General features: G+C 39.0%; 216 protein-coding genes, 1 pseudogene, 1 riboswitch and 1 other annotated feature (2 of these 219 running past the window's edge). Of the genes and pseudogenes, 52 read left to right on the forward strand and 165 right to left on the reverse strand.

The window, feature by feature from the left end:
• The 10 genes from IGL17_RS11730 to IGL17_RS11775 form a co-directional block, all read right to left on the reverse strand.
• Nucleotides 1–1,766, reverse strand: partial view of a cation-transporting P-type ATPase gene (locus IGL17_RS11730; protein ID WP_016618054.1) — the 5' portion only. Its footprint begins 787 nt before the window's first position; the window shows 1,766 of its 2,553 coding nt (coding positions 1–1,766); it begins with the start codon at nt 1,764–1,766; its stop codon lies off the left edge, out of view.
• A 149-nt stretch (nt 1,767–1,915) separates the two neighbouring features.
• The gene (gene sstT, locus IGL17_RS11735) at nt 1,916–3,178 is read right to left on the reverse strand and encodes a serine/threonine transporter SstT (RefSeq protein ID WP_002359106.1); all 1,263 of its coding nucleotides are present in this window, start codon (nt 3,176–3,178) and stop codon (nt 1,916–1,918) included.
• Nucleotides 3,179–3,306: 128 nt separating this feature from the next.
• Nucleotides 3,307–3,690, reverse strand: coding sequence for a potassium channel family protein (locus IGL17_RS11740; protein WP_002355036.1), 384 nt, complete (start codon nt 3,688–3,690; stop codon nt 3,307–3,309).
• 102 nt (nt 3,691–3,792) lie between these two features.
• Nucleotides 3,793–4,533 carry a tRNA pseudouridine(38-40) synthase TruA gene (truA, locus tag IGL17_RS11745; RefSeq protein WP_002409191.1) on the reverse strand — a complete coding sequence of 247 codons (741 nt, stop codon included), beginning with the start codon at nt 4,531–4,533 and terminating at the stop codon, nt 3,793–3,795.
• A 243-nt stretch (nt 4,534–4,776) separates the two neighbouring features.
• Nucleotides 4,777–6,558, reverse strand: a complete 1,782-nt coding sequence (locus IGL17_RS11750) for a hypothetical protein (RefSeq protein WP_016618056.1) — start codon at nt 6,556–6,558, stop codon at nt 4,777–4,779.
• Nucleotides 6,559–6,709: 151 nt separating this feature from the next.
• Nucleotides 6,710–7,636, reverse strand: coding sequence for an anti-sigma factor (locus IGL17_RS11755; RefSeq protein ID WP_002380928.1), 927 nt, complete (start codon nt 7,634–7,636; stop codon nt 6,710–6,712).
• Between the two features lie 2 nt (nt 7,637–7,638).
• A complete protein-coding gene (locus IGL17_RS11760) occupies nt 7,639–8,103 on the reverse strand; it encodes an RNA polymerase sigma factor (protein ID WP_002383292.1) in 465 nt (154 codons plus the stop codon).
• A 137-nt stretch (nt 8,104–8,240) separates the two neighbouring features.
• A complete protein-coding gene (gst, locus tag IGL17_RS11765) occupies nt 8,241–8,750 on the reverse strand; it encodes a DinB family glutathione transferase (protein WP_002361063.1) in 510 nt (169 codons plus the stop codon).
• Nucleotides 8,751–8,789: 39 nt separating this feature from the next.
• Nucleotides 8,790–9,551, reverse strand: a complete 762-nt coding sequence (locus IGL17_RS11770) for a hypothetical protein (RefSeq protein ID WP_016618057.1) — start codon at nt 9,549–9,551, stop codon at nt 8,790–8,792.
• 33 nt (nt 9,552–9,584) lie between these two features.
• Nucleotides 9,585–10,286, reverse strand: coding sequence for a hypothetical protein (locus IGL17_RS11775; RefSeq protein WP_010776159.1), 702 nt, complete (start codon nt 10,284–10,286; stop codon nt 9,585–9,587).
• 327 nt (nt 10,287–10,613) lie between these two features.
• On the opposite strand from IGL17_RS11775, the gene IGL17_RS11780 reads away from it, so the two are divergent.
• Nucleotides 10,614–12,017 carry a dicarboxylate/amino acid:cation symporter gene (locus IGL17_RS11780; RefSeq protein ID WP_002387350.1) on the forward strand — a complete coding sequence of 468 codons (1,404 nt, stop codon included), beginning with the start codon at nt 10,614–10,616 and terminating at the stop codon, nt 12,015–12,017.
• Nucleotides 12,018–12,087: 70 nt separating this feature from the next.
• On the opposite strand, the gene IGL17_RS11785 is transcribed toward IGL17_RS11780, so the two are convergent.
• The 3 genes from IGL17_RS11785 to rlmH all read right to left on the reverse strand — a co-directional run bounded on the left by IGL17_RS11785 (nt 12,088) and on the right by rlmH (nt 17,267).
• Nucleotides 12,088–16,206: an EF3023 family LPXTG-anchored polysaccharide lyase gene (locus IGL17_RS11785; protein WP_438839747.1), complete on the reverse strand. Its 4,119-nt coding sequence runs from the start codon at nt 16,204–16,206 to the stop codon at nt 12,088–12,090.
• 69 nt (nt 16,207–16,275) lie between these two features.
• Nucleotides 16,276–16,401: a hypothetical protein gene (locus IGL17_RS11790; RefSeq protein ID WP_275061080.1), complete on the reverse strand. Its 126-nt coding sequence runs from the start codon at nt 16,399–16,401 to the stop codon at nt 16,276–16,278.
• A gap of 386 nt (nt 16,402–16,787) precedes the next feature.
• A complete protein-coding gene (rlmH, locus tag IGL17_RS11795) occupies nt 16,788–17,267 on the reverse strand; it encodes a 23S rRNA (pseudouridine(1915)-N(3))-methyltransferase RlmH (RefSeq protein WP_016618471.1) in 480 nt (159 codons plus the stop codon).
• 400 nt (nt 17,268–17,667) lie between these two features.
• Between rlmH and IGL17_RS11800 the strand changes: the two genes are divergently transcribed.
• Complete coding sequence (locus IGL17_RS11800) at nt 17,668–18,966, forward strand: S1C family serine protease (protein WP_002368406.1); 1,299 nt, start codon at nt 17,668–17,670, stop codon at nt 18,964–18,966.
• 46 nt (nt 18,967–19,012) lie between these two features.
• On the opposite strand, the gene ytpR is transcribed toward IGL17_RS11800, so the two are convergent.
• The 4 genes from ytpR to pepA all read right to left on the reverse strand — a co-directional run bounded on the left by ytpR (nt 19,013) and on the right by pepA (nt 21,849).
• Entirely contained in the window at nt 19,013–19,633 is a 621-nt protein-coding gene (gene ytpR, locus IGL17_RS11805) for a YtpR family tRNA-binding protein (RefSeq protein ID WP_002355018.1), read from the reverse strand.
• 210 nt (nt 19,634–19,843) lie between these two features.
• Nucleotides 19,844–20,299: a universal stress protein gene (locus IGL17_RS11810; RefSeq protein ID WP_002385249.1), complete on the reverse strand. Its 456-nt coding sequence runs from the start codon at nt 20,297–20,299 to the stop codon at nt 19,844–19,846.
• 147 nt (nt 20,300–20,446) lie between these two features.
• Nucleotides 20,447–20,761, reverse strand: a complete 315-nt coding sequence (locus tag IGL17_RS11815) for a thioredoxin family protein (protein WP_002355015.1) — start codon at nt 20,759–20,761, stop codon at nt 20,447–20,449.
• Between the two features lie 11 nt (nt 20,762–20,772).
• A complete protein-coding gene (gene pepA / locus IGL17_RS11820) occupies nt 20,773–21,849 on the reverse strand; it encodes a glutamyl aminopeptidase (protein ID WP_002355013.1) in 1,077 nt (358 codons plus the stop codon).
• Nucleotides 21,850–22,155: 306 nt separating this feature from the next.
• Between pepA and IGL17_RS11825 the strand changes: the two genes are divergently transcribed.
• Complete coding sequence (locus IGL17_RS11825; RefSeq protein WP_002355012.1) at nt 22,156–22,497, forward strand: PepSY domain-containing protein; 342 nt, start codon at nt 22,156–22,158, stop codon at nt 22,495–22,497.
• A gap of 318 nt (nt 22,498–22,815) precedes the next feature.
• The gene (locus IGL17_RS11830; RefSeq protein WP_002355011.1) at nt 22,816–24,471 is read left to right on the forward strand and encodes a peptide ABC transporter substrate-binding protein; all 1,656 of its coding nucleotides are present in this window, start codon (nt 22,816–22,818) and stop codon (nt 24,469–24,471) included.
• A 66-nt stretch (nt 24,472–24,537) separates the two neighbouring features.
• Here IGL17_RS11830 and IGL17_RS11835 read toward each other — a convergent pair whose 3' ends face one another.
• From IGL17_RS11835 to IGL17_RS11865, 7 genes are all read right to left on the reverse strand, one after another.
• On the reverse strand, nt 24,538–25,374 hold the full coding sequence (locus IGL17_RS11835) for a PTS system mannose/fructose/sorbose family transporter subunit IID (protein ID WP_002396861.1): 837 nt from the start codon (nt 25,372–25,374) through the stop codon (nt 24,538–24,540).
• Nucleotides 25,346–26,119, reverse strand: coding sequence for a PTS N-acetylgalactosamine transporter subunit IIC (agaW, locus tag IGL17_RS11840; protein WP_002355009.1), 774 nt, complete (start codon nt 26,117–26,119; stop codon nt 25,346–25,348). The genes IGL17_RS11835 and agaW overlap by 29 nt, the downstream gene beginning before the upstream one ends.
• A 24-nt stretch (nt 26,120–26,143) precedes the next feature.
• Entirely contained in the window at nt 26,144–27,295 is a 1,152-nt protein-coding gene (nagA, locus tag IGL17_RS11845) for an N-acetylglucosamine-6-phosphate deacetylase (protein ID WP_002386286.1), read from the reverse strand.
• Between the two features lie 45 nt (nt 27,296–27,340).
• Nucleotides 27,341–27,817, reverse strand: coding sequence for a PTS N-acetylgalactosamine transporter subunit IIB (agaV, locus tag IGL17_RS11850; protein ID WP_002355007.1), 477 nt, complete (start codon nt 27,815–27,817; stop codon nt 27,341–27,343).
• A 26-nt stretch (nt 27,818–27,843) separates the two neighbouring features.
• On the reverse strand, nt 27,844–28,281 hold the full coding sequence (locus IGL17_RS11855; RefSeq protein ID WP_002361048.1) for a PTS sugar transporter subunit IIA: 438 nt from the start codon (nt 28,279–28,281) through the stop codon (nt 27,844–27,846).
• A 146-nt stretch (nt 28,282–28,427) separates the two neighbouring features.
• Nucleotides 28,428–29,522, reverse strand: coding sequence for an acyltransferase family protein (locus IGL17_RS11860; RefSeq protein WP_016618474.1), 1,095 nt, complete (start codon nt 29,520–29,522; stop codon nt 28,428–28,430).
• Between the two features lie 86 nt (nt 29,523–29,608).
• Nucleotides 29,609–30,424 carry a carbohydrate deacetylase gene (locus tag IGL17_RS11865; RefSeq protein ID WP_016617012.1) on the reverse strand — a complete coding sequence of 272 codons (816 nt, stop codon included), beginning with the start codon at nt 30,422–30,424 and terminating at the stop codon, nt 29,609–29,611.
• Between the two features lie 144 nt (nt 30,425–30,568).
• Here IGL17_RS11865 and IGL17_RS11870 point away from each other — a divergent pair, with 144 nt between their 5' ends.
• Entirely contained in the window at nt 30,569–31,321 is a 753-nt protein-coding gene (locus IGL17_RS11870) for a MurR/RpiR family transcriptional regulator (protein ID WP_002365331.1), read from the forward strand.
• Between the two features lie 68 nt (nt 31,322–31,389).
• Here IGL17_RS11870 and IGL17_RS11875 read toward each other — a convergent pair whose 3' ends face one another.
• Together IGL17_RS11875 and IGL17_RS11880 are read right to left on the reverse strand one after the other, a co-directional pair.
• Nucleotides 31,390–31,941 carry a DNA-3-methyladenine glycosylase I gene (locus tag IGL17_RS11875; RefSeq protein WP_002378947.1) on the reverse strand — a complete coding sequence of 184 codons (552 nt, stop codon included), beginning with the start codon at nt 31,939–31,941 and terminating at the stop codon, nt 31,390–31,392.
• A gap of 76 nt (nt 31,942–32,017) precedes the next feature.
• Nucleotides 32,018–32,794 (reverse strand): peptidase C39 family protein, encoded by a 777-nt coding sequence (locus IGL17_RS11880; protein ID WP_002372856.1) that lies wholly within the window; start codon nt 32,792–32,794, stop codon nt 32,018–32,020.
• 216 nt (nt 32,795–33,010) lie between these two features.
• Between IGL17_RS11880 and IGL17_RS11885 the strand changes: the two genes are divergently transcribed.
• Entirely contained in the window at nt 33,011–33,373 is a 363-nt protein-coding gene (locus IGL17_RS11885) for a hypothetical protein (protein ID WP_002354999.1), read from the forward strand.
• Between the two features lie 119 nt (nt 33,374–33,492).
• On the opposite strand, the gene thiT is transcribed toward IGL17_RS11885, so the two are convergent.
• The 3 genes from thiT to IGL17_RS11900 all read right to left on the reverse strand — a co-directional run bounded on the left by thiT (nt 33,493) and on the right by IGL17_RS11900 (nt 35,746).
• Nucleotides 33,493–34,068: an energy-coupled thiamine transporter ThiT gene (gene thiT, locus IGL17_RS11890; protein WP_002354998.1), complete on the reverse strand. Its 576-nt coding sequence runs from the start codon at nt 34,066–34,068 to the stop codon at nt 33,493–33,495.
• Between the two features lie 162 nt (nt 34,069–34,230).
• Nucleotides 34,231–34,884 carry a PepSY domain-containing protein gene (locus tag IGL17_RS11895; protein ID WP_016618475.1) on the reverse strand — a complete coding sequence of 218 codons (654 nt, stop codon included), beginning with the start codon at nt 34,882–34,884 and terminating at the stop codon, nt 34,231–34,233.
• Nucleotides 34,885–34,960: 76 nt separating this feature from the next.
• Nucleotides 34,961–35,746: a hypothetical protein gene (locus IGL17_RS11900; RefSeq protein WP_002354996.1), complete on the reverse strand. Its 786-nt coding sequence runs from the start codon at nt 35,744–35,746 to the stop codon at nt 34,961–34,963.
• A 233-nt stretch (nt 35,747–35,979) separates the two neighbouring features.
• Between IGL17_RS11900 and IGL17_RS11905 the strand changes: the two genes are divergently transcribed.
• Nucleotides 35,980–36,714: a class A sortase gene (locus tag IGL17_RS11905; protein ID WP_016618476.1), complete on the forward strand. Its 735-nt coding sequence runs from the start codon at nt 35,980–35,982 to the stop codon at nt 36,712–36,714.
• Between the two features lie 47 nt (nt 36,715–36,761).
• Here IGL17_RS11905 and IGL17_RS11910 read toward each other — a convergent pair whose 3' ends face one another.
• The 8 genes from IGL17_RS11910 to rpsO form a co-directional block, all read right to left on the reverse strand.
• A complete protein-coding gene (locus IGL17_RS11910; protein ID WP_002383277.1) occupies nt 36,762–36,992 on the reverse strand; it encodes a hypothetical protein in 231 nt (76 codons plus the stop codon).
• Between the two features lie 88 nt (nt 36,993–37,080).
• Nucleotides 37,081–37,551 carry a low molecular weight protein-tyrosine-phosphatase gene (locus tag IGL17_RS11915; protein WP_002378799.1) on the reverse strand — a complete coding sequence of 157 codons (471 nt, stop codon included), beginning with the start codon at nt 37,549–37,551 and terminating at the stop codon, nt 37,081–37,083.
• Between the two features lie 40 nt (nt 37,552–37,591).
• The gene (locus IGL17_RS11920; RefSeq protein ID WP_002354991.1) at nt 37,592–38,161 is read right to left on the reverse strand and encodes a TetR/AcrR family transcriptional regulator; all 570 of its coding nucleotides are present in this window, start codon (nt 38,159–38,161) and stop codon (nt 37,592–37,594) included.
• 177 nt (nt 38,162–38,338) lie between these two features.
• The gene (locus IGL17_RS11925; protein ID WP_016618477.1) at nt 38,339–39,757 is read right to left on the reverse strand and encodes a CHAP domain-containing protein; all 1,419 of its coding nucleotides are present in this window, start codon (nt 39,755–39,757) and stop codon (nt 38,339–38,341) included.
• A 331-nt stretch (nt 39,758–40,088) separates the two neighbouring features.
• Entirely contained in the window at nt 40,089–40,598 is a 510-nt protein-coding gene (gene mreD / locus IGL17_RS11930; protein ID WP_002354987.1) for a rod shape-determining protein MreD, read from the reverse strand.
• Nucleotides 40,595–41,455: a rod shape-determining protein MreC gene (mreC, locus tag IGL17_RS11935; RefSeq protein ID WP_002383273.1), complete on the reverse strand. Its 861-nt coding sequence runs from the start codon at nt 41,453–41,455 to the stop codon at nt 40,595–40,597. The genes mreD and mreC overlap by 4 nt, the downstream gene beginning before the upstream one ends.
• Nucleotides 41,456–41,636: 181 nt before the next feature.
• Nucleotides 41,637–43,751, reverse strand: a complete 2,115-nt coding sequence (gene pnp / locus IGL17_RS11940) for a polyribonucleotide nucleotidyltransferase (protein WP_016618478.1) — start codon at nt 43,749–43,751, stop codon at nt 41,637–41,639.
• Between the two features lie 186 nt (nt 43,752–43,937).
• Nucleotides 43,938–44,207 (reverse strand): 30S ribosomal protein S15, encoded by a 270-nt coding sequence (rpsO, locus tag IGL17_RS11945; protein ID WP_002354983.1) that lies wholly within the window; start codon nt 44,205–44,207, stop codon nt 43,938–43,940.
• Between the two features lie 279 nt (nt 44,208–44,486).
• Between rpsO and def (IGL17_RS11950) the strand changes: the two genes are divergently transcribed.
• Complete coding sequence (gene def / locus IGL17_RS11950; protein ID WP_002354981.1) at nt 44,487–45,050, forward strand: peptide deformylase; 564 nt, start codon at nt 44,487–44,489, stop codon at nt 45,048–45,050.
• A gap of 46 nt (nt 45,051–45,096) precedes the next feature.
• On the opposite strand, the gene IGL17_RS11955 is transcribed toward def (IGL17_RS11950), so the two are convergent.
• The 3 genes from IGL17_RS11955 to IGL17_RS11965 all read right to left on the reverse strand — a co-directional run bounded on the left by IGL17_RS11955 (nt 45,097) and on the right by IGL17_RS11965 (nt 47,411).
• Nucleotides 45,097–45,873 (reverse strand): HAD family hydrolase, encoded by a 777-nt coding sequence (locus tag IGL17_RS11955; protein WP_002361040.1) that lies wholly within the window; start codon nt 45,871–45,873, stop codon nt 45,097–45,099.
• Between the two features lie 9 nt (nt 45,874–45,882).
• The gene (locus IGL17_RS11960) at nt 45,883–46,536 is read right to left on the reverse strand and encodes a DNA alkylation repair protein (RefSeq protein ID WP_010707025.1); all 654 of its coding nucleotides are present in this window, start codon (nt 46,534–46,536) and stop codon (nt 45,883–45,885) included.
• 71 nt (nt 46,537–46,607) lie between these two features.
• Complete coding sequence (locus tag IGL17_RS11965; protein WP_002365340.1) at nt 46,608–47,411, reverse strand: formate/nitrite transporter family protein; 804 nt, start codon at nt 47,409–47,411, stop codon at nt 46,608–46,610.
• Nucleotides 47,412–47,734: 323 nt separating this feature from the next.
• On the opposite strand from IGL17_RS11965, the gene rpsD reads away from it, so the two are divergent.
• From rpsD to lepB, 3 genes are all read left to right on the forward strand, one after another.
• Nucleotides 47,735–48,346 (forward strand): 30S ribosomal protein S4, encoded by a 612-nt coding sequence (gene rpsD / locus IGL17_RS11970; protein ID WP_002365342.1) that lies wholly within the window; start codon nt 47,735–47,737, stop codon nt 48,344–48,346.
• A 159-nt stretch (nt 48,347–48,505) separates the two neighbouring features.
• Nucleotides 48,506–49,054 carry a biotin transporter BioY gene (locus tag IGL17_RS11975; protein WP_002354975.1) on the forward strand — a complete coding sequence of 183 codons (549 nt, stop codon included), beginning with the start codon at nt 48,506–48,508 and terminating at the stop codon, nt 49,052–49,054.
• 61 nt (nt 49,055–49,115) lie between these two features.
• Nucleotides 49,116–49,652, forward strand: coding sequence for a signal peptidase I (lepB, locus tag IGL17_RS11980; RefSeq protein WP_002385230.1), 537 nt, complete (start codon nt 49,116–49,118; stop codon nt 49,650–49,652).
• 55 nt (nt 49,653–49,707) lie between these two features.
• Here lepB and IGL17_RS11985 read toward each other — a convergent pair whose 3' ends face one another.
• The 10 genes from IGL17_RS11985 to IGL17_RS12030 all read right to left on the reverse strand — a co-directional run bounded on the left by IGL17_RS11985 (nt 49,708) and on the right by IGL17_RS12030 (nt 62,629).
• A complete protein-coding gene (locus IGL17_RS11985) occupies nt 49,708–53,628 on the reverse strand; it encodes a WxL domain-containing protein (protein ID WP_202255389.1) in 3,921 nt (1,306 codons plus the stop codon).
• Nucleotides 53,615–53,977: an LPXTG cell wall anchor domain-containing protein gene (locus IGL17_RS11990; protein ID WP_078126730.1), complete on the reverse strand. Its 363-nt coding sequence runs from the start codon at nt 53,975–53,977 to the stop codon at nt 53,615–53,617. Before IGL17_RS11990 ends, IGL17_RS11985 begins: the two co-directional genes overlap by 14 nt.
• Nucleotides 53,978–54,358: 381 nt before the next feature.
• A complete protein-coding gene (locus IGL17_RS11995) occupies nt 54,359–54,970 on the reverse strand; it encodes a YktB family protein (RefSeq protein WP_010824000.1) in 612 nt (203 codons plus the stop codon).
• 34 nt (nt 54,971–55,004) lie between these two features.
• A complete protein-coding gene (locus IGL17_RS12000) occupies nt 55,005–55,562 on the reverse strand; it encodes a GNAT family N-acetyltransferase (RefSeq protein ID WP_016618580.1) in 558 nt (185 codons plus the stop codon).
• An 85-nt stretch (nt 55,563–55,647) separates the two neighbouring features.
• Nucleotides 55,648–56,868 (reverse strand): peptidase T, encoded by a 1,221-nt coding sequence (gene pepT / locus IGL17_RS12005; protein ID WP_002408266.1) that lies wholly within the window; start codon nt 56,866–56,868, stop codon nt 55,648–55,650.
• 21 nt (nt 56,869–56,889) lie between these two features.
• Nucleotides 56,890–58,533: a peptide ABC transporter substrate-binding protein gene (locus IGL17_RS12010; RefSeq protein ID WP_002359061.1), complete on the reverse strand. Its 1,644-nt coding sequence runs from the start codon at nt 58,531–58,533 to the stop codon at nt 56,890–56,892.
• 49 nt (nt 58,534–58,582) lie between these two features.
• Nucleotides 58,583–58,828 (reverse strand) — a binding site (T-box leader).
• Between the two features lie 147 nt (nt 58,829–58,975).
• On the reverse strand, nt 58,976–59,929 hold the full coding sequence (locus IGL17_RS12015) for a siderophore ABC transporter substrate-binding protein (protein ID WP_002419600.1): 954 nt from the start codon (nt 59,927–59,929) through the stop codon (nt 58,976–58,978).
• A 38-nt stretch (nt 59,930–59,967) separates the two neighbouring features.
• On the reverse strand, nt 59,968–60,723 hold the full coding sequence (locus tag IGL17_RS12020; protein ID WP_002354962.1) for an iron ABC transporter ATP-binding protein: 756 nt from the start codon (nt 60,721–60,723) through the stop codon (nt 59,968–59,970).
• Nucleotides 60,720–61,685, reverse strand: a complete 966-nt coding sequence (locus IGL17_RS12025) for an iron chelate uptake ABC transporter family permease subunit (RefSeq protein WP_002371665.1) — start codon at nt 61,683–61,685, stop codon at nt 60,720–60,722. Before IGL17_RS12025 ends, IGL17_RS12020 begins: the two co-directional genes overlap by 4 nt.
• Entirely contained in the window at nt 61,682–62,629 is a 948-nt protein-coding gene (locus IGL17_RS12030; RefSeq protein WP_002394759.1) for an ABC transporter permease, read from the reverse strand. The genes IGL17_RS12025 and IGL17_RS12030 overlap by 4 nt, the downstream gene beginning before the upstream one ends.
• A gap of 184 nt (nt 62,630–62,813) precedes the next feature.
• Between IGL17_RS12030 and IGL17_RS12035 the strand changes: the two genes are divergently transcribed.
• Nucleotides 62,814–63,266, forward strand: coding sequence for a YueI family protein (locus tag IGL17_RS12035; protein ID WP_002383256.1), 453 nt, complete (start codon nt 62,814–62,816; stop codon nt 63,264–63,266).
• Between the two features lie 214 nt (nt 63,267–63,480).
• Here IGL17_RS12035 and IGL17_RS12040 read toward each other — a convergent pair whose 3' ends face one another.
• The 3 genes from IGL17_RS12040 to gshAB all read right to left on the reverse strand — a co-directional run bounded on the left by IGL17_RS12040 (nt 63,481) and on the right by gshAB (nt 66,473).
• Nucleotides 63,481–63,582, reverse strand: coding sequence for a putative holin-like toxin (locus IGL17_RS12040; protein WP_162780856.1), 102 nt, complete (start codon nt 63,580–63,582; stop codon nt 63,481–63,483).
• Nucleotides 63,583–63,912: 330 nt separating this feature from the next.
• A complete protein-coding gene (locus tag IGL17_RS12045; protein ID WP_229201437.1) occupies nt 63,913–64,014 on the reverse strand; it encodes a putative holin-like toxin in 102 nt (33 codons plus the stop codon).
• A 188-nt stretch (nt 64,015–64,202) separates the two neighbouring features.
• The gene (gshAB, locus tag IGL17_RS12050) at nt 64,203–66,473 is read right to left on the reverse strand and encodes a bifunctional glutamate--cysteine ligase/glutathione synthetase (protein ID WP_016618583.1); all 2,271 of its coding nucleotides are present in this window, start codon (nt 66,471–66,473) and stop codon (nt 64,203–64,205) included.
• Nucleotides 66,474–66,643: 170 nt separating this feature from the next.
• On the opposite strand from gshAB, the gene IGL17_RS12055 reads away from it, so the two are divergent.
• Nucleotides 66,644–67,150 (forward strand): cysteine hydrolase family protein, encoded by a 507-nt coding sequence (locus IGL17_RS12055; RefSeq protein ID WP_010707015.1) that lies wholly within the window; start codon nt 66,644–66,646, stop codon nt 67,148–67,150.
• A 189-nt stretch (nt 67,151–67,339) separates the two neighbouring features.
• A complete protein-coding gene (locus IGL17_RS12060) occupies nt 67,340–68,236 on the forward strand; it encodes a YitT family protein (protein WP_002354953.1) in 897 nt (298 codons plus the stop codon).
• A gap of 50 nt (nt 68,237–68,286) precedes the next feature.
• Here IGL17_RS12060 and IGL17_RS12065 read toward each other — a convergent pair whose 3' ends face one another.
• The 20 genes from IGL17_RS12065 to IGL17_RS12160 form a co-directional block, all read right to left on the reverse strand.
• On the reverse strand, nt 68,287–68,685 hold the full coding sequence (locus IGL17_RS12065) for a VOC family protein (RefSeq protein ID WP_002361020.1): 399 nt from the start codon (nt 68,683–68,685) through the stop codon (nt 68,287–68,289).
• Nucleotides 68,686–68,804: 119 nt separating this feature from the next.
• Complete coding sequence (locus IGL17_RS12070) at nt 68,805–69,290, reverse strand: cupin domain-containing protein (protein WP_016618585.1); 486 nt, start codon at nt 69,288–69,290, stop codon at nt 68,805–68,807.
• A 158-nt stretch (nt 69,291–69,448) separates the two neighbouring features.
• Nucleotides 69,449–70,777: a signal recognition particle-docking protein FtsY gene (ftsY, locus tag IGL17_RS12075; RefSeq protein WP_010821152.1), complete on the reverse strand. Its 1,329-nt coding sequence runs from the start codon at nt 70,775–70,777 to the stop codon at nt 69,449–69,451.
• 2 nt (nt 70,778–70,779) lie between these two features.
• The gene (locus IGL17_RS12080) at nt 70,780–71,607 is read right to left on the reverse strand and encodes a Cof-type HAD-IIB family hydrolase (protein WP_016618586.1); all 828 of its coding nucleotides are present in this window, start codon (nt 71,605–71,607) and stop codon (nt 70,780–70,782) included.
• 24 nt (nt 71,608–71,631) lie between these two features.
• Nucleotides 71,632–75,210 carry a chromosome segregation protein SMC gene (smc, locus tag IGL17_RS12085; RefSeq protein ID WP_010824007.1) on the reverse strand — a complete coding sequence of 1,193 codons (3,579 nt, stop codon included), beginning with the start codon at nt 75,208–75,210 and terminating at the stop codon, nt 71,632–71,634.
• A gap of 20 nt (nt 75,211–75,230) precedes the next feature.
• Nucleotides 75,231–75,923 carry a ribonuclease III gene (rnc, locus tag IGL17_RS12090; RefSeq protein ID WP_002354946.1) on the reverse strand — a complete coding sequence of 231 codons (693 nt, stop codon included), beginning with the start codon at nt 75,921–75,923 and terminating at the stop codon, nt 75,231–75,233.
• A 329-nt stretch (nt 75,924–76,252) separates the two neighbouring features.
• Nucleotides 76,253–78,031 (reverse strand): oligopeptide ABC transporter substrate-binding protein Opp2A, encoded by a 1,779-nt coding sequence (opp2A, locus tag IGL17_RS12095; protein WP_438839748.1) that lies wholly within the window; start codon nt 78,029–78,031, stop codon nt 76,253–76,255.
• A 28-nt stretch (nt 78,032–78,059) separates the two neighbouring features.
• A complete protein-coding gene (opp2C, locus tag IGL17_RS12100) occupies nt 78,060–78,983 on the reverse strand; it encodes an oligopeptide ABC transporter permease Opp2C (RefSeq protein ID WP_002365358.1) in 924 nt (307 codons plus the stop codon).
• 27 nt (nt 78,984–79,010) lie between these two features.
• A complete protein-coding gene (gene opp2B, locus IGL17_RS12105) occupies nt 79,011–79,973 on the reverse strand; it encodes an oligopeptide ABC transporter permease Opp2B (protein ID WP_002354943.1) in 963 nt (320 codons plus the stop codon).
• Nucleotides 79,973–80,917, reverse strand: coding sequence for an oligopeptide ABC transporter ATP-binding protein Opp2F (opp2F, locus tag IGL17_RS12110; RefSeq protein WP_002415658.1), 945 nt, complete (start codon nt 80,915–80,917; stop codon nt 79,973–79,975). Before opp2F ends, opp2B begins: the two co-directional genes overlap by 1 nt.
• Nucleotides 80,917–81,957: an oligopeptide ABC transporter ATP-binding protein Opp2D gene (gene opp2D / locus IGL17_RS12115; protein ID WP_002367425.1), complete on the reverse strand. Its 1,041-nt coding sequence runs from the start codon at nt 81,955–81,957 to the stop codon at nt 80,917–80,919. Before opp2D ends, opp2F begins: the two co-directional genes overlap by 1 nt.
• Before the next feature lie 263 nt (nt 81,958–82,220).
• Nucleotides 82,221–82,460: an acyl carrier protein gene (acpP, locus tag IGL17_RS12120; protein WP_002354939.1), complete on the reverse strand. Its 240-nt coding sequence runs from the start codon at nt 82,458–82,460 to the stop codon at nt 82,221–82,223.
• Nucleotides 82,461–82,596: 136 nt separating this feature from the next.
• Nucleotides 82,597–83,598 (reverse strand): phosphate acyltransferase PlsX, encoded by a 1,002-nt coding sequence (plsX, locus tag IGL17_RS12125; protein ID WP_002354938.1) that lies wholly within the window; start codon nt 83,596–83,598, stop codon nt 82,597–82,599.
• 102 nt (nt 83,599–83,700) lie between these two features.
• Nucleotides 83,701–85,737 carry an ATP-dependent DNA helicase RecG gene (recG, locus tag IGL17_RS12130; RefSeq protein ID WP_016618587.1) on the reverse strand — a complete coding sequence of 679 codons (2,037 nt, stop codon included), beginning with the start codon at nt 85,735–85,737 and terminating at the stop codon, nt 83,701–83,703.
• 115 nt (nt 85,738–85,852) lie between these two features.
• Entirely contained in the window at nt 85,853–87,529 is a 1,677-nt protein-coding gene (locus IGL17_RS12135; protein ID WP_002354936.1) for a DAK2 domain-containing protein, read from the reverse strand.
• Nucleotides 87,530–87,611: 82 nt separating this feature from the next.
• Nucleotides 87,612–87,974 carry an Asp23/Gls24 family envelope stress response protein gene (locus IGL17_RS12140; RefSeq protein ID WP_002354933.1) on the reverse strand — a complete coding sequence of 121 codons (363 nt, stop codon included), beginning with the start codon at nt 87,972–87,974 and terminating at the stop codon, nt 87,612–87,614.
• A 211-nt stretch (nt 87,975–88,185) separates the two neighbouring features.
• A complete protein-coding gene (locus tag IGL17_RS12145) occupies nt 88,186–88,905 on the reverse strand; it encodes a LytR/AlgR family response regulator transcription factor (RefSeq protein WP_010816828.1) in 720 nt (239 codons plus the stop codon).
• A gap of 1 nt (nt 88,906) precedes the next feature.
• A complete protein-coding gene (locus tag IGL17_RS12150) occupies nt 88,907–90,235 on the reverse strand; it encodes a sensor histidine kinase (protein ID WP_071646823.1) in 1,329 nt (442 codons plus the stop codon).
• A 228-nt stretch (nt 90,236–90,463) separates the two neighbouring features.
• Nucleotides 90,464–91,705 carry an ABC transporter permease gene (locus tag IGL17_RS12155; RefSeq protein ID WP_016618589.1) on the reverse strand — a complete coding sequence of 414 codons (1,242 nt, stop codon included), beginning with the start codon at nt 91,703–91,705 and terminating at the stop codon, nt 90,464–90,466.
• Entirely contained in the window at nt 91,698–92,606 is a 909-nt protein-coding gene (locus IGL17_RS12160) for an ABC transporter ATP-binding protein (RefSeq protein WP_016618590.1), read from the reverse strand. The genes IGL17_RS12155 and IGL17_RS12160 overlap by 8 nt, the downstream gene beginning before the upstream one ends.
• A 266-nt stretch (nt 92,607–92,872) precedes the next feature.
• On the opposite strand from IGL17_RS12160, the gene rpmB reads away from it, so the two are divergent.
• Nucleotides 92,873–93,061 carry a 50S ribosomal protein L28 gene (gene rpmB, locus IGL17_RS12165; RefSeq protein ID WP_002354928.1) on the forward strand — a complete coding sequence of 63 codons (189 nt, stop codon included), beginning with the start codon at nt 92,873–92,875 and terminating at the stop codon, nt 93,059–93,061.
• Between the two features lie 102 nt (nt 93,062–93,163).
• On the opposite strand, the gene IGL17_RS12170 is transcribed toward rpmB, so the two are convergent.
• From IGL17_RS12170 to gmk, 11 genes are all read right to left on the reverse strand, one after another.
• Nucleotides 93,164–93,808, reverse strand: a complete 645-nt coding sequence (locus IGL17_RS12170; protein ID WP_002361010.1) for a thiamine diphosphokinase — start codon at nt 93,806–93,808, stop codon at nt 93,164–93,166.
• Nucleotides 93,805–94,458: a ribulose-phosphate 3-epimerase gene (rpe, locus tag IGL17_RS12175; protein WP_016618591.1), complete on the reverse strand. Its 654-nt coding sequence runs from the start codon at nt 94,456–94,458 to the stop codon at nt 93,805–93,807. Before rpe ends, IGL17_RS12170 begins: the two co-directional genes overlap by 4 nt.
• A 23-nt stretch (nt 94,459–94,481) precedes the next feature.
• Complete coding sequence (gene rsgA / locus IGL17_RS12180; RefSeq protein ID WP_002359046.1) at nt 94,482–95,375, reverse strand: ribosome small subunit-dependent GTPase A; 894 nt, start codon at nt 95,373–95,375, stop codon at nt 94,482–94,484.
• A 249-nt stretch (nt 95,376–95,624) separates the two neighbouring features.
• Nucleotides 95,625–97,781 carry a serine/threonine protein kinase IreK gene (gene ireK, locus IGL17_RS12185; RefSeq protein WP_016618592.1) on the reverse strand — a complete coding sequence of 719 codons (2,157 nt, stop codon included), beginning with the start codon at nt 97,779–97,781 and terminating at the stop codon, nt 95,625–95,627.
• Nucleotides 97,778–98,527 carry a Stp1/IreP family PP2C-type Ser/Thr phosphatase gene (locus tag IGL17_RS12190; RefSeq protein WP_002354922.1) on the reverse strand — a complete coding sequence of 250 codons (750 nt, stop codon included), beginning with the start codon at nt 98,525–98,527 and terminating at the stop codon, nt 97,778–97,780. The genes ireK and IGL17_RS12190 overlap by 4 nt, the downstream gene beginning before the upstream one ends.
• Before the next feature lies 1 nt (nt 98,528).
• Entirely contained in the window at nt 98,529–99,908 is a 1,380-nt protein-coding gene (rsmB, locus tag IGL17_RS12195; protein WP_438839749.1) for a 16S rRNA (cytosine(967)-C(5))-methyltransferase RsmB, read from the reverse strand.
• Between the two features lie 5 nt (nt 99,909–99,913).
• On the reverse strand, nt 99,914–100,855 hold the full coding sequence (gene fmt, locus IGL17_RS12200; protein ID WP_010776177.1) for a methionyl-tRNA formyltransferase: 942 nt from the start codon (nt 100,853–100,855) through the stop codon (nt 99,914–99,916).
• Nucleotides 100,848–101,342 carry a peptide deformylase gene (gene def / locus IGL17_RS12205; protein WP_002371656.1) on the reverse strand — a complete coding sequence of 165 codons (495 nt, stop codon included), beginning with the start codon at nt 101,340–101,342 and terminating at the stop codon, nt 100,848–100,850. Before def (IGL17_RS12205) ends, fmt begins: the two co-directional genes overlap by 8 nt.
• A gap of 26 nt (nt 101,343–101,368) precedes the next feature.
• Complete coding sequence (priA, locus tag IGL17_RS12210) at nt 101,369–103,801, reverse strand: primosomal protein N' (RefSeq protein ID WP_016618594.1); 2,433 nt, start codon at nt 103,799–103,801, stop codon at nt 101,369–101,371.
• Nucleotides 103,802–103,955: 154 nt separating this feature from the next.
• The gene (gene rpoZ, locus IGL17_RS12215) at nt 103,956–104,258 is read right to left on the reverse strand and encodes a DNA-directed RNA polymerase subunit omega (RefSeq protein WP_002354916.1); all 303 of its coding nucleotides are present in this window, start codon (nt 104,256–104,258) and stop codon (nt 103,956–103,958) included.
• A 4-nt stretch (nt 104,259–104,262) separates the two neighbouring features.
• Entirely contained in the window at nt 104,263–104,877 is a 615-nt protein-coding gene (gene gmk, locus IGL17_RS12220; protein WP_002354915.1) for a guanylate kinase, read from the reverse strand.
• Between the two features lie 222 nt (nt 104,878–105,099).
• Here gmk and IGL17_RS12225 point away from each other — a divergent pair, with 222 nt between their 5' ends.
• Nucleotides 105,100–106,581: a DUF1958 domain-containing protein gene (locus tag IGL17_RS12225; protein ID WP_016618595.1), complete on the forward strand. Its 1,482-nt coding sequence runs from the start codon at nt 105,100–105,102 to the stop codon at nt 106,579–106,581.
• A 44-nt stretch (nt 106,582–106,625) separates the two neighbouring features.
• Here IGL17_RS12225 and IGL17_RS12230 read toward each other — a convergent pair whose 3' ends face one another.
• From IGL17_RS12230 to gnd, 13 genes are all read right to left on the reverse strand, one after another.
• Nucleotides 106,626–106,931 (reverse strand): hypothetical protein, encoded by a 306-nt coding sequence (locus IGL17_RS12230; RefSeq protein ID WP_002383233.1) that lies wholly within the window; start codon nt 106,929–106,931, stop codon nt 106,626–106,628.
• A 55-nt stretch (nt 106,932–106,986) separates the two neighbouring features.
• Complete coding sequence (locus IGL17_RS12235; protein WP_002383232.1) at nt 106,987–107,871, reverse strand: YicC/YloC family endoribonuclease; 885 nt, start codon at nt 107,869–107,871, stop codon at nt 106,987–106,989.
• A gap of 16 nt (nt 107,872–107,887) precedes the next feature.
• The gene (locus IGL17_RS12240) at nt 107,888–108,106 is read right to left on the reverse strand and encodes a YdbC family protein (protein WP_002381076.1); all 219 of its coding nucleotides are present in this window, start codon (nt 108,104–108,106) and stop codon (nt 107,888–107,890) included.
• A gap of 175 nt (nt 108,107–108,281) precedes the next feature.
• Complete coding sequence (locus tag IGL17_RS12245; protein WP_002354908.1) at nt 108,282–108,752, reverse strand: ASCH domain-containing protein; 471 nt, start codon at nt 108,750–108,752, stop codon at nt 108,282–108,284.
• Nucleotides 108,753–108,917: 165 nt separating this feature from the next.
• Nucleotides 108,918–109,571, reverse strand: coding sequence for a bifunctional 4-hydroxy-2-oxoglutarate aldolase/2-dehydro-3-deoxy-phosphogluconate aldolase (locus IGL17_RS12250; protein ID WP_002354907.1), 654 nt, complete (start codon nt 109,569–109,571; stop codon nt 108,918–108,920).
• A gap of 4 nt (nt 109,572–109,575) precedes the next feature.
• Nucleotides 109,576–110,649, reverse strand: a complete 1,074-nt coding sequence (gene uxuA, locus IGL17_RS12255) for a mannonate dehydratase (protein ID WP_016618596.1) — start codon at nt 110,647–110,649, stop codon at nt 109,576–109,578.
• Nucleotides 110,650–110,672: 23 nt separating this feature from the next.
• Nucleotides 110,673–111,125: a PTS sugar transporter subunit IIA gene (locus IGL17_RS12260; RefSeq protein WP_002381074.1), complete on the reverse strand. Its 453-nt coding sequence runs from the start codon at nt 111,123–111,125 to the stop codon at nt 110,673–110,675.
• Between the two features lie 76 nt (nt 111,126–111,201).
• A complete protein-coding gene (locus tag IGL17_RS12265; RefSeq protein ID WP_002354904.1) occupies nt 111,202–111,708 on the reverse strand; it encodes a PTS system mannose/fructose/N-acetylgalactosamine-transporter subunit IIB in 507 nt (168 codons plus the stop codon).
• A 21-nt stretch (nt 111,709–111,729) separates the two neighbouring features.
• Nucleotides 111,730–112,602 (reverse strand): PTS system mannose/fructose/sorbose family transporter subunit IID, encoded by an 873-nt coding sequence (locus IGL17_RS12270; protein ID WP_002354903.1) that lies wholly within the window; start codon nt 112,600–112,602, stop codon nt 111,730–111,732.
• Between the two features lie 20 nt (nt 112,603–112,622).
• Nucleotides 112,623–113,459 (reverse strand): PTS mannose/fructose/sorbose/N-acetylgalactosamine transporter subunit IIC, encoded by an 837-nt coding sequence (locus tag IGL17_RS12275; protein WP_002354902.1) that lies wholly within the window; start codon nt 113,457–113,459, stop codon nt 112,623–112,625.
• 12 nt (nt 113,460–113,471) lie between these two features.
• Entirely contained in the window at nt 113,472–114,575 is a 1,104-nt protein-coding gene (locus tag IGL17_RS12280; RefSeq protein ID WP_002401114.1) for an iron-containing alcohol dehydrogenase family protein, read from the reverse strand.
• A gap of 14 nt (nt 114,576–114,589) precedes the next feature.
• Nucleotides 114,590–115,591, reverse strand: a complete 1,002-nt coding sequence (locus tag IGL17_RS12285; protein WP_010776179.1) for a D-isomer specific 2-hydroxyacid dehydrogenase family protein — start codon at nt 115,589–115,591, stop codon at nt 114,590–114,592.
• A gap of 12 nt (nt 115,592–115,603) precedes the next feature.
• Entirely contained in the window at nt 115,604–116,539 is a 936-nt protein-coding gene (gene gnd / locus IGL17_RS12290; protein WP_016618598.1) for a phosphogluconate dehydrogenase (NAD(+)-dependent, decarboxylating), read from the reverse strand.
• 375 nt (nt 116,540–116,914) lie between these two features.
• Between gnd and IGL17_RS12295 the strand changes: the two genes are divergently transcribed.
• Nucleotides 116,915–117,802 (forward strand): MurR/RpiR family transcriptional regulator, encoded by an 888-nt coding sequence (locus IGL17_RS12295; RefSeq protein WP_002383224.1) that lies wholly within the window; start codon nt 116,915–116,917, stop codon nt 117,800–117,802.
• Nucleotides 117,803–118,059: 257 nt separating this feature from the next.
• Here the strand turns inward: IGL17_RS12295 and IGL17_RS12300 are convergent, their stop codons facing one another.
• The 4 genes from IGL17_RS12300 to IGL17_RS12315 form a co-directional block, all read right to left on the reverse strand.
• Nucleotides 118,060–119,844 (reverse strand): ABC transporter ATP-binding protein, encoded by a 1,785-nt coding sequence (locus tag IGL17_RS12300; protein ID WP_010776181.1) that lies wholly within the window; start codon nt 119,842–119,844, stop codon nt 118,060–118,062.
• Nucleotides 119,844–120,443 (reverse strand): MarR family winged helix-turn-helix transcriptional regulator, encoded by a 600-nt coding sequence (locus IGL17_RS12305; RefSeq protein WP_002359022.1) that lies wholly within the window; start codon nt 120,441–120,443, stop codon nt 119,844–119,846. Before IGL17_RS12305 ends, IGL17_RS12300 begins: the two co-directional genes overlap by 1 nt.
• A gap of 246 nt (nt 120,444–120,689) precedes the next feature.
• The gene (pgsA, locus tag IGL17_RS12310) at nt 120,690–121,268 is read right to left on the reverse strand and encodes a CDP-diacylglycerol--glycerol-3-phosphate 3-phosphatidyltransferase (RefSeq protein ID WP_002365382.1); all 579 of its coding nucleotides are present in this window, start codon (nt 121,266–121,268) and stop codon (nt 120,690–120,692) included.
• A 98-nt stretch (nt 121,269–121,366) separates the two neighbouring features.
• Nucleotides 121,367–121,579, reverse strand: coding sequence for a hypothetical protein (locus IGL17_RS12315; protein ID WP_002383222.1), 213 nt, complete (start codon nt 121,577–121,579; stop codon nt 121,367–121,369).
• Between the two features lie 418 nt (nt 121,580–121,997).
• On the opposite strand from IGL17_RS12315, the pseudogene IGL17_RS12320 reads away from it, so the two are divergent.
• The 4 genes and pseudogenes from IGL17_RS12320 to IGL17_RS12335 form a co-directional block, all read left to right on the forward strand.
• A pseudogene (locus IGL17_RS12320) lies at nt 121,998–122,710 on the forward strand (transposase); the annotation flags it as partial.
• A gap of 508 nt (nt 122,711–123,218) precedes the next feature.
• On the forward strand, nt 123,219–123,884 hold the full coding sequence (locus IGL17_RS12325; protein WP_010825560.1) for a hypothetical protein: 666 nt from the start codon (nt 123,219–123,221) through the stop codon (nt 123,882–123,884).
• 211 nt (nt 123,885–124,095) lie between these two features.
• The gene (locus IGL17_RS12330; protein ID WP_016618602.1) at nt 124,096–126,297 is read left to right on the forward strand and encodes a glycoside hydrolase domain-containing protein; all 2,202 of its coding nucleotides are present in this window, start codon (nt 124,096–124,098) and stop codon (nt 126,295–126,297) included.
• A 147-nt stretch (nt 126,298–126,444) separates the two neighbouring features.
• Nucleotides 126,445–127,020, forward strand: a complete 576-nt coding sequence (locus IGL17_RS12335; protein WP_016618603.1) for a YcxB family protein — start codon at nt 126,445–126,447, stop codon at nt 127,018–127,020.
• A gap of 706 nt (nt 127,021–127,726) precedes the next feature.
• On the opposite strand, the gene IGL17_RS12340 is transcribed toward IGL17_RS12335, so the two are convergent.
• From IGL17_RS12340 to yfmF, 3 genes are all read right to left on the reverse strand, one after another.
• The gene (locus IGL17_RS12340; RefSeq protein ID WP_016618605.1) at nt 127,727–128,593 is read right to left on the reverse strand and encodes a helix-turn-helix domain-containing protein; all 867 of its coding nucleotides are present in this window, start codon (nt 128,591–128,593) and stop codon (nt 127,727–127,729) included.
• A gap of 161 nt (nt 128,594–128,754) precedes the next feature.
• Complete coding sequence (gene yfmH, locus IGL17_RS12345; RefSeq protein WP_016618606.1) at nt 128,755–130,059, reverse strand: EF-P 5-aminopentanol modification-associated protein YfmH; 1,305 nt, start codon at nt 130,057–130,059, stop codon at nt 128,755–128,757.
• Nucleotides 130,052–131,320 carry an EF-P 5-aminopentanol modification-associated protein YfmF gene (gene yfmF / locus IGL17_RS12350; protein ID WP_016618607.1) on the reverse strand — a complete coding sequence of 423 codons (1,269 nt, stop codon included), beginning with the start codon at nt 131,318–131,320 and terminating at the stop codon, nt 130,052–130,054. The genes yfmH and yfmF overlap by 8 nt, the downstream gene beginning before the upstream one ends.
• Before the next feature lie 208 nt (nt 131,321–131,528).
• Here yfmF and mscL point away from each other — a divergent pair, with 208 nt between their 5' ends.
• Entirely contained in the window at nt 131,529–131,978 is a 450-nt protein-coding gene (gene mscL / locus IGL17_RS12355; RefSeq protein WP_002354883.1) for a large conductance mechanosensitive channel protein MscL, read from the forward strand.
• 40 nt (nt 131,979–132,018) lie between these two features.
• Here the strand turns inward: mscL and IGL17_RS12360 are convergent, their stop codons facing one another.
• The 3 genes from IGL17_RS12360 to treR all read right to left on the reverse strand — a co-directional run bounded on the left by IGL17_RS12360 (nt 132,019) and on the right by treR (nt 134,600).
• Nucleotides 132,019–132,720, reverse strand: coding sequence for a WxL domain-containing protein (locus IGL17_RS12360; protein WP_016618608.1), 702 nt, complete (start codon nt 132,718–132,720; stop codon nt 132,019–132,021).
• A gap of 88 nt (nt 132,721–132,808) precedes the next feature.
• Entirely contained in the window at nt 132,809–133,507 is a 699-nt protein-coding gene (locus tag IGL17_RS12365; protein ID WP_010824023.1) for a WxL domain-containing protein, read from the reverse strand.
• A gap of 379 nt (nt 133,508–133,886) precedes the next feature.
• Nucleotides 133,887–134,600 (reverse strand): trehalose operon repressor, encoded by a 714-nt coding sequence (gene treR / locus IGL17_RS12370; protein ID WP_002354877.1) that lies wholly within the window; start codon nt 134,598–134,600, stop codon nt 133,887–133,889.
• 261 nt (nt 134,601–134,861) lie between these two features.
• On the opposite strand from treR, the gene IGL17_RS12375 reads away from it, so the two are divergent.
• A complete protein-coding gene (locus IGL17_RS12375) occupies nt 134,862–137,606 on the forward strand; it encodes a glycoside hydrolase family 65 protein (protein WP_016618610.1) in 2,745 nt (914 codons plus the stop codon).
• 14 nt (nt 137,607–137,620) lie between these two features.
• Complete coding sequence (gene pgmB, locus IGL17_RS12380) at nt 137,621–138,271, forward strand: beta-phosphoglucomutase (RefSeq protein ID WP_002367457.1); 651 nt, start codon at nt 137,621–137,623, stop codon at nt 138,269–138,271.
• Nucleotides 138,272–138,593: 322 nt separating this feature from the next.
• Here the strand turns inward: pgmB and pepG1 (IGL17_RS12385) are convergent, their stop codons facing one another.
• The 12 genes from pepG1 (IGL17_RS12385) to IGL17_RS12440 all read right to left on the reverse strand — a co-directional run bounded on the left by pepG1 (IGL17_RS12385) (nt 138,594) and on the right by IGL17_RS12440 (nt 152,154).
• Nucleotides 138,594–138,737, reverse strand: a complete 144-nt coding sequence (gene pepG1 / locus IGL17_RS12385) for a type I toxin-antitoxin system toxin PepG1 (protein WP_002392696.1) — start codon at nt 138,735–138,737, stop codon at nt 138,594–138,596.
• A gap of 231 nt (nt 138,738–138,968) precedes the next feature.
• A complete protein-coding gene (gene pepG1, locus IGL17_RS12390; RefSeq protein WP_002367458.1) occupies nt 138,969–139,112 on the reverse strand; it encodes a type I toxin-antitoxin system toxin PepG1 in 144 nt (47 codons plus the stop codon).
• 231 nt (nt 139,113–139,343) lie between these two features.
• Entirely contained in the window at nt 139,344–140,315 is a 972-nt protein-coding gene (locus tag IGL17_RS12395; RefSeq protein WP_002381060.1) for a ribose-phosphate diphosphokinase, read from the reverse strand.
• A gap of 174 nt (nt 140,316–140,489) precedes the next feature.
• A complete protein-coding gene (msrB, locus tag IGL17_RS12400) occupies nt 140,490–140,927 on the reverse strand; it encodes a peptide-methionine (R)-S-oxide reductase MsrB (RefSeq protein WP_033624299.1) in 438 nt (145 codons plus the stop codon).
• A 132-nt stretch (nt 140,928–141,059) separates the two neighbouring features.
• Entirely contained in the window at nt 141,060–141,614 is a 555-nt protein-coding gene (locus IGL17_RS12405; protein ID WP_002354869.1) for a Maf family protein, read from the reverse strand.
• A 24-nt stretch (nt 141,615–141,638) separates the two neighbouring features.
• Complete coding sequence (gene mutL / locus IGL17_RS12410) at nt 141,639–143,771, reverse strand: DNA mismatch repair endonuclease MutL (protein ID WP_010713705.1); 2,133 nt, start codon at nt 143,769–143,771, stop codon at nt 141,639–141,641.
• A gap of 31 nt (nt 143,772–143,802) precedes the next feature.
• Nucleotides 143,803–146,379 (reverse strand): DNA mismatch repair protein MutS, encoded by a 2,577-nt coding sequence (mutS, locus tag IGL17_RS12415; RefSeq protein WP_016617409.1) that lies wholly within the window; start codon nt 146,377–146,379, stop codon nt 143,803–143,805.
• Nucleotides 146,380–146,766, reverse strand: coding sequence for a RicAFT regulatory complex protein RicA family protein (locus IGL17_RS12420; protein ID WP_002359008.1), 387 nt, complete (start codon nt 146,764–146,766; stop codon nt 146,380–146,382).
• Nucleotides 146,767–146,839: 73 nt separating this feature from the next.
• Nucleotides 146,840–147,637, reverse strand: a complete 798-nt coding sequence (locus IGL17_RS12425; RefSeq protein WP_002354864.1) for a TIGR00282 family metallophosphoesterase — start codon at nt 147,635–147,637, stop codon at nt 146,840–146,842.
• A 159-nt stretch (nt 147,638–147,796) separates the two neighbouring features.
• The gene (gene rny / locus IGL17_RS12430) at nt 147,797–149,353 is read right to left on the reverse strand and encodes a ribonuclease Y (protein ID WP_002354863.1); all 1,557 of its coding nucleotides are present in this window, start codon (nt 149,351–149,353) and stop codon (nt 147,797–147,799) included.
• Nucleotides 149,354–149,749: 396 nt separating this feature from the next.
• On the reverse strand, nt 149,750–150,796 hold the full coding sequence (gene recA, locus IGL17_RS12435; protein ID WP_002354860.1) for a recombinase RecA: 1,047 nt from the start codon (nt 150,794–150,796) through the stop codon (nt 149,750–149,752).
• A 113-nt stretch (nt 150,797–150,909) separates the two neighbouring features.
• Nucleotides 150,910–152,154, reverse strand: coding sequence for a competence/damage-inducible protein A (locus tag IGL17_RS12440; RefSeq protein ID WP_002375502.1), 1,245 nt, complete (start codon nt 152,152–152,154; stop codon nt 150,910–150,912).
• 191 nt (nt 152,155–152,345) lie between these two features.
• Here IGL17_RS12440 and IGL17_RS12445 point away from each other — a divergent pair, with 191 nt between their 5' ends.
• Nucleotides 152,346–153,551: a sunset domain-containing protein gene (locus IGL17_RS12445; protein WP_016618614.1), complete on the forward strand. Its 1,206-nt coding sequence runs from the start codon at nt 152,346–152,348 to the stop codon at nt 153,549–153,551.
• Between the two features lie 78 nt (nt 153,552–153,629).
• On the opposite strand, the gene IGL17_RS12450 is transcribed toward IGL17_RS12445, so the two are convergent.
• The 3 genes from IGL17_RS12450 to IGL17_RS12460 form a co-directional block, all read right to left on the reverse strand.
• Complete coding sequence (locus IGL17_RS12450; protein ID WP_016618615.1) at nt 153,630–154,259, reverse strand: NAD(P)-dependent oxidoreductase; 630 nt, start codon at nt 154,257–154,259, stop codon at nt 153,630–153,632.
• A 58-nt stretch (nt 154,260–154,317) separates the two neighbouring features.
• A complete protein-coding gene (locus tag IGL17_RS12455; RefSeq protein ID WP_002383201.1) occupies nt 154,318–154,743 on the reverse strand; it encodes an Rrf2 family transcriptional regulator in 426 nt (141 codons plus the stop codon).
• Nucleotides 154,744–154,831: 88 nt separating this feature from the next.
• Nucleotides 154,832–155,215, reverse strand: coding sequence for a YccF domain-containing protein (locus IGL17_RS12460; RefSeq protein ID WP_002358999.1), 384 nt, complete (start codon nt 155,213–155,215; stop codon nt 154,832–154,834).
• A gap of 163 nt (nt 155,216–155,378) precedes the next feature.
• Here IGL17_RS12460 and IGL17_RS12465 point away from each other — a divergent pair, with 163 nt between their 5' ends.
• Entirely contained in the window at nt 155,379–156,170 is a 792-nt protein-coding gene (locus tag IGL17_RS12465) for a hypothetical protein (protein WP_010713701.1), read from the forward strand.
• Between the two features lie 52 nt (nt 156,171–156,222).
• On the opposite strand, the gene IGL17_RS12470 is transcribed toward IGL17_RS12465, so the two are convergent.
• The 12 genes from IGL17_RS12470 to IGL17_RS12525 form a co-directional block, all read right to left on the reverse strand.
• Entirely contained in the window at nt 156,223–157,359 is a 1,137-nt protein-coding gene (locus IGL17_RS12470) for an ArgE/DapE family deacylase (protein ID WP_002367472.1), read from the reverse strand.
• Nucleotides 157,360–157,488: 129 nt separating this feature from the next.
• Nucleotides 157,489–158,373: an RsiV family protein gene (locus tag IGL17_RS12475; RefSeq protein ID WP_010776191.1), complete on the reverse strand. Its 885-nt coding sequence runs from the start codon at nt 158,371–158,373 to the stop codon at nt 157,489–157,491.
• A 24-nt stretch (nt 158,374–158,397) separates the two neighbouring features.
• A complete protein-coding gene (locus tag IGL17_RS12480; protein WP_002360979.1) occupies nt 158,398–158,895 on the reverse strand; it encodes an RNA polymerase sigma factor in 498 nt (165 codons plus the stop codon).
• Nucleotides 158,896–159,131: 236 nt separating this feature from the next.
• Nucleotides 159,132–160,613: a helix-turn-helix domain-containing protein gene (locus tag IGL17_RS12485; RefSeq protein WP_002378832.1), complete on the reverse strand. Its 1,482-nt coding sequence runs from the start codon at nt 160,611–160,613 to the stop codon at nt 159,132–159,134.
• Nucleotides 160,588–161,073 (reverse strand): hypothetical protein, encoded by a 486-nt coding sequence (locus tag IGL17_RS12490; protein ID WP_016618618.1) that lies wholly within the window; start codon nt 161,071–161,073, stop codon nt 160,588–160,590. Before IGL17_RS12490 ends, IGL17_RS12485 begins: the two co-directional genes overlap by 26 nt.
• Nucleotides 161,074–161,177: 104 nt before the next feature.
• On the reverse strand, nt 161,178–162,257 hold the full coding sequence (locus IGL17_RS12495; RefSeq protein WP_002360976.1) for a DUF916 and DUF3324 domain-containing protein: 1,080 nt from the start codon (nt 162,255–162,257) through the stop codon (nt 161,178–161,180).
• A 105-nt stretch (nt 162,258–162,362) separates the two neighbouring features.
• Nucleotides 162,363–163,121, reverse strand: coding sequence for a WxL domain-containing protein (locus IGL17_RS12500; protein ID WP_002383195.1), 759 nt, complete (start codon nt 163,119–163,121; stop codon nt 162,363–162,365).
• Complete coding sequence (locus IGL17_RS12505; RefSeq protein ID WP_002385162.1) at nt 163,122–163,922, reverse strand: WxL domain-containing protein; 801 nt, start codon at nt 163,920–163,922, stop codon at nt 163,122–163,124.
• 4 nt (nt 163,923–163,926) lie between these two features.
• Nucleotides 163,927–164,661, reverse strand: coding sequence for a WxL domain-containing protein (locus IGL17_RS12510; RefSeq protein WP_002354838.1), 735 nt, complete (start codon nt 164,659–164,661; stop codon nt 163,927–163,929).
• Nucleotides 164,618–165,007: an LPXTG cell wall anchor domain-containing protein gene (locus IGL17_RS12515; protein ID WP_002365408.1), complete on the reverse strand. Its 390-nt coding sequence runs from the start codon at nt 165,005–165,007 to the stop codon at nt 164,618–164,620. Before IGL17_RS12515 ends, IGL17_RS12510 begins: the two co-directional genes overlap by 44 nt.
• 19 nt (nt 165,008–165,026) lie before the next feature.
• Nucleotides 165,027–169,886 carry a hypothetical protein gene (locus tag IGL17_RS12520; RefSeq protein WP_179117011.1) on the reverse strand — a complete coding sequence of 1,620 codons (4,860 nt, stop codon included), beginning with the start codon at nt 169,884–169,886 and terminating at the stop codon, nt 165,027–165,029.
• 366 nt (nt 169,887–170,252) lie between these two features.
• Nucleotides 170,253–171,266: an alpha/beta hydrolase gene (locus IGL17_RS12525; protein ID WP_016618622.1), complete on the reverse strand. Its 1,014-nt coding sequence runs from the start codon at nt 171,264–171,266 to the stop codon at nt 170,253–170,255.
• Between the two features lie 165 nt (nt 171,267–171,431).
• Here IGL17_RS12525 and IGL17_RS12530 point away from each other — a divergent pair, with 165 nt between their 5' ends.
• Nucleotides 171,432–171,977 carry a cysteine hydrolase family protein gene (locus IGL17_RS12530; RefSeq protein WP_002389413.1) on the forward strand — a complete coding sequence of 182 codons (546 nt, stop codon included), beginning with the start codon at nt 171,432–171,434 and terminating at the stop codon, nt 171,975–171,977.
• Between the two features lie 213 nt (nt 171,978–172,190).
• Here IGL17_RS12530 and lrgB read toward each other — a convergent pair whose 3' ends face one another.
• From lrgB to IGL17_RS12570, 8 genes are all read right to left on the reverse strand, one after another.
• Nucleotides 172,191–172,874: an antiholin-like protein LrgB gene (lrgB, locus tag IGL17_RS12535; protein WP_002354830.1), complete on the reverse strand. Its 684-nt coding sequence runs from the start codon at nt 172,872–172,874 to the stop codon at nt 172,191–172,193.
• A complete protein-coding gene (gene lrgA / locus IGL17_RS12540; protein ID WP_002354829.1) occupies nt 172,871–173,290 on the reverse strand; it encodes an antiholin-like murein hydrolase modulator LrgA in 420 nt (139 codons plus the stop codon). The genes lrgB and lrgA overlap by 4 nt, the downstream gene beginning before the upstream one ends.
• 151 nt (nt 173,291–173,441) lie before the next feature.
• A complete protein-coding gene (locus IGL17_RS12545; protein WP_002354828.1) occupies nt 173,442–174,170 on the reverse strand; it encodes a LytR/AlgR family response regulator transcription factor in 729 nt (242 codons plus the stop codon).
• Nucleotides 174,151–175,920, reverse strand: coding sequence for a sensor histidine kinase (locus IGL17_RS12550; protein ID WP_002380990.1), 1,770 nt, complete (start codon nt 175,918–175,920; stop codon nt 174,151–174,153). Before IGL17_RS12550 ends, IGL17_RS12545 begins: the two co-directional genes overlap by 20 nt.
• Before the next feature lie 90 nt (nt 175,921–176,010).
• On the reverse strand, nt 176,011–176,829 hold the full coding sequence (locus IGL17_RS12555; protein WP_010776195.1) for a MetQ/NlpA family ABC transporter substrate-binding protein: 819 nt from the start codon (nt 176,827–176,829) through the stop codon (nt 176,011–176,013).
• 12 nt (nt 176,830–176,841) lie between these two features.
• Nucleotides 176,842–177,513 (reverse strand): methionine ABC transporter permease, encoded by a 672-nt coding sequence (locus tag IGL17_RS12560; RefSeq protein ID WP_002368484.1) that lies wholly within the window; start codon nt 177,511–177,513, stop codon nt 176,842–176,844.
• The gene (locus tag IGL17_RS12565; RefSeq protein ID WP_016618623.1) at nt 177,510–178,232 is read right to left on the reverse strand and encodes a methionine ABC transporter ATP-binding protein; all 723 of its coding nucleotides are present in this window, start codon (nt 178,230–178,232) and stop codon (nt 177,510–177,512) included. Before IGL17_RS12565 ends, IGL17_RS12560 begins: the two co-directional genes overlap by 4 nt.
• A gap of 361 nt (nt 178,233–178,593) precedes the next feature.
• Nucleotides 178,594–178,992 (reverse strand): OsmC family protein, encoded by a 399-nt coding sequence (locus IGL17_RS12570; protein ID WP_016618624.1) that lies wholly within the window; start codon nt 178,990–178,992, stop codon nt 178,594–178,596.
• A gap of 200 nt (nt 178,993–179,192) precedes the next feature.
• Between IGL17_RS12570 and rpsN the strand changes: the two genes are divergently transcribed.
• From rpsN to IGL17_RS12595, 5 genes are all read left to right on the forward strand, one after another.
• Nucleotides 179,193–179,462, forward strand: a complete 270-nt coding sequence (rpsN, locus tag IGL17_RS12575; protein WP_002354822.1) for a 30S ribosomal protein S14 — start codon at nt 179,193–179,195, stop codon at nt 179,460–179,462.
• Nucleotides 179,463–179,572: 110 nt separating this feature from the next.
• Nucleotides 179,573–179,722 (forward strand): 50S ribosomal protein L33, encoded by a 150-nt coding sequence (gene rpmG / locus IGL17_RS12580; RefSeq protein WP_002354818.1) that lies wholly within the window; start codon nt 179,573–179,575, stop codon nt 179,720–179,722.
• A gap of 15 nt (nt 179,723–179,737) precedes the next feature.
• Complete coding sequence (locus IGL17_RS12585; protein ID WP_002367488.1) at nt 179,738–180,712, forward strand: CobW family GTP-binding protein; 975 nt, start codon at nt 179,738–179,740, stop codon at nt 180,710–180,712.
• A gap of 34 nt (nt 180,713–180,746) precedes the next feature.
• Nucleotides 180,747–180,869, forward strand: coding sequence for a putative metal homeostasis protein (locus IGL17_RS12590; protein WP_002383181.1), 123 nt, complete (start codon nt 180,747–180,749; stop codon nt 180,867–180,869).
• 20 nt (nt 180,870–180,889) lie between these two features.
• A complete protein-coding gene (locus tag IGL17_RS12595) occupies nt 180,890–182,425 on the forward strand; it encodes a zinc ABC transporter substrate-binding protein AdcA (protein ID WP_016618625.1) in 1,536 nt (511 codons plus the stop codon).
• A gap of 57 nt (nt 182,426–182,482) precedes the next feature.
• Here the strand turns inward: IGL17_RS12595 and IGL17_RS12600 are convergent, their stop codons facing one another.
• From IGL17_RS12600 to IGL17_RS12610, 3 genes are all read right to left on the reverse strand, one after another.
• On the reverse strand, nt 182,483–183,457 hold the full coding sequence (locus IGL17_RS12600; protein WP_002413934.1) for a tRNA dihydrouridine synthase: 975 nt from the start codon (nt 183,455–183,457) through the stop codon (nt 182,483–182,485).
• A gap of 192 nt (nt 183,458–183,649) precedes the next feature.
• Nucleotides 183,650–184,420, reverse strand: coding sequence for an ABC transporter permease (locus tag IGL17_RS12605; RefSeq protein WP_002354811.1), 771 nt, complete (start codon nt 184,418–184,420; stop codon nt 183,650–183,652).
• Nucleotides 184,413–185,348: an ABC transporter ATP-binding protein gene (locus IGL17_RS12610; RefSeq protein ID WP_002354809.1), complete on the reverse strand. Its 936-nt coding sequence runs from the start codon at nt 185,346–185,348 to the stop codon at nt 184,413–184,415. Before IGL17_RS12610 ends, IGL17_RS12605 begins: the two co-directional genes overlap by 8 nt.
• Before the next feature lie 257 nt (nt 185,349–185,605).
• Here IGL17_RS12610 and IGL17_RS12615 point away from each other — a divergent pair, with 257 nt between their 5' ends.
• The 5 genes from IGL17_RS12615 (at nt 185,606) to IGL17_RS12635 (ending at nt 190,852) form a co-directional block, all read left to right on the forward strand.
• Nucleotides 185,606–186,025, forward strand: a complete 420-nt coding sequence (locus IGL17_RS12615; RefSeq protein ID WP_002354802.1) for a PTS sugar transporter subunit IIA — start codon at nt 185,606–185,608, stop codon at nt 186,023–186,025.
• A 12-nt stretch (nt 186,026–186,037) separates the two neighbouring features.
• Nucleotides 186,038–186,529, forward strand: coding sequence for a PTS system mannose/fructose/N-acetylgalactosamine-transporter subunit IIB (locus IGL17_RS12620; protein ID WP_002354800.1), 492 nt, complete (start codon nt 186,038–186,040; stop codon nt 186,527–186,529).
• A gap of 16 nt (nt 186,530–186,545) precedes the next feature.
• Entirely contained in the window at nt 186,546–187,361 is an 816-nt protein-coding gene (locus IGL17_RS12625) for a PTS mannose/fructose/sorbose/N-acetylgalactosamine transporter subunit IIC (protein WP_002365419.1), read from the forward strand.
• Nucleotides 187,358–188,185 (forward strand): PTS system mannose/fructose/sorbose family transporter subunit IID, encoded by an 828-nt coding sequence (locus tag IGL17_RS12630; protein WP_002360964.1) that lies wholly within the window; start codon nt 187,358–187,360, stop codon nt 188,183–188,185. The genes IGL17_RS12625 and IGL17_RS12630 overlap by 4 nt, the downstream gene beginning before the upstream one ends.
• A gap of 147 nt (nt 188,186–188,332) precedes the next feature.
• A complete protein-coding gene (locus IGL17_RS12635) occupies nt 188,333–190,852 on the forward strand; it encodes a sigma 54-interacting transcriptional regulator (protein ID WP_016618626.1) in 2,520 nt (839 codons plus the stop codon).
• A gap of 111 nt (nt 190,853–190,963) precedes the next feature.
• On the opposite strand, the gene IGL17_RS12640 is transcribed toward IGL17_RS12635, so the two are convergent.
• Nucleotides 190,964–192,430 (reverse strand): glycoside hydrolase family 1 protein, encoded by a 1,467-nt coding sequence (locus IGL17_RS12640; RefSeq protein ID WP_002375460.1) that lies wholly within the window; start codon nt 192,428–192,430, stop codon nt 190,964–190,966.
• Nucleotide 192,431: 1 nt separating this feature from the next.
• The gene (locus IGL17_RS12645) at nt 192,432–193,835 is read right to left on the reverse strand and encodes a PTS transporter subunit EIIC (RefSeq protein WP_078126732.1); all 1,404 of its coding nucleotides are present in this window, start codon (nt 193,833–193,835) and stop codon (nt 192,432–192,434) included.
• Nucleotides 193,836–193,965: 130 nt separating this feature from the next.
• On the opposite strand from IGL17_RS12645, the gene IGL17_RS12650 reads away from it, so the two are divergent.
• The gene (locus tag IGL17_RS12650; protein ID WP_002396794.1) at nt 193,966–194,964 is read left to right on the forward strand and encodes an AraC family transcriptional regulator; all 999 of its coding nucleotides are present in this window, start codon (nt 193,966–193,968) and stop codon (nt 194,962–194,964) included.
• 74 nt (nt 194,965–195,038) lie between these two features.
• Here IGL17_RS12650 and IGL17_RS12655 read toward each other — a convergent pair whose 3' ends face one another.
• Entirely contained in the window at nt 195,039–195,599 is a 561-nt protein-coding gene (locus IGL17_RS12655) for a hypothetical protein (protein ID WP_016618628.1), read from the reverse strand.
• Between the two features lie 429 nt (nt 195,600–196,028).
• On the opposite strand from IGL17_RS12655, the gene IGL17_RS12660 reads away from it, so the two are divergent.
• From IGL17_RS12660 to IGL17_RS12705, 10 genes are all read left to right on the forward strand, one after another.
• Nucleotides 196,029–196,538, forward strand: a complete 510-nt coding sequence (locus IGL17_RS12660; RefSeq protein ID WP_438760301.1) for a hypothetical protein — start codon at nt 196,029–196,031, stop codon at nt 196,536–196,538.
• Between the two features lie 158 nt (nt 196,539–196,696).
• Nucleotides 196,697–196,894: a hypothetical protein gene (locus tag IGL17_RS12665; RefSeq protein WP_438760299.1), complete on the forward strand. Its 198-nt coding sequence runs from the start codon at nt 196,697–196,699 to the stop codon at nt 196,892–196,894.
• Nucleotides 196,895–196,942: 48 nt separating this feature from the next.
• Nucleotides 196,943–197,740, forward strand: a complete 798-nt coding sequence (locus IGL17_RS12670) for an endonuclease/exonuclease/phosphatase family protein (protein WP_248536794.1) — start codon at nt 196,943–196,945, stop codon at nt 197,738–197,740.
• A gap of 10 nt (nt 197,741–197,750) precedes the next feature.
• Entirely contained in the window at nt 197,751–198,440 is a 690-nt protein-coding gene (locus IGL17_RS12675; protein WP_002398937.1) for a hypothetical protein, read from the forward strand.
• An 11-nt stretch (nt 198,441–198,451) separates the two neighbouring features.
• The gene (locus IGL17_RS12680; protein WP_438760297.1) at nt 198,452–199,825 is read left to right on the forward strand and encodes an FtsK/SpoIIIE domain-containing protein; all 1,374 of its coding nucleotides are present in this window, start codon (nt 198,452–198,454) and stop codon (nt 199,823–199,825) included.
• A 153-nt stretch (nt 199,826–199,978) separates the two neighbouring features.
• Entirely contained in the window at nt 199,979–200,293 is a 315-nt protein-coding gene (locus IGL17_RS12685) for a hypothetical protein (RefSeq protein ID WP_002398939.1), read from the forward strand.
• A 185-nt stretch (nt 200,294–200,478) separates the two neighbouring features.
• Nucleotides 200,479–201,258 carry a rolling circle replication-associated protein gene (locus IGL17_RS12690; protein WP_002398940.1) on the forward strand — a complete coding sequence of 260 codons (780 nt, stop codon included), beginning with the start codon at nt 200,479–200,481 and terminating at the stop codon, nt 201,256–201,258.
• Between the two features lie 15 nt (nt 201,259–201,273).
• A complete protein-coding gene (locus IGL17_RS12695; protein ID WP_002398941.1) occupies nt 201,274–201,468 on the forward strand; it encodes a hypothetical protein in 195 nt (64 codons plus the stop codon).
• A gap of 14 nt (nt 201,469–201,482) precedes the next feature.
• On the forward strand, nt 201,483–202,538 hold the full coding sequence (locus IGL17_RS12700; protein WP_131769146.1) for a site-specific integrase: 1,056 nt from the start codon (nt 201,483–201,485) through the stop codon (nt 202,536–202,538).
• Nucleotides 202,539–202,540: 2 nt separating this feature from the next.
• A complete protein-coding gene (locus IGL17_RS12705; RefSeq protein WP_002398943.1) occupies nt 202,541–202,753 on the forward strand; it encodes a hypothetical protein in 213 nt (70 codons plus the stop codon).
• A 129-nt stretch (nt 202,754–202,882) separates the two neighbouring features.
• Here the strand turns inward: IGL17_RS12705 and rpsI are convergent, their stop codons facing one another.
• The 5 genes from rpsI to IGL17_RS12730 form a co-directional block, all read right to left on the reverse strand.
• Nucleotides 202,883–203,275 carry a 30S ribosomal protein S9 gene (gene rpsI / locus IGL17_RS12710; protein ID WP_002354786.1) on the reverse strand — a complete coding sequence of 131 codons (393 nt, stop codon included), beginning with the start codon at nt 203,273–203,275 and terminating at the stop codon, nt 202,883–202,885.
• 13 nt (nt 203,276–203,288) lie between these two features.
• A complete protein-coding gene (gene rplM / locus IGL17_RS12715; protein WP_048670019.1) occupies nt 203,289–203,717 on the reverse strand; it encodes a 50S ribosomal protein L13 in 429 nt (142 codons plus the stop codon).
• A gap of 236 nt (nt 203,718–203,953) precedes the next feature.
• On the reverse strand, nt 203,954–204,421 hold the full coding sequence (locus IGL17_RS12720) for a Dps family protein (protein ID WP_002354782.1): 468 nt from the start codon (nt 204,419–204,421) through the stop codon (nt 203,954–203,956).
• A gap of 127 nt (nt 204,422–204,548) precedes the next feature.
• Complete coding sequence (locus IGL17_RS12725; protein ID WP_016618637.1) at nt 204,549–205,268, reverse strand: DUF5105 domain-containing protein; 720 nt, start codon at nt 205,266–205,268, stop codon at nt 204,549–204,551.
• 83 nt (nt 205,269–205,351) lie between these two features.
• Nucleotides 205,352–206,872, reverse strand: coding sequence for a gluconokinase (locus tag IGL17_RS12730; RefSeq protein ID WP_016618638.1), 1,521 nt, complete (start codon nt 206,870–206,872; stop codon nt 205,352–205,354).
• Nucleotides 206,873–206,980: 108 nt separating this feature from the next.
• Here IGL17_RS12730 and IGL17_RS12735 point away from each other — a divergent pair, with 108 nt between their 5' ends.
• Nucleotides 206,981–207,673 carry a prepilin peptidase gene (locus IGL17_RS12735; protein ID WP_025193391.1) on the forward strand — a complete coding sequence of 231 codons (693 nt, stop codon included), beginning with the start codon at nt 206,981–206,983 and terminating at the stop codon, nt 207,671–207,673.
• Nucleotides 207,674–207,721: 48 nt separating this feature from the next.
• Here the strand turns inward: IGL17_RS12735 and rpoC are convergent, their stop codons facing one another.
• From rpoC to IGL17_RS12760, 5 genes are all read right to left on the reverse strand, one after another.
• Nucleotides 207,722–211,375 carry a DNA-directed RNA polymerase subunit beta' gene (rpoC, locus tag IGL17_RS12740; RefSeq protein WP_002354777.1) on the reverse strand — a complete coding sequence of 1,218 codons (3,654 nt, stop codon included), beginning with the start codon at nt 211,373–211,375 and terminating at the stop codon, nt 207,722–207,724.
• 166 nt (nt 211,376–211,541) lie between these two features.
• Nucleotides 211,542–215,156 carry a DNA-directed RNA polymerase subunit beta gene (gene rpoB, locus IGL17_RS12745; RefSeq protein ID WP_002389470.1) on the reverse strand — a complete coding sequence of 1,205 codons (3,615 nt, stop codon included), beginning with the start codon at nt 215,154–215,156 and terminating at the stop codon, nt 211,542–211,544.
• Between the two features lie 625 nt (nt 215,157–215,781).
• On the reverse strand, nt 215,782–216,123 hold the full coding sequence (locus IGL17_RS12750; RefSeq protein ID WP_002360937.1) for a type II toxin-antitoxin system PemK/MazF family toxin: 342 nt from the start codon (nt 216,121–216,123) through the stop codon (nt 215,782–215,784).
• Nucleotides 216,123–216,353 carry a type II toxin-antitoxin system PemI/MazE family antitoxin gene (mazE, locus tag IGL17_RS12755; protein WP_002367500.1) on the reverse strand — a complete coding sequence of 77 codons (231 nt, stop codon included), beginning with the start codon at nt 216,351–216,353 and terminating at the stop codon, nt 216,123–216,125. The genes IGL17_RS12750 and mazE overlap by 1 nt, the downstream gene beginning before the upstream one ends.
• A gap of 413 nt (nt 216,354–216,766) precedes the next feature.
• Nucleotides 216,767–216,982: a zinc ribbon domain-containing protein gene (locus IGL17_RS12760; RefSeq protein ID WP_002354768.1), complete on the reverse strand. Its 216-nt coding sequence runs from the start codon at nt 216,980–216,982 to the stop codon at nt 216,767–216,769.
• A 138-nt stretch (nt 216,983–217,120) separates the two neighbouring features.
• On the opposite strand from IGL17_RS12760, the gene IGL17_RS12765 reads away from it, so the two are divergent.
• Complete coding sequence (locus IGL17_RS12765) at nt 217,121–218,113, forward strand: biotin--[acetyl-CoA-carboxylase] ligase (protein WP_010706961.1); 993 nt, start codon at nt 217,121–217,123, stop codon at nt 218,111–218,113.
• Nucleotides 218,114–218,179: 66 nt separating this feature from the next.
• Here IGL17_RS12765 and IGL17_RS12770 read toward each other — a convergent pair whose 3' ends face one another.
• Nucleotides 218,180–218,812, reverse strand: coding sequence for an RloB family protein (locus IGL17_RS12770; RefSeq protein ID WP_002358972.1), 633 nt, complete (start codon nt 218,810–218,812; stop codon nt 218,180–218,182).
• A gap of 8 nt (nt 218,813–218,820) precedes the next feature.
• Nucleotides 218,821–220,116, reverse strand: coding sequence for an AAA family ATPase (locus IGL17_RS12775; RefSeq protein WP_002410675.1), 1,296 nt, complete (start codon nt 220,114–220,116; stop codon nt 218,821–218,823).
• A 203-nt stretch (nt 220,117–220,319) separates the two neighbouring features.
• Nucleotides 220,320–220,486, forward strand: a riboswitch (M-box (ykoK) riboswitch).
• A 91-nt stretch (nt 220,487–220,577) separates the two neighbouring features.
• On the opposite strand from IGL17_RS12775, the gene IGL17_RS12780 reads away from it, so the two are divergent.
• Nucleotides 220,578–222,194: a phosphatase PAP2/LCP family protein gene (locus IGL17_RS12780; RefSeq protein ID WP_016618641.1), complete on the forward strand. Its 1,617-nt coding sequence runs from the start codon at nt 220,578–220,580 to the stop codon at nt 222,192–222,194.
• A gap of 331 nt (nt 222,195–222,525) precedes the next feature.
• The gene (locus IGL17_RS12785) at nt 222,526–222,669 is read left to right on the forward strand and encodes a putative holin-like toxin (RefSeq protein ID WP_016618642.1); all 144 of its coding nucleotides are present in this window, start codon (nt 222,526–222,528) and stop codon (nt 222,667–222,669) included.
• Nucleotides 222,670–222,862: 193 nt separating this feature from the next.
• On the opposite strand, the gene IGL17_RS12790 is transcribed toward IGL17_RS12785, so the two are convergent.
• The 5 genes from IGL17_RS12790 to pplA all read right to left on the reverse strand — a co-directional run.
• Nucleotides 222,863–226,756: a WxL domain-containing protein gene (locus IGL17_RS12790; RefSeq protein ID WP_104674552.1), complete on the reverse strand. Its 3,894-nt coding sequence runs from the start codon at nt 226,754–226,756 to the stop codon at nt 222,863–222,865.
• The gene (locus tag IGL17_RS12795; RefSeq protein ID WP_010776206.1) at nt 226,743–227,105 is read right to left on the reverse strand and encodes an LPXTG cell wall anchor domain-containing protein; all 363 of its coding nucleotides are present in this window, start codon (nt 227,103–227,105) and stop codon (nt 226,743–226,745) included. The genes IGL17_RS12790 and IGL17_RS12795 overlap by 14 nt, the downstream gene beginning before the upstream one ends.
• A gap of 385 nt (nt 227,106–227,490) precedes the next feature.
• Entirely contained in the window at nt 227,491–228,438 is a 948-nt protein-coding gene (gene menA, locus IGL17_RS12800) for a 1,4-dihydroxy-2-naphthoate polyprenyltransferase (RefSeq protein ID WP_016617990.1), read from the reverse strand.
• Between the two features lie 13 nt (nt 228,439–228,451).
• Complete coding sequence (locus tag IGL17_RS12805) at nt 228,452–229,519, reverse strand: FAD:protein FMN transferase (RefSeq protein ID WP_002354751.1); 1,068 nt, start codon at nt 229,517–229,519, stop codon at nt 228,452–228,454.
• Nucleotides 229,520–229,773: 254 nt separating this feature from the next.
• A protein-coding gene (gene pplA / locus IGL17_RS12810; RefSeq protein ID WP_002381005.1) for an extracellular electron transfer flavoprotein PplA crosses the window boundary here: on the reverse strand, nt 229,774–230,686 show its 3' portion. Its footprint extends 17 nt past the window's final position; 913 of the gene's 930 nt are visible here — the last part of the coding sequence; its start codon lies off the right edge, out of view; it ends in the stop codon at nt 229,774–229,776.

The raw sequence follows: 230,686 nt of genomic DNA on the forward strand, positions 1-230,686 counted from the left end.
GGCGCATCGTTCACGCCATCGCCGGTCATCCCGACAATTTCACCATTGTTTTGTAAAGCCGTGACAATTCGTAATTTATGTTCTGACGTCGTTCGTGCAAACACATCGACTTTTTGAACATGCTGAGCTAATTCTTCATCTGACATAGCATCAATTTCTAATCCTTCAAGGACTTTTTTCGTATGCTTTAAACCAACTTGCTCGCCAATGGCTTGCGCGGTATCTTTATGGTCTCCGGTAATCATTTTGACGGAAATACCTGCTTCTTGAGATTCTTTGACGGCTTGAATGGCACTTTCTTTTGGTGGATCGATGATGCCTGCCAGTCCAGCAAACGTCAATCCTGACAATGTTTCATGTGTCAGTTTCTGTTGTGACGTAACTGTCTTATAAGCGAAACCTAATACCCGTTGTCCTTTTTGCGCTAATTGCGCAGCTTGTGCTTGCCAAGCACCTTTTTGATTATCAGATAACGTAGAAAGTTGTAACAATACTTCTGGCGCACCTTTGACATAAATAATTGAACCTTCTGCTTGCGGATGGCGAGTGGCCATGTATTTGTAACTTGAACTAAACGGAATTTTCTTTTCTACAGGGCGTAAAGACAGTTGATCCTGATCAACATATTGTAGTAAAGCTAACTCGGTAGGATTCCCTTGCAAGTCAGCGATTTTTTGTTGGTCTTGTAATTTCAATTCTTGACAGTTGGCCATAATCTCTTTGACAATGGTCATTTCTTCAGTCACTACGTCCATTACCGTCATTTCATTTTTAGTTAGCGTTCCTGTTTTATCTGAACAGATAACTGTCATTGAACCTAATGTTTCAACGGAAGGCATGCCTTTAATAATCGCATTTTCTCTAGCCATCTCATGAACACCCATCGATAAAATCATCGTTAACACAGCAGGTAAGCCTTCTGGAATCATTGCTACAATTAATGCAATCATCGCAGAAAATAAGAGGCTCCATTCCATGCCATGACGAAAAGTGGTAAAGAAAATCAGAAACACGATCAAAACCATAATCCCTTGGAAAATTTGCTTGTTTAATTGGTGCATTTTACGCACGAGCGGCGTTGTTTTTTGATCTACTGACTGCAACGCGTGATTAATTTTTCCAACTTCAGTGGAATCTCCTGTTTCTACTACAACGCCCAAGGCTGAGCCCGCTTGGACAAGAGTTCCTGAAAAAGCCAAATTCTTTTGATCGCCTGTTGGCAATTCTTCATTCAAGGAACCGGTAATTTTCTCCACGGCTTCTGATTCGCCTGTCAAAATTGATTCTTCAATCATCAGATTATGAACATCAAATAAGCGCAAATCTGCTGGGACTACATCGCCTGCTTGTAACGTGACTACATCCCCCAGAACCAATGTTTCAGAAGAAACGGTTGTTTTTTGTCCATCAATTAGAACAACTGCCTCTTGGCCCATCATCTGTTTTAAACCGTCTAATGATTCTTCTGCTTTACGCTCTTGCCAATAACCGACAAAGCCATTGACAAGTACCACTAGAAAAATGATACTTCCTTCAACCACTTCGCCTGTGGCAAATTTTAGAATTGCTGCAGCGAGTAAGACCACCATTAGTAAATCTGTAAAATGTTTGGCTAGCTTTTGCCACGTTTTCAGTTGTTGTTTTTCTTCAATTTTATTTGGACCATTCGTTTGTAAACGTTGCTGACGTTCTTCGCTAGAAAGACCCGTTTGCTTCGTCTTAGTCTGCTCGATTACTTTTGTTGAGGAAAGTTGATACCATTTCATTTCGTGTACCTCCTATTTACTTGATACCTTTATTATAGAGAGGATTTTCTTCACAAAATGGTCGATAATTTCAGTGGCCCCTGAAAAAAATGGGGCCGAGATTATTAAAGAAAGGAACAACCCGCATTTTAGCGGGTTGTTCCTTTCTTTTAAATATTTTCTTGTTCGACCACCAATTGACTTTTGCCAATTAACGCTTTGACATCAATACTTTCACCATTTTTACGTCGGTCTGCTAACTCAACTGAGGTGGTAAACAACAAGTCACTAGAAGAGTTCAACGCTGTTTCAATGGAATCTTGGACTACGCCGACGATAAAGCCAACGCCGACGACTTGCATGGCAATGTCATTGGAAATGCCAAACAAACTACATGCAAGCGGAATTAACAACAAGGAACCACCAGCAATTCCTGAAGCCCCACAAGCAGAAACAGCGGCGATGATACTCAACAATAATGCTAAATAGATTGGCACGGACATGCCTAATGTGTGGACTGCCGCCAATGTCATAATGGTAATCGTAATGGCTGCGCCGCCCATATTAATCGTTGCGCCTAGCGGAATAGAGACCGCATAAGATTCTTCATTTAAATCCATTGCTTTCGCCAATTCCATATTAATGGGAATATTGGCCGCAGAACTGCGTGTAAAGAATGCGGGAATCGCACTTTCCTTTAATACAAAAAAGACTAACGGATACGGATTTTGCCGAATATTCCAAAAAACAATCGCTGGATAAACGACTAAAGCAACCACGGCCATCGTACCAATTAACAATAATAATAACTGGCCATACTTGGCTAACCCTGCAATGCCTGTGGTTGCCACCGAATGAAACACCAATCCCAGAATCCCAATTGGCGCAATGCCGATAATCATTTGAACGACCGTGGTAATCCCTGTCGAAAGATTGGCAATCACATCCTTGGTAGCGACCGAACTTTGACGTAACCCAATGCCGATTAATGAGGACCAAAATAAAACAGATAAATAATTGCCTTCAATCATCGCTTGAATCGGATTTTGGACAACACTTGTTAACACATTGCTTAAAACATCACTAAGTTGCGTTGGGGCTGCTTGCGCTTCTTGCGCCGCCTCCAAGACAATCTTAACGGGAAACAGATAGCTTGCCGTCACGGCAACAACAGCTGCCAAAAATGTCGCTAACAGATACACAACTAAAATTGATCCAACATATGTTTTCGCCCCAGCCTTTTGTTGGGCTAGCGACGCAATAATTAAGACAAAAACTAAAATCGGCGCAATTGCTTTTAAGGCGCCCACAAACAATTCACCAAGAACGCTGATGAAGGTCCATTCTGGCACCAAGAAACCCAAGGTGGTTCCAATCACAATCCCTATCATGATTTTTTGAATTAACGATAATTTCCGAATCGCTTTGACCATTCACTTCACGCTCCTTTAAAATAAAATACAGTTTGGGACATACTACCATAATTATTAAGATAAAAAAAGAGTGTTTCTCAAAAAACTTTCATTTTTCGAGAAACACTTGGTCAACTCCTCAATTTCGTCTATTTTTCTGAAGACTTTTCCGCTGAATGTTCTTTGTTTTTATGGTGATGGTGGTGATGACTTTGTTTAGAATACAAGTAGGATTTTGCTACGACCGAAATAAACATAGCCATAATCCCCAAGCCTACTGTAGCATAAACCATGGTGAAAATTTTTCCCAAGTCAGTAACTGGATGCACATCTCCATAACCAATCGTGGTTAACGTCATGAAACTTAAATATAACGAATCTAATGGCGACAATTTTTCCACTGTTGAATAAAAAATGGTCCCACTCAACAACGTGGTTGCCAATAAAAAGAACAAGGCACGAGTGTCTTCTTTTTTTAAGATACCTAAAAAAGATGAAAATAATTTTTTGACAGAAATAAGTAAAGATAGCAAAAAAATGACCTCTTTCTATTGTTAATCTCTTCTTAACGTTAGCACTTTTTAGATGAAGTTCAACTTTTTAATTGGTGTGGTTAAAGAAAATTTATTTTTTTGTTATTTATAATACACTTCATCTAAAAATAACCCTTGTGCAGGAGCCGTTTCACCTGCGCCTTCTCGGACTTTTGTTGCGAATAATTCGTCAATTATCGCTAATTCTTTGGTGCCTGCACCAATTTCTAAAAGTGTCCCAACGAGGATGCGGACCATTTTATGCAAGAAACCATTGCCCACAAAAGTGAACTGTAACATTTCGCCGCTTCTTTCAATCGTAATCTTTTCAATCGTTCGAGTAGTTGATTTTTTGGTTTTTTTCAATGCTGAAAAGCCAATAAAATCATGGGTCCCTATTAATTTTTGGCAAGCTTGTTCCATTTTTTCTTGATCCAACGCTTTGGGAAAGTGAAAACTATGATACCGTTCAAAGGCATTAGGAATTGGGCTATTCCAAACATAGTAGCTGTATTGTTTGCCTGTGGCGTTATACCGTGCATGAAAACGTTCAGGCATTTCTGTAACTTCTTTAACAACAATATCGCCAGGTAAATATCGATTTAAAAAGGATAACATTTCGGTTGTTGTTAGTGAACTAGTCGTTTTAAAATTCGCTACTTGACCACGTGCATGTGTGCCGGCATCCGTTCTGCCTGAGCCAATAATTTCAATCGGTTCACCTGTCATTTGTGTTAAAATACTTTCAATTTTCCCTTGAATCGTTTTCTCTGAATTGCCTAGTCGTTGCCAACCTGAGTATCTTTTACCATCGTATTCAATGGTTAATTTTATGTTGCGCATGGGCGAAGCTCCTTCGTATTCTTTTTCTCTCTTATCATAGCAGAAATAAGTGGATTTTTCTTCTTTTCCAAGAGAGCCTGGGACAAAAATCACTTTGGATTTTTGTTCCAGGCTTAAAAATTGATAAACGGCGGGAACAAAAGCAACTCCTTCGGAAATAAGCCGAAATTCTCCAAAAATTAAAGAACAATTTTCGGAAATTCCTTCTTATTTCTCGGAGTTAAACACTTCTGTCCCGACCTCTTAGTTTAATCCTGCAATTTTCAATTCTTCAACATTCGCTGCTTTAGCATTTTCAGTCACTACGGCTTTAAATGTCACTTGGTCGCCCTCTTTTAGGAATAGCGCCAGCGGACTGTTATTAGTTGTTACGCTAAAAATGGTTTTTTCATCTTCTAGTAAAAATGAAACTACCGTTTGCGCTTCCCCAGCTACTACTGAGACACGAGCTACTTTACCTTGCATCGTTTTCAAGTTGGCTTTGTCTGTATTTTCATTGTTGCTTCCTTTGGTTACTAATTCAATTCGATAAGCGTCTAATGCGCCTTGTGCCGTGTCTGCATCAATCACAATATCATTATCTACGGCGTTTATATAGACATATTTTTTGAAAATCCCTTTACTGTCCATTAACGAAACAATCCACGTTGGCACGCCATCAATATTATAAAGGACTGGCATACTAGCTTTCCATTTCTTTTCTGGATAAATTTTCGAGGCGATAGAAATGGCGCCATCACTATCCATAATGCCGACTTTAGTATCACGATAATACGTAACTTGGCCTGTTCGGGCATTGATTAAGGAATAACCTAAAGCGGAATCTTGGTCTTTTTCACTACTTGTAAAGTCCGTAAAATAAAGCAACTGGTTCCCTTCCTTGTTCATCATCGGCGTAATTTGTCCTGATGCATAAATACCATTTTCAGTTGGAATTTTAACATCTTTTTTGGCACCAAACATCGTCTGGTTCCACCAGCCTTGACTGTAACGACCAAAGAATTCATTTAAGCTATTCGCCGCTGAGCTAGTAATCGGCGCATCAACGAAACTTGGGGCTTTTTGACTGTCATAAACGTTAACTTCTCCTGTTGTAGCATTTAATACCGCCGTTTTAAATTCATTATAGTGCATGCGACCAGAAACCCCATACTCTTTGTAAAGCGTTTGAATATAGTAAGGATTCCCTTGGTCGTCCAGCTCTAAATTGATTGTGCCAGTTGCTGCATAACCTGGATAAGCGGAATAAATTTTTCGTGCGGCATCTTTGCCAAAGTAAGCTGAAGGAGTATAAACAATTGGTTTTTCTACAAATTCTGGCTGTGCGTTGATATCTGTCGCACTAATGATGAAATAGCCAGGTACTTCCCCCAGTTTTAGCCATTTAAAGAAGCTATTAAATTCGACTGTTGCTACATAAACATACTCGCCATTGACGACTTGTGCTGTTATACCATCCAAAGTAAACATATTGGAATTGGGAATGACAGAAAATTTTTGTAACATTTTTCGTTTCGCCGTTTGTGGTGCAATCGCAATGGGTGTTTCTTTCGCCGAAGTTAAAACTTCAGCTTTTTCTTCCGTTTTTAAAGGAATCGTTTGATAAATTTCATCAATAGAAGAAATTCTGGTAATACTACTGACAATGGTCAACAAAATCATTGCCAAAACGGCAACACCCAAAATTTTGCCAGACCAGTCTTTGTTAACCGTTTTGTTGGTATTCTTCCCTACTTCTTTGCGGCCCTTTTGGATACCAGGAACTTCGACTTTACTAGCTAAGCGCGTACTTAATAACACCCCACTAGCAATCACTGCGCCAATCAGATTAATCCATAACACGGTTGAAAGATTTTTACTTGGCAAAGTCACAAATAAAAAGATACCTAACAAGAGCAATTCCATCGCCATTAATAGAATGGTCCCCTTACTCTTTTTCCCTTTATTCGCTACAATTTTAGCGCCATTCGCAACTAAGATCCCGATACCAAAAAATAACGTTAACCCAATAAAATTAAAAAACATTCACTTGCCCTCCTCATAGATAAGTAAAAAAAGTGCTCCCACGCATTGTAGAAGCACTTCCTGTGATCCATTCTATTATAACGTTTTCTATTTTTACTGACAATATCGTTGAAGCAAAATCAGTCGGAAGGCTTAGAGTTCTGAAAAACGTTTATTTCTCTGGCTGAATATAGGGAACGATAGGTGCGGTCACGCCAATTGAAGCACCACGAACAAAAGGTTCATTTTGTAAGGCTTTGAAATTTTTAGTTTGTCCGGTAAGCATGACTCCCCAAATAGGTAATTTTTCGACTTTTTTATTTTTATTTTGTTGGATAAACTTTTGGCCTTCTTGATTGTCAGCAAACAACGGGGATTTTTCTAAGGTTTCAAAAAAGTGTTGCTTGTCGTTTTCAGGATCAAATATTTCGTTTTGATCGTCCATGCTTAATTGAAAACCATAAGGCAGCGTACCAGAAGGACCTTCTGCTTCATTAACCGTTTCGGAGTAAACATAGAGCCAAACTAAGTTGACATTGCTCGGTAACATTTTGCGGACTTCTTCATATGGATAAGGTTTATCAAAAGAAATCGCCACTTCCGCTACTTGGTTTTCCATTTTATCTAATTCACTTAATTCGTTTTTGATACCACCATAGTAATTGGTAATCGCTGGGTTATAAAAAGATGCTACTTTCTGCTTGGTTTGTCGGTTGTATTCATAAAAATTCTTAGAAGAATAATAGCTACCAGGATAGACTTCATTCCAGTCAATCGAATTTCTGAAAAAGCTATATCTGCTACGTAAATTACTCCACTCCACCGTGTAACCATCAATATTTTTTGAACGATTGGTCACAACTTCGCCCCCAAAAGGCGAACTATTAGCAATTACTTGGGAATCTAATTGAGTGTTTGGTGAAGCAATCATTTCTTGATCATTAATTACTTCTAGTAGGGTATGATAGTTTTTCGTCGAAAGTTTATCCATTCCCACAAAAAAACCGACAAACAATACGGCAAAACTAACAACGGTTATAGCACCAATCACGATAAATTGTTTTCTTTTCGCTTTACGAATACTTTTTTTTAAATCCACTTCTATTCCTCCAGTTCTTTTTTTAATTTTTGACGTGTGCGATACAATTTTTTGCGAACATTTTCAACAGATAATTCTAAAATCAACGCAATCTCGGCATACGATAATTGATAATAATATTTCAAAAGTAATAGTTCTTGTTCCTCATCTTTTAAGGAATCGATCAATAATAATAACTCTTGCCCTTCCATTTTTTCTATTGATTGCACAGGATGGCTGTTTGCCACAAAAGTGCGTTCTCGTTTCTTTTTTCGATACATCGTAATGTAGTAATTAAATGTTACTCGGAAAAACCACGGGCGTAGATTTTCTGATGTAATTTCAGGTAATATTGAAAAAATCGTTGTATACGTTTGCGACACTGCATCTTGTGCATCTTCAAGACTTGCTCCTCGGCGAATCAAGACTTGGATGACTTCTTGCCCCAAAGAAAATAGTACTTCGTCAAAATTTGCCTCCTTTTTCATCTGATTTCTCCTTTCACTTATACAACGTTTCAACTAGGGAAAAAGTGGACAGTTCTTCGTTCATTATTTTTATGTATTTTTCTCTCAATAAAAAATGCTCCTGCTTAAGCAGAAGCATTTTTGTTTTTGCTTATTTATCATTTTCCAATGACTAATCTTCGTGTATAAACGGCTTGCCCAGAATGCATCACTGCATCATCAATCGCTGAAACTAAACGGACTTGTCTAGTCACCGGCGGGGTCCAATTTTTATCAATCACGTCTGACAATTGTTCTTCTTTGATTTGGTCTAAATAGCTTTTGGTAAGTGCCACACTAGCAGCCAAATAGTCACTAAGCAATTGCTTTTCTGCCACCACGACTTTCGCCGCTTCTTCTGGTGTGTGATGCCAGTCTTCTGTCTCATCTGGCAAATCCAAGGCAAATTTTTCTGTCCAGTGTTGGCTAAGCCATAACGGCTCACTATGATTAAGTGCGGAAATTTGTAGGTCTAATTCTCTGGCTGTGTGCCACATCAGCCAAGTAACAGACTTGATTAATGGTGCGGGCATCGTGTTTGCTTCGGCAACGGTCATTTGCGCAAGTGTTTCTTCAAAACGTTCATGCGCTCGGTCAAGGGTTTCACTAGAAAGTTGAGTGACTTTCATAAAAATACCTCCTTTGTGTTGGTGCCTGTTCTTTCGTTTCTATTTTCTATTATACTGCAAAAGAATCCGTTGTAGCTCTTTTTTGGCTGCGGTATCTGCGGAAAGGGTAAATGTTTGAATAGGCCTTCCATTTTCTTGCCGATTGCCTTTATCATCCATCTCATAAAAACCATCTGTAAAAGAACCACTACTGTGATATTCATAAATTTCACCATCATCACCAAGTAAATATTTTATAATTGGTTTTCCTAAATCAGCAACTTCATTATAGCCTGCTGCTAAAGCCGAAGTCATTACTTTATCAGACCGGCCCAAGGTGCCATCTTTCGAAGTATAAAATGTTACCCCACCCAAGGCTTGAATAGGGTAGCTATTTTGCCTAGATGGATCTTGCCGCTGAACTAAAATAGCTTGCCGATCTGGTGTTAATGCATACCAATCACCTTTACCACTCGCTCCATGATCAAAAAATCTAGTGGTAACAGCCATTCCACCAATTTCTGCTCGTTTACTAGCCCAGAGCAGAAATTCATTAGTTATTGCTCGCTTCTCTGACTCCGTATAATTCATTTCGTTTAATCTTGTTGAACTATTTTGCTGTGAACTCATTGTTTGAGGTATGGTTTTCAAACTCTCTTTACTAATTTTTGTTGTTTGGGTTGTTTTGCTGGAACTTTTTGTTTGTTTTTCAGAATTTGTCCCACCAGTAACAATAAGAAAAATAAGTAAGCCAATAATGACTAGTAGCAGTATAATCACAACAAAGAAGTATTTATTTTTTTGGTGACGATGATTAAACATACGCTTTAACTCCTTTTCTAAATCAGTGCTCTATTACTTTATAACAATCTGATCCGCCACTCGATTCATACTACTTAAATCACCCACATCAAAAAAATTTTTCCAAATTTTATTCATATTAGCTTGTCCCAAGTTTATCGCTGTTGGTTGAGCGGATGAATTATCCAGTTTCGTTTTAACAACATAATAGTAAATCATTTCCCCATCACGTCCGAACGCATAGATTTGCGAAGGAACACCGCCAACACCTTGTATATTTTTTCCAGTTGCAAAAAACATTTGATCATTTTCACTAGTGTTATCACTTAACTTACTACTTACTTTGGTTAACGTTATGGTATTCATATTGGACAAAGCAATCTCTTGAACTGATTGATTCGAATTTTCTTGAGCTGGATAGCCATTAAACCGCCATCCTGAAGGCGCACCCAAAATAACTAGCGCCGCACGTTGGCTAGTGGAGAGTTTTTTTACTGCTTCTGCAGCCACATTTTCTTCATCTGAAATAGTAGTAACTGCTGAACTACTTTCACTTTCTTGCACCACTGAGGTACTTGAATAACTGCTAACGGTCTTTGTAGAGGAAGATGGTGTTGCATCTACTTCTTCTACCGTCTTTCTTTTTAAATTTGTTTGCCCATTCACTAAGATGAATACTAATAATCCAATAATAACAATTAATAATCCAATCACTATTCCTAAATACTTGTTATTATGATGTCGATCACTTCTCATTAAAAATACTCTCCTATCATATAGAAAGGTAATATTTCCTTTCACTTATTCTACTAATGATTATTTTAACACAATCATTAAACAAAAAATGAAAAACGTCTGTTTCTTTCCTTTCTTTCTTCAAAAATAACACCCCCCCTAAGTAAAAAAGAATTGACAATTCTCTTAGTTTCCCTTAGTATGTGGAAAAGTACCTTTAAGATAGTCCGAGAGGCTAACAAGGCAAAGTTCTGTAAAATTCTGTATTTTTGTATAGTGAATGATACGAGATGTCTTGCCCTTTTTTTGTGTGCAAGGCTTTTTTTGCGCGGTGCTTAATCAATTTATTTGGGAGGCAACAAAGTGGAAAAGAAAAAACGTGAAGTGAAAGGTATCTCATTTACCAAAAAAATGGTGATTTCATTGGTGGGAGGATTAATCGTTGGGCTCGGCTTTTTATTTTTAAGAGAGCACCTTATTCGCAGCAATCAAGGCGCTGTGTGGCAGACAATCAATCAGATTCTTTTCCAAGATATTTCAGATCCTGAAAAAGGACAATCTGCGATTGGGCTTTTCTATATTATTGGTCAACTATTTATCAACGGCCTACAATTAGTGATTGTGCCGATGGTCTTTACTTCAATTACTTTAGCCATTTGTCATATTACCGATACGCAAAAATTAGGACGAATTTCCTATAAAACGATTTTTGGCTTTTTATCGATGTCACTGATTGCTCTATTAACGGCTGGAATTGTGGGCTATAGCGTATATTTAACTGGCGCTTTTAATGTGTCGTTATCTGAAACGCTAGCTCCTGTCGAAGTAAGTACGAGCGGCAACCCATTAATGGTGATTGTCAATGCTGTCACGAAAAATATCGGTTCTGCATTTAGCGACAATGGTGCGATTTTAGCCGTTGTTGTGTTGGCAGTGATTACTGGTTTATGTATTAATGCATTAGGAGATAAAATTCGTGTTTTCAAAAAATTAATTGAAGAAGTCAATGCGATGGTCACGTTATTTTTAACCTTTGTAATTACTAAATTTGCTCCTATCGCCGTCTTTATGTTGTTAGTTCGGACGTTTGCTTCTTACGGGATTGATTATTTAAAACCAGCGTTAGTCTACGTTGTAACAACGACAGCGACGCTCTTAGCCTTTTTGATGATCGGTTACCCATTATTTATCTTATTTGCGACAAAATTAAATCCTGTTCCTTTTATTAAAAAGATTATGAAAGTTGTGGTTTTTGGATTTTCTACTTCTTCTTCGGCAGCCACTTTACCGTTAAATACAAAAACAACGGTTGAAGAGTTAGGTGTCGACAGCGATGTTGCCGCCTTTGTCTTGCCGTTAGGAATGACTATTAATATGAACGGCACAGCGATTATGCAAGTAATTGCGGCTATTTTTGTAGCGGGCGTAGCTGGTTATGAAGTGACACCAGCTAATATTGCCTTGATTGCCATTTTAGCTTTAATGTCATCCATTGGTACACCGGCGGCACCTGGCGCTGGCGGAATTATCCTTTTCACTATTTTAACTGGTTTAAACTATAACAATGAGATTGCGATTGCGACGTATTCATTAATTTTAGCCATTAATCGTCCAATCGAAATGCTCGTTACTAGCCTAAACGTGGTGGGTGATAGCGCCACTGCGATTTATGTTGCACATTCGGAAGATTTGTTGGATGAAGCCACTTATCTGACTGATGTCGCTGACTTGCAAAATGCGGAAGCGGAGTAATTAATGAAAAAGCAGACTTCTTGTATGGAAGTCTGCTTTTTTATTATGTTTTTAGTGAATCCGTAATTTTTTACTTCTTCGATTTACTTTTACGAAAAACTAAAAGACACCCACTGGCGATAACTAGAAGACCAATAATCACAAGCGCGATCGATTTCTTTTCTCCTGTGCTCGGTAAAAATTGGCTAGCTTTTCTGAAACCACCTTGGCTTGATGGCTTAACTTGTTTCGTACCAGTTTGATCAACTCCCGCACTAGTATTTAAGTGTCCATTATTCCCCCCATTTTTTTGTTCCGTTTTATTTTCCCCACTATTTTTCAATGTTAATTGCTTCACTGCCGAACGTAGTTTTGCTTCTGCTTGATCTACTTCTGCTTGCGTTGCTGTTGTTTGATTTGCCACAGTTTGTGCTTGTTTCAACGCTTCACTGTAGACTTTCCAACTGCTTGCGGTGTAGTCTTTTTCTTGGTGTTTCTCGTTTTCTTTGATGATTTTCAACAAGTTGGTTTTATCTACTTCTTTAGTTGGCACTTTTACCAATTGCTTCACTGCCGAACGTAGTTTTGCTTCTGCTTGGTCTACTTCTGCTTGCGTTGCTGTTGTTTGATCTGCCACAGTTTGTGCTTGTTTCAACGCTTCACTGTAGACTTTCCAACTGCTTGCGGTGTAGTCTTTTTCTTGGTGTTTCTCGTTTTCTTTGATGATTTTCAACAAGTTGGTTTTATCTACTTCTTTAGTTGGCACTTTTGCCAATTGCTTCACCACCGAACGTAGCTCTGCTTCTGCTTGATCTACTTCTGCTTGCGTTGCTGTTGTTTGATTTGCCACAGTTTGTGCTTGTTTCAACGCTTCACTGTAGACTTTCCAACTGCTTGCGGTGTAGTCTTTTTCTTGGTGTTTCTCGTTTTCTTTGATGATTTTCAACAAGTTGGTTTTATCTACTTCTTTAGTTGGCACTTTTACCAATTGCTTCACTGCCGAACGTAGTTTTGCTTCTGCTTGGTCTACTTCTGCTTGCGTTGCTGTTGTTTGATCTGCCACAGTTTGTGCTTGTTTCAATGCTTCGCTGTAGACTTTCCAGCTGCTTGCGGTGTAGTCTTTTTCTTGGTGTTCTTTTTGTTCCTGAATTAATTTTTCTAACGCTTCTTTCGTTACTTCAGGAGTTGTTTTAACTGTGATTGAACGCGAGCTGCCATTTAACCCCGCACTATTTAAAGTGATAATATTTTGGTCAACAGAAATTTCTGGATCCGCTGCGACTACTTCAAGAATGCCCTTATCAAATTCAATAGAAACGGATGCATTATTTTGTAAAGGATTCGCAAGAGTCAAGCGATAAACACCGTTATCAATTTTTTCTGAAATAACCGACATTGGATCATACGCATACAGTCCTGCAATTTCTTGGTCATTATTCCATGCATTCATCATGATATAATTACCTGCTTCAATGGCTTGTAAGTTTGCTGTATTTTCTAGAACAGTATAGCCTTTGTTTTTAGAAAGAGCTGCGATTTCTTCATTCGTTTTCCCAACCACTGTTAAATATTCGTAAGTACCATTTTCAACAGTCTTGCCATAATTTTTACTAATTTTAGCAAATGTATTTGTATAGGTTTTATCATTAACAAAGTATTCGTTAATATCTCCGTAGCGACCAGAGCGTTCTTCTATTTGAACATCAAGCGTATTCATTGAATTAGGAAAAACATAGCCAATGTTATTCAATGGATTCGCTGCGCTTAAACTAATCCAAGAATTATCTTTGTCTGAACCTTGGTTAAGCTTCACTTCCTGTGGATGAATCATCCGATTATCGAGGATTGTTTCAATCGAAGCATCTGTCGTACCAGTAATGCCACTTCCCAAATTAATGATTTGACCATCTAATAAGAACCAAGATTTTTTAGCAACTAAGTTCATTCCTTCATTATTTTTATCTAAAAACATTCCTATAGAGGCAACCTGTCCATTATTTGAGCCACCTACCCATGACTGGGGACTGCGTTTCCCTGTATAAGCACCATTTGCCAATTCTCTTGTGTCAACTGTCGTTCCTGGTAATCGATATGGATCGATCGTTGCCCAGTATCCTTCATCAAACTGAGCAAAGTCTTGATTGTATAAATAAAGCATGCCGTCTGCTGTATGCCAGCCTTTTTTATTTTCCGTATTCCCAAATTCATAGTTTCCGACACGTTGTGAATACATACTAATACCCACCGCATATTCGTTATTTTTCTGTAGGACTCGATCCATCGAACCATATACATTTAAAGATTGCATTGGTGTCGCTTGGGCAGGTGACGCACTATTCACCACATTTTTCAAGTCAATTAACGCTTCAAAATCTCTTGGTTTTTTAAAGAAATGATAGTATGACCCACTTTGTTGAAGCCACGTTTGGACAGATGTATAAATGTCATTTCTTAAATTTTCTGGTGCAAATTTTGCAATTAAGGTTAAATTAGCTATTGTTTCTTTACCCGATTCAAACTCTGTAGTAAAAGGATTCGTTTCTGGCGCTCTGGAAATACTTCTACCAGAAACCATCGATGGCATTTTTCCATTTACCATCAATTGTAAGTAACCTTTATCAACAACATTAAATAAATTACTAATGTTAGGGTCATTCATCTCCCAGTCGGAACCTTGTAAAATAGTCTGAATTCGTCCAAACCCCTTTAGCAACTCATTCCCGTAACTGCCGTTGTACGGAAAATAACCATGTTGAATCAAGGAACCATCAGGATATAAGCCATCACCAGAGGAAACACTTTTTAAAACGGACGGAACAGCTTCTTGTACTTGTACTAGGCGTTGATTATCTTCTAACAAAAGTCCAGTACCTAAAACGGTGATTGAAATATCTGTTAAGTTAGCCCCTGTTGCACGATAAATTGGCCATTGTATGTTTGGATCTTTTGCATACAGCATCAGCGGAGCAGTAAATTTATTTAATTTTTCTGCATCTGTATTCAATAGGTCATCATGTAATAAAATCAATGTATCTGTTAGCGGCTGTGCGGAACCAATTTGCCAATCCCACCAGTTACCTGTGTAATACGTTCCATTGTATTTTTTTGTATCAATCATAAATTCAATGCCTTTAACAATCGCATCATAAACTTCCGGTTTTTCAAAAAGCTCACTTGATGGTTCATAGTAGCCTAACGCTAATTTTTTAATATTGGTAAATTGAGTCGTGTAATCAGCAGACACTGTATCCGATGGTTTTCGTTCCCACAGATACCCACGATCTGCTGCTTGATTAAGCGTTTGCCACAATGCTAAACTCTCCGTAGCAATCTGGGCACGATACTGTTGCACATCTGCATCGTTATCATACTGCGTTGTACCCAACAATCGCATTTTCCATTTTGCTCGCATTTCCGCATATTGTTTACTTTCTGCTACAACAGTCACAGGAATTGTATCACTAATTTCTGTTCCTTTAATTTTGACTGTTACCTTCGCTTCACCACTCTTAACTGCTGTTAAATTACCCGTTTGGTCAACCGTCACAATAGTAGGATCACTACTTGACCACTCAATCTGATCTTCTGTAATATCTACTCCAGCTGGTGACACTTCAAAGGCTAGCTGTTGCTTTCTTTTTTCACTAATAGTCAGGTTCTCTGTTAAAAGTTTAATCGCTTCTGGCAGTCGTTTTTTTTCATATGCTTCAAACGAAATAATACTTGAACTGTAAAATTGCTTATTTGTGTGTTGCCACATTTTCATCTGCTGATATTTTACAAAACGTGCTTGTACATTATTGCCATCAATATATTTTTTAGTAGGTTGGCCGCCTTGCCCATTTTCTTCTTTAAAGATAGATTGATAGCTTTCACCATCTGTTGAAACTAAGATTTCATACACAGGACTTTCTGCATGCAACTGTAAAACGAGTTCGCCAATGTTTTTTACTTCACCCAAATCAACAATTAACCATTGTTCATCTTGCTTATCAGCGGACCAGCGTGTTGTTTCATCGCCATCGACAGCTTTTTCGCCAACAAATTGAGGGTATTTCCAATTCTCTCCAATTTTTCCTCCTTCCACACCAGAATATGTCACTTCTTTTTGTAAAAATAAATCAGTTATTTCTTCTGCAGATGCACTCATCGCAGTTAGCGAGAAGCCTGTAAGCATGAAAGCAACAACGACTATTATTTTTTTAATCATATTTTTCCCCATATCTTTCTATTTTTAAGCAACCAATCCGACTTTTCCAAACACTTTTTTTCTGATAATTTAATCAACTTCCTCCTCTACTAAGTATTCTATATAAAAATTAGGCATGAAAAGACAACCTAAAGTAATTACTTCAGACAGACTTTTCATGCCTAGTTTTCCCCAGTCACATGAAATATTATACATGTTTACGCTTTCACTTTAAGGTAATTTTTGGTTACTGTCAATAGCGTTTTCTTCATTAAAGAGCTTATTCAACTTTTCACGTTAAAAATATTGATTTTTATGATAATCCCTTAATTTTTTCTCATTTTAAAATAATAATTATGGGTGCTGAACCTATTTCTGAGGCACAACAATCGGACAATTTTAAAAAAAACGAGAGGAATGACCATTGTTTTTTGCCATTCCTCTCATTTTTATTTATTGTTTGAACGGTAACGTTTCTCTCAATCCAGTTTGATTGAATTTTTTTATTTTCTATCAGACAAACAGACTAAAGATATTTTACTTCATATATTTTTCAAGCAATGACTTGATTCATAGAAATTACTGAGCAACCAGCCTATTTCCTATTTATGATACGGTTCCCCTTTCATAATCCGAAAACCGCGATAAATTTGTTCCACTAATACCAAACGCATTAACTGATGTGGATAAGTTAAGCGGCCAAAAGAAATTTGTTGGTTACTTCGCTGAAGGACTGAATCACTGAGACCTAAGGAGCCACCAATGACAAAGGTTAGATTACTTTTGCCACTAATCCCTAATTGTTCAATTTCTTTTGAAAATTCTTCACTAGATAATTGTTTGCCATTAATGGCTAAAACAAAGACGTATTCGTTGTCATTAATTTTCCCCAAAATACGTTGGCCTTCTTTTTCTTTGACCTGAAGCATTTCAGCGTCACTGAGTTTTTCCGGGGCTTTTTCATCTGGTACTTCAATGATATCCATCTTGGCATAGCTATTTAAACGTTTCAGATATTCATTAATGCCTTGAATCAGGTATTTTTCTTTCAGTTTTCCGACTGTTACTAGTTTAATTTTCACCTATTCCACTACTTTCTCGTTTTCTCTTCTTTCTTATTTTAGCACGAAGTTTGGCTACTTTCCACAACGTTTCCACATACTTATACACATATACACAGAGTTATCCACAGAACAAACTAAAAAATTACTTTATTTAACAGCTTTTTCAATACAAACACATATTCGCCACTGATTTGTCCACATTATCCACATTCTGTGGATAACTTTTCTAAAAACTGTACACAGAGTTATTCCCGATTTGTTCACATTTTTCTGTGTATAACTTTTTCATTCGTATTTTTTCTGTAATTTTTCCCTAAGTTGTTCATAAAAAATTCAAAGCTATTCGATAGACTAAAGGAGTAGGAAACAGATATACTTAATATAGAAAATTCAGATGCACTTATTGGGAGGTTATTTTATGCAACGAAAAGATGTTACACCTAATTCAGATAAAAAAAGTTTATTGCAAAAATTTGGGATTGGTTTAGCTGGCGGCTTACTTGGTGGCGCTCTTATTCTAGGAGGCGCTTATTCTGGGATTATTCCCACACCCAACGGCGGAAATAATGCGGCGACGACGACGTCCACTAACCACGGCGACACAAAAGTCAGCAATGTGAGTTACAATGTGTCTAGCGATGTCACAAAAGCCGTGAAAAAAGTTCAAAATTCTGTGGTTTCTGTCATTAATATGCAAAGTGCTAGCAACAATTCTTCGGCAGATGATCCTTTTGGGGGATTGTTCGGTGGGAATGAAGGTACTCAAGACTCTTCCGGCAACAATGGTAACGATTTAGAAGCAGCCAGTGAAGGTAGTGGGGTTATTTATAAGAAAGATGGTAAAACGGCTTATGTCGTGACAAATAACCACGTCGTAGATAAAGCGCAAGGATTGGAAGTTGTTTTATCTGATGGTACCAAAGTGAAAGGCGAATTAGTCGGAACCGATGCTTACACGGATTTAGCCGTGATTAAAATTTCTTCCGACAAAGTTGATCAAGTCGCTGAGTTTGGGAATTCTAGTAAAATCACAGTCGGTGAGCCTGCTATTGCGATTGGTTCCCCGCTAGGTTCTGATTATGCTAACTCTGTCACACAAGGAATCATCTCTTCTGTGAATAGAAATATTACCAATAAAAACGAGTCTGGTGAAACCATCAATATTAATGCCATTCAAACCGATGCTGCCATTAATCCAGGAAACTCTGGTGGTCCACTAATCAATATTGAAGGACAAGTCATTGGAATTAACTCAGTAAAAATTGTGCAATCAACTAGTCAAGTGAGCGTTGAAGGGATGGGCTTTGCCATTCCAAGTAATGACGTAGTCAACATTATCAACCAATTAGAAAAAGATGGTAAAGTGACACGGCCAGCTCTTGGGATTACGATGTCTGATTTAACAGGTATCTCTTCACAACAACAAGAACAAATTTTAAAAATTCCAGCTTCTGTAAAAACTGGCGTAGTGGTTCGTGGTGTTGAAGCAGCGACCCCTGCTGAAAAGGCTGGATTGGAAAAATACGATGTTATCACGAAAGTTGACGGCCAAGACGTAAGCTCTACTACAGATTTACAAAGCGCGCTTTACAAGAAAAAAGTTGGCGATAAAATGGAAGTGACTTATTATCGTGGTTCTAAAGAAATGAAAGCAACCATCGATTTAACCATTGATAAATCAGCTTTAACACAACAAAATAATCGCAGCAATCAATAAAAGAAAGAAATGACCTGTTGTTCAAACAACAGGTCGTTTCTTTCTTTTATTCTCCTACCGCAAATGCAGAACCAACTTCTGCATCAAAAGGCAATTCTAAGATTCCTTTTTTAGCAGGTGCATTTGGTAAACGTAATTCTTTTGCTGAACAAATCATTCCAAAACTTTCTTCCCCACGTAAAACCCCTGGCCAAATCATTAAACCATCAGGCATCATTGCGCCTGGCTTGGCCACAACTACTTTTTGTCCTGCTTTGATGTTCGGTGCGCCACAAACAATTTGTAAGATTTCGCCGTTGTCTACTTCTGTTTGTGTGATAGATAAATGATCTGAATCTGGGTGTTTTTTACATGATTTGACAAAGCCGACCACAATTTTAGGGGTGTCGTCTTTTTCAAGTATTTCTGAAAATCCCGCATCTTTAATCGCTGTATTGACTTTTTCGATTTGTTCGTCTGTTAAAGTCACTTGGCCGGTGCCATTAATGTCACCTAGAAGCGCTGAAGCATTGAAAATATTCCAAGCTACCACTGTTTCTGGCGCCTCAACTAAACTTACACGTGCCACATCGCCGACACGTTTTACTTGGTTTTCCGCCCCTTGATCGTCCGCAACGATGACAAGTAAGACATCGCCAACGTGTTCTTTGTTATATGCAAAAATCATTTCTGTTCCTCCTCTGTCGTTTTCCTGTCTTATCTTATCAAAAATTGACCCATTGTGCATACTTTTTTGTCGAAAAACTAAAAGACTTGGAAAATATGTCGCTACGACTTATTCTCCAAGTCCTCAATTTTGAGTGACAAGCCGCTGATCCTTTGAAAAAACAAAAGAAACGTTAGGTCAACTCTCTATTCAATCAATAACTCTTTTTGCTTATTTTTCTTCAGAGTGAACAATTAAGACATCGCAAGGGGCTTGACGAATAATGTAGCTACTGACGCTTCCCATGACCACACGTTCGACTGCGTTTAATCCTGATTGTCCCACCATAATTAAATCAACATTGTATTTTTCAGGTAATTCATGACTCATGACTTCTTTGGGTGAACCAAACATGGTAACTGTTTCAACATTATGAAAATCAACGCTTTCAGCATACTTTTTACAATCGGCCATTAATTCTTCCGCAGCGGCTGTTTCTTGATCAATTAATTGATCATTTAACGTCGAATACCCCATCATTGTATACACTTGATTTTCTAAAATATTTGCAACAATGACTCGGCTTCCGTTTCGACGAGCAACCTCAATTGCACGTTCATAAGCTAAATTGGCTTGATCACTACCGTCTACGCCGACAAGAATATTTTTATACATTTGTTCTTCCATTTTCGTCACCTTCCCGATGGAGGCTGATCTAAAAGGCTTCTTTGACTAAGAAACTAGAGTCAAAAATGAATTTAGGACCCTTGCGCAGAACGCCCTTTTGTCCAGCTGATTCTCTCTTAATTTAATGGTTCCTCTGGTTCATGAAAATTAGCCTAAGCTAGTTAAAAATGCACTGATTTCTTCTTTTGTTTTTCGATCTTTATTTACTAAGCGTCCTAACTCTTGACCGTTTTCAATTACGACAAAACTCGGAATACCAAAAATATTCCACTCGGCAGCCACGTCAATAAACTGATCACGGTCGACTTCGATGAATTGAAACGCTGGAAATGCTTCTTCAATTTCAGGCATGACTGGTTTAATGAAACGACAGTCTCCGCACCAATCAGCAGTAAAGAAGAAAACATTTTTACCTTTTTCAACATAAGTTGCTAGTTCTTCTAATGAATTGGGATAAATCATTTAAACATCCTCTACTTTCCGTAAACAATTGTATTAACTGTTGATTTATCCAAGCCACGTAATGCTTGTAACAACATTTCCCGCGCTGCTTCATAATCCGCAATACTAAACATTGTTTGATGCGTATGGATGTAACGACCACAAACGCCGATGACTGTACTTGGTACACCGTTATTAGTTGTGTGCGCTGCCCCAGCATCCGTTCCGCCTTTAGAAACAAAATATTGATACGGAATATTGTGTGTCGCAGCTGTATCTAATAAATATTCACGTAAGCGAGGCAATGTGATCAAACCTGGGTCGAAAATCCGTAATAACGTTCCTTCACCTAAATGACCATATGTCCCTTTTTTCGTGTGAATATCATCTGCCGCTGAACAATCCACCGCAAAGAAGATATCTGGATTAAATTTATGAACAGATGGTTTAGAACCACGTAAACCAACTTCTTCTTGTACGTTTGCTCCAGCAATTAATGTGTGGCCTAATTCTTCATTTTGTAACGTTTCCAATGCATCTAATACCAACGTACAACCATAGCGGTTATCCCATGATTTACTGATAATATTTTTGCCATTGGCTGTTTTAATCGTTTCTGTTTGTGGAACAATGGAATCCCCTGGACGAACACCAAAGCTTTCAGCTTCTTCTTTTGAAGAGAATCCTGCATCAAATAACACATCAGAGACTTCTAATTGTTTTTGACCACTCGTACCACGCAACAAGTGTGGCGGAATAGATGAAGAAATACATGGATAGTTCCCTTTACTTGTTTTTAACGTAAAACGTTGTGCTGAAACAACATAGGGATTCCAGCCACCTAAAGGAACTACTTGGAATAAACCATTATCGTTAATTTGAGTTAACATGAAGCCAACTTCGTCCATGTGGGCTGCTACCATTACGCGTGGCGCTGCTTCCACTTTTGAACGTTTAATCCCAAAAATACCACCTAAACCATCATATTGGACATCGTCCACTAATGGGGTGATATGTTCTTTCATGTACGCGCGAATGTCGTCTTCAAATCCGCTGGTTCCTTGTAATTCAGTTAATTCCTTGATTCGTTGAAATGTTTTTTCTTCCATAGATGTATGTCCTATTGCTTTTGATTTGTTGGAAATTACGCCAACCAAGCGTCACTTTTTCTCTAAAAAGTCACTTTATCCTGTCGATAAAAATAGGTACTCCTTTCATATGATTTCACTCTTATTATAACGCAAATACTAGAAAATGCACATCGCTTTCTCTTTTTAAACGTGACAATGAGAATGCCCTAAAAGAATGATTGAAAAACTTTTTTTATTTCTCAGCGGCCCCTTCTCTATGGTAAAATAAGAGTGATACTGACAAAAGTAATAGTAAGCAGAAACCGACCAAGGGAGGTCATACAAATGAACGAAGAAAATGAGTTGACATACTTTAAAGGCGGCTTAGCGCTAGGCGTTGGTCTTGGTTTAGTAGGCGGCATTGCCTCAACCTTGTTCTACCATAAGAAAAAAACAATCTCCGCTGATCTCGTCTTAGAAAATGTAAAAGCTGCTTTTTTAAAAGAAGGACCGATTGAAGGTTCGTGGATTGAGTTTGAGAAAAAGCCCTTGCGGAAATTCGCCATCCACTCCAAAACGTATACTGGAGGAATTTGCCGCATTGAAGACGACGGCATTGTTCAATACGAATTCACTGCAGATGCCTACACAGGAACTGTCATTGACATCCAACGATTAAAAGATTAAAAAGATTGTTACAAAAGCACTTATTTGCTTTTGTAACAATCTTTTTTTCTTCTCATTTGTTTTTTGTAAAAGGGATGTTTATTTTATGTCAAAAAAATCAAATCAATGATGAATAAATACTCAAAAATCGAATGTTTTCTGCATGGAAATCAGCTTAAATCTTTACTTATCAACGTTTGTCCACTTTTTTCATAAAAAAGATTAGACATTTTTTAAAAATTGATAAAAGAATAATCATTTCTAACGATTTTTTAATTTCTCCTTTTCATTTTTACATTATACTGAGAGTATTGCTAAAAATGAAAAGGAGCGTGTCAAATGAAGAAATCTGTTTTATTTACTTCATTACTTGTATTATCAAGCTTAGCTTTAGCGGCCTGCGGCGGTGGCAGTGATGATAAAGGAGCAAGCAACGGCGGCAGCGACAACCAAGTATACACAATGGTTGAATCCCAAGAAATGCCTAGTGCCGATCCGTCCCTTGCGACAGATGAAGTGAGTTTTACCACTTTAAATAATGTCTACGAAGGAATCTATCGTTTAGATAAAGACAACAAACCCGCGCCTGCTGGTGCAGCCGAAAAAGCGACTGTTTCAGAAGACGGTTTAGTTTACAAAGTTAAATTACGTGAAGAATCAAAATGGTCTGATGGCAAACCAGTTACTGCTGCAGATTACGTTTACGGTTGGCAACGAACAGTGGACCCTGCCACTGCTTCAGAATATGCCTACATGTTTGAACCAGTAAAAAATGCTGAAAAAATTTCTAAAGGGGAACTACCTAAAGAAGAATTGGGCATTAAAGCAATCAATGATCATGAATTGGAAATCACTTTAGAAACAGCAACACCATATTTTGACGATTTATTGGCTTTCCCTTCTTTCTTGCCGCAACGTCAAGATATCGTTGAACGTTTTGGTAAAGATTATACAAAGAGTAGCGATAAAGCAGTCTACAATGGTCCGTTTACGCTAACTGAGTTTGATGGTCCCGGAACAGATACTAAATGGTCTCTAACTAAAAATGAAGAATATTGGGACAAAGAGACTGTCAAGTTAGATAAAGTCGCTATCAACGTGGTGAAAGAAGCCCCAACTGCCTTAAATCTTTATGAAACTGGTGAAGTGGATGATACGTATTTATCTGGCGAACTGGCCCAACAAATGCAAAACTCGCCTGACTTGGTCCAATTAAAAGCCGCTTCTTCTTTCTATTTAGAAATGAATCAAGCAGATGAAAAATCACCATTGACCAACGCAAACTTACGTCGTGCTATGTCTTATGCCATCGATCGCGATTCATTAGCTAAAAACATTTTAGCCAATGGCTCTCTTCCTTCACAAGGCTTCGTTCCTGTGGATGTCGCGAAATCACCAAAAACGGGTGAAGACTTTGTTAAAGAAGCCGGCAGCGACAAATTAGTCAAATACGACAAGAAAAAAGCTGTGGAGTACTGGAACAAAGCGAAACAAGAACTTGGTGTTTCCAACTTAACGGTTGATTTAATGGTAGACGACTCTGAAGGCGCTAAAAAAATGGGCGAATATCTTCAAGGATCACTGTCTGATACTTTGGAAGGCTTAAAAGTAACTGTGACACCTGTCCCTATGGCTGTTCGCTTAGATCGTACCTTAAAAGGGGATTTCCAAATCGCTGTTCGTGGTTGGAGTGCCGACTATTCAGACCCAATTAACTTCTTAGATTTATTAGAAAGCTCAACTTCTAATAACCGTGGACGTTACAGCAATCCTGAATACGATAAATTCATTGCTGCGTCCAAAACTACAGATGTTAACGATCCTGAAAAACGCTGGGAAGATTTAATCAACGCTGAAAAAACAGTAATTGCTGATATGGGTGTTGTGCCAATTTACCAAAAAGCAGAATCACACTTACGTGCACCAAACGTGAAAGAAATTATTTATCATCCAACAGGTGCTAAATACGACTTCAAGTGGGCGTATAAAGAATAATCACTCGATTAAATTTAGAAAAAGATTTGGAACAATAGCGATTTTGGCTATTGTTCCAAATCTTTTTTATATAATCCCGATTAAAGAACCTAACAACCCAAAAATCACAGTAAAAATAATTAAAGCAATCGGCGTGCGTCCTTTTTTCAACATAATAAAACAAAACAGCGTAAACACTAACGGTAATAAATTGGGCATGATTGTATCAAACAATTGTGTTTGAAGGTCTAACTTAGTATCTTTCAAGCGAAAAACAAAAGTTGTCGTTAATTGTACACTCTTCGGAATCAACGCACCCACCACGGAAATTCCTACAATTGTTGCTGAACGAGATAATTTTTTGGTACTTTCGCTTAAAACTGAAATTGCTTTGACACCCATTTTATAACCTAGATTAATTAACCCAATTTTGGCAGCCATATACGGAATATTAAATAACAACAAGAAAACAATTGGTCCTAAGATATTGCCTTCTAATGATAGTTGTGAACCAATCGCTGCTGCAATCGGCAAAACGGTTAAATAAAATAGCGCATCCCCAATTCCGCCTAACGGGCCCATCAACGCTGTTTTAATCGCTTGAATGGATTTTGGTGATTCTTTTGACTCTTCCATTGCAATAATCACACCATGCATGAACGTCACCAATTGTGGATTCGTGTTCATAAATTGTAAATGATTTTCCAAAGAAAGAGCTAAATCTTCTTTATCACGATGGATCTTTTTCAATCCTGGAATTAATGAGTAGGTCCAGCCGCCTGCTTGCATTCTTTCATAATTAAATGAAGATTGTAGCAGATACGAACGGAACATTATTTTTTTTAACTCTTTTTTTGTTATTACTTTTTCGGATATCGTATCATTATATGTTTCTTCAGATGCCATCTTCTTCAAACCCTCCATTATTATTTGATGCAGTGACTGTATTATTTCTTTGTGCGTAAAATTCATATAAAGCAATTGCGACAGCTAAACCTGCAACCGCTAATGTATCTAATCCTAAATAGGCAGCCATAACAAAACCAAAAATAAAGAACGGTACGTAGGATGTTTCCCACATCGTTTTTAATAACATGGCGAAACCTACTGCTGGCATCATACCACCTGCAACGCTCAAGCCATGAATACTCCATTCAGGTAGAATAGAAATGAAACTAGATGCTTTATCAGCACCAAAGAAAATACATAAAAACACTACAAAAAAATAACAAATGAATAAAACGATTGGGACAAAACTAGACAATCTTTCGATCCCTCTTGTATCTGCTTTTTTTGCATAAGCATCAAATTTATGCATAATTGGTGACATCGCTGTATATAACAAGGTAATTAACGCTTGCGCTGCAACTGCGAAAGGAACAGCCAACCCTACGGTTACTTGCGGGTCAGATTTTGTGATAATTGCTAACGCTGTTCCAATAACTCCCCCAATTACTACGTTGGGTGGTTGCGCACCGCCGATTGCTACTGCACCAATCCAAACTAACTCTAGCGTTGCTCCAGTGATTAACCCTGTGTTGACATCTCCCAATATTAAACCCACAATCAATCCTGTAACAATCGGACGATGAATATGTGTCTGTAAGACAAGCTTATCAACCCCTGCTATCCCAGCCCAAATTCCTACCAAAATTGCCTGTACTAACATTTTTTTCCTCCTATTAGACTTCGTCTACTTTTTATAAACTGTTTCACCATTTACTAAGGTTTCTAGCACTTCGTATTTCTCATCAATAATTGTAAAATTACCTAAAAGCCCTAGTTTGATTTCTCCCATAGATTCGTTCACATTCAACAAACGAGCTGGATTTTTCGTGACTGAATTAATAGCAATCACTTCTGGAAGTAATGCTTTTTCAACAAGGTTGCGAACCATATTATTTAAATGGTTCGTACTTCCAGCTAACTTGCCATTGGCTAAACGAACCACATTTTGTTCATCAATAACCATTTCGATCCCTTTTTCTGGTTTTGGATAAACGCCTGGTTGACATCCTTTGGCCCAGATAGAATCTGTCACAGCAATTAAATAGTCCTTGCCTTTTAGTTTGGCTAACACACGTACTAATGAATAATCAACATGTACCCCATCAGCAATAATTTCAGCAAACGTTTCTTCACTATCCAAAGCAGCAACTACTGCGGTTGGTTTCCGGTGACTGATATCTTCCATTCCATTAAACGTATGGGTAAAACTTTTTGCACCTGCTTCGACAGCTGCCATTGCTTGTTCATAGGTTGCAGCCGTATGGCCAATTGAAATGACTACATCATGTTCATGACAATATGTAGTCAAGGCATTCTCTACATCATTTTCTGGTGCCAACGTCATTAATTTTATGTGCCCTTTTGCTAACTCTTGCCATTTTTTAAATGTTTCAACGGATGGTTTTACTAATAACTCTGGATTATGAGAGCCACGAAATTCTTCAGAAATCATTGGTCCTTCCGCATGAATCCCTAAGATTTGTGCTCCGTTGGTTCCTTGGTCTTCCTCAATAAATGAACCAATCACTTCAAATGAATGTTCCAAGTCTTTTGGAAATGTGGTTGACGTTGTTGGTAAAAAAGCTGTAATCCCTTCTTCTGGAAGGTAAGCTTGCCACTCTTTGATAAATTCATGATTGGCATGATTGGCATCCCCACCATGCCAACCATGATCATGAATATCAATAAATCCTGGAAGAATGCGCTTTTCTCCGTATTCTTTATCGACAGCTTTTTCATTGTACGGTAGAATTGCAACAATTCGTTGTTCTGACACTTCAACTTGAGCTGGTTGAAATTGTTCGTTAATCCATACGTTTTTACTTTGAATAATCATTCTTCCCACTTCTTCTCTTCAAAATTATTGTCCAACATTACTTTTTTATGAAAATAATGCATCTAAACTTTCTTCTGGCGTTGACGGTACACGTTGAATCGAAAGTTTAACACCTAATTCTTGTAGCTTTTTAAAGGCGTCTACATCTGTTTTATTAACCGCAACAGCGGTAGCTACTTGTTTTTTGCCTTCTTCCATATGCATATTACCAATGTTTAATTTTTCGATTGGCACACCACCTTCTACCAAGCGCAATGCATCAACAGGATTATCAACTAACAGAAAAATCTTTTGTCTTTCTGAGGCTTTATGAATGACCTCAATCGTTTTCTTAATGGAGAAAAAACGGGTTTGTACTTCTGCAGGGGCCGCCATGTTTAACAATTGTTGGCGCATTGTATCCTCAGAAATTGCATCATTTGCGACTAAAATTAAGTTGGCGCCTAAAGAACCGTTCCATTGTGTTGCGACTTGACCATGAATCAAGCGATTATCAATTCTTGTTAATAAAATATTCGGCATAGTGCTTCCTCCTCTTTTCTAATTGGTTAGATTCCGTCTGCTTCTTCTTGAGTATTTGCTTGTGGTTGTTCTAGTTTTTTATGAACGATCCCGTCTCTGGCTGAATCTGTGACCATTGAAACAAAATCTTCTACGTTCGTGCTGATTGTGCGTAATGCAAGCCCTTCAAGAACCATCGGTAAATTTGTTCCTGCTAGCACTTCGACATTTGGATAATTACTTGCGACAGTCATTGAAATTCTAAACGGTGTACCCCCTAAAAGATCAGTTAAAATGACCACTGCTGGACACGTCTCCAGCATAGAGTCAACGGCTTTACGAATGTTTGACTCTAATACATCAAGCCCTGTATCATTGAAAAAAGGGACTGCCTGAACATTTGCTTGCTCTCCTGCAATCATACTAACTGATTGATGCATTCCAGTTGAAAATACCCCATGTCCCGTTAAAATAAGACCTATCATTTATTCTTTCTCCCCTAACTATTTACTGAGCTTACTATTTAATTGGATAAGCAGAACTTATTCCTCAAAGAGTGTAACAATTCTTGTGACAATTGAGTATGCTTTCCCATGATTTTGGACAATGATTTCTATTTAAGAACATGTCCCTATATAGATACAAGGCGTCCCAACTTAAAGATGCTTTTGAAAAAATACTCGATTACAACCGTGAGTCCAAACGAGCCAACAAATGTACCCATATACAACACAAGAATAACCAAGCTGACTGGTTGATTGGTTAAAAACGGATGGACCAGTTTCAAGACCAATTGAAAAACAATAACATTCGCTAAATAACTGCGATACGCATAAGTGGCTATCCATTTAACCATTGGTAAAAGACGAATCTTTTTGGCTATTCCTTGCGTTCCCAAATAAAAAACCAACCCGATAATTAGTAAACTATAGGCACTTTGAAGAGGATCCAAATAAGGTAGATCGTTCGGTGTCATCTGTGTTCCATCAAATAAATTCCCTTGGACTGCCTGCCAAAAAATAAAAAGAAACAACAGAAATAGCACCACTCTCGTCTTTTTCAAGAAAGTAAAAATTTCCCCCTGATACTTCGCTGCGATGACCCCGAAAATACCATAAATGAGATAACTAAGCCCTGAACGATCTATTAAGTACCAAAGAGAAGTTTCTGCATATGGAAAAATCATTTTCTGGTACCAGAAGCACCAAAGGATATGCGCACCGATTGTAAAAAAGACAATTGGTAAAATCACTTTTTTGTTTTTTGTAATTCTTGTTGCCAACCAAATAAAATACGGCATAAATAATTGGAATTGCAACATCATTACGGCATACCATAGATGTGCCGCGCCATCACCACTGAGAACTTTTCCTAGAAATCCTAGGGGCGTTTCATAGGGCATTCGTTGTTGTAAACTAGGAAAAGCGTATAGATAGAGACTGGACCAGACCACATAAGGAAGCACCAATTCATAAAATTTTTCCTTTAAAAATTCAAGATACGATTCAGCTTGGCTCTTTAACACCGTGTTGTAAATAATTGCAAAAATAAACATGGGTGCCGAATATTTAGTCATTCGGTAAAAACTACCGATTGAATTCATTGCTTCCGTTTGCGGAGAATGTATCAACACGTATGATAAAACCGTTTGTAAAATAACTGATGCTACAGCGAAAACTTTAAAAAAATCGCTGATATTCAGATTTATTGGTTGTTCTTTACTCATGTACGTCCTCTTTCTTTCAATAATTTAGCGTGTAAGTAAGCGCTCAGATTAAGAACTTACTCACACGCTATTCACGCTTCTTTGATTTACATTGCTAGCGATTCATAATTGGCTAACAAGATGCCGCGTTCTTCAATCGCTTCTTTGACTTCTTGAGACGTTAATATTTCCACTTCACGAATTCGAGGCATACAATACCCTGATTGCTTTTGTAAAATAGTATCGATAAACGCAGGATGACAATTGATTTCAAAGACCTCTCCTTCACTACAAACAACCATATCAAGCAATTGCAAGATGGTTTCAGTTGAAATCGCCTTGTCATAAAATTGGTACAACATTTCATCTGGCGTGCGAACATCCTGATATAACTCTAAATAGTCTTTTGTTTCAATACTTCTTGAAGCGTTACGTAAAGGTAATTGATATTTGCGAGCAAGTGCCAAAGCTACGCCTAATAACTTTTTATTTTTTCCGTGAACGTTATGATGAGAATCAATATGATCAGGGCGTCTGCCACTTTTCATAAATGAAATAATTTGAGCATCCCATTCGTTATAAACCTCTTCTAAATTGACTTTTTCTTCAAAAATCGATTGATGCCAAAAATAACCAGCTTCATCTACTAAGGAAGGAACCATTTCTCGAGGTAAAATAGGTTTTGCTTGGTTCAATGTCAATGTTAAATGGACACCGATAGCTAAAGTCGGTGCACTGATTCGAGCACTCTCCATGGCCTCTAAAAAATAAGGAGAAGTTGGTAATGCGGTTGTTGAAGTAACCACACCACGTTTGTGTGCTTCAATGATTCCTTGCGTTACCGCTGGCGTGTAACCAAAATCATCAGCGTTGATAATTAATTTTTTATTGCTCATTTTTCCCCACTCTCTCTTCTGTTTCATGAATTTTTAGTTGTTTCTCTAATTGATTGTAGCTAAGTGGCGCCTTTTTTTATAGCTAGTTTTCTGATTGAGTGCTATAATCTACAAATAAGACCATGTCCCTAAAAAAGGACATTACGTTCACAAACGACAGGAGGGATCAGCATGCTGTTTTTAACCTACGATCCACAATTAAATCCAACAGAATTAGAGATTTACAAGTATATTAGCCACAATATTGAAAAAGTTCCTTATATGACAATTCGAGAATTAGCAGATGAAATTCATTTCAGTAAAACGGCAATCTGGCGTTTTTGTCAAAAATTCGAGTGTGAAGGCTATACAGATTTTAAATTTAAATTGAAGAATTATCTAAGCGAACGAAAAAAAACAGCCCAACCAAAATCTTTAGATGAAACAATGCTGATTCATTTTTTGCAACGCTCATCAGAAGAATTATTAGAAGGACGGATTGTTCAAGCTGCGGAATTACTGGCAAAAAAAGAATTTGTTCTTTTTATTGGCGAAGGAACGTCCAAAGTCCTAGCTGAATTTGGTGAAATTTATTTTTCCAGTATCTATAATTTATCTGCTTCTGTATCCCACCTTTTTTCCCATCCCGTTAGCAAATTATCCGAAGAAACGGCTAAAAAAGTGGGCGTTATCGCCTTATCAGTTTCGGGTGAAACACAAAAAGTTCGGCAAAATATTGATTATTTTATCGAAATGGGGATTGATGTAATTGCTATTACAAATAGTGAAAAAAGCACGATTGCTCAACTTTCAACAGTCACGATCCCCTACTATATAACAACCGAGAAAAGTTCCATTGCAGACGTAACGTCCCAACTACCTGCACTATTCTTAATAGAAAAGTTGGCGAAAACTGTTTCAACGATGTTAAATGAGTGTCCATAATCACTGCAAAAAAAGGAAGGAACTAGCCATTCGTTTTGCTAGTTCCTTCCTTTTTAATTCTTCTATACTTATTTATACTGACACGTTTCTAAATGATCATTCACCAAACCCGCCGCCTGTAAAAAGGAATAGACTGTCGTGGCACCTAAAAATTTAAATCCTCGTTTTTTTAACGCTCGACTAATCTGTTGCGATAATTCCGTGGAGGCTGGAACCTCTTCTGGGTGCTGCCAGTGATTAACGATTGGTTGCTGATCGACAAAGTTCCAGAGGTAGCGATCAAAGGACCCAAATTCTGCCTGAACTTCTTGAAAAACTTGCGCATTCGTGATGGTCGCTTGAATTTTTAAACGATGACGAATCACACCAGGATTTGCTAGTAAAGCTAAAATTTTTTCCTCATCATATCGCGCAATTTTCCGATAATCAAACGCATCATAAGCTGCTCTGAGCGTTTCTCGTTTATTCAAAATAATCGCCCAGCTTAAGCCCGCTTGCATACTTTCCAAGGTCAATAACTCAAATAACTGTTGCTCTTCATGAACTGGACGTCCCCATTCATCATCATGATAGGCTTGCATCTCTTCAGTTGTATTCGTTGCCCAAGTACATCGCTCCATTGTCCTGCCTCCTTTTATTTGCTAAAAAAGATGCGAACAAAGGGTACTGCCTGTTGTTCCACACCTTTTCTTATTCCTAATAAAATGCCCAGAAGTTTAACGCTTCATTCATCACTTCTTCGGCTGTAAATGTCCGTTTTGAATGGCCCTTTTCTTCTGAATCGTTTGGATCATTAATCCAGAAATCGCCTTTTTCATCCACACCACTCATCACCATAATGTGACCAGTTGTAGTGAAATAGCCCGGTTTTACAGAAATAATGACTGGATGACCTTCCTTCAAGAAAGCTGCCACTGTTTCAATATCCCCAATTTCTTGACAGTTATAGCCTTTCATTTCAGCATATGCACTAAAAATAGACCACGCCGTCCCTTGTCCTTCCATAAAGAAGTCATTTTTTGCCCAAGCTAACACATCCAGAGGGGTAACTTCTTGGTGATCCATGTATGAACCAACCATTGCAAGCGACACAATCGCACAGCCATTAATTTCGATTGTATTCGGCTTATCTACATTGCCAAATCCGTACGCGGTGTCTTTCCATTTAGCATCTGTCTGCAATTCTAACGGCAAATCCAGATGTCCATCATATTGCTTCTTTTCAATTTCTTGATTGACCTGTTGTCCATAGCTTAAAGGTTTGACTTTTTTCTCAATTTTAACTGGTGCTGGTTCTTTTGTTTTACTTGATTCAGCACTAGCTTTAACATATGAATCATCAAACCAACTTGAAAACCCACCTGATTTCATCGGCGAAAACTGCGCTAACAATCCGCCAAAGCCAAACGATACCAACAACACCGTGAGAACTTTTTTTTGGTAACCTGATGGTTTTTTTGACATACTATTCATCCTTTTCTATCTATTGACTACATCCGATAATCTTATGTATTTCTTATATGCTCACACATTATACTACTTTCTTTTTCGAAAAACAGAAACGTTGGTAAATTCTCATAATTATTGAAGGCGAACATATTTTCTTGAATTTTATCACAAAATTAGGTAAAATACAGGTAATTAGTCATTTGAGTTTTATTCTATTTTATTCGTAAAGGAGGCAGAAGAATGGATCAACATAAAGCTACCATCAAGAGCATTTCTAAACTGATTACGCTCTCTTCCCAACATTTCTTTTCGGCATTTTTAGAAGATTCTCAAGATCAAAAGAATAAAGAAAAGGAACGCAGTGCGCTTTTACAAGAGCTCCAAGTCGCTGCCGCCCAAAAATCCTTAGTGGTCTTACAATTGAAAGAAGTCCCTACAGCGCATAAATTCGAAACGGTGATCGGCTGGATTGTCTCAAAAAATATTTCGGACAATATCGTCGTTCGTTTACAAACGGATGAACAACAGTTGCGCATGATTCCTGTTGCTTCTGTCATGAAAGTCAGCACGTTAGCCAATCGTCACCAACGTCAAATTCACTAGAATATTGAAGTCTTTATAAAATAAATGGAAACCACCAACCCTGGCGATTGCAGGTTGGTGGTTTCTTTTATTTATGACTTTAGTCAAAATCCCATGAAACTTCTGACTTAGGACTCAACTTATTTCTTAGGAACAAATAATTGCGGTGCTACTTTTGCCAATAAGCCTAGAACTAGACTTACATACAAACAATTGACGACAGTACTTGTACCGTTTAGAACAAAGGAATAGAGATATGGGCTCATCCCTTCTGGTGCATACATGCCCCAAACCAATACACCCGCCCAAAAATGCCAAAACCAGCGGGCGAAGACTGCGACAACACTTCCTAAAATAATCGTACGAATGGCTGATTTTAAACGATTCGCTTGAAAATACAGTTGAATTTTTCTAGCGAATACGCCACCCATTCCTCCAAACGCAAAAGCAAAGGGATATTCAAAAATAATCTGTGGAACGGACAAGAAATTTTTCATGGCTGTACCGAGAATAATATTTAACATGCCCCAAACAAAGCCTGCTGCAACTCCAGGAAGCAACCCACGACGAAACGAATAAAGAACTAATGGGACCATTCCCAACGATAGGTCCAAGCCACTATTGGCAAATTCAATCGGTAAAAAAGAGAGGGCCATTGCCATTGCTGCGACGACTGTTCCTTCTACCCAAATACGTAAATCCATTTTTCTAGCCAAACAAATTTCCTCCTATGTTCTGACGCTCTCAACCACTAATACATCGTTATTTTACCATAGAGACTTTAGAAAAACACGTTTGTCGAACAAGCAAAAAATAGCTGGACCAACGTTTAAGGGAATCAGCTCCTACTCAAACGCATGCCAGCTACTGTTTATCCATTAATCGTCCCGCTCAGTTGTCAAAATTTTACCAGAATGAGCATCGATTTTTACCTCTATTTTTTGTTGGCCCTCTTTCACTTTCACTTCCCAATAGGTGATTCCTAATTCTTTCTCTAACTTCCAATCTGTTGCCTGGCCGACTTTCGCTTCTTTTTCAGCCAAGGTTGTGGCTTGTTCTCTGGAAATGATATTTGTTAAATCAAGTGCCTCTTCTTGCATTTTAACGCCATTTTGTTCATCAGCATCCAAGGTTTCGACTTTTTCTTTTGTGAATTCGCCTGTTTCTGCGTTCACTTCAACTTGATATTCTTTTTGCTGATCCACGCCTTCTATTTCATAAAAATAACGTCCAAAATCTGTATCTAACTGCAGACTTGTTATTTTAGCTTCTGGATATTTTTTCTCAAATGCTGTCGTTACTTTTTCTAAAGAGACAGCTACCGCACTTGTCTTCTCTGATGTCGTCGTTGCTTCTTGTTGTACGGATGAACTTATTTCACTAGTTGATATTGCTGTTTCTTTTTGTTCATTTGTTGATGAAACAGCAGTAGGCGTTTTGGGTGTACAGCCAGCTACCAAAAAGAGTGCCAAGCCAGTCAGAGCGCCATAGAGTATTTTTTTCATTAAACAACCTTCTTTCCTTTTTATCATTTTATTATACTTGATTTCTCATCCAAATCATAGCTACAAAAAGAGCCCTACTTTAGTTGATAAAGTTAGAGCTCTCTCAGCCTTCATGGGCTAACATAAAAATTTCACCGAAATCATTCTCTTGTTCAATGTGCCAAATGCGTTTTTCACTATTATAGACAAGCGTTGCCAAAATTTCTTCTTTTTGGTATGACGTATTTTTCATCTTGCTAAGTGAATCTTCCACCAAGTAAATAGGAATCCGATATTCTTCTTTATCCACTTCTGTTTGTTGGAAGCAAAAAATAACACCTTCTTGCAAGATACCTTTCATATTTTTAAGTAATTCAGGACTTAATTTTTCGACAGGCGTATTTCTTTTAAAGAAGGCCTTTTTCTGATTCACTTTCTCTAAAACAACACGTGTAATTTTATCAGCAAAGATTCTATAAAATTCATCAATATAACGATAATAGACACGTGTCATCTGATCTGCAAATTCAAAAAAGACAAAATCATTTTGTAGCTTATAAAAGAAAGGCGAATGCAAACTATTCTTCATGTGTCCAAAATAAAGAAGTTCCGAAATTTCTAATGGCGTTAGCTCTTTTAGCATCGTCACATCGGAAAAGTCAATCCATTTAATTTCTTCAGTCATCCAACGACGTTGTAGCGATTGAAAATAGCGATTGACGCTTTCTTCTCCACGAATAATTTTCAAACCTGAATGCATATCGTATTCGCCAGCTTCGGCAGAAGGATCTAATAATAGTAAGTTCTGTGGATGATGCACAATTGAACGAACAAAATCGGAATGGGTAATTCCTTTAGATAAAACCGCATTGCTGGTTACATCTATATGTACATAAATTAAATCAAGCAAATTCCCATCTCCCCTCTACTAGCCTCCTTACCATTTTACAATATTTTCAAAAGAAAAGCTTGTTTCTTTTACTTTAAAATTCCATTACAAAATGAGGATTTTTTTGAAAAATCAATCGATTCAGTTGTTTTTTATTAAATCAAGGTCCGGTCTGCTTACCTATTCCCCGAAGAAAATAAATAGGTTTTTCAAATAAATTGTGGTAAACTTGATACATTAAAAGGAGGGAGAATATGCGCCCAAAAGAGAAAAAAAGAGGAAAAAATTGGTTAATCAACAGCTTATTAGTTTTACTATTTATCATTGGCTTGGCCTTAATTTTTAACAATCAGATACGCAGTTGGGTGGTTCAACAAAATAGCCGCTCGTACGCCGTTAGCAAGCTGAAACCAGCTGATGTGAAGAAAAATATGGCTCGTGAAACAACGTTTGACTTTGATTCAGTTGAGTCCTTGAGCACAGAAGCGGTGATGAAAGCCCAATTTGAAAACAAAAACTTACCTGTGATTGGTGCCATTGCGATACCAAGTGTCGAAATTAATTTGCCCATTTTTAAAGGATTGTCAAATGTCGCTTTATTAACTGGTGCGGGGACCATGAAAGAAGATCAAGTCATGGGGAAAAACAATTATGCCTTGGCTAGTCATCGAACGGAAGATGGCGTTTCCTTATTTTCACCTTTAGAAAGAACCAAAAAAGACGAACTCATTTATATCACTGATTTATCTACTGTTTATACATACAAAATAACTTCTGTAGAAAAAATCGAACCAACCCGTGTTGAGTTAATTGATGACGTTCCTGGTCAAAATATGATTACCTTAATTACCTGTGGCGATTTACAAGCAACGACGCGAATTGCTGTTCAAGGAACATTATCAGCAACGACGCCTATTAAAGACGCCAACGACGATATGTTGAAGGCTTTCCAATTGGAGCAAAAAACCTTAGCCGATTGGGTGGCTTAATAAAAAAATCCTTGAAAAGTTTTGACACTTTTCAAGGATTTTTTGCTTTATTTCATCGCTTGACGTTCTTGCTGTTTCAAACGAGCAAAACCATAACGGATACCTGCAAATAATAAAACTAACGGAGATAAGAAAACAGAGATCATTAACCATTCACTTGTATACATACTACTAAAAGATAAATGATACGTGACAGCATACACTAGCGGCAGACTCATTATCAACAATAAATAATACAAACTCAATTCAAAAACATAGGATAAATAACTACTGTTCATCTTACTTCCCTCCTGTCTCTTTTTCCCTGAACAATTTGTTAACACTATTGTACCAAGGGGAAACAGAAAGTACTATCGGACTATAGTCCTAATCTTTCAGCTGTGCTTTTATTTTTTTCAACCATTCTGAGGTACCTGCTTCCACTAAGCGGTAAGTTTCCTCAAAATCACCAGTATAATAAGGATCAGGTACGTCCATGGTTTCTTTACCAGCCACAACTTCCATAAATAAATGAATCCGCCGTTGCTCTTCTTGAGGAGCTAATGCTTTTAAATCTGCCACATTATTCGCATCCATCCCAATGATATAGTCATATTTTTTAAAATCACTTGGCTGAATTTGTGTCGCCCGCATTCCTTGATAGGAAATTCCTTGTTGCTCCAAAATTTTTCTGGTTCCCTTATGTGGCTGACTGCCAACTTCCCAGTGACTAGTAGCTGCTGAAAATACTTGAATAGTCGATTCTAAACCAGCTTGTTGGACTTTCTGACGAAAAATCGCTTCTGCCATTGGCGAACGACAAATATTGCCTAAACAAACAAATAACACAGTTACCACAACGTTTCACTCCTTCATAAAACTTTTTATCCTTCACACATTACTCATTGGCTTCTTGTTCATACAAATGATAAGCCATAAATTCTGTATCTTTCGCTAAACGGAATAATTGCGTCGCCATTTCCAAAGGAGTCTGAGGATATTCCTCAAGAATCCATTTCGTTAAGACGCCGCTACATCCATAGGAAAAGAAATTCGCATAAAATTGTTTGTCTTTATCTGTTAAATGGTTCTCAACATCGACTTGTTCAAATAATGAAATAAATAAGCGATTGGTCGAAGCGGAAAAAACATTAAGAAGAACTTCTGAATCTGAGGTCACCGTTGTATAGTAAAAATGACTCTTCTCTTTAATCGCTTTTAATAACTTCAGGGCTTGTTCCTCCCAGTTTTCCAAACAAATATCTGTTTCTAAGTAAATCAATGCATCGTGACGATAAATCCAACGTAATAAATCATATTTATCTGTAAAGTGATAATAAAATGTTTGACGATTCAAGCCCACTTTTTTGGTAATATCTTGGACACTTATTTTACGAAAATCCTTTTGTTCACATAATTCTATTAAAGCTGAAGCGATTGCTTGTTTTGTATCGTGCGTTCCGCTCATGCTGATTCCTCCGCTCCTAATATGTATATACCTCTATAATTGCAAAAAAACGGCCAGATTACAATATTTTCAGATACATTTTATGCATATATTTAAAATTAAATGAATAAAAAAAGCGGCAACTAACGATTTTTGTTAGTTACCACTCCTTGTTATCAATTATTAATAGATGACTATTTAGCCTGGAAAACGCCATACAACAGCGCGGAATCCTGCTGGTGGTGCTGGTGACCAGTTAGAGTTAGAAGAAACATAACCAGAACCTCCTGGGTTGTTCGCTTCAACGATTTGGACACTTCCACCACTTACACCTGTAACTAAGACAGTATGCACGCCACCAATCCAGCTATCTGGACTATAGGCACTTTCATATTGAACAACATCGCCTGGTTGTACGTTACTCCAGCTAACTTGTGTTGCGCCAGAAGCAACATAGCCACTGTTTGGACCACCATAACCGAAGTTAATACCGCCTGCCGCTAACCAGCGACGAACGGATACTAAACATTCGCCTGGCTGATTCCAACCTGTTGCATAAGAATTACCAACATCTGCTAAAGCTGCATTAATTGCGGCTTGTTTTCCTGAAGTCACGCCAACATTCCCTGGTTTTGCTTCATTACCTTTTTCAGGAGTCGTTGGGTTAGTTACAGGAACTTCTTTTTCTTTTTCAGGTGCTGCTGCAGGTGTTGTTACAACACTTTCTGTTTCAGTACTTGAAGTTGTTGTTTCTTGCGTTGTGGTACTTTCAGTAGTTGTTGATGATTCTACTACTAGTGTTGCGGCTTTTTCTTCAGCGGCTGATGCTGCTGCCTCATTGGCTGCTTTTGTTGCTTTCGCTTGCTCTGCTGCCGCTTTTTGTGCTGCGGCTTGTGCTTGCGCTGCCGCTTGTTCTTCTGCTTTTTTAGCAGCTGCACGTTGGCGTGCTTGTTCTTCTGCTAAACGTTTTTCCGCTTCTTTTTTCTGTTTAATGAAGCTGTCTTTTTTCCCTTGTTCTTCAGAACGTTGTGCTTCTAAATCATTTTTAGCCACTTCTTGTTGAATCTTCAATGTTTTTAATGATTCTGTTTTGTCATTTAATTCTTTTGTTGCTGCTTCTAATTCAGCAATTTGTTTTTCAACATTCTTTGTTTTCTTTTCAACAGTCGCTTTGTCTTCTTTTTGTTGTTCTAGTAATTCATTGTTGGCGCTCATCATTGTTGAGACCGCTTGAACGCGACCAATTGCATCTGCTACTGAATCTGCATCTAAGACAGCATCAATAATTGAATCACTTTGACCATTCACTTGGACATCGCGTGCTTGTTTTGTCATTTGTACTTCACGTTTTTGAATACGGACATTCAAATCAGAAATTTCACTATATAATTTAGATACTTCTGATGATAGCTTGTTCTTTTTAGCTGTTAATGTATCGATTTGTTTGGCCGTTTCAACCATATCATTTTCAATAGCGGCAACTTTTGCTTCTGCATCTGACATTTGGCTAGTTAACGCATTAATTTTTTGATCTTGTTGTTGAATCTTTGTATCGTATTCATCTGCAAATGCTGCGGATGGTAACGCTACGCTTGTTAAGGTAATGGAACATACCATTAGAGCCGATAATACACTTTTCTTCAATCTGTTGTCCTCCGAAAATCCTTTTTTGTTAAGCTTTTTTATTATTTATTAAAATTTGAATAAATTTCTCTTTTTCAACGATAGAGCAATTGTAGCATAGCTGTATGTCACTGAGATAATATGGATGTTACAGTAATATTTCAATTTTCTTCTTGTAAATGACAAAAAAAAGCTTCACTTTTTTCACAACTTTCTTCATGGCTCCAGGGTAATCTTCTCATTGTTTTGTTATTTAAAGAAAATAAAAAAAGCGAAAAATGCTAACAAATGAGCATTTTTCGCAAACGAACAAAATTTTCAATTTTTATTTTACGGAAAACAGTTTTTTCAGTGGATAAGATAAAATAACATACCACACCATGTTCAATAGCAATGTAGGGCCCAACACACGTGTAATAAATAAAATTGGGCTGACATCCGCTAAATGAAAGGCCACTTGAATCAGTACCGCAATCAGTTCATACAACGTGGTAAAAATAACGATCCCAAAAAAACCAGTTAGTAAATTTGTTTGAATTACTTCTTTAAATGTATACATCAACATAACCGAAAGCGTCAGTGCGACTGTATAAATCCCGATAATGCCAATGTAGTAGCTATCGCAAATAAAGCCTAAAATTAACGAAGTAATTAATAAATAACGTTTAGAAAAATTAGGAACGGCAAACATAAACGCAAGTAATAGCAGATGAGAACTGGCGAAGTAAACATTACTTGTCCACGTTTCAAAAGACTTTGTTAAATGAGCGTCAATTAACATTAAGAAAAACAAGAGGATAGGTGTGACGTATTTTAAATACTCTTTCCGAATCATTCGCTTTCCCCTGCCGATCTTTTCACGACCGTCACAACGGAGATACCATAGACATCCGCATAAGGTTTCACATAGACTTCACGATCTAAACCAAAACTATCTGGTTTCACTTTAATAACTGTTCCTACCGCTAAATCGGCTGGTGAATTACCCCCTAAGCCAGAAGTCTGAACGACATCGCCTTCTTTCAGCGTGGCATCGCCAGTTAATTGTGACACAATTAATGCATTTGTCTTATTGTCGTAATTTTTAAGTAAACCAAACGATTCGCCATTTGCGGAAGTTACTCGCACAGGGAAATGGTTCGAGTTGACATTTTTAGACGTTAGTAGTTCCACTTTTGCAGTCGTTGCATTGACTTCAATGACACGCCCCACTAACCCTTTTTGCGCCATGACCGCCATGCCCGCTTCAATGCCGTCATTGGTTCCTTTATCGATAATTAATAAGTCTTGCCAAGTATCCGGCGAACGCGTAATGACATTCGCAGTTACTTTTTCATAGTTGGCCAACGTTTCGTTCAGATTCAATTCTTGTTTTAAACTATCAATTTCACGTTTATAGTTATTGTTTTGGACAGCTAATTCATTATAGCTATCAATTTTTTCTTTTAGACGTTCGTTTTCTTTAAACGTGTTAATTAAATTGCCCATTGAAGACAAGCCGTTTTCCACCACACGAGCTGGAAAAGAAATTACACGATCCACCATACTAACGCTATTATTGACGCCACCTTGAACGACATTGGTTTTGCCTTTTTCAGAACGTTGCGCAGCAGTTAAACTAATAATGGTTACTAAAATAATGACTAAAATTAAGGTAATGATTATATTTTTATTTGGATTAAATTTTTTCACAAAGACACCCCAGATATTCTTCAGACTGATAGTATTAATTTTACCACTAATTGACTATAAACAAAAGAGTTGGCGATCGTCTTTAGCTTTTTTTATCATTTCTTTTTTAGGGCTTGTTTTCAACGAAAAAACCAACGAAAAGAAAGGAAGCTTCCTTGGTTTTCGTTGGTTTAAAAAGAAATTATTTTTCTTTGTTTTCTTCGTTTAATAATGCTTTTCTTGACACGTTGACACGGCCTTGTTTGTCAATTTCAGTTACTTTGACAAGGACTTCGTCGCCTAATTTCACGACATCTTCAACGTTGTTCACACGTTCGTTTGCTAATTGAGAAATATGGATCAAGCCATCTTTGCCTTTAATTAGGTTAACAAACGCACCAAATTTTTCAATGCGGACAACTTTTGCTAAGTAAACTTGACCGACTTCAACTTCTTTGGTTAATTCTTCAATAATCTTGATGGCTTTTTTAATCATTTCAGCATCTGATGAAGCAATACTTACGTTACCGTCTTGATCGATATCAATCTTAACGCCGGTTTCATCAATAATGCTGTTGATTGTTTCGCCACCTTTACCAATGACATCTTTAATTTTCGCTGGTTTAATTTGAATCATTTCAATTTTCGGTGCATATTGACTTAATTCTTCACGAGGAGCAGCAATCGTTGTTGTTAATTCTTCTAGAATTTCCATCCGTGCTTTCTTCGCTTGGTCTAATGCTTCCGTTAAAATTTGTTCTGTAATTCCTTGGATTTTGATGTCCATTTGTAAAGCAGTGATTCCGTCTTTCGTTCCCGCTACTTTAAAGTCCATATCGCCAAGGTGGTCTTCTAAACCTTGAATATCTGTTAAGATTGTGTAGTTTTCGCCATCACTAACAAGACCCATTGCAATACCTGCAACTGGCGCTTTAATTGGCACACCCGCATCCATTAATGCTAATGTTCCCGCACAAATACTTGCTTGTGAAGAAGAACCATTTGATTCTAACACTTCTGCTACTAAGCGGATTGTGTAAGGGAAGTCTTCTTCTGATGGAATAATTTGTGCTAAGGCACGTTCACCTAACGCACCGTGACCGATTTCACGACGACCTGGTGAGCCCGCGCGTCCTGTTGAACCAACAGAGAATTGTGGGAAGTTATAATGATGGATGAAACGTTTGCTATCTTGGACACCCAACCCATCGATAATTTGATGTTCCCCTAAAGGCGCTAATGTACAAACGGATAAAGCTTGTGTTTGACCCCGAGTAAATAAGCCAGAACCATGCACACGTGGTAAAATACTTACTTCTGATGATAAATGACGAATTTCGTCTAATTTACGGCCATCCGGGCGAATCTTATCGATCGTGATTAACTCACGTACAACATCTTTTTCAAGATCTTCCGCAATTTGTTTCACTTCTTTTAGTAATTGTGCTTCTTCTTCGTGTTCCGCAAATTTTTCAGCGTAAACTTCTTTGACTGTATCTTTTACTTTGTCAATTTCAACTTCACGTGCTAATTTTTCTTCCGTCATTACGGCTGTTTTCATTGTATTGTAGTACGCATCAAAAATTTCTTTTTTAAGATCAGCGTCCACTTGTAATAAGTCCACGTCCATTTTTGGTTTACCTACAGCGGCAACGATTTCTTCTTGGAACGCCACTATTTCTTTGATGGCATCAAAACCGAAAAGTAAGGCACCTAACATATCTTCTTCTGATACTTCTTTGGCACCACTTTCAACCATGTTGATGGCTTCTTTTGTTCCAGCAACAGTTAATTCAATATCTGTTTGTTCTGCTTGTTCTACCGTTGGGTTTAAGACATATTCGCCATTAATACGACCAACGTCAACGCCAGCAATTGGTCCGTCAAACGGAATATCTGAAATTGCTAACGCTAAGGAAGACCCAAACATTGCAGCCATTTCTGGTGTACAATCTTGATCAACACTCATAACGATGTTCGTAATTTGGACTTCGTTACGGAAGCCTTCTGAGAACATTGGACGAATAGGACGGTCGATTAAACGAGCGGTTAATGTCGCACGTTCACTTGGACGACCTTCACGTTTAATGAAGCCGCCAGGAATTTTTCCTACCGCATACATTTTTTCTTCATAGTTTACAGTTAATGGGAAAAAGTCTACATCTTTTGCTTCTTTAGAGGCAACAGCAGCACTTAAAACGACCGTATCGCCGTAACGTACTAAGACAGCTCCATTGGCTTGTTTGGCTAATTGGCCGATTTCTACTTCTAGTGGGCGGCCGCCCCAAGTTGTTTTAAAGACTTGTTTTTCTGTCATAATTCTTCTCCTTTACTCTTGCTCTTTGGAAAAGTCAGACGGCTACTAAACAAATGAAAAAGTAACAAGTCGTTGCTGCTCTTTCATTTGGTTAGTAGTTCCTAAAAACTTTCCAAAGAGGACCTTCAATAGTGACAATAAGATAAAAAGCGAGATTCTGATTGAACCTCGCTTTATACGTAATGATTAACGACGTAATCCTAAACGTTGGATCAATTCGCGGTAACGTTGGATGTCAGTTTTACGTAAGTAAGCTAACAAGTTACGACGGTGACCGATTTTTTTCATTAAACCACGGTAAGAATGGTGATCTTTTTTGTGTGTACGCGCATGTTCGTTCAATTGGTTAATGTCTTCAGTTAAGACAGCAATTTGTACTTCTGGAGAACCAGTATCTCCTTCATGACGTGCGTATTCTTTAATGATTTCGTTTTTTCTTTCTTGTGAAATTGCCATTTGTTCCACCTCTTTCTCTATTATTCGTCTGATCACTGAGTGAAGCGTTGGTGACTCGCTAAACCAAGTGATAGATGGTGTGTTTCCACACAAGCTTACTTTACAGGAAACACCGCTAAAATGCAAGCTTAATCTCTATTATTCGATAGTTTTTTTAAACAATCTAGCCCCTTTTTTGGTGATTTTGTGATACACTAAATGGTGGTAAACAACTGATTATTTCAGCGCATGAATAAATAAAAGAAGAATTTTTTTATGTTTCAAAGGAGGAACCATTGAATGATTACAATGAAAGATATTATTCGTGAAGGGAATCCCACACTTCGTGCTGTGGCAGAAGAAGTGCCTGTCCCTATCACTGAGGAAGACCGACAATTAGGTGAAGACATGTTGACTTTCTTAAAAAATAGTCAAGATCCAGTCAAAGCTGAAGAATTACAATTACGTGGTGGCGTTGGTTTAGCTGCACCACAATTAGATATTTCTAAACGAATTATTGCTGTCCATGTTCCTAGTAACGACCCAGAAAACGAAACGCCTTCATTAAGTACGGTGATGTACAACCCTAAAATTTTGAGCCATTCTGTGCAAGATGTATGTCTAGGTGAAGGGGAAGGCTGTTTATCTGTCGATCGGGATGTACCTGGGTATGTCGTTCGCCATAACAAAATTACCGTCAGTTATTTTGACATGGCTGGCGAAAAACACAAAGTTCGTTTAAAAAACTACGAAGCGATTGTGGTTCAACATGAAATTGATCATATTAATGGCATCATGTTCTACGATCATATTAACAAAGAAAATCCATTTGCTTTAAAAGAGGGCGTTTTAGTCATCGAATAAAGAAAAAAACTGGGCCGTTTGTTTTCAGACAAACGGCCCAGTTTTTTTAAATGGCCTTCATTTCTTTTAAGGCTTTCCAAATGCCATCATTATCATTTGTATCTGTGACCATCGTGGCCACTTTTTGAATGGAAGGACTCGCGTTGCCCATTGCAACGCCAATTCCTGCATGACTTAACATTTCTCGGTCATTTTCGCCGTCCCCAAAGGCAATGATATTTTTTGCATCAATGCCCACACGTTTAGCTAAATACGTTAACGTAGCTGATTTTGAGCCATCTTTAGGCACAACATCTACGCTATGTTGATGCCAGCGAATAAAGCGAAATTCTGGGTATTCTTCTTCAAACGTACACTGATCTTCTGCGTCATAAAAAGCTAGCGCTTGGTAAATATCATTTTGACGATAAAAGTGTTCATCATAAGCAGGTGAATGAAAATGAAAAGAGTTCATCGCAATTTCCATTTTTTCAGCACGGTGTTGGTTGCTCTTCTTAATATCATCTAAGCCCACACAAGCAAATCCTAAGCCGCGTTGATCACTGTCTTGTGCCAAACGTTCCAACGCTTCAGCGTGCAATAAATTTTGATAATATTGCTCATGATCCACAAAAGCCGCGGCGCCATTACATAATACGTAATTGGTAAAATCTAAATCCCAAATCACCTCTTGCGCCATATAACGACTTCTGCCAGTTGCCAGCGTAACTAAGTGTCCTTGCTCCCGCAATTTTGCTAGCGCTTCTCTCGTGCTATCCAATGCTTTCTTCTCCGAATTTAACAACGTCCCATCAATATCAAATGCAAAAAGTTTTCTTTCCATCATTTCTCCTTATTCGCTCGCTTTCGCTAAATATTTACTGCCTTCTCGTTGTGCTAAAGGACTCAACACTAATTCTTTCATCAATTCCTCGATCCATTGCGGATTCGTTTTACTATATTGGCGTAATGACCAGCCAATCGCTTTTTGAATGAAGAACTCCTCTGTAGTTCTATCATAAATAATCGCCTTTTTCAACAGGTCCTGATTGGTCTTTTCTTTCAACATCAACTGTAAATTCAGCGCAACACGCCGATTCCAGAAATTTTCAGCGCCATAAAAAAGGGCAAAAATCGTTGGCAATTCAGTCAGATGCAACGCCACCCACGACCCAAAAAATTTTCGCCAAGCATCCACACTATCCCACCACGCTTTTTGTGGAACATAGGCTTTAAACGCTACGACCTCTTCTAATGAAAATCTCCGAACATTTTGAAGGGCTAAATCAATAGCGACATACTGATATTCTCGTTCTGTTTTTTGATAATAAGCCTCAATCTCTTGGCATAATTTTTCCTTTGGCCACGTATGACTTTCTTTTAAAAGTTGTTTACTTAACGCTTGACGTTCTGGGGCGGGGATGCCTGCAAAAACAAATTGATGTTTCATATAAGCAGACATTTTTGCTGCTGTTTCTGGGTTCTTCTGAAATTGAAGTGTGTCCATTCCTTCGCTCCTTATAATAAAAAAACTATACTAAAACAGTGTACCATGTTTTAGTATAGTTGGTTGGTCAATTAATCAAAATACGTTAAGTTTTTGTTGTCTTTATCTAACCAGGCATAGCCGAGACCCATAATTAAGCCACCACCGATAAAGTTACCGATAAAGGCCCAGAACAGATTATGAACAACATTACCAGCTGTGAAAGCTTCAATTGCGCCGTTCGAAGCAAAGTAAGCTAAACTGAAGGCTGGGAAGTTGGCAATCACGTGTTCAAAACCAAGGAACGCAAAGATAAAGATAATGAAAATAATGGCCGCGACTTTGCCGGCGTCATCTTTCATTCGCATACTCACTAATACGGCTGTATTAACTACAATATTGGCGAACATAGCTTCAACTAAAATCTGTAGGGTGGTTTTTTCTAATTTTCCAGCAATCGATGTAAAGAAGAAACTATCTTTTGGCAAATCTTGGAACGGCACCGTAAGTGATACCAAGAAACCAAACAAGACGCCACCAATTAAATTGAATAAGATACAGGTAAATAAAATTTTTGCAGCTAAGGAAAAGTTGACTTTTTTACGATAGACCCCAACAGTCATGTACAACATATTCGAGGTACCAAGTTCGGCATTCATATATAAAATCATCACAAGTGACCAACTGAACATGAAGGCGTAAAGCATTTTCCCTAAACCATGAGAAATTCCTTCTCCTTTAATTGCGATTGCAAAAGCAACGGCTGTTCCCAACGTTAAAAATAGACAAGCAAGCATTGCACGAACAGCGTAGCGGGAAAAGCTGTTTGAGAATAAATTCACTTTCTTGTCGATGGATTTATCAATTTGTTCAAACAATGGTGAACCAGACTTCATTGTAAACTCCCTTTCATTCCGTTTTCAACTTATATTTTCAAAACATCTCCCCTTATTCTAATGAGGAAAAGTGTTTTTGTCTACCTTTTTTTCATATTTCACTTTAAAACCTTGACGTTTCCTATCCTATTAAGTATACTAGATTTTGTGTAAAATAATTGCAGCAGAAGAATAATAACTCGTCAACAGTTCATTGCCAAACTTGGTTCAACTGCGTAACCGCGGCTGCAAAGGCGAAGGTTGAAGAATGAACTGAACGAATATGAATTTTTCATCTAATTATTTTACTCCAAAAAAACATTTATTTATTGGAGGAATTTTTAATGTCTCGTTATACTGGACCATCATGGAAAGTATCTCGTCGTCTAGGTATCTCTTTATCAGGTACTGGTAAAGAACTAGCTCGTCGCCCTTACAAACCAGGACAACACGGACCTAACAGCCGTGGTAAAGTTTCTGAATACGGAATGCAATTAACTGAAAAACAAAAATTACGTCATATGTATGGCATGAACGAACGTCAATTCCGTACGTTGTTCATTAAAGCAAGCAAAATCAAAGAAGGTAAACACGGTGTTAACTTCATGGTTTTACTAGAACAACGCTTAGATAACGTTGTTTACCGTTTAGGTCTTGCAACTACTCGTCGTCAAGCACGTCAATTAGTTAACCATGGCCATATCACTGTAGACGGAAAACGTGTTGATATTCCATCATACCACGTTGAAGTTGGTCAAGTGATCGGTGTTCGTGAAAAATCTCAAAACATCTCAACAATTAAAGAAGCGGTTGAAGCAACTGTTGGACGTCCAGCATTCGTAAGCTTTGACACTGAAAAATTAGAAGGTAGCTTCACTCGTTTACCAGAACGTGATGAACTTTACCCAGAAATCGACGAAGCACTTGTCGTTGAATACTACAACCAAAAACTTTAAGATTTCAAAAGGTCGAACTTCGGTTCTTACCTTCTTTCAAAACCTTGCCTTTCTTGGCAAGGTTTTTTTCTTTGTCCTCTTTACAAAATTGTTTACTTCCGCTAAACTATTGTTAACCAAACAAAAATAATTGGTTAACAATAGAAAGTGAGGCTTCTTATGAATAAAGCATCGTTACGCTCTTTAATTTTAGCAGCAGAATTCGCTGTGATTATTGCTGTACTTTCACAATTTACAATTCCATTGGGGATTGTCCCCTTGACTGGACAAACGTTCGCCATCGGCTTAACCGCTACCGTTTTGGGCAAACGAACAGGGACCTACGCTATTTTAATTTACTTCTTATTAGGATTAATTGGTTTACCCGTTTACGCTGGGATGTCTAGCGGGTTCGGTGTACTCTTTGGACCAACTGGCGGCTATTTAATCGGCTTTATCTTTAACGGCTTATTAACTGGTTATATTTTAGAAAAAACAACCTTTAACTATACTTGGGCCATTATCGCAAATATTGCCGGTGCCTTAGTTACCTTAGTTTTCGGTATGATTTGGTTGAAATATTCCGCAAATCTACCGTGGCCAAATGCTTTCGCGGGCGGGTTTGCTCCGTTTATTATTCCTGGTATCATCAAGGCTGTCGCAGCTGCTTATGTTGGTATTTTAATTCGCCAACGCTTTATGAAACGTTTTTTAGCACACCTTTCTTAAGGGGAAAACTTTTTTCTTTTCCTTGTCTGTAGTACACTAAAAGGACAAAGGAGTGAAGTCCATGTCCTCATTATTAAAACGATTGGTTCAGTTGGTTTTGTTAGTCGTCGCTGTCTTGCTAATTCGACACTATGTTTTCTCCCCTGCTGCGGTGAACGGCTCTTCAATGGAACCAACACTTCATAACAACGACCGTTTATGGGTGACCTCGATTAAAAAGCCTCAGCGCTTTGATATTATCGCTTTCCCTAGTCCTCGCAACGGCCAACGAGTAGCCAAACGTTTAATTGGTTTACCTGGCGAAACAGTCGAGTATCGCGATGATACCCTTTATATTAACGGTGTATCACTTAGTGAAGATTACTTAGCAAGTGCTAAACGAAATGTCTCTAAAAATGAAAATTATACCCAAGATTTTACGTTAGAGACCTTAGAAGCCACCCAATCCCTGACCGTTCCAGAAGGCATGTATTTTGTCTTGGGGGATAATCGCCCACGCTCAGATGACAGTCGTTACTTTGGCTTTGTTAAACAAGCGAGCGTGGAAGGTGTTTTGACTTTTCGTTATTATCCGTTAGATAAAATTGGCTTTCCATAAAAATAATAAACCGCCCTCAAAAAGTCTAACTTTTTGAGGGCGGTTTACTATTTTTTTAAGGTCCAGTGACTAAGTTCCACGTCACCGTTCCTTGATATTTCTCATTTATTTTCCCTTGATTGGCAGGGACTTCTAATTTCACATTGGCAAAATCAAAATCTAATTGATAGACATCATTACCTGTAAATTGGTTATTAAGAATTACTGGTGTAGATGTGCCGTCACTCGTCAAAGCTAACGGCTCCGTAATTCCAACTTTATTCGTTAATTCTGTGACTTGATTATAGTTTTCGATTGTTGCAACGTCTGCATTGCCTAATAATAAGCGCGTACTAGTTGGCAAACTATCGGCAGACGCTTTTAGCTGTGATAATTGTGCTGTCAACTGCCAATTGGGTTGGCTTTTCTTTATCCGCAAATACGGATTACGTGTGCCATTCCCATAATAATCAGCTGCTTTTTTCAGGCCGTACTGCTTAGTACTACCGCTAATCATAATTTTTCCAAAGTCAAACGTCGGCGTACTAATGAAGCCTTCTTCTGCTGGTGTTGGCTCAATCGTTTGATCTTCGCCTTGAATACGTACAAAGTTACTAGCTGTCACTGGGAAAAAATTCCCACTTGCTGTCATTTCTGCGGTTAAAAGTTGTCTTGGTTCCCCAGTGATTTTCGCTGTGTTCACTGTCACTAAAGCTTCACCATTCACCGGAATTTCCACACCCAAGTTAACTCCTGTGCGCCATTGTTCTGCCGTCACTGGAATAATTTTATTTGGCGTATTACCAAGGCGAACAGCTAATTGGGTCGGCGCCGAAATACCTGCCGCCCATTTGGCCGTTGGTGCTAGTTTAACGTTGGTCAATGGAACTTCACTAGTGTTTTTTAGCCTAACTGTCCAAATCATAGAAGCTTCATTGGAGACAACTTCTAGTAACCGACTAACGGTCATTTCTGCCGTTGCTTGGACTTCCTCATAGACTGCCGTCATGTCATCTTTATCATCGTAAGTTACGGCATAACTTGGCGTTTTCGTAGTTTTCAACGCAGTTTTATCAGTACCTTTGTACCAACCTTTGAACTTGTAGTTTTTGTCCCCTACTGTGTAGGTGGCTGGCAAGGCTTTGGCACTGGTGTAGGTGAAGCTGTTACTTGTCATTGGTGTTTGTTTCCCTTGCGTGAAACCTGTCGGTGGCGTAATTTTAGCACCAGTGGCATCAACAAAGTTTTCGGTGACTTGTTTTCGTGTGACTTTATAGTTTATCGTTTGCTTGTAGTCGCTAGTTCCATCAAAACCAAATAATCTTGGTTTGGAATTTGCACTAGTTAGAAATAATAGACTAGGAAGGACATCTCTTGTTAGTCCTGATTGGCCCCACCTTGCCTTAACAGAAAAAGTATTGTTCGTCTCTCTGTTAAACACTGTTTCAAAACTAGTAAAACTAGTCGTTGCTGAATCTGATAGAAGGTTGGTGCCAATGTCACTAATGGTCTCGTAGTCGTACAACGTAATGGTTTTCGTTGTTGCTTCCACTTTGTCAACATACTTCAATTCATTCGTAATATCAAAGTTGTTCAACGCAAAACCTTTATTTAAAACACCTGTTGGTAGATCAGAAAAAAGTTCATAATCATTAGGAATCAAGACGTTTTGCTTGGTTTCTACTTTATAGCGATTAGCAACGGTCGCCTCTTTACTTCCCACCATTGGGTAAAGCGAACCTGTTGCTTCAAAGGGACTAGTGGCGGTTTTTCTGAAAAATTCTGTATAGTTTCCAGAAAGCGTAAGTGGATTCGTGAACGCTTGACCTTGTTCATCGACAAACTCTGCGTAGAATCCTGGGTGAACAGTGATTTCTTGGACTTCTTCATAGACTGCCGTCATGTCATCCTTGTCATCGTAAGTGACGGCATAACTTGGTGTTTTCGTCGTTTTCATTTTGGTTTGATCAGTGCCTTTGTACCAGCCTTTGAACTTGTAATTTTTGTCCCCTACTGTGTAGGTATCTGGCAAGGCTTTGGCACTGGTGTAGGTGAAGTTCTCACTATCAATCACTACTTTGTTGCCTTGGGTAAAGCCTGTTGGTGGCGTGATTTTAGCACCTGTGGCATCAACGAAGTTTTCGGTGACACGGCGGTTTTCTAGATAATAATAGATGGGACTATCATCTTTAGAAATCACTACAATCCCCTCCGCTGGTCTCATAAATGCCATCCCTAAAGCGGTAAATGTTGTATTCGTTGGACTAACATTATATCGTGCTTCCGCCAATGAGAACTGGGTAGGATCTGCCATAGTGAATAAATCTCGATAGGTCAAATCATTAGGTATCTCAGTCTCTAAAACACCGGTAATAAAATTCTTTCTGCGAATACTAGCCGCTGGATAAACTTTGGCTGTTTTAGAATAATACGTTCCTGGGTTTTTCGTCAACGATTTATAGTATTTTGGAAGCGTAAATATTGATCTTTTCGCTCCATAAAAACTGAAACGCGTATCAGTCACGCCATAGAATACTTTCTCAGGAATCGTGTATTCTTTTACCATCCCATTATCTTTACCAATAATTTCCCCGATAATTTTTGGTGTTTCATCTGAAACATATTCTTGGAGATTCCCTTTTAAAGAAATTCCACTTGGATTGACTAAATTTCCTTGCTCATCAACAAAACTAAATTTAAACGTTTGTGCTGGTAAAGTTGTCGTCTCACCTAAATCCTCGTAGACCGCTGTCATGTCGTCTTGGTCATCGTAAGTCACGGCATAACTTGGTGTTTTCGTTGTTTTCAGGGCTGTTTGGTCGGTACCTTTGTACCAGCCTTTGAATTTGTAGGTCTTGCCGCCTGCCTTGTACGTATCTGGCAAGGCTTTGGCACTGGTGTATGTGAAGTCATTGCTCGTAATACTTGTTTGTTGTCCTTGCGTGAAACCAGTTGGCGGTGTGATTTTGGCGCCTGTGGCATCAACGAAGTTTTCGGTGACTTTTTTATGTACCACCGTTAACTGGATATCCTCTGTAGGAAACTGTGCACGAAAATACCCTTGTTGTGTATCCTGACTACCAATCATAATGCTAATTAGTGGATAAGCAGGTTCTGCAGGACTCTTTTCTGCTTCTTCCGTACTAATTTTGTATTTTTCTTTATCTTTTTTTACTATATTGGGAGTTATATTAAGAATTTTACTTCTTACATGAATTTGTGCAATATTTGGACCAGTAGGCATTTCTACTGAGTCTATATATTTCGGTACATTTAATAATATATCTTTCAAATTAAAGTATAATATTGTTTGCCTATATGTAGGATATGCTGCCGCCCACATACTTTGTGAAGGTATTATAATATCAATACTTGTAGCTGTTTTCTCAACAGTAGCTATATCTGTAAATCCAGAAGTTACTGTAGGTTGAGACATTGTAGTACCTGTTTGAAAATATGATAACCCAACTGTTGATACTGAGAGGTTAAAATCAGAGATATTAACTGGCGTATCATCTAAGTCTTTTAAATTTATTCCAATTCTAGTTGCAGGCATAACTAATGTAGTACTTTGGGAGTTAATAACAAACTTATCTCGATAATTTATATATTCTTGATATACGTCCGACAAATTTCCTGCCTTAACCCCAATCGCTCGATTCTGGATTTGTACTGGGAGTTGCGGTGTGAGTTGTACCTCCTGCTGAGCTTCTGCTTTTTCTTGCTCAGCTTCTTTCACTAGCGGTGCTTCCTTCTTTTCTACCGCCACTTCTGCTTGTTTCTCTATTTCCTTTGTTACTTCTTCTCGACTTGTTTCAGTCGTTGTTTCTTGCGTTTCACTACTTGCTTGCGTTTCTTCCTTGACGCTACTTTCAGCGGTCGGACTACTTTCAATCGTGACGGTTTCCGCAACTGCCGTCACGCCCGAAAAGGCATTCACTAGCAAAGAACCACATAAGCCAATAGCTGCAAGACGTTGCCATTTATTTTGCTTCATGTCGTCCCTTCTTTCTATGTACCATTCCGACAAGGCCAAGTACGATGAAGCCAAGTATGCTAAGATTTGCCTGCCGCTTACTCCCTGTGCGCGGTAGCTGTTTATTGCCAGTGGTAATGGCGCCTTGACCACCTGCCATACCTTGATTAGTGCTCGTCTGTCCTGGTCCTTTCCCCTTGGGACTTGCCCCTGGTTGATCTGTTTTCGGTGAGGGCTCTTCTTTCGGGGGTGCCTTTTTGTAAAATTCAATCCCCACCGAACTAGAACCACGTTCAGACGCTTCAACATTTATAAAAAAACTAGGGGAAAATAGTAGGAACACAATCATTAAATAACGCTTTTTTTTCATTTAAAAACCTCCTTTTAATTCAACAACAGATTTGAGTTTCTCTACAATTACTGCTCAAACCACCTTTTTTCATATCTCTATAATAACAAAGAAAAAGCTTTCCAAAACACCATTATTTTCCATTTGACAACCCTATTTCCCACAAAACCCTTATATAACAAGCGTTTCGTGCTTTGTTATTTAAAATTATCCTTTGAAAATGATTGTCGAAACACGTTTATCCTTTAGAAATCGCCTTTAATTTCTTAAATTTTTGCTAACCAAACCTCAGAAAAGCTCACAATGTTAGTTTTCGATACTAACATTGTGAGCTTTTCTCATTTTTGACGATTAGATAATTCGATAAAATAACACTAAAACACAAAATGCTGTCTGTTTCTCTTATTGGGCAACAGCTAATTGGTACAATGGCAGGAGTTGTTGATAGGTTGCCAACATATAAGCTCGTGCTTTTTCAGGGTTTTGCCACAAAGCACTATCTTTGGGAATGATGCGCCCAATTTCAAACTCACCTTTTTTTACATCTCTAAAACGAGTTAAGGCTTTTTCTAAATCCGTGTCTGGTAGCGGAGTAATTTGAGGAACCGTGTGATCCAAAGAAACATACGTATCTTCTGGTAATGCTTGGAATAATTGCTGATTCTCTAAAAAGGCTTGCGCAATCTGCTTTTCATTTTTAGGATTATCAATAAATGACAACCACATAAACACATAGTCGCCCCAAATGCCTAATTGAAAATGCGGCTGCATTTTATAGCCGCGCTTATTCGGACTGAGTGCGGACCAAGTATTTTCTGGTGGATACACGGTGCGACGGCGATGTTGCGCAATATGGACAAACAACTCCGTTCCTAGTTCAGGCGCTAGTTGTTCGGCAAAATACGTGTCTAATTCTTGAAAAATCGGTTGAATTTGCGCACGGATAACCGCCATTCGTTCATCTAATCCAGCAACTTCAAAGGCTGCGAATTCTTTTTCTGTAAACATCAACATTTCTCTAATTCCTCTCTCAACTTGTCTTACGCTTCTATTTTTGTCGATTTTGCCATGTTTCCAGTGTCATCCCACGATAAACCTCTGTGACAATTTTCCCTTTACTAATTCGGGCATTGGGCAGTGTTCCTTCGTAGGTAAAACCAATTTTCCCCATGACACGACCAGAAGCTGGATTGTCTTGATCATGTAAAGCAAAGATTCTCATGAGTTTCATTTTTGCAAAACCCAGTTCAACTAACGCCGTCGCGGCTTCAGGCATGTAGCCATTGCCCCAAAAGGCACGGTTCAAGACATAGCCTAATTCTCCAATATTATTGGTTTCATTGACCCGCAAATCAATCGTGCCAATCATTTTGCCCGTTTCTTTCACTTCAATCCCATATTTTCCTAAAGGTTCCCCCATAAAATATTTAGCAATGTTTTGTCGTGTTTCAGCGATTGTTTGGTTTTTCAAAAACACATAGCGGACCGTTTCCTCATCTGAAGCATATTCGTACATATCTTCTGCATCGGCTAATGTGACAGGTCTTAAAATCAAGCGTTCGGTTTCAATTCGTTGATTTTCTGCAAAAGTCAATAGATAATCCATGAGCAAAACTCCCTACTTTTCTACATACTTTACCGAAAAACAGCGAAACACGCAAGGAAAATCGGCATTTCCCTCGCGTGTTTCTTTAATTAGCGTTTAAGCGAATGATGGCAATGATCGTTTGAACAGCTTTGGCCATTGATTCAACGGTAATAAATTCATATTGCCCGTGAAAATTCTCGCCTCCTGTAAATAGATTAGGCGTGGGAATGCCCATGAAAGAAATCTTAGAACCATCTGTCCCGCCACGAAATGGTGTGATGATTGGTTCAATGTCACAACTTTCCATTGCTTGGACGGCCAATTCTACAGGGGTCCAATCTTTTTCGATAATTTCCTTCATATTATAGTATTGGTCTTGGAAAGTAATTGTTAGTCTGGGTTTATCCGCCAGCGCATTTAAACGTTGGACTTGTTTTTCCAAAAATTGCTTTCTCGCTTGAAAGTTTTCTTGATCATGATCCCGAATGATATAGACAAGTTCTGCTTTTTCAATACTTCCTGTAAATTTATTGAGTAAATAAAATCCTTCATTTCCACGTGTTTGTTCTGGTACTTCCTTTTGCGGCAGTGATTGATCAAGTTGTTCGCCTAATTTAATGGCATTTACTAACGAACCATAGGCCGTTCCCGGATGGACACTGGTTCCCTCAATTGTTATCACAGCTTGAGCAGCGTTAAACGTTTCATACTCGAAATGCCCCACGCGGCCACTGTCAATCGTATACGCAAAAGCGACTGGGAAGTTCGGCGCATCAAATTGATCGGCCCCGCGTCCAATCTCTTCATCTGGACCGAAGGCGAGCCAAACATCGCCCCGCGCTACTTCTGGATGTGCCAAAAAATACTCAACAGCAGCTAATATCTCGACAATTCCCGCTTTGTCATCTGCTCCTAAAAGTGTGGTTCCGTCTGTAGTAATCAACGTTTCCCCTTGATACTCTTTTAAATTGGGAAATTCAGCAACCGATAAAACGATGCCTTGTTCTTGATTCAAGAGGACATCTTGGCCATCATAATTAGTGATGACTTTGGGACGGATATTTTCTGCTGAAAAATCCGCCGTATCCAGATGTGCAATCAACCCAATACTCTTCGCTGCAGGTTGGTTACCCGGCAACCGTGCCGTTAAAAAGCCGTTTTGTTCGTTATAATGCACATCGGCCAAGCCTAATTCATGAAGTTCTGTTTCAATCATTTTGGCTAAAACCACTTGACCGACCGTCGTCGGTGTGGTTTGACTATTGGCATCTGAACGGGTGTTAACTTTCACGTAAGTTAAAAATCGTTCGACTAATTTTTCCATTTTTTACTCCTTCTTCCTGAATCATTCTGTTAAATAAGCATTGCGCAAGTGGAAATAATCCCCATACAAGTGATAACTAATGCCTTTCAATTTAGGATTGATTAGATAATTTGAGGCACTTTGATACAGCGGTACTTGGGCAGCATCTTGGTTCAACAAGATGTCTTCCGCTTCTTTGTATTCTGCAAACTGTTTCTCTGGATTATTGGCATTAATCGTTCGTGCATCTTCTACCAGTTGGTCGTATTTGGCATTATGATAATTGCCATAATTGTAACTTGATTCTCCTGCATATAAGTTAAAGTAAGAGTCTAATTCACTACTGCCGGCAATCCATCCTGAAAGAGACAACTCATAATTTTTTTCACGTCGCGATTGGTTCACATTATTACTTGGTTGCGATGAAATGGTAATTTCTAAACCTGGCAGATTTTCTTGCAACTGACTTTGAACATATTCAGCAATTCGTTTTCCTTGATCTGTATCTGCCGCCAGCAATGAAAGTTTCACTTTTTTACCGACATCCGCTTGGGCTTTCGTCCATTCAGCTTGAGCTTTTTTGACGTCATTTTTCAAATATTCGCCACTGTAAGCTCGGAAATCTTCATCTGTTTCTGGATTCGCATAAAGTTTACTTGGAATCAATCCGTTAAGCGGCTTTGACCCATCGTTTAAGACACTTTGTGTTAAGGCTTCTTTATCAATTGCTTGGCCAATCGCTTTTCGTAAATGAACATTCGCTAATGGCGTTCCTTCTTTTTTGTTGAAATCTAAGAAGTAGTTGGCCACATCTGGATGACTGACATAGCCTGGATCATCTTGATATTGTTGAACATATTGTCCGTTAATGCGAACTAAGTCTAGTTCATTCGCTTGATATAAGTTAATCCCAGTATTATCTTCTTTGATTGTGCTAACCGCAACTTCTTCCAGTTTCACTTGATCCGCATCATAGTATTCTGGATTTTTTTTCAATGTCCAAGTATCTGAAGTCGCATCCCAATTGGCTAGCGTAAATGGCCCGCTATAAAGTAAATGTTCACTATCCAAGGCATAATCTTTACCTTGCGCTTCGACAAATTTTTGATTTTGTGGCGCTAACCAAGCAATCGAAACGACTGCTAAGAAGGAAGGTTGGGCCTGTTTTAATTCAACAATGAATTCTTTGTCATTAGGGGCTGAAATCCCTAATTCATCGACTGACTTTTCACCGTTGCGTATTTCAAAACTATTTTTAACACTATCTAGTAAATAGGCATTCGGTCCAATCGTCGCTGGTGTCACCAGTTTTTTCCAAGAATAAACAAAATCTTGGGCCGTGATTGGCTCGCCGTTGCTCCACTTAATCCCCTCCCGCAAGGTAAAGTGGTACTTGCGCCCATCGTCACTAATCTTGACATCTTTAGCTAGAGCTGGCACCGTGGCACTATCATCATCAAAACGATAAAGGCCTTCAAATAAATGTTGTGCCATTGTAAAGGTATTTTTATCTGTTGTTTGTGTTGTATCCAATGTTGAGATTGGTGCAGGTGAACTAATACTGATTTTTTGTTCAGCTGCTAAATTTCCCGAATCTACTTTCTCTGCCGCTTCTTTGGTTCCGCCACATGCGGCTAAAAGAAACCCTGTTGCAATCAAACCTACTACTTTTTTCCCCAATTTCATGTTGTTGCCCCCTCATATTTTTTAAACAAATAAAAAAAGCATTCGTCCTAAAAAGGACGAATGCTTATGCAATCGCGGTACCACCTTTGTTGATCTCTTCGCTAAAAAAGATCCGCTCGTTTCCAGTACAATCATACTGTAGCGCTATAACAGGCGCACCTGAATTGGTTTAAGCGAACGGCTTCAACCAACCTGTTCAAAGGCCATTTTCCCCTTTAACGTCACTACCTCTTCTCACCAAACGAGGCTCTCTGCAAGCTATTTTAAAAAGTACTTTCCTTCTCATCACATTTTGTTCTTTTATTTGTTTCATCAATCATACTGATTTACGGATAGTTTAGCAAACATTTTCGAGGCCGTCAACCACATTTTTAATTTAAAACTTTTTTGTTTTTCATTAAAAAAAGAAAAGAGGTTTCAATCCCTCTTTTCTAAAACAATTTTACTCTAATCCTTTTTTAACATCTTCTATCATCAAATGCATTGATTCTAATCCACCACCGCTTAGATACCAAACATCTGGTTGAAGCATAATGACTTTATCATTTTTACCAGCATCGGTTTTTTGAATCAATTCGTTTGCAGCGACGTTATCTTTTGAATCGTCGCCACCAATTGCTTTGGTGCGATCTACCACAAAGAGAATCCCAGGATTTTTTTCTAAAACATATTCGTAAGAAACACTTTGCCCATGAGTGGAAGCTTCAATCTTATCGTCTGCTGCTTTGAAGCCAAATGTATCATGAATTAAACCGAAACGAGAGCCTTTTCCGTAAGCGGAAAGTTGTCCTTCGTTAACTAACACAACAAGCGCATTATTCGCGCTAGCTTCTGCTTGTTTTTTCACGTCAGCAATTTCTTTTTCTAAGCCGGTTATTTTTTCTTTAGCTACCTCTTCTTTACCAAAAATAGTGCCTAACGTTTCAATATTTTGTTTCGTTGATGCCCAAGGATTTTTGGCATCTACAGCTAAGTAAATGGTTGGCGCAATGGCTTTTAATTGTTCTTGATAATCTTGTTGACGACCAGAAATAATAATTAAGTCTGGTTTTAGTTGATTGATTTTTTCTAAATCTGGTTCTTTAATGCCGCCTGCTGATTCAACTTTTTGGTATTTTTCCAAATACGCAGGAATATTTTTGGTTGGCGCACCTACCACGCGGTCACCAACACCTAGTGCATCCATTGTATCCAAGGAACCATTATCAAAAACAACGACTTTCTTAGGATTTTTGGGAACGGTTAATTGACCATTGGTGTCTTTGACTGTGACTTCCGTTTTAGCTGCTGTTTCTGTTGTTGCAGAATCTGCTGTTTTTTTATTTGTTTGACAAGCACTTAACATTAACAGTCCCATCATTGAAACTGCCATCATTGCTAAAAATTTCTTTTTCATTCTTTTCCTCCAAAAACGTTATTTTTAAATTGTCCGATTTAGTGATAAAGACAAAAGCGTTTTCCTTCAATTTCACAAATCCGGATATTCATTTCATAAAGATCATTTAAAATACTTGTTTGAATAACTTCCTCTGTTGCGCCATGCGCATAGAGCTTTCCGCCTTTCATGGCGACAATTTCATCTGCATAGCTTGCGGCAAAATTAATATCATGTAGAACAATCAGAATTGTTTTTCCTAGTTCATCCACTAAGCGTTTAAGAATCTGCATCATTTGAACCGCATAATTCATGTCGAGGTTATTTAAGGGCTCATCCAATAAAATATAATCGGTATCTTGGGCTAAAATCATGGCAATATACGCCCGTTGTAATTGCCCTCCAGAAAGGGTATCAATGTATTCTTCCGCCATTTCAGTTAAGCCCAATTGTTCCAGTGCTTCTGTTACTTTTTCATGGTCAGCGCTTTTTAAGCGACCTTTGGAATAAGGAAAGCGGCCAAAATTGACCAGTTCTCGCACAGTTAATTTAAGTTGTACACCGTTGGCTTGTTTTAAAAGGGCAATTTTTTGTGAAAAAGCCGATTGCTTCCAGGTTTTTACTTCTTGCTTGTCCAGATAAATTTCCCCGGTATCTTTGGGAATTAAGCGACTCATCATGGCTAGCAGCGTGCTTTTCCCAGCGCCATTCGGCCCAATAAAGGCCGTTAATTTGCCTTCAGAAATAGGTAAATCAATGTCTGAAACGACAAATTTATCGCCATATTTTTTTGATACATCACTCATCTGGATCATGTGCGTTGCTTCCTTTCTGCAATAATTTTCCATATAAAATAAACGCCCCCAACAAATTGAATCACCACACTGAGCGGGGTATTCAAATGAAAGACCTGTTCAACCATCAATTGACCAAACACCAGTAAAAAGACTGCTATTAAACTCCCTGCCACAAACAGTTCTCGGTGGCGATAGGTTTTCATGAATTGATAACTCATATTGGCCACGATAAAACCTAAAAATGTAATCGGTCCCACTAATGCTGTTGATAAGCCGACCAGACTACTGATCAAACACAACAACACTAATTGAAACTGATTCACAGCAATCCCCAAATTCTGGGCTTGATGGTTCCCTAAATGTAAAACGTCTAAACGATAACTTTCCCGCCAAAGTATCCCACAAATCATGAGTACCGCCACACCAACGAAAACGAGATACTGACTATTGACGTTACCGAAACTGGCAAACAACTTTCCTTGGAGTAAGTCGTATTCGTTAGGATCCATAATCACTTGTAAAAACGTACTGATACTACTGAAAAAAGTACCTAAAATCATGCCAATCATCAATAATAAAAATAAATCGGATTGATTTTTGCGTAATAGAAAATACGATAAACTAGTACTTAAAAACACCATTAAAAAGACGTTCATCAAAAACGAGCCAAGACTTACTTGACCTAACGCTTGTGCGCCTCCTAAAAGAAAAAATAACACCGTCTGCACAAAGACATACAAGGAATCCATCCCTAAAATGTTTGGCGTTAGGAAATGATTTTGCGTGACTGTTTGAAAACTAATAGTTGAAAAAGCCGCAGCGATTCCGACAAAAATAAAAGCCAATAACTTTTTCCCTCGTAACGCCAAAGCAAAGGACCAATTGCCATACGTGTTATAAGTTAAATAACAAAGACTCACAATTACTACGGCAGCTAAAAGCAAAAGTAATGAAAGCCATTTTTTTAAAGGCCGTTTCATCGTTTGCGCCCCCTTAGTAATAATAAAATGAACAAAATGCTCCCTAATGTTCCGACAACCACGCTGACAGGAATTTCATAAGGGGCAATCAATACTCGTGCTAAAATATCACAGATTAACAAGAACAAACTCCCGCAAATCCCAGTTAACCACAAGGTATTTTTCATATGATCGCCATAACGTAAAGACACGAGATTGGGAATCACAACCCCTAAAAACGGAATATTCCCCACCATCAATAAAACGATGGCACTTGCTAAAGCAACCAGCGTCAAACCTAAAAACTGAATTCGCTGGTAATGGACGCCAAGACTATTTGCAAATGCTTCACCCATACCAACGACAGTGAAATGATAAGCAAATAAATAAATAACAAACCACAAAGGAATCATTAAAAATAACCATTCATAATTCCCTTTCATAACTGTGGAAAAATTTCCTTGTAACCAAGCAGACATATTTTGAACCAATTGGTATTGATAGGCAAAAAATGTGGCAATTGAGCCTAGAATGTTACCAAACATCACGCCCACCAAAGGGACCATTACTTGATTCTTACTTGGTAATAATCGAATGAGCGCTAAGAATAATAAGGTCCCGCTTAGCGCAAAAATAAAAGCAATTGCCGTTCGATAGAGAAACGGAGCTGTTGGGAAAAATAACATTGCAACTAAAATACCCAACCTTGCACTATCGGTTGTTCCAGCGACACTAGGAGCGACAAATTTATTTTGTGTGAGTTGCTGCATAATCAATCCAGAAATACTCATCGTACTACCAGCAATGATTAAACTCAACGTGCGGGGAACACGGGTGGTAAATAAAACAAATTGTTGCTGCGCATCTAATTGAAACAACTGAGAAAGTGCAATGTCCTTCACCCCTATCACTAATGACAATAAGCTGAAAAGTAATAGTAGAACAAACAAACCAATCTTTTTCATGAGAAAACTCCATTTTTATTTAATTGAGAATGATTCTCATTCTTAATTACAGTGTATGAGAAAACCATCACAAATGCAACCACTTTTTTTCCTTTCTTAAAAACTTCTTCTCAAGCCGACTGACCAACGACTTATCTAAGATATGCTATAATGGAGGGAAACGTTAGGAAAGGAGTGTTACTGAATGGCGAATGATGACTTACAACAACGTCTGGATAAAGGAATGTACGGTACGCCCCTCGTCAATCCTGAAGAACAACACAAATACATGGGCACATTTCGTGAACGCTGCCGTCTCTCCATGACCGTCGCTGAAATGAAAGATGCACAGAACCAACAACATTTATTAGAAGAATTAGCGAAGCATCCTGAAGTTACAGTACTTTTAAACGGCGAAATCTCTTCTGACCTGCAAAGTACCTATATTAAATTATTAAATCAGCATGGCGCAACCTTTAAGATTGTTAACAATTTTGTGGAGAACAACCCTGACTCTCTCGGCTTACTGTTAGCTGAAAAACATGCAGTCGATGAACCTGTGATTGACGTTACAGAAAAATATCCTCAAGCAACCGAAACGCCAAAAGAAGAGCCAAAAGCTAAAAAAGGCTTCTGGCAAAAACTATTTCACTCATAAAAAGCTCAAGAAAAGTTATGAGTCATTGGATTGTTTAAACATAAGTTATGAGCGCTTCCATTTATAATAGAATTGTGCTATTATAAAGATGAAAAAGAGAGGTATGCGGGTACATACCTCTCCTTTATACCAGCGCCAGTTATAAGAACTGGTGGCTTACTGAGTTAAATTTTTGTTACTATTTAACCGTTCAGCCGTCTAAGCTTATGAACGGTTATTTTTTATTGTTTTTCGTTGCTTCAAGGATACCGAAAATCAGTAACGCAACAAGGGTTGCAAAACTAATCATCAATTCCAATGTCGCTTCGATTGACAAAAAAAATGCTCCTTTCGTTAAAGTGCATCGGATACACATAGGCATCACCTGCCTCTCTAACTCAGAGCCACCGTCATACAACTTTCATTGGTAATAGCTTTAGTATAACCTATTGGGTTCACTAAGAAAACGTTTTTATAGGAATTTTCTATAAAATGATATAAGTTATGAGCGCTTCCATTTTAAATAGAATTATGCTATTATGAAAATGAAAAGAGAGATATGCTACTACATACCTCTCCTTTTATACCAACACCAGTTATAAGAACTGGTGGCTTACTGAGTTAAGTTTTGAATCTTAACCGTTCGGCCTACGAAGCTTGTGAACGGTTATTTTTTATTGTTTTTCGTTGCTTCAAGGATACCGAAAATCAGTAACACAACAAGGATTGCAAAACTAATCATCAATTCCAATGCCGCTTCGATTGACAAAAAATGCTCCTTTCGTTAAAGTGCATCGGATACACCTAGGCATCACCTGCCTCTCTAACTCAGAGCCACCGTCATACAACTTTCATTGGTAATAGTTTTAGTATAACCTATTGGGTTCACCAAGAAAACGTTTTTATAAAGAATACCGCCAAAAAATCTATTATGAATTTTTTGGCGATATTCTTTTTTTATTGAACCACTTCTGGGTATAAAAGTTTTAAAACGTCCATTGTTAAACGGCGTCCTTTTCCAGCGTAAGGATACACATGCATGTGCATGGCTGGATTAAAGTTTGCTTCGATAATCCCGTACGTTAAGCTATCACGTGTGCCTTTTACGTCTTTGTCAGGAATGATTAAATCAATGCCACAAATTTTGGCTCCTAAAGCAGCTACGGCCTCAATGGCGATTTGTTTATAACTATCATCAATGACATCGGTCATATCAATCGAATCCCCGCCCGTGCTAACATTAGAATTTTCTCGCAAGTACACGATTTGCTCTTTTTCTGGCACAGAATAGATAGTTAAACCTTGTTCTTTCAACATTAGTTTTTCTAAATCATTTAACTGGATTAACTCTAGTGGTGCACGGTGATTGGTCCCCCGCAATGGATCACTATTTTTAGCGGCCACCAATTCTTCTACAGTGTGTTTGCCATCTCCGGTAACATTGGCTGGCACGCGCAACATGATGGCTTTTACATCATTATCTAACACAAAGAACCGATATTCTGTTCCAGGTAAAAACTCTTCAATTAAAACCGCTGTGTCCTCTTTAAAAGCAATCCGTAACGCTTCCGTAAAGTCTTCCAACGAAGCGCCTTCTTTAAAAATGGTAATTCCTAAACCGTAATTCGTTGATTTTGGTTTCACGACAAACGCTTTATTGGCGTAGCGTAAATGTGCTTCTTGTGCCTCAATAAAAGATGAAAATTCTTCACCGCCAGGCACATGGAACCCTGCTGCAGACAAAATTTTCTTTGTCACGGTTTTGTTTTCCATAATCAATGGTACCACGTAGTTATCTTTGCTAGTCATGTTGGCATTTTTGACGTATTCAATGTGCTCGCCATGTTGCAGTTTCAAAAATTGCTCTTGTTCATCTAAAATTTCGATTTCCAAACCTTTTTGAATCGCATCAAATAAGAAAATTTGTGTGGATAATTCCATCTCACGGAAACCAGCTAATTGATAAGGGCGTTCAAAGGCCATACTTTGATATTGGTTTCCAAAAATATTTCCCAGTTCACTGTTGGAGTTTTCTTGAATAATCGTCCACATTTTGCCAGAAACGGTGTCTTGTGGATTCCGCAGTTGTTGATAATACTTACCGACAACTTCTTTGCCTTTACGAATGCCTAGAGCATCTAACATATCAATCATTTCTGAAAAAATCCGATCGCCTTCTGCAATTAACTTAATCGTTTCATGAGGATGACCAAGAGCCACTTGTTCATTAAAAATATCGCCAGTTTTTACCCATTCATCCGCTTCTTCTTTTTCATCTGTCCACAATAAATACAACATAAAATAATGTAAGAAATCCACAGTATCTTCCACAATGCCTAAACGCGAAAAAGGATTTAAGTCTAAATTACGCAACTCGATATAGCGAATACCTGTTTTAGGCAGATCAGACATTTGTTTCCCACCACGTAAGCGCACAGGCGCATAAAATTCTTTTTCTTCAGAAAGTAAACCATTTTCCACCATGCGATGAATATCTTCTAAATAGCGTTCCAATGAGGCATACGATACTTTCACATTGTCATGATTTCTGTAGCCATACGTACTATTCCGAATACTGCGAATAGGTTCTTGCGGTTGGTCGTCATAGACCCTAAAGTAGCCGTCTTCACTAACTGGCGAAGCCCCAAAAAGATACGTAATTAACCAACGATAACGTAAAAAGTTACGGGCAACTTTCATGTACACTTTCGTTTTAAATTGTTTGCAATCTGTCACTTCGGATTGTTCATCATATAATTGCTGAATCAGGGCTTGGTCATATTCAAAATTAAAATGAATTCCGCTGACCATTTGTTTTCGTTTGCCATACTCTTTTGCCAAATAACGACGATATAACACCGCATCATATTGATCTAATTTAGCGATTTTAATCTCTTCATCTTTTGTTGGTAATCGTGGCGGCATACTTAATGGCCACAGCATTTCATCTTCTGGAATCGAACGACGAGCCACATCGTGAATGGCATCTAAAAAACGAAGCATTTCTGTGCCGCTATTTGCTACAGGCGTGATTAGTTCTAATTGTGTTTCACTAAAATCTGTTTGAATATATGGATGATAAGAACGGTTACCAAAAACCGTGGGATGATCAGTTGTCGCTAAAAGCCCTTCTCGTGTACTACGTTGGTTTTCTTTTTCTAAACCAAAACGAGCCATCAATACGTAAGGACGAACATTTTTCTTTTGCATTAATTCTCTATAATTCATCTTGTCGCCTTTCTTTCTACAAACTATCTGTTTCTCTTACTATTATATAGGAAAACGAGTAAATATGCTGTTTTTTTGAACGTTCGCTTGGGAATTTTCGAGACACTTTTAGAGAGCGCCTTTTTCCGTTATACTGAAAACAACTAGTTTATAGAAAGTGGGGATTGCTCATGAAAAATCGTGCATTACTTTTAATTGACTTTCAAAAAGGCATCGAAAGTCCGTCGCAGCAATTGTACCGTCTGCCAGCAGTGTTGGATAAAGTCAATCAGCGTATTGCTGTCTACCGCCAACACCATGCGCCCATTATTTTTGTTCAACATGAAGAAATCGAATTACCTTTTGGCTCAGACTCTTGGCAACTTTTTGAAAAGCTGGATGCACAGCCCACAGATTTTTTCATCCGCAAAACACATGCGAATGCCTTTTACCAAACAAATTTAAATGATTTATTGACGGAACACGACATTCAAACGTTAGAAATCGCTGGTGTCCAAACCGAGTTTTGTGTGGACACTACAATTCGGATGGCTCATGGTTTAGGCTATACGTGTTTGATGACACCGAAAACCACTTCCACCTTGGATAATGGACATTTAACCGCGGCACAAATTATCCAACATCATGAAGCTATTTGGGCTGGCCGCTTTTTGACTTTTTTGCCTTCAATAAATTGAGGGCTTTTCCAAAAAATTGTTTGTTCACTATGTTTTCTTGTCGTATTTCATGTTAGTATAAGGAAAAAGTGTTCAGTTGATTAGTTGAAGATTTAGAGTGTGGGACATAAGTCGATTAGGCTTGTCTCTCATGTTCTGTCTTTTTTTATGTCATCATTCACTAAACTAATAAATAATTGGAGGTATTTCATGAATAAATTTTTTACAGCCCAACGTTTAAAAGACACCGCCTATGTAACAGTCGGTGCATTCATTTTGGCCATTTCAATCAATGCGGTCTTATTGCCAAATAAACTTGTCGCAGGCGGAGCCAATGGCATTAGTATTGTTATTAATTATGTTTTCGGGATTAGTCCCGCCATTGTTCTTTACGCCATCAATATTCCTCTTTTAGTGCTTTGTTTCTTACTTCTTGGGAAAGAGGTCGGTGTCAAAACCATTTATGGTAGTCTTATTTATCCATTTTTTGTAGGAATTACTTCGGGGATGCCTGTTTTAACACATAATATTTTTCTAGCAGCATTATTTGGCGGTATTATTACAGGTGCTGGCCTAGGCTTGGTTTTCCGTGGCAATGCCTCAACTGGTGGCACAGCAATCATTTCACAAATTGTCAATAAATACTTCAAAGTTTCCTTAGGTATTGCTATTTTATTCGTCGATGGTTTAGTCATTTTATCAGCAATGTATGCTTTTAATGCAGATATTGTGTTATTCTCTTTAATTTGTTTATTTACAATTGGTCGTGTCGTTGACATGATTCAAGTTGGTCTGGTTCGCTCGAAGAATGTGATGATTATTTCACCAAAATATGTCGCTATTCAAGAACGCTTATTACGTGAACTAGATAAAGGTGTGACCTTGGTGCCAATCGAAGGCGGTTATCGAAACGCGAAAGGCATGCTCTTAATGACCGTCATTCGTGAAAAAGATTTTCCCCGCTTAAAAGAAGCCATTCTTGAGATTGATGAAGAAGCCTTTTTGATTTCAATGAGTGCGAGTGAAGTCTACGGAAAAGGATTTAGCTTGAAAAAAGTAGCTGATTCTTATGGCGTTGAAGCAACTAATGCCAATAATTTACAATAGTTTTTTGTAGGAAAAGAGCCGCAAAATCTGTAGAGATTTTGCGGCTCTTTTTACATCTTCATCCAGACAGGTTCTAAGCTATTGCCATCCAAATCTTGCACTTCTAAGCCATACATTTGCTCTTCTGGTATTCCCATATCAACTCGGTAGCAGTTGCCTCCGTTAGCTTTGGCGGTTTCGCCAAACTGTTTTACGGCTTCGACACTCTCTAAACTAAAGGAAATTAATGCCCCACTGGTTGTTTGCGCATCAATAATTTGCTTTTCTTGGATAAATTTTCCATAAAAGTCATGGTTCAACAACATAATCCAAAATTGATCATCCCACATCATCGAACTAGCTTCCTCTGTTGAAAATTCCTCGTTCTTTTTGAATCCAAGTTTTTCATAAAATGCTGTAGAACGTTGGACATCCGCTACTGGGAAGTTAACAAAAACCATTGTGCCCATGTGATTCATCCCTTTCTTTTAATCATCTATGGCAGCTAACTGTGCGTTGCGACAAAATCAACAAGCTTGTTTGATTTATACTAGCATATTCATAAAAGAAATGTTACTAAAACGTTTTCTTAAAGTAATTCTCGATAAGCCAAGTGCTGAATGATTTCACTATGTTGTGGATAATCGTTTAACAATTCCGCTTGAGTAAATAACTCGAAATCTTCAAACTCAAAGCCTGGTGTAACCACACAACTGACTAACGCAAATCCTGTCGCTACTGTAGAGCCAAAGATTGTGCCGGCAGGAACTGAGAACGAAAGCTGTTGTCCTTGAACTAAGTCTTTCCCTAACTGAACAGCTTGATACGTTCCATCAGGAAAAATACAGTGAACGGTTAATGGCTGACCATCGTGAAAAAACCATAATTCATCCGCTTTTAAACGATGAAAATGTGACGGACTTTCTGTATTCAATAGAAACAAAATCGCTGTATGCAACGCCCGTTCGCCTCGTTTGGTCGGAATCAATTGTTCACTTTTATTGGTTTGTTTAAAATAACCGCCCTCAGGATGCGCTTCTAATCCTAACTTCTCAATCCACATTTGTTCTGTCATCTTCTCCCTCACTCCTTCATTTTTTCAGAAACGATTTAGGAAGAACTTAGAACATCCGTCCTAATCCTAAAATAAACGGCGGGACAGGAGTAGCTTCTTCATTCTTGAAGCTAAATACTCCTGTCCCACGTTCTTCCCAAACCTGTTATTTTCTACAACTAAACATCTTTTAATAAGCCTTTAAATAAGCCCATTGCGAAATCGTTGGCATTAAATGGTTCTAAATCGTTAATTCCTTCACCTAGACCAACTAATTTCACTGGCAAGTGTAATTCATTCCGAATAGCAATGACAATACCACCTTTGGCTGTTCCGTCTAGTTTGGTTAAAACTAAGCCAGTGACATCGGTTGTTTCTTTGAACTGTTTGGCTTGTGTCATCGCATTTTGCCCAGTAGTTGCGTCCACGACTAAGAGAACTTCGTGAGGCGCATCTGGAATTTCTCGTTGAATGACTCGTTTAATTTTTTCTAATTCCTTCATTAAGTTGACTTTATTTTGTAAACGACCTGCTGTATCCACTAGCAAAACATCGGCCTGTTCTGCTTTGGCACGTTCCACTGCATCGAAAACGACCGCTGCTGGGTCGCCGCCAGCATTTCCACGTACAACTTCAACGCCAGCCCGTTCGCCCCAAACAACTAATTGGTCGATGGCGCCCGCTCGGAACGTATCGGCAGCGGCCATTAAAACTTTCTTTCCTTCCAACTTGTATTGATGGGCTAATTTACCAATGCTGGTTGTTTTACCAACTCCATTAACACCAACAAATAAAATCACGGTTAAGCCATTTGGCTGTAAGTTAATCGCGTTATTTTCATTAATTCCTGCTTCTTCATACAAATCAACCATTTTTTCAATGATGGTATTTTGAACTTGAGCTGGTTTTTTCACGTTTCGCAGTTTCACTTCTTGTCGTAAGGCTTCTGTAATTTTTAAGGATGTATCAAAGCCTACGTCTGCACCAATTAACGTTTCTTCTAATTCTTCAAAGAAATCTTCATCAACGCTCCGGAAATTAGCAAACAATTCGTTCAACCGTTGACCAAATGTTTTACGCGTTTTTTCCAAGCCTTTTTCATATTTTTCTTGGACCTGCTCTTCTTTTGACTCTTCAATTTCTTCTGAAACCTGCGTGTCTGTTGGTTCTGCCAACGGAGTTACGACACTACTTTCTTCCTCAGGCGCTTCCACAACAACTTCTTGTGTTTCCTCTGTCAGGATTTCTTCTGGCTCTTCTTCTAATGCTTCTTCTACGCCAGCTAATTTTTCCATTTCAGCGTTATCTGTTAAATCGGCTGTTTCTGTGACTTCTTCCGCTGTCGTTTCTGGCGTTGTTTGCGCCTCTTCTGCTGCGGTTTCTTTTGATTCAGCAGGCGCTGATTCATCACTTGGTGTTTCGTCTACTGTTTCTTCAACAATCTCTTGTTTTTCTTCTTCCTTTTTTTCAGCGGAAAAAGCTTTTTTAATTTTATCAAAAAATCCCATTCTTATTGGCCTCCTTCCAACGGCGTTAAAATATATTTTTCGACCGCTTTGGCAACACCATCTTGGTCATTCGTGTCTGTAACGACATCTGCGGCTTCTTTAACTAATGGAATCGCATTTGCCATGGCGACACCTAAGCCAGCGTATTCGATCATCGGTAAATCATTTTCTTCGTCCCCTAGGGTCATGATTTCTTCTGCACGGATTCCTAAATCTTTGGCTAACAAGGAAATACCATAGGCTTTCGTAATCCCTTTTGGCATAAATTCTAATAAGTTATTTCGCGTTTTAATAATTTCAAAACGCTCATAAAAAGAGGCCGGAATTTCCTTGATGCGTTCATTTAAATACGATTCATCAATCGCAACAACAACTTTGTTATAAATTCGATTCGGGGTTAACTCTTCTAATTTGTAGGACTCAAAGGTTAATAATTTGTTTAGAGAACTATAAATTGAAGGATAATTAGGTGCAGAAGGCAATTGCATCACGACCTCATCGGATAAGACATCAAACGGCATGTTGAGTGTGGTTGCTAATTGGTACAGCTCATGAATCGCTTCCAAGGGCATCAATGTTTTCTCAATAATGGCCCCTGTGTCATTTTTTTGAACCAACCCGCCGTTAAAAGTAATGCTATAATCGCCTTCATCTTGTAAACCTAATTCTTCTAAGTAAGGACCAATAGCTGCCAAAGGTCGACCTGTGCAGATAACAACTTTCACGCCTGCTTGTTTCGCAGCCATCAGTGCTTGTTTATTCCGTAAAGAAATCTCTTTTTGGCTATTTAATAATGTTCCATCTAAATCAATAGCAACTAATTTTATCAAACGTTCGCTCCTCCTTGCTTCTGGCTAATTGCTTTTTTCAATTGCGCCACCTTCTTTGACCTCTTCCAAGCGAACTGAAACGATTTTTGAAACCCCAGATTCTTGCATAGTCACGCCATATAAAACATCTGCGGCTTCCATTGTCCCTTTACGATGTGTCACCACGATAAACTGTGTGCCATCTTCAAATTCGCTTAAATAATGACCAAAACGAGCAACGTTGGCTTCATCTAAAGCTGCTTCTACTTCATCTAAAATACAGAACGGAACTGGTCGAACACGAATAATTGAAAAGAGTAATGCAATCGCCGTTAATGCCCGTTCGCCTCCAGACAACAAGCTTAAATGTTGTAATTTTTTCCCTGGTGGTTGCGCCTCAATCTCAATCCCTGTATTCAAGAGATCCTCTGGATTGGTTAGCACCAGTTCTGCCCGTCCGCCACCAAACATATTAGGAAATACCACTTTAAACTGGGCACGAATTGCTTCAAAGACTTCTTTAAACCGTTCTTTCACTTCTTGGTCCATTTCATCCATGGTTTCAAATAATTGTTCTTTCGCATTTAATAAATCATCACGTTGACTGACTAGAAATTGATGGCGTTCATCGACTTGTTCAAATTGCTCGATGGCACTTAAGTTAACAGGTCCTAACCGCTCAATTTCTTGTTTTAGGCGTTTCACTGTTTGCTGTGCTTGCGCTAAATCATCGATTGGGAAATACGCTTCATAGGCAGCTTCAAAGGTTAAGCTGTATTCTTCCTGTAAGTAACTTAACGAGCTATCTAATTGCATTTCTGCACGATTTTTTAGGACTTCAATTTGTGTTTTATCTGCTAAATACTGTTGTTGGCGTTTGTTTTCTTCCGCTAATTTTGTATCTAACTCGTCTACTTCTTCTTGCAACGCTTGTCGTTGACTACGTGCCGTTTGTAAAGACGTTTGCAATGCTGTTTGTTTCTCCGCTAATTGCGCGACTTGTGCCGCTAAGCCTTCTTCGGTTAACTGGTGATCGCTAGAATGGCTACTTAGTTGTTGTAGCTGTTGACGGATGGCCGTTTCTCGAATCAATAATTCGTCCAATTGTTCTTGTTTGTCTTGCTTTTGACGAGCAAAATGGGCACATTGTTCCGCCGCTACTGCTTGTTCTGCTTGAACTGTCGTCAAGCGTTCTTGCGCTTGGGCTTTAAAGGTTTCCATTTGGCTAGCTTCTTGTTCCACTTGTTTCATTTCAGCATCTAAACGTTCTTTCGTTGCCGTTAAGTTTGCTTGTTGCTCTGTCAATGTGGCTTTTTTCGTTTGATATTCGGTTAAGAATTGATGCAATTCCCGTGATTCATATTCAAACAGACGTTTTTCTTTTGTTAAACGAGTAATCGTTTCTGTTTGATTGGCTAATTTATTGTCAATTTCTTGTTGTTTTAAGCGATTTTGTTCACCAGCAGAGCGCAACATTTCTGCACGTTCTGTGGCTGTTTTCACTTCTTGCGAGAGCGCTTGGACTTCTTGTTCTACACTTCTTAGTTGTGTTTCTAATTGAGTCATTTGTTCAGTGATTGTTTGAAGTTCTTGCGCTTGTGAAAATAGGCTTCCTTGGTTGCCACGTTTATTGGCTCCCCCAGTCATCGAACCGCCAGGATTCATCACATCGCCTTCCAATGAGACAACGCGATATTGGTAATTGACTAATTTTGCTAACTGGTTGGCACTCGTTAAATCTGCCGCTAAAATCGTGACGCCTAAGAGATTTTGAATAACGGTTTGTACTTGTTCTGGATAACGAACTAATTCACTGGCAATCCCCACGAAGCCCGGTGCACCAGCCAAACGATTCTGAACCATCGCCGATACAGAGCGCGGCTTAATGGTAGTCAATGGTAAAAAGGTTGCCCGGCCACTGTGTTGTTGTTTTAAGAAAGTAATGCCTGCTCGACCATCTTTCTCATTTTCCACAACAATATGTTGCGCCGCACCACCTAGGGCCGTTTCAATCGCCAACGTATATTCTTTAGGCACTTCAATTAACTCAGCCACTGCGCCAACAATCCCAGTCAATTGGTTTTTGTGACGCAATACAGCTTTCACGCCTTGATAGAAGCCAGCGTAATTTTCTTGAATTTCTTGCAAACTTTTTTGGCGTGCCTTCGCTTGTTGTACTTGATTCATCGCTTGGTACATATCATTTTGACGCTGTGCTAATCGTTCACGTTTGGCTTCAAGCGTTGCTTTCAACGCGGTGTATTCTTCCAGCTGCTCTTGTAAGCCTTGTTTTGCGACTTTTTGCTCTTTTTCTAGCGTTTCTTTCATTGCAAGAGCTTCAACCATCTGTTCTTCTAGCGCTTCGTGTTTTGCTAGCGATTGTTGATTTTTAGCTGTTTCTTGTTGATATTGTCGTTCTAAATATTTTAAGTCATTGGCTGTATTGGCTTGTTCTTGCATGACTTCCACATACTGACTGCGCAATTCCTCCATCAATTCTTTAGAAGACTTACTATATTTTTCCACATCTTTCGTTGCCAAAGCCAATGCTTCTTTTAACGTCTGACGTTGTGCCGTTTTTTCTGCGATTGCTGTTTCCAGCGTCTGCAATTCTTCCCGATAGCGAACAATTTTTTCGGCCGTTTCTGCCAATGTCTCTTCGTATTCGCTTGCCGTTTGGGAGGTGTGTTTGGAACGTTCAATTAAAACATTTTTTTGTCCTTCTGCTTGTTTCAACGCTTCTGTCACTTGTAATAATTGTTGTTGTTCCGTTTCAATTTGTTCATCTAAACGATTGCGCTTGCTTCGTAAACGTACCAATTTGCCTTCTAAGTCATGGACTTGCTTACTTGCGCCAGCTAACTTTTCTTCAATGGCTGTTAATTCTTGCGTTTTCGTTTCCCAAATAGCTTTTGCTTCTTGAATTTCGGTCACAGTTAAATTGACATCAATTTCGGTAAGTTCTTCTTTCAAAGCTAAATACTTTTTAGCCGCATCTGCTTGGGCGGCTAGAGGAATTAATTGGTCTTCCAACTCGTAAATGATATCTTGGACACGGCTTAAGTTGTCCTCGGTTTCGAAAAGCTTTTGTTCAGCTTTTTTCTTCCGTTGTTTGTATTTTAAAACGCCCGCTGCTTCTTCAAAGATCCCACGACGGTCTTCAGGTTTACTATTAAAAATCGCTTCAACTTTCCCTTGTGAAATAATTGAAAAAGATTCTTTGCCTAACCCTGAATCCATAAATAAATCTTGAATATCTTTTAAACGGCACGCTTGTTTATTAATAAAAAAGTCACTTTCGCCCGTTCGTTTTAAACGACGGGTGACACTAATCTCACTATAATCCAATGCTAAATAATGGTCGCTGTTGTCTAACGTCACGGTAACTTCCGCAATATTTAGCGGCTTACGACCTTCCGAACCGGCAAAGATAATGTCGTTCATTTTGCCACCGCGAAGGTTTTTCGCAGATTGTTCACCTAATACCCAGCGAACGGCTTCCGTGATATTACTTTTCCCACTTCCATTCGGACCAACCACTGCTGTCACATCATCTTCAAATTCAATAATGGTTTTATCTGCAAATGATTTAAATCCTGTAATTTCAATTCGTTTTAAATACACGAATATTGCTCCTTCCAGCCTTACTGAGGAATACTTTTCAGTGCCCGCTCAGCGGCATCCTGTTCAGCTAACTTCTTCGATTTTCCTTGGCCTAACCCAATGAGTTCACCATTCATGTAAACTTCAGTGAAAAAGGTGCGGTCATGAGCAGGGCCTTCTTCTTTAATTAAGCGATATTCAATTGAAACATCGCCTTTGCGTTGTAAAACTTCTTGTAATTGTGTTTTGTGATCCATCTCATGTGAAAAAGCACCGGCATCAATTTTCGGAAAAATAACGTCTTCAATAAATTTCTTGGCTGCGCCAACTTTTTGGTCTAAGTAGAGGGCACCTAAGAAGGCTTCAAATAAGTCACATAATAATGATGCACGTGTTCGTCCGCCCGATGCTTCTTCTCCTTTACCTAATAAAATGTAGTTGTCGAAGTGACATTCTTTCGCAAATTTGGCTAAACTATCTTCCCGAACGATGGCTGCGCGCATCTTCGTTAATTTTCCTTCTGGAAGTTCTGGGAATTTTAAATACAAATATTGTGAAACAATTAATTCTAAAACTGCATCTCCTAAAAATTCAAGACGTTCATTATCGGATAATTTTAAATAGCGATGCTCATTCACATAGGATGAATGAGTAAAAGCTTGCTCTAATAGATTGACATCATGGAAAACAATGCCGTAACGTTCTTTTAACTCTGTTGTTAACTGATTGTCCATTCTCCACATTCCTTTACATTTATTTACACCTTGTTTCATTATACTTTTTTTTTCACTTTTTTTAAATGGTTCTATTCAGAAAAAGCCTGTTATTCACTGTGTTCTCATTATTTTTTAGAAAAAAATAAATAAATAGAGCTATGATTGAGATGAAAGCGTTTGTTTACGTAAGAGATAGAAAGAGCGTGGGACAAAAATCACTTTGGATTTTTGCGCCACGCTCAAAAACTGATAAACGGCGGGAACAGAAGCAACTCCTCCTTATTTCTCGGAGTTAAACACTTCTGTCCCGACCTCGTTCTATCTCTATTAAATCAGCGGAACGTTGTTTAACGTTTTTCCGCAGTGACACCCACCGTTGCCCATGGATTATCTTTCGTATCAACTGCCCAAGTAAAGTCAACTACACGGTCGTTGACTGGCAAGACTTCATTTCTGTAAAGCGTTGGGATTACAAACGCTTCATCAATGGCATACTCTTGCCAATCGTAGAAGGCTTTTTTACGTTTTTCTTCATCAAATGATGCTTTTGAATCAATCGCATCAAGTAATTTAGTATTTTCTTCTGACTCAAAACGTGTATAGTTAAAGGCTGAGTTTGGACCATATAAGCCGGTTGGTGAAGGATCTGAACCTGTGCCCCACGCGCCTTGATAGATATCTACTTCTGGGTCATCATTTTTCAATTTATCATAGAATGCTTGGAAATCAATTAAGCGTCCTGTTGTATACGTTACGTTTAAGCCAATTTCTTTCCATTGTTGGACATAGTAATCAGCAAGTGGTTGTGCAGTTTCGCCGCCTGACATTGAAGCAAACTTGATTTCTAGTGGTTTGCCTTCTTTGTCTTCGCGAATGCCATCGCCGTCTACGTCTTTATAACCAGCATCGTCTAATAATTTTTTCGCTTTGTCTAAATCAAGCGTATAGCCTTTCGCTTCGCTATCATGCAAGCTCTTGAAGACTGGTGGGATTAACGTTGTTGCCCCTGTTCGTAAGCCGTTGTAGAATTTTTGGCCGACTGCATCATTGTCAATTGCATAGCCCATGGCTTGACGTAAGCTTTTATCTGCCATTTTAGCTTTTGGATTGTATTTCACTGTATTTGTTTCTTTGTCAAACGTGCCCATTTTAAAGCCAATATACGTGTAGGCTTGTTCGGGACGTCCTAAGATTTGATACCCTTCAGTATCTTTGTATGTTGGATACGTATCTGTTGGCATTGATAATGCAATATCGTATTGTTTCGCTTTCATCGCTTCTACAATGCTCGCAGAAGGCATAGATTTGAACACTAATTTATCTAATTTTGGTTTGCCACCGTAGTAATACTCATTTGGTAGGTATTCAACAGATTCACCTGTCACAATATTACTCATGTAGTATGGTCCAATAGTTACAGGGTTTTTACGAACTGCATCGCTTGATTCCATGTCTTTAACAGCAATTCCTTCAAAGGCATGTTTTGGTAAAACTGAACCCCAAACACCGCCACCTAATTGTTGCATTCCTGGGTGAACTTCTTTATAAGTGATTTTAACTTCTTTATCATTGACTTTTTCTATGCCAGAAATGGTTGGCGATTTACCATCATGGTAGTCTTCCATGCCAACAATATTCGTAAAGTTATCATCATAACGAATCCCTGTATAGTCTTTATGACCAATGACTTCATAAGAGAAAATCACGTCATCTGCCGTCACATCTTTACCGTCAGACCATTTCAAATTGTCACGTAATTTAATGGTTGCTGTATTGGCATCTTCATCTAATTTCAGATCCGCAGGACCCCCATCGACAATCTTAAAGTCTGCATCATTGTTAAATAATGGCTGTACCGTTGGAAGCATGTATTGTGCATCATAGTTGTCTTGATAAAATTCTTGCTGGAAAAGTCCTTGGAATTGTGTATCCATAACTACAGCGACATCTAATGTCCCGCCATCAATTGCTTTTTTATCATTTTTAACAGCGATTGGCATTTTTGAAATGTCTTCTGTTTCCGTTGCTTTATTGCCCCCGCCTTTATTGCCGCCACCACATGCAGCTAACCCGAATACTAACACAGAAGCTAACGTGATTGCACCTAAAATCCGTTTCTTGTTCATCTCTTTTCCTCCCTCATTTTTTGGCTAATTAGCCTAATCGTTGTCGTGCATCTGCTGAGCGCTTAAATGCTTGTCCAACATAGTTTATACTTAACATCAAGACTAAAATTAGAATTGATGCAGGTAACCAAACCCATTGTTTATTGACTAATACATCTCCACTGCTGGCGTAGCCAATTAAGGTTCCTAAACTTGGGACACTTTGTGGTAACCCGAAGCCTAAGAAAGTTAACGTTGTTTCGATCCCGATATTGGCCGCGAAATTAATCGTTAAGTTCGTAATAATTAATGAACTTAAATTCGGCATAATTTCTCGAAACATAATTTTAAAATCGCTTGTTCCCATTGTCTTAGAGGCACTAACGTAATCTCGGCGCCCTTCAGATAACGTTTTACTGCGGAACAACCGCGCTTTTCCAACCCAATAAAACGCACACATAATCCAAATAAAGGACCAGATACTATATTTAGGAATCACGGAAACGAACACAATAATAATTAACATAATTGGCAAAATCATAATAAAATCCACGATACGCATCAAAATATTATCAATCATGCCTCCATAATAACCGGAAATAATCCCTAAACCGACCCCGATAATAGACGTAATAATCGTAATGGCAAAACCGATTAAAATCGAGTTTCTAGCCCCGATAATCAATTGTCCTAAAACATCACGACCCCCTTCATCGGCACCTAAAATGAACTTGGTGCCATTCATTGTAACGGTACCTGGTTCCGCATATTTATCTAAAATACTTACATGCATAACGGCACTTTGGTCTAACACTAACGAACCGATAAAAACGGCTAATAAGATAATGACCAAAAGGATTAAAGAAAACATCGCCATTTTTTCTTTGACGAATTCTCGCGCAATCATCCGAAAGCCCATTGGTGGAATACTTTCTTGTAAGACTTCTTCTCTTTTTTCTTCTGTCAATTCCATTTTTATCACCCTTTCTTCGTGTTTTTTCTACTGAATTCGAATTCTTGGATCAACAATACTCATTACAATATCAGAAATTAAGGTTCCGATAAGGGTTGCCAATCCCAAAATCAACACGAGAGCGGTAATAACGGAATAGTCACGTTGAATGATACTATCAATAAATAATTTTCCAATTCCTGGGAAAGCAAAAATCTTTTCAATAACGACTGATCCGGCAATCAAAGCAGTAATTTCATAACCTAATTGAGAGGCAATTGGTAATGCTGCATTTCTAAAAATGTGTCGATTAAAAATTTTATTCGTTGGCACTCCTTTTGAACGAGCAGTACGAACAAAGTCCATGTTTTTAACATCAATCACTTCACTGCGCAAATATTGAATAGTGACCGCTGTCCCTAGCAACGCTTGAGTGACCCCTGGTAAAATTAAATGCTTCAGTTTATCTAAATAATACGGCCACGTTCCCTCAGCCAAACCAACAGTCACGGTTCCACTCGTTGGGAACCAGTCTAAGCGATACCCAAAAATAAAGAGCATAATCAAGGCAAAGATGAATAATGGTACGGCAAAACTGAAGAAGTTGTAGATAACCACCATTTTGTCAAACCATGAATTTTGGTAACGGCCAGCAATTAAACCGAAAGGAATGGCGATTAAATACGTGATTATAACTGACACAGCGGCCAATGCAATCGTATTCCCCACCCGACCAGCAATGAGCGTGGACACAGGTAATTTAAAGATAAAACTATGACCAAAATCTCCATGTAAGGCATTGCCAATCCAACGGAAATATTGTTCGTACCAAGGATCATTTAACCCGGCAGCTTCGCGCATGGCTTCAATCACTTTCGGGTCTTGGTTCGGATTAATCAATCCTGTAAACGGATCACCTGGCATCATTTTAGCCAACAGGAAAATCAAGACACTTAAAATAATCACTTGCGGAATCATCAATAACAAACGGCGTAAAATTGTTTTCCACATTATTCAGCACCTCCATTTTTTAACGCTACTTGGTGGGTTGGACTAATCGAATGTAAGTTATAAACCCGCCCATTTTCATCATAATAGTCTTTATGATTTTCCCGATACTCTTGCTCAACTCTTCTTCGTTCTTCTTTGTGAGCTTCTCGGTTCGCTACGTCAATTTTAGGAATTGCTGAAAGTAAGCGTTTGGTATAAATGTGTTGTGGATTAGTGTAAATATCTTGGCGTGTACCGATTTCTACAAAACGGCCTTTGTACATAATGGCAATGTTGTCACACATATGTTTAACTACGCCCAAATCATGGGAAATAAATAAGTAACTTAACCCATATTCCTGTTGAATGTTTTTCATAAAATTCAATACCTGTGCTTGCACAGATAAGTCCAGTGCTGAAACAGGTTCATCTGCAATAATTAATTTGGGGCTGGTAGCCACCGCTCGGGCGACGCCTAAACGTTGGCGTTGCCCACCAGAAAATTCATGAGGATATTTGTACAACGCATCTTCTGGCATCCCCACAATGTCCAACAAACTTTTGACTTTTTTCTTTTCTTCTTGGTCACTTAACCGTTCAAAATTTCGAATTGGTTCGGCGATAATATCTAGTACTCGTTTTTTAGGGTTTAAACTTGACATCGAATCTTGGAAAATCATTTGGACATCTTTGTTGTATCCGATCGCTTTTCGACTTCGCGGCTTGGTTACATCTTGTCCTTGATAAATAATTTCACCATTTGTAATTTTTTCTAAACCAATAATTGCTTTTCCTGTCGTTGATTTTCCAGAACCCGATTCACCAACTAACCCATACGTTTTACCTTGTTCAATCATGAAATCCACACCATCAACCGCCAAAACATGATCAGTGATTCGATTGAAGAAGCCGCTGCGAATTGGATAATGAACTTTTAAATCTTTAATTTGAATAATTTCTGTCATTACGCTTCCCCTTCCCCGTCTCTAAAATGAAAATGTTTATAACATGTACAACGAACATAATGATTCGGTGCAACTTCATGTAATGTTGGATTTTCTTCATGTTCCGATGCATCAATCCAAGGAATTCGTGGGGCAAACCGACAACCTTTTCTAGGTAATTTGGTTAACGAAGGAACAATCCCTTCAATCACATGAAGTTCTTCTTCATCGGAATTCTCTTGGGGAATGGACTGAAGTAAGGAACGTGTATATGGATGTTTCGGATGACTAAACAATTCTTCAGCAGTGGCTACTTCTACAAACTGACCCGCATACATAACCGCTACACGATCAGCCATTTCCGCAACTACACCTAAGTCATGGGTAATTAAAATAATGCCGCTTCCCGTTTCTTCTTGTAAATCTTTTAACAAATCGAGAATTTGTGCCTGAATGGTAACGTCTAAGGCCGTTGTTGGTTCATCTGCAATTAAAATCGGTGGTTTACACGCGATTGCAATGGCAATAATCACCCGTTGGCGCATGCCGCCAGACAATTCATGAGGATACTGTTTCCCGACACGCTCTGGGTTGGGAATCCCCACTTGATCTAACAGTTCAATGGCCCGTGCTTGTTTTTGTTGTGCAGTCATTTTGGTATGATACGTGAGACTTTCTTTAATTTGGTCTTCAATTCGCATGAGCGGATTCAGTGCAGACAACGGATCTTGGAAAATCATCCCAATATCGTTTCCTCTGACTTTGTTGTACAATGTTTCATTAAACGTAGTTAAGTTTAAATTGTTGTATAAAATTTCCCCAGTAATTTTGGTATGATTGGGATCATGTAAGCCCATAATCGTTGTTGCTAAGGTACTTTTTCCACAACCAGATTCTCCGACGATTGCCAGAATCTCATTTTTCTTCAATTCAAATGAAACATCATCGACGGCATTATAATAATCATCTTTGATTCTAAATGCTGTTTCTAATCCTGAAACCTCTAATAATTGTTCATTTCCTTGCATCCATACGCACCCCTTACGTCCTTTCAAAAACATTATATAAATTAACTAATATTTAATGATAGCACTTTCTAATTTTTATCAATGTTAATTTACAGCTCATTGTTTTTTCATAATTTTATAGAATTATTCCATAAAAAGCAAGATAAAATAACTTTTTTCGCAGTTATTTTTTTACATGTATGATTTTTTTTACAAAAATATGTGTAAAAATAGCCTTATTGCTTAATAAAATAACCATTATGTACGCAAAAAAAGTCGATTAACAGGAATGTTAATCGACTTTGTCTTATTATTTTTTATGAATTACTCACAATATAATCTACAGCGGCACCAACTGTTTCAATTTTTTCTGCATCTTCATCTGAAATCTCTGTTCCAAATTCATCTTCAAGTTCTAAAACAAACTCCATTACGCTAATTGAGTCAGCGTTCAAATCATCTTTAATGTTTAATTGATCTGTTACTTGATCCGCTTCAATATCAAAGTGGTTTGAGATAATCTTCGCTACTTTTTGAAGTACTTCTTCACGAGTCAACTGTATTCACCTCCACTGCTTTTGAAAAAAGGTTCTTTCTTTTACTAAAACGCTAAGATACATTGTACTCACAATTTGGGTATTTGTCCATCTTTTTTTCATTTGAGTAACAAACTGATGTCAAGACAATTGCAAATTACTCTGCTTTGCCTTCATAATATTCCACTAATTGTGGGACAACTTGGGTTTCTAACATTGTATGAATTTGACGAATGGTGTAGCGGACGGCATCAGGACCCGTGGCCCCATGCGTTTTAATGACTGGCGCTTTTAAGCCAAATAAAACCGCTCCCCCATGTTTTGAGTAGTCCATTTCGTCTTTCATGCCACGCAACGCATTCTTTAATAATAAGGCGCCCATTTTTCCTTTGACACCTTCAGAAAGAATCGCTGTTTTCAGCAAGCTCATCATGTTCATAGCTGTGCCTTCGATAGATTTTAAAACGGCATTCCCTGTGAAGCCATCTGTCACCACCACGTCAGCTACGCCATTTAATAATTCTCGTGCTTCAACGTTTCCGACAAAATTAATCGTTTCATCTGCTGCTAACAATTCGAAGGCTTTTTTCGTTAATTCACTGCCCTTTGTTTCCTCAGTTCCGTTATTTAATAGACCGACACGAGGATTCTGAACGTTCCGAACTTTTTCAGCATAGAATGAACCTAAAACGGCATACTGAACCAAATGTTCTGGTTTATTGTCTGCATTGGCTCCTAAATCTAACATGTCAAACCCTTTGTCTGGTTCTCCCATGACAGGTAAAGTTGACATCAAACCGGGACGTTCCACATTTTTGATGCGGCCGACAATGAAAAGACCCGCTGCTAATAGCGCTCCGGTGTTGCCTGCAGAAAAAATCGCATCGGCTTCCCCATTTTTAACTGCTTGCGCTGCTAAAACCATGGAAGCAGTTTTCTTACGACGGATTGCCTTCACTGGCTCATCGTCACTAGCAATTTTTTCATCGGTATGAATAATCGTAATGTTTTTTTCATCGGTGATGTATTTTTTTATTTCGGCTTCTTTTCCATATAATTGAAATTCAATGTCTGGGAAGTCTTGTTTGGCTAGCATAACCCCTTCAACAATTGCTTGTGGGGCGTTATCTCCACCCATTGCATCTACAGCAATTTTCATGAGTGATTCCCTCCTACTTTTTTGTTTCCTAACAAGTATAACATATTTTTTTCAAAGAAATACGTATTGGCTTTTACTTTCTGGCTTCAAAAATTACCTCTTCTAATCGAAAAATTGGGCTTCCTCATCTTGGGGTTTCACTCGATTGGCTAAGCCTTGATAAGCAGGATATTGCCACCACTCTTTCACTTTCCATAGGGCACTTGCTTCTTGGCGCGCAACTTCTAAAATGTTAAAGTCCGTCACGATATCTCCTACCGCAAATTGAGGCACCCCTGATTGCCGTGCACCGAACACTTCCCCAGGTCCGCGAAGTTCCAAATCACGCTCACTCAAGACAAAACCATTGGTGGTTTCTGTCATGATTTTCATACGCTCAACGCCCATTTCATTTTTCGGATTGGCCACTAAAATACAATAAGATGCACTGGAGCCACGCCCCACACGTCCCCGTAACTGATGTAATTGTGCTAACCCAAACCGGTCCGCATCCATAATTAACATCACTGTGGCATTTGGTACATTCACGCCAACTTCAATAACGGTGGTAGAAACCAATAATTGCAGCTGATTGTCTTTGAACTCCTGCATAATGTCATCTTTTTCTTGGTTTTTCATTTTACCATGTAGTAATCCCACTTGATATCTTGGGGAATAAAAGCTTTGCATATGTTCAAAAATTTCTGTTGCGTTTTTCACATCTAAGGCTTCTGATTCTTCAATCAAGGGACAAATAATATAGGCTTGATGTCCTCGAGCCAGCTCTTTTTCCATCCATTCTAAAACAGTATCTAACTGCGGCGGCCGAATCCAACGTGTTTCGATTGGAATCCGTCCAGCTGGCATTTCATCAATGATTGATACATCCATTTCGCCATAGGCTGTAATGGCCAGCGTTCGAGGAATCGGAGTGGCCGTCATAAATAGAACATCTGGTTTTAAGCCTTTTTCTCTTAATATTTTTCTCTGATTCACACCAAAACGATGTTGCTCATCGGTGATTACCAAACCTAATTGATGGAAACTGACATCTTGTTGTATCAAAGCATGGGTCCCTACCACAATGTCAATCTCGCCATTGGCCAGTTCTTCGAGAATTAGACGACGTTCTTTCGTTTTGGTGGAACCTGTTAATAAGGCCGTCCGAACTTCTAATGGATCAAACAACTGCTGTAAGCTTTCCATGTGCTGTTGCGCTAAAATTTCAGTCGGAACCATCAACGCTCCTTGAAAGCCAGCGGTCATGGTGGCGTATAGCGCAATCGCAGCCACTACCGTTTTCCCACTCCCCACGTCACCTTGAAGCAATCGTTGCATATGCTTCGGACTTCGCAAGTCTCGACAAATTTCATTGGTCACTTTTTTTTGGGCGCCTGTCAATTCAAAAGGCAGTCCTTGGGTGAACGTTTTTAAGCGATCCACGTCATATTGAATAGCTAAACCATTTTTTTCCGCTTTTTCTTGTTTCTTCAATCCTTGCATTTTAAGTTGGAAAAGGAAAAACTCTTCAAAGACTACTCGCCGTTTAGCTTGATGGCTTTCTTCTGGATTACTGGGAAAATGCATCGCCCACATTGCTTCTTTTCTAGGCATCAAGCGGTACTTTTCTAATAAATCATTCGGTAAAATCTCTTCAACCAGTGAACCATACTCTTCAAAAGCAGTGCGGATTAACTGAACCAACGTGCTTTGGCGGACTTTTTTATTCACATGATAAATGGGGGCGAAATCTTCATTGTCTCCTTTAGAAGCTAAGATTTTCATGCCATTTAATGATTTTCTCTTGGCATCCCACTTGCCATAAACAGCAATTTCTTCGGAAAGAACTACTTTGTCTTTTAAAAAAGGTTGATTGAAGAAGGAAACATTAATGACCGCATGTTCTTGCATCATTCGAAACGTTAACCGGCTCTTCTTATAACCGTACCGACTAACGACTGCTTCCGAAACCACTAGCCCTTTTAGCGTAACTTTTTCCTGATCCTGAATCTCACTTAAATCCTTTTCTTGGATATCATCGTAGCGGAAGGGATAATACGTCAATAAGTCTTCAATTGTAGCAATCCCCAGTTCTTGTAAATTTTCAGCACGTTTTGGGCCAACACCGGGCAATACGCTGACTAAATCTGTGATGTCCATAAAATCCCCTCCTCATTAATATACGCAAAAAAATGGATCATTCATTAAATAGGCTGGTTCATTAGCCCTAACTAATGAACCAGCCTATTCGTTTTTATTTTTTCATCACGAAAACCTATTCTGCTGAGAATAAGTATGGATATACAGGTTGTCCACCTTCATGAAGTTCTGTTTCTAGTTCATCGTTTTCAGAAACTAAAATAGCGATTAGCTTTTCAGCTTCTTCAACCGAGCCATCTTCGCCGACAATAATTGTCACGATTTCAGTGTCTTCATCAATCATGCGGTTCAACGTGTCTAATGATGCATTAAAACGATCTGCTTCAGAAACGACGATTTTACCATCAATCATTCCTAAGAAGTCATCTTTTTTAATTTCAACGTCATCAATGGTTGTGTCACGAACAGCTGTGGTTACTTGACCACTCACAACGCTGTCTAACATTTCCGTCATACTTGCTTTGTTTTCTTCTAATGATTGTTGATCATTGAAAGCTAACATTGCTGTCATTCCTTGAGAAATGGTTTTAGATGGAACAACCGCTACTGGTACATCGGCAACTTCTGCTGCTTGATCAGCTGCCATAAAGATGTTTTTGTTATTTGGTAAGATAATGACTTGCTCTGCATTCACTTCTTTGACTGCTTTTAAAATATCTTCCGTACTTGGGTTCATTGTTTGGCCACCACTAATAATGTAGCTTGCACCTAAACTTCGGAATAATTCTTGAACGCCTTCACCGGCTGCAATAGCAATCACAGCAAACGGTACGCGAACTTTTTCAGTCAACGCTTCTTGCTGAGCATCGCGTTCAACTAACGTTTCATGTTGTAAACGCATATTGTCTACTTTTATTTTTACTAACGAACCAAATTTTTGGCCGTAGTTCATCACTTCACCTGGATGCTCGGTGTGTACGTGAACTTTGATAATTTCGTCATCGTTAACGACTAATAGAGAATCGCCTAGTTCATTTAAGTAGTTTCTGAATGTTTCATAATCAAAAGCGCTGTCCACGGTTGGGCCTTCGCCGATACGAACCATAATTTCTGTACAATAGCCAAATTTAATGTCTTCTGTCGCAACGTGGCCACTAACACCACGGTGATGTTCAGCATTAACCATTTCGTCCATTTCGGCAGGACTTGGTTCATACGTTTCAGTTGGTAAAAATTCACCACTAAGCGCTTCTAAAAATCCTTCATAGATAAATAGTAGTCCTTGACCCCCACTATCTACAACGCCGACTTCTTTTAGGACAGGTAATAAATCAGGTGTTTTCGCTAAGGCACGTTTAGCACCTGCTACAACAGCTGTCATAACTTCGATACAGTCATCTGTTTCTTTCGCTTTACGTTCACCAGAACGCGCCGCTTCACGAGAAACAGTTAAGATTGTTCCTTCAACAGGTTTCATCACTGCTTTATACGCTGTTTCTACACCATGTGTAAATGCAGCGGCCAAGTCTTTGGCATTTAATGTTGTAACCTCAGGAATTTGTTTTGAGAAGCCGCGGAATAATTGAGATAAAATAACCCCAGAATTTCCACGAGCACCCATTAATAACCCTTTGGATAACGCGCCTGCTAATTCTCCTACTTTTTCAGAGCGAGAATCGGCCACAGCCTTTGCACCACTGGTCATTGATAAGTTCATATTTGTTCCTGTATCACCATCGGGTACAGGGAAAACGTTTAATGAGTTGACATATTCTGCATTTGTGTGCAGACGAGTCGCACCTGCCTGGACCATTTCCTGGAACTGACCTGCGCTGATTTCTGTTACATTCACCTAAAAAATCCTCCTTCAGATTTACCGCTAACGGCAACACACGACTTCCTTGTGCAATTGCATCGTTGACAGTACACTACCTCTAATCCGGTAATACACGAACTCCTTGAACAAAAACGTTAACTGAATTCGCAGTGACACCTAATAATGTTTCAAGATTATATTTTACTTTTTCTTGGACGTTACGAGAAACTTCAGAAATTTTTGTACCATAACTAACAATCGTGTAGACATCCACTGCGATTCCGTTGTCTTCTTGACGAACAACGACACCACGTGAGTAATTCTCACGACGTAAAATATCGTTTAAGTTATCTTTAATTTGATTTTTGCTTGCCATTCCGACAATTCCGTAAATATCTGTCGCAGCTCCGCCAACTACTGTAGCGATCACATCATTGGTAATCTCAATGGTACCTGCGGGTGTTTGAATTTTTACAGCCATTGATGAAAGCCTCCTTATAAGAGCACATTCGCCCTATTTTCTTCCATAACATTTTATCATATCCAGCCTTTAATTAAAAGGAAGTTCGTCAGATATTATAGACCCTTCCTCATAATTACCAACATTTGTACAATTTACAACGTTTGTCGTGCATTGTCAATGCAGAAAAAGACAAGATTCGACTTGGTTCATTGAATCTTGTCTGCTGATTTTAGAGGTTTTTCATGGCTCTCACTGAGACTAAACATCTTTCTCCGTTACTCATTTCGACAATCCGTTCGCTTTTTATAACTTTACTTATATGCTTGCGGTTGATTAAATATGATTTGTGACAACGATAAAAGTCATTAGACTGTTCTTCAATCTCCTTTAAGGAACCATAAAATTCAATTTCTCCGTTTTCAAGATGTAAAACGATTTTATGCGATACGGAAGAAGATTCAAAAAAAATGATTGTTGCCATATCTACAGACCGAATGGTATCGCCGTCCTTAAATTTAAATAATTTTTTTGTATCTCCACGTTCACTAGTTATACGTTCATGAGCCAATTGAATATTTTCACAGATTTTCTGCTGTAGATGTTCTTTGTTGTCTTTAATGATATAGTCCAGCGCTTCCACTTTATACGTAAACGTCAGATAGGACAGTTCCCCATGTGTTGTGACAAAAACGATTTTACCTAAATTATCGTAGTCTCTGATTTTAGCTGCTAAGGTTAATCCTGACATTTCATGTTGTAAATCAACATCTAGAAAATATAACCCAATTATTCTAGGCTGACTTTTGACAAATTCAAGTACTTCTAACGGATTTCCTGTTGAAAAAACCAGTTCCATATCAAGACTTTCCATCATTATGTAATTTTTAACATAGGTTTCTAACATTTGTCGTTGTCGCCAATCATCTTCGCAAATAATAATAGAAATCACCTTATTCGCACCTCCTATTGTTTTCAATCGTCAATTTTTGAGTAAACCATCCATCACTGATGGAGGTAGCTAGTTGAACATTATTTAGGGATTGAAGCAATTCTTGAACATTACTCAATCCCATTCCTCTATCAGTGCCTTTTAATGAAAAACCGCGTTGCTTAAGTAGATGGAATTTTGGTAAATTTTTCCTACATGAATTTTGGATAATAATATGTACAGCAGAGGCATCTTTATATACAGCGATTACAAGCTTACCCTCACCTAAAAATTCGATTTCTTCTATAGAGTTATCTAAAAAAATACCTAGTATTCTAACCAAAGAAATTGAATCAATGGCTAATTCTTCAATTGGTTCAGTCACTTCTAACTGTACATCCATTCCTTTTTCTTGCGTTGAAATCAACTTAGACACAAGGAGACTTTTAACTTCTCTTACTCGAATGTTTCCAATCGCTTCTAACTTGAACCCATTTTGGTCAATGCATTTTGATGCTTTCTTTATTTTATTGAAATAATAGTCATTAAGACTCTCGTAATCTCCACTTACAATAAAATCTTCTAATGAATTTAGGATATTTTTATAATCATGCCGAAACTTCCGAATCTCCTTGAATTGTTTCTCCATTGCCTCCATATATCTCTGATTTTCTAAATATTCTGTTTCCTTCTGTTGAATATCATATTTATTTTTGAGCGAACTAAGATACACAATAAAAGAAATTAATGAAACGACTAAATAGAGCGTGAGAAAGATTGAATTTACTACAATTATTTCCTTGTTATTCCCCAAATATTTTCCTAAAATCAGGCTGGCATAGTAGATAATCATTGTGCCGATTCCTATCAAATTAAAAAGCAGAAGACATTCATTGATAATAGAAAACTTTTTTTCTAGTTTTTTTATCCCCTTTATCATTAATATCGTCAGAATTACTGATAGCGCTAGCCGAAATGTACTATGTAAAAACATAGTTAAATTACTTGAAAAAATTAGTTCTGTGCCAAATATTTTTTCCTTTACAAAGGATACAAACTGACCACTTATAGCTGAAATAATGACGATATAAGAATTTATACCCAAAACTTTAATAAGGCTTTTAGAGATAAAAAAATAACCTAAAATTATTATACTCAAATAAATCCAAGCAAATCCGTACATTCCTATAGCAGAAATTATTTTGCCATTCAAAATTGCAATAACCATCAAGCCAAAAATACTATGTAAAGTAATTTTTTTATTAAGCTTTACTACTTTTGACTTTAGATAATTAAAGAACACTTGAAACACTGCCGTGATATTACTTAGAATAAAAACAAACCTCACCAAATTAAAACCTCCTTATATTTCAGTTAATAAAAAAAGTATATACTCTAATAAAAGACAATTCAAGCTTTCTTTATAAGTGAAACTGAGAAAAAGTAGATTTCGGTGCCCGACTATTACGCTATAAACAAAAATTGTACACTCGCTATACTGAGTGTACAATTTCAATTACTTTTTTATTTATCAAAATAAATGTTTTATACATGAGAGTTGCGACAAGATTTTTTATACTCATCTAACATAATATTTCCCAGATTTAAACGCTTTTTTGAAAACATTTATAAGTTTATCTCCACTATAAATAAACACGCCCCCTTGATAAACACTCTTCCCTAGAAACGCTAAAATCGCAGTAAAAACCAGATTAATTCCCATCGCTACTGCAAAAGCATTTAACGATGCATCCCCCAGCATATAACGTGCGTACATGACTATCGGTGATAGATACGGTATATAAGATGAAATGATAGTCGCTTGGTTACTTCCTAATCCAGCTGCAAGAATCATTACCATAAACATCGCAATAAATAAAGGAATAATCAAAATATACATCAACTGTTGAACTTCCTGAACAGAGGAAACAACAGAACCTAAAATAGCAGCCGTAACAGAATATAGCAAATAACCTAAAACGAAACATATGACAGCTAAGATGATTGCTTGACTATTTTTGCCTTCACTCAAAAAGTCAAATACTCCTGTACTATCTCCAAAAATTCCATAAGATGCATACGCAGCCCCAAAAATTGCTGCTGCTTGCGTTACCCCAACTAGCCCAATGCCAACAATTTTACCAATTAAATGCTGAACTGGTGTAATTGTTGTGAGTAAAATTTCCATAACTCTTGAACTCTTTTCCACCGCAATGTCTTGGGCAACCATTGTAGAAAAGAGCATAACTGCAATGTAGAGAATAAAACCAACAATATAAACTAGTATTAATGTTTGAACCGAATTATCTTGATTTCCAGCTAAAGATTCTAAGGATAAACGTGTGCTTTCATTCAAAAACTGTTGTTGCGCCGCATCAATATTTAATTGATTTAATTTAATCGATTGATTTACAGTGGTTACAAGACTTTGTAATTGTTCAGACACATTATATTGGAGAGCTCCTTCGTAATAAATTTTTCCTTCGTATAGACCAGCGCTACTCTTTCCAATTTTCAAAATGGTTTTACTCGCTCTATCTTTCAGCTCTTTCTCAGCATCTGATAACTTTTGACCGCCGTCAACAAAGTTCAGATTGGTACCTTTACCAACTTCTTTCAGCATAGTAACAGTTTCTTGATTATTTGAAACAACAAGGATGGTTTCTTTACTTGGTTCCTCTTTTTTTAGAATCCCTTCATAATTCATTCCCAAAAATGTCCCTACCATCAAAACCAACAGTATAATAACAAACACTTTTGACACGACTTTTTGTTTGTATGTTTCTAAAGCAATCGTCACTATATTTTTCACTTTACTCACCCACTCTTTCTAGAAAAATATCATTTAACGAAATTGGCTCAATTCTGAATTGCTGAATATTTTCTGATTGAAAAATAAATTTTTGAATTTTCTTCGCAGTACATTCATCTTTTACATAAAAAGAAATAACATCATTTTCTTCTTTATACGATTCTATTTCAAAATCTTGTTTTAATATTTCTCTGTCAAAATCAGCCTGAACAATCACTTTTCTTTTATCCGTTTCATCTTTGATTTCTTTTAAATTTCCTTCTAAAAGAACCTCACCCTTTTTTATCATACAAATGTTTTCACAGATTTCTTCTACGTTTGCCATTTGATGAGAGCTGAAAATTATCGTAGCACTATTTTCCTTCAAAAAAAGAATTGCTTCTTTTAGTTGATTCGCATTAATCGGGTCTAGCCCAGAGAATGGTTCATCCAAAATGACAAGCTTGGGTCCATGAATGATCGACGCAATAAATTGAATCTTTTGTTGATTCCCTTTTGACAATTCACTAATTTTTCGATCTACGTTCTTTTGTATCTTAAAAAAATCCAGCCAAAAGAGGATACTTTTTTCAATTTCTTTCTTTTTCATTTTACGGAGCTTCCCAAAGAAAGTTAATTGTTGTCTCACCGTTCTTTTCGGGTATAGGCCACGCTCTTCTGGAAGATAACCGACCTCTTTAGCATCAAAGCGATCAACTTTACGTCCCTGCCATGTTATTTCCCCTTCATCAGGAGAGTAGATGCCTAAAATATGGCGGAAAATAGTAGTTTTACCTGCACCGTTTGCGCCTAAGAAGCCGTAAATTTCGCCTTCTGGAATAGTCAAATTGATTCCTTTAATAATTTCCTGCTCATTCATTTTCTTTTTCAACTTTTTAATTTCTAAGCTCATATTTTCCTCCTTTTTCATTTATCTAAGTACTTTAATTATATTAATCAAACACGGACCACTACATTTTTTTCTTGAACTCTTAAATTTTCATCTTTATCGTCTTACGTTTGTGCATGGATTTCTTAAGTATTTAAAATCAGACAATGAAAAACTATCACCTGACAAGCTACTTTTGTTGTTAGTCACTAAAAATCTTCTTGCAAATCAGTGCCTAATATGATAAATTAAGTTAGTATGAGCTGAATATTATCGCTCCAAGATCAAGGCAAAGGAGGAAACTTAAAATGGCAAAAGTATGTTACTTCACTGGTCGTAAGACTTCAAGTGGTAATAACCGTTCACATGCGATGAACTCAACAAAACGCACTGTGAAACCTAACTTACAAAAAGTTCGCGTATTAATCGATGGTAAACCTAAAAAAGTTTGGGTGTCAACTCGTGCTTTGAAATCTGGTAAAATCGAACGTGTTTAATAAACTTAAATAAGCAAAGCTGGACGTTCGTTGTTCGGCTTTTTTTATTGCATAAAAAAAGAGGTTGGACCTTCATCACTTTGATGAAGGTCCAACTTCTTTTTACTTGTCTTTACTTTGAATAACTGCAATCATCCCTGCATCGAAGGAAAAAGCAGCGGCTTCTTCGATAAATTCATTACTTGCATACGATGTTGGGTAAGGAACATCTTGATTGGTTAATAAATATTTACTGCGTCGTAGCGTCAAGTTTTCTACAGGCGTCAAACAGCAGTAGGCCAGATATTCTTTATCTGGCTCTTTTGGTACGATATACGAACCAGGGGCGTAATACTGGATGCTATTTTGACGATCGCATAGACGGATTTGGCGAAGTACGCCTTGAAATCGTGGTTCAAAGGGTAACCAAAGATTGGCTAACAGGTGGTCAATTCTGCCCCCTGTCGCACCGATAATCGTCATCTCTGCTTGTGGAAATCGTTGTAAAGCTTCTTGAAGCGCTAATTGTGTATCTGTATCATCTTTTTCAGCAGGTGCTTGGATGAGTGTTTCGGCAGTTTCTTGGACAAAATGGTATTCTTCTCGTGATAATGAATCAAAATCGCCCACTGCTAATTGTAACGGTAAATCGGCCTCTAATAAATGGAGACAGCCGCGATCAATACCTACGAAATAATCATACGTAGCTGGTTCAATGGTTGGCCAATCACTTGGATTGCCGCCAGCTACCAGTAAGACACGACTCATTTGTCTAGCACTGCTCTCAGTGCATCGATTCGTTCTTGAAGATTTTCAGCATTATAAATGTAGGAGCCTGCAACAAACACTTCTGCACCGGCTTCTTTGCAGCGTGCGGCAGTTTCAGGAACAATCCCGCCATCGACTTCAATTTCATAGGTGTATCCTTTTGTTTCTTTCCATTCTTTTAATTGAGCAATTTTTTCTAGTGAGTTTTCAATAAATGATTGTCCGCCAAAGCCTGGATTGACAGTCATTACCAAGACTTGGTCTGCTAAGTCTAATACATTTTCAATCATCGAAAGTGGTGTCCCAGGATTGATGGTTACGCCAGCTTTCACACCCGCATTTTTAATCATTTGTAAGGCACGATGAATATGGGGTGTTGCTTCTTGATGGACAGTAATAATATCCGCACCGGCTTCCGCAAAGGCATTGATATAATTTTCAGGTTGTACAATCATCAAATGAACATCCAATGGTAGTTTTGTCACTGGACGAATCGCTGAAACGATATTCGGTCCTAAGGTAATGTTGGGCACAAATTGACCGTCCATGACATCAACATGAATATAATCTGCTCCTAATTCTTCTACTAAACGGATATCTCTTTCTAAATTGGCAAAATCGGCACTTAAAATGGATGGTGCTAGTTTCATTTGGCTCGCTCCCTTTATATTTGCTATGATTTTTTCTTATAAACAGGTCGTCGATTCTCGATTTCCATTAAAAACTGTAAATAATTTTCGTAACGACTCGTCGCAATGGTTCCCGCTTCCACTTGGCGTTTCACTTCACAACCAGGTTCTTTGTGGTGCATACATTCACGAAACTTACAGTGAGAGGCCGCGGCAACAAATTCAGGAAATTGCTTTGGTAATTCCACTGCTTCCATCTCCAAGAAATCGATGGCACTAAATCCTGGTGTATCAGCAACCAAACCGTCGTATAACGGAATCAACTCCACGTGACGGGTCGTATGTTTGCCCCGTCCTAAAGATTGGGAAATTTCCGCAGTTGCTAGTTGTAATTCTGGTGAAATTTGATTCAACAATGTTGATTTTCCAGCGCCTGATTGTCCCATAAAAACAGTCAACCGTTCTGGGAAAAAGCGTTCTAATTCTTTGGTGGCTTCTACGTCTTCCGAAGCGATTACCGCATAACCTAACGCTTCATAAATCTGTTTAATTTCAGTGACTTCTTGACGTTGCGGCTCATCTAATAGATCAACTTTCGTTAAATAAATAACTGGTTCTATATCCTTATACTCTAAGCTGACTAAGAAACGATCCAACAAATTAAACGAAAAATTTGGCGAAACCATACTCATGACAACCACACCTAGATCCACATTTGCAACAGGCGGGCGCACTAATTCATTTCGTCTTGGTAAAATTTCCAACACATAACCATCTGTTAAATTATCGCTTTCAAAAAGTACTTCATCTCCCACGAGTGGCGTAATTTTTCGATTACGAAAATTCCCTCGCGCTCTTGTTTGATATGTTTCTCCATCTGCGTATACATAATAAAAACCGCTTAACGCTTTTCTGATTTGACCTTTCAGATAAACCACTCCTAACTACTTTCGAATATACAGGATAGTGGCAGAGAAATCAAGGGAGCCTCTCGATTCTATTAATTAAAAAGAGCCTAGGACATAAGTCGAAATGACTTACCTTCCTAGACTTAAATCTTAAGATAAACGGCGGGACAGGAGCAGCTTCTTCAGAAATAAGCCGAAATTCCTCGAAAGACGAAAAGCATCTTTCGGAAATTTCTTCTTATTTCTTGAAGCTAAACACTCCTGTCCCAACCTCTTGTCTTAATTACTCGTACTACTTTCACTAGTGGTGCTTTTTGAATCATTTGCTTTTGAATAATAAACCGTAACAGCGTCGCCTTTTTTGACTTTGCTGCCAGCGGATGGGCTAGTTCGTTCAACGACTTGGCCATCGCCAGAGCCAGATAATCCTTGTTCATTGATTTTAAGGCCAGCGTTATTGATGCTGTCTTCTGCAGCTTTTGGCGAATAACCTGAAATATCGGGAACAGTTACTGAGTCGCTGCCTTTGCTGACATGTAAAGTAATCGTGTCATTTTTCGGATCAACAGCGGTACCAGAAGCTGGTTCTTGACTAATCACGGTATCTTTTTCAACTTTGTCGCTTTCTTCGTCCACTCGTTTAATTTGAGATTCTGGGATACCTAAAGCAATTAAGCGACTTACCGCATTATCGTAAGAAATTCCGCTATAATCAGAAAGTGTCACTTTGTCGCTACCTTTACTTACATATAACGTCACTTGGCCATTTTTAGGTGTCACGGTGCCACCTGGTGCGGGGTCTTGCGTAATGACTAAACCTGGTTCTACCGTATCGCTTGCTTGGTCGACACGCGTAATTTGAGATTCAGAAATGCCTAACTGTGCCAGTGCATTTACTGCATTTGTGTAAGAATAACCGGCGTAACTAGGCAAAGTAACCGCTTCTGGTCCTTCACTGACCGTTAAAGTGACTTTGTCTTTTTTCGGATCAACTTTTTTACCTGCAGCTGGTTTTTGTTTAATAATGCTATCCGTAGACACAGAATCACTGTATTCTTTTTTCGTTGTAATTTGGTCTTCTGAAAACCCTAGTTTTTTCAAGGCTTCGACAGCAGATTCATACGATTCGTTTGTATAATCGGCCATCTCAATTTTTTCTGTTCCAGAGCTGATATATAAAGTAACAGATCGGCCTTTTTTCACAGATGATTTTGCTTCGGGGTCTGTTTTGACCACCTTGCCTTCTTCAATCTTATCGTCGGGAATTTTTTTGGTTTCACTATCGACTTTCAGCCCGGCACTTTGTAGCGCTTGTGAAGCGTCCGCTTTCGTTTCATTTGTAACATCAGGAACTTCAACGTCTTTACCACCCGACATTGCAAAGGCTAAGCCACCTATTGCTAAAGCAATTAATGCCGCAATTGCTAAGCCAATCCACAATTTTTTGCGGTTTTTCTTCGGTGGTTGTTCAGCTAAAATGTCATCTGCGATATCTTCTGGAACTTCGACAGGCGTTGTCTCTTCCGGTTCAGCGATGTCTTCGGGAATCGGAGTTAATACTTTCGTTTCTCCTAATAAAGCCGTTGGTTCCCACGCAGGTTCGTTTAAACGACTGGCTGACAAGGACGTGTATAAGTCTTCTGCCATCTCATTCGCTGTTTTGTAGCGATCGCTTGGGTCTTTTGCGGTTGCATGACGAACCACATTTTCCAATGATTGAGGAATCCCTGGATCAAACATTTTGACAGAAGGAATTTCTTCTTGGAAATGTTTTAAGGCAATCGTTACGGCTGATTCACCATCAAAAGGTACATTCCCTGTTAGCATTTCATAGAGAATAATTCCCACAGCGTAAATATCTGATTGGTTGGTCGCCATGCTTCCGCGCGCTTGTTCTGGCGATAAGTAATGCACCGAACCTAACATTGTGTTCGTTTGCGTAATTGACGTTTCTGACAAGGCAATCGCAATCCCAAAGTCAGTAATTTTGACTGTGCCGTGTTCGTCAATCAGAATGTTTTGCGGTTTTAAATCCCGGTGAATAATTCTATGTTCATGTGCCATTGCGACAGCAGATAAAATTTGTTGCGTAATATCCACAACTGTGGAATAAGGAATTGGGAAATGCGTTTGGATGTAACGTTTTAAGTCCATTCCTTTCACATATTCCATGACTAAATATTGTAGTCCATCTTCTTCGCCTACATCGTACACACTGACGATATTCGGGTGAACCAGCTCAGTTGCGGCTAGTGCTTCACGCTGAAAACGTCGGATGGCGGCTTGATCGTTTTGGAAGTCAAAGCGCAAGACTTTTACTGCAACGTCTCGGTCTAAAATTAAATCGTGTGCTAAATAGACGTTGGCCATGCCGCCACTTCCGATGCTGCCAATAATGTGATATCGACCATTCAGCTTCTTGCCGATTTCTATCATTGGTTTTCCTCCTTCTGTTCGTCAAAGTGTATCACTAACACGGTAATGTTATCTAAACCACCCGCTTCATTTGCTTGGGCAACGAGTTGGCTTAATTTGGATTCTAAGGGATCTGACGTCTCTAAAATTTCTAAAATTTTTGTCTCAGGAACCATATTGGTTAAGCCGTCCGAACATAACAGTAAATAGTCATTAGGCAGCCATTCATGATTGGTTACATCGACTTCGACAGTGCCAGGCATTCCCAAAGAACGTGTTAGGACATTTTTTCGTGGATGATTTGCAGCCATCTCACGAGTAATCTCCCCTGATTTTACTAGTTCATTCACTAAGGAATGATCTTCTGTTAATTGTAACATGTGTTGGTCACGAACTAAATAAGCACGACTGTCCCCCACATTTGCTAAGACAAATGAATCCGGTAAAAGAATGGCACCAACCACGGTTGTCCCCATTCCTAAATACTCTGGTTTCGATTGTCCGCGTTCATAAATTTTTTCATTTTCCTTTTGAATTGCTTGAATTAACCACTGTGCAGATTTTTCAGCTGAGTCGACAGACGCATTGGACCAACTCTCACCTAAATTATTGACTGCCATTTGGCTAGCGACATCACCTGCTTGGTGGCCACCCATGCCATCTGCTAAAACGGCAAAGGTTATGTGTTGTTGGTTCTCAAAAACGTTGGCATAATCTTGGTTCGTATTTCTTTTGCGACCGACATCTGATTGAACGTTGATTTCCAAATTATTTCACCTCATTTGAACTAACTTTCCGCATACAGCAAATAAAGAAGCCATCTGTCATGTATTGATGGGGATACAGAACCAGTTCTTGCTCTTTTACTACTGCTTGGACATTTTCATTTGCAACAATTTCAATTTTTTCAAATTCAGGGTGTTTGGCTAAAAAGGCTGCCACCACTTCCTGATTTTCTTCTGGCGTAATAGTACAAGTGCTATAGACCATTATACCCCATTGTTTTAGTGTTGGGGCAACACTTTCTAAGATTTCTAACTGAATTTTAGGTAAATTTTGAAAATCATTGGCCGTTTTATGGTATTTAATGTCTGGTTTACGGCGCATTAGCCCTAAGCCTGAACATGGCGCATCAACTAAAATCCGATCAAAGGTTGCTGCGGGAAATTCTTCTGCCACTTGTCGCGCATCAAGCTTTTCTGCTTGGACGACATCCGCCACATGGAGGCGTTGCGCATTTTCATTAATTAGCTTAATTTTGTGCGCATGAATATCTAAAGAGGTCACACGACCACCTGCTTCAGCCTCTAAAAAAGTTGCGATATGAGTCGTTTTACCACCAGGAGCCGCGCAGGCATCCAAGACACGATGATGCGGTTCAATTTGCATCGCTGGAGCCACGAGCATAGAGCTTTCATCTTGAATAGTTAAACAACCGTTAATAAACAGTTCACTACCAGCTAAGTAGCCTTTTTCAGCGACAACACCATAAGGGGAAAGTTGACTTTCCTTCGCGGCAATCCCTGTTTCTTGTAATTCTTCCAGCGCTTCTTCTCGTGAAATAAACCGTGTGTTTACTCGGCCACTCGCATGGCTTTTTTCAAATAACGACAAACCCAACTGCCGTGTTTCTTCTTCGCCTAATTGGGCAAGTAATTTTTCTGTTAACCAACGTGGCGTACTAATTTCCGTTGCTAAACGATCAACTGGATCGCTAATTGCGGCCAAACTAGGTGCTCCATTTCGTTGGAACGCCCGCAGCACGCCATTCACGAATTTACCAATCCCAGGATTGCCACGACGTTTGCCAATTTCAACCGCTTCATTAATGACTGCATGATCAGGCACTTTATCTAAATAAAGTAATTGATATAACGATAAAATCAATAAATTTTTCACCCAATTATCGACTTTTTGCGGTTTCTTAACAAATGGTGTTAAGTAGTATTCCAACAATAATTTGCGACTAATTGTGCCGTAGACAAGTTCTGTAAACAAGCGGCCATCTTTCTCGCTTAGTTCTGATTTTGTCATCATTTCATTAAGTAAAAGATTGGAGTACGCCCCACCTTTATCCACACGTTCGATGGTTTCTAAAGCAACGTATCGAACAGAACGTTTTAATTTCTTGGGGATTTTTTCAGCCATTTTTGTTAGTCCACCTTATCTTTTTCTGCGACATTTTGACCAACGCCATTTAAAAATTCTTGAATCGTTAATTGACCTTTACCAGCTGGTTGCAGGCGATCAATTTGAAGAACTGTCCCTTCGCCACAAGCAATCCATAGCGCTTTTTTACTACGTTGGATAATCGTTCCTGGGGCGCTAGTTGTTGTTTCAGTCAGTGGTGTCACTGCCCAAATTTTCCAGTTTGTCCCTTGATAGGTTGTGAACGCTGTTGGCCAAGGACGCATACCACGCACTTGGTTATCAATTGCCTCAGCAGTTTTTTGCCAGTCAATTCGTTCTTGTTCCCGGGTAATATTTGGTGAAAAAGTAGCCTCTTCTTCCACTTGTGGAATAGGCGTGATTTCGCCAGCAATTAGCTTAGGTAACGTCTCTAATAAAAGTTCTTTTCCTAGAATGCTTAATTTTTCAAACATGGTGCCTACATCGTCTTGTTTCGTAATCGGAATTGCACGTTGCGCTAAAATCGCGCCAGCATCCATTTTTTTCACCATTTCCATAATCGTGACGCCTGTTTCTTTTTCTCCTTCAATAATCGAGTAATGTACAGGTGCGCCGCCACGAAATTTTGGTAAAAGTGAGGCATGGACATTAATCGCACCTAGTTTAGGCGCTTTTAAAATTTTCTCTGGTAAAAATTGTCCAAAGGCTGCTGTCACAATTAAATCTGGTGCTAAGTCAATCACTTTTTCCATTTCAGGAGAACCTGAAATTTTCTCTGGTTGTAAGACTAATAAGTTATGTTTTAAAGCTGCTTCTTTGACAGGCGTTGGGGTAATCACTTTTTTTCGGCCAACTGGTCGATCTGGTTGCGTGACAACCGCTTGAACATCATAGCCTGCCTCGATTAAACTTTCTAAAATCGGAACAGAAAAGGCTGGTGTGCCCATAAATACAATTTTAGTCATCAAAATGTTCCTCCATATACGCTTCTAAATCTTCTGGTGCAATTTTCTCAATCATTTTATCGATAAATAACTCGCCATTCAAATGATCAATTTCGTGTTGAAAAGCTCGAGCTAAATAGCCGTAAGCCGTAACTTCCATTTCTTCACCTTCACGGTCAAAATAACGGACAGTCACTTCATCTGCTCGTTCAACGGTTCCATATGTTTCTGGAATACTTAAACAGCCTTCCACATCAATACTGGTTCCCTTTTTTTCAATAATCACTGGATTAATTAGTTCAAAACGACCAGATTCTTCATCGATTTCAATCACTGCCATTTGCAAATTTTTCCCAATTTGCGGGGCTGCTAAGCCAATCCCATCATGGGCCAGCATTGTTTCATACATATCCTCTAGTAACTGCACAATTTCATCGGTAATAATCGTCACAGGTTGAGCCTTCATTTTTAAGTGTTCGTTCGGGTGAATCACAACTGGATAGCGCATAAGTGCTCCTTTCAAAGCTGTATTTTTTAAATAAAATTCATGGGTTCTGCATCAATGGAAAGCTTTAAGCCACGAGCCGTTGCTCGTTGTGTATCGGTTAAAATTTCTTTCAATAATGGTTGAAGCATTGGTTCTTGTTTATACTTGATAATCACTTGATAAAAGTATCGATTATTGACACGCATAATTGCGTTAGGCGTTGGTCCCAACAAAATAGCTTGCGGCGATAAGCCTTGTTTTAATTTCGTCGCAATTTGAAACATTTGTTTCGCTGCTTCATTTTCTTCAGGATGGCTAGCCGTAATTTGGACCGTAAAATAGTACGGCGGATAATCCCCACGATGGCGGATATACATTTCTTTTGTATAAAAATCTTCATAATCTTGGGCTTTTGCCAATTGTATCGCATAATGCTCGGGGTTAAAAGATTGAATGATGACTTCCCCCGGTTTTTCAGCGCGACCAGCGCGGCCGCTGACCTGTGTCAATAATTGGAAGGTCCGTTCACTGGAACGAAAATCGGGTAAATTCAAGGCGGTATCAGCATTTAAGACACCGACTAACGTCACATTTGGAAAGTCCAGTCCTTTGGCAATCATTTGTGTGCCTAATAAGATATCCGCTTGTCCTTCACCAAATGTTCGCAAAATCTTTTCATGCGCACCTTTGCGACGGGTCGTATCAACATCCATTCGGAGAATACGACTGTCTGGTAACAACGTTTGTAATTCTTCTTCTACTTTTTGTGTGCCTGTTCCGTAGTAGCGAATTTTATCTTGGCCACAGTTAGGACAGCGATAAGGAATCCGTTCTTCATGTCCACAATAATGACATTTCATTGTTTTGCTATCCATATGCAAAGTTAAGGAAATATCACAATTCGGACACGGCAACACATAGCCACAATCGCGACACATCACAAATGACGAATAGCCACGGCGATTAAGTAGGAGAACACTTTGTTCGTTTTTCTCTAAGCGTTCTTGGAGTTTTTCTTGCAACGACATGGAAAAAGAAGAGACATTGCCATTTTCTACTTCTTGCCGCATATCCACTACATCAATCGTAGGCAAGGTTGCCGCTTGATTGGCACGCTGTGTTAATCGTAACCGCTGATAAACATTTTTTTGTGCGCGAGCGCGTGATTCCAAGGACGGCGTGGCACTGCCTAAAACAACAGGGCAATGATGGTACTCCGAACGCCAAATCGCTAAATCTCTCGCGTGGTAGCGGGGGGTTTCTTCTTGTTTATAACTTGCCTCGTGTTCTTCATCAATAATGATCACACCGATGTTTTCGATTGGCGCAAAAATGGCAGAACGCGCGCCAACCACCACTTCCGCTTCTCCTCGTTCAATCTTCCGCCACTCGTCGTATTTTTCACCTTGCGATAAGCCACTGTGCATTACAGCAACATGTTCGCCAAAGCGACTTTTAAAGCGTTGCACCATTTGCGGAGTTAAAGAAATTTCAGGGACAAGCATAATGGCTGTTTTGCCTTGGTTAAGAACTTCTGCAATGACCTGTAGATAAACTTCTGTTTTCCCGCTTCCTGTAATACCTTCCAATAAGTAGGTTTGGCTTTGCTGTTCTTGGACCGATTGTAAGATTGTTTCCACAGCCACCTGTTGTTCTGCATTCAAAGATAACGCAGTCGTTTTTTCAAACGTCTGATTAGCAAACGGATCACGATACGCTTCTTTTTCAATGAACGTTAGCCAGCCGTTTTTGGCCGCTTCATTTAAAAGCGCGGTACTGAAACCTAATTCTTTCATTTCCTTCACAGCGGTGACTTTTTCAGTGCCCAAGCGTTGTAAATAGTAAAGAAGTTGCTCTTTCTTCTTAGCTCCCTTGCGTAAACCCAAACGAATTTCCTCTAATTGTTCAAATTCCTTAGCGGCTTGAATGAAGCGGACCATTTTGACTTTATTTCTCGTCGTAACTTCGTAGCGAATATCGACTTTTTGCTGTTTACGCAACGCCATTAGTTGAGGCAAAAGCCCACGTTCTTGCGCTTGGTCCCACGAAATTTCCTCTAAACCATAAAATAACTGATCTTGTAATTCTTCAGAAAGCTCATCCGTTAAATAAATATATTTTTGGTAATCGGCACGCATTACGCTAGGCAACATGGTTTGCAAACAAGTGATTTTAAAGGCAAACGTTTTTTCCTTCATATAATCAGCTAAAGCCAACATTTCTGTATTTAAGACAGGTTTTAAGTCCAATACCGCCACTAGTTCTTTCAACTGAACGTTGGCTTCGTCAAGAACCGTTGCAGCCATTGGTTCAATGGCTAAAACAAACCCTTGAACATGCCGATTACCGTTACCAAAAGGCACTTCTACACGCATGCCGACAGCCAATTGCTCATTTAAATTTTCAGGAACTAAATAAGTGAATGGTTGATCGGTTTGCATCGTTGGTACATCCACAATAACTTTGGCTACTTTTTGCATGGTGCGTCCTCCTTTTTATGTAAATTCTCTTTGCCTATTGTACTAAAGATTGACTGATTTGTCTTGTGTGTCTCGCTGGCACCTTTCAGAATAAACGAAGAGAAAGCCTCTGAAATAGACAGACGGCTTTCTCCATTCGTTGACAATCATTCAATTAATTTTTTTCGTCACGTAAACGGTTTTCTAATTCTTTTTGTTCTTGTTCACGTTGGCGTTTGCGTTCTTCACGTTCAATGCGTAGACGTTCGCGTTTTTCTTCAGGATTTGGATCACTGATCACTGTTCCTGCTTCGATTTCTTCTAACGCACGACCCACACTTTTTACAGAATCAAAGGATTCAACGGTTGGTTGAACGCCTTCATCTAATTCATGCGCACGTTTGCTTGCTAAAATAACCAAAGAATATTTTGAAGGGACTTCTTTTAACAATGAGTCAATTGACGGTTTTAACATCATAAGGCTACATCTCCTCTAACATTTTAATATATTTTCCAATTACACGGTCAACACGGAAGTGCTCACTCGCGATAATGTCTTTAATTCGTTGCACGGCTAAAGGAACTTCATCATTCACTACCGCATAATCATACAGCGCCATCATTTCGATTTCTTCTCTGGCCACAGCCATTCGTTCTTCAATCACAGACATTTCGTCTGTTCCGCGGCCAATAATTCTTGATTTTAATTCCGCTAAATCGGGAGGTGTCAAAAAGATAAATACGCCATCAGGCACTTTGTCTTTGACTTGTTTAGCCCCTTGGACTTCGATTTCTAAAAAGACGTCTTTGCCTTCATCTAGCGTCTGGTTAACATACGTTAATGGTGTCCCATAATAGTTACCAACATATTCCGCATATTCCAACATTTCTCCAGCTTCAATCATCGCTTCAAATTCTTCTCTTGAACGGAAATAGTAATCTACTCCATCCACTTCGCCTTCTCGCTGTTTCCGAGTGGTCATTGAGATTGAATATTGAAAATCATTTTCTTCACTGTCGAAAATAGCCTTTCTTACAGTCCCTTTCCCCACTCCTGAAGGACCTGACAATACGATTAATAACCCGCGCTCTGACATAACGACTTCCTTTCAAAACATAATTTCACAGTATTAGTTCTATTTTGCACTTTTTTTCTGCAATTTTCAAGACTTTCTTGGAGATTCACTGAAAAAATAACATTTCTTCTTTAATTTGGCTTTCATAACTTGTTCTTTTTTTAAACAAATTACCTAGAATTCCTATACAGGCAGCCATTTTTTAAGTAAAATGAAGTGATGACTCCTTTAGGATGAAAAAACGTGAATAAGAAAGGACTGAGAAACATCGCACGAATTAAACCATTTACATTGTTTCTGCTAGGCTTAGTTGTCAGTTGCGGGGCCTTTTTTGCCCAACCTACTGTGACTCACGCAGAAGAAGATATTACCGCGATTGCTAAAAAAATGGGGACGACTCTGAAAGCGGATGGCATTCCCAAAGCAGCCATCGTTGTTGATGCTGATTCTGGAGAAATTCTCTGGTCGCAGCAACCAGATTTAGCGTGGAATCCTGCCAGTATTGCCAAAGTGATGACCATGTACTTGGCCTTTGAAGCAATGGAGCAAGGAAAATTTACAATGGATACCACTGTGACTGCTACGCAAAAAGATGTCGATATTTCTAAAATATATGCCATTAGTAATAACAAAATTACGTTAGGTGTTGCTTATCCAGTCCGTGAACTGTTAAAAATGATTGCTGTCCCTTCTTCTAATGTGGCGACTCTCATGTTGGCAAACTTAATTTCAGGGAACCAGCCTACTGACTTTGTTCATTTAATGAATCAAAAAGCGGCTGAATTAGGGATGACAAATACTACCTATTACAACTGCAGTGGAGCGCAAGCAAGTGCCTTTAACGGCCTGTATCAAATGCAAGGAATTGACCCAAATGGCGATAACGTCTCTACAGCTAGGGATTTAGCTTCACTAACCTATCATTTTCTGAAAAATTATCCAGAAATTTTAGAAATCACCAATAAACCAGTAGTGAAAACAATGGTCGGCACGCCTTACGAGGAAACGTTTGAAGCGTACAATTATTCTTTACCAGGCGCTAAGTATGGTTATCAAGGCGTGGATGGTTTAAAAACAGGCTCTAGTCCAACAGGCGGCTTTAACTATATTGCGACTGTCAAACAAGGAGATTTCCGTTTAATTGAAGTCATTTTAGGCGTTGGTAATTGGCAAAACCAAGATGGTGAATACGAACGGCATGTGGCTGGGAATGCTTTGCTGGACTATGCCTATACGACATACGAACGCAAAAAACTTTTAGACAAAGGGCCACAAACCATTGATCACAAAAAAGTCACTTTGGCTAACGATTTATACGGTGTCGTTCCCAAAGGCAGTCAGCCTACTTTTAAATTAGTAGCAGGGCAGGTGCAAGTCGACACGCCTTTGACATTGTTAAATAGTACGGTTCAAGCGCCGAAAGTGGCTTACCAAGAAGTTAAGCCAAAACAAACAACAGCGGAAGCTGCGGAAGAATCAAACGAACATTCTGGGGATACCACCGTTGCAGAACCGAATCATTTTATTCCCAAATCGATTGCCACAAGTGTTTTAGTCCTTTTCGGGCTGATCTTCTCAGTAATTACCCGTCAGCTTCAAAAACGTTTAGAACGTCAGAAAAAGCACGGCAAAGAAAGCAGTAAAACTGCAGCCATGCGGACAATCTTTTTAAGTGCCACAGTTCTTTCTTTCCTATGCGCCGTTGGCTTGTTTCTTTTATTCTAATTAAAAAAAAATACCACCAAGCGTGAAATGCTTGGTGGTATTTTTTATAAGCCCATATTAGAAAGCGTATTGACCACGTTCATCAATTCATCGCGACGACGAACTTGTTTGTCGACAGGGCCGTCAACTTCTTTCACGTCAATGCGCACAACAAAGTGACGATTCAAAGTAACAAACGTGTCTTCGTTAATTTGGATATTTAACTCTGTTTCAGAATAGCTTGCACAAGCATCTTGCCAGACGTCAAATGGTTCTCTGTCTGAAGCGACTTCTGTTTTTACCACAGAACGACCACTTAATTCTTGAAAGGTTACATCATAAAATTTAGTCATTGCTTTCACCTCTGTCATTTATTCGTTACTTCTATATTATAGCGTTTTCTGGAAAAACACGAAACCATTTTCTCTATTCGACATTTTGAATTTGTTCCCGAATCTTTTCTAAGGTTGTTTTCATTTGAACGACACTATTTTTTATTTCAATTGGACTTGATTTCGAACCAATCGTATTGACTTCACGGTTCATTTCTTGAATTAAGAAATCTAGTTCTCGGCCCACTGGTTCTGTTTCGTCAAGCAACTGATGCAACTTATCAATATGGATATCCAAACGATCCAATTCTTCATGAATATCGCCTTTTTCCAATAAAATGGCCATTTCTGTTAATAAGCGTGTTTCATCCACTTGGCTACCTAACCATTCGTTTAATTTCGCTTCAAAACGTTGACGGTATTCTTGTTCAAAAACGCCCACAAACGCTTGCAGCTCTTGAATTGATTGGGTCAACACTGCTACATAGTCAAGCAGGACTTGTTTAATTTGCGTTCCTTCTTGCACACGGCTTTGGTCAAGACTAGCGATGGCTGCTTCAAATGCTTGAACAAGAAATGGTTCAAATGTCTGATCAGCAATTTCTGCTTCCACTATTTCGACAAAATCATTTTGCTTTAATAAATGGTTGACCGTGTCCCCTGCATCAAACGTTGCTTCCGGATAGTTTTCCTTTAAATGTTGATCTACCGAAGTTAATAATTGATCAATTAAGTCCCACTGCACGCGCACTTCTTTTTGATTGTTGCCGATTTTTTGGAGATTTACATAGACTTCCACACGCCCACGTTTTAACGTGCGTTTGATTACTTGCCGAATCACCAGTTCATAGGCATTCAGTTCCTTTGGCATACGCAATTGAATATCTAAAAACCGCTGATTAACACTTTTGACTTCGATATCCAATTGATAATTTTCATTTTGAATGGTCTTTTTTCCAAATCCAGTCATACTTTTCATTGACAGGGTGCTCCTTTTACATGGATTTAATTGTTTTGCTTAATTCAGCAAATTCTTCGTTGGTTAAGGTGATGCCTTTACCCATTTTTTCGTGATCAGGGGCCCACTCACGCAAATCAAATTTTGGTGGACGACCATTCCAACTAATTAAATTCAATTCTTTACGCCAGCCACGAGCATTCTCAGATAACACAGCGACTTCTTCTAAAATTTCATATGAAAATTCTTCTTTCATAACATTCACTCCTTGTTAGTATTCCTTAGGTTATTGTACCATCTTTTCCTCGACACTTAAAATACACATCTCTTTTCTATCACCCTGTCTATATAAACATACGCAACTTTTTCAAAAAATCAGTAAAAAAAGCGGCGACTGCTCGTTTCAATCGTGTCAGTCACCGCTTCTCTGTCTATTCTTTTTCTGTATAAAGATCCACCACTTCAAAACTTTGGCAAACTAACAACATGTCGGGATAAAATTGTAGCTGATAGGGGGCCAGTTCTTCTTTAAAGAACCGCGCATGCTCTTCATACCAATAATCCAACGTCAAATCTCCTTCACCTTCCGCTTGCGCAAAAGATTCTGAGACCTTGTTCATGGGCATAATTTCAACTTTGGTTGTTCGAATAATAGCCAGCGGTTGAGACTGACCATCTAAAATTATGTCGTATTGACCAGCTTTAGGGAGTTGTTCTTCTTCCATCTTATAAATATCTAAAGAAGAACATGTCGCTGTCTTACGACCAGAAACAACCAATTGCCCCAAACGATTACCCATCTCAGAAGAGCCATCACCAAACATCCACACATCGGGCATCAACATATCTAATTCATGTTTATCTAAAAAGTTTTGCCAGAACACTTCTACATTTTTTAACATCCTTTGCTCTCCTTTTTATTTTTACTTCACGCAACCTTCTTTCACTAATTATACATAACTGATTGCTTTTCTCCTATACTATTTTTACAAAATGAAAACTAAAATAATGTCAGTAACATTTGGACAAAAAAAAGAGGACTAAGTAACAAAACTTAGCCCATCTTTTTATTTTGCTTGTCGTTCTTTGATTTTCGTGAGTAAAGATTGAACATGCTGGCGTGCCGAAGCTTCATCTTCTTGAAGCATCTTTTCTGATAAAATAAAGGAGCCGCCCACTGCTAATACTTCTTTTGCTTCCACATACTCTATAAAGTTTGTTTCATCAATCCCACCAGTTGGTAAAAATTGAACATCATAAAACGGACCGCTTAAACTTTTAATGGCTTTTAACCCGCCATAAATATCGGCTGGGAAAAATTTAACCACTCGTAAGCCATACGCCAGCGCTCGCTGAATCTCCCCAGGCGTAGCTGTTCCTGGAAAAATAGGCACCTCATTTGCCAGACAAAAATCAATGACTTCTGGAACAATCGCTGGTGAAACAATGAACTGTGCACCGTTCGCTACTGCCTCTTGGGCTTCTTTCAAGGTTCTAACAGTTCCTGCACCCACAATTAAATTCCCTGAAGCAGCAAGTTGTTTGATGGCAGGCAAGGCCAGCTGACTCCGAAAAGTGACTTCAATAAACGGTAATTCGTTTTCTACTAAGACTGATTCTACTTGTGGCAAATAGCGTAAATCTGTTGCAGTATATAGTGGTAAAAGTTTACATGTCGCTAATTGTTGATACAGTTGATTTTTTTCAACTTTTGTTTCCATTCTGTCACTTCCTATTTTGTTTGGCTTTGGTTGCTTCGTACAGTCCTTGAATATAGGTCAACCCCATTGCTCGATCATATAAACCATAACCAGGCATCGCTTTTTCATCCCAAATTGCCCGCCCATGATCAGGACGAATAACACCTTCATACCCTACATCTACCAGTGCTTGCATTAATTCCGCCATATCTAACGAACCAGCGACACTCGGATGCGCCGTTTCTTCAAAACGATGCTCACCTAAATACTTCACATTGCGGAAATGAACAAAATTAATTCTGTGACCTATTTCACGAATCATAGTAGGCAAATCATTCGTCGGGTCCGCACCGAGGGAACCTGTACAAAATGTAATCCCATTTGCTGGTGAGTCCACCAAGGAAAGGATCCGTTTTAAATCCGCTAAATTTTTAGTGATTCTTGGCAAACCAAAAATTTCCCAAGGTGGATCATCGGGGTGAATCCCCATTTTGATATTTTCTTCTTCACAGACAGGAATCACACGTTCTAAAAAGTAGCGCAAATTTTCGACCAAATCTTCTTCCGTTACGCCGGCATACATGGCTTTCAATTCTTGAAATTGTTGCAAACGCTCCTCTTCCCAACCTGGTAACCGGAATCCTTTTGACTGACTGTGAATTAATTGATACATGTCTTCTGGCTCCATGTTCTCTACCACAGCTTGATCAAATAACAACGATAAGCTGCCATCTTCATTCTCATACGCCAAGTCCGTTTTAGCCCAACCAAAAATAGGTTTGAAGCTGTAGCACACTAAGGAAATTCCACATTTCCCCAAGTTACGTAACGTTTGGCGATAATTATCAATATAGTGGTCTCGTTGATCCGTTCCCGCTTTAATGGCATCATGAATAGCAACACTTTCAATTCCTAAAAGTGCTAATCCTTCTTGTTCCACCGATTGTTTAAGTGCCTGAATTTCGGCTACTGTCCAAACATCACCTGGTAGTTTATTTAACAAGGTACCGACAACGCCAGTAATTCCTGGAATCTGTCGAATGTGTTTTAACGGAATGGCATCGCCTGCCGCTCCGTACCATCTAAATCCCCATTTCATTGCTTTCACCCTTTACTACATTCTTAAAAATCATCGTCCTCATCCTCTTCATCCTCAAAGGAAGTCATAGAAATATCCCATGCTTGCACACTTTCTTTGCCTTGCGCAACAATTGCTTGCGCCGCTTCAGCAATCGGTGTGCCCAATAATTGATGGTTTATCGCTTCTAAGACCATTGGTAGGTTGGTACCACTCACCACAAAGATTTTCTTTTGTAGAGCTGGTTCGAGTTCGTTAATCACCAAAACTGCCTGATTGTAAGGACTCGCACTTAATAAGTCAACCATGACCAACACGCCATCCCCTTGTTGGACGTTCTCAATCGCTGTTTTAATTTGTCCGCCTAGTGCTTGGACATCGTCTCCACTATTTAGATTAACAGTTTCGATATTTTCGGTTGTGCCCATAATCACGGTAGCTGCGTCTTTCGCACCGTCACTTAGTGCACCGTGTGTAGCAATCACAATCCCTAACATAAAAGTTCCTCCTTCAATTCAGTGGCTTGAGTCATTACTTCAAACAGTCATGCAATGACTCAAGCGACTGGTCTTTTTATAAATTAAATTTGCCTAGAACCTCTTTTAAACTAGTTTTTGGTGCAGAAGGCGTTGCTTGGAAATAAATATCTTCTACGCCGTACACCTCATGTAGTTCTTTTAATTTTTCAGCATCTTCTTTGTTTAAATAAACAGATTTGGTTACTAATAAATCTTTTTCTGGATTCTTCTGTGCAATACCGCCGATGTTTAACTCCTTCATAGGGACTCCGTGTTTTACTAAGTCATAAATTACAGAGACGGTTTTAGCGATTAAAATACAGTTGTACTCTTTGAATTGGTATTCATCCCAATAAAATTTAGCTTTTTCCGGCGTAATGACAATGGTTTTTTGTCCTGTCCGACTGCCTGCACTTTTGTATAAATCACGCATAAATTTATCCTTTGCCACCACTTCATCGACAACGAAAATGGAATTAACGCCACTTTTTTGGGACAAGGTCACCATCACTTGTCCATGAATTAATCGTTCATCTACTCTTGCTAAATTTACTACGCCCATTTGATTCACGTCCTTTTCTTTTTATAAAATACCGACTGTTGCTAAGACAATTAAGATACCTGTTAACCACAATAATGCTTGCGTAACTTTCAAGCCTTTTTTCGTATAGAACCAATACACGCCCATTACGACAGCTAGCGGCAAGAGTCCTGGGACAATCTGATCAAGGATATCTTGGACCACAAACTCACGGCCAGAAAGTTTAAATTGAAGGGTTGAAGAAACTTTGACATAATTACCAGCTAAAATTCCCATCATGAACAACCCTAAAACAGATAACATTTCAATGGCTTTTTGAATCCCCGCACTTTGCATTAAGCCTGTGGCATTCCGCCCCATTTTGAAGGATTGTCTCGCAAAGAACACACCTAACAGTACTTGATAAAGGGCAAACGCCACAAATGGGAAAATCGCACCTAATGCGCTACCTTGTTGCGCCCACGGCACCGCAATCGCAATAAAAATATATTGAACCGTGCCTGAGTCAATCGCATCACCAATCCCCGCTAACGCGCCCATCAATCCAGCTTTGGTGTTATACATTAAATCATCTTGCATCATGATTTCGCGGCCTTCATGTTCTTCTTTGGCCCGCTCTTGTTCCATGGAAGCCATCAGCCCAGTAATGACCCCGCCGCCCCAACTTAATTGCGTATTGAAAAACAGCAGTTGACGCATATAAGCGGCTTTTAATTGTTCATCGTCTTTATATAATTTCTTTAAAAGTGGCATCATTGCGTACAATAACGAAGGCGCCAAGTAACGTTCAAAGGAATGGGGAATTTCATTGGCAAAATGCCAACGGAGATAGGCTTTTGTAACATCTTTATTGGTAATTTCTTCTGGTGCTAAATTCGTTGTTTTCGGCACGACTTTTTCTGTTGTTTCCGTCATTTCAGTTCCTCCTTTTTCTTTTAAAACCCGTCATCGTAATCGTCATCATCATCAAAATCAGTGGTGGCACTGGCGGAACCAGCACTTTCTGCTACAGGTTTGCCTTTTTGGACTTGCACAAAAATTAACGCAATAATTACGCCAAAGATGGCATACGTTACCATGGTAATTTCCAATGACTTAAAGACGATACTCATGAAGTATGCAAGGAAAAAGAAAACCAAGAAATCTTTTCGACCAATGACATAGACCGTTGTCGCAATCCCAATTGCGGCTAAACCACCACCGACTACTTCTAACACGTGAATCACAACGGTTCCTTCTAATGCTTTAATAATATCGGCAATGACTGGTGCCCCTAAATAAAGAGCAAAAAAGACTAATGGAACGAATAAAATAAATGAGGCAATCGTTGGATACCAGATAATTGAGCGGGCAATTTTTTTAGAATTTAGTTCAGCCACCGCACGATCGGTATACTTCCCTAAAAACGTGTTAATAAAGAAACGGAATTGATATAAATAACTTCCTAAAAGACCGACAGGAACCGCTACGGCAATAGCCGCTTCCGGCTTCAAATTCCCTAGCAACGCAACTGGCACAGCAATCGCTGCCGCAATTGATGGTTCTGCTGGCATAGAGCCACCTGGTGAAAAAACACCCATGTAAATCATTTGTAATGCTGCGGTGACAATCATCGCTTTCGGGACATCGCCCATCACTAAACCTGCTACTAACCCTGTCATTAAGGGCGAGAAACGCAACGTTAACGTTGCTCCTCCTCCAAGCCATCTGGACATAATTGCTGCCACCCAAAGCGCCATTATCAAACTTTGTAAAACACTTAACGTTTCCATAGTTCCTCCTTCTTATCCTTGGTTTTGGATATACTTTTCTAGCTCTTCAATCCCTTGACGTAAACGTTCTTCCGAAATCTCAATAGGAATTAAATGAACCTTTTCTTTTGAATCAATAAATTGAACCATTGCATCGAGTACTGCTTCTTCTGGGTAAAGGCCCATTTGTCGTAACGACATGGGCAAGTTTAGCTCTTGATAAAAAGGGATTAATGCGTCTATGATGGCCCACCTTTTTTCCAATGCTAATTGATAGAAGATGCCGTAAGCTACTTTTTCGCCATGTAAATAGTCATGACTTTTTGGTAAAAATTTACTCATAGCATCATGCATGGCGTGTGCTGCTGCATTGCGGGCGTATTTGTCACCGAAGCCGCCGACTAATCCGGAAACGGCGAAAACAATTTCTGAAAGATGGACAAATTCAGGCGTGAGTTTGCCCTCGTCCATCGCTGCTAAGGCTGCTTTTGAGTCCCGCATAATCGCTTCTTGCGAAAGCTTGGCGGTCGCTCCCGCTAATTGTAAAAAGGGTTCCCCTTGCAAATGGGCTTGGCGTAAAATGGTCTCTGATTCATACCATTTCGCTAACGTATCAGCTAAACCAGCGACAAAATAATCACGGGGTGCATCCAGAAGCAACTTAGGATCAGTGATTAAAAACGCAGCTTGGCGAAAGAAATGTTCCGTTTTGCCTTCGGCCGCGCCATTTTCTTGATACATCACAGCTAACGGTGTCCACGGCGCACAGTTACTAGCCAAAGTAGGGACCAAGCCAAAATTCAGATTGTTTAAATGGGCGCTGTAGCCCACTAAATCGGCTAACTTACCGCCGCCGACTCCCAGAAGAAAGTCAATCTGGTGTTCCTTTATTTGCTGTGAAATTTGTTCGGCGCCAAAATAACTACATTCTCCTGTGTAAGTGTGATAGAAGAATTGATACTCTGAATCTGCCAAGAAGGGCAAAAATGGCTGAGCTTTTTCAAAGGATACGGTGCCATGCACCACCAAAATTCGTTGGGCGTGATATTCCTTGAAAAGTGACGGCACCGAAGCTAAGGCGCCTTCGTGGTAACGATAAAATTGCGGTCCAACTTTCACTTTTAAATCAGTTAACATGCTCCTCCTCCTTCTTAACTAACGTAACGACTGACTTCTTGCACTGTCCGTTGAGGTAAAATACCTTGCACCACGTCTTCCACATCTTGCACGCATTTTTCTCCCATCGCTTGCAGGCATTCCATGGTATAAGCGGAGGTGTGCGGCGTCATTACTACATTTTCAAACGCAAGATAAGGATGATTTTTCCGACCTGGTTCCTCTTCTAAAACATCTGTCCCAAGCCCAGCAATTTTGCCCGATTGTAAACCGGCAATCATGGCTTCTTCATCAATCAAGGCGCCTCGTGCGCTATTGGAAAGATAGACGCCGTCTTTCATCTTGGCAATTTCCGCCGAGCCAATCATGTGATAACTTTCTTCAGTTAAATTGGCACATAAACAAATGATGTCAGCTGAAGCTAGCAACGTATCTAAGTCTACTTTTTTGGCTCCATAACTTTGCAGATAAGTGGCGGATTTATAGGGATCATACGCTAACACGTCACAGCGAAATCCGTTTCGTAACGTCTCCACGACACAACTTCCTGTGTTCCCAACACCAATGACACCCACAGTTTTGTTAAATAACGTCCGACCGACAAAATTCGCTCGTTTTTCCCATTGATCCGCTTTAACGCTGGCATCTGCAGCCACGGTTTGCCGTAAAACAGCTAGTAAATTTGTGACATTGTTTTCCGCCACGGCATCTCGTTCTACTAAAGCTGGGATGATGGAAACAATTGTATCGTGCTGTTTTGCAGCGTCTAAATCGATGTTGTTATACCCAATACCATGGCGAGAAATCAGCAACAATTCATCTTTATGTTCAAAAAATTCTTTCGTGAAAAATGGCGTCACGCTAGCAATAATAATCGTATATCCTTGTAAACATTCCGCTAACTCTTTGCCACCAATTTCACTGTCGACTGTAAAATGCTTCACGGTGCCTATTTTTTCTAAGCGCGTCAAGTGTTCAGGAAAAATTTGACCAAAACTACTGGAATTCACTATGGCAATTTTTTGTTTTTTTAACATGGCTAAACTCCTTTACTGACTTTTTACGACTTCATGCCCGCCAAATCCTTGTCGCAAAGAAGCGACCACTTTGTTTGAAAAATGATTTGCTAGCATACTTTCATTTCGAGTAAATAAGGACAACGCCGTAGTTGGGACGGGCATCTTCAAACGCAATGCTTCTTCAATCATCCATTTGGCTTCGCCATTTGCTGCAACTTTCCCTTCTAGATTGGCTAACGTAGGATTTTCCGCAAAAACCTCTTTCGCTAAGCCCATCAAGCGAGCTTCAATAATCGAGCCGTGATTCCACACATCGGCTACTTTCTCCAACGCAAAATCATATTCAGCAGCTTCTAATAAATTGAATCCTTCGCCCATGGCCTGCATCATGACGTACTCAATCCCGTTATGCACCATTTTCAAATAGTGACCAGCTCCTGATTTTCCAGCATAAAGATACCCTTGTTCACAAGCTAAATCTTCAAAAAATGGGGTTAACACCTTGACAGCTTCAGGCGCACCGCCAACCATTAAACACGCTCCTTCCCGCGCTCCTTTGATGCCACCAGAAGTACCACAATCAATAAAATAAATTCCTTTTTCCTCAGCAAGTTGAGCATTCGCGACACTATCATGAAAATTTGAATTGCCACTATCCACAATGATATCCTCTGGTGCTAATTGCTCTACCAATTCTGCCACTAATTGATTGGTAATCTGACCAGCGGGGGTACTTAAAAAAATCACCTTCCTTTTATTAAGCGCTTTCAATAATTCTGACAACGAATCTACAACGGAAAGACCCTGTTCTCTAGCAGTCGCTCTTGCTTCCTTTGTCACATCAAAGCCAATAATGGGCCAGCCTTGTTCGTGAACATTTAATGCCATGTTCAAACCCATTTTCCCAAGTCCAATAAAGCCAATGTCCATTTTTCTTTCACCTGCCTCTTTTGATACTTCAATCATAAAGGATAAAAAAAATAATGTAAACGATTACACTAATTAAAAAATATTTTTTATTTTTTAGCAAAAATCTTGCCTACTCAAAAGGTAAAACGTTTTTATTTTTAAGGAGCTTTCATACAAAAAACACAAGTAAATCTCTTGGTATCACGTTCTTTTTACTGGCTACTTTCTTTAGTTGAGAGAAGTCTTTTCAAGACCCCTTCATTTTTCAGAAAAAAGATTATTTATTTTTTTTGGGCTTTTTTTAAAGAATTTCTTTTTTGTGGAGAAAAAGAGAAATTGTATTTGTCCTCTTTTTCCACTATAATCAGTCTATACCAACAATGAAAAGGCATTCATTCTATTATTAAAAAATAAGATTGGAGGAACGTGTTAATGAAAAATCACTATTTGGATCAACGGATTCGGATCAAAAAACCGAATTTGAGCCTCACAGAAAAGAAAATTTCCGATTACTTTGTTCATTCTGAATCATTATTGACACAAATGACGTTAGAAAGTCTTGCCAACGAAATTGGCGTCTCCCAATCTTCCGTGTATCAATTTGTAAAAAAGATTGGCTATTCTGGGTTCCAAGAATTTAAAATTGATATCGCCAGAAATTCTAATTATCAGCCGACTTTTCAAAACGTCAATAGCGTGAATGGCGCCGATGATATTTCACCAGATGATGATAGTATTACGATTGCTAAAAAAGTCTTACAAGCCAATATTTATTCCCTCAGTAACGCCACACAGTTCTTAACAAAAGAGCTGTTAGATAACGTGTTGGCTTTGATGTACTCTGCCAAAACGCTTCACTTTTTTGGGCAAGGCGGCTCCTCGATTGTGGCTTTTGATAGTTTCCATAAATTCATTCGGACCAACTATCGATGCAACTACATTTTTGATTACCACATGCAGTTAAGTTTTGTCACAAAATTAACCAGTGAAGATTGCGTGTTTATTTTTTCCCATTCAGGCAAAACCAAAGAATCAATCAACCTAGCACGACAAGTAAAAAAAACCAACGCAAAAATGATTACGTTAACCGGTAACAGCGGTTCAGAGTTGGCAGGCTTGTCCGACGAAGCAATTATTGTCGTCACCGAAGAAGGCTTGTTTCGTGCGGAATCCTTGGCTTCACGGATTAGTTACTTAACGGTAATGGATATTTTATACACAAATACGATGTATCACAATTTTGATCAAAATGCCGATTCCTTGAAAAAAATCCGTGATAACATTAGCACGACTAAGACCGATCCGCATTATTTGTCGTAAAGATCTGAATGGTGCTTATTTTTGTAATATCGGTCCTCGCAAATTGGCTTTATACCGTGACTCTACATTTTATGAAGCAAGTGAACTATCATGGAGGTATTTCAAAAGCGACCAATTTTTTGGTCGCTTTTTATCTTGTGGGTAAAAATAAGTTAGAAAAAAGAACTTGGGGGTTATGTCCAAGTTCTTTCTAAATCTTAAGACAATTAGTTAATGCACGTGTTGTCTTAGCTTCATTTTAAATTTGCTTATTTCGTTCATTCCGTTACTTTAAATTGTTCGGATACATATTTAGCGTAAGTTTTATGTTTACTTACTAGCTCATCATGTTTTCCTGAACCAGTTACTTTCCCTTTTTCAACAAAGTAAATGCTATCCGCATCAACAATTGTCGACAATCTATGGGCAATAACCAATGTCGTTCGGCCCTTCATTAAATTAGACAATGCCTCTTGGACCTTCATCTCAGATTCTGAATCTAGGCTAGCAGTAGCTTCATCTAACATTAAAATCTTGGGATTCCGCAAGAATGCACGAGCAATTGCAATACGCTGTCTTTGTCCTCCAGAAATTTTAACGCCACGTTCACCGACTTCCGTATTCAATTTATCTGGCATTTCTTCTACAAATTTTCGCGCATATGCTAGTTCCAAGACATCCCATAGTTGTTCATCTGAGAAGTTTTCTGCTAAGCCATACGTTAGATTATCTCTGATTGTCCCTGCCATAATCGCAGAATCCTGTGATACAAAGCCGATTTGACGACGATAATCTGATAATTTGATATCTTTTATGTCAATATCTCCAAATTTAATTTGTCCTTCTGTAGGTTCATAAAACCTTTCAATTAAACTAAAAATCGTCGATTTCCCGCCACCTGATGGGCCAGCAAAAGCAATTACTTGGTTTGGCTGAGCAGTAAAAGAAATGTCTGTTAAGATAGGTTCCTCTGGTGCATCTTCATAAGAAAATTTTACATTTTTAACTGATAAAGTCTTTTCCGATAAATCAATATCTTGTCCACTTTCAAAGTCTTCAGGTTCTCTAGATAACAATTCTTGCACTCGTCGCGTTGATCCTGCTGCTTTAGCTACTTCAGAAAATAACGTCGCAATGATTGGCATGGCGCCAATAAGATTAAATAGATACATTAAGAAACTCATCAATGTTCCGATTGTCATCACACCAACGGCAATTCGATGCATCCCATATGCTAATAGCCCAAATACCATGCTCATAAAGACCATCATCATAATTGGTTGCATAGATGCATCAAATATTGCTTCTTTTTTCCCTACATTAAATAACCGATCCACTTCATTTGCAGCACGAACCTGCGCCTGAGATTCAGCATTAGAAGTTTTGACTAAACGAATTTCACTCAACGTTTCAGTAGCAAGTCCGTTAAATTGACTCATAGCATCTTGGCGAATGTGACTAACTTTTGAACCAAATGCCATTACTGGAATCATACAAAGGATTACAACAGGAACAGCAATTACCATAGCAAGCGACATATGCCAATCCATTTTAATCATCATATATACCGTACCAATAACTGTAATCACACTGGCAACTGTTTGAGGAAAAGTAACGGCTAACAATTGCTTAACTTGATTAGTATCATTTACGACCCGGCTGGATATTTCACCCGCTTTAACAGAGTCAAAATAAGAAACTTTTAGAATAGTTAATTTATTCCATAAGCGTTTACGCATATTTTGGATGACATTTTCACCAAAAATACCTAAAATTGTCCCTCCTAATGCAGAAACGAGTGCTGAAAATATAAATAACCCAACAACTTTACCTAATAAACTATAATCTACTCCCTTTTGAAAATTATTGACTAAACTTGAAGCAAGTTTTGGAACGTACACTTGGACACTAGAAGAAATCACAAGAAATATCATCCCGATGCCAAGCAGTAAATAGTTAGGCTCTGTCATCTTGATTAAGCCTAAAAATTCTTTAAACGAAAATTTTGTTTTATCTGCTCGGATAGAATCATGACTATTTTTGCCGCCTCCACCTACTGCCATTATCTTCTCCGACCTCTCTTCCATCCTTCAAAGCCACCGTATTCACCATTGAATTCACCAAATCTACCAAAGCCATCATGTCCCATCATCTGTTCTCTAGCTCTACCATATCTAGCTGATATTTTTCTGAAATGTTCCCAATTTTTATCGTCGCCAAAAATTGTTTCAATTTTATCTAAAAATTCTTCACTAGAAATATTCTTTTCTATACGTTCTAAATAATTATTTAAAGACTCTAGTTCCTCCTCTGAGAAGCCCTTAAACATTTCTTCATTAAATCCATTAGAAATATTTCCTTGAGTACTTAAACTTTCTCGTCCCTTATCGGTCAATACAACGAATGTGACCCGAGCATCTGATTCATTTTTGACTCGTTTAACTGCTTTAACAGACTCTAATTTTTTTATGATTTGTGTCACACTAGAAGGTTTTATATCTAAATATTCAGCGATTCTTCCAGCTGTTACATTTTCTTCAGAAGCAAGCAATTTTAACGTTTCAAAAGTGTTATCTGGTTTCTCCTCTATGCTAGAAGCAAAGATTAAGTAAGGTTGTTGAGCAATTTTTAATAGTTTATTTAAAATATCTGTTTTTTTCATAATTTCCTCCAAAAAATTTATTTAGTTTATATATAAGCTAACGAACTAAATAGTAATCTATTTAGTTTACTTTGTCAACAACAAACTAATTATTTGTATGTAGATATAACCAAAATGAAAAATAGCATACAGAAACTGCCGATTTGTTTTATCGATTCATCTGTTCCTCTACTTAAAAATCTATTTGCCTATTCATCATGAATACTAAAAAACGCTTGGCACAAGCCAAGCGTTTTGATTCTCTCTTTACATCGAACCTTTAAAAACATCTTTATTCTTAGCAAAATAATCAACACCAGAGTAAATGGTGAAAATCAAGCAGGCATATAGCATGATTTGATCTAGTGGTAGATGAAGTGCTGAAAATGGAATGTTGTTAATGAATAGTAAAATAATTGCAACCATTTGGGTAGCTGTTTTTACTTTTCCTGGCCAAGCTGCTGCCATTACTTCGCCATGTTCGACTAATAACAACCGTAAACCAGTTACTGCCAATTCACGACAAACAATAATTGCTACAATCCAAGCGGGTACTTTGCCTTGACCAACTAAGACGATAAAGGCGGTCATCACTAGCATTTTGTCCGCTAATGGGTCCGCAAATTTTCCGAAGTTCGTCACCAAGCCTTGTGCACGGGCAATTTTGCCATCCAACCAGTCTGTAAAACTAGCAACTGCAAAAATAATCGCGCCCACTAATTGGGTAACGGCTAACGTTGTGTCGCCAAAACTAATCGTTCCCCAGTCCATCGGCACCGACACAATAATAATAAAAATCGGAATCATAAATATTCTTAAAACTGTTAATTTATTTGGTAAATTCACTTCAATTGCCCCTTCCTTCTCCTGTTCTATTTTACGTTATCTTGCTGGCAGTGTCACGAAAAAAAGAAAAGAATCTGGAATAATTGCCGTTTGACAGTTTATTCAGAAATATTCTTGCCTTTTTTTAGAAAGAGCTGGTAATAGCCTAAACCGAAATTAATCATTCCAATCAATGTGATACTGTCTAAAAATTTAGAACCATAGATAAAGTAGAAATACAGTTGTAAGCCAACAATCAAGAAGCCTATGACCAACAGAGCGATTGAAAATATGGTGATAAGATTAAATTTTTTATTAACTATTTTAAGCATTGATAACCCCTTCTCTCTTGAATTATTATTGTCGTCTTTTTCTAGCATGTAATCTTAACTTTTTCATAGCAAATAGAGAAACGATACCAGCCATTTTTAGCTCTAGAATGCATTGAACTAATGAATCAGAGTGGATCTTTCAATGCAATCTTCATTTTAACATATCATTCACTAGCATAATTAAATCACGACAAAATAAACTACTCAGAGGACGATACGCTATATGAATAACTCTATCAATAAAGGGTAAGATTAATAGACAAAAATTTAATGATTATGGAAGATCTGGGTAGAAATGTTCAGCTCCTAGAAACAAGAAGGAATTTCTGGAAAAGTTGCTTCTGTTCCCGACATTTATCAGGTTTTAAGCTCGGGAACGTTAATCATTGATACCGTACTCTCATCTACGCCATGCCCCTGTAAAAATTGTGGAAGTTATTGGACTATTCAAAATTATTTTATTCGTCCAAAACATTCGATTGCGAAAAGTTTCCAGGCAGCTTTGACAACCATTATTCGTACATTAAAAGATTTGAAAAGCTATTTTCTAAGCTCTAAAAATTCTGAAGAAGCAGAATTATTGACTACAGAAATGAGTGTCTCCTATTTTCATCTTACCAAACATGTTCTCCCAATGTGAAATTAATCATTAATCGCTGTCATATTGTCAAACATATGAATCATGCATTCATTGATTTACGTATCCGTGAAATGAACAAACTACATAAGGTGGGGTAAAACAAGGAACCTGAAAAACTTAAAAAGAACTGGCGTGTTCTGTAAAAAACGAGCAAACATTAATCATTATGAATACAAAAAATGACAAAATTTTTGAGCAGCCAAATACCCGTTTCTGACTGAAGCGTTTTGATACAAAGATCTCGACTTGCTTTTTACCTTATTGAAAGAACTTCCAGAAACGTTAGATGACGGTTTTAGGGAGAAGCTTCAAGACCTTCTAATCTATGAAGAAGTCATCACCAATGCGATACTCTATCCTTACTCTAATGGAAAAATAGATGCGAAGATTCCTCATATAAAGACAATGAAACGTATATCCTACGAATTTAAAACATTTGAGAACATGAGAATAGACTCTTTTTGATTAATAAATTCATCAAAGTAAAATAACAAAAAATTCGAGACAAAATAAAGTTTATTCTGTCCCAGATTTGATTTTTATAAGTCATCAGTCCTTACTGACAAAGATCCGTTTATTCATAGTAAGATTGACTGTTAGTGCTACTAATTTATTTGTTTATGAATAACTTAAAATAAATAGCAAAACTATTGTCAACATTACAATAATCAATAAGGTATACATTATATTTGGAAACTAGATATTTTTTCTTTAATAGATTCCCTTCTTCTGTTATTCGTAGTAACAATAACGAGTTATTTGGTGTTGAAAGTAATTTCTTGAAAAAATTGTATTATAGCATTAATTCGAAATACAATATTCCAAAAATATATTATCCCCCTCAAAAAAATAAATAAATTAATATAAATACAAATATTACTTTATAGTTAATCGGAAAAATAATCTAAATCGTTTTTATTTATATAAAAACGATTGATATACAAATCAATATATGATTAAATATAACTTGTAATAACACTACTTTAAGGAGGGAATTTAATGAAAAAAGTGAATATTTTTTTGATTGGGGTATCTATTTTAGGTGGTTTAATGTTTTCTTTCAGTATGAAAAGCGAAGCAGCTACTTTAGAAGAAATGAAGGAAAACATCGAAGGTGGAGATGGGTTAGTCTATAATCCAATTTCAGAAGGGATTATGGACCATGAAGGGTCTGTTGAATTTGTTAAGTCTGTTGAATCTTTAATGGTAGAAGAAAATTCTACTGAAATTACTGATGCAATTACAGACCAAGCGTTTGAGGAAACAAGTTTAGAAACTACAATAAAAGCAGAAGTACCTTTAATAAAAGGAGTAACGCCATACGTAGCAACACCACCAGGACCTAATTCATATTATAATTTGACAGGAAAACAATATCGTTCAAACCCATTTACGGGATCTGGATGGCAGTACAGCGGCTATCGCTTTAAATTTGCTGACGGTTATTGGAACGCGAATCCATTTTATGGAGTAAGAGCCGAGGGAGATTCTTTCTATTTCGCCACTTCTCAAATTTATGGTACCTATGATATAGAGACAGTAATTGTTCCAGCTAACGGTTCATGGATATACGTTAAGTCTGGGAGTTCTATGGGATATGGTGGATACTACGGTGTCTTTTCTACGCTTAACCCTGCAAGAAACTCTCGCTATGCTATTCATTGATTTTTAAAATAAGACATTAACTAAGCATGTAATAATAATCTCCTGGTAACCGGAGATTATTATTTTTTTTATATAAATATATATTTAATTTAATATCGGCGATCCTAGGTGTTATCAATTATTATATTATTCAGTTGACAAAAGAATATATATAATATATATTGTAACTACAAAAACGAACGTTTGTTCGTATAAGAAAGTAGGTAATTTTATGGATGAAATGGTGTTAGGTACTCAAAAATGGTTAAATAAAACGTACAATGCTGTCCCTGGCTTTAACAAAGTTCCAGAGGACGGAAGAACGGGATGGCCGACAATTTTTGGATTAAGACGTGCATTACAAAAAGAAATGGGAATCCAAGAATTATCAGATAATTTTGGTCCTACCACGGAACGTTATTTTAAAGAAAAAGTAGAAAAACAGTTAAATGAACGTTTTGGGGCTGGAATTGGAAACATTGTGAAAATAATGCAAGGTGGTTTTTGGTGTAAAGGGATTAATCCTTATGTTTCTGGAACTGAAGCAGTCGACGGATTAATGACAGGGCTTACAACATTAGCGATTAAAAATTTTCAAGAAATGGCAGGATTAGCACCTAGTGGATACATGAATGCAATGCTAATGAAAGCCTTACTTGATATGAGTGCATTCGCGTTGGTACCAGGAGGAGACAAAAATATTCGGTCAATGCAACAATCTTTAAATGCTCAGTATAATCGTTATTTTGGTTTGTTACCATGTGATGGTGTGTATCAAAGAGACACGAATAGTGCTTTAATATATGCACTTCAAGCAGAGATGGGAATGGATGAAAATACAGCAAACGGATTTTATGGACCAGGAACAACAGCCAAGACACCCACATTATCGGTGGGAGCAACTGGTAATTTTGTAAAAATTTTACAATGGGCTTTGTATGTGAATGGATTTAATAAATCTGCGATATTTAGTGGGTCGTTTACTTCTTATATTGCTTCAGAAGTAGAAAGTTTCCGTCTATTTATGAAACTTCCCCCATATAATACAGTTGCAGATATGACTGTAATCAAGGGACTTTTATCAAGTTCGGGAAACACGAATCGCTCAGCTAGTGCTTGTGATATGGCTACTCAATTAACGAAACAACAAGCACAACTAATTAAAGACAATGGATATTCTATTGTTGGACGTTATTTAACAGGCAGCGTAGGAGTAGGAGCAAATAAAAAAGATAAAAATCTGACTCTTGAAGAAATTCAAACCATTACTAGCGTTGGGTTAAGCATTTTTCCTATTTATCAAGATGGTGGATGGGAAGAAAGCTACTTTAACGAAGGAAATGGGTTAAGAGATGGATCTTTAGCGCATAACGCAGCATTTAAACTAGGGTTTCCTTATGGAGCGACTATTTACTTTGCCGTTGATGTAGATATTTTAGATGGTAACATTCCAGGAACGGTCTTACAGTATATCAAGAAAGTAAAAGAATCTTTAGATGCAAATGGCATGTACAAAACCGGAATTTATGGTACACGAAATGTCTGTCAACAAGCAATTGATGCTGGATTTGTCGAACATTGTTTTGTATCTGATATGTCTACAGGATTCAGTGGAAATCTAGGTTTTCCAATGCCAAAAGAGTGGGCATTTGATCAATTCTATGAACATAGTGAATTAGGATTTCCTATTGATAAAGTGGCCGTATCTGGAAGAGACCACGGGACCAAGGCGTTTTCTACAACAATCGGTAATTTAATCCAGTTAGAAACAATTAAATTACTGAATGCTTTAGGGAAAAATTTTACAATCAAAGATGTTGGGATTAAACTTGATACACCTATGCAAATCATGAGTACTCCTACTTTAGATGTGTACACAACAGTAAGTGCTAGCTGGACAAAGCAGATGAATAAGTCTGGATTGTCTATAAAGGTATCAAAAGGTAAAATAGATAAACAAGTCTACATTGATCCGCTTGATAAATCTATTAACACATATGGAAAATACTTTGTAAATAATTCTAAACAAAGTATGGATAATATTCTTAATGATTTAGCCCCTGCAGTAAAAGAAGGGTTTATTGAAACAGGCTTTTGTGCTAGAAATGGACTTGTAGGAACTCAAATTGTTATCAAAACAAATGTTGGTGATGAGGAAAATAAAGGAGAAATGGAATTGAAAATCGAAGTATATCCTAAACCATTGTTACCTACGCGACCTCAAATTCCACAACAAAAGTATGTTGATGTGTATAATGATGTAGCAACGAATAATTACTCCCTACCAGAGTGGGATTATGGCCCAGGTATGGCCTTAGCAACTGCTGCTGGTATTATAGCGTTAGTTGCAGCTTATGGAACTGGTATCGGAGAAGTAGCTACTTTGGGCGCTGCATTATTTGTTTTCCTTTCAACTATGTTTTCCGAAAAATAGTTTATAAGATTCATATTTTTAACTTATGTATCGAGTTATCTGCTAATAAGACAGTTAACTCGATATTATTTTTGTTAATTATGATATAGTAATAGATATCAATAATCTATAGGTATTTTAAAAATTAAAATTCAATGGAGGTTATGCATGGTTTTTGACTATAAATTAGAAGAAGATGAATATTATAAAGCAATTAAGCTGTATACTAGAAAATTTACTAAAACCGGAAAGCGTAAAATAAGAATTACTTATTTTGCTGGACTAGTTTTATTGATTTCTTCTGCGTATATGTTTACATCGATATTTAAACAATACCTTTCTTTCAAACAATCACTTCCTGACTATGTAGTTAGAGAACTACTTAATAAATTATTTACGCAAGGTTTTGGGTATATACTAATACTCATTATATATCTGGTATTAGGAGTTTTTTTCCTTTACAGTGCATACAATTATCCAAGTACTAAGATTATTAACAAAAATACAGATCAGAAAACTTTAGAACCAAGAAAAGTTAAAATTAATGATTCTGGCATTGTTTACTGGCAAGCAAATAATGAAGAAGATAAAAAATCACACTTATGGAATGACATAGAAGGTGTTTTTGAGACTGAAGAATTTTATTTAATGAAAATCGATAAAAACAAAATTTTTATTTTACCTAAGAGAATGATTTCTACAAAAATTCAAAGTAATTTTATAGAGAAACATGTTACGAATTGAAATAAGCTTCTAGAATGATAGTTACTTTGTGGTGAAAAATATACAACGAAAGAAAATATAGGAATCCCCATATAGAATCCTTACATTGACTCTATAATTTATGAGACGGATGAATTATAATTGACCCATCCGTTCCATTTCATTTTAGCTAAAAAAACATATCATCTTCTCTAGTACGAGTAAATCACGTTCAAATAAACTATTGAGAGACGATATGCTATACTAATGATTCTATCAAAAACGTTAAGATTAATAGACAACATTTCAATGACTACAATGAAGTCGAAATAAAAGGGTTTAGTCCTAGAAATGAGAAGGCCCTTCCAAAAATTGTTCTTTAAATTCCGAAAATTTTCGGGTTATTTTCGAAGTAGTTATTTCTGTTCCTCCCCTATTTATCGTTTTTTAATCCTAGGATAAAAAGCGGTATTATATGTGAAATTTACCGTCAAATAAAAATAGGCATTGAACCAGATTTTGGAAATCTGAAAGCCAATTTTGCGTTCAGTCAATTCTCTGTCAGAAGAAAAGATAAATTGATACAGAAATTAGGATTGGCATCCATGGAATTAACATTAAGGAAATGGAAAAAGAATAGAAAGAATATTAGCCAAAAAATAAGTGTTCAAAATGAGCCACCTCATTTTGAACACTTATTTTCTTTTAAAAAGACTTTTGAACCCGTCTTTGTTCTTTTTATCCTCTTCTAACGATACGTAATCCCTAATGTAACATCCTTACGAATTAAAACTGGCGTTTTTTCCAGTGTTAAATCGGCGCCATCGACTTGAATGGCGACGTTATTTGAGGCGCCTAAAATCAGTGTCGCGTTGGCGGCATTCGCAGGTAAAGCTGTTGTTTGGGTCTCTCCTGCTTGCAGGGTGTGTTGGTACGTATAGTTGCCATCGACCATCACGCCAATCCAGCAAGAGCCTTCAGTCCCTTTAAAGGTAATGTTGATTGGACTATTCGCATCTTTAACCGTTGCAGTCACTTGATTGTTGGCATCGCTCACCACAGCCACAGCTGTTTTCTTCTCTGGTTCGCTTGACGAAGACGGCGGTGTACTACTTTGTGTGCTACTTTCTGGGGCTTGACTTGATTCTTTGGGTTTTTCCACACTGGCACTAGTTGCCGGTGTTTGAATAATCGGTTCGGCTTTTTGATCTTGCCACATAATATACAGCACTACGACCGCAATGGCTAAACCAATTAACGAAAAGGCAATGGCTGGTAAGTTCCGCAGTAACCAACTGGATTGCTTTTCTTCGTCATGCAATTGCTTACGTGATCCTTCAAGCTCTTCATACACTGGCTTGGGTTCTTCGACAATTTCAGGTTCTTTGCCATCATAGATATCTACCAATTGATTGCCATCTAAGCCGACCGCACTTGCATATTGGCGGATAAACGCCCGCACATAAAAGGTGCCTGGTAAGGACTCAAAATCGTTTTGTTCAATAATTTCTAAATATCTTTTTTGAATTTTTGTCATTTGTTGCAGTTCATCAATTGTGATGTTCTTCTGCAATCTTGCTTCTTTTAGTGTTTCTCCAATATTTACGCTGGCCACTCGTCCATCTTCTCCAGTCTATTTTGTTAATTTATCGATTGTCTCATCAGTCTTTTTCAATTGCCAAGGAAAACATTCCCGTCCTTTAAGAATACCACAAAAGAAGCCAACTGAGGATAACAAAATTGAAAGATTTCAAAGATTTTTCTTAAACAGTTGGTTTATTGCTCGGTTTCTCCTTTAGGATACATGTAGAAACGGCTCAATCCTTCTTCACGAATCAAGGTCTCTGCTACTTGGCGGACGTCGGCTAATTGAATACTTTCAATGACTTCAATCTTATCAAACAGCGTGGTTTCCCCAAACAATGATTGTGAAAATTGGTTGGCGATATACTCTAAAGAGTTTAAGGATTGGAAATATTTACCAATCATTTTTTTCTTCAATAAGGACAAATTTTCTTCCGTTAATTCTGGACTTGTTGTGGCAGATAATAAAATAGCTTCAATTCGTTCTGCTAAGACTTCTGGTTGCTCACTATCGCCGCCAATATCCGCAAAATGGAAACTGCGATCTAAATTAAAGTCATAACTAAAACTATCATCTAACAAGCCTTCATCATAAAGAGCCAAATAGTTTTGAGAGGTATTACCAAACAATAATTGTAACAACAAGTTCACGGTGATTTGATATTTCATTAAGTCACGACCCGTTGTTGGCACTTCATCTAAGCCTTTCAAGCCAACAAGCACTTTTGCCCGTGTGACTGTCATTTCAATGGCGCTCTCTTTGACAATGTCGGCAGCTGTTTCTTCAGGAAAATGCCGACGAATAGGTTGGGCGGCAGGAAACTCTTTCGCCGCTTGGTTTTCACGAATGAACGCCATTAACGCTTCAGGGTCCATTTTCCCTACCACGAATAAGGTCATATTACTTGGATGATAAAACGTATTGTAGCATGTATACAAATCCTCTGCGGTAATCTCCGCAATACTTGCCACTGTGCCGGCTATATCAATATGCAATGGATGTTTCGGATAAAGGTTACCTAAAATACCAAAGAACAAGCGCCAGTTAGGATCATCTAAATACATTTGAATTTCTTGTCCGATGATGCCTTTTTCTTTTTCGACCGTTTCCTTCGTGAAATACGGCGATTGCACAAAATCAAGCAACGTTTCTAGATTTTGTGTCACTTGATCCGTCGTTGAAAACAAATAACTCGTTTTCGTAAAACTGGTAAAGGCATTCGCTGAAGCCCCTTGTTGCCCAAATTTTTGGAAGACATCGCCATCTTCTTTTTCAAACATTTTATGTTCTAAAAAGTGGGCGATTCCGTCAGGTACTTCAATCATTTCCTCTTGACCAATTGGCACGAACGTATTGTCAATGGAACCATAATCGGTCGTAAACAAACCATACGTTTTTTGGAAATCATTTTTCGGTAATAGGTAAACCTTTAACCCATTTTCCAGTGTTTCTGTATACAATGTTTCTTTAATTTGTGCATAGTCTTTTTTAATCATTTTCCGTTTCTCCTTCCAAAAAGAAGATCGCTTGAAGTTCCAAGCGTTTGGCTACTTCTTGGATTTCTGGAATAGTCACGGCATTAATCCGCGCAATCCATTCCTCCGCCGTCAGCATCGTCTGCGGCATTAATTCGTTCAAGTATTCTTTTTCCAGCCACGCGCCTGCATTATCTAACGCTAAGATATACTGATTTTTTAACATTGCTTTCGTTTGTTCAATTTCTAATTCGCTAATCTTACCTAAGCGAATATTTTCCAATTCTGTCGAAATCAAACGCAAGACCTGATTCCGATTTTTGCCATCGATTCCTGTTTGAACCGTCATGAAGCCACGGAAAGTGTCGATACTACTAGAAGCATAATACGCTAAATGCTCTTTCTCACGGACATTCATAAATAATTTAGAATGCGGGAAACCGCCAAAAATCCCATTAAACACTTGCAACGCAAAATAATAGCTATCGCCATAATAAATATCCGTGTTGTAAGCCAAGTTTAATTTCGATTGGGCTAACACCTCACGCTCGGTCCGCTCTTCAATCACATTGCGAATTGGTTGATTGTAGAAAATCGCGGCTTTGCCTTCTTCACGAGGCGTAAACGGTAATTGCTTGAATAACGGCACTAGCTCCGCCTCATTGACATCGCCTAAGACAAAAATATCCACTTGATCTTCCGCCAGCATTTTTTGATAATACGCTGCTAATGACGCCGCTGTTTCCTCAGCTAACGCCGCAACGGTCCCAAAACTAGGGATTTTTTGATCCTCCGATTGATTAAAATAGACACTTTGAAGCGCCAAAGAAGCATAGGTTTGCTTATCCTCCACAATACTTTCCAAGTACGCTTTCAAGTTCTCTTTCTCCCGTTGGAAGGTTTCCGCCTCGAATTGGCCCGCTTGAATATTGGGGGCAAAAATAATTTCCTTCAAAAAGTCCACCACTTCGGCAAGCACCTGACTATCCTGTAAATAATGATCATTGACAATGTTCATAGAAATATTAAACCAATGTTGATTGCCTTTTTTGGAAACGCCAATCCCAAAGCTGGCGCCGTAAAGTTCCGCCAAACGCTCACTTAACTTGACTTGATTCGGGTAATTCAAGCTGTTGGTTTCCATCAAACTGGACAACAGCGTTCTTTTTGTAATGGTTTCATGATTTAATCGTGTATTAAAGCGGACTAAAAGACGCACCGTTTTATATTTTTCTGTAGGAATGACGTGTAAATTCACGCCTTTAACTAATTGAACAGACATTGCCGCATCGCTCCTTCATTTGCTTCATCTTACCTAAAGAATGCTGTGAAATATATGTATCGCGTAAATTCTAAAGCATTTTTTAATGTTTTTTCCAATAGCTCCATTATAACACAGCTTCAGGTGCTTTCTGAATGATAAGAGTTTTTCAGTTCAAATTTTCAAGAAGATTCGGTATACTGTTTTTAAAGTGAGGAGGGAAAAAAGAATGATTAAAGAATTTAAAGAGTTTATCATGCGCGGAAGTGTCTTAGACCTAGCCGTCGGTGTTGTCATTGGTAGTGCGTTTACAGCGATTGTGACACAAGTGGTGGAAGGCTTGATTACCCCGTTAATTAGTCTGATTTTTGTCTTGACGACTGGGAAAAAGAGTGCCGACGATGCATTGGGTGCCCTTGTTTATAAAGTCGAAGGCGTTGAATTCAATATTGGTAGCGTGATTAGTGCACTTATTACATTTTTAATTACGGCCTTCGTCCTCTTCTTGATTGTCAAAGCGGCCAACAAAATGAAAAACCGTGGCAAAAAAGAAGAAGCGGCAGAAGAAGAAGTGGTACCAACGAGCGAAGATTACTTAAAAGAAATTCGCGACTTGCTAGCGGCACAAACACCGCCTGCTGAAACTGTCAAAACAGACAGCACCTTCACAGAGAAATAAGCAAAAAGTCATCCTGAGGGGATGACTTTTTTGTTTTGACTTAAATTGATGGTCCTGCCACGAGATTCCAGGTGATGTTACCTGTATAAGCGCCTTTTTTCAGCTCTTGCATTGGGGTTGTAACGTTTAACGTTAGATTTTCCAAGTCAGTAGCCCACATTCCTTGCCCTTTGCCTGTCGGTGCATTAACTAATGTAACAGCGCCACTCCCCAACTTTATATTTGTTCCAATAAAATCTGGAGCGCTAAGGTCATCTTGAATATTAGTCCCATCTTGATTTGCTGAAATTACGTAGCGCCCTCCTGATTCTTCCAGTCTAAATACAGAATAATAAGCGGACAAGTTAAAGTTAAGCTCTCCGTCTAATTTGTCGGTTCCGTTAATCATTTGTGGGATTTCTGCAGTTAGATGCCAACCTTCCTTTGTTCCACGTACATCGCCGACATGAACAAGTTTACGGACCAAGCTAGTTTTAATAGCTGAAAGATCTTCCCCTATTTTTGAAGGAGCAAAATTTATATACTTTGGAATAGCAAGTATATCAAAATCCGTGTTGGGTGTTCCTGGTTCAGGTGCTGTCGACCCACCACTGTTATTATCTTGGTCTGGTAATAATCCTCCACCAAACTCCACCTGCACTGGCGTATTCCCTGTCGTCACAGCCTGTGCCGACAGCGGTGCCAAACTAGCGCCAACCACTGCGCTACTTACCAACAAACTTGCGAGTAATTTCTTTTTCATTTTACATACCTCTCTTTTTTTAATTGATTGTTTAAGAACGGACGGAAGACCATTTAAACAGCTCTTCCGTCCGCTATTGTTTACATGCTTAAATCGCTGGTCCTGCGACAAGATTCCAGGTGACATTTCCTGTATACGCGCCTTTTTTCAGTTCTTGCATCGGTGTCGTTACATTTAACGTTAAGTTATCTAGACGACCTGACCAAGTCCCTTGCCCCTTTCCTAGAGGAGCGTTAATTAAAGCTGCGGCGCCGCCACCAATCTTAAGGCTCGCACCGTTAAAGCTAGGGGCCGTTGGATCATTAGCGATATTCATGCCGTTCAGAGTGTTGAAGCCCCCGTAAGAACTCGTACTTTCGTTGAATATGGCATAGTATGGTGTCATTCCAAAGGTAATCTGTCCATCTAATGTATCTGTGCCATTACTCATGCCCACTACTTCGCCAGTGACATGCCAGCCTTCTTTGGTCCCACGGACATCACCCACCATGATCGATTTTGGCGCAGTTGAAATGGGTCTAATAGCGGTTATATCCTCACCAATTTTTACGGGAGAAAAGTCAAAAATTTTCGGAATGGCTAATAAGTCAAAATTCGTATTCGGTTGCGTCGGATCGGGATCTACGATTGGGCCAGTATCATCCCCCTGATCTTGCAATGTTCCACCTTCAAATTCTACCTGTACTGGTGTATTTCCTGTCGTGACAGCCTGTGCCGAAAGAGGCGCCAAGCTAGCCCCAACAACTGCGCTGCCAACGAGTAAACTTGCAAATAATTTCTTTTTCATCTATGTACGTCTCCTTTTGTTTAAGAATTTCCAGAATGTACTTCTGAAGCTATGGCCTTAATTATACAAGATTCCCCTGTGTCTGTGATTTTAAATATTTAACCGCGCATAGAAAAAATCAACAGTTCTTTTAATATCAATGATATCTCTTGGTTTTAAACATAAATTTCAACACTTTTTGACATTCGAAAGTGTTATTTAATGATTTTCGCGGCAAAATCGATTAATAAACAGCAAGAAAACGTCAAAAAGTAAGGGTTCAACTCTTACCTTTTGACGTTTTCTCCTAAATTCTTATAAATTTATCCGCGATTTCGGCGAAAAAATCTTCAAATTTCATTTAATGACAGCCGTTTTTGCGTTTGCTAATCGCCAAGACTTACAACTTGCGGCGACGCGCAAATTCCACAAACTTAAATTTGTTTAAGCGGTGACGAGATTCCGTATAGCCAAAACAGCGGGTATCTTCCAAGTTCATGATACTGCGGACCACGACGACATGATTGCCTTCCACTTCACCAATCAGTTGCTTGTCCATCTCTGTGAGCGGTTCCACGGTAATTTCTTTCTGGGCATAACTAATCGCCAAGCCAAGGTCGTTTTCCAGATAATCGAAAATCGAATCTTCGGCACGATGCTTCGGCAGTTCAGGGACAATCTCTTTAATCAAGTAATCAATATCTAAAATATCGACTTCCCCTTCAATCTCCCGTTGCCGAACTAAGCGCCAAACAGGGGCCCCTTCGGTCCAACCAGTCAACTGAGCCAAGTTGCGCTCTACAGGAATTTCTTCTAAGGAAACCACATGAGTATGACTTTCAATATGTTGCGTTTGTTGTAACTCCTTATAACTGGTCACCCCTGAAATAGGGAAATTAAACTTTTTAAAGTTGAGCACAATCGAGCCTTTGCCTTGTTTTTTCTGAATGTAGCCAGCGTTAATCAGTAAATTCAAGGCTTTCCGAATTGTTTCACGGGAAACATTGTAAGTTTCCACTAATTGATTTTCACTAGGTAATAAATCGCCTGGCTGATAGTCGCCTTGGACAATTTGTTGTTCTAATTCTAAAAATATGTCATGAAACTTGTTCATGCCGATCCTCCTCTACCAACAATTTCTTTTCTAAAAGCATAGCATATTCCCTCCGAAAAACCTAGAGCTGGTCAGAAAAATCCCCCGCACTTTCTGCCTTGCTTACGCCACTGACTCCCCCAGCCAAACCACTGCTTGACCGCCTTTTTTTAGGACCCAGCGTAGTCGGTTGCAGCCACGTTGTAGAAAAGTTTTCCCAAGAATCTGGGGAAAATCCTTGTAATTCTGATTCGTTCATACTATACTGTAGTCAAACCCAACATGTCTATACAAGTTTACAAGGAGGCGCCAAACATGACTATTTTAGAATTAACATTCGCAACGAACCAACTAACGACGACTTTTTTTAACCATAAATTGGAACCGCTTCACCAAAAAACGTTCCCTTTTGAAGCCTTGACTATCGAAGAAACGGTTCCTGAACTGTGCCAATTGATTTTGGCAGAGGCGGCACCGATTCTGGGGGGGATTGTGGCTGATTTCCCAGCGGACTTCTTTTCGCCAGAGGAAACGTTGGCGCTGGTTCCGCAAGCGGTGATTCAAGCATTCGCGGAACAGTTGAACACGCCACTTTTAACGGCAGCCGAACAAGCGGCGGCACCGAATCTGCTGGCAGCATTTGAAGAAAAACGGCAGTATTTGGCTTGGCATTTAGACTATTATGGCTACGTGCCTGGGAAAAATGAATATGCGGTGGAGTCCCTGTTAACTGTCGGCAATGGCTTTTTAGGCTTGCGCGGCACGACACCTGAGATGACGATTTCTGATGATCATTATCCAGCGACCTACATTGCGGGCCTTTATAATACAGCGGCTTCGGAAGTTGCGGGTCAAGTAGTGGAAAATGAAGATTTCGTCAATGCTCCTGACAACCAACACATCGCTTTAAAAATTGGCGATGCCACTGACTGGTTAACGATTTCTCCAGACACACTACAACAATTACATCGTCAATTGAACTTGAAAACAGGGTTGTTTGTCGCAGAAATGATTTTGAAAGATGCCCACAATCAGCAAATTAAATTAACGACGAAAAAAATCGCCAATATGGCGCAGCCGAATGACTATCATCTGCAATATACGTTTGAGCCGTTAAACTTTTCGGCCCCGATTACTTTGAAAACCGTCACGGATGGCAGTGTCTACAACTACAACGTGGCGCGGTATCGTAACTTAACAGCGAAACATTTTCAGGTGACAGCATTAAGCGCGCAGGAAAACAAAACCGTGATTGAGGTTTGTACCAATCAATCTAACTTGAGCGTCCGAGAAACGGCCTTGATAACCGGTGATTTTTTTGAAAAAGAAGCCATTATGATTCAAGAAGAAGCGGAAAAAATCGCCCAAGTGGTGACCGTGATGGCGCACCAAGGCACGCGCTATACGCTAGAAAAACAAGTCTATGTGCAAGCCAGCCACGCCGAACAAAGTTGGCAAGTACCGTTTACGCCGAAGGACTCTTTTGCGGCCGCCGCTCAGGAAAGCGCCCGCGCTTGGCAAACCCTTTGGCAACAAGCCAACATTACCGTGACAGGCGATTTGATGTCTCAAAAACTTTTACGGATTCACAGTTATCACTTGCTGGCTTCGGCTTCGCCTTTTAGTAACCAAGCGCAAGCATTGGACGTCTCGATTACCGCCCGAGGCTTGCATGGTGAAGCGTATCGTGGACATATTTTCTGGGATGAAATTTTTATTTTACCTTTTTATATTCAACATTATCCTGACACAGCGAAACAATTGTTGCTGTACCGCTACCATCGATTAGAGAAGGCGAAGGAGAATGCGGCGGCTAGCCAGTATCGTGGCGCAATGTATCCGTGGCAATCAGGACGTGACGGGCGTGAAACCACGCAAAAACTTCACTTAAATCCGTTGAATGGACATTGGGGCGAGGATCATAGCATTCTGCAACGGCATGTGTCCTTGGCGATTGCTTACAATGCTTGGTTGTATTGGCATAGTACACAGGATCATGAATTTATGAAACAATATGGCGGCGAAATGTTGTTAGAAATCGCTCAATTTTGGAACAGCGCTGCGACGTTAGATGACGCAACAGGACGGTTCTTTATTGATAAAGTGATGGGACCTGATGAGTTTCACGAGGGCTATCCAGACCAAACGGAAAGCGGCTTGAAAAACAACGCCTATACGAATTTGATGGTGGTTTGGCTATTCGAAGAATTAACCAACATTTTGGCACTTTTCTCTGAGGAAGAACAGGCACAACTTTTTGCCAAAACGCAGACCACTTCGGCTGATCTAGCCCGCATGCAGCAAATTCAAAATTCACTGGAAATTGAAGTTAATTCTGACGGCATTATTGCGCAATATGAAGGGTATTTCGGCTTAAAAGAGATTGACTGGGCAGCGATGAAAGAGAAATACGGCAATATTTACCGCATGGATCGAATTTTAAAAGCCGAAGGGGAATCCCCCGATGATTACAAAGTGGCGAAACAAGCCGACACGTTAATGTTGTTCTACAACTTAGACAAAACTCGGGTGGATCAAATTTTAGAAGATTTAGGGTATCAATTGCCTGCGGATTATTTGGAAAAAAATCTTTTGTATTATCTAAAACGGACGTCTCATGGTTCGACTTTGTCACGAATTGTTCATGCCCAATTGGCAGAAATGGCGCAATTCCATGAGCTATCTTGGCAACTTTATCAAGAAGCGTTGTATTCCGATTATCGTGACATTCAAGGTGGCACGACCGCTGAAGGGATTCATACAGGGGTCATGGCTGCGACGATCCACGTTACTTTAGCGACGTATGCAGGCGTTGACACGCGCCAGAACGAGTTATCAATTTGTCCAAACTTACCTGAACATTGGCAAGCGCTGGCCTTCCAGTTTATTCATCAAGGCGTGACGTATCAATTTTCATTAACACAAACCAGTGTCACGATTACAGCAGATAAAGACACACAATTATTGGTTCAGGGCGCGTTGATTCCGTTAACCGCCGAACGACCAAAAGAAGTACATTATCAATAAAGGAGCGAACCACAATGACGATTGGATTTATTTTTGATTTGGATGGTGTCATTACAGACACCGCCAAATTTCATTATCAAGCTTGGAAAGCGTTGGCCGATTCGCTAGGTATCCCCATTGACGAAACCTTCAACGAAACATTAAAAGGCATTAGTCGGATGGATTCCTTGGACCGCATTTTAGCCCATGGCCACCGTGAAAATGCGTTTACTCCAGCAGAAAAAGAAGCCTTAGCTCAGCAAAAAAATGACCACTACGTTCAATTATTAGAACATTTAACGACAGAAGATGTTTTACCTGGTGTCGTGCCATTGCTACAGCAAGCCCAAGCACGTCACATTCCCTGTGCCGTGGCTTCGGCTTCAAAAAACGCCCCCCTGATTTTGGAAAAATTAGGCGTGCGCGCGTACTTCGCCACAATTGTCGATCCCGACTCGTTAAGCAAAGGCAAACCTGATCCTGAAATCTTTTTAGCCGCCGCTGACAGTATTGGCGTGCTACCGCAAAACGCCATTGGCTTTGAAGATGCACAATCAGGCATTGACGGCTTGAAAGCCGCAGGCATCTATGCCGTCGGCTTGTCGGCCAGCCAACCCTTAATCGGAGCCGACATGCAAGTCTCTGAAATGACTGAACTAAGCGTTGATGCACTGCTCAATCGCTAAAGAAGGACAAGAACCTTTAGCAGCAGGCACCTCTTTTCATCTACATTGTATCTATGCTAGAATGTAGATGAAAAGAGAGAGATGCGTCAACGTACCTCTCTAGTGTAGAGCCGTTTGAGACGGTGACCTTTTTATTGTCATTTTTAACAGCTTTTAGGATTTCACGGATTAACGATAAATTTATTCGTGCTTTTCGGGAAAATGTGCTATAATGAAAATGAAAAGAGAGATATGCTTCAACATACCTCTCTGATGTAGAGCCGTTTAAGACGGTGACCATGTTAATTATTTAAAAATAACCGTGCTTGGTCAAAGTTGACGGTTATTTTTTATTGTCATTTTTAAGCAATTTCACAATCAGCGCAATCAAAGCAATGGTAAACATACCAAACCCTAGGATCGTCTGAATTGTTTCATATGCTGACAAAAGGCCTCTCCTTTCTGTAAATTTTGGAAGTACGCTCATACGCACCACCTCACTTTCAGATTAGATAGCCACCGTGTTAACTTCTCTACACTTATAGTATATCATGAATACCTAATAAATATTCAGGTCGCAATATATTTTTTTAGATAAATGTGCTATAATGAAAACGAAAAGAGAGATATGGGTCAACATACCTCTCTGATGTAGAGCCGTTTAAGACGGTGACCAATTGTATTATTTAAAAATAACCGTACTGGTCAAAGTAGACGGTTATTTTTTCTTGTCATTTTTAAGCAATTTCACAATCAGCGCGATCAAAGCAATGGTAAACATACCAAACCCTAGGATCGTCTGAATTGTTTCATACGCTGACAAAAGGCCTCTCCTTTCCGTAAATTTTGGAAGTACGCTCATACGCACCACCTCACCGAAAGAGGAAAGTCTCTGCTCCTACGCTTCTCACTTTGTTGCGATGATCGTCGCAAAGCGCATGTTCCTTTACGCTTGCCTCCGCATTAACTTCTCTACACTTATCGTATATCATGAATACCTAATAAATATTCAGGTTACAATATTTTTTTAGATAAAATGATTTAGAGAAAAACCCGCCCACATCAGAAAAATGATGTGGGCGGGTTTTTGTAATTATTTATTTTTTGTTTCAAATAACGGACTAACTGGTTTGTTTTCGTGGATACGTTTAATCGCATCTCCGATTAATTCACCAACGCTGACTTCGTCAATTTTTGCAATTTTACGATCATCAGATAGGTAAATAGAGTCTGTTACAACTAAGCGTTCAATTGCTGAATCTTCAATACGTTGTAAGGCTGGTCCTGATAAAACGGGATGTGTACAAGAAGCGTAAACGTCTTTTGCTCCGGCTTCTTTCAATGCGTTTGCAGCAAGAGAAATTGTCCCCGCTGTGTCAATCATGTCATCAATTAAGACACATGTTTTGCCTTCCACATGACCAATGATATTCATTACTTCTGCTACGTTCGCTTTTGGACGACGTTTGTCAATGATCGCAATTGGTGCTTTTAAGAATTCTGCCAATTTACGCGCACGCGTTACACCACCATGGTCAGGGGAAACGACAACGACGTCATCGCCTTGAATGCCGTGTTCGATGAAGTAATCGGCAATTAATGGTGCACCCATCAAATGATCCACTGGAATATCAAAGAATCCTTGAATTTGGACCGCATGTAAGTCCAATGTCAACATTCTTGTTGCGCCAGCTTTTTCAATCATGTTTGCAACAAGTTTAGCAGTGATTGGTTCCCGGGCACGTGCTTTACGGTCTTGACGTGCATACCCATAATAAGGCATAACCACGTTAATTGTTTTAGCACTCGCACGTTTTAACGCATCAATCATGATTAATAGTTCCATTAAGTTATCGTTAACAGGGCTACTTGTTGATTGAATGACGTAAACATGTGCACCACGAATACTTTCTTCAATATTCACTTGAATTTCGCCATCACTAAATTGTGTTACAGAGCACTTTCCTAGCTCCACACCCACAGCATCCGCAATTTTTTCTGCTAAGGGACGATTAGAGTTCAAAGAAAAGATTTTCAATCTTGGATCAAAATAATGTTTCGACATTAGAACCTCCACTTTCTATTTCAGCCAATTCGTTAAAACTGAACAATACTTTCCTTCTAAAATAATAGTAGTCCTAGCCAAATAAATCAAGAGATTTTCTGTATTTCATACAAGATATTCATCAAAAGTCGCTTTCTTCTAACTATTTTATCGTATTTGTCTAAAAAATGAGGATTATTTGAATAAAGAAAGGTACTCGCCATAGCCTTCTTTTTCTAAATCTGCCACTGGCACAAATCTCAAAGCTGCCGCATTAATGCAATAACGTAAGCCGCCTTCTTGGAGTGGGCCATCAGTGAAAACATGCCCTAAATGTGAATCCGCTTCTTGACTGCGAACTTCTACTCGGTTCATGCCGTGACTAAAATCAGCTTTTTCTTTGACGCCACGTTTTTCAATTGGTTTGGTAAAGGATGGCCAGCCGCAACCAGCATCGTATTTGTCCAGGGAGCTAAACAACGGCTCGCCACTAACAATGTCTACATAGATTCCGTCTTGGTAAAAGTCATCATATTCTCCTGAAAAAGGGCGTTCTGTTGCGTTTTCTTGTGTGACGGCATATTGAAGATCCGTCAAGGTTTGTTTTAATTCTTCTTCTGTTGGTTTTGTCATTCTGTCCACTCCTTTTCTTCTGTTCAATTTATTGGGTTCAATGATACCACGTTTGCCAAACAGGCACCTAATAGTTTGCATAGTAAAAGACAGTCCTTTCTCTTTTTGACGAATGAAAAGGACTGTCTTTTATTAGTTGAATTCTTTTAGTAGTCGGGCTACTTTGGCAATTGGTAAACCCATAATGGCGTAATAATCGCCGGCGATTGCTTCAATTAGTAATGCTCCTTGTCCTTGGATACCATAAGCGCCTGCTTTGTCGGCATATTCTGCGGTATCTAAGTAAGCATGGATTTCCGTGTCTGTCAGTGGATAAAACGTCACGGTTGAATGAACTGTCGCGGAGCGCTCTTTTTCCCCTTGTTTCAACGTCACACTTGTATACACGTCATGTGTTTTGCCACTTAACAGGCGCAACATGCGATAACCGTCTTCCCGAGAAGTCGGTTTACCGAGGATTTCTCCCGCCAATGCCACAATTGTATCGCAGCCAATGACTAGTGCTTCGGGGGATTGCTCTGCTATAGCCGCTGCTTTTTGGGCAGCCATTTGCGCCACATATTCTGCTGGTAAGCCGTCTTTACCAACAGTTTCATCGATATCGGCTGGTGCAATCGTAAAAGTTGGGACCACACGCTTTAATAACTCCTGACGGCGAGGAGATTGGGATGCTAAAATAATTTGCATAAATTGATGACGCCTCGTTTCTTTTTAATGGGGGTCTTGAATGCGTTTAAACATTCGTTCCATATCTGAATTCGTAAAATGAATCAGCACCGGACGTCCATGCGGACAATTAAACGGATTTTCGCACAAGGCTAAATCTTTTAATAGCACGCGTGCTTGTTGCTCGTTGAGGTAATGATTGGCTTTGATGGATCGCTTACAGCTCATCATAATGGCAGTTGCTTCACGGAATTTTTTCACGCTGACCGAGCCAGTTGTTAGCAACATGTCAATCATCTCGCGAACAATGCTTTCCTCTTCGCCTGCAGGATACCAAGTTGGGTGCGCCCGCACAATGAAACTATTTTGTCCAAAGTCTTCCAAATGGATGCCGACTTCCGCAAGGGTTTCTTTCTGCTCTTTAATTTTCAAGGCATCGCTATTTGGATAATCAATAACGATTGGTACCAATAGTTCTTGTAAATCATCACTGACTTCGCCAATTTTTTCACGGAAGTACTCGTATTTAATTCGTTCTTGGGCAGCGTGTTGGTCGATAATAAACAGGCCATCTTTGCTTTGTGCGAATAAATAAGTTCCGTGCATTTGACCGAAGTATTCTAGCTCAGGAAAACGTTCTGTCGGTCGTTCTTCTTCCAACTTGTTCAGGGCTTGTTTCAGTTCTCTTTGGCTCGCAGCGCTATTGGCATCGAATTCCGGGTGAAGTTTCATTTCTTCTTGGAAAACCTCGTCAGCAGCCTCTGATGAACGCAGAGAAGGTTCTGAATCAGGCACTTCAGTTATTTTCGTTTCTTCGGCTATTACCTGTTGCTCATTACTAGCTGTTTCCCAATGATTTGCGGAATCAGCAGCTGCCGAAGAGGTTTCGTAAGCTGACGTTTCTTCCGCTACACTCGTTGATTCTGGCACTGGCGGCGCAAATGGGTCGTCCATTGGATCCACTGCTCTTTCTGTCTGGTTGACAGTTTCAGGGGCGCTTGAGACTGGTGTTTCGTCTGTCGCATGTTCCGCATAGAAGCGACCCGTTGCAGGATTATAGCTTAAGCTGCCCGGTCGTTGTTTTACCGCAGGTTGTTCAGTCGATAGAGGAATTTCCATTTGTTCGGCTTTAGGTTCTGGCGGTAGTTTCTTTTTAAAACGCAAATTGTCTGCCGCATTGGGAATCAACTGTTCTTGGCTCAACACTTCTTGAATCGCCTGTTCAATTAATGCCATTAAATCTTTTTCTTTACTTAAACGAACTTCTTGCTTAGTAGGATGGACATTGACATCGACTAACAGCGGATCCATTTCAATTTCTAACACAGCAATTGGAAAACGCCCCACCATTAGTTTCGAACCATAGCCGGCTACAATTGCTTTATTTAACGCGAAATTTTTAATATAACGACCATTGATAATCGTTGATAAATAGTTACGGCTGGCCCGTGTGACTTCTGGCAATGAAACATACCCTGTCAAAGTAAAATCAAGGTCTTTTCCTTCAATTTTCAACATTTTCTTTGCGGTACTAATGCCATAAATCCCGGCAATCGTTTGTTTTAAATCACCATTGCCTGTTGTACTCATCATTTTGTGGCCGTCATGAACCAAGCGAAAAGCGACTTTAGGGTGGCTTAACGCCAGACGATTGACAATGTCACCGATATTGGCCAATTCCGTTTGGATCGTTTTGACGTATTTCAAACGAGCGGGCGTATTATAAAATAAATTAGAAACGGTCATTTTTGTGCCTTTACGGAGGGCTGCTGGTCGGTTTTCTTCGACCTTGCCCCCTTTTAGAATCACATAGCTGCCTTCTTCTTCCTCAGCTGTGGCAGTTTCGACAATCATTTCAGAAACTGAGGCAATACTTGGTAAGGCTTCGCCTCGGAACCCCAAGCTGCGAATTCGGAACAAATCATCTCTTGTATGAATTTTGCTTGTGGCATGGCGCTTGAAGGCATTCAGTACATCTTCTTTGGCAATTCCTTCACCATTATCAATAATTTGAATGGTTTTCAAGCCAGCTTCTTCAATAAAAATATCAATTTGGGTGCTTCCTGCATCCAATGCATTTTCCACTAATTCTTTGACGACAGAAGCGGGACGTTCAACAACTTCACCAGCAGCAATCTGGTTGGCTAGTTGTTCGGATAGTTCTTGAATTTTCCCCATTTCACGACCTCCTAACCGGTTCGGTTCCTAATTAGATACGTTTTTGCAATTGATGAAGCATGTTTAACGCATCTAGTGGTGTCATTTCTAATAGATTCATTTTCTTCAATGTGTCAATGACACTTAATTCTTCTGTTGAAACTTCTTTAAATAATGAAAGTTGCTCGGTTTCTTCATGGACTTCTGAAACTTCTTCATGATGAACTGAACTTGGAATCGTTGTTTCTTCCGCTTCTAAAGCGGATAAAATGGTGGCTGCTCGTTCTAAAAGCGAGCTTGGTAAACCAGCGATTTTAGCAACATGTATCCCATAGCTCTTATCAGCAGGTCCTTCCATCATTTTATGAAGAAAGACCACTTCGCCATCTTTTTCGACAGCGCCCACGTGAATATTCTTCAAGCCTTTTAAGGTTTCATCTAGAACAGTTAGTTCATGATAATGTGTAGAGAATAGCGTTTTAGCTTGAACTTCACGATGGATATATTCAATGATGGCTTGCGCTAGCGCCATTCCATCATAGGTTGCCGTGCCGCGTCCTAATTCATCAAATAAAATTAGGCTATTAGGCGTGGCGTGCCGCAGTGCTTGGTTGGCTTCCATCATTTCTACCATAAAGGTACTTTGCCCTGCAATTAGATCATCAGAGGCCCCAATCCGTGTAAAAATTTGATCGAAAATTGGCATTTCAGCACTTTCCGCTGGTACAAAACAGCCAATTTGCGCCATGACCACCGTCAAAGCCAATTGACGCATGTAGGTACTTTTCCCTGACATGTTTGGTCCAGTAATCAAGAGAATATCTGTTTCTGGGTTCATGCGGATACTGTTTGGAATGTATTCTTGGTGCCCTAAAACTTTTTCCACGACTGGGTGTCGTCCTTCGACAATCGCCAAATTTTTCGTGTTACTTCTTAACGTTGGTCGAACGTATTGATACCGTTCACTAATTGTTGCAAAAGATTGTAAAACATCAACCGCACTAATGGTTTTAGCCAGTGTTTGCAATCGATCAATATTCGTTTTCACTTGTTCTCTCACGGCCAAGAACAATTGATATTCTAGTTCAACTGATTTTTCTTCGGCTTCTAAGATTAAACGCTCTAGTTCTTTTAGTTCGGGCGTAATAAAGCGCTCCGCATTAGCTAATGTTTGCTTCCGCTCGTATTTTCCTTCTTCTAAATTCGCTAAATTTGACTTAGTGATTTCAATGAAATAACCAAAGACACGATTGTAGCCAATCTTCAAGTTTTTAATCCCTGTTTCTTGGCGTTCTTTCGCTTCTAACTCCGCTAACCATTGCTTACCATTGCGCATGGCATCACGGTATTCATCTAATTGGTCGTTATAGCCGTCTTTAATAACATTTCCTTCAGTAATTTGTAAAGGGGCTTCTTCATTAATCGCCGTCGCAATCAATGCCACTAAATCTTCAACAGGGTTTAAGTCGACTAACAAATCATCCCATTCCCCTTGATTGATCCCGACAATTAACTGTCGAATCGTTGGTACTTGTTCTAAAGAGGTCCGTAATTGAATTAAATCACGCCCATTCACACTGCCGAATGCCACGCGTCCTGCTAACCGCTCTAAATCATAAACGTTCGTCAATGCTGCTTGCAAATCCAAGCGTTCAAAATAGGCATTTAATAAGGATTGCACCATTTCTTGACGCGTCTTAATTTGACGTTCTTGAATCAGTGGACGATCCAACCATTGTTTCAACAAACGGCCACCCATAGCTGTTTTCGTTTCATCTAATAGCCACAATAGAGTCCCTTTTTTCTGTCCTGTTCGAATCGACTGACTCAATTCTAAATTGAATTTAGAATAATGATCCATTTTCAAGAAATGATCTGGCTGATATTCCACAGCTTTCTGAATATGGGACAAGCTCCGCTTTTGGGTAACGGATAAATAAGATAATAATTTGCCTGTAATTTCAATTTCTAATGGATTAATCAGTTCATTGGTTAAAAAACTAAACTCGGCATTTTCTTCCACCGTTTCTTGTGTCGAAAAGATGATGTTTAAACGTAAACTTAAGTTCTCTTTTAACGATTCAGGAATCCCTGAACCTAGGACCATTTCTTTTGTTTGCAACGCAGAAGCTTCGTTCAAAACGCCCTCTTCATCAGCCAAGACTGCTGTTTTTAATTCGCCTGTACTCAAATCTACATAGGCAAAACCGAACTGATTACCATCAGTTAGCACAGCGGTTAAGTAATTATTGTCTTTGGCTTCCAAGCCTTTACTATTCATCACCGTTCCTGGCGTTACCAACTGCACCACTTCTCGTTTGACCATGCCCTTGGTAGTCTTTGGATCTTCCACTTGCTCACAAATCGCTACTTTATAGCCTTGCTCAATCAACGTATCAATGTAGCCTTGCGCGGCATGATAAGGAACGCCACACATAGGAATCGGATCATCCGCATTGCGGTTACGACTGGTTAACGTCAATTCTAAGATTTGCGCTGCATTGATAGCATCTTCATAAAATAATTCATAAAAATCACCTAAGCGATAAAATAAAAACGCATCCTTGTATTGGGCCTTAATGGATAAATATTGTTCCATCATGGGTGTATTTTTTGTCTTTTGTGGCATTTAATTCCCTTCCTTCTCTAGCTCTTCGTTCACGCGGTATTGAATGAGCGCCGTGACATGTTGGACTAAGTCATTGGCTTCGATCAGTTGTTCGCGGTAGGCTACAACGAGTGGGTGCTCATCAAACTCTTTTGTTTTCGCATCAGCTCGTTGAATGGCTTCTTTTTCAGCAGTTGGTTTGCCATAGTGAGCAAATTGAACCGCATCTTTTTGCGCAGCCTTAATTTCTTCCACTAATTCTGTCAGCTTTTTGTTTTTCTTTACCTTTTCTTCAATCGCTTGGTAGCGCTGAATGACTTCATCTTGTCCAATTAAATGTAACAATTTTTCTAATTCTTTATTACTTTGTGCATCTAAATTCAACGGCTCCATTTTTTTCACCTTCATCTTTCACCGGCACTTTTTCTATAAGAGCAGAAAAAGTTAACCTCTTAATGATCCGAGATTAACTTTTCTTCTATTATTCTTGAAACGGGCGATCTTCGCTAATCTGAATCGGCTCAATCATCTTCGCTTGGCCCGTTTGGTCATCAATCTCTAAAATACAGGCAGATAAAATCGTCCGCCCTGTTTCGACTACCTCAAAGCGCTTCGGCAATGCTGTCATAAACTTCTCAATAATCGGTTCACGCTTCATTCCTAGAATCCCATCATAAGGTCCGGTCATACCGACATCACTTAAGAAGGCTGTCCCTTTCGGTAAAATCCGAGCGTCATTTGTTTGAACATGCGTATGTGTTCCAACAACGGCTGAAACTTGGCCATCTAAAAACCAGCTCATGGCTTGTTTTTCACTCGTCGTTTCGCCATGAAAATCCACAAAAATGAGCGGTGTCCGTTTGCGAGCGATAGCCACTAGCTCGGCGGCTTTCTTGAAAGGATCTTCCAATGGCACCATAAATGTGCGGGCCTGTAAATTAATCACCGCTAGTTCCAATTGATTGACTTTCACAAAAACCATTCCTTGACCAGGCACATCTTCTGGAAAGTTCGCTGGACGAACCATTTTCTTCGCATCATCAATGAATTCAAAGATATCCTTGTTGTCCCACGTATGGTTACCCATCGTAACAACATCGACACCATCTTGCAAAAATTTCTTATAAATCTTGCCAGTAATTCCCCGACCGGATGCCGCATTTTCACCATTGGCAATGGTCACTTGTGGACGATATTTCTTCTTTAATTTAGGGACATACGTTGCTAAGGCTTCTCTTCCTAAAGAACCGACAACATCTCCTATAAATAATATACGCAAAAAGGTTCCTCTTCTCTTTTTAACATCTCTTGTTTATTATAGTTGTTTTCGCTTTGAAAAGAAAGTTTTGGTTTTAAAAGATTAAAAAAAGTATCTCAACGAACAATCCTTGCAATTGTTCGTTGAGACACTACACGCGATACTTATTCGCTTTTTATTTTATTTCGCATAGTCAACGGCACGTGTTTCACGGATAACCGTTACTTTGATATGTCCTGGATAATCCAAGTCATCTTCAATTTTCTTCCGAATGTCTCGAACTAAACGAACAGATTCTAAATCAGAAATTTCTTCTGGTTTCACCATGACACGAACTTCACGTCCTGCTTGAACAGCAAAACTTGAATCAACGCCTTCAAAACTATTAGAAATATTTTCTAAGTTTTCTAAGCGGCGAATGTAGTTTTCTAACGATTCACTACGTGCACCTGGACGGGCTGCAGATAACGCATCTGCGGCTGCCACTAAAACAGAAATAACTGAGGTTGCTTCCACATCACCATGATGCGAGGCAATGGCATTAATAACTACTGAATTTTCTTTATATTTCGCAGCTAATTCTGCGCCAATCTCAACGTGAGAACCTTCAATTTCATGATCCAATGCTTTCCCAATATCATGTAGTAAACCTGCACGTTTGGCTAATTGAACATCTTCGCCTAATTCGGCGGCTAAAACGCCAGCCAGTTTTGCTACTTCGATTGAGTGGTTCAAGACATTTTGACCATAACTTGTTCTGAAACGTAAACGGCCTAAAATTTTAATTAAATCAGGATGTAACGTATGAGCACCTACTTCAAAGGCTGCTTGTTCTCCGTATTCACGAATCCGTTCATCCATTTCTTTACGTGATTTTTCTACCATTTCTTCGATACGAGCGGGATGAATCCGACCATCTTGGATTAATTTTTCCAAGGTCATTCGAGCGATTTCTCGTCTGATTGGATCAAATCCGGATAACACAACCGCTTCTGGCGTATCATCAATGATTAAGTCAATCCCTGTTAATGTTTCCAATGTACGAATATTACGTCCTTCACGACCAATAATGCGACCTTTCATCTCATCATTTGGTAAAGTGACCACGGAAACAGTTGTTTCAGAAACAGAATCGGCGGCGCAACGTTGAATTGCTAGGGAAAGCAAGTTCTTCGCTTTGCGATCAGATTCTTCTTTGGCACGTTGTTCTGACTCCTTGACCATCAAGGTTAGTTCATGATTCAACTCTTCTTCTGTTGACTTCATAATAATCGATTTTGCTTCTTCTTTTGAAAGGGAAGCAATTCGTTCTAATTCTTGATGTTGCTGATTAATTAAGTTTTCTACTTCTTTTTCTCGCTCATCAATTAATTGCTGTCTAGCACCAAGTTTCTCTTCTTTTTCTTCCAGTGAGCCTTCACGTTTTTCAAGAGAGTCATCTTTACGATCCAACGTTTGTTCCCGTTGAATTAAACGATTTTCTTGAGATTTAAGTTCTAATCTGCTTTCTTTCAACTCACTTTCAATTTCTGAACGATACTTCTGGTTCTCTTCCTTAGCTTCTAGCAATGCTTCTTTTTTCAGTGTTTCTGATTCTTTCCGAGCGTTCTCGAGAATACTCGACGCTGAAATTTTTGCACCATTTATTGCTTTATCATGACGTGACTTTGCAATAACAAATCCTAAACCAAGACCGACAATCAAACCGACGATAGCGAGGAGAATATTTAAAACCATATTTCCACCTCCATACTATCTTTTTGTTAATTCATATCTTGTAGTTTTTTGATAAACTAAAATCAATTATCAATATGCCTACTTGCATATTTGTGCATACACACAATTTTATTCTAATGTTTGTCGCGAAAGGTGTCAACTTAAAAAAGCCCTTTCTTTTGGAAAGGGCAGCAAATATTAGACAACGTCACATTTTTAGGTTTCCGCCGTCACGAATTGTTTAAATTTTAGAACAAACGCCGCATAGTCTGCCGTTTGACTAAGCTGCTTGATGTGGATGGGTTCGGACATGGACAACAGTCTATTTAACAATTTAGTTCTAAACAAAAAAAGACAACACCTGTCCTGTTCAGTAAGTGTTGTCCTTCTTCTTAACGAGTCGTATTCACTCGTTATTTATTCATCTAAAGGTAGTTCTTCTTGACCTTCTGCTTCTTCTGTAATGGTTGAACCGTCACCGATGCCATATGCATCACGGACCAATTTAGACACTTCTGCCATCATTTCAGGATGATCCGCCATGTATTGTTTGGCATTTTCACGGCCTTGGCCAATTCGTTCTTCTTTGTAGCCATACCAAGCACCACTTTTACTAATAAGGTCTTTTTCCACAGCCATATCTAGTAATTCGCCTTCTTGGGAAATCCCTTGGCCATACATGATATCAACTTCTGCCACTTTAAATGGTGGCGCCACTTTGTTTTTAACGACTTTAATTTTTGTGCGGTTACCGACGATGTCTGTTCCTTGTTTTAACTGTTCTGCACGACGGACTTCTAGACGAACCGTTGCGTAGAATTTCAATGCACGTCCACCAGGAGTTGTTTCAGGATTTCCGAACATCACGCCAACTTTTTCACGAATTTGGTTAATGAAAATAGCAATTGTTTTTGTCTTATTAATTGAGCCTGATAATTTACGTAGTGCTTGAGACATTAGTCGAGCTTGTAAGCCGACATGGCTCGCTCCCATCTCACCATCAATCTCTGCACGAGGAACTAACGCAGCAACCGAGTCGATGACAACGATGTCAATCGCACCACTTGAAACTAAGGCATCGGCAATCTCTAAGCCTTGCTCACCCGTATCTGGTTGAGATAAAAGTAATTCATCAATGTTAACGCCTAGTTTCTCCGCATATTGAGGATCCAATGCATGCTCAGCATCGATAAAAGCGGCTGTTCCACCATTTCGTTGCACTTCTGCAATTGCATGTAAAGAAACAGTTGTTTTACCTGAACTCTCAGGACCATATACTTCAATAATTCGGCCACGTGGATACCCACCTACGCCCAATGCAACATCTAACGCTAAAGAACCACTAGGGATAGTTGAAATTTTTTGATCAGCTTTTTCGCCTAATTTCATAATAGAACCTTTCCCAAAGTTCTTTTCAATTTTTTTCAGTGCGGCATCTAAAGCCACTTTACGATCATCTGCCAATGGATAATCCTCCTTTAATTTATATAAACTTATTTTTCATTTCCTGTTAGTAGGTCTATCATATCTCTTTTGTACCAAAAAAGCAAGAAAAAACCGAACAAACATTCGCATATTTATTTTTTATTAATGATTCGGCGCCGCAAAAGATCTAACCCTCGCATAACCGCACTCTGTCTAATATAATTTCGGTCACGGTTAAAATGGAAACATTCTGCAACGGTTGGTTGGCCTTCTTCCGCCAGCCCAATCCAAACAGTGCCTGTCGGTTGACCTTCGATTGGGTCACCAGCGACCCCAGTAAATGATAAACCATAGTTAGATTTAGCTAACTGACGCGCTTTCTCTGCCATTTCTTTGGCACACGCTTCACTTACCGTGCCATGTTCTTCTAAAAGTTCATGAGAAATTCCTAAAAAGTTCTCTTTTGTTTCTTGCGAATACGTCACGAAGCCTCCCTTAAAAATCTTCGAAGCACCCGCAATTTCCCCCAGTGTACTTTGGAATAGGCCAGCGGTGAGGCTCTCAGCAGCCGTGACGGTTTGTCCGTTTTGTAATAACAAATCCACTGTTACCTTGGCTAAACTATTGTCATCCCCATACCCATAAAAATAGTCTCCCACTTTAGCTAAAACCTTTTCTTCCGTCGCTGTTAATAATTCTTCGCCAGCTACTAAGTCTTTTGTTTTAACTGTTAAACGAAGTGTCACTTCATTAGGCTTAGCATAAGGCGCAATGGTTGGATTCGTTTGGTGCGCAATCAACGATTGAATCTCGGTCACCAGCTGTGATTCACCAATCCCATAAAAACGCAAGACTCTTGAAATCAATTGTTCTTCTTGTGGAAACGCATCAATCAATAAAGGTCGTGCCGCTTGTTGGAACATCGGAATTAATTCATTGGGCGGCCCTGGTAAGAGCAAATAGCTTGTTGCCCCTTCTGTTACGAAAGAACCAACCGCTAATCCTGTCGGGTTTTGAAGAACTTGTCCACCTTCAATGGCTAACACTTGTCGTAGATTATTTTCCGTCATTGGCCGCTTAGACTGTTGGAAAAACTGGTGCAAGCGGTTCAATCCTTCTTGATCTTCTACTAATGATTTATGGAGATGTTGTGCAACAACTTGCTTGGTTAAATCGTCTTCTGTAGGTCCTAGCCCTCCACAAAGGACAATTAAATCACTTCTTTGTTCTGCTTCTGTTAGTAGCGTTTCTAAGCGGCCGCCGTTATCACCAACAACGGTCTGATAGTAAACATCGATGCCTAGCGCAGCTAACTCTTCTGATAAAAAGGTGGCGTTGGTATTCACTACTTGTCCCAGTAATAACTCTGTTCCGACTGCAATGATTTCTGCTTTCATTGATTTCCCCTTCTCTAATAACATACGTAGTTAAACTCACTTTCCATTTTAGCACAACAAAATTTTTACAAAAGAATTTGAGCTCCAGGAAATAATTTTTTTATCAGGAAATTTATTAATTATTACGAAAAAAATGTTCATTTTCTCACAATACATTGTATAATAACGTTATATCGAAAGGAGAGAAATGAATGAGTGTAGTATTAGTACTTTTGGGTCTATTAGGGTTACTTGTCAGCGGGGGACTGACTATCAAAGCATTAATTAAGAAACAACCGAAAAAACAATATGGCTATGCCGCATTAGCAAGTGCTGCTCTATTTATTGGTGGGGTTGCCACGACAGATTCTTCCCCAACGCTTTCACTTGATGCAGAGAGTGTTGAAACCGATGCCAATGGCTCAGCCACCATCAAAGGCGAATACGATGGCAACAGCAAACTAACGGCCAATGGCAAGGAAGTAAAAACAAAAGACAAAACGTTTGCTTACAAAGTAAAACTGTCCGATGAAAAAACGCAAAAAATCACCTTTGTGGCTGAGAAGAAAGATACCAAAGTTGAAAAATCAGTCGAAGTCACACCATCAAAAGAATTTATTGCGAGCATCACAGATTCTGAACAAGAATTGGCCAAAACAGAAAAAGCCTTAGCTTACGCTGAAAAACAACCTTCTCAGAAAAACTATGATGAAGCCGCAACCTTAGTATCTTCATTAAGTCAAGAATACGAGGAATACAATGATCGCCTTGAAAAAATCAAAAAAGCAGTACCTGTTGATGAAGCAGTTACAACTGCTGAAAAATCTAAAAGTAAAAGCGATTATCAAGCAGCTGAAAAATTAGTAGCTGCTGCCCCAGTTGGCAAAGAAGGATTTCAACAACGATTAACGACTGTTCAAACCGCTATCGCTGAAAAAGAAAAAAATGAACAATTAGTCGCCAGTGCAACTGCCGCTGTTGAAAAAGCTGAACAAGAACCAACCAATGAAGCTTACTATAATGAAGCGATCAAACAAATTGACGCTTTAAACTCCCCAAATCAAGCTTTAACAAAACGGGTAGCCGTTGTTAAAACTCAATTAGATGCCCACAAAGAAAAACAACGAAAAGAAGCAGAAGCTCAGAAACTAGCCGCTGAAAAAGCGCAAAAAGAACAAGCCGAAGCGGCAGCAAAAGCGCAAGCTGAAGCAGAGGCGCAACAAGCCGCACAGGCGCCGGCGGAAGTCGAGACGGCTGCTGCGGAAGCACCAAGCGGTAACGCCTTAATTAAAGGGTCACGTAATGGAATTTATCATGTACCTGGAAGTAGATATTATAATAGAACTACGAATCCAGTAGCTTGGTTCTCTACTGTTGAAGAAGCAGAAGCAGCAGGATACCGAGCACCCAAACAGTAAAGACATTAGCAATAATTAATCAAACAAGAAAATGGGGTCTCCGTTGTTTTAACGGAGGCCCCATTTTTCTTGTTTCTTTTATTGATACACACTAATTCGTTGATTTGGGTGTGCATTACTTTCCACTTCATCTAACATGGCAACGGCGTAGTCTGCGTAACTAATGTAGCTGTCACCTTGACTATTGGTTGTTAATTCTTCGCCAGCGATTTCATAATGGCCTGTCGCAGGACCATCAGCATCAAACATGGCTGCAGGACTAATATAGGTCCAGTGGATGTTTTGAGCTTCTTTCAATAAGTTTAAAGCTTCGCCCATCGCCGAAGCTAATGGCTGAATTTCTGCTGGGAATGATGGTGTATCTTTTAATTGAGTTGTGTGTTCTGGGTCCACATACAAGGTTCCAGCGCCCCCAACGACAAACAAGCGCGTTTTTTGATTGGTTAAAATCTCAATCAAATGCTGGGTAGATTTTGGGAAATCTTGCACATTAGGGAATCCTAAGGCACTAATTAATACATCAAACGCTTGAATATCTTCTGTTGTTAATTGATAAACATCTTTTTCAATGGTCGGTGTGCCATCTGTTATTTTTGAGGAATTACGAACGATGGCTGTCACGTCCATCCCGCGACGTTTAGCTTCTGCTAAAAGTAATTGTCCTTCTTTTCCTGTTGCTCCTAATACTGCTACTTTCATGTAAATCATCCTTTCATTTTTAAATAGAACTAAAATAGTTACATTTGACACTTTAAAAGTAGAGAGATTACTTATCTCTCTTAACTTCTATTTCATGAATCACATCTGCTAAGGTGATGCTTTTCAATTCTTCTTCCATTTTTTGTTGCACTTTAGTAAATTCAGTTTCTAGTACCGATTGGATATTTGCCCCAACGGAACAGTTTGGATTAGGATTTTGATGGATATTGAAAATCTCTCGTTCCAATTCAACCGCTGTATAAATTTCATACAGTGAGATCTCTTCTGGTTTCTTTAATAAGGTATTTTTATTGGCTCCACGCATGGAATGAATCAAGCCGGCTTTTTTTAACTGGCTCATTAGTCGTCGAACAACGACTGGATTCGTATTCACGCTCGAAGCAATGTATTCAGAAGTCACTTGTTCTTGAGGACCTGTTTCAATCAAACTTAAAATATGAATCGCAACACTTAATTTCGTTGACATGGCCATGTCTAATCACTCCAAACTAAATGTAACGTTATTTGTTACATTTACAGAATACGCTGTTTCGTTTTATTTGTCAATGAGAAACCTCTGACTATTCAAAATAAAAATCATTTGTTGAAACAACACGGGCCCCAAACGGCATTAACGCTAATTTCGCCAATTTAAAGGATTGTTGCCCAAACGGAATACCGATGATTGTCAGACAAAGCAACAAGCCACTAATACAATGCCCAATTGCTAATGGTAGTCCACTGATAATCAGCCAAATAATGTTTACCACCAAAGATACGCCGCTATCACTATACACGACTCGCTTTTTAAACGGCCAAAAGCTCAATCCCGCTAATTTGAAACATTGTAAACCAATCGGAATACCAATGATTGTAATGCACCAAATCACGCCTGCGAATAGCCACGATAAGCCACCAAAAAAGCCGCCAAAGATGAACCATAAAATATTGCCAAGTGTTTTCATTCTTGTTCCTCTACTTTCCTCATTAAAAATTATGCATGTGAGTAAGTATACCATGAAAGCTTCTTTTTGTTTCAAACAATATTGTAAGGTTGCTGACTCGTTAAAAGACGAAGACGGTGTTTCATGATACAATGAAGAAACTAACGATAAAGGAGTAGACTTCATGGACTTACATTTAACCGTTGATTTAAAAAAAACAAAGACACTCATTGATTTAGCCGATCAGGCCCACTTAATCATTGAACAAACAACTAAATTACCGAAAAAAGAGGCAGCGATTCTTTTCTTGCTAAGAGATAACCAACTAGTTGCTTTAGGACTTGCTGAAGAAAAAGCTACATATAAAGAAGTTTCTTTTGATCACTCGATTTTATTGAAACCGACTTGGGACACAGAACTTGCCTATTTAGCGCAAGCTTTCCTAGATGATGCGAAAGAAAGTGGTTTAACATTGGAAGCAACCCCAACGACAGTCAAAATTCCGAAAAGTGCGGTAGCGACAGTGACTAACTATAAAGAAACAGTCACCTTTATCTTGGAACGTTTTGGCTACTCTCTGTTTAAAAAACCGGCGCCGAAGAAAGCCAGACCAGCCAAAGCACGCCACAAATGGACAAAAGAAGTTAGCCAAATTCCTTTTTATATTGATACTCGACAAAGCAAAGCAACTGTTTTTTGGCAAAAGCGCAATGAAATGCTTATTAAAGCTGGCGCGACAATGATGCCAGAAGCCCCTTTAAATAAAGACGGGTCTGTCGGTTTCTCCGCTAGATTTGGTGAAAAACTTCGTGATGAACGCAAGGGCCAATTTAAAGACTTTGTCACAACGGAAGATATCATCTTAAAAAGCGTTAATGAAGTCGGCTTGTTTCTCTATTTTGCTGGAACAAACAGCTGGTTAGAGCTAGTTGATGAGAACGGCAAAACCTTAAATGAATGGACTGTGGTGGAATAAACCTTATAAAAAATGTCGCACCTGATTTTTATGATTCAGGCGCGACACTTTTTTAATTTAAATAACTTTTTGCTATCGCTTGATACTTATCAATCATATCTAAATAATTATCAATTTCGACATATTCGTCGACTTGGTGTGCAGTAGTGGTCACACCTGGTCCAAAGACAACGCAATCAAATGTATTGTCTGATTTAGTAAATTCAGCTAAGTCTGTGGTCCCAGCGCTTGTCACTAATGGTAATGGTTGATCAAATTGGGCTTGAATGGCTTGAATTAACGCAGAATCTTTCTCAGCTTTTACAGGAATTTTATTGTAATCAATCGTTAATTCTAACTGATGTTTTTCTTTTTTGTTCAATTCATCGACAATTTTTTGTAATAATGCAATGACTTGGTCGTTGCTGAATTCTGGAATTGAACGGATATTCCCTTGCAAGGCTGCTTGACCTGGAATACTGTTCACTTGTGTGCCACCTTTAATGACGGTTACATTGTGAATCGTTCGACCCAATTCAGGATTTTCATAGTTTGCTGTGACTTCCGCCATTTGTTGGTTTGCTTCTGTAATAAATTCGTTCAAATTATTAATCGCGTTAATGCCTTCTTCTGGCATCGAACTGTGGGCTTCTTTTCCGTGTGACACAACAGAATAGTTAATTGAACCCATGTGCGCATACATCAAGTTATAATTGGTTGGTTCTCCAATGACTAAGGCACTTAAATCATCCGCATAGCCTTTTTCAGTTAATTGGCCAGCACCTAGCTCACCGACTTCTTCACCAACTGTACCTAAAAATTTAACCGCTCCATTTAATGGAACTTCCTTTTCTTTTAATTCAATCATTGCTAAAACCATTGCGACTAAGCCGCTTTTCATGTCCGTTGCGCCACGGCCATACAATTTATTTCCTTCAATATGGGCCGCAAATGGCGGGAAAGTCCATTGACTTTCGTCCCCTTCAGAAACCACGTCCATGTGGCCACTAAACCCTAAGACTTTTTCTCGGTTTTCACCTAAATAAGCAACCAAACTACTACGATTTGGTGCATAAGAAACAAGTTCAGAAGGGATCTCATATTTTTTCAAAAGATTTTGTAAATAGATTGCCACTTCTTCTTCGTTTCCATTTACAGATTTAATTTTAACCACATCTTGTAAAATACTAATTTTTTCTGATTTTTCCATTGCCATTCGCCCTTTCTTGTTATGCTTAATTCTAGTGTACGCTTCTCTCAGTAAAACCGCAACTGACTTGGTTAGGTCAGTAAAAAACACGCGACAGTTTTAAGAAATGTCGCGTGTTTTTTGCTGAGTTTATTTTAAATAATTAGGCGCTGCCAATTCATTCTCAATGACTTGATTAGGAATCACAAATTCAGGGGTGCCCATATAGTAAGGCGCAATCTCTCCTTGAGAAAACACAATCACTAATTGGTGTTTTTCATTGATATAGAAAGGTTGGTCCTTTTTAATTTTTTTGAAGGGTTGAACATCACTGGGGGCATCCTCTTTTTCGGACCAGTATATTTTATTGCTATCGTTCTTCATTTGGTCTGCTATTTGTTGTTTAATTTCACTACTAATGACATCAATGTAAAAATCATTTTTAAAAATTAAGGGGAGTGAAACGACAACATTGGCTCGTTTGTCGATGGTGTCATATTTCGTTGTCGTCGCAGAGCTGCCTTTAATTTCTGTGAAGGTTCGTTTGACCACTAGGAAGCGACGGTCGTCCACAACTTTTTCATAATCTCCAGTGACTGAAACACGAGAACCATCAAACAATTGCCCTTTGACTTGTTGAAATTCTGTTTGGGCTTCTTTCAAGTATTTTTTGTTGAGCGTGTCGGCTACTGAAGATTCTTGGGATGTTTGGATTTTAGGGACATCGATGTTTACTTCACTTTCCTGTTTTTTCGCTGTCAACGTTTTGATGGTGACTAATTGAACAATTTTATCTAACACAGGAATGTTGCGGGCTGCTTCACTAAAACCTGGAAACAAATTGACTGATAAGACAAAGCCACAAGCCACTACTAGACTACTTTGCAGTGAGCGGTTTCTAAAACGAAGCCAGGTGTACCGCTTTTTCTCTTTATGAAAACGCGCTTTGACTTCCGCTTGTAGATCCGTTGGCAACGGTTGTTGGCGGTATTCTTTTGAAAAGTTTTTAACAACACTTTTTACAAAATCTTCCATTATTTTTTCGCTTCCTTTCTTTTACTAATTCAATAGACTTCGGAGTTCATTCAAACTGCGGTACATCTTCGTTTTAATCGTGTTTTCGTTAATATCCAGGATCAAAGCGATTTCTTTTAGCGTAAATCCTTCAAAAAATTTTAATAGAATAATTTCACGATTGGGACTATCTAATTGATTAATAATTTCTTCAATTTCTAAAAAACTGCGTTGGGGATTATTTAAAAGAGCTAACACATGTTCATCTTTTTCAATATGAACAGCTTCTCGTTTCTTTTTACGCCAATAATCTGTCGCTACAGAAAGCAGAATTCGAAAGAACCACGCGTCAAAATCCTTAATATCGGGTCCTTTTTGGATGGCCTTCAGTGCCTTTTCAAAGCTTTCTTGAATCACATCCAAGGCATCTTCTTTCGAATGTGTATAGTTAAAGGCAATGCGATACATTTTTTCATATTTGGTATCAACAAGCGTTTCTAACGCACGAATTTGTTTTTTTCTTTTCCAACCATCGAAAACCATCGATTTCTGGAACCTCCTTTCCTGTACACTTATATAGACGAATCACAAGCATAAAAAGTTTCAACTTTTTTATTATTTTTAATTTTTATATTCTAAAAGAAAAAGCGCGGTACAAAAATCACTTTGGATTTTTGCTCCACGCTCAAAATCTGATAAACGGCGGGAACAGAACCAGCTCCTTCGGAAATAAGCCGAAATTATCCAAAAATTAAAGAACAATTTCCGGAAATTTCTTCTTATTTCTCGGAGCTAAGCGGTGCTGTCCCGACCTTGTTTTCTTCTCCCGAGTGCGGTCTTAGTGCACTCAGCGTTTTAATAAAATGCGACCAATCAACAGGACGTGGTGGCGCTAGCCAAATAATTTGAGTAATCTCAGGCCAATCGACAAAATGAATATCCGATAAAATTAATTGTACACTTTCATCTACATGTGCTTTGAAAATGATATTCCATTCCGTAATTTTTTCAATATTTTTTTGTATCATACGATTATAGGCTTCACCAAAGGAAAAGTCGACACACAATGTAATCGGAGCCAAAACTTTTTTCAATGGTAACGCATCCACCATTAACAACAGATACCGATAAAATAAAAACTGTCTGGCATCCCAAACAGCGGGATTCGTTTTTTGTTCTTGAATAAATTGTCGACTAGCAGAAAAATACTCTGTATACGTTTCTGCAAAGTAGGTTATATCCATTTTGCGATAACTATAGTTTGCTTCTATTGGAAAATGGAACAATTTAAAATGTACGATTGTTACTTTTTGTTCAAAACCTTGCAGGACTTCCTCGGAAAGCTGAAATTGTATTTTTAAATAGCTTAACAAGTCACGATTCAATTGTTGAATTTCTGCAAATCTTTGGCAAAGTGCTGCTGAAGCTACTTGAAGCCACTCTTCAGCAATTAAAAATAAGAGTAAATAATTGCCTTCGTTTGTTCGTTGTGGTTCTGGGATTTGAAGACTCTCTAACCAATTGAAAACATTCTGCTGATTGTCACCGGCTAATTGTTTTAACACTTGCGAATCTACTTTTTTCTCTACATAAAACTGTTGCTGCGTTCGTACTAAAGAAACCGCCAAAAAATGAAAACATTTAGCTTGTGCATAGCCCGCACGCTGATTAAGATGAACCTTCTCAGAAAAAAATAGCTCAAAGTTCCGAATCTGCTCTAAAACTTTTTTACCGTACAATGAAAAATCACGTTGGTATAATTGTAAAAAAACCAGTGTTGTTACTTCGCGTAAATTGGTTTCATTTCCCACCAAGTGAAATTCTTTATTAATTGTAATTTGATAATTTTCCAGCATTTTCTTTAATTCCTTGAACTCCTTATAAGCCAATGTGTGACTAACAAAGTGTTCTAACGCAAACTCATTTACAGAATCAAAACGCTGAAAAAAGAAATCTTGAAACATAGCAAAACGTAACGACTCTTTAATATAGCAATCAATCAAAGTAGCAGAAGTTTCCGTTCCTGATTCATTAAGCGTTAAGAAAATACCATCGCTCACAATTTGAAAATCCTCTGATAAACCAAATTCAATAAAATCAGCATTTAATTCAGCGACCGTTTTGTTCACGATAAATTCAGATAATTCTAACTCCTGCATTACGGTTTCTTTTGACTCTGTTAACATCGGTGCATTTTCCAGTAACTGAAATAAGGCGATTTTTCTTTTATCCACTTTATTTAAAAACATCATCAATATCATAGACTTCTCTCACATCCATTTTTTTCCCATACAATCCATTTCCTGAAAGAAAGTACCCAACCGCTGCTAAATAGCTTTCAGATTCTTCATCGCCGCCTGCACCAAGTCCGTTAGGAAAGACAAAATCTTTATTCACTTGTAGGGGATGAGCCGTTGTTTCTTTTGTTTGTTTCTTTTTTTCTTTTGACATTGCCGGTTTCTCCACAGGTTTGTCTTTTTTCTTGGATGAAGGCTTTTTTTCTTCAGAAGGAACCGTAGTTTTTTGATCTTCCTGAGGGGTTGGCGCAGGTTGTTCCGGTTCTGACTTTTCCTGAGGGGTGATTGATTCTGGTTTTGGTTGAATTTCTTCCGTTGGTTCTAAGGGATTATAAATAGGTGTCGCCAATGTTTGAATTGGTTCTATTTCGACAGCCGTAAAAATTAGCAAAGAACTAAATAAAAAAAGATACTTTTTTCTCATGGCTTCTCACTCTCTCTACCTCTACTTTATGGGAAGCAATTCCTTGTAAAAGTACCTTTACTTTTACAAGGAAAACCCTTTTTGTCAATAGATAGCCCTTTTTATTACTCAGATTGTTGTTCTTCCTCTTTTTTCTTTTTACGATACAAGAAGAAAATCAATAAGAGCAGCGCTAGAATGATGAATGCAATCAGTAGATACAACCACCAATTGGTTCCTTTAATGGTTACGTCTTTTTCATTTAATTCTTTAGCGACGTCCCCAGAAATAGTAAATTCTTTTGTAAATTCCCATTTGTACAGGTACCGTTCTTCACCATTGGCGCCTTTGACTTGATAGGTGCCCTTTTCATCTTTTACACCATAGGCCGTTGATTTCAAGACATATTTCCCTGGCGTTAATCGTTCCCCTTTTAAAGAAATTGGGTAACTAAAGTTAGAGTTTGGCGCCACTTGCATATCCTCAGTATCGGATTGGTAAAGCGTTTCGCCTCCTTTTGAAACAGTGTTGATTAAATGTAATTGGTTTAAATAGGCCGCTTGTGGGTTTTGTAAAGAAACATTGATGACGTTTCGCGCGTTGACTTGGCCTGGTTTAACCCCCAGTAATTTTAAATCTGGTTGAACCTTTGTCTCATTTTGCTGAAGAATAATGGCCACAACATAGGAGTATTCATTATTAATAGCTAACCCTTTTGATTGATCCGCAGAAGTCGTGGTTTCTTTCTTTTTCTCTTTGAGTGTTATGCCGCCAGCCATCACGCCATCAAAAGAATCTTTAGGCATCGTGATGGTTAAAGGTAAGGTCTTTTGGGAATGTTTCGGCAAGATGATTTCTTTCGGTGCTTCCACATAATCTTTTAAGTTAAAGCGTAAAGTTTTGTCAGGTTTGATCCCGTTTTGGCCATATTCTACTACGCCATTTAAATTCGTTGTCGCTGAGTTTACCGTATTTTCAATGGTAATGTCTTCATCTGTATCATTACGTAACTGTATTTCTACGGTTTGTTTGGCACCAGGCGCCATTTTTAAGTCAAAGTAGGTTTTTGATTTATCCACTTGATTTTCGGGAATTGTTGGTGTGACCGCAAAATTAAATTCAGAAGCGTGCGCCTCCACGCCAATCCAGCCAAATAACATACAAGCGATTACCGTTGCATATACTTTCCATCTGTTCATATTCATTCTCCTATGTCTGTCATTCTTTGTTGTATTATAAGCACCAAAAGACCGAAAGATAAGCCAAAAATTTTTGACTTATATCCCGATCTTGCGTGTATGCTGTCGTTCTTAGTTTCCTGTGTTAGCAGGTGTATCTGTCAAAGTCCAAGTAAAAGTTGTCGTGTATTTTTTCGCATATTTTGTGGTTGAACCAGGTACTTCTAATGAAATACTTGTTTTAGCGGCATCTACACTATCGCCCCAGCTCATTAAGTACGTACCCGCACCTTCTTTATCGCCAGCAGCCATGACCACTGATTCAGCTCCAGTTGGGTTTAATTCAATCGTAGCTGGCGCTGTCGTTGGTTTTGCAGATTGTGAAGCTGAAACCACGCGTCCGTTGCTTAAAGTTACTTTAGCCGCTGTTAGTTCTTGGTTGGCTTCAGTTTTGAATTGACCATTTTGTTTTACTTTTAACGTCCAACCTGTTTCAGTCCCACGATTATCTGAGACTTGAACAAAGTTCGGGCCTTCTTGGTCGGCACCAGCATTATCTTTGTATTTTTGTGTTTCTGCATAGTAGGTCATATTTTTTGAGGTAATCGTTTGTTCCCCAAAAGATAAACTAGATGCATAGTCAATGGATAACGGGCCTGCTGTCCCTGGCTTAGGCCCTGTCGGATCAGTTGGATCAACTGGCGTAATTGGTTTATCCGGATCTGGATTCGTCGGATCAACTGGATTCGTTGGGTTCGTATTTGGTGCAAATTGAATCGCTCCGTTTGTTTGGTATTCACCACCGTCGACTGCTAATGCACTCATTGGTACAAGTGCCAATGCGCCTAAAGTTGTGGTTGCCATCAATGTCATTACTTTTGTCTTTTTCATTTATTTCCCTCCATTATTTACTGGTACATCTGAAAGTAGCCAAGTCAAAGTTGTTTTATATTGTACTGCATCCTTAGGGGTTTTCCCGGGAACAGTTAGTGAGATTGCCCGTGTGATTGTGGCATTTACTTGCTGTCCTTGTTGATTTTTTTCGGTCACTTTTTCTGCTTGCCCCCACAGCGTGATCCACGTTCCAGCGCCGGTCTTTTCTGGGGCTTGCATGACAACAGTTTCTGCGCCCGCAGCATCTAATTGAATGTTTGCGGTAGCAGTTGGCGGCAATACGTCCGTCGCATTTGAGCGCACACTGGGCTCAGTAAAGGCGACGGTGGCGCCTGTTAATTCTTTGTGTAATGTTTCTGCATTACGAAATTGACCATTTTGTTTCACTTTTAAAACCCAGCCAGCATTGGTTCCCCGTAAATCACTTACTTGTACATAATTAGCAGTTGCCAATTCACTTGCTGAACCATCTGGATTTTTATAGGTTTGCGCTCTGGCAAAATACGTTTGATCCTTATTCGATATCTCATTACTTCCAAAATCCAAACTTGAGGCATAATCGATGGAAAGTGGCCCAGGTGTGCCTGGATTAGGTCCATCAGGATTCGTTGGATCGACTGGTCGAACTGGTTTTTCTGGATCGGGATTTTCTGGATTTACTGGATCCGTCCCATCTGTGCTTGGGGTAAAAACAATCGACTGTTCGCTATCAAAAACGACCGTCGCCGCTTCAGCAGGAACAGTGGCGCCAAGCAACATTGTTCCGAATAACAAGGAGTAGACGACTGTTTTTTTCATTTACTTAGCCTCCAACATTCGTTGGTACAGATTTCAATGTCCATGTTAAGGTCGTACGATATTCTTTTGCTAATTTAATCGCTTTACCTGGGACATTTAATTTCACGGCAGTAGCACCTTCTGTCGCATCTTTCCCAAAACGATAGACCCAAGTCCCCATTCCTTTACCATCTTCTGCTTTGACTAATTCTACTTCTGTTCCAGGAACAAAGGTATGTGCTGCTGTTGGTGTTGGCGCGTATGCGGCATCAACAATCGATGTCACACCTGCATTGGCAATCGACAAAGCGGCCCCCACTAATTCTTCATTTTGGGCTGTTTTGAATTGCGCATTTTGTACAGCGCTTAACGTCCAGCCTTCTTGTGTCCCACGTTTATCCGTTACCTGAACATAGTTGGGACCTGTTGTTCCATCTTTAAATGTTTGAATTTGTGCGTAATAATCTTTCGTATCGGAAGTGATTTTTTGGGCGCCAAATTGAAAGCTTGAAGCATAGTCAATTGATAAGGGGCCTGCAGTCCCTGGTTTTGGTCCAGTTGGGTCAGTTGGATCTTCTGGTTCAACTTTTTCATCTGGATTGGTTGGGTTAACTGGCTTCGTTGGATCTGTATCTGGTTCAAATGTAATGGCGCCATTACTTGTATAGTTCACGTTAATGTCTTCCGCAAATGCTTGTTGTGTCGCTAGGACACCGCTAAATCCTACAATCCCTACTACTGCTAATACTGTTTTTTTCATCTTCTCTTCTCCTTTTAATAAATAATATGCCTATAGTGATAAGGCTGATTCCCAAATAAATAAATGGTCCTTGATTGGTGGTACCTGTCGCTGGTAATCTTCCTTGTCGCGACCCATATACGCCAGAAGAAAGGACGGATGAAGCGCCTCCGTCAGCTGGCTTGGTGGGTTCGGTCGTTGTGGAAGAATTACTAGTCGCTGTTGTCGACTCTTCTGTGGGATATTCATACGTTCCATAAAAGGAGACAACACCACTATTTTCATAAGCTGCTTCCCCAAACGCAGTGTCTGAATGACAGAAGCTGAAAAGACCTAAAAAACAACTAAGCAAAAGGTATTTTTTCATCTCACTTCTCTCCTCCTTGTTATGGTGCCATGACTAATGACCATGACAATGTCCCTTTGAATTCGCCAACTTTTTGTTTCTCGACTGGCACAGATAGTTTAAGTCCCCGTTGGTTTGCCGCACCCCAACCTTGGTTAATTGTATAACTACCTGAACCTGAGCCTTCATTTTCTGTAACAACCGTGTCTCCTTTATTGAGTAAAAATTCTCCTTTGTCTGTAACCAATGACAAATCTTCCAATTGATCTGTGCCGTTCGTTAAGGGATTCGTTACCTGAACATTCAGTTTCCAAGGCGTACTTTCTGTCCCGCGTGTGTCTTGAACGACTAAATCATCTGAAAGAGTTGGCCAGTAAACTTCTGGCTTGGCAGAAATTTTTTGTTTGCCAAAATCAATTGTTTTAGGTACTTTTTCTAACGTTAATTCACCTGAAATAGACACATTGACTTTTTTATTTAACGTTTCACCAGCTTCTGTAAATTGATAATTGGCTGGAACCGTTTTGGCTAATTCTTCTGGTTTCGCTTGCTGAATGGCTTGGAAGGTTGCGGCATCAAGACTTGGTGTTTGATTGGCCCGACCATCTGCGAAAATCACCGTTGCTTGTGTCCATTTTGCCAACTCGTCTGAATTCGTTAAGCCATTTGCTTCTTTTAACTTCAAATGCGCACTTGTCGCATACAAGGCAAACGAACGATCTTTGGCAAGGACACTTTCATTTTTCACAACAACTAAATGAACCGTTTTGTTTTGCAAATTATCTCCTGACGTCCCTGCTTCTAATTGAATATCATGTGTCCGCGATACAGTTTTTTCTGCTAACGGCGCTTGAATTTGTGGTAAATCCGTCTCTTTTAATGAGGTTTTGAAAAACGGCCGACCTTTTGCGCCAAGCATTTCTATTACTTTATCGACAGTCGTTAGTTGCGCTGCCTCATCTTCTGTGACAATCACCGATTGCCCCGAAAGTTCCACTTTATTTGAAAATTGAACTTTCACCTGATAACTGTAGTTCATATTCGTCGCTTTCCATGAAAGCGGGGTGGTATCTTTTTGCTCTGGAATTTGCTCTATCGCGCTCCCAACTTCACTAGATTTAACCGTTCCTTGGTGCAACCAAGAACCTGTTACTTCGTCAGGAAGGAAGCTTAGGGTTGGTGTTAAAGCACTTGAGGTCGGAATCATCAAACGTCCTTTTTGAACTTTTTGTCCAGCTACTTCGGTGCCCCACGCTTGTAAGGTTAACGGCGCATTGCCAGCTTTGACCTCTTTTACATCATGAGAAATAGTACCTGCACCTGCCACAATCCCAGGCGTTTCCACTTCGTAATCGATGATGGAGCCAGGAATTGCTATTCCATAGCCATTGGCGCCCTTGGTCACATCGTTATCGCCAATAAATGTTTTTCCAGTCGCTTTTTCAATCCCATGAAACGTTGTTGGCGTAAGTTTTGTAGCATTATTGACCGTTGGATTAATCGTCAAGACCTGATAGGCTTTGACATTTCCAAACCAAGTCCCTGTGCTATCCACCAAAGCAGTTGTATCTGTCGTTGGTTTAATCCATAAAAGTTCATCTTTTGTTGGATCGACAGCTTCAAAATCCGCAATGTTTACTTTACCTGTACCAGGAATTGTTTCTAATGTTGCATGATCCTGAACCGTTAGTTTGCTAGCTGAAATTAAATTGGCTGTGTTGGTGATTCCAATTCCAGCGTTTTTAGATAGATGAATTGATCCGAATTCATTGTAAGTCGTACTATGATTCGCGGCAGTAGCAGAAACGCCATTTTTGATGTTCCCACCATTAGCCATTAATTTAATGCCATTGGTGACATTTAATTCCGTAAAGTTGACAACGCCTAAGCCTGTCGCATTTAGTGGTTCTGTTTGATAGTTATTGGTGCCGTCAACGTTAGTCCCAAAGTTAAAGGCCACTTTATTTGAACTAGCATTCACAATTGCATTAGTAAAATTATCTGTTGATGAACCACCGGATAAACCGTTAATACTAACTGCACCTTGAACATTTGCGGTAACATCACGTAAGATTTTTCCGCCACTGATATTGGAATACTGTGTCGCATATAAATTTCCAATACTAGAACCCGCTGCTTGAATATTCATTGTAATCTTGCCGTTCTTGGTATACGCAGCATTGGTTCCACCATCACCGTAAATGCTGGCCCCATTTAAAGATTCCACACCTGTTTTAGTGAAAATATTTAAAGTAATTGTGTTTGATTCATCCGTTCCTAGTGTCGTATTTTGACCATAGGGCCGACCACCAGTAATGTAGGTATTACCAGGCAACTTAAACTCTCCGTTGTAATTTCTTAAATCAATTAAGAGTTTGGCATTTCCAAGAAGTGAGCCCGCATTGGTAATCCCACCTGAAAAACCGTTCGCGCCTGTCCGAGGAGTTCCTGAGAAATTTCCTCCGTAGATGCGATTGTCTGAATTACCAGTAATTGTATGGCCACCGCTTGCTCCATAAGAAGCGCCCATCGAAGCATTAATTACTCCTTCATAAACCGTTACACCGACATTCCCAACATTTTTGGCATCATTCCAGCCACCGCCTGAAAGAAACCAATCGACTTGACCATTATTAACGATTGTTTGACCGTTTCCATAAACTCGAGCTGCTTGATAGCCTGTTCCTTCTAATGTGTCAGCAATCCCGCCATTCAATGTGTTAGAAGTATTGCCTTCAACGACACCTGAAAAAGAGCCACCATATGTCCAGCGAGCAATGGTATTATTTAAAACAGTCTTAGTATCTCCTTTTATATAGATATCCCAAGTATCATTACTAGCAGGATAGCCGCCGCCACCAACAATATCCCAACCTGAATTATTACCACGACTTTTATTGGTCGTTGAATAATCTAAGCTTGTCGGTTTTGCGCCTGAATAAGCCATACCATCGCCACCTAAAGACCCATCACCATTCGCTGTTCCCACTTCAATTGTTGTATTTCCTTCGATATAACCGCCGCGGCCAGCTGCAGTTGAGTAAATTGCACCATTATTAAACGAACCGCTGACTAATTTAGAAGAAATATTTCCGAAAACTTTAAAAGCTGCTGCCGATTTGGCTAATTCTGCTCTTTGCTGTGGTGTATAAGCATCATACGTTGCTTCATTTGAGGCCCCAATTTGACTCTTGTTAAATTTCGAAACATTGTTACCAGCACCGCCGTTAAAATCATTAATACCACCAGCGGTATTCGTTCCTGCTGTAACCACATTCGTAATATCTCCGATGATCGTTCCAGAATATTGGTTGCCTCCTTCAAAATCTGCACGACCCGCACTATACAACTGTGTATTTAAATTTGTAGTAATTCCATCAGTCACACGATTCGTTCCTATATCGCCGCGGGAAGAGCCACCAATAAAACGTTGTCCCGCTGTATACCAACGGCCATATCCAGAAATATCGTTTGTTACTTTTCCACCAATATTTCCGTATTGAACACCGCCATAATACGTACTTAGTTGGAAACCTGTAGCAGCATTCGTAATTGCAACCTTTGTTGAGACGTTACCAGTAACATTCGCTGTGTTGGTTGCGTTGGTTCCATAACCGCCCCCATAAATTGAAGCAATTCTGCCACCAGAATCATTGACAACCAATGAAGTATTCCCAGTCACTGTCCCAATATTGGCGCCCCCACTTAATGTATTTAGTCCGCTCCGTGTATTGTTAATAACAATCGTAGGATTTCCAGCTAAATTACCACCATTTTGGTTTCCGCCATAGAAATTCCATGTCCCTGTACCTGTACTATTTACTGTTAAAGTTGGGTTTCCTGAAACATCTCCTGTATCCGTTCCACCGTATACGGTCAGACCGTTTCCACTAGAACCGCCATTCAAGTTCAAACTGTAACCATTTAAATACATATTCGTACCTGTATAGTTTAGATTTCTCAAAGTGATGTTTGAGCCAAAATAGATATTTTGATTAAATCCTAACGTCTTAGAACCCGTTGGCGCCGTTTGATCCATACTAATCGGATCCGCGCTGTTTCCAGTAATCACTAAATGATTGACCTTGCCTTGCAAGGCGTAAAAGGTCATATTACTTGCCGTAACGGTGTCAGGAATCACTTTAGCGGTGGTCGCCGCACTCGTCGTAATATTGTTTCCTATATAAAGAGTGAAATCGCCATTGTTCCCCTGTTGATACAAATCAAACAAGGCTTCTTTCAAGCCAGCCTCTGTCGATGCATATTCTTTGTACGCTGCTCCATCTCCTGCAGGACTTGGCACAACAATCACTTTTGTTTTATCTGCAGGAGCAATTGTGTCCGCAATGGACTGATCAACTGAAACAGCTCTGGCCATGCGTGTCAGTTTCTGTTTAAAGACAGCCGTAAGTTGTGTATCTTCTGAAAACTCTAATTGAAGAAGTTCTTCATTTGTATATGTTTTTCCTTGATAAGACCAGCCAACGAAAGTCGCATTTTCCTCACTATTCGCCCATTTTGGTAATTCTTCTGTCCGAAGTGGCTGATTTTTTTCTTTTACCACTTGATAACTTTTGGCATCATTTTGAAACAAAGCTTGATCCGTTGTTTCAAAGGTCAAGGTGATTTGCTTCTGCTCTTCGCTTGGTTTTGTTTCTGTGGAAGAGGTGGTTACTTTTTCTGTGATAGCACTAGATTCCGTCATTGATGACTGTTCTGTAGAATGTGCGCTGCTTTCTTTTGTTGCTTCACTTGTACTGGTTTCTGCTGTTTTTGGCTGTGTCTGCGTACGTTCCGTTTGTTGCTCCCCTTCAATCGCCCACGCTGAAACAGATAAAAATGGTTGTACAAGTAAACAAGTTGCCAATAAAACAGCGATTTTCTTTTTCATTAACTTCATCACTCCTCCCTCGAAGTAAACTTTCCACAACCAACCTATGGCTCAAGTATACGAAGTTTTCTTCTGATTTTTTTAAAGATATTTTCTTAATTTCAAAAAAAAAATTTATTTTTTAATTTTCTTTTTGTTAACTAAACGAATTTTTTGCTGTTTTTTGTAAGATAAAATGTTAATTTGTTCACAAAAATAACAAAAACGTTGTTTTTAACATTAAAATCAACAAACGAGTTCGTAGTATAGCACGGATTTTTTCTCATGTAAACATCATTAAATAAACATTTTTGTTTAATTTATACATATTTCCCAGCTAAAAAAATGACAAAAATAAATAAACAGAGGCCTTAGAGATATCTCTAAGGCCTCTGTTTATTTATACGTATTCACAAACTGGACTGTTTCTTGGTAACATTGTTTAGCTTCTTTTGTTTGATAGTCGAATTGATATTCGTGGGTGATTGTTGCTTTCTTATCTTTGAAAAAGAGAGTTGAAACTGGAACATTTAAAGTTTTTAACCGCTGAACCAAGGCTAGTCCTTGCTCTTGGAATGAAAAACTATTGCCATCTGTTAGATACGTCGGGGGAAATTCTTTGGTGACTTTATCCACTAAACTCACTTCTTGCAGTTCCGCGCTCGTCTGCCAGTCTTTAGTGCCGAGCAAGGACCAAGCCACTGTTTTAACGAAAAATTTCATAAAACGATTATCACTTTGTTGGTTGGCCATTTGTTTCAAATCCACCGGACCACAATACGAGAGTGTGCCTTTTAAATGGCTAGCCGGCAACGCTGCAGTCATCCCTAATTCTTTGGCATAGTTGGCATTGGTTTGAACTGTTGCATATTGTAGAGCAATCTGTGCACCCGCACTGTCCCCGCCAATAAAAAGCTTAGATAAATCTAACAAGGGATACGCTTGTTTCTTTTCTAATAAAAATTGAACAAGTTCATTGACCTGCTGGAGCTGGCTTGGATAAGGTGCGTCTGGTGCTAATTCATAATTCATTGAAATAAAGGCAACTGAGGAATCAGCCACTAAACGTGTCGCAAATTCTTTCATCCCAGACTTATCTCCTCCCACATAGCCACCACCATGGACCCATAAAACGACTGGTACCGCTTGTTTTGACGTTTGGGGATAATACAAATCAAAGGTATTCTTTTTTCTTGAAGAAGGGTATGTTTGATTTTCTTGCAATTGAACATTGGGCAATGCTTTATCATAGGAAGCTGAATCTTTTATTTCAACTTCGCCTGCGAATAACTGGTTGATGACCCAAGCGCCTGGCTTAGGAGATAATTGAAAGGCGAGAAACACACCTAAGCAAATAACCACAATGATTCCTAACAACCAAAGGATAAAACGTACGATTTTTCTTTTCACTCTATTCACCTGCTTTAATTTGTAGCAAAATTATAGCATGTTTTTTAGCCAAAGCGTTTATTTTGAAACAGCTTTTTTAGAATTTGATGTACTTTTATCATTTGAAATGCCCTCTTAAAAGCTGTAAAATGAACAAAATGACTTTAACCTTTAGGAGGTTGCCAAATGAAAGCTCTGATTTCCATTGATTATACAAATGATTTTGTCGCCACAGACGGAAAACTAACCACTGGTGCCGCTGGACAAGCTATTGAAACGGCCCTTGTTCAACAAACAAAGCACTATTTTGACAATGGCGATTTTGTGGTTTTTGCCATTGATGGGCATGACCCCCTAGATCGCTATCATCCTGAAAATAAACTTTTCCCGCCCCACAATGTCTTAGGAACTGACGGGCGTAATCTGTTTGGCTCGCTAGCTGATTTTTATCAAGCTCACAAAAATGAGGCAACCGTTTATTGGATGGACAAACGGCACTATTCTGCTTTTAGTGGCACGGATTTGGACATTCGGTTACGAGAACGAGGAATTACAGAGCTTTGTTTAACTGGTGTTTGTACAGATATTTGCGTGTTGCATACGGCTGTTGATGCCTATAATTTAGGCTATCAATTAATGATTCCTGAACGCGCCGTTGCTAGTTTTGATGAACAAGGACACGAATGGGCGTTACGCCACTTTAAACAAACTTTAGGAGCAACCATTCTATAAAAAGACTGGTCAATCCTTCCATGCGCCCTATCTATACTCAAAAAATCCTGTAAACAACACAAAAGCCAACCTTACTATGGATAAGGTTGGCTTTTTTACACTCATTTTAACTCCGAGCCTGCGGATTAGTGATAACTAGCATTCACAGAATAAGCAGAGACTGCTAGCTGATAGAAATTAGCTACTCATAAAAAAGTGGGATTCCTCACTTTTTTATAGACCAATGACCGTTGCAAAGAAAGGAACTACTAAAACAGTAACTACGCCAACCACTACGACAGAAATACTAGCCATAGCAGCCTCTGTTTCACCCATTTCCATGCCAACTGCCACACCTAGGGCATGTCCGGCCGCACCTAAAGCTAAACCTTTGGCGATTGGATTGTTAATCTTAAACCATTTCAATGCAATTCGACCCAAGGCATAGGTTAGTACACCATTGAAGATTACGGTAAACGCCGTAATAGAAGCAATGCCGCCAACAGTTTGAGAAATAGGTACGGCAATCGCTGTTGTAGCAGCTTGTGGTAAGATTGAGGCCACTAAATGATTATCCATGCCAATCACTTTTCCTGCAAAATAAACAGCCACTAACGAACCAAAAGAACCAATTGTTAACGCCGTTAAAATTTCTAACCAATATTTTTTCAACACGTCTCTCTTTTTATATAAAGGAATCGCAAACGCTACTGTCGCAGGTTCTAGAAAGAAGCTGATATATTTGCCACCTTCATTGTATTGCTCGTAACTAATTCCTGTTACTTTTAAAACGACAACGCCTAAAATCATCGCAACGAATAATGGCGTAAATAAGAAGAAACCTTTGCTTTTTTTAAACAACCAAGTACCTATGCCAAATACAGCTAATGAAATAATAATGCCAACATACGGATTCATGCGCGAACCTCTCCTTTCGCTTTCTTCGTTGCTGCGGGTTCTTTTTCTTTTCGAGCATCTTTCATATGCAATAAAAAGGCGCCCGTCCAACCAGTCGTTGCTAGTAACGCTAGTGTCGCTACTAAAATAACAAAAACAATTTGAACGCCAAATTGTTGCATAATCCCTAAAGAATTAACTAAGGAAATCCCTGAAGGAACAAATAAAAATGTAATAACCGTTGATAAGCTATTACCTAGCCCTTCCACTTGCTCCAATTTAACAACTTTTGTACATAAACCAATGAACAATAACACCATGCCAATTACTGAAGCAGGCATTGGTATTGGGGAAATGAACGCCAAGCCGTTGGCGATTAACATAATAATGGCAAAAACTGCTGCTTGTTGTAAAAATGAATATACTTTCTTTTCCATTCTTCTTCGCTCCCTTTTGTCTGTTTTCTATGGGTTAAGTATATAAAGAAAACGTTTTTTTAAGGGCTTTTTTTCATGAAATGCCAGAATTTCTTCACCAAATGCAAAAATCACCACTTGAAATGCATTCGACATTTCAAGTGGTGATTTTTTAACTTAAGCCAAGTTTTTCTTTAAATTCTTTGACGTATGAACGGCTAACAGGTACTTTTGATCCGTTGGTTAAAATTACTTGCAACGTGTTATTAAACCACGGCTGAATTTCTTGAATTTTTGTTCGATTCAAGATGAAACTTCGATGCGTTTTAATAAAGAGCGTGGCAGGTAATTTCTGTTCGATACTGTTGAGGGTCCCTGTCATCTTGTAGACCTGTTGATCCACAAAAATGCTCAGTTGCCGTTCTTCGACAGAAACGAGGTAAATATCTTCTGGCGCCACAAGATAAATGCGGTCTTCCCCTTGAATAGGGATTGCTTCAGATTTCGGTCCTTTTTCAGCAGTGTTTTCTGGGACAGCTTGAGCCATTTCTTTCGATGCTTTTTCAATGACTTGTGTTATTTTTTCTTCTTCAAAAGGTTTCAAAATATAATCTTTTGCATTCACTTGAAAGGCCTTTAACGCATATTGATCATAGGCAGTTGCAAAGACCAAGTAGGGCGCTTTTTTAAGATGGGTTAATTTTTCCGCTAAATCAAACCCGCTTTCATCGGTCAAATGAATATCTAAAAATAACAAATCTGGCTTTTGATCCATCATCTCTTCCATTGCCTCCGCCACAGAATCCGCTTCTGCAACGCTCGTCACTTGCGGATGTTGGGAAACAAGATAACTCAATTCTTCTCGTGCTAAGGGCTCATCATCAACGATTAATACGTGCATCTAATTCCTCCTGTTCCATCGGGATTTCTAAATGAACATGGCTCCCGCCTGTCTCTAAATTTTCAATTAAAAAACAACCTTCTGATCCATAAAGGTTCGCCATTCTGCGGGACAAGTTTTCCAGTGCCGTGCCAGTGCCTTTTTCCGAAGTCACTGTTGTCTTTCCTAATAGCAAGCGGCGTTCTTCAGGAATCCCTTGCCCATTGTCATACACATCCACATGTAATTTGTGTTGTTTTGCTTTGACCACTACCCGGACTTGATTGTTCTCCTTCCGGCTGCCGAATGCATGCTTGATGGTATTTTCCACTAACACCTGAATCGCATACGGCGGTACCTTTTCTGAAGCAACCGCTTCTTCCACGTCAAATGTTACTTGATAACGATTCGGAAACCGTGCTTGTTCTAATGACAAATAGGCTTTTACTTGTTCTAGTTCTTGTGAAACTGGGATCGTAGTTTGCACGGCTCCCTGTAAGTTGCCTCGAAAGTATTTACTTAATTGGAGCAATAGTTTCCGCGCTTTTTCACTGTCTTTCCGCATTAATGCGGAAATAGTATTGATGGCATTAAAGAAGAAATGTGGGTTCACTTGCGCTTGCAAGGATTTAATTTCAGCTTCTTTAAGTAATTTTGATTGTACTTCCGCTTCACCTAATTCAATTTGTGAAGAAAAAATTGTCCCAAGACCTTCTGCTAACTGCTCCTCGACATGCGTTAACTGCGCTGGATCCGTAAAATACATTTTTAAGGTGCCAACAATTTGCTGATGGGAAAATAATGGAATCACAATCGCCGCTTGCAACGGACAATTAGGGTCCGAACAACCAACTTCTTCTTTGGCATGCGCGATGGTCATTTGGCCCGTCCGTAACACTTCCCGAGAAAGCTCTGTAATGACTTCTAGCTCTGGAATATGATGATCGCTTCCTGCACCAACATGAGCTAAAATTTGATGACTGTTTGTCATACTAATCGCACTGACTTTTGTATAATGCTTAATAATCTCCGCAACTTTTTTGCTGGAATTTTTATTGAGTCCTTCTCGAAAATATGGCAGTGTTTCCGCTGCTAATTCCAAAACATCGTGCGTCTGAACCGCTTTGGCCTGCTCTTCTTGTTTCAATGTCGTCGTTAGAATCGACATAAAAATGAACGTTCCTACGCTATTTAACAAAATCATCGGCAGCGCAATAAAACGAACCAACGTGGCTCCATCCGATAGATCACCGCTGAAAAAGAAAATAAAAATCATCTGAATCATTTCCATGCACGCTCCGACAATGGCAGAAAAGCCGGCAGACGGAAAAACGGTTTGCTTTGCCATGCGGCTCCCTAAAAAACCGGCAATTAAGCCAACAATTAAAGAAGCAGGCACATAAAAGAAACTATGCCCCCCGCCTTGAATAACCCGATGAAAGCCAGCAATTAAACCAACCGTACTGCCGACAATCGGACCACCCACTAATCCAGAAACGCCAATTACTAACGTACGCGTATTCGCAATGGAAGCATTGCTGCTTAAATAGGTTAGTAAATTATTGGGGACAATCTGATTCTTAGCGATTTCGATACCTGTAAAATTAGAAATAATAGCAAATAAACCAAAAATCAAAATCAACTGAACTTTTGAAGACATTTTTTCACGACTTAATAAAACACGCTTAAAATAAGGCACATTCACTAAAAGAAAGGCCAGTAAAATAATTAAGCCCACCCGTTCCATCATTAAAATAAATAATTCGACCACACCGGCACCTCCTTCCTATTAACTATACTATAAATCAAGGAAAAGAAAAAAATGAAGCTTCTCAAAAAGAGGCTTCATTTTTTCTATTCATTAAAACGCAGGAATATTGGCGCCTTTAGAATTTTTCTTGATGTATTCAGCAACTTCTTTTGTTGTCATCGCTTCTTTTAAAACCTTGATTTTTTCGCTATCTTTTTCGCCTTTGCGTGTCACAACTTGCAATGCGTAATGTTTACTTGCTTCTTCATCTTCTAACAAGATCGCATCTTTCGTTGTTAAACCAGCAGGTTCTAAGTAGGCTGGGTAGCAGAACACCATAGCGATGTCTTTTTCATCATAGGCTTTAGCTAAATTCAGTAAATCAATGCTTTCAAAAGTGATGTTTTTAGGATTTTCCACGACATCTTCCACCGTGCCGTTAAAGCCGACACCTTCTTTTAATTTAATCACGCCGTTTGCATTTAAAATTGCTAAAGCACGACCTTCATTGGTTGGATCGCTAGGAATCCCCACTTTGGCATTTTCAGGTAAATCTTTCGCATCTTGATATTCTTTTGAATAGAAACCACCAGCAAAATAATAAATCGGTTGCACAGCCACTAAATCAGCTTTTTTCTCTTTGTTAAACATTTCCATGAAAGGTTGATGTTGCGCAAAATTAGCATCCGCTTCGTCATGTTGCACGGCATCGTTGTAGGCAACATTGTCGCTCACTTCCATAATGTTAATTTTGTACCCTTTTTTCTCAGCTTCTTTCTTGGCAATCTCCAAGATATCTTTTGAAGATTCCAATTGCACGGCAACGGTAATCTCCTTGTCTTCTTTCTGGTCTGCTTGTTTATTTCCCCCACAGGCAGCTAAAATGACTGTTGCAATAACAGCGAATGTTGCTAAATAAAACTTCTTCATTCTTTTGTCCTCCTACTTTCTTTTGTCTAGTTTTTGGGCAATGAAGTTCCCAAGCATTTGTAAAATGAAGACCAGTGCAATCATAATTACAATGGCAACATACATAATACCGTATTCATACCGTTGATACCCGACACGAACTGCAAAATCACCAATCCCGCCGCCACCAACAACACCCATCACCGTGGAATATGAAACCATACTCACTGTCGTGGTTGTGTAAGCAAGGACTAATCCGCTACGTGCTTCCACCAATAAAAAGTGCCAAATGTATTGGACTTTCGAGGTACCTAACGAATTAGCTAAAAAATAAATTTCTTCTGGAACATCCAACAGCACTTGTTCAACCAAGCGAGCAAAAATCGCGATCGCAACAATACTCAATGGCACAGAGGAAGGAATTGGGCCAAACGCCTTTCCTAAAACAGAACGAGTGACTGGAATCAACGCAATCACAAATAATAAATAAGGAAACGAACGAATAACAGTTACAATGAAATTTAAAACCCAGTATAGCCAAGGTTGATGCCCTTTGACTTTCGGATTAGCCAAAAATAGTCCTAAGCCTAAAGGCAAGCCGACAAGCAAACAGATAGCCATCGAAATCGACATCATAATCCCTGTTTCTTTTAAACCGACCAGCATAGATGGCCAATATTCGGCAAAGGTTTCTGAAAAAGTCATGGACGCAAACTCCTTTCCACTTTTTCTAAATAGGAAAGCGGTTCTTCCTCATATTGCTGAGGATTATTCAGAAGTTCGCCAATTAACTGACCTTTTTCCATCACTAAGATACGATTACATAAGCGCTTCACGGTTTCTAATTCGTGACTGACAAAGAAAATAGTCGGTCGGAATTCCTGATGCGTCTTATGTAATAGTCGAACGACACTTTCTGTATTTTCTTCATCTAATGAACTCGTTGCCTCGTCACATAATAACCATTTGGGATTACGGCTCAACGCTCGAGCAATAGAGACACGCTGTTTTTCCCCACCAGAAAGCTGAGCAGGATACGCTTCTGCCTTATGGGCCATATCAACAAACGTTAATAAACGTTCAATTTTTTCAGGCTGTTTCTCTTTTAAAAGTTTCAAAGGCAACGCAACATTATCATAAATTTTCAAATTTTCTAACAAATTGTAATGCTGAAACACCATCCCCATTTGTTGTTGCTGCTGGCGAACTTCTTTTTTAGAGAAGGTTTGAACATTTCTGCCATCAATACGAATCTCCCCTTCACTCGGTTGTTCCATTAAATTCAACAAACGTAACAACGTGGACTTGCCAGAGCCACTTTTCCCAACAATCCCAACGATTTCTCCTGGTTGGACAGAAAAGTGAATATTTTTTAACGCGTGTGTCTCTTGATAGACTTTCGACACATTCACTAACTCAATCATGATTACCTCCTAAAGGCCGACAAACAAACTATAACAACTAAAAAAACTGTATAACAATTAAAGTAATTCTGTGAAACGATTTAAAAAAACTATTACGAATTAAAAAATAACACACGTTTCGAAAAACAGCGTTATATCAGAGATGTAACTACTTACATCATCTACTAAAACAGAAAAAAAAGCAACCTTTTTATTTGTGAAAAAAACACTATCTGTTTTTTGTCTGTATTATTTTGTACAAATGAATTAAAAATTTCCTGTTTCTACAGCTATTTCCTTACGCTCCTCTAAAAAAAGACATTCTCAGAAACGAGGCATCCAAAAAGGGAAAAGCGCTCGTAACGATAATGTCTCTAATGGTTTACTTTTTAAATACAACTGTTTCTTCGACAGTAATTCTTTCAGCCAATGATTGAATCACTGGACAGTTTGGGGAGACAAGCTTCAAACACCGTGTCGCCCGTGCTTGAAAGTCTTCTGGAACAGACACATAAAAGAGAATCGCCACCTGTTTTAATGGTTGTGCGCGTCTCTCTACTTCTCTTGAATACGTGACTTCTATTTTTTCAAACTCAAAGGGAATGTGCGAATTTTCCAAAACGGATTGATACACGTATCCCCCACAAGCGCCAATTGCCGAAACGAGCATTTGAACTGGCGAATATCCCTCTTCTTTTGCTAACACCCAGTGCGCTGTTTTCGTTTGTAATTCAAATTTTTCCACACCACGAATAATCGTCAAACGTTCTACCATTGCCATCTTCACTCCTTTTTACTCTTTCTTAAAAGATACTACAAAACAGCGCTAAAACAAACATTTCTAACTTCTCAACTTAGCAAGTCCTAAAAAAAACAAAATTCTCACTTGACAAACAACGCAACACCTGATAATATACTTCCGTTCAAATCGTAACCATTACGATTTATATTTTATAAATCCAAAAAGAAAGGAAGTGCCTTATGGCTAAAAAATCAAAAATTGCTAAAGCAAAAAAACAACAAGCAATGATTGCAAAATATGCGCCTATTCGCCAAGCCTTAAAAGAAGCTGGCGATTATGAAGGTCTTAGCAAATTGCCAAAAGATGCTCATCCAAGTCGCTTAAAACTCCGCGATCAAACAGATGGGCGCCCACGTGGCTACATGCGTAAATTTGGCATGTCTCGGATTCGTTTCCGTGAATTGGCTCACCAAGGCTTGATTCCTGGCGTCAAAAAAGCAAGCTGGTAACTCATTATTTCGATAAAGACAACTAGCGAGGACAGTCGCATTTGGGCTGACCTCGCAGCCCCCTTTATCTTTTATACGCAATTAAAAAAATCAAATTGGAGGACGGCACTATGCGCCAAACCATTACGTTAGCTTGCGCTGAAACTGGCGAGCGCCTTTACTTAACAAGTAAAAACAAACGAAATACACCAGAAAAATTACAGCTGAAAAAATATTCACCAAAACTACGGCGCCGCGCACTTTTCACTGAAGTCAAATAACAGGAGGAAAACTTGATGGGCATTCCAATCACCATTGTTTCTGGCTTTTTAGGCGCAGGAAAAACAACCTTAATTAACCATGCGCTTGCGCAATCACCGTTTCCTAAAGAAGAAATTATTATTATTGAAAATGAATTTGGTCAAACAGGCGTTGACCACGCATTACTTTTACAAACCACGGAACGAATTATTCAATTAAATAACGGTTGCATGTGCTGCAGCTTACGAGGAGATCTTCTTGCCTCTTTATCAGCAATCTTAGAAGTGTATCAAGAAGAACAACAACCCATTGCCCAAGTCATTTTAGAAACAACGGGCATTGCTGATCCGCAACCAATCATTCAAACAATTTTAACGACCCCGCACATCAAAAATCATTTCTATATAGACAGTCTCTTAACGGTCGTTGATGGGCATCATTGGCAACAGCAGCTTCAAGAAGCCGAAGCCATCAAACAACTGGCCTTAGCAGATCGCCTCTTTTTTTCTGTCAAGGAACCAGCAGACAGCACTCAGCTACCAACGTTCCAAGAAACCCTTCGTACCATTAATCCTTTTGCTGATATTTTATCCTTTCAAGCCAACGAGCCTCTTTTGGCTAGTGACTTTTTTCAATTAAATAAGTTTACGGCAACACTTACAGAACACGAAATGACTCATTCCCCGCATGAGCACGCCCACGAGCATCATCACCATACCTTTCACTCCCTTACGTTAACGGCGTCCTCAGCCCTCAACGAACCTCTTTTCACTCGTTGGCTTGATTGGTTAATGTATACACATCAGGAAAAGTTATACCGTTTCAAAGGGATTCTCGCCTTACAGGAGCATGACTTGGCCATTGCCATGCAAGGCGTCAACCAGCAAGTGGCCTTTCAAATGACGAATCAACCCCCTCAAGAAACGACAATTGTTCTGATTGGCAAAGAATTAGAGACAAAAAAAATCCAAGAAACCTTTCAAACCCTCAACAAAATAGCTACTCCGTAAATTAATTTTTTACGAAATGGAGGTCCTATATATAATGGAAAAAACTGACTTATCTAGCGCTTATCGTCGACTGAAAAGTCCCAACATCAAAACACGAAAACGCGCACTTAAAATCATTAAAGAACATAAGCGCAATAAACAAAAGAAAATTGCGTAATTCACTAAAGGAGCACACCTATGAAAAAATTTACTCTTCCCCTGTTAGCCGCCTTATCGCTAATCCTTTTCGGCGCTTGCGGCAAAACAAACACCTCTGATAAAACCGCTGACGGTAAAGAAAAACTATCCATTGTCACGACTTTTTATCCTATGTACGATTTCACTAAAAATATTGTAGGCGATGAAGGAGACGTCAAATTGTTAATCCCTGCTGGTTCTGAACCACACGATTATGAACCATCCGCCAAAGATATGGCTACCATCCATGATGCGGATGTTTTCGTTTACCACAATGAAAATATGGAATCTTGGGTACCAAAAGCTGCTAAAGGTTGGAAAAAAGGAGCCCCGAACGTCATTAAAGGTACCGAAAACATGGTCTTACTTCCCGGCAGTGACGAAGACGGACACGAACATGACCACGAACATGGCGAAGAAGGCCACCACCATGAATTAGATCCGCATACTTGGGTTTCGCCCCATCGTGCCATCCAAGAAGTTACAAACATCAAAGAACAATTAGTCAAACTTTACCCTAAAAAAGCCAAAACATTTGAAACAAACGCAGAAAAATACTTAACAAAATTAACAGCCTTAGACAAAGAGTTCCAAACAGCTTTGAAAGACGCTAAGCAAAAAAGTTTTGTTACCCAACATGCTGCATTTGGTTATCTTGCCTTAGATTACGGCTTAAAACAAGTGCCAATAGCTGGTTTAACACCTGAACAAGAGCCAACAGCAGGGCGCTTGGCAGAGTTGAAAAAATATGTCACAGACAACCAAATTCGCTATATTTATTTTGAAAAAAATGCCAACGATAAAATTGCTAAAACGTTAGCTGACGAAGCGAATGTTCAATTGGAAGTCCTAAACCCGCTAGAAAGTTTGACACAAAAACAAATGGACAATGGCGAAGATTATCTTTCTGTAATGAAAGAAAACTTAACTGCTTTGAAAAAAACAACAGATACAGCCGGGAAAGAGGTTCAGCCAGAAACCTCTGAAAAAACAGAAAAAACCGTGGCTAACGGCTATTTCAAAGACAGTGAGGTGGCTGAGAGAACACTGGCAGATTACGCTGGAAATTGGCAATCCGTCTATCCTTTATTAAAAGATGGCACATTAGACCAAGTCTTCGATTACAAAGCGAAACTGAAAAAAGATAAAACACCAGCCGAATACAAAACCTACTATGATGCCGGCTATCAAACTGATGTCGACCACATCAACATCACTGATTCCACCATTGAATTTCTGGTCAATGGCAAACCACAAAAATTCACCTATAAAGCAGCCGGTTATAAAATTTTAAACTATGCAAAAGGCAACCGTGGCGTCCGTTTCCTTTTTGAAACAGACGATGCCAATGCTGGGCGGTTTAAATACGTCCAATTTAGCGACCACAACATCGCACCAACGAAAGCCGCTCATTTCCACATCTTCTTCGGCGGCGATAGCCAAGAAAGTCTGTTCAATGAAATGGACAACTGGCCAACGTATTATCCAAACGACTTAAGCAAACAAGAAATTGCCCAAGAAATGATTGCGCATTAAGCATTCAAAAGAGAGGAGGTAGCATTAGCTAAAATGCTGCCTCCTCTCTTTTTTTATTTAGTCAAGCACACCATGTTCTGCTTCAAACGTCGCTAACAACTGGCGCACTTCATCCGTTGATTTTGTATTCATTAATTGTGCTCTTAAATCACTGGCACCTGGAAAGCCTTTAACATAAATTTTAAAGAAGCGATGCAGCCCAACAATGGAGCGAGGCACCAATTCTGCATATTTGTCTTGCAAATCCAATTGTAAACGTAGCAAGCCCAGTAATTCTTGTGGCGTATGTGTTTTGGGTTCTTTTTCAAAGGCATAAGGATTTTTAAAAATCCCCCGACCAATCATGATGCCATCTACACCATATTGTTCTGCTAATTCTAGGCCCTTTTGACGATCTGGAATGTCCCCATTAATCGTAATTGTCGTTTGCGGTGCGACACGGTCCCGAATAGCCATAATTTGCGGAATGACCTCCCAATGGGCATCCACTTTGCTCATCTCTTTTCGTGTTCGCAAATGAATGGATAGATTCGCAATGTCTTGCTCTAATAAATGCGTGATCCACGCCTCCATTTCCGCCATTTCAGTAAACCCAATGCGTGTTTTGACACTAACAGGTAAGCCACCTGCTTTGGCGGCGTCAATCAATTCAGCCGCAACTTCTGGGCGCAAAATTAGCCCGCTGCCTTTTCCACGCTCAGCCACGTTAGGCACAGGACAGCCCATATTTATATCTAATCCTTGAAAGCCCATCTCCGCTACGCCGATACTCATTTCACGGAAAAATTCCGGTTTATCTCCCCAAATATGTGCCACCATTGGCTGTTCATCTTCTGTAAAAACGAGGCGCCCGCGCACACTGTCTTTCCCTTCAGGATGACAATAACTATCTGAATTAGTAAACTCTGTAAAAAACACATCTGGTGCCCCAGCTTCTTTCACGACATGACGAAAGACCACATCAGTGACATCTTCCATTGGTGCTAAAACAAAAAAGGGCTTTGGCAATGTTGCCCAAAAATTCTTGCTCATCTTCATATACTCCGTTTCTGATTTTTTCTTTATTTTCAACGACAACTTGTCGACATATTCTGGTGCGAAACATTGCTATTATACAGGGAAATGCACGAAGAATCAAAAAAGGCATACTTAGAAACAAGAAAACTGTCTGAATCTGCTCGCTAGAATGAGTGATTCAGACAGTTTAATCTTTTTACGTCAGGCTTAACTACGTAAGCCACGCCCTGTTTCTACAAGGTACCAACAAATGCCATATAAAACGACAATAAATAAGATTAAAATGGTCATAGAAATACCAATTGGCACATCTTGAACCCCTAGGAAACCGTAGCGGAACCCAGAAATCATGTAAACAATCGGATTAACTTTTGAGACAGCTTGCCAAAATGGCGGCAACATGGAAATGGCATAGAAAACCCCACCCAAATAGGTTAAAGGCTGTAACACAAAGGTCGGCACAATCGATACATCATCATAGGATTGCGCAAAAATACCATTTAACAAACCAGCTAAAGAAAAAAGAATCGCTGTCATCAATAAAGTCATGATGACCATCAGCCAAGAAACAACGTGCAATGGGACAAAAAATAGAGAAATGATGGTGACTAACGCACCGACCAAAATACTACGACCAACGCCACCAATCACAAATCCCCAAATAATCACATGAGTTGGAACTGGCGCCACGAGAATTTCTTCGATATTTTTCTGGAATTTTTGTGAGAAAAAGGAAGATGAAACATTGGCGTACGAGCTTGTAATGGCTGACATCATAATTAAACCTGGCACGATAAATTCCATATAAGAAAAACCGCCCATGTCGCCAATTCGCCCGCCAATCATTTTCCCAAAAATCACAAAATATAAGGACGTCGTAATCACTGGCGGTACCAGTGTTTGGACCCAAATCCGTAAATAACGGTTGGTTTCCTTCACAGCTAAACTTTTTAAAGCAGTAAAATACAGACTAAACATGTTGATCCTCCCTTTGGTACGTATCCTCAGTAATCTTCAAGAAGAGCTCTTCCAAACGGTTGGACTTATTCCGCATTGACAATACTTTGATTCCTTGTTGACTTAGCTGTTCAAACAAGTGATTGACTCCTTGGTTTCGTTCTACTTCCACCGCTAACGTTAACTCGTCCTCAAATACGCTTTGATAGCCTTCAATAACTGGCGCCTGCGTATAAGGTGCTAAATCAAAAATAAACGTTTCAAATTGTAATTTTGCTAACAAGTGCTTCATGCTGGTGTTTTCAATCAATTCACCAGACTGAATAATCCCAATGTTGCGACACAACATCTCAGCTTCTTCTAAGTAATGGGTCGTCAAAATAATCGTGGTTCCCTGCGCATTTAACTCTTGTAAAAAGGCCCACATTTCACGGCGCAATTCAATATCGACACCTGCAGTTGGTTCATCTAAAATCAATAACTTCGGCTCATGCATCAGCGCGCGAGCAATCATCAAGCGACGTTTCATTCCGCCAGAAAGCATCCGAGCCCGCTCGTTCCGTTTTTCCCATAAATTGGATTGTTTTAAATACTTTTCACTCCGTTTCATGGCTTCTTTACGAGACACCCCATAATAGCCCGCTTGATTGACCACAATCTGCTGGACCGTTTCAAACGGATTGAAGTTAAACTCCTGCGGCACTAACCCAATCTGTTGCTTCGCCCGCACCATCTCCGTATCTAAATCATACCCAAAAATTTTGACTTTCCCCGAAGTCTTATTAACTAACGAGGTCACAATCCCAATCGTCGTTGATTTTCCTGCACCATTCGGTCCCAAAAGAGCATAAAAATCGCCTTCTTCGACTGTTAAATCAATCCCCCGCAACGCTTCAACACCTGAAGCGTACACTTTGCGTAAATCTTGTATCACAAGAGCATCAGTCATTCGTAACTCTCCTTAATGTATAAATATTCATGAATATTATTGTAACACTTCTCGATAAAAACGGGGGTTATTTTGATTAAATTTCACAGTTTTGCTTAGCTATTTTTCAACAACAAACTAGCCAACGAATAACGTGTTTATTTTGACTCGAAACTGTTTAAACAGTTTCAAGAGCGTCAAAATCCTTTCAAATCAAGGATTTAGAGTTCTCTTTTTTTGGCACAGAACTTGCTTCATATAAAAGTGAGGTGAAAAGAATGAAAAGAAAATTTTTAATTGCTAGTCACGGAAACTTAGCGAAAGGCTTCCAAAGTTCCTTGGATATTCTCGCAGACAAAGGAAAAGAGCTGGCGGTCATCAATGCCTATGTGACTCCTGAGGACTACACGCCAATTATTCAAACGTTTCTTCAGTCCCTTGGCGCAGAAGAACAAGCTATTATTTTAACAGATTTATATGGTGGTAGTGTCAATCAAAAAATTGTTCAAGAAGTCATGACGACAAAACCAGACAATGTTTTTATCATTTCCAATGCCAACTTAGCCATTGCCTTGTCGCTGATTTTCTTAAAAGAAGGCGAAAAGCTAACCAAAGAAGATATTCAAGCAGCAATTGCTGAAGCACAAATTCAATTCGTTGAATTAAACCCATCAAATGAAGAAGAAAACTTTTTTTAGGAGGAAATTAAAATGATTACACAAGTACGAGTAGACGACAGATTAATTCACGGCCAAGTAGCCGTAGTTTGGACCAAAGAATTGAATGCCCCCTTATTAGTTGTAGCGAATGATGAAGCAGCCAAAAACGAAGTAATGCAAATGACATTAAAAATGGCTGTCCCTAATGGTATGAAACTATTAATTCGCTCAGTCGATGATGCGATTGATGTCTTCAATGATCCTCGGGGCAAAGACAAACGAATTTTTGTAATTGTGAACAGTGTAGCGGACGCTACTAAAATTGCGAAAAACGTGACAGATATTGAAAGTGTGAATGTTGCCAACGCTGGCCGCTTTGATAAATCAGATCCAGCCACCAAAACAATGGTTTTCCCAAGTGTCCAATTAAACCCTGAAGAGTTAGAAGCTGCCAAAGAATTAGCCAGTTTGACTCACGTGGAAAGCTATAACCAAGTACTGCCAACCAACTCAAAATTAAGTCTAAAACAAGCCGTCAATTAAAAGGAGGAAATGAACAATGCTTATGCATGCAACAATGGCAGCCTTAGCTGTATTTATCTGTTTTGCTGGGAACTATTTAACTGGTCAAAGTATGATGGAACGTCCCTTAGTCGTTGGATTAGTCACAGGAATTTTAATGGGCGACATGAAAACAGGGGTCTTAATGGGGGCCTCTTTGGAAGCAATTTTCTTAGGAAATGTTAATATCGGTGGTGTTATCGCCGCGGAACCTGTAACTGCGACTACTTTAGCCACAACGTTTGCAATTATTTCAAATGTCGAACAAAAAGCCGCCATGACGTTAGCCGTACCAATTGGGATGTTAGCTGCTTTCGTGGTGATGTTTTTAAAAAATGTCTTTATGAATATCTTTGCTCCTTCTCTTGACAAAGCAGCACGTGAAGGCAACCAAAAAATGGTTGTGACACTGCATTACGGAACGTGGATTATTTATTATTTAATCATCGCTTCGATTTCATTTATCGGAATTTTAGCAGGAAGCGGGCCAGTAAATCTGTTTGTTGAAAGTATTCCACAAAATTTGATGAACGGCTTAAGCGCAGCTGGCGGACTTTTACCTGCCGTTGGGTTTGCCATGTTAATGAAACTGTTATGGGATAATAAATTAGCCGTCTTTTACATTTTAGGCTTTGTTTTAACCGCGTACCTACAATTACCAGCCGTTGCGGTAGCGGTCATCGGGACAGTAATTTGTGTCGTGAGTGCCCAACGGGATGTAGAATTTCGCGACATTCTAAAAAGAAAACCTGCGGCGTCTTCTGCGGTTGAAGGCAGCGCGAAAGAAATCGAAGAGGAGGACTTTTTCGCATGAAGTTAAAAGAGAATTTATCTAAAGAAGAGAAAAAAATGATGCGCTCTGTTTTCTGGCGTTCTTGGACGATGAACGCTAGCCGGACAGGAGCTACACAATACCACGCAGTGGGTGTCATGTACACTTTACTCCCAGTTATCAATCGTTTTTATAAAACCAAGGAAGAACGGGCCGAGGCATTGGTGCGTCACACCACTTGGTTCAATGCAACCATGCATATCAATAACTTCATCATGGGGCTCGTTGCTTCGATGGAAAAACAAAACAGTGAAGACGAAAATTTTGATGCTAGCTCTATTACAGCGGTTAAAGCCTCACTAATGGGGCCACTTTCAGGCATCGGTGATTCCTTCTTCTGGGGCATCTTGCGTGTCATTGCTGCCGGTATTGGGATTTCATTAGCCAGCACTGGTTCGCCATTAGGGGCGATTGTCTTCTTACTTTTATACAACGTCCCTGCGTTCTTAATTCACTATTATGCGTTGTATAGCGGCTACTCAATCGGTGAAAGTTTTATCCAAAAAATGTACGAATCAGGCGGAATGAAGATACTCACAAAAGTATCGAGTATGCTAGGCTTAATGATGATGGGCAGTATGACTGCTTCAAATGTAAAATTCAAAACGATTCTTGAAGTTTCCGTTAAAGGAAGCGAAGACGTAGTTAAAATCCAAGACTATTTGGATCAACTATTCGTCGGTATCGTACCATTAGCCGTGACATTACTTGCTTTCTGGCTATTACGCAAAAAAGTCAATGTTAACGTAGTGATGTTTGGCATCATGTTCTTAGGCATCTTGCTAGGATTACTAGGCATCTGTTAAAATTGAAACAATAAACATTTAATTATTAAACACTTAGAGCCTGAGACAAAAATCCAAAGTGATTTTTATCTCAGGCTTAAAAGCTGATAAACGGCGGGAACAGAAGCAACCCCTTTCCCGACCTCTCTTTTGGAAGGACGATGAATCATGCGCTTGGAGACCTACCAACACTTAGTTGATATTTTAGAAACCAGCAACACCCCGATGAGCACACAAGAAATTGCCACAAAAATTCAATTAAGCCGCTCGGTAACCAGCTTATACTTAAATAAATTATTGGAAAAAGGTGAAGTCCAACAAACGGGAAAAAAACCCGTTTATTGGCAATTAACCCGTGCAACAACCCCCACGACCGATGTGTTTCGACAATACATCGGTAGCCAAGGCAGCGCCAAAAAAGCCATCGAACAATGCAAAGCCGCTATGTTGTATCCCCCGTTGGGTATGCCTTTATTAATCCATGGAGCCAGTGGCGTCGGCAAAAGCTTTTTGGCAAAACTGATTTATGAGTATCTGAAAAATGAACAAATCATTGGCCTGGAAAAATTCTACACCTTTAACTGTGCCGATTATGCCAACAATCCCGAATTACTGTCATCCATTCTCTTCGGCCATACCAAAGGCGCATTCACTGGGGCTGAATCAGAAAAGCAAGGACTCTTGGCCCAAGCCAATAATTCCGTACTCTTTTTAGATGAAGTACATCGATTATCCAACGAAAACCAAGAAAAACTCTTTCAGTTTATGGATACAGGAACCTTCCGCCCCATTGGTGAAGAAGGAAAAATGGTGCATTCCAAGGTTCGACTACTATTTGCGACCACCGAAAACCCGAAAAAAGTCTTATTACCAACCTTTTATCGCCGAATTTCCGTAATCGTCTCACTTCCGAACTTCAAAGAGCGCCCCATTCGAGAACGGATTGCGATTTTGAAAAACTTATTCCACCGAGAAGCGAAACGAATGACCAAAGACATCAACGTGGACGAAGAAATCTTTACGGCATTATTAGAAAATGACGAACCTGGCAACGTGGGGAGTTTATCCAACAAAGTGCAGCTCCTTTGCGCGTCGCAATTACGAAAAACTTTGCCCAATCAACCCGTCGTCATTGGCGATGCGACTCAACCAATGATTGCGATTCCTTTAGACAAAGAAGTGTTGGAAGAAGACACACTTTCTTCCGATATTTTCGCAACATTTGAAGCCTTATTTACAAAAGAAAAAACACTGGCCCACTTAAAAACTGAACTGACACAATTCATTAAATATTGTTTAGACGATGAAATAACCTTGGAAAATGATTATTTTTTACAAAACCTAGTCACGGAAGTCCAAACCAAAAACAAACTAATTATTAACCAACCTGAACAAACTGAAAAACCGATGAAAGATGTTGCCAAATTGCTGAAAATTTTACCGCCAACATTTAACGAAACAGTGCTCCTTCCAGCCCAAGCACAGTTAAAAGAACACTATCCGCGAACGGTTTCCCTCGTGAAAAACTTAGTCAGTCCGCTGCCAGAAGAATACCGTTTCTTGACAGAGGTACTCTTATCTGTATTACTCAGCGGGGAAATTTCTGAAACGATTCCTTACCAAGCGCTCCTCGTGGCGCATGGTGAATCGACTGCCTCAAGTATTCAAGCTGTTGCCAACAAATTATGTGGTACCTATATTTTCGATGCGATTAACATGCCCTTAACCTCCTCCGTCCGAGATATCGTCGCCGAAGTTAAAGACTGGCTTTCTCAGCGGGACACATCACAAGGCGTCATTATGCTCGTCGATATGGGTTCCCTGACACAACTTTATAAAAGTTTGAAACCGCAAATTCTTGGAGAACTCTTGGTGATCAACAACCTGACCACTGCCTATGCGTTGGAAATTGGTCATCAATTAATGAACGAACAACTTTTCTATGGTATTGCTAAAACCGCTGAAAAAAAATTTAAAACCGATGTACAGTACTTTGAAGGCTTTTCAGTAGAAAAAAATATCATTGTCTCTAGTATTTCAGGTCTGGATATTGCCAAGCAAATCAAACAAATCTGTCAAAAATACCTGTATACTGATATTAAAGTCATTACTCTAAAATACAAAGATTTGGTAAACACGTTAGACATTGCCAACGCCGAAGAAAATTATTTAAAAGAAACCTCGCTCATTTTGACGACGTCCTACTTAGACAATCATACGAATGTTGCTAGCGTGAATCTCTTAGACATGTTAGACGAAGATGCAGGAACCCAGTTGATGGAACCTTTCCAAAACTTGATGCATCCCAATAACATTGATAGCATGATTAACGAGTTTGTTCACTTCTTCTCGAAAGAAGGCTTGTCAGAAAAACTAGAATTTCTAAATCCTGACGTCATTATTAAACAAGTCGAAAACGTTACAAAAAACATTGAAAAACGCTTCGACCTCACACTCAGCGGCAAAATGAAATTTAACTTAATGATGCACAACGCGCTCATGGTAGAGCGGACAATGCTCGGCGTTGAAGACTATGAAATCCCTGCTAACCTCGAGGAACTAACCATTAACCAAAAACCATTTTTCCAAAATGCTAAGAACATTTTCTATACCCTAGAACAGTTTTATCGAATAGAGATTTCCAACTGGGAACTCTATGTGATTTATGAAATTTTGTCTTCTCGGTGAGGAGGGATGGGAAAGAGCTTGGACCGTAAGTTATTTCGACTTATGGCCCAAGCTCTTTTTACTAAAGGATCTCAATAGATGCCCTTTTTATTTTTCTTCACTAACAGCAAATCACCGATTCAAACTTTCTCCATTTGTAGAAATAACCTCTTTATACCAATGAAATGAATCTTTTTTACTTCTTTCAAGCGTTCCATTCCCTGCATCATCACTATCCACGTAAATAACACCATACCGTTTAGACATTTCAATGGTTCCACATGAAATGATATCAATGATTCCCCACATAGTGTAACCTAAAAGCTCTACACCATCAGCAATTGCTTCACTCATTTGTTGTAAATGCTTTTCTAAATAGTCAATCCGATAAGGGTCATGAATTGCGCCATCCTCTTCTACTTGATCATAAGCACCTAACCCATTTTCAGCAATAAACAGCGGTAACTGATAGCGATCATACATCTCGTTTAGAGAAATTCTCAAACCAATTGGATCAATTTGCCATCCCCAGTCACTTGTTTCTAAGTAAGGATTTTTCATCCCACTTAGTAAGTTTCCGCTGGTAATTTCATAATCAGGACTGACACTAGTTATCATTGACATATAGTACGAAAATGATAGGAAGTTTACTTTATTCTCTGCTAATAATTCTAAATCTCCAGGAGCGACTTCTATCGTAATTCCTAACTCATCAAACATTCGCTTTGTATAGCTAGGATATTTTCCTCTTGCTAAAACATCCGTATAAAAATAATTCTTATAGTTCTCATCCAAAATGCTTTGCATTACATCTTCTGGCTTACAGGTCGCAGGATATGTTGTAAATCGTGCAATCATTCCACCAATCATTGGTTCGCCTAGTATTTCTTTTGCAGCTTTAATTGCTCTTGCATTTGCCACGAATTGATTATGTCCTGCTTGAAAAATACTTTGGTTATAGTTTTCTTCTTGATCTTCAATAACGGCACACCCATTGTATGGATTAAATCTATTACAGTTAATTTCATTAAAAGGTAGCCAATAGTCCACTAGATCACCTAAACGCTCAAACAATGTACGTGCATAGACTTCAAAAAAATCAATTGTCTTTCTACTTTTCCAACCACCATATTTGGTCACTAAATTAACTGGAATCCCATAGTGAAGCATTGTAGCAAAGACTTTCATTCCTCTTTTTTGGCATTCAGTAAATAGATCAACATAAAATTGTATTCCTGCTTCATTAGGTCTCTCGTCATCCCCATTTGGATAAATGCGCGACCAATCAATGGATGTTCGGAAAATATTCATCCCCATTTCTTCAAACAACGCTAAATCCTCTTTATATCTATGATAAAAATCAATCCCTCTTCTAAAGGGATAATTGCGATCGCCTTCTGCAACTAGTGCTTGCTCGAAACGCTCACTGGTCATATTAATATCTCTGTTTCGATTCCGTTCTTCACGGTTCCAGTTAGGGTCAAAGTAACGCATCGATTGTGTATCCACACCTTTGCCATCTTCTAAATAACCACCATCTGCTTGACCACTCGAAATAGCCCCGCCCCATAAAAAATCCTTTGAAAATGTGTAAGTCATTTTACTTTTCCTCCAATTCATTACGTAAATACTGGTCCTTATAAACTAGACCACTCGTTATAATAAAAGCTAAAATAAAACTAGTCACTGCACAGACAATTGCAAAAATAAAATTCCATTGATTCGTTGGATCAATAAAAATAGGCAATGTCGTAATTCCTGTTGGCGCAAAAGTCATTCGCTTAACATTCAGGAAGCCCGCAAGTAAACCACTCATTGCACCAGCAATAATCACTGCTAAAAACGGTTTTTTATATTTTAAATTCACGCCATACAAAGCTGGTTCGGTAATTCCTAACAGTGCAGTAAATCCTGAAGAAAAAGCCAACCCTCGTACTTTCTGACTCTTTGCAAAGCGACCTACAGCAATTGCTGCGCCTGCTTGAGCAAAATTAGAAACTAAAAACCCAATTCCTAACATATCAAATCCATTGGAACTGATAGATTGTAAAACGAGAGGAATTGTTACCGCATAATGCATGCCAGTCATAATGAAGACTGGCGATAACGCACCAAAAATAAATGGTAGCACCCAAACAGCATAATTTTGAACTAAATTTAAGACAATTCCTAATCCTTGTCCAATCCAACTTCCTAATGGACCAATAATTCCCAAAGCTAAAGGAATCATAATAAAAAATGTCACTAATGGCCGCAAGAAAAACTTTACTGACTCAGGACAAAAACGTTCGACATAACGATCCACATAGGAAGCTACCCATATAATTAAGATAATTGGAATCACAGTTGAACTATAATTAGCTAACGTAATTGGTAAAAAGCCAAACATCTTTAATGGTTTACCTTCACTTACCAATGAAACAAAGGTCGGATGTAGCAGTAGCATGCCAATAATTGTTCCTAAATAAGGATTCAAACGAAACTTTATTGAGGCAGAATAAGCAACTAAAACAGGCATAAAATAAAAAGCAGTATCGCCAGCAAATGTCAAAATTTGATAAGTACCACCTGCAGGATCAATTAAATGGAACAAATCTAAAAGCACCAGTACTGTTTTTATCATTGCTGCAGCGGTGATTGCAGGTAACAGCGGTGTAAAAATACCTGTAATTGTATCTAATACTTGTGGAATAATCCCTTTTTTTGATGGTTTACTTGGCTCAGCCATTTCTTGATGACTCAGATCACTTTCAGACTCAGTTGACAGCAACTGAGTAAAGTGTGCATAAACAGTTCCGACACTTTGACCAATAATTATTTGATATTGTCCTCCGGTAACAATACTGCCCATTACGCCGTCTAAATCATTTATAGACTCTTGCTGTATTTTCTCTTCATCATTTAACGTTAAACGTAAGCGAGTTGCACAATGAGTAACACTTTTCACATTTTTGGCTCCGCCTATGTTTGACAAAATGCTTTGACATAATTTTTGAACATCCATCAATAACCCTCCTATTCAACTTGTATTTCAATACTTGTACAAATATCAATCACTAGTTATACTTGAATTATACAATTATAAAAAACGCTTTCAATAATCGTTTTCCAGAACATTTATAACAAAAGGTAAGGTGATAAAATTGTTAAATCAACTCCCATCAGACTTATTTCTGTTAACCCACAGCGAACACCATTATTTAGAGGATCCCAATTATCATAGCCCTATTTATGAACAACTAGACAAAATTCTGTTACATGATCAAGAAGTCTATCAGTTTCAATTACCAAATTTAAAACAAAACCTTATTGAAATTAGAAGAGATTCGCGATTCACAGATGTACCATTACATGTACATACTAATTTAAATCTTAATTATGTCTATTCTGGAAGCTGTCATTATCAAGTAAACGGAACCGAGGTATTACTAAAAGAAGGAGATTTATGCATTGTTGATCGGCATGTTCTTCGCTCAAAAGGCAGACTAAGTGAAAAAGATATTGTCTTTAATATTAGTCTAAGCAATGACTTTTTTTCACGAGCATTTATTATGGGCTTAGGTGAAACAAGCATTTTAAGTACTTTTTTATTTTCAGCAATTACTGAAAATAACCACCATGACGGCTATATGATTTTTCAGAATAACCATAAGAATACAATTGCTTTTCTCAATCAACTAATTTGTGAATATTTCCAAAATGATACTTTTAGTAAACATGCGATAGAAGCACTCTTTTCATTAATTTTTATTCAGCTTATCCGTGATTATCAGAAAAATTCCACAAAGAAAGTTGCCCCTATTAGCAATAAAACCAGCCATATGTTAGAAATTATCGATTATATAGAAAAAAATGCTCGCACCTGTACATTAAAGGAAACCGCATTATTATTTAATTACCATCCAAAATATTTATCTCAGTTAATCAAACAGACTTTCAATAAAACCTTTAAAGAAATTCAAACAGAACAAAGGATGAAAAATGCGATACAATTATTGCGTTATTCAGAATTATCAATCGCTGAAATCTCTCAAAATGTTGGTATTTCAAACGTAAGCCAATTTTATAAAAATTTTTCAGCTCTCTATACACTCTCTCCTAATGAATATAGAAAAACATTGACGAAACACTGAAATACTCACTTACTCCATTAATGGTATAAAAAAACACTTTCTATCAACAGAAAGTGTTTCAATAAATATTTCGTTTAGGTAGCGCCATTTCCTGTAGTGTAAACGAACAGGACAGTGAACAGGATGGATACGCCAACCATTATTAATTTTTTCGTTTTGTTGGGGTCCTCTTGAAGTAGCCATTTAATCAACAGACTGCCTCTAATCCGTTGACTTGCCTTCTCTTTTTCAGTCGCTGACTTTGTATAACGCCAACCATAAAAGTGCCAACGAAGTAAATTGGCGTACCAAGCCCGATAGTTTTTAGATAGAAAACCACCACAGATAAACAACGCTCCTAATAAAATATCTAAATACAACCAAACAATAAATGTTAACGGAATATCGATTAATGAATAATTCTTCACTTCAATCACTTGATCTTTCAAACCAAATTGATGAATAATCCGTTCTTGGTATTCAGAATCCGTCTCCGCTTCTTCTTTTCCCCCAACAACTTTTATGGCTGACTCGACGCCCATACCTTTTATAAAAGCTTGCTTGGAATGACAATACTTACATTCCACCACTTGATCAGCGGTATCGTACCATCTAAACGCATTCGCCCCACAACTTTGACAAACCACACTACTCATTTTCTGCCTCCGATATTCGTTATTTTTTATGGTTATGTTTCATTACTTAATGATACCATTTTTTAGAGAGGATTGGGTTGGGTTAGAGAGATTGATAAAAAAGACACTTTCTCATTACGAGAAAGTGTCTTGAAACATTGTAATTGATTGGTAAGCGAACATGTTCGCAACGACTCCAAGTAATTAACGTTTTGAGCAATATTAGTTCTTATACTAAGGCATTTATATACTCAAAAATCCCTCTATATCAATATTTCTTTATTCCAGAAATTAATATGAGGGGATATTTTTAGATAAAGATGTAAGATGTTTACGCCAATTCACACCCAACTCTACTATCTGAAGAGCAACCGCATTGAATAGTTTTTAGGTACATGATATAATATTTAAATACAAACAAATATGACACACACATAAGGAGCAGAATATATGGCAGAGTTTCAAGTAAGAGTTGCAAGTGAGGTTATTTATTATTTTGAGGAACTTAAGAAAGTCTATGGTACTAATATTGATACAGAGATTACCAGAAGTCAAATCTTAACAAGAGCATTCGAAGAAACAAAGAGCATCTCAAATTGGACCCCTATTATAGAAGACGTTAATACAATTCCACTAACTAATTTAGAATACATAAGTGGCAGTGGCACTAACATTAAGGCTCAAATTAGCGATGATACAGAAAAAGGAATTAGAAACTTGAAATATTTATTTCCTTCTTTTACAAATACCAGAAGCGTAACTTTGGGAGTGACCGTTAAATATATGCTAAAAGGAGCATTAATTTTAAATAAGACTGGACAAGTATCTTTAGATAAATCAGGCTCATTAGATTATCAATTTGAAATTTTTGAAAGTAAATTAAAAAATATAGTTGCTCCTATCAATCATGAAATGTTGATAAACTTACTAAATGACTTCAAAAATAAAATAAACCTATAATTTAGAAAGCAATAAGCTTTCTTTTTTTGTTCAATAAATATGGTTTTAGATTACTCAAAATAAATATGGTTGACAAAAATGTTTTTTAAAGATACAATGATTGTAGATTAAAATTATTTAGTTTAATCTAAAACCATCCAAAAAGGAGGACATTTGAAATGTCACAGAAAAATACCAAAGCAGTTACTACTGTAATCGCATCAATCAAACCCCATGTTGCAACCAGCAATGATTTTTACAACAAACTGTTAAGCACTGGTTTGACACCGAAGGAAACTCTTGATAATGCCATCTATGGAAATAATAAACCGAAACGTGGGTGTACTTTTGGATTCTTCGCTGCAAGGGCATACTAATATCTGATTATAGGTAGAGAAATCTATCTATTTTTGTGAAAGGAAGTAATGATTATATTAAACAATAAATTATCTTTAATGAGCTGGAACATCAATCAGCGCTCTGGTTTTGGTTGCAAAGAAAATTTTACACCAATAGTTTTTGAAGAGATAAATAAACATAATACTGACCTCATAATTTTATCTGAGTTTGTTAAATTTCCTGGATATCTTACATTTATCAGTCAGCTTAAAAACATTGGCTATATTGTAATGTGTGACCCTAGAAGTGATAGGGGTGTTAATGAGATATTAATCGCTGTAAAAGAAGACGTTTTAAAAGGCGAGACCTTCACCATAAATATTTTACCTAATGTAGAAACAAAAACTTCTCTATATCCAAATTTCTTACATGTGAGCTTAAAATATGATGGTCAAGAATTAAACATTATAGGAATTCGAATCAGAATTAGGAACTCCAGTCCTAGTGATTATCAAAAAAGAAAGTTACAACTAGATTCACTGATTAGATATATGTCTAAAATTGAAGGCTCTATCATTTTAGCAGGAGATTTTAATAATGGTTATTTTAAAGATGGAGAAACATCTACTAGTTACAACGGAAAGTCAAGGGAATTTTATAGCTATCCTTTATTAAAAGAGGAAAGTAAAGTTGCTGGACTTAATCTGCATACTCCTAAAGAATATGGTTCTTGGAAAAATATGAAGTTGGATCATATTCTTACAAGAGGACTGAATTTAATCAATCCTATTTACGATTGGGGATTTACTAAAAACAATAATTATCAGCCAAATGAAATTGGTGTTCCAGACCACGCGATGCTCTTGGCCACTATCAGTATTTAAGGAGAGTTTTATGACTAATAATACAATAACCATCAAGAATAACGCCCTGCAATTCAAATACTTTTCAAATAAGAATAAGCCTGAAAAGGATTGGATTCCTTTTGGGAATATCGCTGATAGAATATTTTACAAACCCACACTTGTAAAGTATCCATACTTGGCTCAAGACGATTACTTATTAAAACTTGATGATAAAGAACAAGTAGATATTAACCCATTTAATTTTATCATTCAAGAAAATCAAGGGCAGAGAGCATTTATCAATCAGTTGCCACATGATTTCGTTCTGAGCGAGGAGTCACTGGAATTTCCTAGTGGCACCCCTGTTCTTGAAATCAGAACTAAAAATTCTAAAGATCAATGGCAACCCTGGCAAGCCATTCTTGGAGAATTTAATGTTTATAAAGTATTGGAAGCTATGAATAAAACATATCTTCGTTTTCCTATCGAGAAAGAACTCGAACACTTCAAAAAACATTTTGAAATCCGGTATGGTGGCATTTTGTACGTTTCCTATTTCGGAGATATATCCATTATGGGAGATGACGGCATTATAAAGACCTTCAGTACAAATACAAGGCAAATTGAATTTTTACCCGATTCAGATAATCCTTGCTGGGACTTCGAAGATAGGGTCAAGACTTGGAATGATTTCATTGCTAAATATCATAGCTACGATTCTAATGGCAACCGAATATGAAAAGGAGATTTATGAGAATTCCATTCATTCAAAAAAAAGATTTTGAAATTATATCTTTGCTAAATAAAAATACCAACTGGGTGGCTCGATTAAATAAAGTAGGGATTTTCTTGCTTTTCACTCTACTTGTCATAAACATTTCTGCTTTTAGTTCTTGGGAATCAAATCTAGTTTTACTTGTTCCTATTATGTCAATGGTTGTCGGAATTTGGGGCTATTATGTTTTCAAAAAGATAAAATTTTGTCTTAAAGATAAATTCTTTTATCGTGATATCTTAATAAGATTCCTTTACGATAACGGTTTATACAAAGAGGGTTACTCAGAATGGGAGGAACGCCAAAGCAATGGAACATACAAGACAAGGAAAGTAAAAAAGGTAACAGCCTCAGCCGAGTTTACTTATAAAGTGTTAGAAGATAGAATTATTGTCTACTCAATAAAAAATGGAGACAACTACACTTCAAAAATGATGAACCTTGATGTAGAGCTTTCTGCCCTATTTGGTAACCCACTATACGAAAAAATCGATAAGCCTTCTTTTTGTGCGTATCACTTTCTGACTGTTAAACCTGAAAGACTGGTTATTAAGTCAACAAATGGTCTTGAACGCAATCCAACCCAAATAATAAATTTAGGTTTTGGTATTAAATATGACCCCGCAAAATCCCCACATATTTTAGTAGCAGGTGGTACTGGAAGCGGGAAGTCGATTTTCATAGAAACGCTGATAATTCAGTTTTTACAGGTCGGTGATGTTGGTGATGATATACCAGAAGTTTATATTTGCGACCCAAAAAACAGCGATTTATCTCAACTATCGCATTATTTTGATGAAACTCATGTTAGTAGTTCATTAAATGGTATTGCTAAAATTTGTAGATTAGTTGCCGAAGAAATGGAGGCTCGCTATGAGTTTATGCAAGAGAACTTCAAATATGGTAGCTCATATGTAGACCATGATCTTTTACCTGTCTGGCTTGTGTTTGACGAAATGGGCGCCTTTCAAGCAAATGGAACCGATAAAAATTCCAAAGCAATAGTCAACGAAGTAATGGATTATATTAGGCAGATAATTCTAAAAGGGCGCCAAGCTGGTGTGTTCATCTTGGTTTCAAGCCAGCAGATGTCAGCTAATACGCTCAACACTGACCTTAGGGATAATCTAGGGCTAAGAGTGGCTTTAGGAGCTAATTCTCAAGAGGGATATAAAATGGTCTTTGGCAGTGCCAGTCCAACACCTCAGCCAATTGAAGAAAAAGGGGCTGGATTCTTATACTTGCAAGGTAGCGGTAAAGAAACAGCTCAATATTATGAAGCACCATGGGTCGATAGAGAAAAATATAATTTTATTGAGGAGATAACAAAATATACCAGCGTTTCATAGATAAATAAATCGGTTTTTGATTTGTTTGTCTATGAAATGCCCTCATGCAGCCGGCGGAATGACGGGCCGGTCAGCTTGATAAAGCTGAAAAATACTAAAATGTACGTCCAATCCTGAACGACTTATAAAAGCTGGAACGAAAGGAATATTGATATGAAATTAAATGATTTTTTGAAACCTGAGTTACTTGGAAATAAATTCTTAGCAGTAAAAGGATACTCAGAAGTATTAGACCGTGAAACACAGAAGTTATCTGCTTACCGTTTAAATGTGTCTATTCAAGATGAGAGTTCAGACTTCTTCATGGAAATGATTCAAGTTAAAGTTAATAATGTCGCTCCTAGCTTAAGTGTTCAAGATTTAAAAAATAATAAAACTACTCCTGTTCTGCTTCAAGACTTAAATGTGGGACAATTTAATGGAAATTTATGGTTTTCTTGTGCTGATGTCCTACCAGCTAATAAATAATTTCTAGCCTCTGTATCTCTTATTTTGGTTCAAGAATGGAACTGCCCAACTCGTTGGGCAAGCGGAGCGTGTTAGTGGAACGACATTCTTGATCCAAAATTTAGAGGTACGGAAGCGAATTTTATTCGCTTCCTAGTTTATTTATTATATAAGCAAACATTACGAGAAAATATGGGTGATTTTTTGTGAGTTATAACCGAAAAATTATCCAAACTAGTTCATATATTGAAATATATGAATATGAAAAAGTTATCTTTACTCAAGATGAAAATATTAAAAATACTGAACCGAAAAAAGAGCGAAAAAAGAAACGAAATTTTGATGAATTATCTACTGAAGAACAAAATGAACGACTAGAAAGAATTTCAAAAACAAGAAAAAATTCACGTTGGGAAGTTATGAGATTAGTTGATACTAATTTCGATAAAAAAACTTCATTCCTCACACTTACAACAAAAGAAAATATTCAAGATAGAAATCAATTTAATTTACTTTTCGACAAATTCATCAAGCGTTTAAACTATAAAATTTTCAATTCAAAAAAACGACTACTTAAATATCTTGCTGTATTAGAAAAGCAAAAAAGAGGTGCTTGGCACGTTCATATTATGCTTTTTGATTTTCCATTTGTTCCTCAACATGATTTAGTAAAAGTTTGGGGGCTTGGAGGAGTTTGGATAAATAAAATTGATGTTGATTCAAAAGAAAATCGAGGTCGTTATGTCAGTAAATACTTTGAAAAAGGTATTGGACAAGAACTTCTTGAAAGTTACGGAAAGAAAGCTTTTTATTCTTCAAGAAATTTGAAAAAACCTGAAATACTTAAATTCGTTACGTTTGAGGAAACTGAAAATATCATCAAACATAATGAAGTTCTATACGAAACAGAGTATTCAGGGAAAATTTTCAAGAATGGAGAACTTTTAGAAAACCGTATCAAATATAAAAAAATAAAAATTGATTAAATGTGAGGAAATAAAATGAATAGTGAAGTAAAAAAATTCCCTTTATTGTTGACAAGGGAAATGGCAGCTAATTTCTTAGGGATTGACCCAAAATCTTTTGACAAATATGTTAGGAGTTCTGACGAGCTAAAAAGGTTCATGGTTGGAAAACAGGAGCGTTATACAATCAATGAACTTGAAAAATTTATTGTTAATCATTCAATCCATTAAGCGAGGTTAGATAAATGGCAACAATAATTAAAAGAGGTAATTCATATCGTGCAGAAATTTCTAACTATAAACATGGCGTAAATAATCGGATTACAAAAACATTCAAAACTAAAGCTGAGGCGAAACGTTGGGCTATGCAACACGAGATAGCAAAAGGTGACGGTATAGACCTCGCACGAAGGCAAGATAGTTTTTCAAGCTTTTATGAAAATTGGGTTTATATTGTAAAAAAGAATGATGTAAGACCCGCTACCTTTGTAAACTATACCAGGACTATTCCTGTAGTAAAAAAATTATTCAAAGATATAAAACTAAATGAGTTAAATGACTTAGTAGTACAAATGAAGATAGATGAATATGGAGAAACTCATTCTCGTAAAACAACAACCGAATTATTGTTAAAATTACGGACTTCTCTTCGTTACGCTTACGGAAGAAATCTTCTTGTTTCAGATTTTGCTGGTCTTGTAAAAACTCGTGGTAAAGAACTTGAAAAAAGAAATAAAGCCCTCTCTATTTCTGATTTTAAGAAATTACGTTCTTATCTCCTTCAAAATTATAATAAGGAGTTTTATGTTATGGTACTCTTAGCACTTGAAACTGGCGCTAGACGTGGCGAACTGCTCGCCTTGACTAAGAATGATATAATTGAGTATGGTATTAAAATAGAGCGCTCAGTCAGCCCCACAAGCCCCGATACTCGCCTTAAAACAAAGAGGTCTAAACGGACTGTAACCATTAATAAAGATGTTTATGAAATTATTAACACTCTGATACCAAAAGAGAATGGTTATTTATTTGATCCAGACGGATTTCAACAATCAGCGAAATTAGCAAGGCTATTGAAGAAATTAAACATTCCTAGAACTACTTTTCACGGGCTTCGAGATACTCATGCTTCATTTCTATTTTCAAACGATAATATTAGACTAGACTATATTTCTCAACGCTTAGGGCATTCAAATTTGCAAACAACTATGAATTACTACCTTGAGTTAATGCCAGAGAAAAAACATCTGCAAGATACAGAGGCTTTAGATTTATTAAATTCATTGAAAGATGAGGACTAAATATGTTTTCTAAAAACAACCATAATTTGCCACCAATGAAGTACTTCAAAGGTCAAGAAGTTAAATTTGACTTTAATGGCGAGACTCTACAAGGAATTATAGAGATATTAGATTTTGGAGGTTGGTTTGAAGGTGACTTCCATTCATATGATGTATATGTTGCTACAACTGATACTCTATATAAACATGTTCATGAAGCCGATATTTATTTATAAAGTGCTTAATATCAAAAAAGACACCAGTAAAATACTGATGTCTTTTGCTTTTATATTGATAAGAAAATTGATTTTTTACACCAATTTCCACCAAATAATCGTCCAAAACGTTGGTATATCTGAAACAGATTAACGTTTTGAGAACTGTGAAGCTTTACGAGCTTTTTTAAGACCTGGTTTTTTACGTTCAACCATACGTGCGTCACGAGTAAGTAACCCAGCGCGTTTTAAAGCAGAACGGAAGTCAGGATCTACTTGTAACAATGCACGAGCGATTCCGTGACGGATAGCTCCTGATTGTCCAGCATAGCCACCACCGTTTACGTTTACGATTACATCGTAAGCGCCTTTTGTTTCAGTTACGCCAAATGGTTGGTTGATAACTTCACGCAAGTCAGCATGTGGAATATATTCTTCTACGTCTTTTTTGTTTACAGTAATTTTACCAGTACCTGGTACTAAGCGTACGCGGGCAACTGCATTTTTACGACGGCCTGTGCCGCTATATTGTACTTGTGCCAATGAATTTCCCTCCTTAAATTAAGTTCGTGATATCTAATACTTCTGGTTGTTGTGCAGCATGTGGATGCTCAGCTCCACCGTATACGTTCAATTTAGTAAATTGTTTACGTCCTAAAGTGTTTTTAGGTAGCATACCTTTTACAGAAGTTTCGATAAGACGGCGAGAGTTTTTGTCGCGTAATTCACCAGCTGTCACTGATTTTAATCCTCCAGGATACATTGAGTGACGGTAGTAAATTTTGTCTGTAGCTTTTTTACCTGTTAATTTTACTTTATCAGCGTTAATTACGATTACGAAATCTCCAGTATCCACATGTGGTGTGAATGTTGGTTTATTTTTACCACGTAGTACAGAAGCAACAACTGCTGATAGACGTCCTAAAGGAACATCTGTTGCATCTACTACGTACCATTTACGTTCTACTTCGCCAGCTTTGGCCATATATGTTGTACGCACGTTTCTTTCCTCCAATTTTGTTTTCGATGTTTGACATACACTTGAGTTTCCGGGGCTCATTGTGGGGCAAACAATACCATTTAATATTTTACCTTCAATCACTGATAAAGTCAATGTTTTTCTGCGCTTTCAGAAAATAGATTTTCACTTATTTTTTTGTGCCTTTTAAACAGAAAAAAACCGCCAACGTCAACGTCAGCGGCTTTGGGAGTTGTTTTAAATTATGCGTCAATACCAGGCGCTTTGCCAAGTTTGGCTTGTAACATCCAAATATTTTTTTCGATGTCTGTTTTGTTTGCGATGAAAATGTCTTGTGTGCAGTCGTCGCCTTCTTCACCAGAAACTTCGATTCCTTTTGCGTAAAGGTCTGCTAAGTAACGGTAGCCTGCTACTAATTTTTCCATACGTTCTGGAATGGTGCGGTCCCAGTTACCAATTTCATCTTCAATTTTTGTATTTTCTGCGAATTCACGCAATGTTGAGAATGGAGAGCCGTCCAATGTGATTAAACGTTCTGAAACAACATCTAATTGCTCATTGATTTGATCCATGTATTCATCCATTTGTGGGTGAAGTGTTAAAAATTCAGGTCCACGCATATACCAATGTGTTTGATGAATTACCACGGAAAATTGGCTTAAATCTGCAACGAGTTGGTTCAAAATTTCTTTTGTTTTTTCAAATTTCATTCTTTGTCATCCTCCTAAATATTATTTCTACACTCTTAGTGTAATATGAATTGTGAAAAAAGTACACTGAAAACCTTTCTTTTTTAAAATTATTATCAAATTATAATAATTACAATTAAGAATTTAATTAATTTCCTGAAATCGCTGTTTTTTCATCCGCAGTGACGACTTTTTGTTCCGCTTGAGTGAGGATCGTGTCGAGTGCCTCTGTTAACTTGTCAGTATCTTCTTTTCCTGTGACGAAAGCTAAAAAAAACTGATTCAGTCTCAGTTGCTCCGCTGCCGGTAAATACCATTGCCCTTCTACTTGCTTAACCGTTAATGGCAGTTCAACTGGCTCATGGCTGACATTGATTTGTTGGATTTCTTTTTTTAAAACGGCTAACGTGTGCTGCATGTCTAGCGCTTGTGTTGCCTGTTGCGTTTGCTGAAGAAGAGCAGTGGTTGTATCTTCAATCGCCGTCACAAAATCTAAGCCCTTAATCTGAAAAGTGATTGTCGCTTGCCCATTCAATTCTTTTGTGGCTACTAGTTGATATGACGCTTTTTTCTTCACTTGAGCCAGTAATTCTGTGTTAAGCTTCTGGGCTTCAGTCTCGGTGACTTCAGCGTTCATTTCTTTTAAGCTATTGAAAAACTGCTTCTGGAACTGTTGACGGCTCGTCTGCAAATGCTCCGCTAAGACTTTCGGTTCACGAAAAGTTTGAGAGAATGTCGCTGGCTTTTCTTGATAAATAAAGTAATCTACCAACTGTTGCGCTGCTTTTTCGCCGGAACGAGACGGTGCACTGCAGCTTGCTAACGCCCCAATGAATAACAGAAATAGTGGTAGTAGCTGCTTCTTCATTCCTCATCCTCATTTCCTCAAGTCTTTGTCTCTCTTCTAGTTAAGCAACTTCTCAGTCATTTGTCAAAGCTATTTACTATCAATTATTTGCGGAATTCTGCTAATTTTTGATAACTTTGTGCTAAAACTTGTTGGGTTTCTTGAAAAACAGGATACAGTTTTTGATAAGATAGCAGTTGATCTGCTCGTGGCGTGACCGTTTCATGAATCAGCACCTGTTGTGCCGCTGCTTGTAAATTTGGTAACTGCCCTAAGCCTTGCCAACCTAGCAAAACAGCGCCTAATGCCGAAGCTTCGGTACTATCAGTGAACGATAACGTTTCTCCCAGCACATCAGCCATGATTTGACGGAACACAGGGGAATCAGCAAAGCCGCCTGTCGCCCGAATCTCCTGAACGGGTCCACCGAGTTGTTTCAAATCCTCTAAAATAGTTTTTAAATTGAAACAGATTCCTTCCACCACCGCTCGAGCTAAATGTCCGGCATGGTGATTTTTGCGCAAGCCAATAAAACTTGCGCTCGCCTCTGCATTCCACAACGGCGCTCGTTCACCTAGCAAATAAGGATGAAACAGTAAGCCATTTGCCCCAGCTGGCACGGTTGCAATTTTGGCCATAATTGGGTCATAGAGATTGGTCCCGTTTTGGATAGCTTGCTGACGTTCTTCTGCAAAAATCGTTTGGCTCGCCCAATCTAACGCAACTGCACCATTACTACTTGCGCCACCAATCACCCAGTGCTGTTCATCTAGAGCAAAACAAAATGTTTCACCTTGCGGATGCAAAAAAGGTTCTTCGACAATATACCGAAGTGCACCGCTCGTACCAACGGTCAAAGTCGCTACACCCATTCCTAGCGCTCCCAAACCTAAATTAGACAATGGACCATCCGCGCCACCAAGAACTAAAACCGTTTCCTCCTCAACACCAAGCATCTCTTGCCAAGAAGGCGCTAACGCTGGAAAAATGAACGTTGACGGGGCAACTTTTGGCAACTGTTCCTCCTCAATAGATAAATACGCTAAAATCGACGATTCCCATTGCCGTGTGTGAATATTAAATAAACCCATTCCTGAAGCACTACTATAATCTGTCCAGTATTCGCCAAAGAAACGGTAAAAAATGTAGTCCTTAATCCCAATAAACTTGGCCGCGCTCTGCGCAACGGCTGGCTGATTTTCCTGCAGCCAGCGAATCTTGTACAAAGGCGCCATTGGATGAACTGGCATGCCTGTCAATTGATAAAACAATTGGGCCGCTGGCGTTTCTTTTAACGCTTCCGCATAATCAGATGCTCGTGTGTCAGCCCAAGTAATCACTTGGGTCAATGGGCGTCCTTGCGCATCCATGGCAATTAAGCCATGCATCGCTGAAGCAAAAGAAATGAGCCCAATTGGTTGATTCTTCACTTGTTGTGTGAGGGTTCGAATACAGTTCACCACAGCTTGGAACAGCGTTTCTGGGTCTTGCTCTGCCATTCCTTCAGTCTCTTGAATTAATGGATAACGCACATAGCTAGAAGCTACGACTGTGCCATTTGCTTGAAAAGCCACTGCTTTGGCTTGCGTGGTGCCAACGTCGACACCAATCGCTAATTTTTCCATTTGATTCCCTCATTTCTTGTTTCTTTTATTATTCCTAACAAAAAAAGATTTGTCTAGTCAAATGAAAAAGTTTAAAAAAAGCGTAGTTTATTTTTAAGGAGGTAACCTATGTTTTTCTTGAGTCTCTTTTTGATTGGTGCCTGTTTCGGTTCTTTTTTATGCTTAGTGGCGGAGCGCTTACCAGTAGGGCGTTCTCTGTGGTGGCCCCCTTCCCACTGTCAAGGTTGCCACCAGCCTCTACAACTCTATGAATTAATTCCAGTTGTTTCGATTTTGCTGCAGCGCTTTCGTTGTCGAAAGTGTCAACAGCCAGTAGCTAAGAGTTATCTTTTAGCAGAACTTGTCATGGGCGGCTTAACCGCAAGCTGTTTTTCAGCTGGCCTGACGATTGATGCTTTGATTCTCTGGTGGTGGCTGACGAGTGCTTTCACATTATCCTTGATTGATTACTGGTATTTAGTGGTTGAACCGAAGATTCTTTATCCTAGTTTTTTTGTGCTTTGCTTACTGAAAGTGGCGGGTCAGCATTCGTTTTACTTACTGACTGGTCTTTTTTGTTTTTGTTTTTTCCAAGCCGTCTTACATTATTTTCCGGAAGCCATGGGGCGAGGGGATCTTTTGTTACTGGGTTTGTGGGGCTGTTTTTTACAGGTACCTCAGTTGCTGATGCTACTATTTTTTGCCAGTAGTTATGGCCTAATCTATGGCTACAGCTGTAAATTTTTGGGGTATCCAGTTGAACAGACACTTCCTTTTGTCCCCTTTTTAAGTTTGGGCTTACTCACAATCAGTTGGTTATAGCAAATAAAAAAAGCCGCAAGGAGCATGCTCCTTACGGCTTTTTAGGGTTTATTTATTGATGTTTTTCATCGCATCTTCAGCAGCCATTTGTGCTTCGATGTCTGAAATACTATAAACGTTTTCGCTAGCTACGCCAACTTCTTTTGGTTCCATGTTACGGTAACGAGCCATACCAGTACCAGCTGGGATGATTTTACCAATGATAACATTTTCTTTCAATCCAAGTAATGGATCTTTTTTGCCACGGATAGCAGCATCTGTTAACACGCGTGTTGTTTCTTGGAAGGATGCAGCAGATAAGAAGCTGTTTGTTTCCAATGACGCTTTGGTAATACCAAGTAAAACTGGACGACTAGTAGCAGGGACGCCACCAGCAACTAATGTGTCGTAGTTACGGTCTTTAAATTCTGCGATGTCCATTAATGTTCCTGGAAGGATTTCAGTGTCACCTGGATCCATTACGCGGATTTTACGTAACATTTGACGAACCATTACTTCGATATGTTTATCGCCGATTTCTACCCCTTGCATACGGTAAACACGTTGTACTTCACGTAATAGATAGTTTTCAACAGATAAAACATCACGAACTTGTAATAATTGTTTTGGATCAATTGAACCTTCTGTCAACGGTGCACCACGGTGGATGATGTCGCCTTCAGCAACTTTCATACGTGCAGTGTAAGGGACAGTATAGGTACGTGTATCTGTTTTTCCTTTGATGGTTACTTCTTTTTGACGTGTGGCAGGATCTTCAGAAATATCGATAACTTCACCGGTTACTTCTGTAATCACTGCTTGCCCTTTCGGATTACGTGCTTCAAAGATTTCTTGGATACGAGGTAAACCTTGAGTGATATCGTCACCGGCAACCCCACCGGTATGGAACGTACGCATGGTTAACTGTGTACCAGGTTCCCCGATTGATTGAGCGGCGATTGTACCAACTGCTTCTCCGACTTCAACGTCAGAACCAGTTGCCAAGTTACGTCCGTAACAGTGCTTACATACACCATGTTTTGTGTTACATGTAAAGACAGAACGGATGGTTACTTTTTCAATACCAGCGTCCACGATTTCTCTGGCAAGATCTTCAGTGATTAATTGATCCGCACCAATGATGATTGCACCAGTTTCTGGATGAACAACTGATTTACGTGTATAACGACCTAATAGACGTTCGTCTAATGGTTCGATAATTTCATTACCTTCACGAATTGCTTCGATTTCAAGACCACGGTCAGTGCCACAGTCGTCTTCACGAATGATTACGTCTTGGGCAACGTCAACTAAACGACGTGTTAAGTAACCTGAATCGGCTGTCTTCAAGGCAGTATCGGTCATCCCTTTACGAGCCCCGTGAGTTGAGATAAACATTTCTAAGACAGAAAGTCCTTCACGGAAGTTTGAGATGATTGGTAATTCCATGATTCGTCCATTCGGAGCGGCCATCAAACCACGCATACCAGCTAACTGTGTAAAGTTGGAGATGTTACCACGGGCTCCAGAGTCAGACATCATGAAGATTGGGTTACGAGCTTCCATACTTTCGATCAGTTTTTGTTGGATTTCGTCTTTGGCACCGTTCCAAACGCCGATTACACGTTCATAACGTTCGTCATCAGTAATTAAACCACGACGGAATTGTTTAGTAATTGTTTCAACTTGTTTGTGGGCAGCATCAATGATTGCTTGTTTTTCATGAAGAACCATGATATCGGCAATCCCTACCGTCATCCCAGCATAAGTTGAGTGTTTGTAACCTAAGTCTTTCATGCGGTCAAGCATTTTAGAGGTTTCCGTAATGTGGAATCTCTTGAAGACTTCAGCAATGATATTTCCAAGATTTTTCTTCTTGAATGGTAAAACTAATTCTTGCTCTTTAATGTGTGCAGGAATGTCTGTACCAGCTTCTACGAAGTATTTATCTGGTGTTTGAACAGTTAAGTTATAGTCTGTTGGTTCGTTCAAGTAAGGGAACTCAACAGGCATGATTTCGTTAAAGATGATCTTACCAACTGTGGTGATTAAGATTCGTTCTTTTTGCCAATCAGTAAATGGTTTGTCACCTAAAAGTGTTGTTTGAACCCCAATCCGTGAGTGTAAATGCACGTAACCATTTTGCCATGCTAAAACAGCTTCGTTCATGTCGCGGAAGATCATGCCTTCCCCTTCACGGCCTTCTTCTTCCATTGTTAGGTAGTAGTTACCTAAGACCATATCTTGAGATGGTGTAACAACTGGTTTACCATCTTTCGGGTTCAAGATATTTTGGGCAGCAAGCATTAACATACGAGCTTCTGCTTGTGCTTCTTCGTTTAGAGGCACGTGAACCGCCATTTGGTCTCCATCGAAATCGGCATTGTAGGCTTCACACACTAATGGGTGAAGACGGATCGCACGACCTTCAACAAGAACAGGTTCGAAAGCTTGGATCCCTAATCTATGCAACGTAGGTGCCCGGTTAAGTAAAACTGGGTGTTCTTGGATAACTTCTTCTAAGATATCCCAAACTTCATCTTCGCCACGTTCGATTTTACGTTTCGCATTTTTAATGTTTGTCGCAATTTCACGTTGTACTAATTCACGCATTACGAATGGTTTGAATAATTCAATCGCCATTTCTTTTGGTAAACCACATTGGTACATTTTTAAGAACGGACCAACGACGATTACGGAACGACCAGAATAGTCAACACGTTTACCTAGTAAGTTTTGACGGAAACGACCTTGTTTCCCTTTCAACATGTGAGAAAGAGATTTCAATGGACGGTTACCTGGTCCAGTAACTGGACGGCCACGACGACCATTATCGATTAAAGCATCGACCGCTTCTTGTAACATCCGTTTTTCGTTTTGAACAATGATGCTTGGCGCATTTAAGTCTAATAAACGTTTTAGACGGTTGTTACGGTTGATAACACGGCGGTATAAGTCGTTTAAGTCACTTGTTGCAAAACGACCACCTTCCAATTGAACCATCGGACGTAAATCTGGTGGAATAACTGGGATAACATCCATTACCATCCAGCTTGGTTGGTTACCAGAGGCACGGAAGGCTTCTAAGATGTCTAAACGACGGATGGCACGTGTCCGTTTTTGACCAGAAGCTGTTTTCAATTCTTCTTTTAATTGCGCAACTTCGCCATCTAAATCGACGTTATCTAATAATTGTTTCACGGCTTCGGCACCCATAGCAGCTTTGAAGGCTTGGCCATATTGTTCACGTTTTTCACGATATTCGCGTTCCGTTAACAATTGTTTTTTCTCTAATGTTGTGTCACCTGGTTCGATGACAACGTATGAAGCAAAATAAATGACTTCTTCCAATGCACGAGGGCTCATGTCTAAAACAAGACCCATCCGAGATGGAATTCCTTTAAAGTACCAGATATGTGAAACTGGTGCGGCTAATTCAATATGTCCCATACGTTCACGACGTACTTTTGAACGAGTGACTTCAACGCCACAACGGTCACAGACAATACCTTTATAACGGATACGTTTATATTTACCACAAGCACATTCCCAGTCTTTGGTTGGACCAAAAATGCGTTCACAGAATAACCCTTCACGTTCGGGTTTTAATGTACGGTAGTTAATTGTTTCGGGTTTTTTAACTTCCCCATAAGACCAGCTTCTGATCTTTTCTGGTGAAGCAAGCCCTATTTGCATACTTTCGAATTTATTTACATCGATCAAAAGGAATTCCCTCCATTTCCTTATTTAGAGAAGCTGAGTCAGCAACTTGTTAGCAAATGGCAAGCATCACTTGAAAGAAGGTCTGACGACACTTGGAACAAGTAATGGCTTGCGCAGTTGCAACAAAGTCGCAGTTGAATCAACTCATCAGAGTGGTAGCGACAAATTAGTCTCTGTCTTCGGCTGTTTCAATTTCTTGAACAACGTCTTGTGCTTCTTCTTTCACGACTGATTCTGCTTCTTTTTCCAGCTGTTTCGCTGATTGTTGTTCCGCAAATTTGGTTAGTGCGTCAACGGTGATTAAATCATCATCGTCATCGTCCATATCGCGTAACTCAATCTCAGCTTCCTCAATGTCCAAGACACGCATGTCTAAACCAAGTGACTGTAATTCTTTCACTAATACTCGGAATGATTCAGGCACACCTGGTTTTGGAATTGGTTCACCTTTAACGATGGCTTCGTATGTTTTCACACGTCCGACAACGTCATCAGATTTGTAAGTTAAGATTTCTTGTAATGTGTAAGCAGCACCGTAAGCTTCCAGTGCCCAAACTTCCATTTCCCCGAAACGTTGTCCACCGAATTGAGCTTTACCACCCAACGGTTGTTGCGTAACAAGAGAGTAAGGTCCGATTGAACGAGCATGCAATTTGTCATCAACCATGTGGGCTAATTTAATCATATACATGACACCAACGGAAATACGGTTATCAAATGGTTCACCTGTACGTCCATCGTAAAGAACTGTTTTAGCATCGCTAGCCATACCAGCTTCACGAACAGTTTCCCAAACGTCTTCATCGGTTGCCCCATCGAAAACAGGTGTTGCGACGTGAATACCTAATTGGCGAGCAGCCATACCTAAGTGTAATTCAAGTACTTGTCCGATATTCATACGAGAAGGTACCCCTAATGGGTTCAACATGATATCAACAGGTGTTCCGTCAGGTAAGAATGGCATATCTTCTTCCGGCATAATACGGGAAACAACCCCTTTATTTCCGTGACGTCCCGCCATTTTATCTCCTTCGTGAATTTTACGTTTTTGAACGATATAGACACGAACTAACATGTTGACACCTGGTGATAATTCATCGCCAGCTTCACGAGTAAAGATTTTCACATCATGAACGATACCGCCGCCACCGTGAGGTACACGGAGAGACGTATCACGAACTTCGCGGGCTTTTTCCCCGAAGATTGCGTGTAATAAACGTTCTTCTGCAGATAATTCTGTAACCCCTTTAGGTGTGACTTTCCCAACTAGTAAGTCGCCATCTTGAACTTCAGCACCAATGCGGATAATCCCCATTTCGTCTAAGTCTTTCAACGCGTCTTCCCCAACGTTTGGAATTTCACGGGTAATTTCTTCAGGTCCTAATTTTGTATCACGTGCTTCTGATTCATATTCTTCAATATGCACAGAAGTGTAGACATCGTCTTTAACTAAACGACGGCTCATGATAATGGCATCCTCGTAGTTGTAACCTTCCCATGTCATGAAGGCAACTAAGACGTTTTGCCCTAAAGCCATTTCGCCTTCTTCCATAGAAGGTCCATCCGCTAAAGTATCGCCTTTTTCAACTTTTTCACCTAAGTGAACAATTGGGCGTTGGTTGTAGCTTGTTCCTGAGTTAGAACGACGGAATTTTGTAACCATATATTTGTCTAATGCGCCATTGTCGCGACGAACGCGAATTTCTTTTGCATCGACGAATTCTACGACACCGTCATGTTTACATAGTAAAGCAGCACCTGAGTCATGGGCTGATTTATATTCCATACCTGTACCTACCCACGGAGAGCGTGGTTGAATTAACGGCACCGCTTGACGCTGCATGTTGGCACCCATCAAGGCACGGTTGGAGTCATCGTTTTCTAAGAAAGGAATACATGCTGTTGCGACTGCGACTACTTGTTTTGGTGAAACGTCCATGTAGTCAACTTTGTCTACGGCAACTTCTAAGTTTTCACTTTGTAGACGCGCCATAACAACATCATTGGCAAATGTGCCATCTTCATTTAAAAGTGAGTTCGCTTGCGCTACGATATAATGGTCTTCGATGTCTGCTGTTAAGTAATCTACTTGATCAGTAACACGGCCTGTCGCACGATCAACACGGCGATAAGGCGTTTCGATGAAACCAAATTTATTCACTTTCGCATAACTAGATAAACTATTGATCAACCCGATATTCGGTCCCTCAGGCGTTTCAATTGGACACATACGACCATAGTGAGAGTAGTGAACGTCACGAACTTCATAACCGGCACGGTCACGAGTCAAACCACCAGGCCCTAAGGCTGATAGACGACGTTTATGGGTTAACTCACCTAATGGATTTGTTTGATCCATGAACTGTGATAACTGTGAAGAACCAAAGAATTCTTTGATACTTGCTACCACTGGACGGATGTTGATTAATTGTTGTGGTGTCAATGTTTCTGTGTCTTGAATAGACATTCTTTCACGAACCACACGTTCCATACGGGCTAAGCCAATACGGAATTGGTTTTGTAATAATTCACCTACTGAACGGATACGACGATTACCTAAGTGGTCGATGTCATCGACATTGCCGATATCTTCCATTAAGTTGAAGAAGTAGCTCATTGAAGCAACGATATCTGCTGGACGAACTGTTTTTACGCTGTCGTCTGGATAGCCGTTACCAATCACATTTACGATACGTTCAGGATCTTTTGGTGAAAGAACTTGAATCACTTGGATTGTCATTGGTTCAGTTACTACCGCATCTTCACTTGGATAGTAAGTTACGCTGTTTAAGCCGTTGTCAATGTACTCGCCTAATGTTTCCATGATTTGGTGTGTTAAAACCGTGCCTTTTTCGACAATGATTTCACCAGTTTCTGGATCAACTAGCGTTTCAGCTAAGGTTAAGTTTAATAGACGTGTTTTTAAGTCTAATTTTTTGTTAACTTTGTAGCGACCAACGTTTGCCAAATCATAACGTTTTGGATCAAAGAAACGTGCAGTTAACAAGCTACGTGAGCTATCTGCTGTTTTTGGTTCGCCTGGGCGAAGACGTTCATAAATGTCTTTCAAGCCTTCTTCTGTACGAGAATCACTTGCGTTTTTGTGTAAATCTTTTTCAATTGTGTTGCGTAAGCTTTCGCTGTCGCCGAAAATTTCGAAGATGGTATCATCTGAACCGAAACCTAAAGCACGAACTAACACAGTTAAAGGAATTTTACGTGTGCGGTCAATCCGAACATAAGAAATGTCTTTCGCATCTGTTTCCATTTCTAACCATGCACCACGGTTAGGAATGACTGTTGAGCCAAAACCTTCTTTGCCGTTTTTGTCCACTTTTCCATGGAAGTAAACACCTGGAGAACGAACTAATTGGGAAACGATAACACGTTCTGCCCCGTTGATGATGAAGGTACCCATTTCTGTCATTAATGGGAAATCGCCGAAGAAGACTTCTTGGGATTTAATTTCACCAGTTTCACGGTTGGTTAAACGTAATGTTACATGTAATGGCGCAGAATAGTTGGCATCATGTGCGCGGGCTTCTTCTACTGTGTACTTTGGTTCTTTTAATTCATAGTCAACAAATTCTAAGGATAAGTTTCCTTGGAAATCATCAATTGGTAAAATGTCTTCAAACATTTCACGAAGTCCCTCATCTAAAAACCATTGATAAGAGTCTGTTTGGATTTCAATTAAATTTGGTAATTCCAATACTTCACTGATACGTGCGAAACTTCTACGTTCGCGATGCTTTCCGTATTTTACTACGTGTCCAGCCAAGCTCTTCACCCCTCTAGTTATAAGTCTATCAAAACACCGATCCGAAAAATTACATTTACGTTACATATATTAAATATATGTAACAAAAAGCATTTTTTGCAGTTTTTAAGCAAAAAAAAACCAAAAATAGAACATGCTTCCGAAAAATTTTCTGGCGTTTCTACTTTTGTTTTCCTATAAAAAACCGGAACGGACAATATTTCGCTCCTGCTTCGTCACTTTCAGATAGTTTTTGCTCTATAGATTCTACTACCTTTGTCTAGAAAAGTCAAGGGTTTCTTTAAGGTTTTCTTTTTCATAAAAAGGAGTTTTTTTGTAAAGGGTTTTAATGAAAAAAGGAGCCTGGGACAAAAATCACTTTGGATTTTTGTCCCAGGCTTAAAATCTTATAAACGGCGGGAACAGAACCAACTCCTTCGGAAATAAGCCGAAATTCTCCAAAAATTAAAGAGCACCGAGTAGGTATCATGCAACATCAACTCTTTCCTCGTTGTGTTTTATGACAATTTTCGGAAATTCCTTCTTATTGCTGAGAAACACTATTTGCAAAGCAAATAGATGTTGAACAGTACCTACTTGGTTCTCGGAGCTAAACGTTTCTGTCCCGACCTCATTTTTTCAACAACTAGAAAATATATTCAATTATTTGGTCAATTTTCGCCATATCTTTTAATGGCAAATGCTCAATTTGACTTAATTTTCTTTCAGTGAAGTCCAAAGATTTCAGTTGTGAGATCACTACTTGTCCATGAGTTTCTATGTCATCGGGCAACGTATATCGCGTGGGAATATTTTTAATGGTGGAAGTAATCGGGCAAATCACAGCAAACATGGTTTTCCGATTAAATTCATATCTTGACACGACTAAACCAGGCCGTCTCTTCTGAATCTCTTTGCCTGCAGCAGGATCAAAATCAATCCATACAATATCTCCTTTTTTGGGAATGTACTTCTTTTCAACATTCATTAAAAAAGTTCTCTCCCCTCAGGTGCAAGATCATGCCACTCATCTTTTTCATAATACTCACCTTCTGGACCTTCACTAAATGGATCCTGAATTTTAGGGACTAATGTAATTGTACCGTCGTCAGAATACATCACAATATATTCTTGGTCGACTTTTGGTTTTTTACCATTATCAGTGGGTAAAGTTAAAACGACCGAGTTTCCTTGTCTTCTTGATTTAGTTGTTAGCATGAAATCACTCCCTTCGCTTCATTATACTATGCCTTTGCAATGATGGAAAGAATTTTAAATCACACTTAATGTGACTGAGTTTACTATATAATTCGATAATGCGCGTGGGACAAAAATCACTTTGGATTTTTGCTCCACGCTCAAAAACTGATAAACGGCGGGAACAGAAGCAACACTACGCGTTGCTCCGATCTCAACAACTTCTAAGGTGTTTTCTCGACATGCGTCTCGTCACAGTACAGCCTTCAAAAGAGCTACAGCTCTAAGAGTTGCGATGTTTCACTGTGAAGCATGAACAGATGAAATCATCGTACCTACTTATTTCTCGGAGTTAAACGCTTCTGGCCCGACCTCCTTTTCCCCTATCTTCTATTCACACAAAAAAACGAATGCAAAGATGCATTCGTTTTTGACTAACCGCCACCTAATAAAAAGTCTAGGACATTCATGCCGCCGCTTGTTTGGCTGCGGTAAAGTTCGGTGTAGCCGCATTGGGTACAGCTAATTGTAATAAATTTTTTATTTTGAACATCAAAAATTTTCGCAAAGTTCCCACCTGTTGCTTGAAATTGGTCCGACACATAGTGCATGTTGCCACATTTCTCACAAACATATTGTTGCTTTTCCATTCCCCTCACTCCTTCTCAATAAAATAAGTATAGCAAACGCCTGCTTCATTTTCCTCCATCCTAAGATGGATTTTTTCACTAGTTGACCAAGCCTTTTCCTTTCCGCTACAATAAGCATAACGAATCGGAGGAAAAAATATGTCGACAAAAAGCCAAGTCCTAACTTTATTGATGAAACAAACGCCCGCATTCCTTTCGGGCGAAGAGATGGCACAACGTCTGTCCTTATCTCGCACAGCTATTTGGAAAGCAATTAATGAATTGAAAAAAGATGGCTATCAAATTACTAGCGTGCAAAATAAGGGGTATCGCCTTGAGAAATCAGATGTCCTTTCTGCAGAAGGCATTCAGTTGGCATTATGGCCCCAAACGCCGCCTTTAACAATTACCGTCCTAGAAACATCTGAATCTACCATGACCGATGCTAAGCGGGCGATTTTAGACCAGACGCCCGACAATACATTGATTGTTGCTGACATGCAAGAAATGCCGCGGGGCAGGTTCGGCCGACCATTTTTCGCTACGCCAGGTAAAGGGATTTACATGAGCATGGTGCTTCAACCGAACCAAAATTTTGAAGAAATCGCCCAATATACTGTGATTATGGCCGTAGCGGTCGCTCGAGCAATGGATGCTCTGGCAGGCGTTCACACAGAAATTAAATGGGTCAATGATCTTTATTTAAATGGCAAAAAAGTTTGCGGGATTTTGTCGGAAGCCATGAGCAATGTGGAAACAGGGCAGATTTCAAATGTCATCATCGGCATGGGGATTAATTTTTCAATTACAGAAACCGAATTTCCTGAGGACATTCGGCAGAAAGTGACTTCTCTTTTCCCAGATGGTGAACCGACAGCGACGCGAAATGAATTAGTCGCCAACATTTGGAATCATTTTTATCAAATTTTAGACGAACGTTCAACGAAAGACTTTTTAGAAGAATACCGACAACGCTCCTTTGTGATTGGCAAAGACGTCGCTTTTACCCAAAACGGGCAAGACTTCCGCGGCGTTGCGACAACCATTAATGGAAATGGAGAATTGATTGTCCAGTTGCCTGATGGCACGGCCAAAACGTTGTCTTCTGGGGAAATTAGTTTGGACCAGATTGGTGAATGGCATCGAGGATAAGTAGGGAAATTTAGAAAAAGAGCAAGAAAGCATCTGTCTAAATTTAAACAGATGCTTTCTTGCTCTTTAAAAATCAACTTCTTTTTGTGCTAACATTTCGCACAATTCTTTGGGGAAATTCGTATAGGGATTTTCATTGATTTTCATTTCTTCTAAAGGAGACAACCAGTTTTTATTCGTATTCTGAAAAGCAATAGCTACTTTTTCTTCAAGATACTTACATACTTCTGCGCCTTTAAAATTTCGATAACTGTCTTTTAAATGCAGAACTTTCTCTAATCTCCCATATAAATTTTCTCTAGTCATGTATCGATTGACTTCCTCAAAGTGAAGTAATAACCAGAGTTCAAAGCATTCATTTGAAAAAATCGTCTTGATTTCAGGACGATGTCGTTGTGCACATCTTACCGCGTTTTCAATCGATTCTGTGGTTTGTTCGTCCTTGTCATACATAACATAAAACAAATCATAATTGTCCCGCTCCGCTTTTCCCATACTCCGAATACAGGAAACGGCGTATTCGACCAACGCCTCTCCTTGACGTCTACATGTTTTTACTTTGAGTTTACTTTTAATATTGACTGCAGAATATTTTCGTTTAATCAATCTAAGGTAAGCTTCTTCTGTTTCTCCTTCACAAAAAATCATGACATTTGGTTTTAATTTCTTTCCTTTTTTTACCCTTTTTATTTTTGGCATACCAACTTCTACTCCTTTACCTTCACTGCCTGAACGATTTCACTTCGATCAATATGAGGAACACCACCAAACAGACCATTTAAATAACGGCGATAATATGTGATATCTCCGCGACCTTTTTTTGGGTCTGCTTCAAAGTCATACAAAGCGTATAATTCGCTGGCACCACGATAATTCTTATCTGTGAAGTAAATTTGATCCTTTCTCAATTGATTATCCATCAAATGAAGTTCATGGGAGGTCAAGATAAATTGTGTATTCGTCTCCATGGCATTGAACGCTTCTAACAATGTTCCTGACAACTCTTGATGAAACGCATCATCAAATTCATCAAAAACAAAAACTTTTTCTTCTGGATTAAATAAAATATTTAGTGCTAAGCCAATTAATTTTTTCGTCCCAGAAGATTCCAAATCATAATGAATACGTTCTTGTCCGACCACTTGATTCATTTCGTCATATTGGTTATAAACAGAGTACAGCGAATACAGACTTTTCTTGACTCGACCAATTTCAATAGTCGGGTCTTTTTCTTGGATAATTCGTTCTAAAACAGCGGCTAATTTTTCTTGTTTCGAGTAATCTTCCTCTTTGTCTTTCACAGGAACCAGATCAACCATGTTCATATCCGCAAGTTTCAAAAAGTTCAAGACTTTCTCTTTGTCTTTTTCATTGTTCAACCGTTCAATATTCCGTAAAGATCCATCAAAAATAACTAACTGATTGGCAAACCAACGAACGACATTCGTAGCGTGCTGATCATTTTTTGATTCCAACGTATGGATAACTAACGAATTAGACTTAATTTGTGTTTGGTATTCTTGATATTTTTCTGGAAAAACGGAAGATTCCGCACCGTCTCTCTTAAAATAATAAACAAAATCATCCTGCGTTTTGTCATAAATCTCTAAAGATTCCTTAACTACTTCGCGCGCTGTGTTAGCTAACGAATAGCGATACAAGACACTGTCATTAATAAATTCAATGGTCATAACAGATGGGCTTTGTTTAGTGAGAGGGTCTAACGCAAAAGGTTCATATAATAAAGCATCATTAATCGAAGCTTGTTCTCTTAAAACCAAAGTTTTTAACGCATTTAACCCACTCACTAAATTTGATTTTCCTGAACCATTTCCCCCAAAAACAATGGCACTCTTCAGTAACCTTAGTTTTTCTGGATAATTTTTAGGCTTCACTTCGAAACGATTATTGACATACTTTCGTAAATACGCGCCTGTTTGTAGGGAAAGTGTTTGTTCCTCTTTAAAAGATAGAAGATTTTTGACTGTAAAATTAACTAGCATGCTGTTCACCTCCTCGTTTTTTCATCTATTCTTTTATTATATCGTTAAAGACTGATACTGTAAAACGTTTTTCCGTTTTTAAAATAAATTTCCCAAAATAACGCTTTTCCCCCACACCTTTAAATTTATTTAAAAAACAATAAATTTTCTTAAACTTCATTGTGAGAACCGCTGCATAAATTCTATACTTCTAGCGTTAGATAAAATAACCTTGTTAGGTGAGGCTCCTATTCAAACATAGGCTATTGCGCAGAAATGTCGAAAGACACCAATGTGTAAAACAGGAATGGTCGAATTAAGGCTCTTCTAAAAATAGCTAAGAGAAATCTTTACGTTGGATAGTGCTAAAGCTCAGACGATGAGAACCGATTGGCTTGCTGTGTCCTGTTTAGTCGCAAGCGCTTATTTACAATCGATGCTGGCTTAGTCTACTCTTTCAAGGGAAAAAGAAAGGGATTCTCATGCAAACATCGACTAAAAAATTTCCACTTTATGCCCTAACAACGCTTGGTTTTACTTTCCTCACTTTGTTAGTGGCGGCTAGTCCAAATTGGTTTCAACAAATGGACGAAGCTATCTACCACATCAAATGGCAATTAAATGCCCCACTTTTAACAGCGGTCAATCTGTTAGCAAAAACAGCCACAATTGGACCAATGCTGCTATTCTTCTTATTATTGATGGTGTACCTTTTACGCAAAAAAGAAAAAATTCTAGCCTTTTGGGCTGTCAGTAACCTACTAGCTGTCGGCTTTTTAGGGAGCGTTTTTAAACATGTGGTGGGTCGGGCTCGACCAAACCTAGGCGCTTTAGCTGATCGAAGCTCTGCTAGCTTTCCCAGCGGACATTCATTATTAGCAATGGCGCTAGTCTGTACGATTTTGATCATTTTGGCCTATCTTCATGTCGAAAAAACCAAAGGAATCAAAATTTTCTTACTCACTTATTTAGTTTTGATTGTGTTAGGTCGCTTAATCTTACGCGTTCATTATCCTAGTGATGTCATCGCTGGGATGCTCCTAAGTTATAGCTGGATCAACTTTTCATTTCAAATTGTTCAACGTTATTTGCCGGCACCTGAACCAGAGGAAGCAGAAGTACCGACACAACGCCGGCGCCGCCATTCTCGTAAAAGAAAAAGTTTATTCGTGGTCTTTAGTTTAACCCTTTTATTTTTAGGCACACTTTCTGTTTCCGCTTACGGCGTCAGCATGTATCGTAATTTGCAAAAAACAGCGAATACTATGTATAAACCAAGAAAATCTTCCACGAAGAGTCCCGATTTAGCCAAAGGGGAACCGGTTAGTTTCTTAATTATGGGAATTGCGAATGACTCAAAACGCAAAACCGATTACCGCTCCAACGCCTTAATGGTGGTTACAGTGAATAATCAATTACAAAAAACTACCATCACCAGCATCCCGCGTGACTACTATGTGGAAATGGCTGGCACCAATGGCGAATACAATAAAATCAATGCGGCCCACGTTTTCGGTGGTGCCGATATGCAAATTAAAACGGTTGAAAATGTCTTGCACATCCCAATCAATCATTACTTTTCAATTGATATGGATGCTATGAAGGACCTTGGCGATGCGGTGGGCGGCGTCACTGTTGACAATGCCTTTGCTTTTGACGCTGAAGGGATTCATTATCCGAAAGGCAAACAGCATTTAGGGGGCTGGGAAGCTTTACAATACGCGCGCATGCGTTACGAAGACCCCGAAGGCGACTATGGTCGTCAACGCCGCCAACGAGAAGTTTTAATCGAATTAACCAACAAACTACTTTCTTTTAACAGCTTGCTAAAATATCAAGAAATTCTGGACGTAATCGGCGAACATGGCGAAACCGACTTATCCTTTGACCAAATGATGGCAATGCTAAAAAAATACACCCCCGCACTAAAAACGATTGAAACCGATCAATTAAAAGGCTACGATTACACTGGCGATGGCGTGACAGGGATTGAAGGTATTTCTTATCAACTTGTGGAAGAGAGTGAACGCCAACGTGTCGAAAATGCTATTAAAGAACAAATGAACCTCTCTACAAAAGACACTGAACAATCGCAATAACGACTAAAAAGCAGCGCCCCTTAATGAAAGGGGCGCTGCTTACTTTGGCTAGTTAGACGGTCATTTCAAAAATATTAATTTTTGTCACCGTTAGTAACGGCTCTACATCAGAGAGGTATGTTAGCGCATAGCTCTCTTTTCATTACCATTATAGTACAATTGCCTAAAAAATATATTGGAAACTAATTATTTTTTTGTTTTACATGGTATAATCTAAGTGTAGATAAGTTAACACGGAGGCAAGCGCACAGGAACATGCGCTTTGCGACGAGAATCGCAACGAAGTGAGAAGCGTAGGAGCAGAGACTTTCCCCTTTCGGTGGTGGTGCTTATGAATGTAAGTACTAAAATCTATGAAAGGAGAGGCCTTTTGTCTATCGCAGAAGCTTTAGCTCTGATGATTAGTTTCGGTTCTTTTATCGCAACGTTAATCTTCGGAATCCTAGAGGCTGTTAAAGAAGACAAGAAAAAATAACCGTCAACTTTAGCGAGCACGGTTATTTTTTATAAATCACTAAAAATCGCTACCGTCTGAAACGGCTCTACACTAGAGAGGTATGTTACAGCATATCTCTCTTCTCATTACCATTATAGCACAACGCCCCTAAAAAGACCATCAATAAAAGATGCCCGAGCCTCCTATTTCAAGGCTCGGGCATCTTTTATTTTTATGGGCCAGTCACTAAATTCCACGTGACTGCGGCTTGGTATTGTTGACCAGTCATGCCTTGACTAGCTGGTACTTCTAATTTGATATTATCAAATGCGAAGTCTAGTTGATAGACATTACTGCCAGTAAATTGTTGGTTGGCAACGATGTTCGTAGCCGTGTTATTTGCCGTTAAGTTAATGGCAGTCGTGGTGCCAATCGTGTTTTTCAACTCCGTTGGTTGATTGTAATTGGAGAAACTTGAAACAGGAGCCGTGCCTAATAATAGGCGAGTCGCTGTTGGCAAGCTGTCTGTAGCTGATTTTGGTTGGGACAGTTGTGCCGTTAAGCTCCAATTCGGTTGAGTTTTCTTAATTCGCAGATAGGGATTGCGTGTACCGTTGCCGTAGTAATCAGCGGCTTTCTTCAGGCCATGCTGTTGTGTGTTTCCTGCAATCCCTATCTGACCAAAATTGAAAGTTGGGACACTGATGAAGCCTTCAGCCGTTGGTGTAACAATCGCCTGATCATTGTCTTTCACACGAACAGTTGCCGAAGCAGAAATGCCACTGTAATTCCCACTGGTGGTAATCCCTGCACGCAAGACTTGCCCCGCTGTGCCCGTCGCTTTGGTAGTGAACTGAACCGTGGCAGATTTACCCACTGGAATGTTAACCCCTAAGCTAACGCCATTAGTCCAAGTAGTCGCTGTGACTGGGACGGTTTTCGCCGTGCCGCCAACTGGTGTAACGATCATGGCAGTTGGTGCTGCTAAGCCAGTTGTCCAAGCCGTTGATTTCTTGATGGTCGCCGTAGTTAATGGTGCTTGGCTTGTATTGGTAATCGTAGCACGCCATGTGACGTTGCCGCCGCTAGTCACTGTTTCAGCTGTAGTGCGTGTTAAAGTAACACTCGCTTTTGCCACTTCCTCTTTATACACTGCCGTCATGTCGTCATTGCCATCAAAGGTTGTGTTATATGTTGGCGTCGTACTTGTTGTCAATGTGTTTGGTTTGGTTTTACCTTTGTACCAACCTTGGAAAGTATAGGCTTTGCCACCAGCTGAATAACTAGCTGGCAAAGCTCTCGCCGCCGTATACTTGAAGCTGTTGCTTGTCATTGGTGTTTGTTTCCCTTGCGTGAAACCTGTCGGTGGCGTGATTTTAGTACCCGCGGCATCAACGAAGTTTTCGGTGACTTGTTTTCGTGTGACTTTATAGTTTATCGTTTGCTTGTAGTCGCTAGTTCCATCGAAACCAAATAATCTTGGTTGGGAATTTGCACTAGTTAGAAATAACAAACTAGGAAGGACATCTCTTGTTAGTCCTGATTGGCCCCACCTTGCCTTAACAGAAAAAGTATTGTTCGTCTCTCTGTTAAACACTGTTTCAAAACTAGTAAAACTAGTCGTTGCTGAATCCGATAGAAGGTTGGTGCCAATGTCACTAATGGTCTCGTAGTCGTACAACGTAATGGTTTTCGTTGTTGCTTCCACTTTGTCAACATACTTCAATTCATTCGTAATATCAAAGTTGTTCAACGCAAAACCTTTATTTAAAACACCTGTTGGTAGATCAGAAAAAAGTTCATAATCATTAGGAATCAAGACGTTTTGCTTTGTTTCTACTTTATAGCGATTAGCAACGGTTGCCTCTTTACTTCCCACCATTGGGTAAAGCGAACCTGTTGCTTCAAAGGGACTAGTGGCGGTTTTTCTGAAAAATTCTGTATAGTTTCCAGAAAGCGTAAGTGGATTCGTGAACGCTTTTCCTTGTTCATCGACAAACTCTGCGTAGAATCCTGGGTGAACAGTGATTTCTTGGACTTCTTCATAAACCGCCGTCATATCATCTTTGTCATCGTAAGTGACGGCATAACTTGGTGTTTTCGTCGTTTCCATTTTGGTTTGATCAGTGCCTTTGTACCAACCTTTGAACTTGTAGTTTTTATCCCCTACTGTGTAGGTATCTGGCAAGGCTTTGGCACTGGTGTAGGTGAAATTCTCACTATCAATCACTACTTGGTTGCCTTGGGTAAAGCCTGTTGGTGGCGTGATTTTAGCACCGCTGGCATCGACGAAGTTTTCGGTGACCTTGCGATTGGTTAACTGATAGTAAATCGTCCCTACTGGCGTAACGTAAGAATTAAATAAACGGGATGCACCTGATACATACAATCGATTATACAGATACTCCGATTGTTCTGGAATTGTAGTAGTCGAATCATACTCACTCACTTTAAATTGTGTCGTTGTCATTTTGTTTAGTCCGTAATACAATGGCGCATTACTGGTTGGGTTACCGATTAATGTATTATCTGCAGTTGAATAACGATTCAACGTAGCTTGTGTATAAGCACTTCCTGTATAGACAAAGATATTTTCATAAAATTTTGGAATAGTGATTCTTGTATTGGTTGTTCCATAATTATTCACACCACCTAAAGATACATCTGCTCTAATCGTTTTGGCAGGAATCGTCACTCGTTTGGTATTTCCTGAATTGATCCCAGTAATCGATCCAAGCTTCGTATAAGTGGAATTAATTTCTTGTTGTAAATCGGTTGTAATTGTAAACGGCGTTGGCGATATAATCGTCCCTGCTTCATCGATAAATTGGAAATTCACAGTCTTACTTGGAAAATTGTAATCTTTACCTGTGTCCACTTCATAAACCGCCGTCATGTCGTCTTGGTCATCGTAAGTGACGGCATAACTTGGTGTTTTCGTCGTTTTCAGGGCTGTTTGGTCGGTACCTTTGTACCAGCCTTTGAATTTGTAGGTCTTGCCGCCTGCCTTGTACGTATCTGGCAAGGCTTTGGCACTGGTGTATGTGAAGTCATTGCTCGTAATACTTGTTTGTTGTCCTTGCGTGAAACCAGTTGGCGGTGTGATTTTGGCGCCTGTGGCATCAACGAAGTTTTCGGTGACTTTTTTGTAAGTAGTTGTTAAGTCAATATCTTGTTGCGCAGCAACATACGTTAAACCAGCCTGCTTTTTCTCATAAGTTGCCCTTAATTCCGCTGCAAAGCCTGCTGAATAGGGTTTATTCCATACATGACTCAACGGTTGCTGAAGGGTATAGCTATTATTTGTTTTGACTAATTTAATATTATATGGGCGTTCTAAGTAACTATATAGCTCATATCTGTTAAATATTCCTGAATTGGCTACTTCAATAGTATCAATATATTTGGGAACTGTCAGAACAGGGTCCTTCAAATAATATACGATCATATCTGACCAATAATGAAGATAATTTACGTTTAGAGTTTGACTAGGTATCAATATATCCAGTCCTGTAGTTGTCGGTACATTTGACACTGGTATCGTTTGATCTCCAGGAGAAACAAAACCAGACAGATTCGTAGATGCCCTCCATCTATCTAATCCCATCTCAGAAGTTAATTGAAAATCTTCCATATTTAAAGACGTTTTATCTTCCGAAGCAATATTAATGCTAAAGCGAGACTCTGGTACTACATAGCTTTGATTTTGTGCTGGAAAAGAATTTGCCTCTGATTCGAACCATGTAGAAAGTTCTGATACTTTTTTACCTTCTTTTACCCCAATCGCTCGATTCTGGATTTGTACTGGGAGTTGCGGTGTGAGTTGCACCTCCTGCTGAGCTTCCGCTTCTTTTTGCTCCACTTTCACTGGCGGTGCTTCCTTCTTTTCTACCGCCACTTCTGCTTGTTTCTCTATTTCCTGTGTTACTTCTTCTCGACTTGTTTCAGTCGTTGTTTCTTGCGTTTCACTACTTGCTTGTGTTTCTTCCTTGGCGCTACTTTTAGCGGTCGGACTACTTTCAATCGTGACGGTTTCCGCAACTGCCGTCACGCCCGAAAAGGCATTCACTAGCAAAGAACCACATAAACCAATAGCTGCAAGACGTTGCCACTTAGTTTGCTTCATGTCGTCCCTTCTTTCTATGTACCATTCCGACAAGGCCAATTAAGACCAAGCCGAGAATGCTAAGATTTGCCTGACTCTTGCTCCCTGTACGAGGGAGCGTTGAGCCAGTTGTGGTGGTCTGTGTCGAACCACCACTTCGTTGATCTCCTTGCGGAGGACCAGCTGGTCCCTTGGGATCAGTAGCTGGCGCATCTGTTTTCGGCGGGGCATCTTTAGGAGCGGGTGTTGTCGGATTTTGGTAAAATTCAATCCCCACCGAACTAGAACCACCATCAGATGCTTCAACATTTATAAAGAAACTAGGAGAAGATAGTAGACACACAATCATTAAATAACGCTTTTTTTTCATTTAAAAACCTCCTTTTAAATCAACAACAGATTTGAGCTTCTGTACAATTACTGCTCAAACAACCTTTTTTCATACCTCTATGATAACAAAGAACCCCCCTGTAGAAGTTGACGATTTTTACGCACCCTATGCGAAATTTTTGAAACACGTTGATAGAACAACGTTTACAAGCTCGTTATTTAATTATTGATAAACAAAAATGTTGTTCTACGCCTACTTTCCCTCGAAATCACGCGTTCAAAGTTTAAGTCTTTACTCTTTTTAACGAGAAAAGCTCAAAATGTTAGCATTAAAGACTAACATTTTGAGCTTTTCTTAATTATTCCGACGCATTCTTTTTTAAAAAAACAAGATTTTTTTCGCATTCCTCGCACTTTTTTAGGTTCTAACCAAGCAAGGCACTGATTAATAGCCCTAAAGCATAGGTGCCATTGAAAACCATTAAGTTCTTAATGGAATGGCGGAAACTTTTCGGCTGCGGCAATTCTTGTTTAAACGTTTGAATATTTTTCCAAATGACAGGCAGAGTAACAAATGTAATTAACACTGGCCATTGATAAATGCCACTAATGAAGCCGAATAAAATCACCAGATAGCCAGCTAGCGCTAACACTTGAAACAGCACAATCCCCGCTGGGCGCCCGATATAATAGACTAATGTATAACGGTGGTTCTCAATATCCGTGTCTAAGTCCCGTAAATTGTTGGCGAGCATGATGTTAGCAATCGAACAGACCAAGGGCAAGGACGCCACGACAATCGCAAGCACCGCCCAGAGATTGCCGTCTAAGCGAAAGGCGCCACTGGCGAAATCAACCGTTAAGTAAAACGGCGGCTTGGTGACGACATTCAAGTAAACGGTTAAGACGAAGATGCCTAAGCCCATCGTGAAGCCACTGAAAATTTCCCCTAAGGGCATGCGGGATAACGGAATCGGTCCATACGTGTAGAAAATCCCGATGAAGCAGCAAATTCCTCCTAACACAAGGAAGAGCCAACCGGTTTGAACCGTCAAGTACGCACCCACAACGGCAGTGAAGGCAATCATGGCGAAAATCATGTTGCGAACTAGTTGTGGTGAAACGCCTGATTGTCCGATAATATTTTCTTCATATTTGTAGACGTCCGATTTGGCTTTTTTGAAGTCCATGTAATTATTAATGGCGGTGGTGGCCATATCAAAGACCACCATGCCAATGAAGAAAACCAGCGTGTTGCCCCACTGGACTTCCCCAAAATAGGTCATTGAAAACAAGACCCCGATAATGAAGGGAAAGAGACTGGCAAGCTTCGTCTGAATTTCCACTACTTTTAAAAACACATTTAAAGACATTTTTAGTCGCTCCTTATTTCAAATCGGCCCGATTCCCCATCGTATAGCCAGAGTCTTTGCCGATTTCAAAGTTGCCTTCGATATCTTTGCTGATGTAGACTTTGTCGTCTTTTGTGACGAAAATGGCATCGGTTCCTTTCAGACTTTCGACATATTCTAGTCCTTTTTTGACGCCCATTGAGAAGACGGCTGTTGAGAGACCATCACCATCGATGGATTTGTCGGTGATAATGGTGACACCTGCGATGTCGTTATCAAACGGATAGCCAGTTTCACGATCGAAGAGATGGTGGTACGTTTTGCCATCGACTTTTAAGTAGCGTTCATAAATTCCTGATGTTACTAAGGTTTTGTTGCTTTCTTTGACTTGACCTAAGACTGTGTTGCGGGCTTTATTCGGATCTTGAATCCCAACTGTCCAGTCCATGTCTTTGCCACGTGGGCTGTGTCCTAAGACGTAAACATTCCCGCCTAAATCGACGATAGCGGTGGTAACGCCGTTGTCTTTCAGAACTTTCACGACTTCGTCGGTGATGAAGCCTTTGGCAATTGCGCCTAAATCTAATTGCATGCCTTTTTCTTCAAGGTAAACGGTTTGCTCTTTGTCGTTGAATTTGACTTTCGTGTAATCGACAAGTTTCAAGGCTTGATCAATTTCGGCTTGGCTTGGTTTGCGGGCATCATCGAAGCCAATGTGCCACATAGAGGTGATTGGACCAATTGCCATGTCGAAGCCGCCGCGGGAGTCTTTGCTATATTCATAGGCTTTTTTCAACAAAGGATACAGGTCATCTGAGACTTTGACTGGTTTCACGCCTGCTTCTTGGTTGATTTCATCAATTTCTGAACCTGGTTGGTTGACGGTGATTTTATCGCCTAGTTCTTTGACACGGGCAAAAGCTTTCGGTAAGACGTCTTCTTTGCCATCATCGTAGATGCGAATTTGAACGTAGGTACCAAGCATTGTTTGACGGTCAGAGTATGGTTCTGTATTAATTTTCGCTTCTGGTTTTGAGGAACAAGCAGCTGCCACAAACAGCACTGCTAGAACACTCACCATGAGCAGAAGTTTCTTTTTCATAGGATTCCCTCTTCTTTCCTTCTTTAATTAAAAAATAAGTTCTCTTGCATAGTAGCCTTTTTTGGAAAAAATGAAAAGTCTTTCTCTTGGAAATTCACAAATTTCTGTGAAAAAATTTGTGAAATGATGGACAGAACTAGCGAAGAAAAAGGGGCGGGAAAGTCAGCCAACCGACTTTTTCCCAACCCCTCAATGGTGTCAAGTAATTGCTGAAAAGCATTTCAGGAACTACTTCACGATTCATTTATTTCTAATTATTTTGTTACGATGTTGTCAACAACGATTTCAGTTGTGTCGCCTTTTTCAGCAGCGTTCACTAATTGTTGTGCGTAGTTGATGAATGAATGTGTGCTGTGTGTTGCACCAGTTACCACTTCAACACCTGCAGGTGAGCCGTCTTCTTCGCCCATTGCTTTAACAAATTCTTTGTTTAATGTTTCGATATATTCTTTTGGTCCAACGCCAGCAACGTCTTTCATTTTGCTTTCGTATTCAGTGTCATCTTTTTTAGATTTGCCGTCAGCGTTCACGTTATCGTAGTTAGATTCAGTCACTTTACCATCTTTCACAGTCATTGAGAATGTTGTGTGGTAGCCGTTTGAGTCATTTTTTTCTTTCAATGAGTACGTACCATCTTTCAATGCTGCGCCATTGTCGATTTCGATTGTGTCTGTGTTACCAGCTTGTGCTGCTTGGATTAATTGTTGTGCGTAGTTTTGGAATGATTCAGATGAATGAGTCGCACCAGTTACTACTTCCACACCGCTTGCGCTTTGTGCTTTAACAAAAGAATCGTTTAATTGTTTGATGTATTCTTTTGGTCCAACACCAGATTTTGCTTTCATGCTTTCTTCATACTTAGTGTCTTCTGTTTTAGATTTGCCGTCAGCATTGATGTTGTCATATTTAGATTCAGTGATTTTGCCGTCTTTTACAGTCATTTCAAAGACTGCACGGTAACCATTTTTTTCATTTTTTTCTTCTAATTTATACGTACCATCTTTTAAATCGCCACCGGCAACTTTTTTCGCTGGTGCTGATGATTCAGTTGATTTTTTCGTTTCTGAAGATGCTGCGCTAGAAGAGTTCGTTGTGTTGTCTTTCTTGTCTGCGCCACAGCCTGCTAATACTAAACTAAATAATGCAATTGCCGCAAAACCTTTAACA

The organism is Enterococcus sp. AZ088, assembly GCF_051714845.1.
In the GTDB taxonomy this organism is placed as follows: Bacteria; Bacillota; Bacilli; order Lactobacillales; family Enterococcaceae; genus Enterococcus; species Enterococcus faecalis.

What these genes read in the sequence shown, in the direction of transcription:
- sstT (WP_002359106.1), bottom strand. Translation starts at nt 3,178, where the DNA reads ATGGTCAAAGCGATTCGGAAATTATCGTTAATTCAAAAAATCATGATA.
- truA (WP_002409191.1), bottom strand. Translation starts at nt 4,533, where the DNA reads ATGCGCAACATAAAATTAACCATTGAATACGATGGTAAAAGATACTCA.
- IGL17_RS11750 (WP_016618056.1), bottom strand. Translation starts at nt 6,558, where the DNA reads ATGTTTTTTAATTTTATTGGGTTAACGTTATTTTTTGGTATCGGGATC.
- IGL17_RS11760 (WP_002383292.1), bottom strand. Translation starts at nt 8,103, where the DNA reads ATGAAAAAGGAGGCAAATTTTGACGAAGTACTATTTTCTTTGGGGCAA.
- gst (WP_002361063.1), bottom strand. Translation starts at nt 8,750, where the DNA reads ATGAAAGTCACTCAACTTTCTAGTGAAACCCTTGACCGAGCGCATGAA.
- IGL17_RS11770 (WP_016618057.1), bottom strand. Translation starts at nt 9,551, where the DNA reads ATGTTTAATCATCGTCACCAAAAAAATAAATACTTCTTTGTTGTGATT.
- IGL17_RS11775 (WP_010776159.1), bottom strand. Translation starts at nt 10,286, where the DNA reads ATGAGAAGTGATCGACATCATAATAACAAGTATTTAGGAATAGTGATT.
- IGL17_RS11785 (WP_438839747.1), bottom strand. Translation starts at nt 16,206, where the DNA reads ATGATTAAAAAAATAATAGTCGTTGTTGCTTTCATGCTTACAGGCTTC.
- IGL17_RS11790 (WP_275061080.1), bottom strand. Translation starts at nt 16,401, where the DNA reads ATGTATAATATTTCATGTGACTGGGGAAAACTAGGCATGAAAAGTCTG.
- IGL17_RS11800 (WP_002368406.1), top strand. Translation starts at nt 17,668, where the DNA reads ATGCAACGAAAAGATGTTACACCTAATTCAGATAAAAAAAGTTTATTG.
- ytpR (WP_002355018.1), bottom strand. Translation starts at nt 19,633, where the DNA reads ATGATTTTTGCATATAACAAAGAACACGTTGGCGATGTCTTACTTGTC.
- IGL17_RS11810 (WP_002385249.1), bottom strand. Translation starts at nt 20,299, where the DNA reads ATGGAAGAACAAATGTATAAAAATATTCTTGTCGGCGTAGACGGTAGT.
- IGL17_RS11815 (WP_002355015.1), bottom strand. Translation starts at nt 20,761, where the DNA reads ATGATTTATCCCAATTCATTAGAAGAACTAGCAACTTATGTTGAAAAA.
- pepA (WP_002355013.1), bottom strand. Translation starts at nt 21,849, where the DNA reads ATGGAAGAAAAAACATTTCAACGAATCAAGGAATTAACTGAATTACAA.
- IGL17_RS11825 (WP_002355012.1), top strand. Translation starts at nt 22,156, where the DNA reads ATGAACGAAGAAAATGAGTTGACATACTTTAAAGGCGGCTTAGCGCTA.
- IGL17_RS11830 (WP_002355011.1), top strand. Translation starts at nt 22,816, where the DNA reads ATGAAGAAATCTGTTTTATTTACTTCATTACTTGTATTATCAAGCTTA.
- IGL17_RS11835 (WP_002396861.1), bottom strand. Translation starts at nt 25,374, where the DNA reads ATGGAGGGTTTGAAGAAGATGGCATCTGAAGAAACATATAATGATACG.
- agaW (WP_002355009.1), bottom strand. Translation starts at nt 26,119, where the DNA reads ATGTTAGTACAGGCAATTTTGGTAGGAATTTGGGCTGGGATAGCAGGG.
- nagA (WP_002386286.1), bottom strand. Translation starts at nt 27,295, where the DNA reads ATGATTATTCAAAGTAAAAACGTATGGATTAACGAACAATTTCAACCA.
- agaV (WP_002355007.1), bottom strand. Translation starts at nt 27,817, where the DNA reads ATGCCGAATATTTTATTAACAAGAATTGATAATCGCTTGATTCATGGT.
- IGL17_RS11855 (WP_002361048.1), bottom strand. Translation starts at nt 28,281, where the DNA reads ATGATAGGTCTTATTTTAACGGGACATGGGGTATTTTCAACTGGAATG.
- IGL17_RS11860 (WP_016618474.1), bottom strand. Translation starts at nt 29,522, where the DNA reads ATGAGTAAAGAACAACCAATAAATCTGAATATCAGCGATTTTTTTAAA.
- IGL17_RS11865 (WP_016617012.1), bottom strand. Translation starts at nt 30,424, where the DNA reads ATGAAACAGAAGAGAGAGTGGGGAAAAATGAGCAATAAAAAATTAATT.
- IGL17_RS11870 (WP_002365331.1), top strand. Translation starts at nt 30,569, where the DNA reads ATGCTGTTTTTAACCTACGATCCACAATTAAATCCAACAGAATTAGAG.
- IGL17_RS11875 (WP_002378947.1), bottom strand. Translation starts at nt 31,941, where the DNA reads ATGGAGCGATGTACTTGGGCAACGAATACAACTGAAGAGATGCAAGCC.
- IGL17_RS11880 (WP_002372856.1), bottom strand. Translation starts at nt 32,794, where the DNA reads ATGAATAGTATGTCAAAAAAACCATCAGGTTACCAAAAAAAAGTTCTC.
- IGL17_RS11885 (WP_002354999.1), top strand. Translation starts at nt 33,011, where the DNA reads ATGGATCAACATAAAGCTACCATCAAGAGCATTTCTAAACTGATTACG.
- IGL17_RS11895 (WP_016618475.1), bottom strand. Translation starts at nt 34,884, where the DNA reads ATGATAAAAAGGAAAGAAGGTTGTTTAATGAAAAAAATACTCTATGGC.
- IGL17_RS11905 (WP_016618476.1), top strand. Translation starts at nt 35,980, where the DNA reads ATGCGCCCAAAAGAGAAAAAAAGAGGAAAAAATTGGTTAATCAACAGC.
- IGL17_RS11910 (WP_002383277.1), bottom strand. Translation starts at nt 36,992, where the DNA reads ATGAACAGTAGTTATTTATCCTATGTTTTTGAATTGAGTTTGTATTAT.
- IGL17_RS11920 (WP_002354991.1), bottom strand. Translation starts at nt 38,161, where the DNA reads ATGAGCGGAACGCACGATACAAAACAAGCAATCGCTTCAGCTTTAATA.
- IGL17_RS11925 (WP_016618477.1), bottom strand. Translation starts at nt 39,757, where the DNA reads ATGGTATGTTCCATTACCTTAACAAGCGTAGCGTTACCATCCGCAGCA.
- mreD (WP_002354987.1), bottom strand. Translation starts at nt 40,598, where the DNA reads ATGATTCGGAAAGAGTATTTAAAATACGTCACACCTATCCTCTTGTTT.
- pnp (WP_016618478.1), bottom strand. Translation starts at nt 43,751, where the DNA reads ATGACAGAAAAACAAGTCTTTAAAACAACTTGGGGCGGCCGCCCACTA.
- rpsO (WP_002354983.1), bottom strand. Translation starts at nt 44,207, where the DNA reads ATGGCAATTTCACAAGAAAGAAAAAACGAAATCATTAAAGAATACGCA.
- def (WP_002354981.1), top strand. Translation starts at nt 44,487, where the DNA reads ATGATTACAATGAAAGATATTATTCGTGAAGGGAATCCCACACTTCGT.
- IGL17_RS11955 (WP_002361040.1), bottom strand. Translation starts at nt 45,873, where the DNA reads ATGGAAAGAAAACTTTTTGCATTTGATATTGATGGGACGTTGTTAAAT.
- IGL17_RS11960 (WP_010707025.1), bottom strand. Translation starts at nt 46,536, where the DNA reads ATGGACACACTTCAATTTCAGAAGAACCCAGAAACAGCAGCAAAAATG.
- IGL17_RS11965 (WP_002365340.1), bottom strand. Translation starts at nt 47,411, where the DNA reads ATGAAGTCTGGTTCACCATTGTTTGAACAAATTGATAAATCCATCGAC.
- rpsD (WP_002365342.1), top strand. Translation starts at nt 47,735, where the DNA reads ATGTCTCGTTATACTGGACCATCATGGAAAGTATCTCGTCGTCTAGGT.
- IGL17_RS11975 (WP_002354975.1), top strand. Translation starts at nt 48,506, where the DNA reads ATGAATAAAGCATCGTTACGCTCTTTAATTTTAGCAGCAGAATTCGCT.
- lepB (WP_002385230.1), top strand. Translation starts at nt 49,116, where the DNA reads ATGTCCTCATTATTAAAACGATTGGTTCAGTTGGTTTTGTTAGTCGTC.
- IGL17_RS11985 (WP_202255389.1), bottom strand. Translation starts at nt 53,628, where the DNA reads ATGAAGCAAAATAAATGGCAACGTCTTGCAGCTATTGGCTTATGTGGT.
- IGL17_RS11990 (WP_078126730.1), bottom strand. Translation starts at nt 53,977, where the DNA reads ATGAAAAAAAAGCGTTATTTAATGATTGTGTTCCTACTATTTTCCCCT.
- IGL17_RS11995 (WP_010824000.1), bottom strand. Translation starts at nt 54,970, where the DNA reads ATGTTGATGTTTACAGAAAAAGAATTCGCAGCCTTTGAAGTTGCTGGA.
- IGL17_RS12000 (WP_016618580.1), bottom strand. Translation starts at nt 55,562, where the DNA reads ATGGATTATCTATTGACTTTTGCAGAAAATCAACGAATTGAAACCGAA.
- pepT (WP_002408266.1), bottom strand. Translation starts at nt 56,868, where the DNA reads ATGGAAAAATTAGTCGAACGATTTTTAACTTACGTGAAAGTTAACACC.
- IGL17_RS12010 (WP_002359061.1), bottom strand. Translation starts at nt 58,533, where the DNA reads ATGAAATTGGGGAAAAAAGTAGTAGGTTTGATTGCAACAGGGTTTCTT.
- IGL17_RS12015 (WP_002419600.1), bottom strand. Translation starts at nt 59,929, where the DNA reads ATGAAAAAGAAATTTTTAGCAATGATGGCAGTTTCAATGATGGGACTG.
- IGL17_RS12020 (WP_002354962.1), bottom strand. Translation starts at nt 60,723, where the DNA reads ATGATCCAGATGAGTGATGTATCAAAAAAATATGGCGATAAATTTGTC.
- IGL17_RS12025 (WP_002371665.1), bottom strand. Translation starts at nt 61,685, where the DNA reads ATGAAACGGCCTTTAAAAAAATGGCTTTCATTACTTTTGCTTTTAGCT.
- IGL17_RS12030 (WP_002394759.1), bottom strand. Translation starts at nt 62,629, where the DNA reads ATGAAAAAGATTGGTTTGTTTGTTCTACTATTACTTTTCAGCTTATTG.
- IGL17_RS12035 (WP_002383256.1), top strand. Translation starts at nt 62,814, where the DNA reads ATGGCGAATGATGACTTACAACAACGTCTGGATAAAGGAATGTACGGT.
- gshAB (WP_016618583.1), bottom strand. Translation starts at nt 66,473, where the DNA reads ATGAATTATAGAGAATTAATGCAAAAGAAAAATGTTCGTCCTTACGTA.
- IGL17_RS12055 (WP_010707015.1), top strand. Translation starts at nt 66,644, where the DNA reads ATGAAAAATCGTGCATTACTTTTAATTGACTTTCAAAAAGGCATCGAA.
- IGL17_RS12060 (WP_002354953.1), top strand. Translation starts at nt 67,340, where the DNA reads ATGAATAAATTTTTTACAGCCCAACGTTTAAAAGACACCGCCTATGTA.
- IGL17_RS12065 (WP_002361020.1), bottom strand. Translation starts at nt 68,685, where the DNA reads ATGGGCACAATGGTTTTTGTTAACTTCCCAGTAGCGGATGTCCAACGT.
- IGL17_RS12070 (WP_016618585.1), bottom strand. Translation starts at nt 69,290, where the DNA reads ATGACAGAACAAATGTGGATTGAGAAGTTAGGATTAGAAGCGCATCCT.
- ftsY (WP_010821152.1), bottom strand. Translation starts at nt 70,777, where the DNA reads ATGGGATTTTTTGATAAAATTAAAAAAGCTTTTTCCGCTGAAAAAAAG.
- rnc (WP_002354946.1), bottom strand. Translation starts at nt 75,923, where the DNA reads ATGGACAATCAGTTAACAACAGAGTTAAAAGAACGTTACGGCATTGTT.
- opp2A (WP_438839748.1), bottom strand. Translation starts at nt 78,031, where the DNA reads ATGAACAAGAAACGGATTTTAGGTGCAATCACGTTAGCTTCTGTGTTA.
- opp2C (WP_002365358.1), bottom strand. Translation starts at nt 78,983, where the DNA reads ATGGAATTGACAGAAGAAAAAAGAGAAGAAGTCTTACAAGAAAGTATT.
- opp2B (WP_002354943.1), bottom strand. Translation starts at nt 79,973, where the DNA reads ATGTGGAAAACAATTTTACGCCGTTTGTTATTGATGATTCCGCAAGTG.
- opp2F (WP_002415658.1), bottom strand. Translation starts at nt 80,917, where the DNA reads ATGACAGAAATTATTCAAATTAAAGATTTAAAAGTTCATTATCCAATT.
- opp2D (WP_002367425.1), bottom strand. Translation starts at nt 81,957, where the DNA reads ATGTTTTTGAAAGGACGTAAGGGGTGCGTATGGATGCAAGGAAATGAA.
- plsX (WP_002354938.1), bottom strand. Translation starts at nt 83,598, where the DNA reads ATGAAAATTGCTGTAGATGCAATGGGTGGAGATAACGCCCCACAAGCA.
- recG (WP_016618587.1), bottom strand. Translation starts at nt 85,737, where the DNA reads ATGGACATCACAGATTTAGTCAGCGTATTGCCCGGTGTTGGCCCAAAA.
- IGL17_RS12140 (WP_002354933.1), bottom strand. Translation starts at nt 87,974, where the DNA reads ATGGCTGTAAAAATTCAAACACCCGCAGGTACCATTGAGATTACCAAT.
- IGL17_RS12160 (WP_016618590.1), bottom strand. Translation starts at nt 92,606, where the DNA reads ATGAAAAAGGAGGAAAATATGAGCTTAGAAATTAAAAAGTTGAAAAAG.
- rpmB (WP_002354928.1), top strand. Translation starts at nt 92,873, where the DNA reads ATGGCAAAAGTATGTTACTTCACTGGTCGTAAGACTTCAAGTGGTAAT.
- IGL17_RS12170 (WP_002361010.1), bottom strand. Translation starts at nt 93,808, where the DNA reads ATGAGTCGTGTCTTACTGGTAGCTGGCGGCAATCCAAGTGATTGGCCA.
- rpe (WP_016618591.1), bottom strand. Translation starts at nt 94,458, where the DNA reads ATGAAACTAGCACCATCCATTTTAAGTGCCGATTTTGCCAATTTAGAA.
- ireK (WP_016618592.1), bottom strand. Translation starts at nt 97,781, where the DNA reads ATGATAGAAATCGGCAAGAAGCTGAATGGTCGATATCACATTATTGGC.
- rsmB (WP_438839749.1), bottom strand. Translation starts at nt 99,908, where the DNA reads ATGGCTGAAAAAATCCCCAAGAAATTAAAACGTTCTGTTCGATACGTT.
- fmt (WP_010776177.1), bottom strand. Translation starts at nt 100,855, where the DNA reads ATGACTAAAATTGTATTTATGGGCACACCAGCCTTTTCTGTTCCGATT.
- def (WP_002371656.1), bottom strand. Translation starts at nt 101,342, where the DNA reads ATGCGCTATCCAGTTGTGATTCACCCGAACGAACACTTAAAAATGAAG.
- priA (WP_016618594.1), bottom strand. Translation starts at nt 103,801, where the DNA reads ATGCAAAAAGTAGCCAAAGTTATTGTGGATGTACCAACGATGCAAACC.
- rpoZ (WP_002354916.1), bottom strand. Translation starts at nt 104,258, where the DNA reads ATGATGTTAAAACCGTCAATTGACTCATTGTTAAAAGAAGTCCCTTCA.
- gmk (WP_002354915.1), bottom strand. Translation starts at nt 104,877, where the DNA reads ATGTCAGAGCGCGGGTTATTAATCGTATTGTCAGGTCCTTCAGGAGTG.
- IGL17_RS12230 (WP_002383233.1), bottom strand. Translation starts at nt 106,931, where the DNA reads ATGACAGAGGTGAAAGCAATGACTAAATTTTATGATGTAACCTTTCAA.
- IGL17_RS12235 (WP_002383232.1), bottom strand. Translation starts at nt 107,871, where the DNA reads ATGAAAAGTATGACTGGATTTGGAAAAAAGACCATTCAAAATGAAAAT.
- IGL17_RS12240 (WP_002381076.1), bottom strand. Translation starts at nt 108,106, where the DNA reads ATGAAAGAAGAATTTTCATATGAAATTTTAGAAGAAGTCGCTGTGTTA.
- IGL17_RS12245 (WP_002354908.1), bottom strand. Translation starts at nt 108,752, where the DNA reads ATGTTAAAAAATGTAGAAGTGTTCTGGCAAAACTTTTTAGATAAACAT.
- IGL17_RS12250 (WP_002354907.1), bottom strand. Translation starts at nt 109,571, where the DNA reads ATGGAAACAAAAGTTGAAAAAAATCAACTGTATCAACAATTAGCGACA.
- uxuA (WP_016618596.1), bottom strand. Translation starts at nt 110,649, where the DNA reads ATGAAATGGGGATTTAGATGGTACGGAGCGGCAGGCGATGCCATTCCG.
- IGL17_RS12260 (WP_002381074.1), bottom strand. Translation starts at nt 111,125, where the DNA reads ATGTTAGGGATTGTGATTGCTACACACGGTGCACTAAGTGACGGTGCG.
- IGL17_RS12265 (WP_002354904.1), bottom strand. Translation starts at nt 111,708, where the DNA reads ATGGGCGTAGTAAATTTAGCAAGAGTAGATGAACGATTAATTCATGGA.
- IGL17_RS12270 (WP_002354903.1), bottom strand. Translation starts at nt 112,602, where the DNA reads ATGACGGAAACAACAGAAAAAGTCGTGCCGAAAACAACGAATTTAGCA.
- IGL17_RS12275 (WP_002354902.1), bottom strand. Translation starts at nt 113,459, where the DNA reads ATGGAAACGTTAAGTGTTTTACAAAGTTTGATAATGGCGCTTTGGGTG.
- IGL17_RS12280 (WP_002401114.1), bottom strand. Translation starts at nt 114,575, where the DNA reads ATGTTAACTGATTTAAAAGTGAAAGTTGGACCGCAATTTTATCGTTAC.
- IGL17_RS12285 (WP_010776179.1), bottom strand. Translation starts at nt 115,591, where the DNA reads ATGTTAAAAAAACAAAAAATTGCCATAGTGAATTCCAGTAGTTTTGGT.
- gnd (WP_016618598.1), bottom strand. Translation starts at nt 116,539, where the DNA reads ATGATTGAAGTATCAAAAGAGGCAGGTGAAAGAAAAATGGACATTGGC.
- IGL17_RS12295 (WP_002383224.1), top strand. Translation starts at nt 116,915, where the DNA reads ATGAAAAATCACTATTTGGATCAACGGATTCGGATCAAAAAACCGAAT.
- IGL17_RS12300 (WP_010776181.1), bottom strand. Translation starts at nt 119,844, where the DNA reads ATGGCAGTAGGTGGAGGCGGCAAAAATAGTCATGATTCTATCCGAGCA.
- IGL17_RS12305 (WP_002359022.1), bottom strand. Translation starts at nt 120,443, where the DNA reads ATGAAAAAAACAGATATTTTAAATAAACTATTAAAAATTGCTCAACAA.
- IGL17_RS12315 (WP_002383222.1), bottom strand. Translation starts at nt 121,579, where the DNA reads ATGCTTAAAATAGTTAATAAAAAATTTAATCTTATCACCATATTTTCA.
- IGL17_RS12325 (WP_010825560.1), top strand. Translation starts at nt 123,219, where the DNA reads ATGAAAAAAGTGAATATTTTTTTGATTGGGGTATCTATTTTAGGTGGT.
- IGL17_RS12330 (WP_016618602.1), top strand. Translation starts at nt 124,096, where the DNA reads ATGGATGAAATGGTGTTAGGTACTCAAAAATGGTTAAATAAAACGTAC.
- IGL17_RS12335 (WP_016618603.1), top strand. Translation starts at nt 126,445, where the DNA reads ATGGTTTTTGACTATAAATTAGAAGAAGATGAATATTATAAAGCAATT.
- yfmH (WP_016618606.1), bottom strand. Translation starts at nt 130,059, where the DNA reads ATGATTAAAAAAGACTATGCACAAATTAAAGAAACATTGTATACAGAA.
- yfmF (WP_016618607.1), bottom strand. Translation starts at nt 131,320, where the DNA reads ATGTCTGTTCAATTAGTTAAAGGCGTGAATTTACACGTCATTCCTACA.
- mscL (WP_002354883.1), top strand. Translation starts at nt 131,529, where the DNA reads ATGATTAAAGAATTTAAAGAGTTTATCATGCGCGGAAGTGTCTTAGAC.
- IGL17_RS12360 (WP_016618608.1), bottom strand. Translation starts at nt 132,720, where the DNA reads ATGAAAAAGAAATTACTCGCAAGTTTGTTGGTAAGTAGCGCAGTGGTT.
- IGL17_RS12365 (WP_010824023.1), bottom strand. Translation starts at nt 133,507, where the DNA reads ATGAAAAAGAAATTATTTGCAAGTTTACTCGTTGGCAGCGCAGTTGTT.
- treR (WP_002354877.1), bottom strand. Translation starts at nt 134,600, where the DNA reads ATGAACAAGTTTCATGACATATTTTTAGAATTAGAACAACAAATTGTC.
- IGL17_RS12375 (WP_016618610.1), top strand. Translation starts at nt 134,862, where the DNA reads ATGTCTATACAAGTTTACAAGGAGGCGCCAAACATGACTATTTTAGAA.
- pgmB (WP_002367457.1), top strand. Translation starts at nt 137,621, where the DNA reads ATGACGATTGGATTTATTTTTGATTTGGATGGTGTCATTACAGACACC.
- pepG1 (WP_002392696.1), bottom strand. Translation starts at nt 138,737, where the DNA reads ATGAGCGTACTTCCAAAATTTACAGAAAGGAGAGGCCTTTTGTCAGCA.
- pepG1 (WP_002367458.1), bottom strand. Translation starts at nt 139,112, where the DNA reads ATGAGCGTACTTCCAAAATTTACGGAAAGGAGAGGCCTTTTGTCAGCG.
- IGL17_RS12395 (WP_002381060.1), bottom strand. Translation starts at nt 140,315, where the DNA reads ATGTCGAAACATTATTTTGATCCAAGATTGAAAATCTTTTCTTTGAAC.
- msrB (WP_033624299.1), bottom strand. Translation starts at nt 140,927, where the DNA reads ATGACAAAACCAACAGAAGAAGAATTAAAACAAACCTTGACGGATCTT.
- IGL17_RS12405 (WP_002354869.1), bottom strand. Translation starts at nt 141,614, where the DNA reads ATGCAAATTATTTTAGCATCCCAATCTCCTCGCCGTCAGGAGTTATTA.
- mutL (WP_010713705.1), bottom strand. Translation starts at nt 143,771, where the DNA reads ATGGGGAAAATTCAAGAACTATCCGAACAACTAGCCAACCAGATTGCT.
- mutS (WP_016617409.1), bottom strand. Translation starts at nt 146,379, where the DNA reads ATGCCACAAAAGACAAAAAATACACCCATGATGGAACAATATTTATCC.
- IGL17_RS12420 (WP_002359008.1), bottom strand. Translation starts at nt 146,766, where the DNA reads ATGAAGGTGAAAAAAATGGAGCCGTTGAATTTAGATGCACAAAGTAAT.
- rny (WP_002354863.1), bottom strand. Translation starts at nt 149,353, where the DNA reads ATGGTTTTAAATATTCTCCTCGCTATCGTCGGTTTGATTGTCGGTCTT.
- IGL17_RS12440 (WP_002375502.1), bottom strand. Translation starts at nt 152,154, where the DNA reads ATGAAAGCAGAAATCATTGCAGTCGGAACAGAGTTATTACTGGGACAA.
- IGL17_RS12445 (WP_016618614.1), top strand. Translation starts at nt 152,346, where the DNA reads ATGAGTGTAGTATTAGTACTTTTGGGTCTATTAGGGTTACTTGTCAGC.
- IGL17_RS12450 (WP_016618615.1), bottom strand. Translation starts at nt 154,259, where the DNA reads ATGATTTACATGAAAGTAGCAGTATTAGGAGCAACAGGAAAAGAAGGA.
- IGL17_RS12455 (WP_002383201.1), bottom strand. Translation starts at nt 154,743, where the DNA reads ATGGCCATGTCAACGAAATTAAGTGTTGCGATTCATATTTTAAGTTTG.
- IGL17_RS12460 (WP_002358999.1), bottom strand. Translation starts at nt 155,215, where the DNA reads ATGAAAACACTTGGCAATATTTTATGGTTCATCTTTGGCGGCTTTTTT.
- IGL17_RS12465 (WP_010713701.1), top strand. Translation starts at nt 155,379, where the DNA reads ATGGACTTACATTTAACCGTTGATTTAAAAAAAACAAAGACACTCATT.
- IGL17_RS12470 (WP_002367472.1), bottom strand. Translation starts at nt 157,359, where the DNA reads ATGGAAAAATCAGAAAAAATTAGTATTTTACAAGATGTGGTTAAAATT.
- IGL17_RS12475 (WP_010776191.1), bottom strand. Translation starts at nt 158,373, where the DNA reads ATGGAAGATTTTGTAAAAAGTGTTGTTAAAAACTTTTCAAAAGAATAC.
- IGL17_RS12480 (WP_002360979.1), bottom strand. Translation starts at nt 158,895, where the DNA reads ATGGTTTTCGATGGTTGGAAAAGAAAAAAACAAATTCGTGCGTTAGAA.
- IGL17_RS12485 (WP_002378832.1), bottom strand. Translation starts at nt 160,613, where the DNA reads ATGATATTGATGATGTTTTTAAATAAAGTGGATAAAAGAAAAATCGCC.
- IGL17_RS12490 (WP_016618618.1), bottom strand. Translation starts at nt 161,073, where the DNA reads ATGAGAAAAAAGTATCTTTTTTTATTTAGTTCTTTGCTAATTTTTACG.
- IGL17_RS12495 (WP_002360976.1), bottom strand. Translation starts at nt 162,257, where the DNA reads ATGAATATGAACAGATGGAAAGTATATGCAACGGTAATCGCTTGTATG.
- IGL17_RS12500 (WP_002383195.1), bottom strand. Translation starts at nt 163,121, where the DNA reads ATGAAAAAGACAAAAGTAATGACATTGATGGCAACCACAACTTTAGGC.
- IGL17_RS12505 (WP_002385162.1), bottom strand. Translation starts at nt 163,922, where the DNA reads ATGAAAAAAACAGTCGTCTACTCCTTGTTATTCGGAACAATGTTGCTT.
- IGL17_RS12510 (WP_002354838.1), bottom strand. Translation starts at nt 164,661, where the DNA reads ATGAAAAAAACAGTATTAGCAGTAGTAGGGATTGTAGGATTTAGCGGT.
- IGL17_RS12515 (WP_002365408.1), bottom strand. Translation starts at nt 165,007, where the DNA reads ATGAAAAAATACCTTTTGCTTAGTTGTTTTTTAGGTCTTTTCAGCTTC.
- IGL17_RS12520 (WP_179117011.1), bottom strand. Translation starts at nt 169,886, where the DNA reads ATGAAGTTAATGAAAAAGAAAATCGCTGTTTTATTGGCAACTTGTTTA.
- IGL17_RS12530 (WP_002389413.1), top strand. Translation starts at nt 171,432, where the DNA reads ATGAAAGCTCTGATTTCCATTGATTATACAAATGATTTTGTCGCCACA.
- lrgB (WP_002354830.1), bottom strand. Translation starts at nt 172,874, where the DNA reads ATGAATCCGTATGTTGGCATTATTATTTCATTAGCTGTATTTGGCATA.
- lrgA (WP_002354829.1), bottom strand. Translation starts at nt 173,290, where the DNA reads ATGGAAAAGAAAGTATATTCATTTTTACAACAAGCAGCAGTTTTTGCC.
- IGL17_RS12545 (WP_002354828.1), bottom strand. Translation starts at nt 174,170, where the DNA reads ATGCACGTATTAATCGTTGATGATGAGCCCTTAGCACGAGAAGAATTG.
- IGL17_RS12555 (WP_010776195.1), bottom strand. Translation starts at nt 176,829, where the DNA reads ATGAAGAAGTTTTATTTAGCAACATTCGCTGTTATTGCAACAGTCATT.
- IGL17_RS12560 (WP_002368484.1), bottom strand. Translation starts at nt 177,513, where the DNA reads ATGACTTTTTCAGAAACCTTTGCCGAATATTGGCCATCTATGCTGGTC.
- IGL17_RS12565 (WP_016618623.1), bottom strand. Translation starts at nt 178,232, where the DNA reads ATGATTGAGTTAGTGAATGTGTCGAAAGTCTATCAAGAGACACACGCG.
- IGL17_RS12570 (WP_016618624.1), bottom strand. Translation starts at nt 178,992, where the DNA reads ATGGCAATGGTAGAACGTTTGACGATTATTCGTGGTGTGGAAAAATTT.
- rpsN (WP_002354822.1), top strand. Translation starts at nt 179,193, where the DNA reads ATGGCTAAAAAATCAAAAATTGCTAAAGCAAAAAAACAACAAGCAATG.
- rpmG (WP_002354818.1), top strand. Translation starts at nt 179,573, where the DNA reads ATGCGCCAAACCATTACGTTAGCTTGCGCTGAAACTGGCGAGCGCCTT.
- IGL17_RS12585 (WP_002367488.1), top strand. Translation starts at nt 179,738, where the DNA reads ATGGGCATTCCAATCACCATTGTTTCTGGCTTTTTAGGCGCAGGAAAA.
- IGL17_RS12590 (WP_002383181.1), top strand. Translation starts at nt 180,747, where the DNA reads ATGGAAAAAACTGACTTATCTAGCGCTTATCGTCGACTGAAAAGTCCC.
- IGL17_RS12595 (WP_016618625.1), top strand. Translation starts at nt 180,890, where the DNA reads ATGAAAAAATTTACTCTTCCCCTGTTAGCCGCCTTATCGCTAATCCTT.
- IGL17_RS12600 (WP_002413934.1), bottom strand. Translation starts at nt 183,457, where the DNA reads ATGAGCAAGAATTTTTGGGCAACATTGCCAAAGCCCTTTTTTGTTTTA.
- IGL17_RS12605 (WP_002354811.1), bottom strand. Translation starts at nt 184,420, where the DNA reads ATGTTTAGTCTGTATTTTACTGCTTTAAAAAGTTTAGCTGTGAAGGAA.
- IGL17_RS12610 (WP_002354809.1), bottom strand. Translation starts at nt 185,348, where the DNA reads ATGACTGATGCTCTTGTGATACAAGATTTACGCAAAGTGTACGCTTCA.
- IGL17_RS12615 (WP_002354802.1), top strand. Translation starts at nt 185,606, where the DNA reads ATGAAAAGAAAATTTTTAATTGCTAGTCACGGAAACTTAGCGAAAGGC.
- IGL17_RS12620 (WP_002354800.1), top strand. Translation starts at nt 186,038, where the DNA reads ATGATTACACAAGTACGAGTAGACGACAGATTAATTCACGGCCAAGTA.
- IGL17_RS12625 (WP_002365419.1), top strand. Translation starts at nt 186,546, where the DNA reads ATGCTTATGCATGCAACAATGGCAGCCTTAGCTGTATTTATCTGTTTT.
- IGL17_RS12630 (WP_002360964.1), top strand. Translation starts at nt 187,358, where the DNA reads ATGAAGTTAAAAGAGAATTTATCTAAAGAAGAGAAAAAAATGATGCGC.
- IGL17_RS12635 (WP_016618626.1), top strand. Translation starts at nt 188,333, where the DNA reads ATGCGCTTGGAGACCTACCAACACTTAGTTGATATTTTAGAAACCAGC.
- IGL17_RS12640 (WP_002375460.1), bottom strand. Translation starts at nt 192,430, where the DNA reads ATGACTTACACATTTTCAAAGGATTTTTTATGGGGCGGGGCTATTTCG.
- IGL17_RS12645 (WP_078126732.1), bottom strand. Translation starts at nt 193,835, where the DNA reads ATGGATGTTCAAAAATTATGTCAAAGCATTTTGTCAAACATAGGCGGA.
- IGL17_RS12655 (WP_016618628.1), bottom strand. Translation starts at nt 195,599, where the DNA reads ATGAGTAGTGTGGTTTGTCAAAGTTGTGGGGCGAATGCGTTTAGATGG.
- IGL17_RS12660 (WP_438760301.1), top strand. Translation starts at nt 196,029, where the DNA reads ATGGCAGAGTTTCAAGTAAGAGTTGCAAGTGAGGTTATTTATTATTTT.
- IGL17_RS12665 (WP_438760299.1), top strand. Translation starts at nt 196,697, where the DNA reads ATGTCACAGAAAAATACCAAAGCAGTTACTACTGTAATCGCATCAATC.
- IGL17_RS12670 (WP_248536794.1), top strand. Translation starts at nt 196,943, where the DNA reads ATGATTATATTAAACAATAAATTATCTTTAATGAGCTGGAACATCAAT.
- IGL17_RS12675 (WP_002398937.1), top strand. Translation starts at nt 197,751, where the DNA reads ATGACTAATAATACAATAACCATCAAGAATAACGCCCTGCAATTCAAA.
- IGL17_RS12680 (WP_438760297.1), top strand. Translation starts at nt 198,452, where the DNA reads ATGAGAATTCCATTCATTCAAAAAAAAGATTTTGAAATTATATCTTTG.
- IGL17_RS12685 (WP_002398939.1), top strand. Translation starts at nt 199,979, where the DNA reads ATGAAATTAAATGATTTTTTGAAACCTGAGTTACTTGGAAATAAATTC.
- IGL17_RS12695 (WP_002398941.1), top strand. Translation starts at nt 201,274, where the DNA reads ATGAATAGTGAAGTAAAAAAATTCCCTTTATTGTTGACAAGGGAAATG.
- IGL17_RS12700 (WP_131769146.1), top strand. Translation starts at nt 201,483, where the DNA reads ATGGCAACAATAATTAAAAGAGGTAATTCATATCGTGCAGAAATTTCT.
- IGL17_RS12705 (WP_002398943.1), top strand. Translation starts at nt 202,541, where the DNA reads ATGTTTTCTAAAAACAACCATAATTTGCCACCAATGAAGTACTTCAAA.
- rplM (WP_048670019.1), bottom strand. Translation starts at nt 203,717, where the DNA reads ATGGCCAAAGCTGGCGAAGTAGAACGTAAATGGTACGTAGTAGATGCA.
- IGL17_RS12720 (WP_002354782.1), bottom strand. Translation starts at nt 204,421, where the DNA reads ATGAAATTTGAAAAAACAAAAGAAATTTTGAACCAACTCGTTGCAGAT.
- IGL17_RS12725 (WP_016618637.1), bottom strand. Translation starts at nt 205,268, where the DNA reads ATGAAGAAGCAGCTACTACCACTATTTCTGTTATTCATTGGGGCGTTA.
- IGL17_RS12730 (WP_016618638.1), bottom strand. Translation starts at nt 206,872, where the DNA reads ATGGAAAAATTAGCGATTGGTGTCGACGTTGGCACCACGCAAGCCAAA.
- IGL17_RS12735 (WP_025193391.1), top strand. Translation starts at nt 206,981, where the DNA reads ATGTTTTTCTTGAGTCTCTTTTTGATTGGTGCCTGTTTCGGTTCTTTT.
- IGL17_RS12750 (WP_002360937.1), bottom strand. Translation starts at nt 216,123, where the DNA reads ATGAATGTTGAAAAGAAGTACATTCCCAAAAAAGGAGATATTGTATGG.
- mazE (WP_002367500.1), bottom strand. Translation starts at nt 216,353, where the DNA reads ATGCTAACAACTAAATCAAGAAGACAAGGAAACTCGGTCGTTTTAACT.
- IGL17_RS12760 (WP_002354768.1), bottom strand. Translation starts at nt 216,982, where the DNA reads ATGGAAAAGCAACAATATGTTTGTGAGAAATGTGGCAACATGCACTAT.
- IGL17_RS12765 (WP_010706961.1), top strand. Translation starts at nt 217,121, where the DNA reads ATGTCGACAAAAAGCCAAGTCCTAACTTTATTGATGAAACAAACGCCC.
- IGL17_RS12770 (WP_002358972.1), bottom strand. Translation starts at nt 218,812, where the DNA reads ATGCCAAAAATAAAAAGGGTAAAAAAAGGAAAGAAATTAAAACCAAAT.
- IGL17_RS12775 (WP_002410675.1), bottom strand. Translation starts at nt 220,116, where the DNA reads ATGCTAGTTAATTTTACAGTCAAAAATCTTCTATCTTTTAAAGAGGAA.
- IGL17_RS12780 (WP_016618641.1), top strand. Translation starts at nt 220,578, where the DNA reads ATGCAAACATCGACTAAAAAATTTCCACTTTATGCCCTAACAACGCTT.
- IGL17_RS12785 (WP_016618642.1), top strand. Translation starts at nt 222,526, where the DNA reads ATGAATGTAAGTACTAAAATCTATGAAAGGAGAGGCCTTTTGTCTATC.
- IGL17_RS12790 (WP_104674552.1), bottom strand. Translation starts at nt 226,756, where the DNA reads ATGAAGCAAACTAAGTGGCAACGTCTTGCAGCTATTGGTTTATGTGGT.
- IGL17_RS12795 (WP_010776206.1), bottom strand. Translation starts at nt 227,105, where the DNA reads ATGAAAAAAAAGCGTTATTTAATGATTGTGTGTCTACTATCTTCTCCT.
- menA (WP_016617990.1), bottom strand. Translation starts at nt 228,438, where the DNA reads ATGTCTTTAAATGTGTTTTTAAAAGTAGTGGAAATTCAGACGAAGCTT.
- IGL17_RS12805 (WP_002354751.1), bottom strand. Translation starts at nt 229,519, where the DNA reads ATGAAAAAGAAACTTCTGCTCATGGTGAGTGTTCTAGCAGTGCTGTTT.